201 protein-coding genes, 1 other RNA gene, 2 pseudogenes and 2 riboswitches (2 of these 206 running past the window's edge) are annotated in these 227440 nt (G+C 72.4%); of the genes and pseudogenes, 96 read left to right on the plus strand and 108 right to left on the minus strand.

Annotation, left to right across the window (positions count from 1 at the left end):
• Together OOJ98_RS05415 and OOJ98_RS05420 are read right to left on the minus strand one after the other, a co-directional pair.
• Positions 1 to 631, minus strand: partial view of a phosphotransferase family protein gene (locus OOJ98_RS05415; protein WP_267053456.1) — the 5' portion only. The gene continues 386 nt to the left of window position 1, outside the view; 631 of the gene's 1017 nt are visible here — the first part of the coding sequence; it begins with the start codon at positions 629 to 631; its stop codon lies off the left edge, out of view.
• Between the two features lie 59 nt (positions 632 to 690).
• Entirely contained in the window at positions 691 to 1938 is a 1248-nt protein-coding gene (locus OOJ98_RS05420) for a cytochrome P450 (protein WP_267053457.1), read from the minus strand.
• 237 nt (positions 1939 to 2175) lie between these two features.
• Between OOJ98_RS05420 and OOJ98_RS05425 the strand changes: the two genes are divergently transcribed.
• On the plus strand, positions 2176 to 3345 hold the full coding sequence (locus OOJ98_RS05425; protein ID WP_267053458.1) for a steroid 3-ketoacyl-CoA thiolase: 1170 nt from the start codon (positions 2176 to 2178) through the stop codon (positions 3343 to 3345).
• 815 nt (positions 3346 to 4160) lie between these two features.
• Here the strand turns inward: OOJ98_RS05425 and OOJ98_RS05430 are convergent.
• From OOJ98_RS05430 to OOJ98_RS05455, 6 genes are all read right to left on the minus strand, one after another.
• Entirely contained in the window at positions 4161 to 4520 is a 360-nt protein-coding gene (locus OOJ98_RS05430; RefSeq protein WP_267055528.1) for a transglycosylase SLT domain-containing protein, read from the minus strand.
• A gap of 371 nt (positions 4521 to 4891) precedes the next feature.
• Positions 4892 to 5731 (minus strand): ECF transporter S component, encoded by an 840-nt coding sequence (locus tag OOJ98_RS05435; protein ID WP_267053459.1) that lies wholly within the window; start codon positions 5729 to 5731, stop codon positions 4892 to 4894.
• On the minus strand, positions 5728 to 7428 hold the full coding sequence (locus OOJ98_RS05440) for an ABC transporter ATP-binding protein (RefSeq protein ID WP_267053460.1): 1701 nt from the start codon (positions 7426 to 7428) through the stop codon (positions 5728 to 5730). The genes OOJ98_RS05435 and OOJ98_RS05440 overlap by 4 nt, the downstream gene beginning before the upstream one ends.
• Positions 7425 to 8600 (minus strand): energy-coupling factor transporter transmembrane component T, encoded by a 1176-nt coding sequence (locus tag OOJ98_RS05445; RefSeq protein ID WP_267053461.1) that lies wholly within the window; start codon positions 8598 to 8600, stop codon positions 7425 to 7427. Before OOJ98_RS05445 ends, OOJ98_RS05440 begins: the two co-directional genes overlap by 4 nt.
• A gap of 6 nt (positions 8601 to 8606) precedes the next feature.
• Entirely contained in the window at positions 8607 to 9251 is a 645-nt protein-coding gene (locus OOJ98_RS05450; protein WP_267055529.1) for an SCO2322 family protein, read from the minus strand.
• Complete coding sequence (locus OOJ98_RS05455; RefSeq protein ID WP_267053462.1) at positions 9251 to 10486, minus strand: prenyltransferase/squalene oxidase repeat-containing protein; 1236 nt, start codon at positions 10484 to 10486, stop codon at positions 9251 to 9253. The genes OOJ98_RS05450 and OOJ98_RS05455 overlap by 1 nt, the downstream gene beginning before the upstream one ends.
• Positions 10487 to 10887: 401 nt before the next feature.
• On the opposite strand from OOJ98_RS05455, the gene OOJ98_RS05460 reads away from it, so the two are divergent.
• From OOJ98_RS05460 to OOJ98_RS05480, 5 genes are read left to right on the plus strand one after another with little or no spacing between them, the layout of a single operon-like run.
• Positions 10888 to 11202, plus strand: coding sequence for a hypothetical protein (locus OOJ98_RS05460; protein WP_267053463.1), 315 nt, complete (start codon positions 10888 to 10890; stop codon positions 11200 to 11202).
• The gene (locus OOJ98_RS05465; protein ID WP_267053464.1) at positions 11202 to 11522 is read left to right on the plus strand and encodes a hypothetical protein; all 321 of its coding nucleotides are present in this window, start codon (positions 11202 to 11204) and stop codon (positions 11520 to 11522) included. Before OOJ98_RS05460 ends, OOJ98_RS05465 begins: the two co-directional genes overlap by 1 nt.
• A gap of 10 nt (positions 11523 to 11532) precedes the next feature.
• Complete coding sequence (locus OOJ98_RS05470) at positions 11533 to 12417, plus strand: hypothetical protein (protein WP_267053465.1); 885 nt, start codon at positions 11533 to 11535, stop codon at positions 12415 to 12417.
• Positions 12414 to 13364, plus strand: a complete 951-nt coding sequence (locus OOJ98_RS05475) for a RimK family alpha-L-glutamate ligase (protein WP_267053466.1) — start codon at positions 12414 to 12416, stop codon at positions 13362 to 13364. The genes OOJ98_RS05470 and OOJ98_RS05475 overlap by 4 nt, the downstream gene beginning before the upstream one ends.
• Positions 13365 to 13405: 41 nt before the next feature.
• Positions 13406 to 13825 carry a hypothetical protein gene (locus OOJ98_RS05480; protein WP_267053467.1) on the plus strand — a complete coding sequence of 140 codons (420 nt, stop codon included), beginning with the start codon at positions 13406 to 13408 and terminating at the stop codon, positions 13823 to 13825.
• Between the two features lie 65 nt (positions 13826 to 13890).
• On the opposite strand, the gene OOJ98_RS05485 is transcribed toward OOJ98_RS05480, so the two are convergent.
• Positions 13891 to 14955 (minus strand): MBL fold metallo-hydrolase, encoded by a 1065-nt coding sequence (locus tag OOJ98_RS05485; RefSeq protein WP_267053468.1) that lies wholly within the window; start codon positions 14953 to 14955, stop codon positions 13891 to 13893.
• A 295-nt stretch (positions 14956 to 15250) separates the two neighbouring features.
• Here OOJ98_RS05485 and OOJ98_RS05490 point away from each other — a divergent pair, with 295 nt between their 5' ends.
• From OOJ98_RS05490 to OOJ98_RS05515, 6 genes and pseudogenes are all read left to right on the plus strand, one after another.
• Positions 15251 to 16711, plus strand: a complete 1461-nt coding sequence (locus OOJ98_RS05490) for an aldehyde dehydrogenase (protein WP_267053469.1) — start codon at positions 15251 to 15253, stop codon at positions 16709 to 16711.
• Complete coding sequence (locus tag OOJ98_RS05495; RefSeq protein ID WP_267053470.1) at positions 16711 to 16944, plus strand: ferredoxin; 234 nt, start codon at positions 16711 to 16713, stop codon at positions 16942 to 16944. Before OOJ98_RS05490 ends, OOJ98_RS05495 begins: the two co-directional genes overlap by 1 nt.
• A 197-nt stretch (positions 16945 to 17141) precedes the next feature.
• Positions 17142 to 19778, plus strand: coding sequence for a class III lanthionine synthetase LanKC (lanKC, locus tag OOJ98_RS05500; RefSeq protein ID WP_267053471.1), 2637 nt, complete (start codon positions 17142 to 17144; stop codon positions 19776 to 19778).
• Positions 19779 to 19829: 51 nt separating this feature from the next.
• The gene (locus OOJ98_RS05505) at positions 19830 to 19976 is read left to right on the plus strand and encodes a SapB/AmfS family lanthipeptide (protein WP_267053472.1); all 147 of its coding nucleotides are present in this window, start codon (positions 19830 to 19832) and stop codon (positions 19974 to 19976) included.
• Between the two features lie 93 nt (positions 19977 to 20069).
• Positions 20070 to 21719: an ABC transporter ATP-binding protein gene (locus OOJ98_RS05510; protein ID WP_267053473.1), complete on the plus strand. Its 1650-nt coding sequence runs from the start codon at positions 20070 to 20072 to the stop codon at positions 21717 to 21719.
• Positions 21719 to 23101: pseudogene (locus OOJ98_RS05515) on the plus strand (ATP-binding cassette domain-containing protein); the annotation flags it as partial. The gene OOJ98_RS05510 and the pseudogene OOJ98_RS05515, both read left to right, overlap by 1 nt.
• Positions 23102 to 23314: 213 nt before the next feature.
• Here the strand turns inward: OOJ98_RS05515 and OOJ98_RS05520 are convergent.
• The gene (locus OOJ98_RS05520; RefSeq protein WP_267053474.1) at positions 23315 to 23923 is read right to left on the minus strand and encodes a response regulator transcription factor; all 609 of its coding nucleotides are present in this window, start codon (positions 23921 to 23923) and stop codon (positions 23315 to 23317) included.
• Between the two features lie 429 nt (positions 23924 to 24352).
• Positions 24353 to 24985 carry a TetR family transcriptional regulator gene (locus OOJ98_RS05525; RefSeq protein WP_267053475.1) on the minus strand — a complete coding sequence of 211 codons (633 nt, stop codon included), beginning with the start codon at positions 24983 to 24985 and terminating at the stop codon, positions 24353 to 24355.
• A gap of 235 nt (positions 24986 to 25220) precedes the next feature.
• Between OOJ98_RS05525 and OOJ98_RS05530 the strand changes: the two genes are divergently transcribed.
• The 4 genes from OOJ98_RS05530 to OOJ98_RS05545 all read left to right on the plus strand — a co-directional run bounded on the left by OOJ98_RS05530 (position 25221) and on the right by OOJ98_RS05545 (position 29165).
• Positions 25221 to 26534 carry a glycosyltransferase family 4 protein gene (locus OOJ98_RS05530; RefSeq protein WP_267053476.1) on the plus strand — a complete coding sequence of 438 codons (1314 nt, stop codon included), beginning with the start codon at positions 25221 to 25223 and terminating at the stop codon, positions 26532 to 26534.
• 62 nt (positions 26535 to 26596) lie between these two features.
• Positions 26597 to 27340, plus strand: coding sequence for a class I SAM-dependent methyltransferase (locus OOJ98_RS05535; protein ID WP_267053477.1), 744 nt, complete (start codon positions 26597 to 26599; stop codon positions 27338 to 27340).
• A complete protein-coding gene (locus OOJ98_RS05540) occupies positions 27337 to 28428 on the plus strand; it encodes a prenyltransferase (protein WP_267053478.1) in 1092 nt (363 codons plus the stop codon). Before OOJ98_RS05535 ends, OOJ98_RS05540 begins: the two co-directional genes overlap by 4 nt.
• A gap of 155 nt (positions 28429 to 28583) precedes the next feature.
• Positions 28584 to 29165, plus strand: coding sequence for a hypothetical protein (locus tag OOJ98_RS05545; protein WP_267053479.1), 582 nt, complete (start codon positions 28584 to 28586; stop codon positions 29163 to 29165).
• A gap of 9 nt (positions 29166 to 29174) precedes the next feature.
• Here the strand turns inward: OOJ98_RS05545 and OOJ98_RS05550 are convergent, their stop codons facing one another.
• The 4 genes from OOJ98_RS05550 to OOJ98_RS05565 form a co-directional block, all read right to left on the minus strand.
• The gene (locus tag OOJ98_RS05550; protein WP_267053480.1) at positions 29175 to 30185 is read right to left on the minus strand and encodes an LLM class F420-dependent oxidoreductase; all 1011 of its coding nucleotides are present in this window, start codon (positions 30183 to 30185) and stop codon (positions 29175 to 29177) included.
• A 120-nt stretch (positions 30186 to 30305) separates the two neighbouring features.
• Entirely contained in the window at positions 30306 to 31166 is an 861-nt protein-coding gene (locus OOJ98_RS05555; RefSeq protein ID WP_267053481.1) for a DUF5336 domain-containing protein, read from the minus strand.
• A gap of 144 nt (positions 31167 to 31310) precedes the next feature.
• Complete coding sequence (locus OOJ98_RS05560) at positions 31311 to 32273, minus strand: N-acetylmuramoyl-L-alanine amidase (RefSeq protein WP_267053482.1); 963 nt, start codon at positions 32271 to 32273, stop codon at positions 31311 to 31313.
• 69 nt (positions 32274 to 32342) lie between these two features.
• On the minus strand, positions 32343 to 33029 hold the full coding sequence (locus OOJ98_RS05565) for a class I SAM-dependent methyltransferase (protein ID WP_267053483.1): 687 nt from the start codon (positions 33027 to 33029) through the stop codon (positions 32343 to 32345).
• A gap of 230 nt (positions 33030 to 33259) precedes the next feature.
• Here OOJ98_RS05565 and OOJ98_RS05570 point away from each other — a divergent pair, with 230 nt between their 5' ends.
• From OOJ98_RS05570 to OOJ98_RS05580, 3 genes are all read left to right on the plus strand, one after another.
• Entirely contained in the window at positions 33260 to 35422 is a 2163-nt protein-coding gene (locus OOJ98_RS05570) for an acyl-CoA dehydrogenase (RefSeq protein ID WP_267053484.1), read from the plus strand.
• A 57-nt stretch (positions 35423 to 35479) separates the two neighbouring features.
• On the plus strand, positions 35480 to 36667 hold the full coding sequence (locus OOJ98_RS05575) for a lipid-transfer protein (protein ID WP_267055530.1): 1188 nt from the start codon (positions 35480 to 35482) through the stop codon (positions 36665 to 36667).
• Positions 36668 to 37071: 404 nt separating this feature from the next.
• Positions 37072 to 38502 (plus strand): MFS transporter, encoded by a 1431-nt coding sequence (locus OOJ98_RS05580; RefSeq protein WP_267053485.1) that lies wholly within the window; start codon positions 37072 to 37074, stop codon positions 38500 to 38502.
• Between the two features lie 40 nt (positions 38503 to 38542).
• Here the strand turns inward: OOJ98_RS05580 and OOJ98_RS05585 are convergent, their stop codons facing one another.
• The gene (locus OOJ98_RS05585) at positions 38543 to 39184 is read right to left on the minus strand and encodes a response regulator transcription factor (protein ID WP_267053486.1); all 642 of its coding nucleotides are present in this window, start codon (positions 39182 to 39184) and stop codon (positions 38543 to 38545) included.
• 124 nt (positions 39185 to 39308) lie between these two features.
• Between OOJ98_RS05585 and OOJ98_RS05590 the strand changes: the two genes are divergently transcribed.
• Positions 39309 to 39890, plus strand: coding sequence for a dihydrofolate reductase family protein (locus OOJ98_RS05590; RefSeq protein ID WP_267053487.1), 582 nt, complete (start codon positions 39309 to 39311; stop codon positions 39888 to 39890).
• A gap of 25 nt (positions 39891 to 39915) precedes the next feature.
• On the opposite strand, the gene OOJ98_RS05595 is transcribed toward OOJ98_RS05590, so the two are convergent.
• From OOJ98_RS05595 to OOJ98_RS05610, 4 genes are all read right to left on the minus strand, one after another.
• A complete protein-coding gene (locus OOJ98_RS05595; protein ID WP_267055531.1) occupies positions 39916 to 41118 on the minus strand; it encodes a sensor histidine kinase in 1203 nt (400 codons plus the stop codon).
• A gap of 55 nt (positions 41119 to 41173) precedes the next feature.
• On the minus strand, positions 41174 to 41896 hold the full coding sequence (locus OOJ98_RS05600) for an ABC transporter permease (RefSeq protein ID WP_267053488.1): 723 nt from the start codon (positions 41894 to 41896) through the stop codon (positions 41174 to 41176).
• Complete coding sequence (locus tag OOJ98_RS05605) at positions 41896 to 42810, minus strand: ABC transporter ATP-binding protein (RefSeq protein WP_267053489.1); 915 nt, start codon at positions 42808 to 42810, stop codon at positions 41896 to 41898. The genes OOJ98_RS05600 and OOJ98_RS05605 overlap by 1 nt, the downstream gene beginning before the upstream one ends.
• Positions 42811 to 43005: 195 nt before the next feature.
• Positions 43006 to 43137 (minus strand): hypothetical protein, encoded by a 132-nt coding sequence (locus OOJ98_RS05610; protein ID WP_267053490.1) that lies wholly within the window; start codon positions 43135 to 43137, stop codon positions 43006 to 43008.
• Between the two features lie 14 nt (positions 43138 to 43151).
• On the opposite strand from OOJ98_RS05610, the gene OOJ98_RS05615 reads away from it, so the two are divergent.
• The 3 genes from OOJ98_RS05615 to OOJ98_RS05625 all read left to right on the plus strand — a co-directional run bounded on the left by OOJ98_RS05615 (position 43152) and on the right by OOJ98_RS05625 (position 46150).
• Positions 43152 to 44006: a MaoC/PaaZ C-terminal domain-containing protein gene (locus tag OOJ98_RS05615; RefSeq protein ID WP_267053491.1), complete on the plus strand. Its 855-nt coding sequence runs from the start codon at positions 43152 to 43154 to the stop codon at positions 44004 to 44006.
• A gap of 54 nt (positions 44007 to 44060) precedes the next feature.
• A complete protein-coding gene (locus OOJ98_RS05620; protein ID WP_267053492.1) occupies positions 44061 to 45137 on the plus strand; it encodes a Zn-dependent alcohol dehydrogenase in 1077 nt (358 codons plus the stop codon).
• Between the two features lie 68 nt (positions 45138 to 45205).
• The gene (locus tag OOJ98_RS05625; protein ID WP_267053493.1) at positions 45206 to 46150 is read left to right on the plus strand and encodes a 3-oxoacyl-ACP reductase; all 945 of its coding nucleotides are present in this window, start codon (positions 45206 to 45208) and stop codon (positions 46148 to 46150) included.
• Positions 46151 to 46216: 66 nt separating this feature from the next.
• On the opposite strand, the gene OOJ98_RS05630 is transcribed toward OOJ98_RS05625, so the two are convergent.
• Both OOJ98_RS05630 and OOJ98_RS05635 read right to left on the minus strand, forming a co-directional pair.
• Complete coding sequence (locus OOJ98_RS05630; protein WP_267053494.1) at positions 46217 to 46363, minus strand: hypothetical protein; 147 nt, start codon at positions 46361 to 46363, stop codon at positions 46217 to 46219.
• 57 nt (positions 46364 to 46420) lie between these two features.
• Entirely contained in the window at positions 46421 to 47545 is a 1125-nt protein-coding gene (locus OOJ98_RS05635; protein WP_267053495.1) for a hypothetical protein, read from the minus strand.
• A 362-nt stretch (positions 47546 to 47907) separates the two neighbouring features.
• Between OOJ98_RS05635 and OOJ98_RS05640 the strand changes: the two genes are divergently transcribed.
• Genes OOJ98_RS05640 through OOJ98_RS05650 form a run of 3 tightly spaced genes read left to right on the plus strand, consistent with a single transcriptional unit; the run spans position 47908 to position 50849 of the window.
• Positions 47908 to 48756, plus strand: coding sequence for a Nif3-like dinuclear metal center hexameric protein (locus tag OOJ98_RS05640; RefSeq protein ID WP_267053496.1), 849 nt, complete (start codon positions 47908 to 47910; stop codon positions 48754 to 48756).
• On the plus strand, positions 48753 to 49496 hold the full coding sequence (locus OOJ98_RS05645; protein ID WP_323177906.1) for a C4-type zinc ribbon domain-containing protein: 744 nt from the start codon (positions 48753 to 48755) through the stop codon (positions 49494 to 49496). Before OOJ98_RS05640 ends, OOJ98_RS05645 begins: the two co-directional genes overlap by 4 nt.
• 12 nt (positions 49497 to 49508) lie before the next feature.
• A complete protein-coding gene (locus OOJ98_RS05650) occupies positions 49509 to 50849 on the plus strand; it encodes a bifunctional RNase H/acid phosphatase (protein WP_267055532.1) in 1341 nt (446 codons plus the stop codon).
• A gap of 443 nt (positions 50850 to 51292) precedes the next feature.
• Here the strand turns inward: OOJ98_RS05650 and eda are convergent, their stop codons facing one another.
• Positions 51293 to 51952, minus strand: a complete 660-nt coding sequence (eda, locus tag OOJ98_RS05655; protein WP_267053498.1) for a bifunctional 4-hydroxy-2-oxoglutarate aldolase/2-dehydro-3-deoxy-phosphogluconate aldolase — start codon at positions 51950 to 51952, stop codon at positions 51293 to 51295.
• Between the two features lie 79 nt (positions 51953 to 52031).
• On the minus strand, positions 52032 to 52832 hold the full coding sequence (gene yaaA, locus OOJ98_RS05660) for a peroxide stress protein YaaA (RefSeq protein ID WP_267053499.1): 801 nt from the start codon (positions 52830 to 52832) through the stop codon (positions 52032 to 52034).
• 557 nt (positions 52833 to 53389) lie between these two features.
• Between yaaA and OOJ98_RS05665 the strand changes: the two genes are divergently transcribed.
• Complete coding sequence (locus tag OOJ98_RS05665) at positions 53390 to 54892, plus strand: RNB domain-containing ribonuclease (protein WP_267053500.1); 1503 nt, start codon at positions 53390 to 53392, stop codon at positions 54890 to 54892.
• Positions 54893 to 54905: 13 nt separating this feature from the next.
• Here the strand turns inward: OOJ98_RS05665 and OOJ98_RS05670 are convergent, their stop codons facing one another.
• Positions 54906 to 55556, minus strand: coding sequence for a hypothetical protein (locus tag OOJ98_RS05670; RefSeq protein WP_267053501.1), 651 nt, complete (start codon positions 55554 to 55556; stop codon positions 54906 to 54908).
• Positions 55553 to 56341, minus strand: coding sequence for a MerR family transcriptional regulator (locus tag OOJ98_RS05675; protein WP_267053502.1), 789 nt, complete (start codon positions 56339 to 56341; stop codon positions 55553 to 55555). Before OOJ98_RS05675 ends, OOJ98_RS05670 begins: the two co-directional genes overlap by 4 nt.
• A 129-nt stretch (positions 56342 to 56470) precedes the next feature.
• Between OOJ98_RS05675 and rnpB the strand changes: the two genes are divergently transcribed.
• From rnpB to OOJ98_RS05690, 3 genes are all read left to right on the plus strand, one after another.
• An RNA gene (rnpB, locus tag OOJ98_RS05680) (RNase P RNA component class A) lies at positions 56471 to 56871 on the plus strand.
• 402 nt (positions 56872 to 57273) lie between these two features.
• Positions 57274 to 57468 carry a hypothetical protein gene (locus OOJ98_RS05685; protein ID WP_267055658.1) on the plus strand — a complete coding sequence of 65 codons (195 nt, stop codon included), beginning with the start codon at positions 57274 to 57276 and terminating at the stop codon, positions 57466 to 57468.
• A 136-nt stretch (positions 57469 to 57604) separates the two neighbouring features.
• Complete coding sequence (locus tag OOJ98_RS05690) at positions 57605 to 57931, plus strand: nuclear transport factor 2 family protein (protein ID WP_267053503.1); 327 nt, start codon at positions 57605 to 57607, stop codon at positions 57929 to 57931.
• Between the two features lie 36 nt (positions 57932 to 57967).
• Here the strand turns inward: OOJ98_RS05690 and OOJ98_RS05695 are convergent, their stop codons facing one another.
• Entirely contained in the window at positions 57968 to 58846 is an 879-nt protein-coding gene (locus tag OOJ98_RS05695) for a PhzF family phenazine biosynthesis protein (protein ID WP_267053504.1), read from the minus strand.
• A 56-nt stretch (positions 58847 to 58902) separates the two neighbouring features.
• The gene (locus tag OOJ98_RS05700; protein ID WP_267053505.1) at positions 58903 to 59664 is read right to left on the minus strand and encodes an SDR family oxidoreductase; all 762 of its coding nucleotides are present in this window, start codon (positions 59662 to 59664) and stop codon (positions 58903 to 58905) included.
• 199 nt (positions 59665 to 59863) lie between these two features.
• Between OOJ98_RS05700 and OOJ98_RS05705 the strand changes: the two genes are divergently transcribed.
• Complete coding sequence (locus OOJ98_RS05705) at positions 59864 to 61267, plus strand: multidrug effflux MFS transporter (protein ID WP_267053506.1); 1404 nt, start codon at positions 59864 to 59866, stop codon at positions 61265 to 61267.
• A 9-nt stretch (positions 61268 to 61276) separates the two neighbouring features.
• Positions 61277 to 62293 carry a small ribosomal subunit Rsm22 family protein gene (locus OOJ98_RS05710; protein WP_267053507.1) on the plus strand — a complete coding sequence of 339 codons (1017 nt, stop codon included), beginning with the start codon at positions 61277 to 61279 and terminating at the stop codon, positions 62291 to 62293.
• A 9-nt stretch (positions 62294 to 62302) separates the two neighbouring features.
• Here OOJ98_RS05710 and ddaH read toward each other — a convergent pair whose 3' ends face one another.
• Complete coding sequence (ddaH, locus tag OOJ98_RS05715) at positions 62303 to 63202, minus strand: dimethylargininase (RefSeq protein WP_353963735.1); 900 nt, start codon at positions 63200 to 63202, stop codon at positions 62303 to 62305.
• A gap of 331 nt (positions 63203 to 63533) precedes the next feature.
• On the opposite strand from ddaH, the gene OOJ98_RS05720 reads away from it, so the two are divergent.
• Positions 63534 to 64271, plus strand: a complete 738-nt coding sequence (locus tag OOJ98_RS05720) for a bifunctional DNA primase/polymerase (RefSeq protein ID WP_267053509.1) — start codon at positions 63534 to 63536, stop codon at positions 64269 to 64271.
• A 569-nt stretch (positions 64272 to 64840) separates the two neighbouring features.
• On the opposite strand, the gene OOJ98_RS05725 is transcribed toward OOJ98_RS05720, so the two are convergent.
• The 6 genes from OOJ98_RS05725 to map form a co-directional block, all read right to left on the minus strand.
• Positions 64841 to 65806, minus strand: coding sequence for a hypothetical protein (locus OOJ98_RS05725; protein ID WP_267055533.1), 966 nt, complete (start codon positions 65804 to 65806; stop codon positions 64841 to 64843).
• A complete protein-coding gene (gene efeU / locus OOJ98_RS05730; RefSeq protein ID WP_267053510.1) occupies positions 65706 to 66680 on the minus strand; it encodes an iron uptake transporter permease EfeU in 975 nt (324 codons plus the stop codon). Before efeU ends, OOJ98_RS05725 begins: the two co-directional genes overlap by 101 nt.
• Positions 66681 to 66689: 9 nt before the next feature.
• Entirely contained in the window at positions 66690 to 67952 is a 1263-nt protein-coding gene (efeB, locus tag OOJ98_RS05735) for an iron uptake transporter deferrochelatase/peroxidase subunit (RefSeq protein ID WP_267053511.1), read from the minus strand.
• 24 nt (positions 67953 to 67976) lie between these two features.
• Positions 67977 to 69119, minus strand: a complete 1143-nt coding sequence (gene efeO / locus OOJ98_RS05740; protein WP_267053512.1) for an iron uptake system protein EfeO — start codon at positions 69117 to 69119, stop codon at positions 67977 to 67979.
• A 571-nt stretch (positions 69120 to 69690) separates the two neighbouring features.
• Positions 69691 to 70341, minus strand: coding sequence for a heme oxygenase (biliverdin-producing) (locus tag OOJ98_RS05745; protein ID WP_267055534.1), 651 nt, complete (start codon positions 70339 to 70341; stop codon positions 69691 to 69693).
• A 166-nt stretch (positions 70342 to 70507) separates the two neighbouring features.
• Positions 70508 to 71377, minus strand: coding sequence for a type I methionyl aminopeptidase (gene map, locus OOJ98_RS05750; protein ID WP_267053513.1), 870 nt, complete (start codon positions 71375 to 71377; stop codon positions 70508 to 70510).
• Positions 71378 to 71524: 147 nt separating this feature from the next.
• On the opposite strand from map, the gene OOJ98_RS05755 reads away from it, so the two are divergent.
• A complete protein-coding gene (locus OOJ98_RS05755) occupies positions 71525 to 71755 on the plus strand; it encodes a hypothetical protein (RefSeq protein WP_267053514.1) in 231 nt (76 codons plus the stop codon).
• A 112-nt stretch (positions 71756 to 71867) separates the two neighbouring features.
• Here the strand turns inward: OOJ98_RS05755 and OOJ98_RS05760 are convergent, their stop codons facing one another.
• From OOJ98_RS05760 to OOJ98_RS05770, 3 genes are all read right to left on the minus strand, one after another.
• Positions 71868 to 72194 (minus strand): MerR family transcriptional regulator, encoded by a 327-nt coding sequence (locus OOJ98_RS05760; RefSeq protein WP_267053515.1) that lies wholly within the window; start codon positions 72192 to 72194, stop codon positions 71868 to 71870.
• 622 nt (positions 72195 to 72816) lie between these two features.
• A complete protein-coding gene (locus tag OOJ98_RS05765) occupies positions 72817 to 74115 on the minus strand; it encodes an MFS transporter (protein WP_267053516.1) in 1299 nt (432 codons plus the stop codon).
• Positions 74116 to 74264: 149 nt separating this feature from the next.
• Complete coding sequence (locus OOJ98_RS05770; RefSeq protein ID WP_267053517.1) at positions 74265 to 74864, minus strand: hypothetical protein; 600 nt, start codon at positions 74862 to 74864, stop codon at positions 74265 to 74267.
• Between the two features lie 95 nt (positions 74865 to 74959).
• Here OOJ98_RS05770 and npdG point away from each other — a divergent pair, with 95 nt between their 5' ends.
• Complete coding sequence (gene npdG, locus OOJ98_RS05775; protein ID WP_267053518.1) at positions 74960 to 75673, plus strand: NADPH-dependent F420 reductase; 714 nt, start codon at positions 74960 to 74962, stop codon at positions 75671 to 75673.
• 188 nt (positions 75674 to 75861) lie between these two features.
• Positions 75862 to 76050, plus strand: a complete 189-nt coding sequence (locus tag OOJ98_RS05780; protein ID WP_267053519.1) for a hypothetical protein — start codon at positions 75862 to 75864, stop codon at positions 76048 to 76050.
• On the opposite strand, the gene OOJ98_RS05785 is transcribed toward OOJ98_RS05780, so the two are convergent.
• Entirely contained in the window at positions 76034 to 76837 is an 804-nt protein-coding gene (locus tag OOJ98_RS05785) for a site-2 protease family protein (protein WP_267053520.1), read from the minus strand. The genes OOJ98_RS05780 and OOJ98_RS05785 overlap by 17 nt on opposite strands.
• A gap of 139 nt (positions 76838 to 76976) precedes the next feature.
• Here OOJ98_RS05785 and OOJ98_RS05790 point away from each other — a divergent pair, with 139 nt between their 5' ends.
• Complete coding sequence (locus OOJ98_RS05790) at positions 76977 to 80288, plus strand: BTAD domain-containing putative transcriptional regulator (RefSeq protein WP_267053521.1); 3312 nt, start codon at positions 76977 to 76979, stop codon at positions 80286 to 80288.
• Between the two features lie 13 nt (positions 80289 to 80301).
• Here OOJ98_RS05790 and OOJ98_RS05795 read toward each other — a convergent pair whose 3' ends face one another.
• The 3 genes from OOJ98_RS05795 to panB form a co-directional block, all read right to left on the minus strand.
• Positions 80302 to 81159, minus strand: coding sequence for an ABC transporter permease (locus tag OOJ98_RS05795; RefSeq protein WP_267053522.1), 858 nt, complete (start codon positions 81157 to 81159; stop codon positions 80302 to 80304).
• Entirely contained in the window at positions 81156 to 82193 is a 1038-nt protein-coding gene (locus tag OOJ98_RS05800; protein ID WP_267053523.1) for an ATP-binding cassette domain-containing protein, read from the minus strand. The genes OOJ98_RS05795 and OOJ98_RS05800 overlap by 4 nt, the downstream gene beginning before the upstream one ends.
• 143 nt (positions 82194 to 82336) lie before the next feature.
• Positions 82337 to 83215 carry a 3-methyl-2-oxobutanoate hydroxymethyltransferase gene (gene panB / locus OOJ98_RS05805; RefSeq protein WP_267053524.1) on the minus strand — a complete coding sequence of 293 codons (879 nt, stop codon included), beginning with the start codon at positions 83213 to 83215 and terminating at the stop codon, positions 82337 to 82339.
• A gap of 207 nt (positions 83216 to 83422) precedes the next feature.
• Between panB and OOJ98_RS05810 the strand changes: the two genes are divergently transcribed.
• The 6 genes from OOJ98_RS05810 to OOJ98_RS05835 all read left to right on the plus strand — a co-directional run bounded on the left by OOJ98_RS05810 (position 83423) and on the right by OOJ98_RS05835 (position 89983).
• Positions 83423 to 85030 (plus strand): MFS transporter, encoded by a 1608-nt coding sequence (locus tag OOJ98_RS05810; protein ID WP_267053525.1) that lies wholly within the window; start codon positions 83423 to 83425, stop codon positions 85028 to 85030.
• Between the two features lie 58 nt (positions 85031 to 85088).
• Positions 85089 to 85700 carry a TetR/AcrR family transcriptional regulator gene (locus tag OOJ98_RS05815; protein ID WP_267055535.1) on the plus strand — a complete coding sequence of 204 codons (612 nt, stop codon included), beginning with the start codon at positions 85089 to 85091 and terminating at the stop codon, positions 85698 to 85700.
• Between the two features lie 184 nt (positions 85701 to 85884).
• Positions 85885 to 86907, plus strand: coding sequence for an endonuclease/exonuclease/phosphatase family protein (locus OOJ98_RS05820; protein WP_267053526.1), 1023 nt, complete (start codon positions 85885 to 85887; stop codon positions 86905 to 86907).
• Between the two features lie 75 nt (positions 86908 to 86982).
• Positions 86983 to 88416, plus strand: a complete 1434-nt coding sequence (locus tag OOJ98_RS05825; RefSeq protein WP_267053527.1) for an APC family permease — start codon at positions 86983 to 86985, stop codon at positions 88414 to 88416.
• 32 nt (positions 88417 to 88448) lie between these two features.
• Positions 88449 to 89132 carry a DUF998 domain-containing protein gene (locus tag OOJ98_RS05830; RefSeq protein ID WP_267053528.1) on the plus strand — a complete coding sequence of 228 codons (684 nt, stop codon included), beginning with the start codon at positions 88449 to 88451 and terminating at the stop codon, positions 89130 to 89132.
• Entirely contained in the window at positions 89099 to 89983 is an 885-nt protein-coding gene (locus OOJ98_RS05835; protein ID WP_267053529.1) for an alpha/beta fold hydrolase, read from the plus strand. Before OOJ98_RS05830 ends, OOJ98_RS05835 begins: the two co-directional genes overlap by 34 nt.
• Positions 89984 to 90285: 302 nt before the next feature.
• Here OOJ98_RS05835 and OOJ98_RS05840 read toward each other — a convergent pair whose 3' ends face one another.
• The 4 genes from OOJ98_RS05840 to OOJ98_RS05855 all read right to left on the minus strand — a co-directional run bounded on the left by OOJ98_RS05840 (position 90286) and on the right by OOJ98_RS05855 (position 94167).
• Positions 90286 to 92205: a protease pro-enzyme activation domain-containing protein gene (locus OOJ98_RS05840; RefSeq protein ID WP_267053530.1), complete on the minus strand. Its 1920-nt coding sequence runs from the start codon at positions 92203 to 92205 to the stop codon at positions 90286 to 90288.
• Positions 92206 to 92381: 176 nt separating this feature from the next.
• Positions 92382 to 93023, minus strand: a complete 642-nt coding sequence (locus OOJ98_RS05845) for a DUF305 domain-containing protein (RefSeq protein ID WP_267053531.1) — start codon at positions 93021 to 93023, stop codon at positions 92382 to 92384.
• On the minus strand, positions 93020 to 93727 hold the full coding sequence (locus OOJ98_RS05850; RefSeq protein WP_267053532.1) for a DUF3105 domain-containing protein: 708 nt from the start codon (positions 93725 to 93727) through the stop codon (positions 93020 to 93022). Before OOJ98_RS05850 ends, OOJ98_RS05845 begins: the two co-directional genes overlap by 4 nt.
• 71 nt (positions 93728 to 93798) lie before the next feature.
• The gene (locus OOJ98_RS05855) at positions 93799 to 94167 is read right to left on the minus strand and encodes a hypothetical protein (RefSeq protein ID WP_267053533.1); all 369 of its coding nucleotides are present in this window, start codon (positions 94165 to 94167) and stop codon (positions 93799 to 93801) included.
• A 301-nt stretch (positions 94168 to 94468) separates the two neighbouring features.
• Here OOJ98_RS05855 and OOJ98_RS05860 point away from each other — a divergent pair, with 301 nt between their 5' ends.
• The gene (locus tag OOJ98_RS05860; protein ID WP_267053534.1) at positions 94469 to 95830 is read left to right on the plus strand and encodes a glutamine synthetase family protein; all 1362 of its coding nucleotides are present in this window, start codon (positions 94469 to 94471) and stop codon (positions 95828 to 95830) included.
• 61 nt (positions 95831 to 95891) lie between these two features.
• On the opposite strand, the gene OOJ98_RS05865 is transcribed toward OOJ98_RS05860, so the two are convergent.
• The gene (locus OOJ98_RS05865) at positions 95892 to 96461 is read right to left on the minus strand and encodes a hypothetical protein (RefSeq protein ID WP_267053535.1); all 570 of its coding nucleotides are present in this window, start codon (positions 96459 to 96461) and stop codon (positions 95892 to 95894) included.
• Positions 96462 to 96641: 180 nt separating this feature from the next.
• Here OOJ98_RS05865 and OOJ98_RS05870 point away from each other — a divergent pair, with 180 nt between their 5' ends.
• Positions 96642 to 97001 (plus strand): 5-carboxymethyl-2-hydroxymuconate Delta-isomerase, encoded by a 360-nt coding sequence (locus OOJ98_RS05870; RefSeq protein ID WP_267053536.1) that lies wholly within the window; start codon positions 96642 to 96644, stop codon positions 96999 to 97001.
• 30 nt (positions 97002 to 97031) lie between these two features.
• On the opposite strand, the gene OOJ98_RS05875 is transcribed toward OOJ98_RS05870, so the two are convergent.
• The 3 genes from OOJ98_RS05875 to OOJ98_RS05885 are packed head-to-tail and all read right to left on the minus strand — an operon-like array spanning position 97032 to position 100235.
• Entirely contained in the window at positions 97032 to 98060 is a 1029-nt protein-coding gene (locus tag OOJ98_RS05875; protein ID WP_267053537.1) for a TolB-like translocation protein, read from the minus strand.
• Entirely contained in the window at positions 98057 to 99346 is a 1290-nt protein-coding gene (locus OOJ98_RS05880; protein ID WP_267053538.1) for an MFS transporter, read from the minus strand. The genes OOJ98_RS05875 and OOJ98_RS05880 overlap by 4 nt, the downstream gene beginning before the upstream one ends.
• 1 nt (position 99347) lies before the next feature.
• On the minus strand, positions 99348 to 100235 hold the full coding sequence (locus OOJ98_RS05885) for an alkaline phosphatase family protein (protein ID WP_267053539.1): 888 nt from the start codon (positions 100233 to 100235) through the stop codon (positions 99348 to 99350).
• A gap of 206 nt (positions 100236 to 100441) precedes the next feature.
• On the opposite strand from OOJ98_RS05885, the gene OOJ98_RS05890 reads away from it, so the two are divergent.
• On the plus strand, positions 100442 to 101545 hold the full coding sequence (locus OOJ98_RS05890; protein ID WP_267053540.1) for an acyltransferase family protein: 1104 nt from the start codon (positions 100442 to 100444) through the stop codon (positions 101543 to 101545).
• A 25-nt stretch (positions 101546 to 101570) separates the two neighbouring features.
• Here the strand turns inward: OOJ98_RS05890 and OOJ98_RS05895 are convergent, their stop codons facing one another.
• Entirely contained in the window at positions 101571 to 103667 is a 2097-nt protein-coding gene (locus OOJ98_RS05895) for a PIG-L family deacetylase (protein ID WP_267053541.1), read from the minus strand.
• A 699-nt stretch (positions 103668 to 104366) separates the two neighbouring features.
• On the opposite strand from OOJ98_RS05895, the gene OOJ98_RS05900 reads away from it, so the two are divergent.
• Positions 104367 to 107366 (plus strand): bifunctional [glutamine synthetase] adenylyltransferase/[glutamine synthetase]-adenylyl-L-tyrosine phosphorylase, encoded by a 3000-nt coding sequence (locus OOJ98_RS05900; protein WP_267053542.1) that lies wholly within the window; start codon positions 104367 to 104369, stop codon positions 107364 to 107366.
• Positions 107367 to 107530: 164 nt separating this feature from the next.
• On the opposite strand, the gene OOJ98_RS05905 is transcribed toward OOJ98_RS05900, so the two are convergent.
• The 3 genes from OOJ98_RS05905 to OOJ98_RS05915 all read right to left on the minus strand — a co-directional run bounded on the left by OOJ98_RS05905 (position 107531) and on the right by OOJ98_RS05915 (position 111189).
• A complete protein-coding gene (locus OOJ98_RS05905) occupies positions 107531 to 108421 on the minus strand; it encodes a phosphatase PAP2 family protein (RefSeq protein WP_267053543.1) in 891 nt (296 codons plus the stop codon).
• A gap of 109 nt (positions 108422 to 108530) precedes the next feature.
• Positions 108531 to 109559: a LacI family DNA-binding transcriptional regulator gene (locus tag OOJ98_RS05910; protein WP_267053544.1), complete on the minus strand. Its 1029-nt coding sequence runs from the start codon at positions 109557 to 109559 to the stop codon at positions 108531 to 108533.
• A gap of 25 nt (positions 109560 to 109584) precedes the next feature.
• Positions 109585 to 111189 (minus strand): glycoside hydrolase family 13 protein, encoded by a 1605-nt coding sequence (locus tag OOJ98_RS05915; protein ID WP_267053545.1) that lies wholly within the window; start codon positions 111187 to 111189, stop codon positions 109585 to 109587.
• Positions 111190 to 111483: 294 nt separating this feature from the next.
• On the opposite strand from OOJ98_RS05915, the gene OOJ98_RS05920 reads away from it, so the two are divergent.
• The 5 genes from OOJ98_RS05920 (at position 111484) to OOJ98_RS05940 (ending at position 117448) form a co-directional block, all read left to right on the plus strand.
• The gene (locus OOJ98_RS05920) at positions 111484 to 112758 is read left to right on the plus strand and encodes an extracellular solute-binding protein (protein WP_267053546.1); all 1275 of its coding nucleotides are present in this window, start codon (positions 111484 to 111486) and stop codon (positions 112756 to 112758) included.
• 80 nt (positions 112759 to 112838) lie between these two features.
• Entirely contained in the window at positions 112839 to 113831 is a 993-nt protein-coding gene (locus OOJ98_RS05925; protein WP_267053547.1) for a carbohydrate ABC transporter permease, read from the plus strand.
• 7 nt (positions 113832 to 113838) lie between these two features.
• Complete coding sequence (locus tag OOJ98_RS05930) at positions 113839 to 114696, plus strand: sugar ABC transporter permease (RefSeq protein ID WP_267053548.1); 858 nt, start codon at positions 113839 to 113841, stop codon at positions 114694 to 114696.
• Positions 114697 to 114767: 71 nt separating this feature from the next.
• On the plus strand, positions 114768 to 116411 hold the full coding sequence (locus tag OOJ98_RS05935; protein ID WP_267053549.1) for a glycoside hydrolase family 13 protein: 1644 nt from the start codon (positions 114768 to 114770) through the stop codon (positions 116409 to 116411).
• Complete coding sequence (locus tag OOJ98_RS05940) at positions 116399 to 117448, plus strand: LacI family DNA-binding transcriptional regulator (RefSeq protein WP_267053550.1); 1050 nt, start codon at positions 116399 to 116401, stop codon at positions 117446 to 117448. Before OOJ98_RS05935 ends, OOJ98_RS05940 begins: the two co-directional genes overlap by 13 nt.
• Before the next feature lie 7 nt (positions 117449 to 117455).
• On the opposite strand, the gene OOJ98_RS05945 is transcribed toward OOJ98_RS05940, so the two are convergent.
• Together OOJ98_RS05945 and OOJ98_RS05950 are read right to left on the minus strand one after the other, a co-directional pair.
• A complete protein-coding gene (locus OOJ98_RS05945) occupies positions 117456 to 117941 on the minus strand; it encodes a nuclear transport factor 2 family protein (RefSeq protein ID WP_267053551.1) in 486 nt (161 codons plus the stop codon).
• Positions 117942 to 117958: 17 nt separating this feature from the next.
• The gene (locus OOJ98_RS05950; RefSeq protein WP_267053552.1) at positions 117959 to 118723 is read right to left on the minus strand and encodes an SDR family oxidoreductase; all 765 of its coding nucleotides are present in this window, start codon (positions 118721 to 118723) and stop codon (positions 117959 to 117961) included.
• 154 nt (positions 118724 to 118877) lie between these two features.
• Here OOJ98_RS05950 and OOJ98_RS05955 point away from each other — a divergent pair, with 154 nt between their 5' ends.
• A complete protein-coding gene (locus tag OOJ98_RS05955) occupies positions 118878 to 119720 on the plus strand; it encodes a helix-turn-helix transcriptional regulator (protein WP_267055536.1) in 843 nt (280 codons plus the stop codon).
• Here the strand turns inward: OOJ98_RS05955 and cynS are convergent.
• Together cynS and OOJ98_RS05965 are read right to left on the minus strand one after the other, a co-directional pair.
• On the minus strand, positions 119704 to 120174 hold the full coding sequence (gene cynS, locus OOJ98_RS05960; protein ID WP_267053553.1) for a cyanase: 471 nt from the start codon (positions 120172 to 120174) through the stop codon (positions 119704 to 119706). The genes OOJ98_RS05955 and cynS overlap by 17 nt on opposite strands.
• A 48-nt stretch (positions 120175 to 120222) precedes the next feature.
• Positions 120223 to 120810 carry a carbonic anhydrase gene (locus OOJ98_RS05965; RefSeq protein WP_267053554.1) on the minus strand — a complete coding sequence of 196 codons (588 nt, stop codon included), beginning with the start codon at positions 120808 to 120810 and terminating at the stop codon, positions 120223 to 120225.
• A gap of 134 nt (positions 120811 to 120944) precedes the next feature.
• Between OOJ98_RS05965 and cynR the strand changes: the two genes are divergently transcribed.
• From cynR to OOJ98_RS05985, 4 genes are all read left to right on the plus strand, one after another.
• Positions 120945 to 121841, plus strand: a complete 897-nt coding sequence (gene cynR, locus OOJ98_RS05970; protein ID WP_267053555.1) for a transcriptional regulator CynR — start codon at positions 120945 to 120947, stop codon at positions 121839 to 121841.
• A gap of 218 nt (positions 121842 to 122059) precedes the next feature.
• The gene (locus OOJ98_RS05975; RefSeq protein ID WP_267053556.1) at positions 122060 to 123796 is read left to right on the plus strand and encodes a carbohydrate-binding module family 20 domain-containing protein; all 1737 of its coding nucleotides are present in this window, start codon (positions 122060 to 122062) and stop codon (positions 123794 to 123796) included.
• 183 nt (positions 123797 to 123979) lie between these two features.
• Positions 123980 to 129280 carry a pullulanase-type alpha-1,6-glucosidase gene (gene pulA, locus OOJ98_RS05980; protein ID WP_267053557.1) on the plus strand — a complete coding sequence of 1767 codons (5301 nt, stop codon included), beginning with the start codon at positions 123980 to 123982 and terminating at the stop codon, positions 129278 to 129280.
• A gap of 93 nt (positions 129281 to 129373) precedes the next feature.
• The gene (locus OOJ98_RS05985; protein WP_323177881.1) at positions 129374 to 131416 is read left to right on the plus strand and encodes an NB-ARC domain-containing protein; all 2043 of its coding nucleotides are present in this window, start codon (positions 129374 to 129376) and stop codon (positions 131414 to 131416) included.
• A gap of 37 nt (positions 131417 to 131453) precedes the next feature.
• On the opposite strand, the gene OOJ98_RS05990 is transcribed toward OOJ98_RS05985, so the two are convergent.
• The 7 genes from OOJ98_RS05990 to OOJ98_RS06020 all read right to left on the minus strand — a co-directional run bounded on the left by OOJ98_RS05990 (position 131454) and on the right by OOJ98_RS06020 (position 138520).
• Positions 131454 to 131996 carry a GNAT family N-acetyltransferase gene (locus OOJ98_RS05990; protein ID WP_267053559.1) on the minus strand — a complete coding sequence of 181 codons (543 nt, stop codon included), beginning with the start codon at positions 131994 to 131996 and terminating at the stop codon, positions 131454 to 131456.
• A gap of 21 nt (positions 131997 to 132017) precedes the next feature.
• Positions 132018 to 132731 (minus strand): TetR/AcrR family transcriptional regulator, encoded by a 714-nt coding sequence (locus OOJ98_RS05995; RefSeq protein ID WP_267053560.1) that lies wholly within the window; start codon positions 132729 to 132731, stop codon positions 132018 to 132020.
• 44 nt (positions 132732 to 132775) lie between these two features.
• A complete protein-coding gene (locus OOJ98_RS06000; RefSeq protein WP_267053561.1) occupies positions 132776 to 133840 on the minus strand; it encodes a PDR/VanB family oxidoreductase in 1065 nt (354 codons plus the stop codon).
• Between the two features lies 1 nt (position 133841).
• Complete coding sequence (locus OOJ98_RS06005; RefSeq protein WP_267053562.1) at positions 133842 to 134729, minus strand: metal-dependent hydrolase; 888 nt, start codon at positions 134727 to 134729, stop codon at positions 133842 to 133844.
• A 369-nt stretch (positions 134730 to 135098) separates the two neighbouring features.
• Complete coding sequence (locus OOJ98_RS06010) at positions 135099 to 137030, minus strand: hypothetical protein (protein ID WP_267053563.1); 1932 nt, start codon at positions 137028 to 137030, stop codon at positions 135099 to 135101.
• 85 nt (positions 137031 to 137115) lie between these two features.
• Positions 137116 to 137910 (minus strand): tyrosine-protein phosphatase, encoded by a 795-nt coding sequence (locus tag OOJ98_RS06015; protein ID WP_267053564.1) that lies wholly within the window; start codon positions 137908 to 137910, stop codon positions 137116 to 137118.
• A 28-nt stretch (positions 137911 to 137938) separates the two neighbouring features.
• Positions 137939 to 138520 (minus strand): rhomboid-like protein, encoded by a 582-nt coding sequence (locus OOJ98_RS06020; RefSeq protein ID WP_267053565.1) that lies wholly within the window; start codon positions 138518 to 138520, stop codon positions 137939 to 137941.
• A gap of 98 nt (positions 138521 to 138618) precedes the next feature.
• Here OOJ98_RS06020 and OOJ98_RS06025 point away from each other — a divergent pair, with 98 nt between their 5' ends.
• Entirely contained in the window at positions 138619 to 139008 is a 390-nt protein-coding gene (locus OOJ98_RS06025) for a hypothetical protein (RefSeq protein WP_267053566.1), read from the plus strand.
• Between the two features lie 54 nt (positions 139009 to 139062).
• Here OOJ98_RS06025 and OOJ98_RS06030 read toward each other — a convergent pair whose 3' ends face one another.
• The 8 genes from OOJ98_RS06030 to OOJ98_RS06065 form a co-directional block, all read right to left on the minus strand.
• Positions 139063 to 140553, minus strand: coding sequence for a DUF1996 domain-containing protein (locus OOJ98_RS06030; RefSeq protein ID WP_267053567.1), 1491 nt, complete (start codon positions 140551 to 140553; stop codon positions 139063 to 139065).
• 147 nt (positions 140554 to 140700) lie between these two features.
• Positions 140701 to 141855: a methyltransferase gene (locus OOJ98_RS06035; RefSeq protein ID WP_267053568.1), complete on the minus strand. Its 1155-nt coding sequence runs from the start codon at positions 141853 to 141855 to the stop codon at positions 140701 to 140703.
• Between the two features lie 108 nt (positions 141856 to 141963).
• Complete coding sequence (locus tag OOJ98_RS06040; protein WP_267053569.1) at positions 141964 to 142611, minus strand: response regulator transcription factor; 648 nt, start codon at positions 142609 to 142611, stop codon at positions 141964 to 141966.
• Positions 142596 to 143858: a sensor domain-containing protein gene (locus OOJ98_RS06045; RefSeq protein WP_267053570.1), complete on the minus strand. Its 1263-nt coding sequence runs from the start codon at positions 143856 to 143858 to the stop codon at positions 142596 to 142598. The genes OOJ98_RS06040 and OOJ98_RS06045 overlap by 16 nt, the downstream gene beginning before the upstream one ends.
• Positions 143859 to 143978: 120 nt before the next feature.
• Positions 143979 to 144572, minus strand: coding sequence for a winged helix-turn-helix domain-containing protein (locus tag OOJ98_RS06050; protein WP_267053571.1), 594 nt, complete (start codon positions 144570 to 144572; stop codon positions 143979 to 143981).
• A gap of 416 nt (positions 144573 to 144988) precedes the next feature.
• Entirely contained in the window at positions 144989 to 146020 is a 1032-nt protein-coding gene (glnII, locus tag OOJ98_RS06055) for a glutamine synthetase (protein WP_267053572.1), read from the minus strand.
• Between the two features lie 121 nt (positions 146021 to 146141).
• Positions 146142 to 147242, minus strand: coding sequence for a hypothetical protein (locus OOJ98_RS06060; protein ID WP_267053573.1), 1101 nt, complete (start codon positions 147240 to 147242; stop codon positions 146142 to 146144).
• Positions 147239 to 148660, minus strand: a complete 1422-nt coding sequence (locus tag OOJ98_RS06065; protein WP_267053574.1) for a hypothetical protein — start codon at positions 148658 to 148660, stop codon at positions 147239 to 147241. The genes OOJ98_RS06060 and OOJ98_RS06065 overlap by 4 nt, the downstream gene beginning before the upstream one ends.
• Before the next feature lie 180 nt (positions 148661 to 148840).
• Here OOJ98_RS06065 and OOJ98_RS06070 point away from each other — a divergent pair, with 180 nt between their 5' ends.
• Positions 148841 to 149746 (plus strand): Gfo/Idh/MocA family protein, encoded by a 906-nt coding sequence (locus OOJ98_RS06070; RefSeq protein WP_267053575.1) that lies wholly within the window; start codon positions 148841 to 148843, stop codon positions 149744 to 149746.
• Between the two features lie 6 nt (positions 149747 to 149752).
• Here OOJ98_RS06070 and OOJ98_RS06075 read toward each other — a convergent pair whose 3' ends face one another.
• The gene (locus OOJ98_RS06075; RefSeq protein ID WP_267053576.1) at positions 149753 to 150115 is read right to left on the minus strand and encodes an arsenate reductase family protein; all 363 of its coding nucleotides are present in this window, start codon (positions 150113 to 150115) and stop codon (positions 149753 to 149755) included.
• Positions 150116 to 150233: 118 nt separating this feature from the next.
• Here OOJ98_RS06075 and OOJ98_RS06080 point away from each other — a divergent pair, with 118 nt between their 5' ends.
• Complete coding sequence (locus OOJ98_RS06080; protein ID WP_267053577.1) at positions 150234 to 150515, plus strand: hypothetical protein; 282 nt, start codon at positions 150234 to 150236, stop codon at positions 150513 to 150515.
• 91 nt (positions 150516 to 150606) lie between these two features.
• Here OOJ98_RS06080 and OOJ98_RS06085 read toward each other — a convergent pair whose 3' ends face one another.
• Positions 150607 to 150969, minus strand: a complete 363-nt coding sequence (locus tag OOJ98_RS06085; protein WP_267053578.1) for a metalloregulator ArsR/SmtB family transcription factor — start codon at positions 150967 to 150969, stop codon at positions 150607 to 150609.
• 90 nt (positions 150970 to 151059) lie between these two features.
• A riboswitch (cobalamin riboswitch) is annotated at positions 151060 to 151263 on the plus strand.
• A gap of 27 nt (positions 151264 to 151290) precedes the next feature.
• Here OOJ98_RS06085 and OOJ98_RS06090 point away from each other — a divergent pair.
• The gene (locus OOJ98_RS06090; RefSeq protein WP_267053579.1) at positions 151291 to 152397 is read left to right on the plus strand and encodes a HoxN/HupN/NixA family nickel/cobalt transporter; all 1107 of its coding nucleotides are present in this window, start codon (positions 151291 to 151293) and stop codon (positions 152395 to 152397) included.
• 127 nt (positions 152398 to 152524) lie between these two features.
• Here OOJ98_RS06090 and OOJ98_RS06095 read toward each other — a convergent pair.
• Positions 152525 to 153394: pseudogene (locus OOJ98_RS06095) on the minus strand (LysR family transcriptional regulator); the annotation flags it as partial.
• Between the two features lie 116 nt (positions 153395 to 153510).
• Between OOJ98_RS06095 and OOJ98_RS06100 the strand changes: the two are divergent.
• Entirely contained in the window at positions 153511 to 153888 is a 378-nt protein-coding gene (locus tag OOJ98_RS06100) for a nuclear transport factor 2 family protein (protein ID WP_267053580.1), read from the plus strand.
• Positions 153889 to 153957: 69 nt separating this feature from the next.
• On the opposite strand, the gene glnA is transcribed toward OOJ98_RS06100, so the two are convergent.
• On the minus strand, positions 153958 to 155367 hold the full coding sequence (gene glnA, locus OOJ98_RS06105) for a type I glutamate--ammonia ligase (protein ID WP_267053581.1): 1410 nt from the start codon (positions 155365 to 155367) through the stop codon (positions 153958 to 153960).
• 208 nt (positions 155368 to 155575) lie between these two features.
• Here glnA and OOJ98_RS06110 point away from each other — a divergent pair, with 208 nt between their 5' ends.
• Positions 155576 to 156043, plus strand: coding sequence for an RDD family protein (locus OOJ98_RS06110; protein ID WP_267053582.1), 468 nt, complete (start codon positions 155576 to 155578; stop codon positions 156041 to 156043).
• Between the two features lie 157 nt (positions 156044 to 156200).
• On the opposite strand, the gene OOJ98_RS06115 is transcribed toward OOJ98_RS06110, so the two are convergent.
• The 4 genes from OOJ98_RS06115 to lipB all read right to left on the minus strand — a co-directional run bounded on the left by OOJ98_RS06115 (position 156201) and on the right by lipB (position 159276).
• On the minus strand, positions 156201 to 156908 hold the full coding sequence (locus tag OOJ98_RS06115) for a DUF4191 domain-containing protein (RefSeq protein WP_267053583.1): 708 nt from the start codon (positions 156906 to 156908) through the stop codon (positions 156201 to 156203).
• 19 nt (positions 156909 to 156927) lie between these two features.
• Positions 156928 to 157140, minus strand: a complete 213-nt coding sequence (locus OOJ98_RS06120; RefSeq protein WP_267053584.1) for a hypothetical protein — start codon at positions 157138 to 157140, stop codon at positions 156928 to 156930.
• Between the two features lie 258 nt (positions 157141 to 157398).
• Positions 157399 to 158355, minus strand: a complete 957-nt coding sequence (gene lipA, locus OOJ98_RS06125; RefSeq protein ID WP_267053585.1) for a lipoyl synthase — start codon at positions 158353 to 158355, stop codon at positions 157399 to 157401.
• Positions 158356 to 158478: 123 nt separating this feature from the next.
• Positions 158479 to 159276 carry a lipoyl(octanoyl) transferase LipB gene (gene lipB / locus OOJ98_RS06130; RefSeq protein ID WP_267053586.1) on the minus strand — a complete coding sequence of 266 codons (798 nt, stop codon included), beginning with the start codon at positions 159274 to 159276 and terminating at the stop codon, positions 158479 to 158481.
• 261 nt (positions 159277 to 159537) lie between these two features.
• On the opposite strand from lipB, the gene OOJ98_RS06135 reads away from it, so the two are divergent.
• Complete coding sequence (locus OOJ98_RS06135) at positions 159538 to 160986, plus strand: regulator (protein ID WP_267053587.1); 1449 nt, start codon at positions 159538 to 159540, stop codon at positions 160984 to 160986.
• Between the two features lie 73 nt (positions 160987 to 161059).
• Here the strand turns inward: OOJ98_RS06135 and OOJ98_RS06140 are convergent, their stop codons facing one another.
• Together OOJ98_RS06140 and OOJ98_RS06145 are read right to left on the minus strand one after the other, a co-directional pair.
• Positions 161060 to 162376, minus strand: a complete 1317-nt coding sequence (locus OOJ98_RS06140; protein WP_267053588.1) for an NAD(P)/FAD-dependent oxidoreductase — start codon at positions 162374 to 162376, stop codon at positions 161060 to 161062.
• A 635-nt stretch (positions 162377 to 163011) separates the two neighbouring features.
• Entirely contained in the window at positions 163012 to 163905 is an 894-nt protein-coding gene (locus tag OOJ98_RS06145; protein ID WP_267053589.1) for a TIGR01777 family oxidoreductase, read from the minus strand.
• Between the two features lie 36 nt (positions 163906 to 163941).
• Between OOJ98_RS06145 and OOJ98_RS06150 the strand changes: the two genes are divergently transcribed.
• Together OOJ98_RS06150 and OOJ98_RS06155 are read left to right on the plus strand one after the other, a co-directional pair.
• Positions 163942 to 164505 carry a GNAT family N-acetyltransferase gene (locus OOJ98_RS06150; RefSeq protein ID WP_267053590.1) on the plus strand — a complete coding sequence of 188 codons (564 nt, stop codon included), beginning with the start codon at positions 163942 to 163944 and terminating at the stop codon, positions 164503 to 164505.
• Between the two features lie 50 nt (positions 164506 to 164555).
• On the plus strand, positions 164556 to 165767 hold the full coding sequence (locus tag OOJ98_RS06155) for an amidohydrolase (protein ID WP_267055537.1): 1212 nt from the start codon (positions 164556 to 164558) through the stop codon (positions 165765 to 165767).
• A gap of 12 nt (positions 165768 to 165779) precedes the next feature.
• Here the strand turns inward: OOJ98_RS06155 and OOJ98_RS06160 are convergent, their stop codons facing one another.
• Positions 165780 to 166430 carry a TetR/AcrR family transcriptional regulator gene (locus OOJ98_RS06160; protein ID WP_267053591.1) on the minus strand — a complete coding sequence of 217 codons (651 nt, stop codon included), beginning with the start codon at positions 166428 to 166430 and terminating at the stop codon, positions 165780 to 165782.
• Positions 166431 to 166599: 169 nt separating this feature from the next.
• On the opposite strand from OOJ98_RS06160, the gene OOJ98_RS06165 reads away from it, so the two are divergent.
• On the plus strand, positions 166600 to 167403 hold the full coding sequence (locus OOJ98_RS06165; protein WP_267053592.1) for an SDR family NAD(P)-dependent oxidoreductase: 804 nt from the start codon (positions 166600 to 166602) through the stop codon (positions 167401 to 167403).
• Between the two features lie 57 nt (positions 167404 to 167460).
• On the opposite strand, the gene OOJ98_RS06170 is transcribed toward OOJ98_RS06165, so the two are convergent.
• Together OOJ98_RS06170 and OOJ98_RS06175 are read right to left on the minus strand one after the other, a co-directional pair.
• Positions 167461 to 167982, minus strand: a complete 522-nt coding sequence (locus OOJ98_RS06170) for a DUF4240 domain-containing protein (protein WP_267055538.1) — start codon at positions 167980 to 167982, stop codon at positions 167461 to 167463.
• Positions 167983 to 168112: 130 nt separating this feature from the next.
• Positions 168113 to 168985, minus strand: coding sequence for a winged helix-turn-helix domain-containing protein (locus OOJ98_RS06175; RefSeq protein ID WP_267053593.1), 873 nt, complete (start codon positions 168983 to 168985; stop codon positions 168113 to 168115).
• A gap of 265 nt (positions 168986 to 169250) precedes the next feature.
• On the opposite strand from OOJ98_RS06175, the gene OOJ98_RS06180 reads away from it, so the two are divergent.
• Positions 169251 to 169478: a hypothetical protein gene (locus OOJ98_RS06180; protein WP_267053594.1), complete on the plus strand. Its 228-nt coding sequence runs from the start codon at positions 169251 to 169253 to the stop codon at positions 169476 to 169478.
• An 11-nt stretch (positions 169479 to 169489) separates the two neighbouring features.
• Here OOJ98_RS06180 and OOJ98_RS06185 read toward each other — a convergent pair whose 3' ends face one another.
• The 7 genes from OOJ98_RS06185 to OOJ98_RS06215 all read right to left on the minus strand — a co-directional run bounded on the left by OOJ98_RS06185 (position 169490) and on the right by OOJ98_RS06215 (position 180224).
• Positions 169490 to 170407, minus strand: a complete 918-nt coding sequence (locus OOJ98_RS06185; protein ID WP_267053595.1) for a FadR/GntR family transcriptional regulator — start codon at positions 170405 to 170407, stop codon at positions 169490 to 169492.
• Between the two features lie 189 nt (positions 170408 to 170596).
• On the minus strand, positions 170597 to 171367 hold the full coding sequence (locus OOJ98_RS06190; RefSeq protein ID WP_267053596.1) for a VOC family protein: 771 nt from the start codon (positions 171365 to 171367) through the stop codon (positions 170597 to 170599).
• Positions 171368 to 171467: 100 nt separating this feature from the next.
• Entirely contained in the window at positions 171468 to 174164 is a 2697-nt protein-coding gene (aceE, locus tag OOJ98_RS06195; RefSeq protein WP_267053597.1) for a pyruvate dehydrogenase (acetyl-transferring), homodimeric type, read from the minus strand.
• 226 nt (positions 174165 to 174390) lie between these two features.
• Positions 174391 to 175017 carry a GntR family transcriptional regulator gene (locus OOJ98_RS06200; protein WP_267053598.1) on the minus strand — a complete coding sequence of 209 codons (627 nt, stop codon included), beginning with the start codon at positions 175015 to 175017 and terminating at the stop codon, positions 174391 to 174393.
• 128 nt (positions 175018 to 175145) lie between these two features.
• Entirely contained in the window at positions 175146 to 176915 is a 1770-nt protein-coding gene (sucB, locus tag OOJ98_RS06205) for a 2-oxoglutarate dehydrogenase, E2 component, dihydrolipoamide succinyltransferase (protein ID WP_267053599.1), read from the minus strand.
• 55 nt (positions 176916 to 176970) lie between these two features.
• Positions 176971 to 178359, minus strand: coding sequence for a dihydrolipoyl dehydrogenase (lpdA, locus tag OOJ98_RS06210; RefSeq protein WP_267053600.1), 1389 nt, complete (start codon positions 178357 to 178359; stop codon positions 176971 to 176973).
• A gap of 344 nt (positions 178360 to 178703) precedes the next feature.
• On the minus strand, positions 178704 to 180224 hold the full coding sequence (locus tag OOJ98_RS06215; protein ID WP_267053601.1) for a leucyl aminopeptidase: 1521 nt from the start codon (positions 180222 to 180224) through the stop codon (positions 178704 to 178706).
• 331 nt (positions 180225 to 180555) lie between these two features.
• Between OOJ98_RS06215 and OOJ98_RS06220 the strand changes: the two genes are divergently transcribed.
• The 5 genes from OOJ98_RS06220 to OOJ98_RS06240 are packed head-to-tail and all read left to right on the plus strand — an operon-like array spanning position 180556 to position 187075.
• Complete coding sequence (locus tag OOJ98_RS06220) at positions 180556 to 182580, plus strand: hypothetical protein (RefSeq protein WP_267053602.1); 2025 nt, start codon at positions 180556 to 180558, stop codon at positions 182578 to 182580.
• A gap of 38 nt (positions 182581 to 182618) precedes the next feature.
• On the plus strand, positions 182619 to 184166 hold the full coding sequence (gene pelF / locus OOJ98_RS06225) for a GT4 family glycosyltransferase PelF (RefSeq protein WP_267053603.1): 1548 nt from the start codon (positions 182619 to 182621) through the stop codon (positions 184164 to 184166).
• On the plus strand, positions 184163 to 185599 hold the full coding sequence (locus tag OOJ98_RS06230) for a hypothetical protein (protein WP_267053604.1): 1437 nt from the start codon (positions 184163 to 184165) through the stop codon (positions 185597 to 185599). Before pelF ends, OOJ98_RS06230 begins: the two co-directional genes overlap by 4 nt.
• A 46-nt stretch (positions 185600 to 185645) precedes the next feature.
• A complete protein-coding gene (locus OOJ98_RS06235; RefSeq protein WP_267053605.1) occupies positions 185646 to 186263 on the plus strand; it encodes a spherulation-specific family 4 protein in 618 nt (205 codons plus the stop codon).
• Complete coding sequence (locus tag OOJ98_RS06240; protein ID WP_267053606.1) at positions 186260 to 187075, plus strand: endo alpha-1,4 polygalactosaminidase; 816 nt, start codon at positions 186260 to 186262, stop codon at positions 187073 to 187075. The genes OOJ98_RS06235 and OOJ98_RS06240 overlap by 4 nt, the downstream gene beginning before the upstream one ends.
• 3 nt (positions 187076 to 187078) lie before the next feature.
• Here the strand turns inward: OOJ98_RS06240 and OOJ98_RS06245 are convergent, their stop codons facing one another.
• A complete protein-coding gene (locus tag OOJ98_RS06245; protein WP_267053607.1) occupies positions 187079 to 187864 on the minus strand; it encodes an adenosylcobinamide-GDP ribazoletransferase in 786 nt (261 codons plus the stop codon).
• A 78-nt stretch (positions 187865 to 187942) separates the two neighbouring features.
• Here OOJ98_RS06245 and OOJ98_RS06250 point away from each other — a divergent pair, with 78 nt between their 5' ends.
• Positions 187943 to 188698 carry a hypothetical protein gene (locus OOJ98_RS06250; RefSeq protein ID WP_267053608.1) on the plus strand — a complete coding sequence of 252 codons (756 nt, stop codon included), beginning with the start codon at positions 187943 to 187945 and terminating at the stop codon, positions 188696 to 188698.
• Here the strand turns inward: OOJ98_RS06250 and OOJ98_RS06255 are convergent.
• The 4 genes from OOJ98_RS06255 to OOJ98_RS06270 form a co-directional block, all read right to left on the minus strand.
• Positions 188647 to 189378, minus strand: coding sequence for a hypothetical protein (locus OOJ98_RS06255; protein WP_267053609.1), 732 nt, complete (start codon positions 189376 to 189378; stop codon positions 188647 to 188649). The two genes, OOJ98_RS06250 and OOJ98_RS06255, sit on opposite strands and share 52 nt — an antisense overlap.
• The gene (locus tag OOJ98_RS06260) at positions 189375 to 191144 is read right to left on the minus strand and encodes a phosphatidylglycerol lysyltransferase domain-containing protein (protein WP_267053610.1); all 1770 of its coding nucleotides are present in this window, start codon (positions 191142 to 191144) and stop codon (positions 189375 to 189377) included. Before OOJ98_RS06260 ends, OOJ98_RS06255 begins: the two co-directional genes overlap by 4 nt.
• An 81-nt stretch (positions 191145 to 191225) precedes the next feature.
• Positions 191226 to 192311, minus strand: coding sequence for a nicotinate-nucleotide--dimethylbenzimidazole phosphoribosyltransferase (cobT, locus tag OOJ98_RS06265; RefSeq protein WP_267053611.1), 1086 nt, complete (start codon positions 192309 to 192311; stop codon positions 191226 to 191228).
• A gap of 30 nt (positions 192312 to 192341) precedes the next feature.
• Positions 192342 to 193538, minus strand: a complete 1197-nt coding sequence (locus OOJ98_RS06270) for a bifunctional adenosylcobinamide kinase/adenosylcobinamide-phosphate guanylyltransferase (RefSeq protein ID WP_267053612.1) — start codon at positions 193536 to 193538, stop codon at positions 192342 to 192344.
• A gap of 79 nt (positions 193539 to 193617) precedes the next feature.
• Between OOJ98_RS06270 and OOJ98_RS06275 the strand changes: the two genes are divergently transcribed.
• A complete protein-coding gene (locus tag OOJ98_RS06275; RefSeq protein WP_267053613.1) occupies positions 193618 to 193827 on the plus strand; it encodes a hypothetical protein in 210 nt (69 codons plus the stop codon).
• Positions 193828 to 193955: 128 nt separating this feature from the next.
• On the opposite strand, the gene OOJ98_RS06280 is transcribed toward OOJ98_RS06275, so the two are convergent.
• The 3 genes from OOJ98_RS06280 to OOJ98_RS06290 all read right to left on the minus strand — a co-directional run bounded on the left by OOJ98_RS06280 (position 193956) and on the right by OOJ98_RS06290 (position 196565).
• A complete protein-coding gene (locus OOJ98_RS06280; RefSeq protein ID WP_267053614.1) occupies positions 193956 to 195059 on the minus strand; it encodes a S1C family serine protease in 1104 nt (367 codons plus the stop codon).
• A 115-nt stretch (positions 195060 to 195174) separates the two neighbouring features.
• Complete coding sequence (locus tag OOJ98_RS06285; protein ID WP_267055539.1) at positions 195175 to 195882, minus strand: bifunctional 2-polyprenyl-6-hydroxyphenol methylase/3-demethylubiquinol 3-O-methyltransferase UbiG; 708 nt, start codon at positions 195880 to 195882, stop codon at positions 195175 to 195177.
• 86 nt (positions 195883 to 195968) lie between these two features.
• Complete coding sequence (locus tag OOJ98_RS06290) at positions 195969 to 196565, minus strand: DUF3043 domain-containing protein (protein WP_267053615.1); 597 nt, start codon at positions 196563 to 196565, stop codon at positions 195969 to 195971.
• Between the two features lie 264 nt (positions 196566 to 196829).
• Here OOJ98_RS06290 and OOJ98_RS06295 point away from each other — a divergent pair, with 264 nt between their 5' ends.
• The 5 genes from OOJ98_RS06295 to OOJ98_RS06315 all read left to right on the plus strand — a co-directional run bounded on the left by OOJ98_RS06295 (position 196830) and on the right by OOJ98_RS06315 (position 203260).
• The gene (locus OOJ98_RS06295) at positions 196830 to 197624 is read left to right on the plus strand and encodes a PspA/IM30 family protein (RefSeq protein ID WP_267053616.1); all 795 of its coding nucleotides are present in this window, start codon (positions 196830 to 196832) and stop codon (positions 197622 to 197624) included.
• 19 nt (positions 197625 to 197643) lie between these two features.
• Positions 197644 to 197922: a hypothetical protein gene (locus OOJ98_RS06300; protein WP_267053617.1), complete on the plus strand. Its 279-nt coding sequence runs from the start codon at positions 197644 to 197646 to the stop codon at positions 197920 to 197922.
• A 105-nt stretch (positions 197923 to 198027) separates the two neighbouring features.
• On the plus strand, positions 198028 to 199251 hold the full coding sequence (locus tag OOJ98_RS06305; RefSeq protein ID WP_267055540.1) for a sensor histidine kinase: 1224 nt from the start codon (positions 198028 to 198030) through the stop codon (positions 199249 to 199251).
• On the plus strand, positions 199248 to 199937 hold the full coding sequence (locus OOJ98_RS06310) for a response regulator transcription factor (RefSeq protein WP_267053618.1): 690 nt from the start codon (positions 199248 to 199250) through the stop codon (positions 199935 to 199937). Before OOJ98_RS06305 ends, OOJ98_RS06310 begins: the two co-directional genes overlap by 4 nt.
• A 206-nt stretch (positions 199938 to 200143) precedes the next feature.
• Positions 200144 to 203260 carry an efflux RND transporter permease subunit gene (locus tag OOJ98_RS06315; protein WP_267053619.1) on the plus strand — a complete coding sequence of 1039 codons (3117 nt, stop codon included), beginning with the start codon at positions 200144 to 200146 and terminating at the stop codon, positions 203258 to 203260.
• A gap of 77 nt (positions 203261 to 203337) precedes the next feature.
• On the opposite strand, the gene nadA is transcribed toward OOJ98_RS06315, so the two are convergent.
• Positions 203338 to 204564: a quinolinate synthase NadA gene (gene nadA, locus OOJ98_RS06320; protein WP_267053620.1), complete on the minus strand. Its 1227-nt coding sequence runs from the start codon at positions 204562 to 204564 to the stop codon at positions 203338 to 203340.
• Between the two features lie 313 nt (positions 204565 to 204877).
• Here nadA and OOJ98_RS06325 point away from each other — a divergent pair, with 313 nt between their 5' ends.
• Positions 204878 to 205234, plus strand: a complete 357-nt coding sequence (locus OOJ98_RS06325; protein ID WP_030933606.1) for an iron-sulfur cluster assembly accessory protein — start codon at positions 204878 to 204880, stop codon at positions 205232 to 205234.
• Between the two features lie 123 nt (positions 205235 to 205357).
• On the opposite strand, the gene OOJ98_RS06330 is transcribed toward OOJ98_RS06325, so the two are convergent.
• Positions 205358 to 206863: a hypothetical protein gene (locus tag OOJ98_RS06330; protein ID WP_323177882.1), complete on the minus strand. Its 1506-nt coding sequence runs from the start codon at positions 206861 to 206863 to the stop codon at positions 205358 to 205360.
• A 115-nt stretch (positions 206864 to 206978) separates the two neighbouring features.
• A complete protein-coding gene (locus tag OOJ98_RS06335) occupies positions 206979 to 207191 on the minus strand; it encodes a hypothetical protein (RefSeq protein WP_267053621.1) in 213 nt (70 codons plus the stop codon).
• Positions 207192 to 207332: 141 nt separating this feature from the next.
• Between OOJ98_RS06335 and OOJ98_RS06340 the strand changes: the two genes are divergently transcribed.
• The gene (locus OOJ98_RS06340; protein ID WP_267053622.1) at positions 207333 to 208307 is read left to right on the plus strand and encodes a carbohydrate kinase family protein; all 975 of its coding nucleotides are present in this window, start codon (positions 207333 to 207335) and stop codon (positions 208305 to 208307) included.
• A gap of 15 nt (positions 208308 to 208322) precedes the next feature.
• Here OOJ98_RS06340 and OOJ98_RS06345 read toward each other — a convergent pair whose 3' ends face one another.
• Positions 208323 to 209702, minus strand: a complete 1380-nt coding sequence (locus tag OOJ98_RS06345) for a cysteine desulfurase/sulfurtransferase TusA family protein (protein WP_267053623.1) — start codon at positions 209700 to 209702, stop codon at positions 208323 to 208325.
• Between the two features lie 273 nt (positions 209703 to 209975).
• Here OOJ98_RS06345 and coxB point away from each other — a divergent pair, with 273 nt between their 5' ends.
• From coxB to OOJ98_RS06365, 4 genes are all read left to right on the plus strand, one after another.
• Entirely contained in the window at positions 209976 to 210941 is a 966-nt protein-coding gene (gene coxB / locus OOJ98_RS06350) for a cytochrome c oxidase subunit II (protein ID WP_267053624.1), read from the plus strand.
• Positions 210938 to 212680: a cytochrome c oxidase subunit I gene (ctaD, locus tag OOJ98_RS06355; RefSeq protein WP_267053625.1), complete on the plus strand. Its 1743-nt coding sequence runs from the start codon at positions 210938 to 210940 to the stop codon at positions 212678 to 212680. The genes coxB and ctaD overlap by 4 nt, the downstream gene beginning before the upstream one ends.
• Positions 212677 to 213075: a cytochrome c oxidase subunit 4 gene (locus tag OOJ98_RS06360; RefSeq protein WP_120724121.1), complete on the plus strand. Its 399-nt coding sequence runs from the start codon at positions 212677 to 212679 to the stop codon at positions 213073 to 213075. The genes ctaD and OOJ98_RS06360 overlap by 4 nt, the downstream gene beginning before the upstream one ends.
• Positions 213076 to 213193: 118 nt before the next feature.
• Positions 213194 to 214447, plus strand: coding sequence for an Ig-like domain-containing protein (locus OOJ98_RS06365; protein WP_267053626.1), 1254 nt, complete (start codon positions 213194 to 213196; stop codon positions 214445 to 214447).
• Between the two features lie 2 nt (positions 214448 to 214449).
• Here OOJ98_RS06365 and OOJ98_RS06370 read toward each other — a convergent pair whose 3' ends face one another.
• Positions 214450 to 214851 carry a hypothetical protein gene (locus tag OOJ98_RS06370; RefSeq protein WP_267053627.1) on the minus strand — a complete coding sequence of 134 codons (402 nt, stop codon included), beginning with the start codon at positions 214849 to 214851 and terminating at the stop codon, positions 214450 to 214452.
• A gap of 187 nt (positions 214852 to 215038) precedes the next feature.
• Here OOJ98_RS06370 and OOJ98_RS06375 point away from each other — a divergent pair, with 187 nt between their 5' ends.
• The 6 genes from OOJ98_RS06375 to OOJ98_RS06400 all read left to right on the plus strand — a co-directional run bounded on the left by OOJ98_RS06375 (position 215039) and on the right by OOJ98_RS06400 (position 222313).
• The gene (locus OOJ98_RS06375; RefSeq protein ID WP_267053628.1) at positions 215039 to 215659 is read left to right on the plus strand and encodes a heme-copper oxidase subunit III; all 621 of its coding nucleotides are present in this window, start codon (positions 215039 to 215041) and stop codon (positions 215657 to 215659) included.
• 64 nt (positions 215660 to 215723) lie between these two features.
• Positions 215724 to 216533, plus strand: a complete 810-nt coding sequence (locus OOJ98_RS06380) for a c-type cytochrome (protein WP_267053629.1) — start codon at positions 215724 to 215726, stop codon at positions 216531 to 216533.
• Complete coding sequence (locus tag OOJ98_RS06385) at positions 216530 to 217579, plus strand: ubiquinol-cytochrome c reductase iron-sulfur subunit (RefSeq protein WP_267053630.1); 1050 nt, start codon at positions 216530 to 216532, stop codon at positions 217577 to 217579. The genes OOJ98_RS06380 and OOJ98_RS06385 overlap by 4 nt, the downstream gene beginning before the upstream one ends.
• A 4-nt stretch (positions 217580 to 217583) precedes the next feature.
• Complete coding sequence (locus tag OOJ98_RS06390) at positions 217584 to 219206, plus strand: cytochrome bc complex cytochrome b subunit (RefSeq protein WP_267053631.1); 1623 nt, start codon at positions 217584 to 217586, stop codon at positions 219204 to 219206.
• Positions 219207 to 219397: 191 nt separating this feature from the next.
• Positions 219398 to 220462, plus strand: a complete 1065-nt coding sequence (gene trpD / locus OOJ98_RS06395) for an anthranilate phosphoribosyltransferase (RefSeq protein ID WP_267053632.1) — start codon at positions 219398 to 219400, stop codon at positions 220460 to 220462.
• Between the two features lie 86 nt (positions 220463 to 220548).
• A riboswitch (SAM riboswitch) is annotated at positions 220549 to 220666 on the plus strand.
• 246 nt (positions 220667 to 220912) lie between these two features.
• The gene (locus tag OOJ98_RS06400) at positions 220913 to 222313 is read left to right on the plus strand and encodes an aminotransferase class V-fold PLP-dependent enzyme (RefSeq protein WP_267053633.1); all 1401 of its coding nucleotides are present in this window, start codon (positions 220913 to 220915) and stop codon (positions 222311 to 222313) included.
• Positions 222314 to 222639: 326 nt separating this feature from the next.
• Here OOJ98_RS06400 and OOJ98_RS06405 read toward each other — a convergent pair whose 3' ends face one another.
• Both OOJ98_RS06405 and OOJ98_RS06410 read right to left on the minus strand, forming a co-directional pair.
• The gene (locus OOJ98_RS06405; protein ID WP_053727718.1) at positions 222640 to 222921 is read right to left on the minus strand and encodes an Lrp/AsnC family transcriptional regulator; all 282 of its coding nucleotides are present in this window, start codon (positions 222919 to 222921) and stop codon (positions 222640 to 222642) included.
• On the minus strand, positions 222918 to 223667 hold the full coding sequence (locus OOJ98_RS06410; RefSeq protein ID WP_267053634.1) for a rhomboid family intramembrane serine protease: 750 nt from the start codon (positions 223665 to 223667) through the stop codon (positions 222918 to 222920). Before OOJ98_RS06410 ends, OOJ98_RS06405 begins: the two co-directional genes overlap by 4 nt.
• Positions 223668 to 223822: 155 nt before the next feature.
• On the opposite strand from OOJ98_RS06410, the gene OOJ98_RS06415 reads away from it, so the two are divergent.
• The 4 genes from OOJ98_RS06415 to OOJ98_RS06430 all read left to right on the plus strand — a co-directional run.
• Complete coding sequence (locus tag OOJ98_RS06415) at positions 223823 to 224077, plus strand: hypothetical protein (RefSeq protein WP_267053635.1); 255 nt, start codon at positions 223823 to 223825, stop codon at positions 224075 to 224077.
• Positions 224078 to 224118: 41 nt separating this feature from the next.
• Positions 224119 to 225483, plus strand: coding sequence for an NYN domain-containing protein (locus OOJ98_RS06420; RefSeq protein WP_267055542.1), 1365 nt, complete (start codon positions 224119 to 224121; stop codon positions 225481 to 225483).
• A 286-nt stretch (positions 225484 to 225769) separates the two neighbouring features.
• Positions 225770 to 226795 (plus strand): C40 family peptidase, encoded by a 1026-nt coding sequence (locus OOJ98_RS06425; protein WP_267053636.1) that lies wholly within the window; start codon positions 225770 to 225772, stop codon positions 226793 to 226795.
• A gap of 239 nt (positions 226796 to 227034) precedes the next feature.
• On the plus strand, positions 227035 to 227440 hold the 5' portion of the coding sequence (locus tag OOJ98_RS06430; protein WP_267053637.1) for an NlpC/P60 family protein. Its footprint extends 623 nt past the window's final position; only the first 406 of its 1029 coding nucleotides appear in the window; the start codon lies at positions 227035 to 227037; the stop codon falls past the right edge of the window.

Below are 227440 nucleotides of genomic sequence, written 5' to 3' on the forward strand. Positions count from 1 at the left end.
CTCCGGCGCCGGTGAACAGGACGTTGCCGGGGTGGAAGTCGCGGTGCAGGAACACCGGCCGGTACGCGGGGGGTTGGCGCCGGATCACCTCGATCGCGCGCCGCCAGAGCTCGGGCCGGCGGGTGGCCTCGGGCACCCGGACGCGGTCCGGAGCGGTCCAGGCCTCGTAGGTGCGCGGCCGCTCCCCGGGGCCGGCCGCGACGCGGTGGATGTCGAGGAGCTGCCGGGCGAGGAGCGGGGCGCGCCCGGCGGCGCCCGCGTCGTCGATGCGTACGTCGCCCGGGAGTAGCGACATGAGCAGCGAGGGGTGGTCGCAGTGGGCGCCGGCCGGGTCGACGGCGATCAGCTCGGCGGCCGGCACCGGGGTGCGGGCGAGCAGGGTCAGGACGCCGGCCTCGCGCCCGAGCAGCCCGGGGGCGTGCCGGACGTAGAACTCCTTGACGAAGGAGCGCAGCACGACGGAGCGGGGCCGCTCGCCGCCGATGCGAAGGCGCCGCATCTCGGAGGTCCACCCGCCGCGCAGCGCGACCGCCCCCTCGACGGTCGCGCCGGCGCCCATGCTCTGCTCCACCCACCGCCGGGTCGCGTCCCAGCTCTGCCCCGTGCCCGCCGCCCCGATTGCCTCGATCATGGAGCGAGCGTAACGAGGCGCCGACGGGGTGGGGTGGCGACGGGGTGGGGTGGCGACGCTCAACTACGCGTCACGGCAAGGCCCTTGATGCCATTGAGCCATGCCGAGCGGAGCCGGCGCGGCTCGCCCGCCAGGCGCAGGTCGGGCAGGACGTCCGCGATGGCGTTGAAGATCAGGTTGATTTCGAGGACGGCGAGGGACTTGCCCAGGCAGAAGTGCGGGCCGCCGCCGCCGAAGCCGAGGTGGGGGTTGGGGTCCCGGGTGATGTCGAAGCGTTCCGGGGCCTCGAAGACCTCGGGGTCGTTGTTGGCGGAGGAGTAGAAGATGCCGACGCGGTCGCCGGCCGTGATCTTCTGGCCGCCCAGCTCGGTGTCCTGGGTCGCCGTGCGCTGGAAGGCGACGACGGGGGTGGCCCAGCGCACGATCTCCTCGGCCGCGGTGGCGGGGCGCTCGCGTTTGTAGAGTTCCCACTGGTCGGGGTGGGTCAGGAACGCGTGCATGCCGTGGCTGATCGCGTTGCGGGTCGTCTCGTTGCCGGCCACCGCGAGCAGGATGACGAAGAAGCCGAACTCGTCGGAGAGCAGATTGCCCTCGCCCTCGGCCGCGACCAGCTGCGACACGATGTCCTTGGCCGGGCACTCCTTGCGGGCCGCCGCGAGGTTCATCGCGTACGAGACCAGCTCCATCGCCGCCTCGGCGCCGATCTCCTCGGTGATCGCGTACTCGGGGTCGTCGTACGCCGCCATCTTGTTGGACCAGTCGAAGATCTTGGTCCGGTCCTCCTGGGGGACGCCGATCAGCTCGGCGATGGCCTGGAGGGGGAGTTCGACGGCGATGTTGGTGACGAAGTCGAAGGTGCCGTTGTTCTTGTCGGCTTCCGACAGGGCCGCGTCCACGATGGAGCGGGCGCGGTCGCGCAGCGCGCCCTCCAGGGAGCGGATCGCGCGCGGGGTGAAGCCGCGCTGGACGATCTGGCGCACCCGGGAGTGCTCGGGCGGGTCCATGTTGAGCATGATCAGTTTCTGGACGTCGATCTGCTCGCGGCTGATCGACTCGTTGAAGCGGATCACGGCGGTGTTGGTGGTGGAGGAGAACAACTCCGGGTGTGTGGACACGTACTTGACGTCCGCGTGCCGGGTCACCGCCCAGTAGCCGTCGTCCTGGAAGCCGGCGATGCCGGTCGGCTGGGCGCACCACCAGACCGGCGCGGTCTGTCGCAGCTCCGCGAACTCCGGGTGCGGCACGCGGGATTGGAGCAGGTCGGGGTCGGTGAAGTCGAACCCGTCGGGCAGGTGGGGGCAACGCATCGGCCACTCCATGTCTGACGGTCCATCAGAAGTTGGGGGAAAGGTAGTAACGGGTTCTACAACAAGCAAGGCTCGCGGCAGCATCTGTTGCGCACTGAACTGCCCACGAGAGGCGTGCACAACCCTTGCGTACCCGGGGTAGCTCTCATAAGACTGCACTCAGAACTAGAACGCGTATCAGTTCGTGGCCGTGCGGTGCCGGGACACCCAGCGGCTGTGTCAGGAGAGGACGAGCTCATGGCCGCGGAACCCGTCATCGTCGAAGCCGTACGCACGCCCATCGGCAAGCGCGGAGGCGCGCTCGCCAATCTGCACCCCGCCTACCTGCTCGGCGAGACCTACCGCGAACTCCTCGGCCGCACCGGCATCCACGCCGACTGCGTCGAACAGATCGTCGGCGGTACGGTCACCCACGCCGGCGAACAGTCCATGAACCCGGCGCGCACCGCCTGGCTCGCGGTGGGGCTGCCGTACGAGACCGCCGCGACCACCGTCGACTGCCAGTGCGGCTCCTCGCAGCAGGCGAGCCACATGGTCGCGAACATGATCGCGGCGGGGGTCATCGACGTCGGCATCAGCTGCGGCGTGGAGGCGATGTCGCGGGTGCCGCTCGGCTCCGGCTCCAAGCACGGGCCCGGCAAGCCGTGGCCCGACGAGTGGAACGTGGATCTGCCCAACCAGTTCGAGGCGGCGGAGCGGATCGCCCGCAAGCGGGGTCTTACCCGGGAGCGGGTCGACTCGCTCGGGCTCCTGTCGCAGGAGCGGGCGGCGGTCGCCTGGGGCGAGGAGCGCTTCAAACGCGAGACGTTCGCGGTGCAGGTGCCGACGACCGAGGAGGAGCAGGCGGCCGGGCAGGGCATGTGGCGTCTCGTCGACCGCGACGAGGGGCTGCGCGACACGTCGATGGAGGCGCTCGGGCGGCTCAAGCCGGTGATGCCGACGGCCGTGCACACGGCGGGCAACTCCTCGCAGATCTCGGACGGTTCCGCGGCGATCATGTGGGCGTCCAAGCGGATGGCGCGGGCGCTGAAGCTGAAGCCGCGGGCGCGGATCGTGGCGCAGTCGCTGGTCGGGGCCGACCCGCACTTCCACCTCGACGGGCCGGTCGACGCGACGCGGGCGGTGCTGGGGAAGGCGGGGATGTCGTTGCGGGACATCGACCTCGTCGAGATCAACGAGGCGTTCGCGTCGGTGGTGCTGAGCTGGGCGCAGGTCTTCGAGCAGGACCTGGAGAAGGTGAACGTGAACGGGGGCGCGATCGCGCTCGGTCACCCCGTGGGGGCGACCGGGGCCCGGCTCATCGCGACGGCGTTGCACGAGCTGGAGCGGCGGGACAAGGAGTTCGCGTTGATCACGATGTGCGCGGGGGGTGCGCTGGCGACCGGCACGATCATCCAACGCCTGTAACAAGCCCCAGCCGGGGCTCCGCCCCAGACCCCGCCCGCGCCTGGCCGGCCCCCGTCCTCAAACGCCGGACGGGCTGGGGCGGTCTGGATCGGGCATGCCGCCCAGGGCCAGCCACCTCCCGCGGCTCCGCCACGGTCGGCGCGGGCGATCGGCTCGATGCCGGGTGCCCTACAGGGGCGCGGGGAACTGCGCGAGACGCGGGCACGGTCCGCATACGGAAGGCGGGGTTGCCGGGGCTCCGCCCCAGACCCCGTGTCGCGCCTTGAGGGCGCTCGTCCTCAAACGCCGGACGGGCTGGGGCGGTCTGGATCGGGCATGCCGCCCAGGCCGACCCCGCTGGGGGCGCGGGGAACTGCGCGGGACGCGGGCACGGTCCGCGGACGGAGGCGGGGTTGCCGGGGCTCCGCCCCAGGCCCCGGTTCGGGCCTGGACGGTCCTCGTCCTCAAACGCCGGACGGGCTGGGGATGTGCATGCTGCCCGGCGTGGCGTAGCTAGGGGCGCGGGGAACTGCGCGACCAGCCACGCACGGTCCGCAGACGTAGGCCGGAGTTGCTGGGGCTACGCCCCAGACCCCGTTCGCGCCCGAAAGGCGCTCGTCCTCAAGCGCCGGACGGGCTGGGGTGGCCTGGATTGGGCATGCCGCCCAGGCCGACCCCGCTGGGGGCGCGGGGAACTGCGCGGGACGTGGGCATGGTCCGCAGACGAAAGCGGGGTTGCTGGGGCTCCGCCCCAGGCCCCGTTCGCGCCCGAAAGGCGCTCGTCGGGCCGACCCCGCCCGGAGGGGGCGGAGGCCGGGGCCCGGTGGGGGTGGGGCTCAGTACCAGCTGTTCTGCTGCCAGAAGTTCCACGCGCCACACGGGCTGCCATAGCGGTCGTTCATGTAGCTCAGGCCCCACTTGATCTGGGTGGCCGGGTTGGACTTCCAGTCGGCGCCGGCGGAGGCCATCTTCGAGCCGGGCAGCGCCTGGACCAGGCCGTACGCGCCGGAGGAGGCGTTCGTGGCGGACGGGTTCCAGCCGGACTCGTGGTTCACGATCTTGCTGAAGCACTGGAACTGCTGGGCCGGCATCATCTTCTGCGCGACTGCCTGGGCGCTCGTCGGTGCGGCCTGGGCCGGGACGGCGGCCATGGCGACACCGGCGGCGGCGAGCACAGTGGCGCCGGCGGCGGCGATGGACTTCTTGCGAGCGGTGAAACGGGCGGCGAAAGACAACACGAAACCTAACGTCGAGGACAGGGTCGTCGCGCTCGGCCGGACGTCTCGGGGACTTCTACGGCGGGGGAACCCTTGTCGAGTCGGCCCGGTGAAGGACCGGGCGGTTCCGGCGACTCGAACAGTTGTAACGGGCCCCGGGGGGCACCCGCAACGACCCCATTTACTAGTGGGTATCGCACGAGGGGTGCAACGTCCTTCCGGGTGTAAGGGAGGGATAAGCCCAGGTCACTCCCGCTCCGAGGGGGCAGTTGGATCATGCGGATCGACTACTACCGCGGCTCGTGGAGGACCAACGGCCTGTGGGCGGCCTCACCCCGGAAGGCCCCTTCTCAGGCCTCGAATGTGACCTGGGCCTCGAAGGCGGCACGCCTCGTGGCCCTTCGTAGCGCCTTGAGGAGCGTCGCGCCGAGCACCGCCGTCAGGACCACCGTGAGCGCCGCGCGCCCCAGGTCCCAGCCCAGCGAGGTGGCCGCGCAGTACGCGAAGAAGCGCACCAGGTTGTCCCGGAGCGGATCGCCGGGGTGGAAGGAGAGCCCCGACGACATGCCGCCGATGAAGGTCCAGCCCTGGAGGTTCATCACCGTGCCGTACGCGAACGAGGCCAGCGCGCCGTAGCCGGCCAGCAGGGCGAGCTCGGCCCGGCCGCGCAGCCGGTGCGGGGCCGGCAGCAGGCCCGCGCCCATCGTGAACCAGCCCATCGCCAGCATCTGGAACGGCATCCACGGGCCGACCCCGCCGGTCAGCAGGGCCGAGGCGAACATCGTCACCGAGCCGAGGACGAAGCCGAAGCCCGGCCCGAGCACCCGGCCGCTCAGCACCATCAGGAAGAACATCGGCTCCAGGCCGGCCGTGCCCGCCCCCAGCGGCCGCAGCGCCGCGCCCACCGCCGCGAGCACGCCGAGCATCGCGACGGCCTTCGCGTCCAGGCCGTCGTCGGCGATGGTGGCGATCACCACACCCACGAGGAGCGGGAGCAGCGCGGCGAACAGCCAGGGCGCGTCCTGCGCGTGCGCAAGCCCGGAATCCGCGTCGGCGAGCAGTGGCCAGCCGAACGCGGCGACGCCGATGAGGGTGATGAGGGAGAGGGCCACGATCGCGCGGGGGCCCAGGCGGACCGGGCGGGCGGGCCGCCCCGTGCGGTCCGCGGCCGGGGCCGTGGACCGGGTCACGACAGGGCCTCGCGTACTTGCGGAACGGTCAGCCAGTGCTGCGGCGCCAGCACCTTGGCGACCTGCGGGGCGAACGCCGGCGACGAGACGACCACCTCGGCGGTGGGGCCGTCCGCGACGACCTCACCGCCCGCGAGGATCACCACACGGTGGGCGAGTTCGGCGGCCAGCTCCACGTCGTGCGTGGCGAGCACGATGGCGTGCCCCTCGGCGGCGAGCCCCCGCAGCACCGTGACGAGGCGGGCCTTCGCCGCGTAGTCCAGGCCGCGGGTCGGCTCGTCGAGGAGGAGAAGGGGAGGGCGGCCGGTCAGCACGATCGCGAGGGCGAGGGCGAGCCGCTGGCCCTCGGACAGGTCGCGGGGGTGGGTGTCGTCCGCCACCCCCGGTAGCAGCTCGGAGACGAGCGCGCGACAGCTTCCGGGCGCGGCCCCGGCATCCTCGTCCGCGGCGGCGCACTCCGCGGCCACGGTGTTGGCGTACAGCAGGTCACGCGGCTCATGCGGTACGAGGCCGACCTCGCGGATCAGCTCGCCCGGCGGGGTGCGGTGGGGGGTGCGTCCGCCCACGGTGACCGAGCCTGAGGTGGGCTCGATCATGCCGACGAGGGTGCTGAGCAGGGTGGACTTGCCGGCCCCGTTGCGTCCCATCAGGGCGATGGTCTCGCCCGGGGCGACGGCCAGGTCCACGCGGCGCAGGGCCTCAACGCGGCCGCGGCGTACGCCGAGGGCGGTGGCGGTCGTCACGGTGGGCGCGGCGGGGCCGCGCGGCGCACGGCGCAGGAGGCCGGCCAGCGTACGTCGTGGTGCGGCGGCGGAGGGCCGGGTGGGCCGCGGGTCGTGGGGAAGCGGCGGCCGGGCGTCGGCGGCCGGGTGCGGGGTGCGGGTGGACAGGCGGGTGCGCAGGGGGCCGGCCATGCGGCGGGCGTCCCGCACCGAGAGGGGGAGGGGGGACCAGTTCGCGAGATGGCCCAGGGCCACCACCGGGGGGTGGACGGGGGAGACGCGCATGATGTCGGCCGGGGTGCCCATGACCGGCGGGGCGCCGGGCGCGGGGAGCAGCACGACCTGGTCGGCGTAGTGGACCACCCGTTCCAGGCGGTGCTCGGCGAGCAGGACCGTCGTGCCCAGGTCGTGCACGAGGCGTTGCAGGACCGACAGGACGTCCTCCGCCGCCGCCGGGTCGAGCGCCGAGGTCGGCTCGTCCAGGACCAGCACCTTCGGGTGCGGCGTGAGCACCGAGCCGATCGCGACGCGCTGCTGCTGGCCGCCGGAGAGCGTGGCGATCGGACGGTCGCGCAGCTCCGCGAGGCCCAGCAGGTCGAGGGTCTCCTCGACGCGGCGGCGCATCACGGCCGGGGCGAGCCCCAACGACTCCATTCCGTAGGCGAGTTCGTCCTCGACGGTGTCGGTGACGAAGTGGGCGAGCGGGTCCTGGCCCACCGTGCCGACCAGGTCGGCGAGTTCGCGCGGCTTGTGGGTGCGGGTGTCGCGGCCGTCCACGGTGACGCGGCCGCGCAGGGTGCCGCCGGTGAAGTGCGGGACGAGCCCGGACACCGTACCGAGCAGGGTCGACTTGCCGACCCCGGACGCTCCGATCAGCAGCACCAACTCCCCCTCGGGGATGGTGAGTTCGACGCCGCTCACGGTCGGCGCGGCGGCGCAGTCGTAGGTGACCGACACGTTCTCGAACCGGATCACTGCGACTCCTTCGGAGGTACGGGTGCGACGAACGCCGGGAGCAGACCGGCGAGCAGCGAGAGCGCGGGCCACAGCGGCAGCCCCGGCGCCGTCAGCGGGACGACGCCGAGGGTCAGCGCGTCGGGGGCGTACGTACCCGCCCACACGGTCAGCGCCGCGACCGCCACGCCGGAACCGGCCACCAGCCAGGAGCGCACGCCCCAGCGGTCGGGGCGGTAGCGGGTACGGATCTGGCGGCGCCCGCCGAGCCGCAGCCCCGCGAGGCAGGCGAGCAGCCCTCCGGCCAGCACGGGGACGCCGTAACCGGCGCCCTCGGAGGCGAGCAGCCCGTACGTTCCCGCGCACACGCCGAGCAGGCCGCCCAGGGTGAGGACGGTGGTGGTGTGGCGTACCGGGGCGGGCACCCGGGCACTGCGTCCGTAGCCCCGGGCGTCCATCGAGGCGGCGACGGCGACGGAGCGTTCCAGGGCGCCTTCGAGCACCGGCAGGCCGATCTGCGCGATCGCCCTGATGCCGCCGGTGGGGCGGCCGCGCAGCCTGCGCGCGGTCCGCAGCCGTACGACGTCGGCGACCATGTTCGGCGCGAACGTCATGGCGACCACGACGGCGACACCGGCCTCGTACAGGGCGCCCGGCAGCGACTTGAGGAGGCGGGCGGGGTTGGCGAGGGCGTTCGCCGCGCCGACGCAGATCAGCAGGGTGGCCAGGCGCACACCGTCGTACAGCGCGAAGAGCATGCCCTCGGCGGTGACCCGGCCGCCGACGCGGATGCCCTGCGCCCAGTCGGGGAGCGGGAGTTCGGGGAGCGTGACCAGGGTGTGGCTGCCGGGGATCGGCGAGCCGAGGACCAGGTTGAAGGCGAGGCGGATGCCGACGACGAACAGGCCGATCTTGATGAACGCGGTGTAGGAGCGGGCCCAGGGGGCGTCGGTCTTGCGCGCGGCCACGACGTAGCCGGCGACGCCGACGAGGAGGCCGAGGAGGAGGGGGTTGTTGGTGCGTGAGGCGGCGGTGGCGAGCCCGAGCGCCCAGAGCCACCAGGCGCCCGGGTGGACGGCGTTGCTGCGGCTCGCCGAGGGGGCGAGCCGCAGGCGCGGAGAGCGGGCTCGTGGCTCGGCCCCGGCCCGGCGTACGCGGGGGCCGGCCCCGGGCCGGGGGCTCTGGGCGGGCATGCCGGGTCAGTGCCTGCGGCGGCGGGACTGCCAGATCGCTGCCGCGCCCAGGGCCAGGACCGCGGCCACGCCGGCCAGCAGGCCCGCCGACGGGCCGCCGTTGGTGGTGCCGTGCTGCGCGGCGGGCTCGGACGGGCCGGTCGTGTTGCCCACCTGCTCGCCGCAGCCCGTGCGCGGGTAGCCGTCGATCGCGCACAGCAGGGCCGCGCTGTTGTAGCGGAGCGGCTTGGCGACGGCCGCGAGCGCGTCCGCGGTGGTGGCGTCCGGGGCGACCTGGGCGCAGGCGGTGCGCGGCGCGGGCGGGGCCTCCCCCTGGGGGGCGTCCTGCGGCGTACCGGAGTCGATGACGAGCGCGACCCGCTTGGTGCCGTCCTTGGTCGGCGTCGCGCCGCACACCGCCTCGAAGGACGGCGCGGAACGCGGCTTGGTGGCGTCCTGGGAGTCCGCGCTCACCGCGAAGCGGAAGCCCTCGACCGAGCCGTCGCCGGGGTGCGCCGACGCCGGGCCCTGCGTGGCGTACGCCCAGGCGTCTCCCGTCAGGTCCCAGAACGACCAGTAGCGGTACCCGGCGGCCTGGGCCGATCCCGTGCCGGCGGCCAGCGCCACCACGGTGAGGAGCAGCACCGCCAGCGAGGCGAGTCGCGTCCGCATCACAGCTGCTGGTTCTTCTTGCGGCCGCTGATCAGGAAACCGACGCCGATGCCGGCGACGAGGCCGACGCCCACGATCCACCAGACGGAGATGCCGTCGTCCTTCTTCTCGTCCTTCTTGTCGGCCTTGTCGGCGGATGCCGACGGCGAGGCGGCCTTGGGGGCGGGGCCGGTCGCGTCGAGGGCCTGGACGAGGTCGGTGCCGCCGAAGTTCTTCGGGTCGGCGCCGGTCGCGTCGGCGGCGAAGACGAGCTGGGCGTAGGCGGCGGGGCCGTTCTCCTTGGCCCAGGCGGCGGAGTTCTTGGCGAGCCAGTCCGCGGACTTCTTCGCCTGGTCCGGCAGGCCCGCCGCGGCGAGCGCGACGACCGAGTCGGCGGTGTTGCCGACGTCGGGCTGGTCGGTGGCGCCGGGCATCGCGGACTTCAGGAAGCCGGTCGGGGCGAGGGTCTTGGCGAGGTACGCGGCGCCGTTGTGCGCACCCTGCTCGGGGGTGGTGGCCTTCGCGCAGCCGGCGCCCGTGGTGTCGGGGGTGCCCGCGGTGGCGGTGAGGCCCTTGCCGAGGGAGCCGGTCACGGCGGCGGCGGTCGCGTCGGCGTTGGCGTACAGCTTCTGCGTCTTGGGGTCGGGCTGGAAGGCGAAGGCGCCGGCGCCCGCGGGGTCGTCGCAGGGCAGCGCGAAGGTGAGCAGCGCGTCGAAGGGGGTCCTGCCGCCCTTGGCCGACTTCACGTCGGCGGGCTTCTCGCCGGCGGCGGCGAGCGCGCCGATCACGATGGCGGTGGAGTTGGCGTCGCTGCCGCCCATGCCCGGGGTGTACGGCCAGCCGCCGTCGTCCTGCTGCACCGACTTCAGCCAGGTGACGCCCTTCTTGACGGCGTCGGTGTGACCGCCCACCGCGACGAGCGCCTGCACGGCGGCGGAGGTGGCGTTGGTGTCCAGCTTCGTGGCGTCGCACGCCTTGGCGGTGTCGGCGCGAAACGACATGAACGCACCGTCGGCGCACTGCTGCCCGGTGAGCCAGCCGACCGCGTGGTCGGCGGGGGTGACGCCGGCCTTCTCCTGGGCGAGGAAGGCGAGGGACTGCCGGAAGACACCGTCGTACGTCGGGTCCTTCGTGCCGTACAGGCCCGGCGGGACCGCCGCGGGGGAGGGCGCGCCGTCGGCGACGGCGGCGGGGGCGGCCGCGCCGAGGACGGCGGTTGCTGCGGCGAGTGCTGCGGCGCAGCGGCGTACGGTCATGGCGGGCGGTGCCTCTCCTGCGGGGGAGCGCGGGCACGGGTGCGCGCTGGCGCCCGGGTCCGGCTCCGTATGCCTCGACGGTGCGGGGTCACCTGCGGTGGTGCGGGTGACGCGTGAGCCGGTCATGCGCTGACGGCCATTCCGTTCGCGGAACGGGCCCTCTGGGCTCGGGGGAAGCTTCCCCCGTACGGGGCATGACGACGACGCGTCCACCTTACCGGGGCGGGGGCGGGGGTCCGCCGGGGGCAGGGGCGATGCCGACCGAGAGCCCCGCGGAGGCGCTCGGCTCCGGGGTGGGTGCGCACGGGTCCGCGTCGCCGGCGAGCCGGTGTCCCCCCGCTGGCACTACCCCCTGTCTCATGTGACGATTAAGGTACAAATGCCCATGCAGGGAGGGCGAGATGGAGCCCGCAAAGGCAGTTGACGACACCGGGCTGACGCCGAACATGTATGTGGCCAACGCCGACGTCCGGCAGTGCACGTGGTACAAGACCGCGTTCCTCGGTTCGGTCTTCGCGGAGTCGCTCATGGACGACTCCCAGTTCCTCTGGGTCGATGCGCGGCGGTCCACCTTCGCCGGCCTCGTGATGGACGGCAGCCGGCTCGTGGGCTGCTCGATGCGGGATGTCGTCATCGAGGACTGCGACCTCCGGGGCCTGATCATCAACGGTGTGAAGGTCGGGGACCTGATCGCGCCGAGCGAAGGGACACGGTGATGTCCACGCCCATGATTTTCATTCGCCCGGACCTGCGTCCCGACCTGGCCGGCACGCACGGCGTCGAACCGGTGGGCATCGAGGACGCGATCAGTGCCGCGGTGGCCCGCGGAGAGCACCTGGAGGAGAAGCAGGACGGCGTGGACAGGCGGTTTCTGTCGGCGGGTTTCGACAAGTCGCAGGACTGCACCGGCAAGGAGGCCAGCGACAGCTCCGGCAAGGAGACGAGCGACACCGGCAAGGAGGCGTGCGACAGCGCGCGCATGCTGGTCCGCGGTGACATCGAAGCCGTAGCGGCCTTCATCCGGCCGATCATGTAGCGAGAGCGCCGTGATCCTGCTGGTGAGCGCCGACCCCGGGGATCCGGCGACGGCGGGATTCGCCGCCTATCTGGCGGGACACGCGATCCCGCACGCGGTCTGCTCCGATCCCTGCCGCCTCGGGTTCGGCCTGGACGTGGACACGCGTGGCCGCACCCGGGCCCGGGTGTACGTGCCCGGACACGACCCGATGCACGGCGACGAGGTGGCGGTCTTCCTCCGCGATCCGTGGCTGTTCGCGGCGGCCGACGAGAGCAGCGAGGAAGGCCGGTTCGCCGCCAACGAATACCGTGCCGCGCTGTGGACTCTGTGCGCCTCGCTTCCCGAGGTGATCAACCGGCCCGGCCCGCAGGCGTGGCCGCACGATCGAGAACTGCGCCGTTGCCTCGACGGGTCGGCGCTGCTGCCGGAGTGCTGGACGACCGATCCGGGAAGGCTGCTGGAGCGATGGGACGCCTGCGCGACACCCGAGATGCATGTGGAGGATCTCCTCACACAGGAGCGCTGGATCGCCGCGGAACACGGCGTTCTCCGCAGCGGACGGCCGAATCCGGCCTCCGGGCACCTGCGAGCGGTATTCGCGCCGTCGAGCCGATACGTCGTCGAGGTGTGCGTGGGGCCCCGGACCTTCACGGTCCTCAACGAGCCCGATGCCGATGTCGACGCGGAGCCGCACCGAAGGTTCATGCGCGACCTGGCCACCGCCCTGCGCCGTCGAGGCGTCCGCTTCTTCGCCGTCGCTCTGGTCTACGACGGCCGGCGGCGGCTCGCGGTGAGCCGGATCCTGCCCGACCCTCCCTTCTCCTGGTACCGCGCGCACTCCGATGCCGTGCATGAGCAACTCTGCACGGAGCTCGCCCATCCGGTCCCGGCGGACCTGGAGGCCGTCCGATGAGCGTCCTCATCGTCGGCTCACCCCATGACCGCACGACGGTCCACACGGTGCGCGCCGCACGGCGCGAGGGCGTGCCGCACGTCTTCTTCGACCTCGTGAGCTTTCTGCGCACCGGAACCTACTGGTGGGACTTCCAGGGCCGATGCGGCCGATTGAGTACGGGCGCCCTGACCGTCGACCTGCCTGACGCCGAGATCACCGGGACGTACGTCCGGCTGGTCGACGTCGTCGACGGCCTCGACGGCCAGGACCGGGCCGCGGCCTCGGCGAGGCTCGGAGCGCTTGTGGAGATCCTCGCCACCGTCGCCACCCCCCTCGTCAACCGCCCCGGCGCCGACCTGAGCAACTGGGCGAAGGCGTATCACCTGAGCCTGCTCAGCCGCTGCGGCTTCACCGTGCCCCGGTCGCTGCTGACCAACGACGAGAACGAGGCACGCGCGTTCCTGGACGCCGTGCCGAGCGCCGTCTTCAAGGGAGCCAGCGGCGAGAAGACGATCGCTTCGGCCTTCGAGCCCGGCCAGGCGAAGGAGTTGGCACTGCTGCCCCACAGCCCGGTCCTGTTCCAGGAGCGGGTGAGCGGCGCCGACGTCCGCACGCACCTGGTCGGCACGCGGCACTTCTCCGAGCGGATCGACTGCGAAGGCGTCAACTATCAGTACTGCCGGGGAGCCAAGACGTTCACCCCGGCACTGGCGCCGCCCGAGATCGTGGAGAAGTGCCTGGCGTACCAGGCGATGAGCGGTCTGGCCTTCATCGGTTTCGACTTCATGGTCGGCGACGACGGGAGCCACACGATCCTGGAAGCCAACCCGATGCCCGGCTACGACGGGTACGACCGGCGCCTGGGCCTGTGCATCTCCCGCGCCCTGCTGAACCTGCTGCAAGGACGCGACGACATGCCCCATGGGGCATCCGTTCCGGATTTCGGCCCCCAGGAGCCCCGCTAAGAACCCCGCAATGAGACCCGCAAAGAATGGAGGAGTTCGAGATGACACACTCCACCGCAGGTTCGTCGACGGATCACGGCCCCCGGGCCGATGAGGTCGACACCCTGACACTGGCCCTCGGCGTCACCGACTACCGCCGCACTCATCTGGGTTTCACCACGTCGGCGGAGCACGTCAACCACGTACGGCTGCCCAGCCGTTTCGCGCCCGAGGACATCCGACGCGCCCTGCGGGACTACGAACTCCTCGCCGACACGCTGCGCACGCATCCGGTCGAGATGGCGGAACTCCTCGAAGCGCATGCGCGGAAGGACGGGGCCGCCTCGCGGGCCGTCGCGGCCCGGCTGGGAATCTCGGAGGAGAGTTTCGAGGCCGAGGGCGGGGGGATCGTCTGGGGCGTCGTCGTGGCGGTGATCGTGTGTGACGTCTTCACCGGCTGCTTCACCGGAGGATTCGTCTAGCCTCGGGCGCGGCCTCGGATGTCCGGGGGAGTTCCCCGAGCCCCTGGCGGAGCCCGGGGGGTCGGTTACAGGGAGCGGTATCGGACGACCCCCGCACCCCCCGCCGCATCCACCCTCTCGACCCGCCCCAGCTTCTCCAGCCTCCGTACGTGCGCCTCCGCCTCGGAGACGGCGATCGTGCGCGATCCGTACGGGATCTGCTCCCAGGGCCGGTTCCACTCCATGCGCTCCGCCAGCTGCCACGGCGTGAGCGGCGTGGAGAGCAGGGTCAGCAGACCGTTCAGGCGGTCCTCGTGGTGGGCCAGCAGCTCGGCCACCCGCACGCCCGGCTCCGTGAAGGGATGCTGGTGCGCGGGCAGCACCTCCGCGACCCCGAGCCGGCCGACGCGTTCGAGGGAGTCGAGGTAGTCGCCGAGCGGATCGGCCCCGGCCGCGTCGTCGGGGTCCTCGTACAGGCCGATGTGCGGGGTGATGCCGGGCAGCAGATGGTCACCGCTGAACAGGCGCCCGTTTCCCGGGAGTTGGGCCGGGTGCTCCTCTTCCAGGTGGAGGCAGACGTGCCCCGGCGTGTGTCCGGGCGTCCAGATCGCGCGGAGCCGGCGCCCCGCCAGCGGCAGCAGCTCGCCCGGCTCGATCTCGCGGTCGGGCAGCGCCGCCCGGAGTCCCGGAAGGGCCCGCCCGCGTCCCGAGGCGCGGGCCGCGCGCAACGGGGCGACGTGTTCCTCGGGCGCGCCGACCGCGGCGAGCTTCGCGCACAAGTAGTCGAGCCAGACGCCCGGTTCGGCCTCGCGCGTGCGGCGTACGACCGCGGTGTCGGCGGGGTGCATCGCGATCCAGGCGCCGGACGCCTCCCTGACCTGGCCGGAGAGCCCGTGGTGGTCGGGGTGGTGGTGGGTGATGACCACGCCGTGAATGCCGGACACGTCGGTACCGAGGGCGCGCAGCCCCGCGGTGAGCGTGTCCCAGGAGGCCGGGTCGTCCCACCCGGTGTCGACGAGCACCGGACCCCGGTCGGTGTCGACGAGGTGGACCAGGGTGTGGCCGAGCGGGTTGTCCGGGATGGGCACCTTGATGGAGTGGACTCCGCCCCCGTGGTCGCTCACCTGGGGCTCGGCTGGCTCCTGCGGCATGGAGTCCTCGTCTCTGTCGGGCTCGCGGTCTCCTCGACGCTCGCGCCGGGACTCCCCGGGGGTGCGCGTCCGGCGGGCCGCCCTTGCGGTCACTATAACTAGAACTGGTTTCAGTAGTCGCCTCGGTCATGCAACTTCCGGGGCGGAGGTCCCGCGCGCCCACCGAGCCCGAGCCCCGCTCCACCCGTGGACTCCTGGAACTAGAACTGGTATCAGTTCTGAAACAGAGTCAGGTACCCCTACAGACGCCCGCACACACGCACCGACCAGGCCCGCCCCGCAGGAGGCACCCGGCATGACCGAGCTCGTGGAACACGGACAGCTTTTCATCGGCGGGGAGTTGACCGACCCCCTCGGCACCGACGTCATCGAGGTGATCTCGCCCCACACCGAGCAGGTCATCGGCCGCGTCCCGCACGCCTCGCGGGCCGACGTCGACCGGGCCGTCGCCGCCGCACGCACCGCCTTCGACGACGGACCCTGGGCGCGGGCCACGCCCGAGGAGCGGATCGAGGTGGTGGAGCGGATCAAGGACGCGATTCTGGTCCGGCACGAGGAGATCGCCCGGTCGATCAGCTCGCAGAACGGATCGCCGTACTCCTGGAGCGTGCTCGCCCAGGCGCTCGGCGCGATGATGGTGTGGGACTCCGCCCTCACCGTCGCCCGCTCATTCCCCTACGAGGAACGCCGGTCGGGCGCGCTCGGCCCGCTGCTGATCCGGCGCGAGCCGGTCGGCGTCGTGGCGGCCGTGGTGCCGTGGAACGTGCCCCAGTTCGTGGCCGCGGCCAAGCTCGCCCCCGCGCTGCTCACCGGCTGCTCGGTGATCCTCAAGCCGTCCCCCGAGACGCCGCTCGACTCCTACATCCTCGGCGAGATCGCCGCCGAGGCCGGGCTCCCCGAGGGCGTCCTGTCCATCCTGCCCGCGGACCGCGAGGTCAGCGAGTACCTCGTCGGGCACCCCGGCGTCGACAAGGTGGCCTTCACCGGATCGGTCGCGGCCGGCAAGCGCGTCATGGAGGTGGCCTCGCGCAACCTCACCCGCGTCACCCTGGAGCTCGGCGGCAAGTCGGCCGCCGTCATCCTGCCCGACGCCGACCTGGAGGCGACCGTCGCGGGTGTCGTCCCGGCGGCCTGGATGAACAACGGGCAGGCCTGTGTCGCCCAGACCCGCATCCTCGCGCCGCGCGCCCGCTACGACGAGTTCGCCGAGGCCTTCGCCGCCGCCGCGGGCGCCCTCGTCGTCGGGGACCCGATGGACATCGCCACCCAGGTCGGGCCGCTCGTCGCCGAACGCCAGCAGCGCCGCTCGCTCGACTACATCCGCATCGGCCAGGAGGAGGGCGCCAAGATCCTGGCGGGCGGCGGCCGTCCCGCCGGACTCGACCGGGGCTGGTACGTCGAGCCGACGCTCTTCGGCGAGGTCGACAACTCGATGCGCATCGCCCGCGAGGAGATCTTCGGCCCGGTCATCTGCCTGCTGCCGTACGGGGACGAAGCGGAGGCGCTCAGGATCGCCAACGACTCCGAGTACGGGCTCAGCGGCAGCGTGTGGACCGGCGACGTCGAGCACGGCATCGACTTCGGGCGCCGGGTGCGGACCGGCACCTTCAACGTCAACACCTTCAGCCTCGACATGCTCGGCCCGTTCGGCGGCTACAAGTCCTCCGGTCTGGGGCGGGAGTTCGGGCCCGAGGGGTTCGGCGCGTACCTGGAGCACAAGATGATCCACCTGCCCGCGGGCCACGGAGGCGAGTGATGGGCGACCGCTGGCACATCGAGGTCGACCGGAGCGTGTGCATCGGCTCCGGCATGTGCGTCAACCACGCCCCGGACGGCTTCGCGCTCGACACCGCGCGCCAGTCCCATCCGCGCATCGCCGACACCGATGCCAACGAGAGGATCCTGGCCGCCGCCGAGGGCTGCCCGGTGGAGGCCATCCTGATCACCCTGCTCGACTCCCGCGAGACCGTCTTCCCGCCCGAGGACTAGCGCGGCGGCACACGCCACGAGCACCTGCCCCTATCCCTCTGTTCGAGCCCTGCGAACACAGGTTGATCCATGCGTAGCGCATGGTGACCTGATGACAGGCGTGACTGTCCCGGTCCGTCGGCGGCGTGGAAAAGTCGTGGCCACGCCGTCGAGGGGGGAGCACCAACTCGATGTGAAGACGTCGAGGGGGAGGCACGATGGACAAGCGGTACGAGGTCTTCTGTCTGGCGGACAGATATTTCTACGAGACCCCGGACCGCTTGTCCTCCTCGCGCACCGGAACCCGGGTGCCGCTGTTCGACATCGCCGAGCGCCCGGCGCCCGACGGCTGGACGTCCCAACTCGCCGGTGACTGGCTGCACTTGAACCCGGAGCACATACCGGGACGCGAGCCGATGCCGCAGCAGGGCTGGAAGATCCACGTCTCCGCGTGTCTCGGCAACGCCGAGAAGATCGCCGAGGTGGTGTGGGAGTACTGCGTCCCGCGGGCCGTCCCGTTCAAGTTCGTACCCGGACGGCGGCCGCTGCACCTGCGCAACTCCAAGTACGCCGACCGCGGCGCAAGCGGCAAGTTCGTCACGATCTACCCGGCCGACGACGCCCAGTTCCAGCTCGTACTCGACGAGTTGGGCGCCCTGCTCGCCGGGGAGCCGGGGCCGTACATCCTCAGCGATCTGCGCTGGGGCCAGGGCCCCCTCTACGTCCGCTACGGCGGCTTCACCAAGCGCCACTGCGTCGACGGGAACGGCGCCCTCGTCACGGCGATCGAGAACGCCGACGGGGTGCTCGTGCCCGACCGCCGCGACCCCGTCTTCCACCTGCCGGAGTGGGTCGCGCTGCCCGAGTTCCTCGCCCCGCACCTCGCGGCCCGCAACGCGACCGGCACCGGCGACCTGCCCTACCGCATCGAGCGCGCCCTGCACTTCTCCAACGGCGGCGGCGTCTACGCCGGCACCGACACCCGCACCGGCGAGAAGGTCGTCCTCAAGGAAGCGCGCCCGCACGCCGGGCTCGCCGCGGACGGCGCCGACGCGGTGGCCCGCCTGGAACAGGAGCGAGCAGCCCTGGAACAGGTCGCGGGGAGCGGCGTCGCCCCCCGGGTGCGCGACTGGTTCACCCTCGGCGAGCACCGCTTCCTGGTGATGGACTTCGTCGAAGGCCGCTCCCTCAACTCCTTCTTCGCCTACCGCCATCCGCTGATCGGCGTCGATCCCGACCCCGACGCGGTCGCCGAGTACACCCGGTGGGCGCTGCGCGTCGTGGCGGCGACCGAGGACGCGGTGGCAGCGGTGCACGAGCGGGGCGTCGTCTTCAACGACCTGCACATGTTCAACATCATGGTCGACCCCGACGAACAGGGCGTACGGCTGCTCGACTTCGAGGCGGCGCTGCCCGTCGACGACCACCGCGGCCAGCACATGGCGCATCCCGGTTTCATCGCCCCGCTCGACCGCAAGGGCTTCGACGTCGACCGTTACGCCCTCGCGTGTCTGCGGATCGCGCTGTTCGTGCCGATGACGAGCCTGCTGGTGATCGACCGCGCCAAGGCCGGCCACCTCGCCGAGATCGCCGCCTCCCAGTTCCCGGACCTGCCCGCCGGCTACCTCGCCGAGGCGGTCCGGGTGATCGAGGGCGAGAGCGCGCGGGACACCGCACGGACAGGTGCCGCGACGGACGCCGCGCCGGTCACCGCCGGGGCGGGCACCGGCGCCGGGCCCGCCGCGAGCGGCACGGGCCGGATGTCCGTCGAGCCCGGCGACTGGCCCGCGAGCCGAGACTCCATGGCCCGCGCCATCCTCGCCTCCGCCACCCCCGACCGCGACGACCGGCTCTTCCCCGGCGACATCGCCCAGTTCGCCACCGGCGGCGGCCTCGGCATCGCGCACGGCGCCGCCGGCGTCCTCTACGCGCTCGCCGAGACCGGCGCCGCCCGCTACCCCGAGGGCGAGCGGTGGCTGCTCGCGCACACCGCGCCGCCGCCGTCCGGCACCCCGCTCGGCCTCTACGACGGGCTCGCCGGCGTCGCGTACGTCCTCGACCGGCTCGGCCACACCGAACGCGCCCGGGAGCTGATCGAGACCGTCCTCGCCGAGAAGTGGCAAAGGCTCGCCCCCGAGCTCCACGGCGGCCTCGCGGGCCTCGGCCTCGTCCTCGACGGGCTCGGCTGCAAGGAAGAGGCCCTGGCGGTGGCGGACCAGCTCGCCGGGCGCACCGGCGAGGCCCGCCGCGCGGGGCTGCTGCACGGCGCCACCGGCCCCGCCCTGTTCTTCCTCCGGCTCTACGAGTCCACCGGCGACCCCGCACTGCTCGACCGGGCCGCGGACGAACTGCGCCGCGACCTCGACCGGTGCCTCGTCAACCCGTCCGGCACCCTGGTCGTCGACGACACCACCCGGACCCTTCCCTACCTCGGCGGGGGCAGCGTCGGCATCGCCGCCGTCCTCGACGACTTCCTCGCCCACCGGCCCGAGGAAACGTTCCAGAAGGCCCGCGAGCAGATCCTGCCCGCCGCCCGCTCCCGGTACTACGCGCAGTCCGGCCTCTTCAACGGCCGCGCCGGCATGGTGCTCCACCTCGCGAGGACCGGCGCGCCACGCGAGTGGACCGACGAGCAGATCCGCGGCCTCGGCTGGTTCACCCTCCCCTACGAGGGCCATCTCGCCTTCCCCGGCGACCAGTTGATGCGCCTGTCCATGGACCTCGCGACCGGCACGGCGGGCTGCCTCCTGGCGCTCGGCGCGGCCCTCGCCGACCGGCCCGTCGGACTGCCCTTCCTGGCGCCCCTCCCCGCCGCCCCACCGGGCGGCCCCACGAACGGCCCCATCCGGGGCTGAACACCCCGTCCCCACGGACGGTTCCGCACATCGCCGACAAAGGAGAATGCAATGTCCCTTCTCGACCTGCAGAACCTCGACGTTGAGCTCGACATCGACGAGGGCGACGGCGGCCACGGCGGCGGCGGCCACGGCGGCGGCAGCTCCCTGAGCCTGCTCCTCTGTGACAGCGTCGCCAGCGTGTCGCTCTGCCTGTAATCCCTGCTTGATCCGCTGAAGCAGTGATTGACGCGGCCCCGCCCGGCACCGCTCGCCGGCCGGGGCCGCCGCACGCGGGAGGCCGCTTTGCTGTTGCGTGAGACCATCCGGCAGAGCGCCGGCCCCGGCACCCTCATCCTGTTCCTGAGCTGCGCGTCGGCCGGTGCCGGGCTCGCCCTGCCCGCGGCGCTCGGCCGCGCACTCGACCTGGTGCTCGGCGGACGGCAGACGCAGGCCGGCCCCTGGATCGCGCTGTGTGTCACGCTCACCGTGCTCGCGGTGCTCGTCGGCGCCCTCGAATCGGCCGTCACCGCCACCGCCACCGCCCGCAGCGCCGCGTGGCTGCGCCGCCGCGTCCTCGGCCACGTCCTGGACGCCGAAACACAACAAGCCTGCTCCCAGGGCGAGTTGGTGGCCCGGCTCACCGGGAACGCGGTGCAGGGCGCGACCGTGCCCGTCTCCGTCGCCGGCGCCCTCGCCGCGGTCCTCACCCCGGTCGGCGGCCTCGTCGCCCTCGCGCTCACCGACTGGCTCACCGCCGTGGTGGTGCTCGCCGGCCTGCCCCTGTTCGCCCTGCTCCTGAAGGTGTTCGTCCGGGGCTCGGGCGCCAGCAGCGCGGGCTATCTGCGCGTCCAGGGCGAGATAGCGGGCCGCCTCCTCGAAGCGGTGCGCGGCGCCGGCACCATCGCCGCCGCCGGACACCCCGGGCGCGACGAACGGCGCATCCTGGCCCCGCTGCCCGAACTGTCCCGCCAGGGCCACCGCATGTGGGAGGTGCTCGGCCGCTCCACCGCGCAGGCCGCGGTGCTGCTGCCGCTGCTCCAGCTCGCGGTCCTAGCGGTCGCGGGGCTGCGCGTCGCGGGCGGCGACCTCAGCGTGGGCGGCCTCCTCGCCGCATGGCGTTACGCCGCGCTCGCCACCGGCACCGGCTCGCTGGTCGGCATGGTCAACACCCTGACCCGCGGACGCACCGCCCTCGACCGGCTCCAGGACGTGCTCGCCGCCCCCGTCACGCCGTACGGGACCAGTCAAATCCCCGCAGGAGTAGGAGAGTTGACGCTTCGCGGCGTGACGCACGGCCCGTTGCGCGACCTCGACCTGACCGTGCCCGGGGGATCCGTCGTGGCCGTCGTGGGGCGCACGGGCAGCGGCAAATCGGCGCTCGCCGCCGTCGCGGGCCGGCTCGCCGACCCCGAGCACGGCACGGTCGCCCTGGATGGCGTGCCGCTGCCCGCCCTCGCCAGAACCGAGCTGCGCCGCGCGGTCGGCTACGCCTTCGCCCGGCCCACCCTGCTCGGCGCCACCATCGGCGCCACCATCGCCTACGGGGCCCACGACCCGGGCGGCGCGGCCGTACGGGACGCGGCCCGCGCCGCCTGCGCCGACGACTTCATCCGGACGATGCCCGACGGCTACGCCACGCCCTGCGCGAGCGCCCCGCTCTCCGGCGGAGAATGCCAACGCCTCGGCCTGGCGCGGGCGTTCGCGCACCGGGGACGGCTCCTCATCCTGGACGACGCCACGTCGAGCCTGGACTCGGCGACCGAACTGAAGATCTCGCAAGCCCTGTTGCACGGCGGCGGCACCCGGCTCATCATCGCCCTGAAGGCATCCACGGCGGCCCGCGCGGACCTCGTGGTGTGGCTGGAGGACGGCCGCCCGCGCGCCGTCGCCCCCCACCACGAGCTGTACCGGCTGCCCGACTACCGCGCCGTGTTCGGGGAGGCCGAAGCCGCGTGCTGATGAGCCTGCTCGGGCGCCACAAGCGGGTGCTGGCGCGCCTCGCCGCATGGTCGCTGCTCGAATCCGCCCAGACCTTCCTGCTCGGCTTCGCCCTCGCCCGCGCGCTCGACGACGGGTTCCTCGCCGGCCGCGCCGCCGCCGGCGTCGGCTGGCTCGCGGCCGCCGCGGCGGCCGTCCTCGCCGGGGCCCTCGGCACCCGCCGGGTCTACGGGGCCGTCGCCGCGTTCGTGGAACCCGTACGCGACGAACTGGTCCGGGCCGTGGTGACGCGCGGGCTGCGCGAGGCCGACGACGCCGCCCTGTCCCGCCTGACCCAGCAGGTCGAGCTCGCCCGCGACACCCTCGCCGGCCTCGTCCTGGTCGCCCGCACCTTCGTCTTCACCGCCGCGGGCGCCCTCATCGGCCTGTTCGCGCTCGCGCCCGCCCTGCTCGCCGTGGTCGGCGGCCCCCTCGCCGTGGGCCTCGTGCTCTTCGCCGTGACGCTCGGCCCGCTCGCCCGCCGCCAGGAGGAGTTCCTGGCCGCCGACGAACGCCTCGCCGCCGAACTCGGCCTGATCGCGGGCGGGTTGCGGGACATCGCCGCGTCCGGCGCCCAGGAGCGGGCCGCCGAGAGCGCCGGGGACCGCGTCGACGACGAGTACCGCGCCGCGCGCTCCCTCGCGTACTGGGGCGTGGCGAGGACCCTCGCCGTGGGCATCGGCGGCCGGCTGCCCCTGGTGCTGCTCCTGGTCACCGCGCCCTGGCTGCTGCGGCACGGGGTCACCGCGGGCGGCCTGGCCGGCGCCCTCGCCTACCTCACCCAGTCGCTGCTGCCCGCCCTCCAGGCCCTGGTCCAGGGCCTCGGCACCTCCGGCGCCCGCCTCACCGTCGTCCTGCGCCGGCTGACCGCGGGGCAGGAGCGGCCCGCGGTGGATCCGCCGCGCGACGACGCGGCGTGGCCGGTACGTCTGAGCGGGCTCGTCTTCGCGTACGGGCCCGGCGCCGCCCCCGTCATCGACCGGCTGGACCTCTCCGTGCCGGCCGGGGAGCGGCTCGCGGTGGCGGGGCCGAGCGGCATCGGCAAGTCGACGCTGCTCGCCCTGGTCGCCGGAGTGCTGCGCCCGGACGCCGGGACGGTGACGCTGGGCTGCGAGCGGGTGCTCGTACCGCAGGAGGCGTACGTGTTCACCGCCACACTGCGCGAGAACCTCGGCTACTTCTGCCCGCAACTCCCCTCGGATCAAGCGCTGTTGGCGTCGGCGGAGGCGGTGGGGGCGGCCCCGCTCGTGGCTCGTGTCGGCGGGCTCGACGCGGTGGTCGACCCCGCCGCGCTCTCCAACGCCGAGCGGCAGCTCCTCGCGCTGGCCCGCGCCCACGCGGCGCCCGCGCCCCTGGTCCTGCTCGACGAGGCCACCTGCCACCTGGACCCGGCGGCGGAGGCGTGTGCGGAGCGGGCGTTCACCGGGCGCACCCTCGTCGTCGTCGCCCACCGCACCGGGTCCGCCCGGCGCGCGGACCGGGTGCTTCTGATGGACGGAGCCCGCGCCGAACTCGGCACCCACGAAGAGCTGTTGGCCCGCTCCGCGTTCTACCGCGACCTCACCGGGACGGGACCCTCACACCCATCCCTCCCCCTGGGAGATCCTGATCGCGTCGACCCGGTTGCGGGCGCCCGTCTTGCGGGTGATGGCGGCCATGTAATTGCGTACGGTGCCGTTGGAAAGATGGAGCCGCAGCGCGATGTCGGAGACCGAGGCGCCCTCCGCGGCGAGTGAGAGAACGCTCAACTCGCGCCGGGTGAGCGGCATTTCGGCGGCTCTGAGAAAGCTGAAGCCGAGCGAGTCGTCGACGAACCGTTTCCCTTCGGCGACCTGTCTTATCGCGAAGACCAGCTGTTCGGGCGTGCCGCCCTTGTCCACGTAGCCGCGGGCCTGGGCGTCGGCCGCCCGTTTCAGGGGCCCCGGACGGTGTGCGTCGGCCAGGACCAGGAGCCGGCTCTTACCGGTGCCGGGCCGACAGCCGGTCAGTTCGCCGAGCGGTGCGATCCCGTAGGACTCCGAACAGTCCAGGTCGGCCGCGCAGACGTCCGGGCTCAATAATCGCGCGAGCGCGGGGGCGCCGCGCCATGCCGCGTGGTGAACCTCCAGGTCGGACTCGCGTGCGAGGCGGTCGGCGAGCGCCAACCGCAAGAGACACGCGTCGTGCACGAGAAGTACCCGGATCACGGTTCCAGCTCCTTCCAGGTCGATCGCTACCGGCGCCTTCGTTGGGCACGCAACGATTCTGGGCGGCGGTTACCCCTGACATGGTCCGGGCGAACAGATCGATGGGGGGCACTGGGGGCGCGCACCCGCGCACGAGTGGCGCGGCACGCGCCGCCGGGGCGCATACGGAGGGGGTCGGTTCGGCCCGGGGCCCCCGGTCCCACCTGGGGCTCGGCCCTGACCGGGGCCGCCCGGCGGGGGAGCGCGCCCGGTCGGATCCGGCGGTCGCCCTGCGGGGCGGGGGCGGTTTTCGGCCGCGCGCGATGGCCGGTTGCCCGCGCGCGGGCGAGGCCGTCTCCCGGGCCCCCGACCCCGGGCACCGCGCCCCTCGGCGGGGTGCGTGCGGGGTGGGTGGGGTGTGCTCGGCCCCGCCGGGCTCTGGCCGGCTGCCTAGCGGCGTGTCTGCGGGGTGGGTGGGGTGGTGGTCAGGTCGATCAGTTTGCAGACCGTTTCGATGTCGATCTTGACCTGGGCGATCGACGCCCGGCCCGAGAGCCAGGTGATCAGGGCCGAGTGCCAGGTGTGCTCGATGACCCGGACCGCCGAGAGCTGCTCGGGGGTGGGGTGGTCCAGGCCCATCGCGTCGAGGATGATCGCCGTGGTCTGGCGGGAGACCGTGTCCACCTCCGGGCTCACGGAGCGGTCCGCGAAGGTGAGCGCCCGCACCATCGCGTCCGCGAGGTGCGGCTCGCGCTGGAGCGCGCGGAAGGCCCGCATGAGCGTCTCGGCCACCCGCTCCGCCGAGGCCTCGCCGGACGGCGGATGCTTGCGCAGCGTGCTGTGCATGTGCTGGAGCTGGTCCTGCATGGTCGCGACCAGCAGGTGGATCTTGGAAGGGAAGTAGCGGTACAGGGTGCCGAGCGCGACCCCCGCGGCCTCGGCCACCTCACGCATCTGGACCGCGTCGAACCCGCCCCGGCTGGCCAGCTGGGCGCTCGCGTGCAGGATGCGGCCGCGCCGCGCCTCCTGGCGTTCCGTCAGCGCAGGAGAGGCCGCCGTCGCCGCCTTGACTTCCGCTGTCATATGTACCGTTCCGTTTGTCCGGTTCTCTGCCACGGTCTTCGGCGGCCCAGCATGGCAGGGGCCCCGCCGTGGCGCGAATCACCTGATCCGGCCCTTACAGTCGCACTACCTGCCGGTAGATTCGATGCTCCTTGAGTGATCAAAGCACGCTCAAGGAGGATCAAGTCTGGAACTTGTTCTAGATTAGCGCGAGCGGTTACGCTCCGGCGAAACGCAGTGATGAAGGGGGCCGCGAGTGACCGCTGAGGCCATAGAGGCAGGCCCCCGCACCGGGGACGCCGGCCGTGCGGGCGAAGGCCCGCTGCGGATCGCGCTCCTGACCTACAAGGGGAACCCGTTCTGCGGCGGTCAGGGCGTCTACGTCCGCCACCTCTCGCGCGAACTGGCCCGGCTCGGGCACCACGTCGAGGTCATCGGCGCCCAGCCCTACCCCGTGCTCGACGAGGGCGTGACCCTGACCGAGCTCCCCAGCATGGACCTCTACCGCTCGCCCGACCCGTTCCGCACACCCGCGCGCGACGAGTACCGGGACTGGATCGACCACCTCGAAGTGGCCACCATGCGCACCGGCGGCTTCCCCGAGCCGCTCACCTTCTCGCTGCGCGCCCGGCGCCACCTGGCCGCCCGCCGCGGCGAGTTCGACGTCGTGCACGACAACCAGACCCTCGGCTACGGACTGCTCGGCGCCATCGGCGCGCCCCTGGTCACCACGATCCACCACCCCATCACCGTCGACCGCAAGCTGGAACTGGACGCGGCCCCCGACTGGAAGCGCCGCGCCTCCGTGCGCCGCTGGTACGGCTTCACGCACATGCAGAAGCGCGTCGCCCGCCGGCTGCCCTCGGTGCTCACCGTCTCCGGCACCTCCAAGGGCGAGATCGTCGACCACCTCGGGGTCCGCGAGGACCGCATCGAGGTCGTGCACATCGGGGCCGACACCAGCTTGTGGTCGCCCGACCCCGCCGTCGCCGAGGTGCCCGGCCGCATCGTGACCACATCCAGCGCCGACGTGCCCCTCAAGGGCCTGGTCTTCCTCGTCGAGGCGCTCGCCAAGGCGCGCGCCGAGCACCCCGACGCCCACCTCGTCGTCGTCGGCAGGCGCGCCGAGGACGGACCCGTCGCCCAGGCCATCGAGAAGTACGGGCTCGGCCGCGCCGTGGAGTTCGTCAAGGGCATCACCGACGCCGAACTCGTCGACCTCGTACGCTCCGCGCAGATCGCGTGCGTCCCGTCGCTGTACGAGGGCTTCTCGCTGCCCGCCGCCGAGGCCATGGCCACCGCCACCCCGCTGCTCGCCACGACCGGCGGCGCGATCCCCGAGGTCGCGGGCGCCGACGGCGAGACCTGCCTCGCGGTGCCGCCCGGCGACGCGGGCGCGCTCGCCGCCGGCCTCACCCGGCTCCTCGGCGACCCGGCGCTGCGCCGCCGCATCGGCGCCGCCGGACGCGAACGGGTCCTCGAACGCTTCACCTGGCGGCGCGCGGCCCTCGGCACCGCCGGCCTCTACCGCTCCGCGATCGCCGCCCAGGGCCGCCCCGCGGCCCGGTGACGGCGCGCCACCCCCTCCAACCCCGGCCGAACCCACCCCCCCGTCCGCGAAAGCAGGCATCCGTGCTGACCGTCGACTTCTCCCGCTTCCCGCTCGCCCCGGGCGACCGCGTGCTCGACCTGGGCTGCGGCGCGGGCCGGCACGCCTTCGAGTGCTACCGGCGCGGCGCCCAGGTCGTGGCCCTCGACCAGAACGGCGAGGAGATCCGCGAGGTCGCGAAGTGGTTCGCCGCGATGAAGGAGGCCGGCGAGGCTCCCGAGGGGGCCACCGCCACCGCGATGGAGGGCGACGCGCTCAACCTCCCCTTCCCCGACGAGTCCTTCGACGTCGTGATCATCTCCGAGGTCATGGAGCACATCCCCGACGACAAGGGCGTGCTCGCCGAGATAGTCCGCGTCCTGCGGCCCGGCGGCCGCATCGCGGTGACCGTGCCGCGGTACGGGCCCGAGAAGGTGTGCTGGGCACTCTCGGACGCGTACCACGAGGTCGAGGGCGGCCACATCCGCATCTACAAGGCCGACGAGCTGATCGGCAAGATGAAGCAGGCCGGACTCAAGCCGTACGGCAGCCACCACGCGCACGCGCTGCACTCGCCGTACTGGTGGCTCAAGTGCGCCTTCGGCGTCGACAACGACAAGGCGCTGCCGGTGAAGGCGTACCACCAGCTCCTGGTCTGGGACATCATGAAGACGCCCGGCATCAGCACCGTCACGCGCCTCGCCGAGCGGGCCCTCAACCCGGTCGTCGGCAAGAGCTTCGTGGCGTACGCGACCAAGCCGCACCTGCCCGTGGGCGCCGCCAAGTGACCTCTCCGGAGCGCACCGAGCACCTCGTCCTGCCCGGGGTGCTCACCGCCGGGCAGGCCGGGCGGACGGTCGCGGCGCTGCTCGCCGCGCAGCGCGCCGACGGCGCCATCCCCTGGTTCCGCGGCCACCACCTGGACCCGTGGGACCACACCGAGGCGGCGATGGCCCTGGACGCGGCGGGGGAGCACGCCGCCGCCGAACGCGCCTACGACTGGCTGGCGCGCCACCAGAACGCCGACGGTTCCTGGTACGCCGCCTACCACGACGGCGAGCACGACAAGGTCACCGACCACGGCCAGGAGTCCAACTTCGTCGCCTACATCGCGGTCGGGGTCTGGCACCACTACCTCGCCACCGGCGACGACGCCTTCCTCGACCGCATGTGGCCCGCGGTCAGGGCCGCCGTCGCATGGGTCCTCGCCCTCCAGCAGAACGGCGGCGAGATCGGCTGGAAGCGCGAGGAGGACGGCACGGCCGTCACCGACGCGCTGCTCACCGGCAGCTCCTCCGTGCACCACGCGCTGCGCTGCGCGCTCGCCGTCGCCGAGCAGCTCGAAGAGCCGCAGCCCGACTGGGAGTTGGCGACCGGCGCGCTCGCCCACGCCATCCGGCACCACCCCGAGCGCTTCCTCGACAAGTCCCGCTACTCCATGGACTGGTACTACCCCGTCCTCGGCGGCGCCCTCACCGGCGCCGACGCCAAGGCCCGTATCGAGTCGATGTGGGACGCCTTCGTGGTGCCCGGCCGCGGGGTGCGCTGTGTGCTGCCCAACCCGTGGGTGACCGGCGGCGAGAGCTGTGAACTCGCCCTGGCGCTCTGGGCGGTGGGGGAGTCCGACCGCGCCCTGGAGATCCTCCAGTCCATCGGGCACCTGCGGGACGAGGCGTCCGGCATGTACTGGACGGGGTACGTCTTCGAGGGCGACCGCGCGGTGTGGCCCGAGGAACTCACCACGTGGACGGCGGGCTCGCTGCTGCTCGCGGTGGCGGCGCTCGGTGGCGACGAGGCGACCGGCGCGGTGTTCGGCGGGGAGCGCCTGCCCAGGGGCCTCGCGCCCTCCTGCTGCGGCCAGGAGGCCCCGCAGTAGACCCGTACGGCCCCGAACCCGTACGGCCCCGAACCCGTACGGCCCCGAACCCGTACGGGGCCGAGGAGCAGACCCGTACGGCGTCGCCCGAGTGGCGCAGTGCGGTGGGCCGGGTGAGGCTGCCGGGGAGGCCGAACATACCCCCGGAGGTCATCGTGCCCACTCTGTTCCCCATCCGCCGCATAATCGTGGCGGTCGTCCTGTCCTGCGCCGTTCTGGTGTCGACGACCGCCTGCGGAGGAGAGACCCGGTCCGACCGGACGCAGACCCAGAACGCCGCGCTCACCGCGGCCGAGAGCACCCCGTCGCCGAGCGCGTCGGCGGAGCGGCAGAAGCTCGCCAAGACCCGCTTCGTCGCCAACGCCGGACTCGCGGCGGGCGCCGCCTACCAGTGGATCATCAAGCCCTACAAGGCGGGCAAGTTCAAGAAGGGCACGAAGGGCCGTACGTTCGCCCTCGTCAAGGCCGGTCTGGCCGGCGCGTTCACGTACAACCGCCTGAAGGCGGCGTCCGAGAACGCCAAGGGCGACCCGCTGCTCTCCAAAGCCGTCGCGCCGCTCACCTCGGGCATCGAATCGCTCAAGGGGCTGGGCAGCAAGCTGCGCAAGGGCGACGCGAACGACAGTGACGTCGGCATGTTCGAGAACATGATCAACGGTGTGAAGGGCGCGGGCGAGAAGGCGGGCGCTCCGGTCAAGGACCAGGTGCCGTCGGCCGGCCAGCTCAGCGGTGGCTGAGCGGCTCGGCTAGGCGTTGAGCTCCGCGAGCGTGCGGAGCGTCGCAGGGTCCGGTGAGGTGACCAACAGGTCCGTCACCGGGCCCTTGCGCCACAACTCCAGGCGTTCCGCGATGCGTTGGCGCGGCCCGACCAGGGAGATCTCGTCGGCGAACGCGTCCGGCACGGCGAGCACCGCCTCCTCGCGGCGGCCCGCGAGGAACAGCTCCTGGACGCGGCGGGCCGCGTCCTCGTACCCCATGCGCGCCATCAGATCGGCGTGGAAGTTGCGGGCCGCGTGGCCCATGCCGCCGATGTAGAAGCCCAGCATCGCCTTGACCGGGAGCAGTCCTTCGGCGATGTCGTCGCAGACGTGCGCGCGCACCATGGGGGCGACCAGGAAGCCGTCGCGCAGCTCCGTCAGGGCGGCGGCGTACGCGTCGGTGCGGGTCGGCGACCAGTAGAGCGGGAGCCAGCCGTCGGCGATGCGGGTCGTCTGGGCGATGTTCTTGGGGCCCTCGGCGCCCAGGAGTACCGGGAGGTCGGGGCGCAGGGGGTGGGTGATGGCCTTGAGGGGTTTGCCGAGGCCCGTGCCGTCCGCGCCGCCGTAGGGATGCGCGTGGAAGCGGCCGTCGAGCTCCACCGGCCCCTCGCGGCGCAGGACTTGGCGGATGACGTCGACGTACTCCCGGGTCGCGGTGAGCGGGCTCGACGGGAAGGGGCGCCCGTACCAGCCCTCCACGACCTGCGGCCCCGAGAGGCCGAGGCCCAGCATCATCCGGCCGCCCGAGAGGTGGTCCAGGGTGAGGGCGTGCATGGCGGTGGCGGTCGGGGTGCGGGCGGCCATCTGCGCGACGGCGGTGCCGAGCCGGATGCGGGAGGTGTGCGCGGCGATCCAGGTCAGCGGGGTGAAGGCGTCCGAGCCCCAGGCCTCCGCCGTCCACACCGAGTGGTAGCCGAACTCCTCGGCCGCGCGGGCCAGTTCGAGGTGGGCCGGGTTGGGGCCGCGTCCCCAGTAGCCGAGTGCGAGTCCCAGACGCATGTGCCGCCCCCTTGAGGAGAACCGGACCGGCCCGCCACGATCTGACGGTCCGTCAGGGGACTGTAGGGCAACGGCCCCCCGCCCGGAAGGGGCGGGGGGCCGTCGTGGAGCGGGTGCGGATCAGCCGCGCTGGATGCCCGTGGTGTCCTGAAGGACGCCGCGGCGGCCGTCCTGCGTCTGGGCCACCAGGCCGGGACCGCGCTGGTCGACCGCCAGGTACCAGGTACCCGGGGCGAGTTCGGCGATCGGGGTCGGCGAGCCGTCCTCCGCGTACAGCGGGCGGGCGACGGGGACCGCGAACCAGAACGGGGCGAAGTCGCCGGCCGGGGCGGCCGCGGCGGCGGGCTGCGCCTGGCTGTCCTTGTTCAGGTCGGCTGCCGGAGCCTGCGCCCCGAACGGCTGGGCCTGGGCGGCCTGCTGGCCACCGAGGCTCGGGTCGCCGGGGTGGGCGCCGTAGGGCTGCTGCTGGGCGGCGCCGGGGTAGCCGTAGCCACCGGCCGGCTGGGCCGCGCCCGGGTAGCCGTAGGCCGCCGGGGCGGCGGGGCTCGGGGTGCCCATCAGCGGCGCCTTGAGCGCGCCGACCAGCGGCGAGGCGACCGCGGCGGCGGCGAGCACCAGCGCGGCGATGAGGCCGAGGATCATGCCGGCGCCCGAGCCGTGCGCGTCGATGATGGTCCAGAACGCGGTCCAGGCGGAGAAGACGGTGAACGCGACACCGAACTGCGTGAGGTCGAGCCCCGCGATCTGCTTGGGCTGCGGCAGCGAACGGCCGACGACGACCAGCACCGCACCGATGATGCCTGCGAGGAACATGCTCATCAGGAGCGAGAGCGAGTCCCAGGCGTTCGGCTCGTCGATGCTCGGGCAGAACTGCCCGGAACAGCTGGGAGCGGACGTGAGACTCAGGAACGAGGCGATGAACAGCACCACCGCGGCGCCGATCACCACGCCGTCGCCTCGTGTGAGGGAGCGGATGTTCACGTAAAAGTCCTCTTTTATGTCGTCTCGTCGGGGCGGTCATCGCTGCCGCCGGTGTACGTGCACACGGCGTGAAGCTCTAGGTGGTTCCCCCTGTTACGGAGAATCTATCGTCTGGATCTGTGGGCCGTACGGCGGGTCGGGAGCCTACCCGCCCAGGAACGCCATAATGCCGTCGGCGATGCCCTGGGCCGCCTTCTGGTGCCAGTCCGTGCTCTTGAGGAGCCCGGAATCCCGGGAATCGCGCATGTTGCCGCACTCGATGAACACCTTCGGAACGGTCGACAGATTGAGCCCGCCGAGGTCGCTGCGAACGTCCAGGGCGGTGCCGTCGCCCACGTAGTTGGAGGCGTTCATGCCGGTGTCCTGGACGAACTTCCCCGCGATCCGCACACCGAGTTCACGCGAAGGCCCCACGATCGGGGCGGTGTCGGCGGCGCCGCCCTTCACGTTCGCGGGCAGGATGACGTGGAAGCCGCGCTGGCCCTGGGCCGCGCCGTCCGCGTGCACCGAGACGACGGCGTCCGCCTTCGCCCGATTGCCGATCCGGGCCCGCTCGTCCACACACGGCCCGAATGTCCGGTCGCCGTTCTGCGTGAAGATCACCTTGGCGCCCTGCTTTTCGAGGATCGCCCTGATCCGGTGCGACACATCGAGCGTGAACTCGGCTTCCGTATAACCGTCGTTGGTCTCGGTGCCGGTGGTGTCGCATTCCTTCTCGTTCGTTCCGATGTCCACCGGCTCATTGATCTCTTTTGTATGCCGGAAATTATTCGGATTGTGACCCGGGTCGATGACGACGGTCTTTCCGGCGAGCGCTCCGGTGCCGGATCCGCCCTGCGGCGGAGCCGACGGCGCGGACGAGCCGGGGCGCGGGGAGCCCGACACCGTCAGGGTCGCGGTGCCGGCCCCGGGGGGCGACGACGGCGCGCCGTGGCTGGGCAGCGCCTTCGGCGGCTTGTCGTCCTGCCTACCGTGGTCGGCCATCGCCTGCGAGACCAGCCAGCCCGCGAGGACGGTCGGCGCCAGGGCGGCGAGGGTGACGAGGGCCCGGCGGCGCCCGCGGCGCGACCGGCTGTCCGGATTCGATGACTCGCTGTCGTACGACACGGGTGCGATGCTAGGCCGTCGCTCCGGGATCGTGCCTGATCCGCGCCGCGCCGCGGGCGCCCCGGGGGGTCACAGCGCGGCGGACGTCCTGCGCAGGACCCGCAGCGAGTCGGTCGCCGAGACCTCGGTGAACGCGCCGGATTCGAGGGCCCGCAGGTAGATGCGGTACGGGGCCTGGCCGGTGAACTCGTCCACCGGGTCGGGGAAGACGTCATGGATGACCAGGGTGCCGCCCTCGGCGAGCTTCGGCGCCCAGCCCTCGTAGTCGGCGGTGGCGTGCTCGTCGGTGTGGCCCCCGTCGATGAAGACGAGGCCGAGCCGCCCGCCCCACACCCGCGCCGCCTGCGGCGAGCGCCCGACCACCGCGATCACATGGTCCTCCAGGCCGGCGGCGTGCAGGGTCCGCCGGAAGGTGGGGAGCGTGTCCATGCGTCCCACCTCGGCGTCGACGACCGTCGGGTCGTGGTACTCCCAGCCCGGCTGCTGCTCCTCGCTGCCGCGGTGGTGGTCGACGGTGACCGCGACCGTGCCGGACTCGCGGGCCGCCTCCGCGAGCAGGATCGTGGAGCGCCCGCAGTAGGTGCCGACCTCCAGGAGCGGGAGCCCGAGCGTCCCGGCCGTGGTGGCCGCCTCGTACAGCGCCAGTCCTTCCTTCACGGGCATGAAGCCCTTCGCCGCTTCGAAGGCGGCCAGGATGTGCGGCGTGGGAGAGGCCACGGTCCGGCTCCTCTGAGTCGTAGGTATGGGCGCCCCCATGGTGCCGCACACCCCCGACCCCGCTTCCCTCCGGGCCACCCCGCCCCCCTGCGGCTCCGCCCCGGACCCCGTTCGCGCCCGAAGGGCGCTCGTCCTCAGACGCCGGACGGGCCGAGGGCGCGCGTGCTGCCCGGCACCCCGCCAAGGTCGCCCGCCATCTGACCTTCCGTCAGAATGGAACGTGTTCTACTCTGACGCCGTTCCGGTCCGGCCGACGGGTGAGGGCGTACATGGGCATCGCGATCACACAAGAACAGCGGGAGCTCGCCGCCGCGGTACGCGGCCGGCTCGCGCGGACCGTGCCGGTGGACGAGGTGCGCAAACTCCTCGACGCCCCCGGACCGACGGGCTCCCGGCCGCCGTACTGGGACGCGCTCGTCGAGCAGGGGCTGCTCGGCATCCACCTCGGTGCGGAGTTCGGCGGGGGCGGGCTGCCCGAGCTCGCCGTCGTTCTGGAGGAGGCCGGCCGCGCGCTGCTGCCCGGACCGTATCTGTCCACGGTGCTCGCCGCGGAGCTGCTCCGCAGGGCGGGAGTCCACGACGACCTCGTCGCCGACCTCGCCGAAGGGCGCAGGACCGCCGCCGTGGCACTCGGCACGGGCACCCTCACCGCCGGCGCGCGCGACGGAGCCCGGCTCCTCGACGGCGCGGCCCCGCCCGTACTCGCCGCCGCCCAGGCCGAGTTGGTGATCCTCGCCGCCTCGCAGGGAGACCGTACGGTGTGGCTCGCCGTGGACGCCGACGCCCTGCGGATCACCGCGCACCGCGGCGCCGACCCCACCCGCCCCACCGCCGACGTCGTGGCCGACCGCGTCGTGGTCCCGGCCGGCCGCGTCCTCGACGTGGACGCCGACCTGGTCCACGACCTCGCCGCCCTGCTGTTCTCGGCCGAGGCCTGCGGCACCGCCGCCCGCGCCCTGGAGACCGCCGCCTCCTACGCCAAGGTGCGCGAGCAGTTCGGCCGGCCCATCGGGCGGTTCCAGGCCGTCAAACACCTCTGCGCCGACATGCTCGTACGCCTCGAACAGGCCCGCGCCCTGGTGTGGGACGCGGCCCGCGCCATGGACGAGCCCCCCGAGGTGCGCGGCCTCGCCGCCTCGCTCGCCGCGGCCACCGCGCTCGACGCCGCGTTCACCTGCGCCAAGGACTGCGTGCAGATCCTCGGCGGCATCGGCTTCACCTGGGAGCACGACGCCCATCTGTATCTGCGCCGCGCCCTCGTCGCCCGCCAGCTGCTCGGCGCGGGCGACACCCACCGGCTGCGGGCCGTCCGCCTCGCCGCCGCCGGCGCCCGCAGGGAGCTGCGCCTCCAACTGCCGTCCGAGGCGGAGAACTTCCGCCCGGCGGCGCGCGCGGCGGCCGAAGCGGTACGGGGCCTCGACCCCGGCGCCGCCCGCCGCGCCCTCGCCCCCACCGGCTACGCCGCCCCGCACCTGCCCGCGCCGTACGGTCTCGGCGCCGGACCGGTCCAACAGCTCGTCATACAGGAGGAGTTGAGGCGCGCCGGGGTCAAGGTGAGCGACCTCGGCATCGCGACCTGGGTGGTGCCCTCGCTCCTCGCGTACGGCACCGGCCCCCAGCAGGACCGCTTCCTGGCCCCCACCCTGCGCGGCGAACTCCTGTGGTGCCAGCTCTTCTCCGAACCCGGCGCCGGCTCCGACCTCGCCTCGCTGCGCACCAAGGCCGAGCGCACCCCCGACGGCGGCTGGCGCGTCACCGGACAGAAGGTGTGGACGAGCGCCGCGCAATGGGCCGACTACGGCATCCTGCTCGCCCGCACCGACCCGGACGCCCCCAAGCACCAGGGGCTCACCTACTTCCTCGTCGACATGAAGCGCGCCGAGGGCGTCGACATCCGCCCCCTGAAGGAGATCACCGGCGACTCCCTCTTCAACGAGGTCTACTTCGACGGGGCGCTGCTCCCCGCCGACGCCGTCGTCGGCGAGGTGAACGGCGGCTGGCGGGTCGCCCGCAACACCCTGGGCAACGAACGGGTCCACATGGCCGACCAGGTCGCCTTCGACACCGGCCTCGAAGCGCTGATCGGCCGCGCCGCGGGGCTCGACGGGGCGTGCCGGGCGCGGATCGGCGCGCTCGCCGCGGAGGCGCACGCGCTGGCCTGCATCGGACTCCGCACCACCATGCAGCAGGTGTCGGGCCTGGAACCCGGCGCCGGTGCCAGCCTGCGCAAGCTCATCCAGACCCCGCACCAGCAGAAGGTCGCCGAACTCGCCCTCGAACTCCTCGGCCCCGAGGGCGCGTCCGCCGAGGGAGCGGGCGAGCGGGCCGTGCACGGCTTCCTCATGGCGCGCTGCCTGACCATCGCGGGCGGCACCACCCAGGTCCAGCTCAACGTCGTCGCCGAGCGCATCCTCGGCCTGCCCCGAGACTGACTCCCCCGAGACTGACTTCCCCCGAGACTGAAGGGTCCCGTTGTCGTGAAGAGTGCGATGAAGAGCTACATCGTCGGTGTCGGCATGACCAGGTTCGAGAAGCCGGAATCCCGCGACTGGCAGTACTGGGACATGGCGAAGGAGGCGGGCGGCGCGGCGCTCGCGGACGCGGGCATCGGCTACGACCAGGTGGAGCAGGTCCCCGTCGGCTACTGCTTCCAGGCGTCCACCGCCGGTCAACGCGCCGTCTACGAAATGGGGTTGACCGGCATTCCGGTCTACAACGTCAACAACAACTGCGCGACCGGGTCGAGCGCGCTGATGATGGCGCGGCAGTTCGTGGAGGGTGGCGCGAGCGACTGCGTCCTCGCGCTCGGCTTCGAGAAGATGAAGCGGGGCGCGCTCGGCGGCGGATCGGACGGCGGCGACTTCGCGACGTCGCCGGTGGCCCGGCACTACGGCGTCATGGCGGCGCGCCACGGCTTCGAGATGACGCCGCCCACCGCGCAGATCTTCGGCAACGCGGCGCGCGAACACATGGAGCGGTACGGGACGACGGCGGCGCAGCTCGCCGCGGTCGGCGCCAAGAACCACCGGCACTCGGTGAACAACCCCAACGCGCAGTTCCAGGAGCCCTATTCGGTGGAGGAGATCCTCGCGGCGAGGACCATCCACCGGCCGCTGACCAAGCTCCAGTGCTCACCGACCTCGGACGGGGCCGCGGCGGCGGTCGTCGTCTCGGAGCGGTTCGTGGAGCGGCACGGCCTGGCGGACCAGGCGGTCGAGATCGCCGGCCAGTCGATGACCACCGACACCGAGGAGTCCTTCGCGTCGGGGAGCTGTATCGACGCGGTGGGGGCTCCGATGTCCCGCGAGGCCGGGCGGCAGGCGTTCGAGCGGGCGGGGCTCGGCATCGAGGACATCGATGTCGTCGAACTGCACGACTGCTTCTCGATCAACGAGCTGCTGACGTACGAGGCGCTCGGGATGTGCGCGCCGGGGGAGTCGGGCAAGCTCGTCGAATCCGGCGCGACGACGTACGGCGGGCGCTGGGTGGTCAACCCGTCCGGGGGCCTGATCTCCAAGGGCCACCCGCTGGGCGCGACGGGGCTCGCCCAGGCGGCGGAGCTGGTGTGGCAGCTGAGAGGCGAGGCGGGCCCGCGCCAGGTGCAGGGTGCGCGGGTGGGCCTCGCCCACAACATAGGCCTGGGCGGCGCGGCGGTGGTGACGCTGCTGCGCCGCTGAGTTCCCCTCGGTCCATGCCGCCCGGCACCAGTCCCGCTCAGGGGCGCGGGGAACTGCGCGAGAAGCGACCACGGTCCGCAGAGACTTCCCCCCCCCGGAGGGTTCAGGGAAGGGGCGGGGCGGGGCCATCTCCGGGGCCTGGGGCCTGCCCCAGTGACCCCGGGCGGCCCTCGGCTGCGGACCGTGCGTGGCTGGTCGTGCCCCCGCGGTGGAGCCGCGCGATGGGTACAGCCCCGCGCCCCTGATAGGGCACCCGGCATGCCAAGCCGGTCGCGCCCTCGCGGTGGAGCCGCGCGATGGGTACAGCCCCGCGCCCCTGGTGGGGCACCCGGCACCCGCCGGCCGTGCCCCCGCGTGGGGAAAGGGCGGGTAATGGGTGGGCCCCGCGTGCGACCATGACCCGCATGGCCTACGCGTCCGCAGACACCCATATATCCACCCCCACCGGAACCCCCCGCACCTGGCCCGTCGTGCTGGCCGCCTGTGCGGGGCAGTTTCTTGTCGTGCTCGACGTGTCCGTCGTCAACGTCGCCCTCCCCTCCATGCGGACCGGCCTCGGCATGAGCGCGGGCGGGCTGCAGTGGGTGGTCAACGCGTACGCCATCGCCTTCGCCGGGTTCATGCTGCTCGGCGGGCGCGCGGGGGACCTCTACGGGCGCAAGCGGATGTTCCTCGTGGGGCTCGGCCTGTTCACCGCGGCCAGTCTCGGCGGCGGCCTCGCCCAGGAGGGCTGGCAACTGCTCGCCGCGCGGGCCGCGCAGGGGCTCGGGGCCGCCGTCCTCGCGCCGGCCACCCTCACCATCCTGACCGCCGCCGTCCCGGAGGGCGCCGCCCGCACCCGGGCGATCGGCACCTGGGCGGCGGTCGGCGCGGGCGGCGGCGCCGCGGGCGGACTCGTCGGCGGGGCGCTCACCGACGCCCTGTCGTGGCGCTGGGTCCTGCTCATCAACGTGCCGGTCGGCGCGCTCGTGCTGCTCGGCGCCGCGCTGTGGATCACCGAGTCGCGGGCCGACGGGCGCGTCCGCCTCGACCTGCCCGGCGCCGTCCTCGTCACGGCCGGGCTCGCGACGCTCTCGTACGGCATCGTGCAGACGGAGGCGTCGGGCTGGGCCGCCCCCGCGACGCTGGTCCCGCTGCTCGGCGGCCTCGCCCTGCTGCTCGGCTTCCTCGTCGTCGAGGCCAGGACCGCCGCGCCCCTCATGCCGCTGCGGCTCTTCCGTCTGCGGGGCGTCTCCGCTGCCAACGCCGTCATGTTCGTGTGCGGCTCCGCGATGTTCTGCACGTGGTTCTTCATGACCCTGTACGCGCAGAACGTGCTCGGCTACACCCCGCTCGGCGCCGGCCTCGCGCTCATCCCCAGCTCCCTCAGCGTCGTCGTGGGCTCGAAGCTCGCGCCCCGGATCATACCGAGGACCGGCGCGCGGAACCTGACGGTGCTCGGCATGCTGGTGACCGCGGCCGGGTTCGGCTGGCAGTCCACGATGCGCGCCGACGATCCGTACTGGCTGGCGGTCCTGGTGCCCGGCGTCCTCATGATGACCGGCGCGGGACTCGCCACAACTCCCCTTGCCGCGCTGGCCACTTCGGGTGCGGCGCCGGGTGAGGCCGGGCTCGTCTCCGGCCTGATCAACACCTCCAGGACGATGGGCGGGGCGCTGGGCCTCGCCGTCCTGTCCACGGTCGCGGCGTCCAGGACCGGACTGGTCCAGAGCGCCGAGAGCCTCACCGCCGGATACGCCCTCGCGTTCCGCGTCGGCGGATTCGTGCTGCTCGGCAGTGTGCTGCTCGCGCTGGTGTGGCTGCCCCGGGCGGCGCGCCCGGCCGTCCGCGGCTGAGACCGGGGCCGGGCGCGGGCCTCGCGGCCGGCGCGGTCCGCTACAGCCAGCCCTGCTGGCGGGCGGAGCGTACCGCCTCCATGCGGTTGCGGGTGTTGGTCTTGCCGATGGCGGACGACAGGTAGTTGCGGACCGTCGACTCCGACAGGTGCAGCTTGCCCGCGATGTCGGAGACCGTCGCCCCGTCCACCGACGCGTTCAGGACGTCGCGCTCCCGCGCGGTCAGCGGGCTCGGGCCCGCGCTGAGGGCGGCCGCCGCGAGCGCCGGGTCGATGACGGTCTCGCCGCGCAGCACCCGCCGGATCGCCTCGGCGAGGTCCTCGACCGGCCCGTCCTTCACGAGGAACCCGGCCGCGCCCGCCTCCATCGCGCGGCGCAGATAGCCGGGCCTGCCGAACGTGGTGAGGATCAGGACCCGGCAGTCCGGCACCTCCTCGCGCAGCTCGGCCGCCGCGTCGAGGCCGCTCTTGCCGGGCAGTTCGATGTCGAGCAGGGCCACGTCGGGCCGCGCCACGAGCGCCTCCGGGACGATCTTGTCGCCGGCCGAGACCTGCGCGACCACCTCCATGTCCTCCTCGAGCCCGAGCAGCAGCGCGAGCGCGCCGCGCATCATGCCCTGGTCCTCGGCGAGGAGAACGCGCACGGATTTGGCGGGTCGGTGGTCCTGGGGCATCTCGTCCATGGGGTCAGGCTACGGCCAGACAGCCCCGTGCCCGCGATGAGTTCTGTCGCGCCGCTCGGTCTGCCTCGTTGTACGGAGTCCGGATCCACCGCCGTACGGATCGACCGCACCCGAGGAGATCACCATGACCGCCCCCTACACCTTCGACGTCTTCTCCAGCCTCGACGGCTTCGGCGGCGTGACCGACCCCGGCTGGGGAGGCTACTGGGGCAAGCAGGGCCCCGAACTGCTCGACCACCGTCTCGCCCTGTACGGCGAGGAGCAGCGGATGGTCTTCGGCGCCACCACCTACCGGGAGTTCGCGCGGATGCTGGCGGAGAGCACCGAGGAGTCCGGGGTGCGCGACCCCTGGGTGAGCCGGATGCACACCATGCCGGCGACGGTGGTGTCGAGCACCCTGCGCGCGCCGCTCGACTGGCCCGACGCGACCGTGGTGGGCGGCGACGCCGTCGAGGCGGTCGCCCGGCTCAAGGAGGAGTCCCCGGTGCCGTTGCGCTCCCACGGCAGCCTGTCGCTGAACCGGGCGCTGATGGCGGCCGGCCTGGTCGACCGGGTCCAGGTGACGCTCTTCCCGGTGATCACCGGCCGGACCGGAGACGCCCCGGTCTTCCGCGGCGCCGACGACTTCGACCTCGAACTGCTGGAGAGCCGCACGCTGGACGGCCGCGTCCAGGAGCTGGTCTACCGGCCCGTGCTGCACCGCTGAGGCACGGGCGGGATCCGGGCGGACGTCAGGAGCGGCCGGGCGCCGTGCTCAGTTCGGCGTCCAGGGCCGTGTCCCCGGGGTCGACCGGGAGCTCGGCGCCGACCTGGAACCCGGCGCGGGGCGCGGGGCCCGCCGTCAGGGAGCCGCCGGCGGCGGCGAGGCGTTCGGTCAGGCCCTTCAGGCCGGTGCCGCCGATCCGCGGGGCCGGGGCGGGCGCGGCGGGGGCTCCCCTGCCGTTGTCGGTGACCGTCAGGGTGACCCGTTCGGGCGTGCCCTCGATGACGATCTCGCAGCGCGTCGCCGCGCTGTGGCGTACGACGTTGGTGACGGCCTCGCGGACCACCCAGCCGAGCAGCGCCTCGGCCTGCGCGGGCAGCGGCGGGCCCGACTGGCGCACCAGCGGCTCGACTTCGGCGGCGCTGAGGGCCGAGCGGGCCCGGTCGAGTTCGGTGGCGAGGCTGCCCTCGCGGTATCCGGTGACGGCCTCGCGGATCTCGGTGAGCGCCTGGCGGCCGACCGACTCGATGTCGGCGACCTGGCCGAGCGCCGCGTCCAGGTCGCGCGGCGCGATCCGGCGGGCCGCCTCGGACTTCACCACGATCACCGACAGGGTGTGGCCCAGCAGGTCGTGCAGATCGCGGGAGAAGCGCAGCCGCTCCTTCTCGACCGCGGTACGCGCCAACTCCTGGCGCGTTTCGCGCAGTTCGCGCACCGTCTCGGAGAGCGAGAGGAGCGCGGCGATGACCATGCCGGACAGGAACGTCCCGTACGCGATGGTCATGTTGTCCCACGGGTCGCCGGTCTTGATGCCGGAGATGACGCCGACCGAGCCGGCCAGCGTGATGATGACGACGCCCAGCCGCTTGTCGCGCAGGACCGCGCCGCAGGTCAGGGAGAGCAGCGGGAAGAAGAGGAGCCAGTTCCCGCCGTAGCCGAGGCCCAGGGCGTAGGTGACGGCGGCCAGCGAGCCGAGCAGGACCAGGGTGGTGCGCTCCTCGCGGCGCTGCTTGTCGAAGGCGCGGAAGGCGACCAGGGCGTACAGCACCGCGAAGGCGACGATGCCGAGGGCGCCGAGCACCGGCTGGGCCACGTTGCCCTTGGCCACGTCGATGACGGCGCCGGTGCCCATCAGGAGCCACGGCAGGAAGGTGTAGGCGTTGGCGGGCGGCCCGGGGAAGTCGTCGGCCCTCGCGCCCCGCGCGGGCAGCTTCGGCAGCAGTGATGGCATCGCGTTCTCCCCGTACTGACGGCTCATGAGTTCCACCCGGTCCCGGTGCCGGAGCTCACGCGGTCCGTGCGGACCGACGGTAGGAGACCACGGCGTACGCACCGAAGACCACCAGCCAGGCCGCCATCAGCGCGATGGTGGCCGCACCCGGGGCGTGGCCCTGCGAGGTGGCCCAGCCGAGGTCGGCGAAGCGGTGGGTCGGAGTGTACTCGGCGATCGTGCGCAGCCAGCGGGGGAAGGCGTCGACCGGGAACCACAGGCCGCCGAGGATCGCGAGGCCCATCAGGCAGGCCACGTTGACGACGCCGGTGGCCTGCGCGGAGAGCCGGTAGCCGTTGCCGAGGCCCAGCATCGTGAAGGGCAGCGCCCCGACCCACAGGAGCAGCGTGAGCGCGCCCCACTGCCAGGCGTCCAGGCGCACCCCGTTGATCAGGGCGCCGGAGAGGAACACGGCGAGGATGCCGGGCAGCACCGTCACGGAGCCACTGATGGCCCGCCCGGTCACCACCTTCGTCGGCGGGAGCGGGGCGATCCGCATCTGCCGCAGCCAGCCGATCGACTTGTCGGACGCGACCCCGGTGCCGACGCCGAGGGCCGCGCCCAGCGCGCCGTAGGCCGCCATGCCGATCATCGACTGGACCTTCCAGTCGTCGCCGTTGCCGGCGCCGCCGATGTTGGTGAAGAGCAGATACATCAGGACGGGCATCCCGATGCCGAAGATCACGAAGGAGGCGTCACGGAGCGTGCGCCGCATCTCCAGCTTGATGTACTCGACCATCAGACGGTCTCGCTTTCGCGTGCGGTGAGGGAGAGGAAGGCGTCTTCGAGGCTGGCGGGGGCCACTTCGAGACGGCGTACGGCGCCCATGGCGGCGAGCGCCACCACGGTGGCGTCCGAGTCGTCGGTGCGCAGCTTGGCGCGGTCGCCGTGGATCTCGACGGTGACCACGCCCGGGAGCAGCGACAGGCCGGCGCTCGGGGTGCCCGCGAGGTCGAAGGAGACCAGGCTGCCGCCGGCCGCCCGCTTGATCTGCTCGCCGGGCCCGTCGGCCACGATGCGGCCCTGGTCGATGACGACGATGCGGTCCGCGTTGTCGTCGGCCTCTTCGAGGTAGTGGGTGGAGAACATGACCGTGTTGCCGCGGTCGGCGTAGGTGCGCATCGACTCCCAGAACGCGCGGCGCGCCTCCACGTCCAGGGCGGCCGTCGGCTCGTCGAGCAGCAGCAGCTCGGGGTTGCCGGCCAGCGCCATCGCGAACCGGACCCGCTGGGTCTGGCCGCCGGAGAGCTTGTCGACCCGGCGGTCGGCGAAGTCGGTGAGCCCGGCGAGCGCCAGCGCCTCGGCGACCGGCATGGGCTTCGGGTACATGCTGCCGATGAAGAACACCAGCTCCCGCACGGTGACCCGGGGGATGGGGCTGCCCTCCTGGAGCATCGCGCCGACGAGCCCGTCCCGCACCGCGCGCTCCGGGCTCCGGCCGAAGATCCGCACCTCGCCGGCGTCGGGTTCGTTCAGGCCGAGCAGGAGGCTGATGGTGGTGGACTTGCCGGCCCCGTTGCGGCCGAGCAGGGCCACGGTCTCGCCGCGCCCGATGGACAGCTCGGCCCCGTTCACCGCCCGGACCGCCCCGTAGGACTTCACCACCCCGCTGAAGCGGACCGCGGTGGCGCTCTGTGTCGTCGTCTGCGTCATGCCCTGAACGCTACGGAGCGCCAGGGGGGTCGCCCCAGATGCGCTTGTACGGAGCTGGGCAGGACAAATGTCATGGGGTACCCCCGCCGAAAGGAGCACGGGGCGGCCCCGCCACGAGAGCTGACGAAGCGTCAGGAGTCTTCACAACGGCCGGGGCGTGCGCTATACCTGGGGGCCATCGGCCTAGAACGCGTTCTAGAACGGGTCCGGCAGCGAGCGGATCCCGCCCCGGAACGGGTCCTCGGTCCGGTCCAGTACGACCTCGGTGGGGCCGACGGTGCGGACGGCCGCACCGAGGTCTTCTTCCCGTGCCCGCACAACGCCCAAGGAGCAGCATCCTCATGCCCATTGATGCCGCGAAGGCGCTCGCCGCCGAGCCCCGGTCCACCACCATCACCTGGGACCACAAGGACATCCAGCTCTACCACCTGGGCCTCGGGGCGGGCGCGCCGGCGACCGACCCCGACGAACTGCGCTACACCCTGGAGTCCCGCCTGCACGTGCTGCCCTCCTTCGCGACCGTCGCGGGCGCGGGCATGGGCGTGGTCGGCGGGCTCTCCGCACCCGGCATCGAGGTCGACCTGGCGGCGGTGCTCCACGGCGGCCAGGCCATCACCCTGCACCGGCCGCTGCCGGTGCGCGGCGAAGCCACCTCGACCTCGAAGGTCGCCGCCGTCTACGACAAGGGCAAGGCCGCCATCCTGGTGCTGCGCACCGAGGCCGCCGACGCGGACGGCCCGCTGTGGACCAGCGACGCGCAGATCTTCGTCCGCGGCGAGGGCGGCTTCGGCGGCGACCGGGGACCCTCGGCCCGCGTCGAGCAGCCCGACCGCGCCCCGGACCACGTCGTCGAGCGCCCGGTCCGCGAGGAACAGGCCCTGCTCTACCGGCTGTCCGGCGACTGGAACCCGCTCCACGCCGACCCCGACTTCGCCAAGCTGGCCGGTTTCGAACGGCCCATCCTGCACGGCCTGTGCACCTACGGGATGACGCTCAAGGCCGTCGTGGACACCCTGCTCGGCGGCGATGTGACCCGGGTCCGCTCGTACGCCACCCGCTTCACCGGAGTCGTCTTCCCCGGCGAGACCCTGCGCGTGCGGATGTGGTCGGGCCCCGGCCGGGTCCAGGTGTCGGTCACGGCCGTCGAGCGGGACGACGCACCGGTCCTCTCCGACACGGTCGTCGAGCACAACTGAGCTTTGCTGTCCGGTACTTGTTCCGGTACGTGATGGGATCGAGGGGAGCACACCATGCGCGCAGCCGTACTGCACGAGATAGGCCAGGACAAGCTCGACGTGGTCGACGACATGGAGGCGACCGGCTTCGGGCCGGGCAAGGTCAGACTCCGCGTCCGCGCCACCGGCCTGTGCCACTCCGACCTCTCGGCGATGAGCGGCGTCCTGCCGCAGCCCGCGCCGTTCGTGCCCGGCCACGAGGGGGCCGGGGAGGTCATCGACGTCGGCGACGGCGTGACGAGCCTGAAGCAGGGCGACCGGGTCCTGATGTGCTGGCTGCCGGCCTGCGGGGCGTGCCCGTCCTGCAGGCGCGGCCAGACCCAGCTCTGTCTGGCCGGGTTCATGAACGCCGGCACCCCCAACTTCCAGCGGGCCGGCGGCGACGTGTTCGGGTTCGCGGGCACCGGCACCTTTGCCGAGGAGGTCGTGGTCGCGGCCGGCTGCGCCGTCCCGATCCCCGACGACGTGCCGTACGAGATCGCCGCGCTCATCGGCTGCGGCGTGACCACCGGGCTCGGCGCCGCCATCAACACCGCGAAGGTGGAGGCGGGTTCGTCGGTCGCCGTCATCGGGTGCGGAGGCGTCGGCATCTCCACCATCCAGGGCGCCCGGGTGCAGGGCGCCGCCCAGATCGTCGCCGTCGACCCGGTGGCGTCGCGGCGCGAGGCGGCGCTCCGGTTCGGCGCCACGGAGGCGGTCTCGCCCGCCGAGTTCGCCGACGCCAAGCAGCGGATCACCGCGGGCGAGGGCTTCGACTACGTCTTCGAGGTGGTGGGCCGCTCCGCCACCGCCCGCACCGCGTACGAGAACACCCGGCGCGGCGGCACCCTGTGCGTGGTCGGCGCCGGAGCCATGGACGACTACTTCCAGGTCAACATGTTCGAGCTGTTCTTCGACGAGAAGCGCATCCTGCCGTCCATGTACGGCGGCGGCGACGTGCTGCGCTCCTACGAGCGGGCCATCGCGCTGTGGCGGGCGGGCCGCATCGACCTGGAGGGCCTGATCACCCACCGGGTGCGGCTCGCCGGGATCAACGACGCGCTCGACCAGATGCGCAGCGGCGAGGCCCTGCGCACCTGCATCGAGATCTGACCCGCCCCGCCTCGCGGTCGACTTGCTCGACCCCGTCCGTCCACCCCGTGCGAGAGGATCCAACCGGCATGGCAGCACTGCCACTTGAAGGGCTTTCCGCGATCGTCACCGGCGCCGGGCGCGGCCTCGGCCGGGCCGAAGCGCTCGAACTGGCACGGCTCGGCGCGTCCGTCGTCGTCAACGACTTCGGGCAGCCCGGCCGCGACGGCTCGGGCCAGGCGTCGGCCGGGCCCGCCGAGGAGGTCGCCGCCGAGATCCGCGCCGCGGGCGGCCGGGCCACCGCCCACACCGGTGACGTGGCCGACCACCAACAGGCCGGCGAGCTGGTGCGGTTGGCGATCGACACGTACGGCAAACTCGACATCCTGGTCAACAACGCGGGCATCCTGCGGGACCGGATGATCTTCTCGATGAGCGAGGAGGAGTGGGACTCGGTGATCCATGTGCACCTCAAGGGGCACTTCAACACCACCCACTTCGCCGCCGCGCACTGGCGTGAGCGCTCCAAGGCGGCGGGCGGCCCGGTCTACGGCCGCATCGTCAACACCTCCTCGGAGGCCTTCCTCGCGGGCTCCGCGGGCCAGCCCAACTACGCGGCGGCCAAGGGCGGGATCGTCGGCCTCACCACCTCGACCGCGCTCGCGCTCGCCAAGTACGGGGTCACCGCCAACGCGATCTGCCCGCGCGCCCGCACCCGGATGACCGAGGACGTGTTCGCCGGGTTCCAGGAGCCGGGCCGGGGGCAGCTCGACCCGCTGGCGCCCGAGCACGTCTCACCCCTGGTGGGCTATCTGGCCTCGCCGGCCGCCGCCAAGGTCAACGGGCAGCTCCTGGTGGTGCACGGCGGCATGGTCGCGGTCATCGAACGGCCGCGGGTGGCGGCCACGTTCGACACCGCCAAGGAGGTCTTCTCGTACCAGGAACTCGACGAGCTGATCTCGCCCTACTACGCGGACCGGCCCGCGGGCGAGACCTTCGCGGCGGCCGAGGTCCTCGGGCTCAAGCACGGCTGAACGGGCCCGGCGGCGCCGAAGGCCCCCGGGGTGGTCCACCCCGGGGGCCTTCGGCGCTCTTCGCGGTCAGGCGGTGCTGCCCGCGTTCTCCTCGCGCCGGTGGCGTCCGTGGGGCTCCGTCACCGAATCCTCCGTCGGCGCCGCACCGCCCCGGTGCCGGCCCTCGTGGTCGTTCCCCGTCTCCAGCGGACGGGTGTCGGTCTGGTTGGACATGAGCTGTCGTCACCCCGTAGTCGTCTTCACGCGTGTCCCTCGTACTGGCCGCCGATTCTAACGATCTTCCGGGGCGGGCCTGCGGCCGGTCAGGGGCGCCTGCCCCAGCGGGACGGGCTTGGCCGCGGCGGGCTTGGCGGGCGCCGGGCGCGGCGCGGGCGGCGGGTCGGCGGGCGCCGGCATCCGGTGCACCGCGCACGGGTTCGCCTCGGTGACGTACGGCAGCTTCAGCGTCCCCTCCGGTGTCCACAGGCCCGCACCCGCCAGCCATCCTTCGGGCGCGGCCCGTTGATGGAGGTGGCGGCCGGCCGGGCGCCAGACACCCACCCAGGTGCCGGCCGCCGCGTCGATGCGCAGGGCCACCGCACACGACTCCGGCATCAGGACCTGGCCCGGCTGCACGGCGAACGGTGTGATCGCCGCGTCGGCCAGGCGCAGGCACTCCGGGAAGCGGACCGGGAGCGCGGAGCCGAGCACCCCCCAGCCGAGCCGGTCGTGGCCCGGGGCGTTCGAGCGGATCAGGATGAGCCCGCTGTCGGCGTCGGCGAGCAGCAGCCGGTCGTCGCTGTCCTCGGTGATCTGGAGCAGCTCGGTCACCTCGGCGCCGCGCTCCAGGTCGACGGCGACCGCCTTGGTGCGGCCGTCCAGCTCCCGGTCGAGGGCGAGCATCCGGCCGGTGCGGTCGAGCCAGACCCCGCCCGAGCAGTACCCCTCGATCCGGGCGACCAGCTCGGGGCCGAACGCGCCGCCCGCCACCAGCCACAGCGCCGTGCTGTCCCGGCCCGCCGCGATGGCGTACGCGCAGCTGCCGTCGGGGGACGGCGGGAGCAGCGTGAGCTCGTCCTGCCCGGCGTCGACCGCGCCGAGCGGCAGCTCGCCGGTGGCGGGGCCGGTCGGATAGAGCAGGGCGAAGGAGTGCCGGTCGGCGATCCTGCGGTGGATCAGCACCCTGCCGTCCGCCAGGGGCAGCACCCCGGTGCCGGGCTCCTCCGGCTGGTTGCCGGGGAGCGGCACCGCGTACGGCTCGGGGCCGTCGAGCGTCCAGCGCTCGGGGAACCAGGCCGCGCTGCCGCCCTCGTCGCGCACCAGCCTCGCGGCGTACGCACCGTCCGCCGTGATGGCGAATCCCGTACTCCTGACCGCGCCGCCCTCGGCGGCGGTCTCGATGGCCAAAGCCGTCATCAGATGGGTCACCTCCGGCCACCGAAGCTAGTTTTCGCTGCTCCGGCCGGACAACACGAGCCCCCGCGCTTCACACCAATGGGTGGCGGTCCCGGGATTCGCCCGCGGGAGGCGAGACGGATGTGCAGGAACGATTTGTGTGAGGCAGGGCGGACCCGGACCCGCCCGGCCGCACCGGTTCGGCCGCCGGCCCGACGGACCCTGCGGAACCGGCGGAAGGGGGCCGAGGGCGTCCGGGGGCGCCTGACGGCGGACCCGGGCGCCCCGGGGAAGGCCCGCCGCCCGCGACCGGCGGGAAGGCCGTGAAGAAGTAGCCACCGGCGGCCGACCGGCCGGGCGCGGAGCGCGGGTAACCTGTCTGCGTGCCCCGTCTGTCTGAAGTCATCGCCGCGCTCGACGCCCTCTGGCCGCCCGAGCGGGCCGAGGGGTGGGACGCCGTCGGCACCGTCTGCGGCGACCCCGACGCCGAGGTGCGCCGGGTCCTGTTCGCCGTCGACCCCGTCCAGGACATCGTGGACGAGGCCGTCACGCTCGGCGCCGACCTGGTCGTCACCCACCACCCGCTCTATCTGCGCGGCACCACCACGGTCGCCGCCGGCCACTTCAAGGGCCGCGTGGTGCACACCCTGATCAAGCACGACATCGCCCTGCACGTCGCGCACACCAACGCCGACACCGCCGACCCCGGCGTCAGCGACGCCCTGGCCGGCGCCCTCGACCTCCGCGTCACCGGCCCCCTCGTACCCGACCCCACCGACCCGGCCGGCCGCCGCGGCCTCGGCCGGGTCTGCGCGGTGGAGCCCCCGACGACGCTCGGCGCGTTCGCCGCCCGCGCCGCCGCCCGGCTCCCCGCCACCTCGCAGGGCATCCGCGTCGCCGGCGACCTCGACGCTCCGGTGCGGACCGTCGCGGTCAGCGGCGGCTCCGGCGACAGCCTCTTCGACGCCGTACGCGCCTCGGGAGCCGACGCCTTCCTCACCGCCGACCTGCGCCACCACCCGGTCTCCGAAGCCACCCAGCACTCTCCGCTCGGCCTGGTCGACGCCGCGCACTGGGCCACCGAGTGGCCCTGGTGCGAGCAGGCAGCCGCCCAGCTCGACGAGATCTCCGACCGTCACGGCTGGGACCTCAGGGTCCACGTCTCGAAGACGGTCACCGACCCCTGGTCGGCCCACCACACCTCCCCTTCTATTGATGGAGCCCCCAACTGAACGCCGCGCCCGCCGACCAGATCCGCCTCCTCGACGTACAGGCGCTGGACGTCCGCCTGTCGCAGCTCGCGCACAAGCGCACCTCGCTGCCCGAGCACGCCGAGATCGACTCGCTCACCAAGGACCTCACCCAGCTGCGCGACCTCCTCGTCGCCTCGCAGACCGAGGAGAGCGACACCGCCCGCGAGCAGACCAAGGCCGAGCAGGACGTGGACCAGGTGCGCCAGCGCGCCGTCCGTGACCAGCAGCGCCTCGACTCCGGCGCGGTCTCCTCGCCGAAGGACCTGGAGAGCCTCCAGCGCGAGATCGTCTCGCTCGCCAAGCGCCAGGGCGACCTCGAAGACGTCGTCCTCGAAGTCATGGAGCGCCGCGAGGCCGCCCAGGAGCGGGCCGCCGAGCTGACCGAGCGGGTCGCCTCGGTGCAGACCAAGACCGACGACGCCACCACGCGCCGCGACGCCGCGCTCGCCGGGCTCGACGCCGAGATCGCCTCGGTGACCAAGGAGCGCGAGATCGTCGCCGGTTCCGTCCCGGCCGACCTCCTCAAGCTCTACGACAAGCTGCGCGCCCAGCAGGGCGGCGTCGGCGCGGCCCGCCTCTACCAGCGCCGCTGCGAGGGCTGCCGCCTGGAGCTCAACATCACCGAGGTCAACGAGGTGAAGGCCGCCGCTCCCGACGCGGTCCTGCGCTGCGAGAACTGCCGCCGCATCCTGGTGCGCACCTCGGAATCGGGTCTGTAAGTGCCGGACGCGGTGCGGCAGTTCGTCGTCGAGGCCGACGGCGGCTCCCGGGGCAACCCGGGTCCCGCCGGCTACGGCGCGGTCGTCCTCGACCCGGCGACCGGCGAGACCCTCGCCGAGGCCGCCGAGTTCATCGGCGTCGCCACGAACAACGTCGCCGAGTACAAGGGGCTCATCGCCGGCCTGCGCGCCGCGCGCGAGCTCGACCCGGCGGCGCGGGTGCGGGTCCGCATGGACTCCAAGCTCGTCGTCGAGCAGATGTCGGGCCGCTGGAAGATCAAGCACCCGGACATGAAGCCGCTCGCCGCCGAGGCCGGGCGGGTCCTGCCGCCCTCACAGGTGTCGTACGAGTGGATCCCGCGCGAGCGCAACAAGCACGCCGACCGGCTCGCCAACGAGGCGATGGACGCGGGCAAGCGCGGCCGGCCCTGGGAGCCCTCGGCCTCCACGGCCGAGCTCTCCGTCGCGGCGGACCGGGGTGCGGCGCGGGTGGTCGGCGACCAGGCCGCGGGCGCGGCACGGGCCCGCGCCGCGCTGGCGGGGGCGGCCTCGGGTGCGGCGGTTTCGGAGGGGGCGGCCTCGGAAGGGGCGGCAGGTTCGCCGGGGGCGGCGGGTGCCGGTGCCGCCGCCGGTGCGACCGCTGTCGACGCCCTGGCGTCAACTCCCGTACCGAACAAGGCGGTTGGGGCCACATCCGCGACCGTCGGCTGGGGAGCCTCCGCCGATCTGGGCGCGCCCGCCACGTTCGTTCTGCTGCGGCACGGCGAGACGGCGCTCACGCCGGCCAAGCGGTTCTCCGGCAGCGGCGGGACCGACCCCGAGCTGTCGGCCGTCGGGCGCGGCCAGGCCGAGCGGGCCGCCGCGGCCTTCGCCGAGCGGGGCACCATCGAGGTCATCGTCTCGTCCCCGCTGCGGCGGTGCCGGGAGACCGCGGCCGTGGTCGCGGCCCGCCTCGGGCTCGACGTGCACATCGAAGAGGGTCTGCGCGAGACGGACTTCGGGGCGTGGGAGGGGCTCACCTTCGCGGAGGTGCGGGAGCGTCACCCGGACGACCTCGACGCCTGGCTCGCCTCCGCGAAGGCCGCTCCGACGGGCGGCGGCGAGAGCTTCGCCGCGGTGGCGCGGCGGGTCGCCGCGGCCCGGGACCGGCTGATCGCCGCGCACCCCCGGCGCACGGTGCTCGCGGTGACCCATGTGACCCCGATCAAGACCCTGGTCAGGCTGGCCCTGGGGGCACCGCCGGAGTCCCTGTTCCGGATGGAGCTCTCGGCGGCCTCGATCTCGGCGGTGGCGTACTACGGGGACGGCAACGCGTCGGTCCGGCTGCTGAACGACACGGGGCACCTGCGGTGAGCCGGGGGGCTTCGGGGTGACCCGGGGTGCCCCGGACGCCCAGGGTGCGAGGGGGCGTCCGCTGCCTCGGGTGCATAGGGGCGCCCTGGGTGCGAGGGGGCGTCCGGTGCCTCGGGGTGCTCAGGGGCGCGCTGGGTGCGAGGGGGCTCCGGGTGGGGCGTCGGGTGCAGGTCGTGTGGGGCTGGTCGCGCAGTTCCCCGCGCCCCTGAAAGCTGCGTCGCCGCAGGCCGCGTGTATGGGGGCCGGCGGCGGTACCTGAGGAGCTGCGTCAGTGAGGGCTGCGCTTCTGTGGGTGGCGGTACCTGAGGAGCTGCGTCAGTGAGATCAGTGAGGGCTGCGCTTCTGTGGGTGGCGGTACCTGAGGAGCTGCGTCAGTGAAGGCCGTGCTCCTGTGGGGGGCGGCGCCCGGCACCTGAAGGCGGCGGCCCCCTGAAAGTCGCGCCCTACGATCGGCGCAGTGCGGCCGCCTCGCGGGCCAGGGTCTCCACGCGGGGCCAGTCGCGGGCGGCGAGCGCGTCCGGCGGCAGCATCCACGTGCCGCCCACGCAGCCCACGTTGGGCAGGGCCAGATACGCGGGTGCCGAGGCGAGCGAGATGCCGCCGGTCGGGCAGAAACGCGCCTGCGGGAGCGGACCCGCGAGCGACTTCAGATAGGCCGTGCCGCCCGCGGCCTCCGCCGGGAAGAACTTCATCTCGCGTACGCCCTGCTCCAGCAGTGCCACGACCTCCGACGTCGTCGAGACCCCGGGCAGGAACGGCAGCCCCGACTCCTGCATCGCGTGCAGCAGGGCCGGCGTCCACCCCGGACTCACCAGGAAGCGGGCCCCGGCGCCCACCGCCTCGGCGACCGTGCCCGGCGACGTCACCGTGCCCGCCCCGACCACGGCGTCCGGCACCTCGGCGGCGATGGCGCGGATCGCGGCGGGGGCCGCAGCGGTGCGCAGCGTCACCTCGATCGCCGGGAGGCCGCCCGCCACCAGCGCCCTCGCGAGCGGCACGGCATCGGCGGCGTCGTCGATGACCACCACGGGGACGACGGGCGCGAGATCCAGGACGGAGGCGGGGGAGGCAGGGCTGGCCGAGGGCGCGGCGGGGGGCGTCATGCGCCCATCCTGCCGGGGCCCTACGTTCTGTGCAACGGGCGTTGCGCATGATGCAACGCTCGTGCGACGGGACTGCTGCTCAGTGGATCTGCGTCACGATCACGTCCAGGGACCAGGCGCGGCCCGGCTTCGCGGGAGCCTCGGCCTCGACGGCGTATCCGAGGCCGCGCAGGGTCTCGACGAGCTCGGCCGGCTCGGCGGGCGCGGCTCCCGCGGTGAGCAGATCGCGTACGAGCCGGCCCTTGGTCGCCTTGTTGAAGTGGCTGACGACCGAGCGCTTCTCGACGCCGTCGACGATCTGGGAGTGCAGCACCCGGACGGTGGCGGTGCGTCCGGCCACGGCGCCCCTGGGCTTCCAGGCGGCGGCGTACGCGGACGAGCGGAGGTCGAGGACGAGGCCCGTGCCGGCGGCCTCCGTCATGACCGGGTCCATCACGGTCCGCCAGTACGCCCCGAGCGCGCCGAGGCCGGGCAGCTTCACCCCCATCGAGCAGCGGTACGACGGGATGCGGTCGCCGGTGCGGACGGCGCCCCACAGCCCCGAGAAGACCAGCAGCGACTTCGCCGCCCGGCGCTTGGCGGGGGCGTCGAGGGTGGCGAGGCCCAGGGCGTCGTACAGGACGCCGGTGTAGATCTCGCCGGCCGGGCGGGTGCCGGCGGTGCGCAGCTCGACGTTCTTGGCGACCTCGCCGCGCAGGCCCTCGCTCAGGCCCAGCACGTCGCGGGCCTTGTCCTCGTCGGCGACGCACAGCTCGACGAGCTCGTCGAGGACCGCGGCGCGTGCCTGCGCGAGGCCCGGCAGGGAGAGCGACTCCGCCTTCAGTGGCGCCCCGCGATCCGAAGCGGCCTTTCCTTCGGAGGGCGGCAAGAGCACCAGCACGGTGATTCTCCTTCTTGTACGTACGGGGAGGGGGTGCGGCCCCTCGCGCCAGAGTACGGCCGCACGGGCCCCCACCCTGAACCCACCATGCCCCGGGGCTCCGCCCCGGGCCCCGTTCGCGCGTTCTCCCACCCACCTCCCGTGCGGCCCAGTGAAGAGTGCGGCCCCCTGGGGCTCCGCCCCAGACCCCGTCCGGGCCTGAACGGCCCTCGTCCTCAATCGCCGGACGGGCTGAAGATGCTTGAGATCGGCACCCTGCCACGGCCGGCCCACCTGGGGGCGCGGGGAACTGCGCGGGACGCGGGCACGGTCCGCAGCCGCAGGCGGGGTTGCCTGGGGCTCCGCCCCAGACCCCGTTCGCGCCTGAAGGGCGCTCGTCCTCAATCGCCGGACGGGCTGAGGTGGCCCGCATGGGCCGGGGTCGAGCAGCCGGACGGGCTGAAGATGCCGATCCTGGGCGTGCCGCCAAGGTCACCCCACCTGGGACGCGGCCGCGGTCCGCGGGCGGAGGCAGAGCCGACATGCCGGGGCTCGCGGGCAGACCTACGCTCGGAGGCATGCCCCGCCGTCACCTCCACCTGCAGGCCGCCGCAGAGGCACCCCTGCGCGCCGCCTTCGACACCCTGCGCGCCTCACTGGACGTACCCGCGGCGTTCCCGGACGACGTAACCGCCGAGGCCCAGCGCGCCGCCGCCGAGGCCCAGCGCGCCGCCACCGAGGCACCCCGCGCCGCCGCAGAGGCACCCCGCACCGCCACCGAGGCACCCGCACCCTCCTACGACGCGACCGGCATCGCGCTGTTCACCATCGACCCGCCCACCTCCACCGACCTCGACCAGGCGATGTACCTGGAGCGCCGGGCGGGTGGGGGGTATCGCGTGTACTACGCCATCGCCGACGTCGCCGCGTTCGTCGCGCCCGGTGGCGCTCTGGACGCCGAGGCGCACCGCCGGGTGACCACGCTCTACTTCCCGGACGGGAAGACCCCGCTCCACCCCACCGTGCTCAGCGAGGGCGCCGCCAGCCTGCTTCCCGGCGCGACCCGGCCCGCGCTGCTCTGGCAGATCGACCTCGACGCGGACGGCGCGACCACGGCCGCCGACGTGCGGCGCGCCCTCGTCCGCAGCCGCGCCAAGCTCGACTACGAGGGCGTACAGAAGCAGATCGACGCGGGCACCGCACCCGAGTCCCTGGCGCTCCTGCGCGACATCGGCACCCTGCGCGAACAGCAGGAGGTCGCCCGCGGCGGCATCTCGCTCAACGTTCCCGAGCAGGAGATCGTCGAGACCGGCCACGGCTACGGGCTCACCTACCGCGCCCCGCTGCCCGCCGACGGCTGGAACGCCCAGATCTCCCTGCTCACCGGCATCGCGGGCGCCCAGTTGATGCTGACGTACGGCACCGGAATCCTGCGCACCCTGCCCAGCGCCCCGGACGGCGCGGTCGCCCGGCTGCGCCGCTCGGCGAAGGCGCTGGGCATCGACTGGCCCCACCACGTCCCGTACGCCGCCGTCGTCCGCTCCCTCGACCCGCGCGAGCCGAACCACGCGGCGTTCCTCCAGGAGTGCACGTCGCTGCTGCGCGGCGCCGGGTACACCGTGTTCACCGGCGGCACCGCGCCCGAGCTCGCCGTGCACGCCGCGGTCGCCGCCCCGTACACGCACTGCACCGCTCCGCTGCGCCGCCTCGTCGACCGGTACGCCGGTGAGCTGTGCCTCGCCGCGGTGGCGGGGCAGGACCCGCCGGAGTGGGTGACGGCCGCGCTGGACGCCCTGCCGAAGGAGATGGCGCAGGGCACGAGCCGGGCCAACACGGTGGAGCGCGAGAGCGTCGACATCGTGGAGGCGGCGCTGCTCAAGGACCGGGTGGGCGAGGTCTTCGACGCGACGGTCGTCGACGTGAGGGAACAGCAACCGACCGTCGGCACCGTCCACTTGACCGACCCGGCGGTGGTCGCCCGCGTCGAGGGCGGCGGCGACCTCCCGCTCGGCGAGCGGCTGCGGGTCCGCCTCACACAGGCCGACCCCGGCACCGCGAAGGTCCTGTTCGCGCCCGCGTGACCCGGCCGCCGGCTCACGCGGTCATGGCGGCCCGCAGCGCCTTCGCCAGCTCCGCCGACTCGTCCGCGTGGAAGCGTACGGTCGTCACCTCCCGCCGCCCGCCGAGGAGTTGTACGTGGGTGACGGGCTCGGTCAGCTCCACGGTGAGGGAGGTCTGGGAGCCGACGGCCAGCTCCAGGACGTCGTCCGGGGCCGCGCCGCCCGCGCCCTGGAACCTCAACTCGGTGCGCACCCGGGCTATGCGGTCGAGCGGCACGGTCAGGTCCACCCGGGCGCCGGCCCGCAGCCGCAGGGCGTGCGGGGTCAGCACGTGCGGCCGGGCCACGGCGGCGGTCTGCATCCCGAGGACCAGCAGCACCGTATAGAGGTCCAGGACGAGCAGCACCGCGTGCACGGCCGGCCACTGCCGCACCAGGAACGAGACGCCGACCGTCTCGACGACGCAGACGAACACCAGGCCGTACACCGTCGCCGCCTGCGGGCTCGCGTACCCGAACGCCCGCGCGCCCGGACCGACTTGGGGCCCGCGCCGGGTGATCCACGGGCCGAAGCTCCGCAGCACCCGGGCCTCGTGCGCCAGCAGGCGGAGCAGCGGATCGGGCAGGAAGCGGCGGCGGGGGAGGGCGGGACGGCGTGGGGCCCCGCGCGGAGCCTCGCGGGTCATGGCGCCGTTCCGCCCCGCTGCGACGTGACGCTGGACATCGCCCGCCGGACCGCCTCCGCCTGGGCGGGCGCGAGGTCGGCGAGGAAGGCCCGCAGAAAGACCTGGCCGGCGGGGTCGGCGCTCGCGTGCGCCGAGATCTCCTGCTCCAGCTCGGGCGGGAGGCAGGCGGCGAGCGCCCGCGCGGCCTCGTCGACGCGGGGGTCGGACGGGTCGGCGTCCGCCAGTGCGTCGAGCAGCGCGTACACCTCCCGCACCTGTCCGGCGGCTCCCGGCGCCGCGGCCGTGCTCCGTACGGCGGCGAGGAGCCGGTCCCGCTCCTCGGGGTCCGCGGCGGCGGTGAGGAGGGCGAGCACCTCGCGGTCCTTGGCGGCCATGGCCGAACCGGCCGGATCCGCGCCCAACTCGGCGAAGAGGTCGGCCAGTTCGGGCGAGAACTCGTCGTCGGCCGACAGCGGTCCGTGCTCGGCGCGGGCGAGCAGTTCGGCGAGCCGGGCCCGCCGCGCCTGGATCCGGGTCTCCTGGCGGGCCAGGTCGCCGTCCAACTCGCGCAGTACGTCGGCCAGTTCGTGCCCGGCGTCGTCGTCGATGACATCGCGCACCTCGTCGAGTCCGAGCCCGAGTTCGGTGAGGCGCCGGATGCGGGCGAGCGCGACGGCGTCCCGCACCGAATACCGCCGGTAGCCATTGGCCAGCCGCTCGGGTTCCGGCAGCAGGCCGAGGTGGTGGTAGTGCCTGACCGCCCGCGTGGTCACCCCTGCCAGCGCGGCGATCTCCGAGATCCGCATGGCTTCATTAGAAACGTTGCCGCTGCGGCAGGGTCAAGCGAGTGCCGTCGGCGCATCCCGGCGTCCGCGGCTGGGCCGGGCCGGGCCGGGGCGCCGTCCGGCTGCGGGTAGCATGGTCGGCACGGCAGACGAGCCGGGCGGGCGGCCGCGTGGAGATCCTTCGGGGTCTTTCCGAGGAACGTCCGGGCTCCACAAGGCAGGGTGGTGGCCAACGGCCACCCGGGGTGACCCGCGGGACAGTGCCACAGAAAACAGACCGCCGGGGACTTCGGTCCCAGGTAAGGGTGAAACGGTGGTGTAAGAGACCACCAGCGCCTGAGGTGACTCAGGCGGCTAGGTAAACCCCACCCGGAGCAAGGTCAAGAGGGAGCACCTCGGTGCTTCTGCGCGGACGTTCGAGGGCAGCCTGCCCGAGTCCGCGGGTAGACCGCACGAGGCCGGCGGCAACGCCGGTCCTAGATGGATGGCCGTCGCCCCGACGACCGCGAGGTCCCGGGGTACAGAACCCGGCGTACAGCCCGACTCGTCTGCCGCCCCCTCTTCGGGCCCCGCGGCCCTGTGTGCGCCGCCATGCCCCGGGGCTCTGCCCCAGACCCCGTTCGCGCCTGAAGGGCGCTCGTCCTCAAACGCCGGACGGGCTGAGGATGTCCAGGGCGTCCGGCACCGAGCAGCCAGGGGCGCGGGGAACTGCGCGAGACGCGGGCACGGTCCGCAGATGAAAGCGGGGTGGCGTTCCCCCGGGGCGCGGCCGGCACGGCCGACGCGGCTCACCTGTGGGTATCGCTCCGCGTGACCACCCGCTCATCCTCCGTGTGGCGGAACCCCACCCCCGGTCGTAGCGTGATGGGCGGTACCGGAACGGAACCCGCGGCCCCCGCCTCCCGGCGTGCGTGCCGCTCATTTTCGACTCGGGGACACGAGGTGAGAACGCCGTGCCTTCCCTGCACTTTCCCGTGATGCTCGCCCTCGCGGCGGGAGCCTTCTTCCTCTGGCGCAAAGGCGGCACCAAGCTGTCCCACGCGCTCATCTGCGCCGGATTCGGTTTCTATCTCGCCGACACCGCCGTCGCGCCCTCGCTGCACACCGCGCTCAACTCCGTCACCGGCATGCTCGGGCAACTTGGCTGAGGGCGCGGACGCGGGCCGCCGCGTGGGTGCCCGCAGGCGTTCCCAGGCCCGCAGGCGTCACCGGCCCGCAGGCGTCCCCCGCGGCGCCGGCACCCGCCCGACCCGACCCGACCCGCCCCACCGACCGGGAGAGACCGTGACCATCGCCCTCGACAAGCTGACCGACCCGGCCGTCCGCGCCTTCGTCGGCGCCCTCAACTCCGGTGACCGCGCAGCCTTCACCGCCGCCCTCGCCCCCGGGGCCACCATGTCCGACGACGGCGCGGACCGCGACGTCGCCGACTGGACCGAGCGTGAGATCTTCTCCTCCGGCGGCCACATGGACATCGAGAACCAGAGCCACGACGGGCGCGGCCTCGTCGCCAATTACCGCAACGACACCTGGGGCGAGATGCGCACCGCATGGCGCTTCACCGTCGACGACGCCGGCCGGATCAGCCGCTTCGAGACCGGCCAGGCCTGACGCCGGGCCCCACGCCGGGCCCGGCCCCGCCGTCGCTCACGCCTCGATGCGCGAGCCCACCCCGCTGACCCGCACCCGCGCGTCCCCGGAGTGCAGCGTCACCGTGAGCTCGCCGGGGCGGCCCAGGTCCTCGCCCTGGTACAGGGTCAGCACCGACTCCTCGCCGACCAGGCCCAGTTCACGCGCGTACGCCCCGAACGCGGCCGCCGCCGCACCCGTGGCCGGGTCCTCCACGACCCCGCCGACCGGGAACGGGTCGCGGACGTGGAACACCGAGTCCGAGGCGCGCCACACCAGTTGGACGGTGGTCAGGTCGAGCCGGTGCATCAGCGCCGTCAGCCGGTCGAAGTCGTACGCCAGGTCCGCGAGGCGCTCGCGGGTGGCCGCGCCGAGCACGAGATGGCGGGCGCCCGCGAACGCGATCCCGGGTGCGATCGCGGGATCGAGGTCCTCGGCCGGCCAGTCGAGGGCGGCCAGCGCCTCGGCGAGGTCCTCCTCCCCGACGGGCTCGGAGTGCGGCTCGACGCTGGTCAGCGTGGCGCGCAGGCGGCCGGTCGCCTGGTCCTCGGCGACGGTCACCGGCACCGTGCCCGCCGGCGTCGCGAACGTCAGTCCGCCCGTGCCGACCCGCTCGCCGAGCGCGATCGCCGTCGCCACGGTGGCGTGCCCGCAGAACGGCACCTCGGCCTTCGGGCTGAAGAACCGCAGCGTGAAGGCGCGCCCCGGCTCCCCGAGCCCCTCCGGCGGCGCCGTCAGGAACGCCGACTCGCTGTAGCCGAGCTCCGCGGCGATCGCCAGCATCGCGGCGTCGTCGAGCCCGGAGGCGTCCAGGACGACCCCGGCCGGATTGCCCCCGGCGGGGTCGCTCGCGAAGGCGGTGTAGCGGAGGATGTCGGGGTGCGCGTCATTGGTCATGACCGGACCAACTTCCGCACGGGCGGGGGTATTCCGGCCACCCCGGCGGTGCGGGCTCAGCCGCGCCCGATGTACGGCATCGCCGTGGCCAGGACCGTCGCGAACTGGATGTTCGCCTCCAGCGGCAGCTCCGCCATGTGCAGGACCGTGCGCGCCACGTCCTGCGCGTCCATCACCGGCTCCACCGCCAGCTCCCCGTTGGCCTGCGGGATCCCGGTCTGCATGCGCTGCGTCATCTCGGTCGCCGCGTTGCCGATGTCGATCTGCCCGACGGCGATCCGGTACGGACGCCCGTCCAGGGACAGCGACTTGGTGAGGCCGGTCATCGCGTGCTTGGTCGCCGTGTACGCCACCGAGTCCGGGCGGGGCGCGTGTGCCGAGATCGAGCCGTTGTTGATGATCCGGCCGCCCTGGGGCGTCTGCTCCTTCATCGCGCGGAAGGCCGCCTGGGCGCAGAGGAAGGAGCCGTTCAGGTTCACGTCGACGACCGAGCGCCACGCCTCGTAGGACAGCTCCGTGACGGGCACTCCGCCGGGCCCGAACGTGCCCGCGTTGTTGAAGAGCAGGTCCACCCGGCCGTGCGCCGCGAGCGCCGCCGAGAACAGCGCGTTCACGTCGTCCGGCGAGGTCACGTCCGTGCGTACGCTCAGGACGCGGGCGTCGGGCCCGGCCAGTGCGGCGGTCTCCTCCAGTGCCTCGGCGCGGCGGCCGGCGAGCGCCACCGACCAGCCCGCGCCGGCCAGCGCGAGCGCCACGGAGCGGCCGATGCCGGACCCGGCCCCGGTCACGACGGCAGACTTCTGCGAGGTGATGTCCATGGGCCCGGAGCGTACGGGAGGGGCTGTTCCGTGAGACCGCGCGTCCGCGATGTGGGAGCGGCGCGCCGGCCCGCCGCGCGCACGACCCCGTCCGGCGGATGTGACCCGTCCCTCCCCTTCGCCGGGGCCCGGGTGGTCCCGCCATCGCGAGCGGGCTGCGACCATGGTGATTCGTTTCAACTTTCAAGGAGAGAGAACGATGGCGGAGCGCGGCGGCCAGGACAGCCAGGGCCCCATACCGACCACGGCCGACGCGGCCGTCGACGACAGCCGTGCCGTCGACGACAGCGGTGCGGCCCACGACAGCCGTGCGGCCGACGGGACCGGTGCGGCCGGCAAGGTCCCCGTGGCCGGCGCCGCGATACGCCGCACCAGCCTCCTCGTCACCCTCGTCCTCGGCGGACTCACCGCGCTCCCGCCGCTCTCCATGGACATGTACCTGCCCGCCCTGCCCGAGGTCACCGACGCGCTCCGCTCTCCCGCCGCGACCGTCCAGCTCACCCTCACCGCCTGCCTCGCCGGCATGGCGCTCGGCCAGCTCGTCGTCGGGCCCATGAGCGACAAGTGGGGACGGCGGCGCCCGCTCCTCATCGGCATGGTCGTGTACGTCCTGGCCACCGCGGTCTGCGCCTTCGCGCCCGACGTCGAACTCCTCATCGCCTTCCGCCTGTTGCAGGGACTGGCCGGTGCCGCGGGCATCGTCATCGCCCGCGCCGTGGTGCGCGACCTCTACGACGGCGTCGAGATGGCCCGGTTCTTCTCCACCCTGATGCTCATCTCCGGCGTCGCCCCCGTGGTCGCCCCGCTGATCGGCGGACAGGTGCTGCGGCTGACCGACTGGCGGGGCGTCTTCGCCGTCCTGACCGTCATCGGCGCCGTCCTCACCGCCGTCGTCTTCAAGTGGCTGCACGAGACGCTGCCGGCCGAGCGCCGCCACTCCGGCGGCGTGGGCGAGGCGCTGCGCACCATGGGCGGGCTGCTCAAGGACCGCGTCTTCACCGGCTACATGCTGGCGGGCGGGCTCGCCTTCGCCGCGCTGTTCGCCTACATATCGGCCTCGCCCTTCGTCGTGCAGGAGATCTACGGCGCCTCCCCGCAGACCTTCTCGCTCCTGTTCGGCCTGAACTCCGTCGGCCTCGTCGTCGTCGGCCAGATCAACGGCAAGCTCCTCATCGGCCGCGTCAGCCTCGACAAGGCGCTCGGCTTCGGCCTCGCCGTGATCACCCTGGCGGCCGCCGCCCTGCTCCTCATGACGTCCGGCGTCTTCGGCCACGTGGGCCTCGCGCCGATCGCGGCCGGCCTGTTCGTGCTGATGTCGGCGATGGGCCTCGCCATGCCGAACACCAACGCCCAGGCCCTGATGCGCACCCCGAACGCCGCCGGTTCCGCCTCCGCCCTGCTCGGCACGTCCTCCTTCCTCGTCGGCGCCGTGGCCTCCCCGCTCGTCGGCATCGCGGGCGACGCCACCGCCGTGCCGATGGCGGTCGTACAGCTCGCCGCGGCCGTCGGCGCGCTGCTCTGCTTCCTGCTCCTGTGCCGCCCCTGGCAGCGCGGGCACCAGCCGCTCACGGCGCCGGGCCGGGACACGGCGCCGCAAAAGTAGACTCGCCCGGTGAACCACTCCCTTCCCATCCCGGACGTCCTGCGCTCGGCCCTGGCCGGACTCCTCGACGGGCTGCCGCCCTCGGGGACCGCGGGCGCCGTCGACCGGCTGATCAGCCACTACCGCGGCACCGTCCCCACCCACGCCCCGGTGCTGCGCGACCGCTCCGACGTCGCCGCGTACGCCGCGTACCGGATGCCCGCCACCTTCGAGGCCGTACGCTCCGCCCTCGACGCTTTCCGGGACGCGGCCGGGGCCTGGACGCCCGCCACCCACACCGACATCGGCGGCGGCACCGGCTCCGCGAGCTGGGCGGTCGCCGAGGCGTGGCACGACGCCCCGTCGCCCGTCGCCACCACCGTCCTCGACTGGGCGGAGCCCGCCCTCGCCGTCGGCCGGGAACTCGCCGAGGCCTCCGGGCTGCCGGGGCTGCGCGCGGCCCGCTGGGAGCGCGCCCGCATCGGCTCCGCCCTCACCCTGGACAGCGCCGAGCTCGTCACCGTCTCGTACGTCCTGAACGAACTCACCCCCGACGACCGGCGCACCCTGGTCGACGCGGCGGCCGGCGCCGCCACCGGCGCGGTCCTCATCGTGGAGCCGGGCACCCCCGACGGCTACACCCGGATCATCGAGGCGCGCGACCGGCTCGTCGCGGCCGGATTCCACATCGCCGCGCCCTGCCCGCACAGCGCCGCCTGCCCCATCGAGCCCGGCACCGACTGGTGCCACTTCTCGGCCCGCGTCTCCCGCTCCTCGCTGCACCGCCAGGTCAAGGGCGGCTCGCTGGCGTACGAGGACGAGAAGTTCAGCTACGTCGCCGCCACCCGGTTCGCCCCGGCGCCCGCCGGCGCGCGGATCGTGCGGCGCCCCCAGATCCGCAAGGGGCAGGTGCTGCTCGACCTGTGCCTGCCGGACGAGCAGCTGCGCCGCGAGACGGTCAGCAAGCGGCACGGCCCGCTGTACCGCGGGGCCCGGAACGCGGAGTGGGGCGACGCGTGGCCGCCCCACCCCGCTGACTCCGCCTAGCGGGACCGGTCAGGTACGCAGTTCCTGCGTGCAGCACTTCACGCTGCCGCCGCCCTTGAGCAGTTCGCCCAGGTCCATGCCGATCGGCTCGTAGCCCCGTGCGCGCAGCGGGTCGTAGAGGCCGACGGCGCCCTGGGGGAGCAGGACGTTGCGGCCGTCGCTCACCGCGTTGAGCCCGAGGGCCGCCGCGTCCGGCTCCTCGGCGATCAGGGCGTGCGGGAAGAGCCTGGAGAGGACGGCCCGGCTGCCGGGGGAGAAGGCCGGCGGGTAGTACATGATCTCGTCGGCCGTGTCGTCGAGGACGCACAGGGCCGTGTCCAGGTGGTAGTAGCGCGGATCCACCAGATCCAGGCCGATGACCGGGCGCCCGAAGAACTCCTGCGCCTCGTCGTGCGAGAGCGGACTGGAGCGGAAGCCGCGCCCCGCGAGGACGTAGGAGTCGGTGACCGCGAAGTCGCCCTCGCCCTCGTTGATGTGGGCCGGTTCGTGGACGGTGGTGAAGCCGTGCGCGCGGAACCAGTCGCGGTGGGCCTCGGCCTCCGCCGCCCGTTCGGCATGGGCGAAGCGGGCGCCGAGCACCCGGCCGTCGATCACGGTCGCGCCGTTGGCGGCGAAGACCATGTCGGGCAGGTCGGGGCGCGGGTCGAGCAGCTCGACGGTGTGCCCGAGCGCGCGGTACCGGTCGCGCAGGTCCTCCCACTGGGCCAGAGCCAGCGGCAGGTCGACGGGCTTGTCGGGGTCCATCCACGGGTTGATGGAGTACGTGACCTTGAAGTGTGCCGGTGGGCACATCAGATAGCGCCGGGGTCGGGCGGTTCTCGGGGTACTGAGGTCACGGGCTGCAGGAGGCAATGAGGGCTCCTCACGGGCGACTTGGGCCGCACGGACGTGTGGCCGCGTGCGACCCATGGTCCGCCGTGGCGGGCCTCCGCGCAGTGCACCGTCCGGGTGTTTTTCACCCGGCCCGTGCGGTTCACCCGTACGTCGATGGCACGTGCGTCGCCGTACGCCTCAGCCGTACCTCCGGCCCCGGCGGTACGCGCGTTGTGCCGTAGCTCACACGTGCGGGCCCCGGTGCGCGATGGCCCGGCGCCGGTCATGCGCAGGCCGCCCGCCGGTCATGGGCGGGCCATGTCACACCCCCCGGATGTCCGGTGCGGTCACCCGGGGAGCAGGATGGTGGGACGATGTTCAGCGTGGACGCGAGTCCCTTGGGGTCGACCGTGAGGTGAGGGGATAGATGGGCGCCGAGTTCGGCCGTTCCCGCGGCGAGGAGAGCAAACTGTCCCGCTGGCTGCGCAGGCGGCCCAAGGACGTTCCGGGCGCGGACCAGGGCCGGCTCGATCTGCTGCTCGCCGTCGCCGCCGCGGGTCTGCCGCTCGCTCCCGCCGCGCACCCCGTCGGCTTCCGGTGTTCCTGCGACCGCGTCGGGTGTCCCACCCCCGCCCGCCATCCCGTCTCCTTCGCCTGGCAGACGCAGTCGACGACCGACCGCGCCCAGATCGAGCGCTGGGCGCTCGGCCAGCCCGAGGCCAACTTCATCACCGCGACCGGCATGGTCCACGACGTGCTCGACGTACCGCTCGACGCGGGGCGCGAGGCGCTGGCGCGGCTGCTCTCCGAGGGCATCGACGTCGGCCCGGTCGCCGAGGCGGCGGGGGAGGGCGACCACGGGCGGATGCTGTTCTTCACCGCGACGCGGGGCACGCCCGAGGACGAGGACGAGTGGTGGCCCTGCGAGCTCGACTGCCATCCCGAGACGATGGACGAGCATCCGGGGCTGCGGTGGCACTGCCGGGGGAGCTATGCGCTCGTGCCTCCGGCGCGGTTGCCGGGAGAGCTGTCCGTGGCGTGGGTACGGGGGCCGGAGCATCCGCTTCCGGATCCGCTCACCGTGCTTGAGGCCCTCACGGACGCGTGCGCCCGCTACGCCGGCGAAGCCGGCCCCCACGCCGCAGCCTGGCCCCTGGGCCGCTGACACCCCCCGCCCGAGCTCCCACCCGGCGGGCATGCGTGTGCCGGGTGCCCTACGTCTTCAGGGGCGCGGGGCTGTGCCGTTTGCGCGGCTCCGCCGCGGTGCCGGGTGCCCTACAGGGGCGCGGGGCTGTGTCTTTTGCGCGGCTCCGCCGCGGTGGGCGCGAGCGGCGGGCTGCGGCTCCGGGTGCCCTACGTCTTTAGGGGCGCGGGGAACTGCGCGAGACGCGGGCACGGTCCGCAGACGAAAGCGGGGTTGCTGGAGCTCCGCCCCAGGCCCCGGGAGTCACCCCACCCCGCCCCTTCCCGAAACCCTCCGGGGGCGGGAAGAGGGGGCTGAGGTCCAGGCTCCTGGGGCTCCGCCCCAGACCCCGTTCGCGCCTGAAGGGCGCTCGTCCTCAAACGCCGGACAGGCTGAAGCGCGCTCGTCCTCAAACTCCCCCAAGGCCTTAAGGGCTAGGGGGGGACCCCCATGACGGGCTGAAGATGTCGCGACCAGACACCCTGCGAGGGGCGAGGGATGCCGACGTCCGGCACCCTGCCAAGGGCAGCCACCCAGGGGCGCGGGTGGGGCTACTCTCCGCGTACCCCCACCAGGCCCTGAACCCGGTTGGCCACGACCACGCTTCCCGCCCCCGCCGCCGGAACAACCGCCAGCTCGTTCGAGATCCACTCCCTCGTCAGGGACGACGTGGCCCGGCCCGTCAGGAGGGCCTTCTCGTCGGGGGTGATGTCCAGGCGGACCCCCTGCGCCACGGTCTGGCGCTCGAAGTGCCGGGCCGTGAAGAAGACCAGGGCCCGGCCGTCGGCGAGACGCAGGGCGAAGGGGGCGAAGTCCCCTTCGGAGAGCGGCTGGTCCACGAACTGGCTGACCCTCCCCGACCGCACCGCGTCCTTGCGGCGCGCGTCCCGCCAGCCACTGGTGTGCTCGCCGGCCGCGAACACGGGGGGCTTGCCGCCCTGGAGGTAGGACGCGTAATCCGCACTGAGCTCCTCCGGTGCGACCGCGAGCGACGTGTCGTCGGGCCGCACCGGCTCCGCCCAGCCGCCCTTGTCCTTCTTGAACGCGGGCACCTCACCGGCGCCCATGACCGAGAGGTAGCCCAGCTTCCACACGTCGTCGGGCCCGCCGCGTATGAAGAGCAGCAGCCAGCGCGTGTCGCCCGGCCCCTTGTCGTCCCGGTCGCGGTTGGAGTCGGTGTCGGCGACGAACCAGCGCGGCCAGCCGGCCTGTCGGGGGATCGTGTACGCCGTGTCGCCCAGCGCCAGCGGGCTGTACTGGGCGTTGCCCGCCGGGCTCGTCACATGGCGGGCGGCGAACCCGGCCTGCGTGGTGGCGCCGAACGCGCCGGTGACCCGGCCCGCGTCGAGGGCCGGGTCGTAGGCCTTGTTGGCCCGGTTGTAGGCGTCGGTGAAATCGGTGAGCGCCTGGGCGGCCTCAGCCCTCGTCGCCGACGGTACGACTTCCCGCTCCCCGTGCACCGTCACGCAGCCGCTCGCGGTCACCGTCAGTACGGTCGCCGTCGCGAGCCCCGCCATCAGCCGACTCACCCTGCTCATGAACCGCCTTCTGCCCCTCGGTCTTCGCAGCCCCCACGGACTTCCGGAACCCTACCGGGGCGAAGAACAGGGCGAGCGTGGGGATCAGGTACAGGGCCCAGACGACGGCCTGGAGGACGGTCGGGTCGGGCTGGAAGTTGAGGACGCCCTTGAGGAGCGTGCCGTACCAGCTGTCCGGCGGGATCGTCGAACTGATGTCGAAGGCAAGGGAGTTGATGCCGGGGATGAAGTCGGCCTCCTGGAGGTCGTGCACCCCGTACGCGAGGACGCCCGCCGCGACGACCACCAGCATGCCGCCGGTCCACGTGAAGAACTTCGCCAGGTTGATCTTGAGGGCGCCGCGGTAGAACAGCCAGCCGAGGAAGACCGCGGTGGCCAGACCGAGCAGTGCGCCCGCCATCGGCTGGACCGTGCCGTTCTCGGAACCCGCCGCGTGCACCGACGTCCACACGAAGAGCGCGGTCTCCAGGCCCTCACGGCCGACCGCGAGGAACGCGGTCGCCACCAGCGCGCCGGTGCCCATCAGGAGCGCCGAGTCGAGCTTGCCCTGGAGCTCGCTCTTCAGGTGCCGCGCGGTGCGCCGCATCCAGAAGACCATCCAGGTGACCAGGCCGACGGCGATGATCGACAGCGAACCGCCGAGCGCCTCCTGCGCCTTGAACGTCATCTCCTGCGAGCCGAATTCGAGCCCGGCGCCGAAGCCGAACGCGACGATCACGGCGACCGCGATGCCGGACCACACCGGCTTCAGGGCGTCCCTGCGGCCGGTCTTGACCAGGTAGGCGACCAGGATGCACACGACGAGACTCGCTTCGAGTCCCTCGCGCAGGCCGATCAGATAGTTGGCGAACATGTCTTCCTCTCAGCCGAAGAGTCCCCGGCCCCACCAGTCGTCCTTGTCGCGGACGCCCGGCGGGACCGCGAAAATCGCCGAACCCACGTGCTGGATGTATTCGTTGAGCGCGTCATGGCGGGCCAGGGAGCGCTGGAGCGGCAGGAAGCCCTTGCGGACGTCTCGCTGGTAGGCCAGGAAGAACAGGCCCGCGTCGAGGCGGCCGAGGCCGTCCGTGCCGTCCGTGAAGGAGTAGCCGCGGCGCAGGATCCGTACGCCGTCGTTGGAGTCGGGGTGCGCGAGGCGCACGTGCGCGGTCGGCTTCATCGCCTTCAGGAACGGCTCGTCGCGCTCCTTGGCCTTGCCGACCGGGGCGCCCTCGCCCTTGTCGCGGCCGAAGACGTCCTCCTGCTCCTGGAGCGAGGTGCGGTCCCAGGTCTCGATGTGCATCCGGATGCGCCGGGCCACCAGGTAGGAGCCGCCGGTCATCCAGTCGGTGCCGTCCTTCGCGCCGACCCAGACGTGCTCGTCGAGCGCCTTGGTGTCGGTGCCCGACACGTTCCGGGTGCCGTCCTTGAAGCCCATCATGTTGCGCGGGGTCTGCGCGTCCGGCGTCGTCGAGGACGTCTTGCCGAAGCCGAGCTGCGACCAGCGGATGGCGACCTTGCCCATGCCGATGCGGGCCAGGTTGCGGATGGCGTGCACCGCGACCTGCGGGTCGTCGGCGCAGGCCTGCACGCACAGGTCGCCGCCGCTGCGCGCCGGGTCGAGGTTGTCGCCGGGGAACTGCTCGATGTCGACGAGCGCCTCGGGCCGCTTGGCTTCGAGGCCGAAGCGGTCCTTGGCGAAGAGGGAGGGGCCGACGCCGAGGGTCAGGGTCAGCCGGCACGGCTTGAGGCCGAGCGCCTCACCCGTGTCGTCCGGCGGCGCCTCGGCGAGACCGCCGTAGGCGCCCGCACCGACCGGCTTGCCCTCGGTCATCGCGGCGGCGGCCGCCGTCCAGTCCTTGAGCAGCTGGATCAGCTCGGCGCGGTCCTTCGTCGTCACGTCGAACGACGCGAAGTGCAGCCGGTCCTGGACGGCGGTGGCTATGCCGGCCTGGTGGTCGCCGCGGAACGGCACCGCCGCCCCGGTGTCCGCCGCCGGCACCGCGTCGCTCCCGCCGCCGTTCACGACGGCGACCGTGCCACCGGCGGCGGCCGCGCCCAGCGCGAGCCCCGCTCCGCCCCAGCCGAGCAGCGCCCGGCGTGAGGGGGACCTGCCGGTCCCCGTGGGCTCGGTCGTGTCGCTCATGACGGTCTCCTCCTGGCTGTGGTGTTACTTCGTGACGGCTGCGGCGAGCTTCGAGAGCGGCTCGGCGAGCGCGTTCACGGCGTCGGAAAGCTGCTTGCGGTCACCTTCGCTCACCTTGTCGTACGAAGTGAAATCGTAGGAGGCCGGGTCCGTGCGGTACTTGTCGAGGAGGGTGTTCAGCGATGCGAACTGCTTGTCCAGCTCGGTGGTGAGGGTCGCGTCGTTCTTCGCGGCGACCGGCTTGAGCAGCTCGTACGCCTTCTGCGCGCCCTCGACGTTGGCCTTGAAGTCGGACAGGTCGGTGTGGCTGTAGCGGTCCTCCTCACCGGTGATCTTCCGGGTGGCGACCTCGTCGAGGAGTTCCTTGGCGCCGTTGGCCATCGAGGTCGGGGTGATCTCGGCGGTGCCGACCCGCTTCTGCCAGTCGGTCAGGTCCTTGTCGAGCTCGGTGGCGAGGCCCTTCTCGTCGTCACCGATCTTGCCGTCGGCCCAGAGGGACTTCTCGAGGCGGTGCCAGCCGGTCCACTTCTGGCCCTTCTCCAGGGCGTCCTCGCGGGTGTCGGTCTTCGGGTCGATGTCACCGAAGGACTCCGCGACGGGCTCGGTGCGCTCCCAGCCGAGGCGGGAGGGGGCGAACGCCTTCTTGGCCGCGTCCACGTCGCCGGCCCGCACCGCGTCGGTGAAGACCTTCACCTTGGGCAGCGTCTCGTCGGCTTGCTCCTGCGCGTACTTGCGGTACTCGGCCACGGCCGTGTCCAGCTGCGGGTTGCGCTTGGCCTCGGTGCCGCCGGTGACGGTGACCTTCTGGCGGATGCCGTCGCCCTTCATGCCGGGCTTGCAGGCGACCTCGTACGAGCCGGCCTTCACCTCGGCGGTGAGCTGCTGCTTGAGGCCGGGGCCTATGTTCTCGCGCTCGGCGACGATGCGGTCGTCGGGGAAGAGGAGGTAGACCTCGGTGACCTTGGAGCCCTTGTTCTCGATGTCGAACTTCACGTGCCCGGCCGCGAAGTCGGTCTTCGAGAGCTTGCAGGAGGTGTCGGTGGCGGTCACCTGGACGGCGCCCGACCCGTCGGCCTTGGCGTCGCTCTTGTCGGCGCATCCCGTGACGGCGGTCAGGGCGGCCACCGCGGCGGCGGCGGTGACTACGGAGGTACGGACGGGTCGCATGCGGGCTCCACGCTGGTTCAGGGTCGACAGGTCGACTGAGGCGGACCTAACTTAACCGAGCCTTACCTGACCGATACCCACTGGGTGCGTGATTCACCTCTCACCGGTAACGACACGGTCACGTCCCGCGTCGACGCAGCCGAGCTCCCTGGGGCTCCGCCCCGGACCCCGTTCGCGCCTGAAGGGCGCTCGTCCTCAATCGCCGGACGGGCTGAGGGTGCCGCAACTGGGCGCCCTGGCAAGGCCAACCCCGCCAGGGGCGCGGGGAACTGCGCGAGACGTGACCACGGTCCGCAGCCGAGCTCCCTGGGGCTCCGCCCCAGACCCCGTGTCGCGCCCGAAAGGCGCTCGTCCTCAATCGCCGGACGGGCTGAGGTGACCTCAACGGGGCACTCTGCCAAGGGCGGTCGGCCGGGCTGAGGGTGCCTCAACTGGGCGCCCTGGCAAGGTCGGCCCACCCAGGGGCGCGGGGAACTGCGCGAGCAGCCGCGCACGGTTCGCAGGCGAAAGCCGGTGGGTTCGCGCCCTGGGGCGGGGCGGCGCCGCAGAATCCTCCCACCCCCGCGGAGCGCTACGCGCTGAGGGGGAACTCCGCGCCCAGCTCCCTGAACACAGCCGTGTTCAAAGCGAAAGCGCGCTTGCACTCGTCGACGACCCGCCGCTTCTCCAGCTCGTCCACCCCCAACGCGTCGAGCCGCTCGCGATAACCCCGCTTGAACGCCGCCGGATTGCCGATCGCCTCGAAGACGTAGAACCGTACGCCGTCGCCCTTGCGGGCAAACCCCCACGTGCGCTCCGCCTTGTCGCGGATGATCTGGCCGCCCGACAGGTCGCCGAGGTAGCGGGTGTAGTGGTGGGCCACATACCCGGCCGGCCACCGCCGGGCGCACTCGGCGACCCGCTCGGCGTACGCGGCCGTCGAGGGCAGCGGGGTGGCCGTACGGCGCCAGTCCGCGCCGCGCAGATGCGCCAGATCCCGCTCCAGCGCGGCCGTGCGCATCAGCTCCGGCTGGATGAAGGGCCCCGCCACCGGATCCCCGGCGAGCGCCGACGCGCCCTCCTCCAGGGCCCGGTACACGAACCAGAGCTGCTCGGTGTAGCGGGCGTAGGCGTCGACGCCGAGCCGGCCGCCCAGCAGATCTCCCATGAACGACGAGGTCTCCGCCTCCGTGTGCTGCTCGTGTGACGCGGTGCGGATCACCGTGGAGAACGGCGTGGTCACGGGCGTGGTCAAGGCGGGCCTCCGGGGACCGAGGGGTGCGGGAACCAACCGGATCGTCCCAGGTTAGGGTGACCTAAGTCAATGGGTTCCCGACGTCCTGTCGGTAAAAAGGTACCCGCTCGGCCACGGCACGACACGTGCGGGAAAAGTACGGGCCCGCCCGGCGCTAGGGCAGCGTGAGGATCTCCGTGCCGGTCTCCGTGACCACCAGGGTGTGCTCGAACTGGGCCGTCCGCCTGCGGTCCTTGGTGACGACCGTCCAGCCGTCCTCCCACATGTCGTACTCGTGGGTGCCGAGCGTCAGCATGGGCTCGATCGTGAAGGTCATGCCCGGCTTGATCACCGTCGTGGCGTGCGGGGCGTCGTAGTGCGGCACGATCAGACCGGAGTGGAACGCCGTGCTGATCCCGTGGCCCGTGAAGTCCCGTACGACGCCGTAGCCGAAGCGCTTGGCGTACGACTCGATGACGCGGCCGATGATGTTGATCTGCCGGCCGGGCAGGACCGCCTTGATCGCGCGGTTGAGGGACTCGCGGGTGCGCTCGACGAGCAGCCGGGACTCCTCGTCGACGTCGCCGCAGAAGTAGGTGGCGTTGTTGTCGCCGTGCACCCCGCCGATGTACGCGGTGACGTCCAGGTTCACGATGTCGCCGTCCTTCAGGACGGTCGAGTCGGGGATGCCGTGGCAGATGACCTCGTTCACGGAGGAGCACAGCGACTTGGGGAAGCCGCGGTAGCCCAGGGTGGAGGGGTAGGCGCCGTGGTCGCACATGAACTCGTGGGCGACCCGGTCGAGCTCGTCCGTGGTCACCCCCGGCGCGATGTGCTTGGCCGCCTCCTCCATCGCCTGCGCCGCGATCCGGCCCGCGGTCCGCATCAGCTCGATGGTTTCGGGGGTCTGCACTTCGGGGCCGGTGTACGGCGTGGGCAGGGGCTTCCCGACGTACTCGGGACGCCGGATGGCGCCCGGGACGGGACGGGCCGGAGAGATCTCCCCGGGCACGAGCAGGGACTGCGACTTCGGCTGGCCAGACATGCCGGCGAGTCTATCCAGCGGCTGTGGGGCAGCATGGCTTTGAGGTCCCGGGCCGGTGGGTACCGGCACCTAGGTCCCACGCCCCGGCGCCGGGCCGCCCGGTACCGGACCGGCCGGCACGGGCCACCGTCCCAGGAAGAGGCATCCATGGCTTTGTTCAAGAGGCGCACCGTCGGCAAGCCCGGCGAGTGGTACTACTGCCTGACCCACCACAAGGTCGAGGAGGGCCCGGAGTGCCCCGCCAAGGACCGCTTCGGCCCGTACCAGAGCCGTGACGAGGCCGAGCACGCGATGCAGAGCGCGCAGGAGCGGAACCTGGAGTGGGAGAACGACCCCAAGTGGCACGACAAGTCGGCGCCGCAGGACGGCACCGACTGAGCGCGCCCGGCCGCTCCCGCCCCGGTCGTCGAGGTGGACCTGGGGCGGGGGTGCGTGCCGCGCCGGGGTGCAGGCCTGCCCCGGGGCCGGTCTGCGGGGGCGCGGCGTCGGGCTACGGGTTCATCGACTCGGTGGCGCGGCGGTACTCGGCGTTGATGCGCTGTGCCTCTTCGAGCTGGTCCTCGAGGATGACGATCCGGCAGGCGGCCTCGATGGGAGTGCCCTGGTCGACGAGTTCGCGGGCGCGGGCGGCGATGCGCAGCTGGTAGCGCGAATAGCGGCGGTGGCCGCCCGCGGAGCGCAGCGGGGTGATGAGGCGGGCCTCGCCGATGGCGCGCAGGAAGCCCTGCGTGGTGCCGAGCATTTCGGCGGCCCTGCCCATGGTGTAGGCGGGATAGTCGTCGTCGTCGAGACGGCCGTTGAAATCGTCTGCTGTCATTTGCACCTCTCCGTGAAACACGTTGAGGGGCTCTGGTGCCCATGGCACCAGAGCCCCGAAGGAACGGTTACACCATCTGCCGGCCCTGATCCTGCGCCGACTCTCTGTTTCCGCCGACCCGACCCATTGGGCGTCGGGGATGCGGGGATCGCAGTTGCTTGACCGGAGACCACCTCACTATCGCGATGTCCTGCGGTACCCGGACTCACTTCACACGTCCGGGCGATCCTGATGGCGTTGCTCCTCCGTTCTTCCCTCTGACAAACCGATCACTTGCTGCGTACTGCCGGTACTGCTGGTGGCGGCCCCTGACGACCGCGGGCCACCCGGTCCGGTGGTCAGCCCCGTCGCCGTCCTGCAACCGCTTCTGGCTTCGAAACTCCACCACCGCACCGCACTGCGTACTGCACTTGCTGAACCGCTGCCCGGCAGTTCGTCTCTGCCGGGCTTTCTTGATCTCGGCTACGAAAGAAACCATAGTCACGGGAATCCTCAATGTCTACTACGGCCGCCATAGATTTTCTGGCGTTCGACGACGAGACAGTCCGTTTCGAACATGAGGGTGCCCTGGCTGCCCCGGAAGGGCCCATGCGCTGGAGTCCGAGTGCGGCGCCGAGAGGGCCTAGACCGCCGTGGTGGTGGGCTGCTTGGCGGCGCGGCGGCGTGCCGCGTCCTCGTCGGTGGCCGCGTCGTAGGTGATCAGCCTGGGCAGGGCGGCGGCCAGCAGCCCGACCGCCGCCACGCAGGCCACCCCGCCCGCCCACACCGCGGTCCGCGTCCCGGTCCAGCCGGCCATCGCGCCGGCCCGGACCTGTCCGAGCTGCGGGCCGACGCTGTAGGAGAGCACCTCTATCCCGGCGAGGCGGCCCCGCAGCTCCTCCGGGATCGTCTGGTTCCAGATGGTGGAGCGGCCGAGCCCGCTCAGCATGTCGCCGGCGCCCGCCACCGCGAGGCACGCGAGCACCAGCCATACGTTGCCGAAGAGGCCCGCGCCGGCCATCGCCGCGCCCCACACCACCGCCCCGACCACCACGAACAGGCCGTGCCTGCGCACCCGCGAGGTCCAGCCGCTGGTGAGGCTGAGCAGCACCGAACCGGCCGAGCCCGCCGCGTACATGAGGCCGAGCGCCCACGTGGCGTCCAGGCTGTCGGCGAGGAACGGGAAGATCGCGTTGGGGAAGGCGAAGAACATCGCGGCCAGGTCGACCGCGTAGGTCCCCAGCAGCACCGGGCGCGACCACGCGTAACGGGCGCCCTCCGCGATGCCGCGCAGCGAGGGCTTCTGGGCGTCGTGGGCGGGCGGCGCCGGGGTGAGCCGGGCGCACATCACCACCGACACGGTGAAGGTGCCGATCGTCGTCGCGTACGCCGTGGCCGTGCCGGCGTAGGCCACGACCAGGCCCGCGAGGGACGGTCCCGCGATCGCCCCGAGCTGCCAGCGCAGCGCGTTGAGCGCGGCCGCCGCCGTCAGCTGGTCGTGCGGCACGATCCGGGCCATCAGCGAGTCGAGCGCCGGGCGTTGCAGACCCGCGAGCGCGGAGACGCCCGCCGCGACCACGTACAGCGGCCACAGCAGGGGGTTCGGGAGCAGCGCGTTGACCAGCAGGACCAGCGCGAGCAGGCCGAGGCCGGCCTCGGTGGCGAGGATGACCTTGCGGCGGTCCACGGCGTCGGCGAGCGCGCCGCCGTACAGCCCGAAGACGACCAGCGGGACCAGCTCCACCGCGCCCATCGCGCCCACCGCCAGCGGCGAGTCGGTCAGCTCCTTGATCTGCAGCGGCAGCGCGACCATCGCCATGAAGCTGCCGAAGTTGGTGATCATGCCCTGCACCCAGAGCAGCCGGAAGTCGGCGGAGGACCGCCAGGGGGCGAGGTCGGGCAGGATCGAGCGCAGTCGGGATGCGGGGGGTTCGTCAGGCACGAGCGGCCATGTTCCGGGCCCGCGGTCCCGCAGGCAAACGAATTACCGGCCCGTGGCCGCCGCCCGCCGCGCCCTCACCGGCGTGCGGCCCGCCCCCGCCGGCCCTCGCGGACACGCGGCCCCCGCCGCCCCTCACCCGCCGTGCGTCGTCACCAGCGTCCCGGGGGTGGCGCCGTCAGCTGGTCGGCCAGCCGGCCCAGGCGGTCGCGGAAGCGGCGCGGGCCGCGCTGCGGAGGCAGGGTGTTCTCGCCGGCGGCGGCGCTGACCAGATGCTGCACGGTGTCGAGGTCCAGCTCCGCCTCCGCGGTCACCGTCAGGCACTCGTGGACCAGGCCCCGCACCTCGCGGTCGCCGCCCTCCAGGGCGAGCACCGTCGCACCCGCCCGGCGCGCGTCGTGGACCCGCTCGAGGAGGCCCTCGGCGGGCCGCTCGGGCGCCACCACCAGGAGCGTCTCGCCGCGCCGCGCCGCCTCCAGGCGACCGAGCCCGACCGACAGGTGCGGCGGCCCGCCCGGCTCGGTGCGGTGGCGGACCAGCGTGGGGCTCAGCTCCGGCAGCCCCGACCAGGCGGCCTCGTCGGTGAGATGGGCGGCGAAGTGCCACGGCTCGTACGACTCGGTGCCGACGAGGAGCAGCCCGCCGTGCGGCACGACGGAGGAGCGGAGCACGCCGGCGAAGCGGCGGGTGGCCCGCAGCCACTCCGTCCCGGCGAGCACTTCCCGCAGCAGGGCGACCCGTACGGCATCCATGCCCGGCAGCCTGCCGCATCCGGCGCGCCCGCGGGCCGGAACGCGGCTTCGTCATCCGAACGAACCCCCCGGCTACGGGCGAGTAGGGTCGGCCCATGACTTCCACTGACAACGCCGGCAACGGCGCGAAGCCCGCCGCGAAGGACCCCTGGGAGCTGCCGGACGTGTCCGGTCTCGTCGTCGGCGTGCTCGGCGGCACGGGCGATCAGGGCCGGGGCCTGGCCTACCGGCTCGCGCGGGCCGGCCAGAAGGTGATCATCGGCTCGCGGGCCGCGGAACGCGCGGCGACGGCCGCCGGAGAACTCGGGCTCGGCGTCGAGGGCGCCGACAACGCCGAGTGCGCGCGGCGCAGCGACATCGTGATCGTGGCGGTGCCCTGGGACGGCCACGCCAAGACGCTCGAATCGCTGCGCGAGGAGCTCGTCGGCAAGCTCGTCGTCGACTGCGTCAACCCGCTCGGCTTCGACAAGCAGGGTGCGTACGCCCTCAAGCCCGACGAGGGCAGCGCCGCCCAGCAGGCCGCCGCGCTGCTGCCGGATTCGCGGGTGACCGCGGCCTTCCACCACCTGTCGGCGGTGCTGCTCCAGGACGCCTCGGTCGAGGAGATCGACACCGATGTGATGGTCCTCGGCGAGGCCCGCGCCGACACCGACCTCGTGCAGGCGCTCGCCGCCCGCATCCCGGGCATGCGCGGCGTCTTCGCGGGACGGCTGCGCAACGCCCACCAGGTCGAGTCGCTCGTCGCCAACCTGATCTCGGTCAACCGCCGCTACAAGGCGCACGCGGGGCTGCGCGTCACCGACGTCTGAGCCGGCCCGCGCCCGGGGTGCCGGGCGCCGGGGGCGATGGGGGACACTGGACGGGCGGGCACCGGGCGTGCCCGCCCGTCCCTTTCGTCCCGCCCGGCCACCGGGCCCCGGAGCCCGCCCGGCCACACGGCCGGGACCGCCCGACCGCAGTGCCGAACAGCAGCCGTACCCGACAGGAGCCGACCTCCATGCCCCGCCTCGCTCTGTACGCCCTCGTCGTCTGTGTCCTCGCCGTCGCCGCGGCCGTGGTCTCCTTCGCCCAGGGCAGCTGGCTCGGAATCATCTGGGTGCTGCTCGTCGGACTCTCGTCCAACATGTGCTGGTACTACCTGCGGCGCAGCCGCGTGGAGCGCGCCGCCGCTACCCCTGCGGAGTGAGCGAGAGGCTCGGCAGGTCTCCCCAGAACTGGTAGAGGTCGCGCCCGGTCGCCGCCGCCAGGTCCGAGACGCCGAGGCCGTCGAGGATCGCGTAGATCAGCTTGAAGAACTCCTGGTTGATCTCGGGGATCCACAACAGCCCGAACACCGCCAGCAGGCCGAACGGGGCGAACGGCTCGACCTGGCGCCGCGCCGCGTGCGACAGCCACGGCTCGATGATCCCGTAGCCGTCGAGACCCGGCACCGGCAGGAAGTTCAGGACCGCAGCGGAGACCTGGAGCAGGGCGAGGAAGGCGAGCGCGGCACGGAAGTCGGCGGGGACCCCGTCGAGCGCGTCCAGCCAGAACGGGGCCGTGCACACCACCGCGAACAGCACGTTGGTGAGCGGGCCCGCCGCCGAGATCAGGCTGTGCCGCCACCGCCCCCTGATGCGCCCGCGCTCGATGAAGACCGCGCCGCCCGGCAGGCCGATGCCGCCCATGATCACGAAGATGACGGGCAGCACGATCGAGAGCAGCGCGTGGGTGTACTTCAGCGGGTTGAGCGTGAGGTAGCCCTTCGCGCCGACCGTGATGTCCCCTCCGTGCAGCGCGGTACGGGCGTGCGCGTACTCGTGCAGGCACAGCGACACGACCCACGCGGACGTGACGAACAGGAACACGGCCAGGCCGCGCGAGGACGCGTAACTCGTCCACACCGCCCACCCCGAGACGGCCATGACGGCCACGATCCCGAGGAAGACCGGGCTGATCCGCCGGTCGTGGGGGCGGGAGGGTGCGGTGGCCATGCGGGGGGCTCCAGTGCTGGTGGGACGGTGGTACCGAACGCGCCCGACCGTACAGGGGCCGGAGGCCGAACGTCTGTGGAACCCCGCCGAGTTCCCGGGCCATGGCGTCCGCCCCCGCCGCGTCGATGAGAATGGGGGCGTGCGCTACCGGATTCTCGGCAACACCCAGGCCCAACACCCCGACGGCAGCCCCGTCGCGCTCGGCGGCGCGCGGCTGCGCGCCCTCCTGACGGTGCTCGCGCTGCGGCCCGGCCGGGCCACCCCCGTCGGCGTCCTCGTCGGCGAGGTGTGGGGTGACGAGCCGCCCGCCGACGCGCCCGGCGCGCTCCAGGCGCTGATCGGCCGGCTGCGCAGGGGCCTCGGCCACGACGCCGTCTTCTCCGCCGAGAGCGGGGGGTACGGGCTCGCCGCCGAGGCGGACGACATCGACCTGCACCGCTTCGAGCGGCTCACCGCCGACGGCGCCCGCGCCCTGGAGGACGGCGACGCGGCGAAGGCCGCCACCCTGCTCGACGACGCGCTCGCCCTGTGGGCCGGGCCCGCCCTCGCCGACCTGCCCGACCCCGGCGCCCGTGCCGCCCGCGCCGAGACCCGCAGGCTCGACGCCCGCCGGCTCCGGCTCGCCGCCGCACTCGCGCTCGGCCGCGCCGACGAGACGCTCGCCGAACTCGCCGCCCTGTGCGGCACCCACCCCCTGGACGAGCCGCTGAACGCCCTGCGCATCCGGGCGCTGCGCGCCGCGGGCCGCCCCGCCGAGGCGCTCGCCGCGTACGAGAGCGTGCGCGCGGTCCTCGCCGATGAGCTCGGCACCGACCCCGGGCCCGAACTGCGCGCCATCCACGCCGAGTTGCTCAACCCGGTCGCCGAGCCCGCGCCGCCCGCGCCGGCCCCGGTCCCCGGAAATCTGCGGGCCCGCCTCACCTCCTTCGTCGGGCGCGAGAGCGAACTCGCGGACATCCGCGGCGATCTCGGATCCGCCCGGCTCGTCACGCTGCTCGGGCCCGGCGGCGCCGGCAAGACCCGGCTCTCGCAGGAGGTCGCCGAGGGGGCCGCGGAGCGCTGGCCGGACGGGGTGTGGCTGGCCGAACTCGCGCCCCTCGACGACCCGGCCGGGGTGCCCGCCGCCGTGCTCACCGCCGTCGGCGCCCGCACGACGGTGCTGCACTCGGCCGGCGCCGAGGAGCTGAGGGCCGCCGACCGGCACGCGGGCGACCCGCTGGTGCGGCTCGCCGAGCACTGCGGGCCGCGCCGCATGCTGCTGCTCCTGGACAACTGCGAGCACCTGATCGGCGCCGCCGCCGAACTCGCCGAGTACCTCCTGGCCCGCTGCCCGCAGCTGGTGGTCCTCGCCACCAGCCGTGAACCCCTGGGCGTACCGGGGGAGTTGGTGCGCCCGGTCGAGCCGCTGGCCGCGCCCTACGCGCTTCGGCTGCTCGCGGAGCGGGGCGCCGCGGCCCGGCCCGGCTTCCGCGTCGAGGACGATCCGGAGGCCGCGGCCGAGATCTGCCGGCGCCTGGACGGCCTTCCGCTCGCCATCGAGCTGGCCGCCGCCCGCCTGCGCATGCTGACGACGCGACAGATCGCGGACCGGCTCGACGACCGGTTCCGGCTGCTCACCAGCGGCAGCCGCACCGTGCTGCCCCGCCAGCAGACCCTGCGGGCCGTCGTGGACTGGTCGTGGGAGCTCCTGGAGGGCTCCGAGCGCGCCGTGCTCGGCCGGCTCGCCGTCTTCGCGGGCGGCTGCGACCTGGCGGCGGCCGAGGCGGTGTGCGCCGAGGACGGCCCGCCCGGTGAGGCCGCCGCGGTCGCCGCCCACGACGTGCCCGAGGTGCTCGGCTCGCTCGTCGACAAGTCGCTCGTGGTGGCCGCGCCCGACGCCACCGGGCAGATGCGCTACCGGCTGCTCGAAACCGTCGCCGAGTACGCGGGCGAGCGCCTCGACACCGCCGGGGGCCGCGCCCGCGCCGAGCGCCGCCACCTCACGTACTACCGCGAGCTGGCGCGCCGCACCGACGGCGAACTGCGCGGCCCCGGGCAGCGCGCGGCGATCGGCCTCCTGGAGCGCGAATACGAGAACCTGCGCACCGCGCTGCGCCGCTCCGTCGCGCTGCGCGACGAACAGGAGGCGCTCTGCCTGGTGCACGCCCTGCTCTGGTACTGGCAGATGCGCGACCTGCGCGCCGAGTCGCGGCACTGGGCGCAGGAGGCGGCGAGCCTCGGCCCCGACCCCTTCGCGCCGCCCGTAACACCCGCGCCGCCGGTCTACGCGCGCTGCACGGACGCCCCGCCGCCCATGGCGCCCGACGTGCTCGAAGAGGCGCGGCGCGGCGTGCAGTTGGTCCAACTGGCCTCCATGGACCACGACGCGGACGTGTGGAGCTCCCCGGACGCCCTGCGGCGCATCCGGTCGATCGCCGGCGCCTACCGGCCCGGCCTGCCGCAGACCTGCCGCATGCCCGGCTCGCTCTGGTTCTTCCCCGTGGTGCTCACCGGCGACCAGGAGCTCCTCCAGCGGGTCCTCGACGAGACCGTACGGGCCTGCGAGGAGCTCGGATACGAGTGGGAGCTGGCCGCGGCCCACCAGATGCGCGCCAACGTCCTCGCCAACCGCACCGCCTGGTCGGGCGACGCGGCCGGCGACGCCGACGCGAGCCTCGCGATGTTCCGGCGCCTGGGCGACGCCTGGGGCGCGGCGGAGGCGCTGGCCGCCCGGGGCGAGGCGCGCGAGAAGCGGGGCGAATTCGCCCTGGCCGCCGAGGACTTCGCGGCCGCCCTGCAGTACGCCGAGCAGCTGGACGCGCACGCCCAGGTGATGCTGCTCAGGGCGCGGCTCGCGGGTGTGCTCCTGGAGACGGGGGAGGAGGAGCGGGGCGAGGCGATGCTGCGCGAGATCCTCGCCGACGACCGCCGCTCGGGCGTCGAGGCGCGCCTCGCGGCCCGGCTCGTCCTGTCGGTGTGGCTGGGCCGCACCCGCCGCTTCGACGAGGCGCGCGAACAGGTCGAGGTGATGCTGCGGGACCTGACCTCCGCCACGCTCATGCTGTTCCAGGGGTTCGTGCTCGGCGTCCGGGCGTGGATCGCCAACGAGCAGGGCCGGTACGACGACGCGCTGAGCGACGCGCTGGCCGCGCTCGACCGGTCCGACGAGCCGCTCGCGCGGATGGTGGCGCCGGAGATGCTCTCCATCCAACTCCTCAGCGCTGCCTGGGCGTTGGCCGGATCCGGCGGCACCGGCAACGGCATGGACGCGGCCCGCCTGATCGGGGCGCACGACGCCCTGCTCCCGGACGGGCACTTCTCCGCGCCCGTCGAGGCCGAGCAGCGGGCCAGCGCGGAACGGGCCACGCGCGCCGTGCTCGACGACGCCGCGTACGCCACCGGGTACGCCGAGGGCGGCGGCCTCCGTGCAGAGGAGGCCACCGCCCTGGTGCGACGCGATCGCATGAAGTGACGACCGGCCGGCGTCAGGTGCGCTTGCGGAACTTGGCGACGGCGAGCGGCGCCATCACCAGGGTGATCCCCGCCGACCACGCGAGGGTCATCAGCGCGGAGTGGGCGACCGGACCGCCGGTGATCAGGCCGCGGGCCGCGTCCGCGAGGTTGGAGAGCGGGTTGTAGTCGGTGAAGGACTGGAGCCAGCCCGGCATCGTGGTCGGCTTGGCGAAGATGGACGAACCGAACTGCAGCGGCATCAGCACGAGCATGGCCACTCCCTGGACGGCCTGGGCCGTCTTCATGGTGAGTCCGAGCAGGATGAAGATCCACATGAGGGACGCGCCGAACACCAGCGACAGACCGACGGCGGCGAGCAGGCCCCACACCGACGTGCTGACGCTGAAGCCCAGGATGAAGCCCATGATCAGCAGGATCGTGGTGGCCACGACCATGCGGCCGACCTCGACGATCATCTTGGCGATGAGCACGGACGACCGGGCGATGGGCATCGTCCGGAAACGGTCCATGACGCCCTTCTTGAAGTCGTCGTTGACGCCGGTGCCGACCGCCATCGCGATGTTGAGGCCCATCATCGCCATCAGGCCCGGCACCAGGTAGTTGACGTAGGCGCCCTGGTTGCCGTCGCCGAACATCGCGCCGCCGAAGACGTACACGAAGAGCAGCACGAAGATGATCGGCATCAGGACGGCGTCGAACATCGACTCCGGGTCGGCCTTGATCTGGAGCATGTTGCGGCGCGCGAGGGCGCCGATGTGGCGCAGGTTGGCGCGCAGGCCGATCCGCGCGTCGTCGGACCCGGTGGCCGGCCGCGGAGCCCGGGGGGTCTGCTGGGCCGGCACGGTGACAGCGGTGGTGGTGGTGCTCATGCCGCGACCTCCTCGGTCTCACGGGTGGCGTCCTGGGCGTCGGCGGTCTTGTGGCCGGTGATGGCCAGGAACACCTCGTCCAGGCTGGGCAGGTGGGTGCCTATGTGGGCGATGCCGTAGCCGTGCGCCACCAACAGGCCGACGACCGCGGTCAGTTGCTCGTCGCTGAGGATCGGCACGTTGAGCATGCTCTCGTCGGGCACGACCTGGGTGCCCGAGACGCCGGCGAGGCCCGCCTCGGTGACGGCCCGCGCCATCGCGCCCAGCTGCTCCGGGTCGGTGGGCCGGATCTGCAGGGTGCGTCCGCCGACGCGCGCCTTCAGCTCGTCGACCTCGCCGTTGGCGATGACCCTGCCGCGGTCGATGACGGTGAGCTCGCTCGCGAGCTGCTCCGCCTCCTCCATGTACTGCGTGGTCAGCAGCACGGTGGCGCCCTCGGCGACCATCCGGCGCACCTCGTCCCACACCTCGTTGCGGGTGCGCGGGTCGAGGCCGGTCGTCGGCTCGTCCAAGTAGAGGACGGCCGGGTGGCCGATCATGGAGGCGGCCAGGTCGAGCCGGCGCCGCATGCCTCCGGAGTACGTCATCGCGGTCCGCTTGGCGGCCTCGGTGAGCGAGAAGCGCTCCAGGAGCTCGTCCGCGCGGGAACGGGCCTCCTGGCGCGACAGGTCGAGCAGCCGGCCGATCATGTACAGGTTCTCGCGGCCGGAGAGCTTCTCGTCGACCGAGGCGTACTGCCCGGTCAGGCCGATGGTGCGGCGCAGCTGGCGGGGCTGCTTCACCACGTCGTAGCCGGCCACGACGGCGGTGCCGGCGTCCGGCACGAGCAGGGTGGACAGGCAGCGTACGAGCGTGGTCTTGCCGGCGCCGTTCGGTCCGAGCACACCGAGCACGGTGCCCTCGCGGACGTCCAGGTCGACGCCGTCCAGCGCCTTGGTGGAGCCGAAGTGCTTCACCAGCCCCCGTACGGAGACGGCGGTGCCGGCGGCGGCGCCGTCCCCGTTGCTGCCGGGCTTCTTGTCGATTCGCGTCATGGACACCAAGGTGCCAGGCGCCGCCGACAATCCGCCGACAGGCGGCCGACAGACGACGGACAGCCCGCCGATGGGGGAAGTCGGCGGACTGTCGTCGTGACCGCAGTGGCTGGTGGGCCGCCGGTGACCGGCGGCCGCTGCGCCTAGTGGAAGGTGTGCTCCTCGGCGGGGAACGACCCGCCGACGACCTCTCCCGCGAAGGCCTTCGCCGCGTCCCCGAGGGACTGGCGCAGGTTGGCGTACTGCTTGGTGAAGCGGGGGGTCTTCCCCGGCGTGAGACCCACCATGTCGGTGTAGACCAGCACCTGCGCGTCGCAGCCGACGCCCGCGCCGATGCCCACCGTCGGGATGTGCAGGCTGCGGGTCACCTCGGCGGCGAGCTCCGCGGGGACCAGTTCGAGGACGATCGCGAAGGCGCCCGCGTCCTGGACCGCCTTGGCGTCGCGCAGCAGCCGGTGCGCCGCCTCGTCGCCGCGGCCCTGCACCCGGTAGCCCAGGGTGTTCACGGACTGCGGGGTGAGGCCGATGTGGCCCATGACCGGGATGCCGGAGTCGACGAGCAGCCGGATCTGCTCGTGGCTGCGCTCACCGCCCTCCAGCTTGACCGCGCCGACGCCCGCGTCCTTGACCAGCCGCATGGCGCTGCGCAGCGCCTGCACCGGGCCCTCCTGGTACGAGCCGAAGGGCAGGTCGGCGACGACGAGGGCGCGCGAGGTGCCCCGTACGACGGCCGCGGACAGCATGGTGATCTCGTCGAGGGTGACCGGGACGGTCGTCTCGTACCCGAGGTGGCAGTTGCCCATCGAGTCGCCGACGAGCAGCACCGGGATGCCGGCCTCGTCGAAGACCGAGGCGGTCATCGCGTCGTAGGCGGTGAGCATGGGCCACTTCTCGCCGCGCGCCTTGGCGCCCGCGATGTCGTGGACGGTGATGCGGCGGGTGCCCTTGCCTCCGTACAGCGCCTTGGGATCGCTGCTGTCGGAAGCCTTCGGGTTCTGGGCAGCCTGAACGTGTTGCGTCATCGCAACGGCTCCTGTTCGTCATCTCGAAGCGCCCTCACGGCGTCTCCGGACCACATCCATGGTGGCATCCCGTGCCCCCTGCCGGGAAGTGGGTGTGACACGAACCGAACCGGCCACCCGGCCGCGCCGATGTCCGAAAAGTAAAGACCTCGCTATACGGCCCGATACGAGACGGCACCGTATCGGAATTGATTTACGCTGGTGCACATGTCAACCACGCCTACCGCGTCCGGCGCACCGGCCGCTCCCCGGATACCCGAAGCCGTCCACCGCCGACGCTGGGCGATCCTCGCCGTCCTGATGCTCAGCCTGCTGATCGTCGTCCTGGACAACTCCATCCTCAACGTCGCCGTCAAGACGATCGCGAGCCCCGCGCCCACCGGCCTCGGCGCCACCCAGAGCGAGCTGGAGTGGGCGATCAACGCCTACACGCTCGTCTTCGCCGGACTGCTCTTCACCTCGGGCCTGCTCGGCGACCGGCTCGGCCGCAAGAAGATCCTCCTCTTCGGCATCACCGTCTTCGGCCTCGGCTCGGTGCTCGCCGCGTTCTCGAACTCCCCGGACCAGCTCATCGCGTTCCGCGCCCTGATGGGCCTCGGCGGCGCCTTCGTGATGCCCGCCACCCTCGCCGTCCTCATGAACGTCTTCGAGCGCGAGGAGCAGCCCAAGGCGATCGGCATCTGGGCCGGCGGCGTGGGCCTCGCCATCGCGATCGGCCCGATCACCGGCGGTGTCCTGCTCCAGCACTTCTGGTGGGGCTCGGTCTTCCTGGTCAACGTGCCGGTCGTGATCATCGCCCTGATCGCCATGGTCGTGCTCGTACCGGACTCCAAGGACCCCAACCCCGGCAAGCTCGACCCGGTCGGCGTGCTGCTGTCCGTGGTCGGCCTCGTCCTGCTGGTGTACGGCATCATCCACGGCGGCGAACTGGCCGACTTCACCGATCCGACCGTGCTCGCCACGATCCTCGGCGGCATCGCGGTCCTCGTCGGCTTCGTCTTCTACGAGAAGCGCTGCGACCACCCCGCCATCGACATCGGCTACTTCAAGAAGCCCGCCTTCTCGGCCGCCGTCGTCGCCATCGCGCTGACCTTCTTCGCGCTGATGGGCGTGACCTTCTTCTCCGTCTTCTACATGCAGAGCGTGCGTGGCTACAGCGCCCTGCAGTCCGGGCTGCTCATTCTGCCGCTCGCCGCCGCCCAGATGATCTTCGCGCCGCGGGCCCGGCTCGTCGTCGACCGGTTCGGCGCGCGCGCCGTCTGCACCGCGGGACTGATCCTGGTCGCCATCGGGCTCGCCGCCTTCGGCCTGTTCGACGCGAACACCCCGATCTGGCTGATGGAGGTCGTCTTCTTCCTCCAGGGCACCGGAATGGCCCACATCATGCCGCCCGTCACCGTCTCCATCATGCAGGCGCTGCCGCGCGAGAAGGCGGGCTCCGGCTCGGCCGTCAACAACACCTTCCGCCAGGTCGGCGGCGCGCTCGGCGTCGCCGTGCTCGGCTCGCTGCTCTCCACCGTCTACCGCGGCGACATCGAGGGCCACCTCGGCGCCGTCCCCGAAGGGGCGCGCAAGGCGGCCGGCGAATCCATCGAGGCGACCCTCGGCATCGCCGAGCGGATGGGCCCCGCCGGCAAGGCCCTCATCGGCCCGGCCGACGACGCCTTCATCCACGCCATGCACATCACCGCCCTCGCCTCCTCCGGGGTGGCCCTGCTCGGCGCGGTCGTCGTCGCGCTGTTCCTGCCGCCGAAGCCGCCCGCGGCGAACTCCCCGAAGGCGCAGGACCGTCCCACCGAGGCCGCCCGCCGGTAGCGCGGGAGCCTCCGGGACAATCGGGGGGTCGACGAGAAGCGGAGCGGGCGTGACCCTGATGGACCACCAGCACAAGGACGGCGGACCACGGCGCGGGCGGCCCCGCTCCGAAGCCGTGGAGCGGCAGATCCTGGAAGCCGTGATCGCGCTGCTGGAGGAGGGCGTACCGCTCGCCGGCCTCTCCATCGAACGCATCGCCCGCACCGCCGGCGTCGGCAAGGCCACCATCTACCGGCGCTGGGCCGGCAAGGAGGAGCTGTACGTCGAGGTCGTCCAGTCCATGGAGTCGCCGAGCCCCCCGCTGCCCGGCGACTCCCTGCGCGGCGACCTCGTCGCCACCGTCGACAACGTGCGGGTGCGCGGCGCGGCCAAGCGCTCCTCCGCCCTGCTGCACAACGTCTTCGCCCAGATGCAGAGCTATCCCAAGCTCTGGTCCAAGTACCACAGCCTGGTCGTCGATCCCCGCCGCCGGCTCCTCGACGAGGTGCTGCGGCGGGGCATCGCCAGCGGCGAACTCCGCGCGGACCTCGACGTCGACCTCGTCGGTGACCTCCTGGTCGCCCCGATGCTGGTGCGCACCCTGTGGCGGCCCGACGCCGAACTGCCGGGACCCGAGGTCGCCGAGCACATCGTCGACGCCGTCCTCGAAGGGCTGCGCCCGCCCCGTTGAATATGCGCGTTGTGTCACAGGGCCCCGCGCACGGCTCCGACCTGGAACCCGGCACCCCGCCCGCTCGTCCTGCTGGCAGTGGAGATGTCGTGCGAGGAGCGCGACCGCAAGGAACGCCGCCCCGTTTTCGCCTAGGGTCGAACAGCGGGGAACGGTGTGCGAGAACAGCAGTGAGGACAGCGGTATGGCGCGGGCGTACATGACGGAGACGGGCGACGGAAGCGCGGAGGACGAGCGCACCCGGTCCCGGTTCCAGCGCCTGCTCGACGGCTGGCGCGGCGATCCCGGCATCTGGCGCCGGGGTATCGCGGTCACGGCCATCGCCGTCGTCATCACCCTCGTGATGATCCTGCACTCGCACATCCCCAACTCGGTCGGCAACCTCGGCTCGCTCTCCGAGACCTTCCTGCCCTGGCTCGGCGTGTTCGTGCCGGTCCTGTTCGGCTTCGCGCTGTGGCGCCGCTCGGCGACCGCCCTCATCGCGCTGCTGCTCCCGACCATCGTCTGGCTCAACATGTTCGGCGGACTGCTCACCGACAAGCAGAGCGCGGGCGGCAACCTGATCGTGGCGACCCACAACGTCAACGCCGACAACCCCGACCCGGTCGGCACCGCCCGGCAGGTCGCCGCGTCCGGCGCGCAGGTCGTCGCCCTTGAGGAGATCCCGGGCGACAAGGTCGACACGTACAAGAAGGCGCTCGCGGACCTCTACCCGTATCACTCGGTGCAGGGCACCGTCGGCCTGTGGTCCAAGTACCAGCTGAGCGACAGCCGTCCGGTCGACATCAAGATGGGCTGGACGCGGGCGATGCGCTCCACCGTGAAGACCCCGACCGGCGATGTCGCGGTGTACGTCGCCCACATGCCGTCGGTCCGGGTCAAGCTGAACGCGGGCTTCACCGCCAACCAGCGGGACAACAGCGCCTACACGCTCGGTGAGGCAATCTCCGCCGAGCAGAACCAGAAGGTCATCCTGCTCGGCGACCTCAACGGCACGATGAACGACCGCTCCCTGAACAACATCACCGCCCAGATGCGCTCCACGCAGGGCGCGGCGGGCGACGGCTACGGCTTCAGCTGGCCGGCCGCGTTCCCGATGGCCCGCATCGACCAGATCATGGTCAAGGGCATCCAGCCGAAGTCGTCCTGGACCCTGCCGAGGACCGGCAGCGACCACCTGCCGGTCGCGGCCCGCCTCCAGGTCTGAGGCCCGGCCCGCGCGCGGCGCCCCGCCCGCCGTGGCCGACGTGCGGGCGCCCGCCGCCGCGCCGATCATGGGCCCATGACGACCACGGACGCCTCCGACGAAGAACTCGCCACGGACGAGGGCACCACCCGGCGGTTCATCTCCTGGGTGACGCTCGGCCTCATGACGACGGCGTCCGTCGCGAGCCTGCGCCCCTCGCCCTCCATGGCCATCTACGGCCTCGCCGCGATCTTCCTCTACCTGCTGCCGGCCGTCGTGTTCCTGCTCCCGACCGCCCTGGTCGGCGCCGAGCTGGCCTCCGGCTGGACCGGCGGCATCTACCGCTGGGTCAGCGAGGCGCTCGGCAAACCGCTCGGATTCCTCGCCGTGTGGTGCCAGTTCGCCATGACGATCGCGTACTACCCGAGCCTGCTCGCCTACGTCGCCTCGACCTTCGCGTACGTCATCAACCCGCGCCTCGCCGAGAACGGGCCCTACGTCGCCGTCGTCATCGTGGTCATCTACTGGACCGGCGTGTGGATCTCCTCCCGGGGCACCAGGACCGTCGCCGGGCTCAGCTCCCTCGGGCTCGTCATCGGCACGCTCGTCCCGGGTGTGGTCCTCGTCGCCCTCGGCGTCGTCTTCCTCGGCCAGGGCAACCCCTCGGCCGCGCCCATGAGCCCCTCGCACTGGCTGCCGCCGTGGACCGGGCTCGCCAGCCTCGTCCTGATCGTCAACAACTTCCTCTCGTACGCGGGCATGGAGATGAACGGCGTCCACGTGTCCTCGCTGCGCCGGCCCAAGCGCGAGTACCCGAGGTCGATGTTCCTCGCGACCGGCCTCGTGCTGCTGATCTTCATCCTTCCGGCCCTGGCCATCTCCTGGGTGATGCCGGCCAAGGAGCTGAGCCTCACCGCCGGTCTGATGCAGGCCTTCCAGGCGTTCTTCGACCACTTCCACATCGGCTGGATGACCAGGGTCGTCGGCGTGATGCTGGTGGCGGCCGCGCTCGGCGGCATGCTGACCTGGCTCGCGGGCCCGGCCAAGGGCCTGGTGCTGCTCTCACGCCAGGAGGGGTACCTGCCGCCTTTCCTGCAGCGGCTGAACAAGTACGGCACCCCGCGCAACGTCATGGTCGCGCAGGGCGTCGTCACCACCCTCATCGGCATCCTGTACGCGTTCAGCGGCGACGTGTCGAGCGCGTACTGGATGTTCTCCGTCATCACGGTGCAGATCTATCTCATCGCCTACCTGCTGATGTTCGTCGCGGTGGTCCGGCTGCGCAGGACGCAGCCGGAGGTGGAGCGCGGGTTCACGGTGCCGGCCGTCGCGTGGGTCGCGGGCATCGGGTTCGTGGCGTCGGTGGCTGCCCTGTGCATCGGGTTCGTGCCGCCGGACCAGTTCGGCGACCAGCCGCTCTGGCGCTACCTCCTCATCGTCGGCGGCGGCCTCCTCGTGCTCGGCCTGCTCGCGCCGCTCGCCTTCCTGAAGTTCCGCAAACCCGGCTGGGTGCATCCGGACCACCGGTGACCGTGCGCCGCCCCGGTACGCTTGGCCCCACTATGTCCCCGAGCGGTGTGCGCCCCCGGCCCGTGGCGGTGCTGCTCGCGCTCGGCGCCCTCGCCTACACCGCCTGGGTCCTCGAACTCCTCGTCCAGACCGGCCTCGACCCGATCCGGGCGTACGTGAGCGAACTCGCCGCCGCCGACCAGCCGCTCGGCGGCCTCTTCCGCGCGACCGACCTCGCGGCGGGGGTGCTGGTCCTCGCCGCCGCGGCGTGCGCCCTCGCCCGCTGCGACCGGCGGCCCTGGTCCCTCGCCGGCTGGTGCGGGCTCGCGCTCTTCGGCGCCGCCACCGCCCTCGACTCCCGGCTCCCGCTGAGCTGCGCCCCCACCGCCGACCCGGTGTGCCAGGCCCGCGAGACGGCCGGCCTCGTCCCCGCGACGCACACCGCGCACGCGGTGAGCAGCAGCCTCGCGATGACGGGCGCGCTGGTGGGCGTCGTGGCCCTCACCGTCGCGGCCCGCCGCTACCGATGGTGGCCGCCGCTCGGTACGCGCCTCGGCCCCGCCCTCGTGGGCCTCGAACTCCTCGCCACGGCCTGGACGCTGGCCTCGGTCGCCGCCTTCCAGGCCGGCCGGGGCACCTGGGCGCTCGGCGCGGGCCAGCGCCTCCAGGTGCTGCTCGTGGCGCTCTGGCTCGCGGTCCTGGCGTGGAGCGTGGCGGGCGAGCGGCGGACGCGGTGAAGGGCGGCCCGTTCCTGCGGGTGGGCGGCGTGGCCCACCACGTCGTGGCCGAGGGGGCCGGGCCCGTGGTGGTGCTCAGCGCGGGGCTCGGCATGAGCTGGTTCGACTGGGACCCGGTGGTGCCGCTCCTCGCCCCGCGCCACACGGTCGTACGGTTCGACCGCCCCGGGCACGGGCTCTCCGGGCCGGCGCTCGTGCCGCCGAGCGCGGCGGGGGAGGCGCACCGGATCGCCGGGATCCTCGACGCGCTGGGGCTCGCCGGGCCCGCCACGGTGGTGGGGCACTCCATCGCGGGGTTCCACGCGGAGGCCTTCGCGCGCCTGTACCCGGCCCGTACGGCGGGGCTGGTCCTGGTCGACTCCAGCGTCGAGGAGCACGCGCGCCCTCCGGCCGCCGCCGGTCTCAGGCTCGCCCTCGCGCGGGCGCTCGGCTCGGCCCTGTGCGCGGCGGGGGCGCCGGCCGCGCTCGGCCCCGCGGCGCGCCGGGCCACCGTGCGGATGTCCCGTACGGGGGGCGGGGATCCGGCGCCGCGGGAGCTGGTGCGGGGGTGCTATCGCACGTCCAGGGTGCTGCGGGGGATGGTCCTCGAGAACGCGCGCTATCACGCGGTGGCGGCGGAACTGCTATGCCTGCGAAGGGAGTTCGCGCTTTCCGCGGGGCGGCGCGTCGTGCTGGCGGGCGGTGCGGGCGGGGCGCGCTGGGTGGCCCGGCAGCGGGGGCTCGCCGGGGCGCTGGGGGCGGCGTTCCTCCTCGCGGAGGGGGCGGGGCACCTGGTGATGCTGGACGCGCCGGCCCGGACCGCCGAGGCGATCTCCCCCACCCCGCCCCTCCCCGAAACCCTCCGGGGGTGAAGACACCCTGGGGCTCCGCCCCAGACCCCGGTTCGCGCCTGAAGGGCGCTCGTCCTCAATCGCCGGACGGGCTGAGGATGCGCATGCAGCCCGGCACGGAGTAGCTCAGGGCACGGGACCGGCCGACCGGGCTGAGGATGCGCATGCAGCCCGGCACGGAGTAGCCAGGGGCGCGGGGAACTGCGCGAGAAGCGACCGTGGCCCGCAGGGGGCAGCGCGTCGGGGTGGGGGGGGAGACGACTCCGCCCCCGGTCGCGGTGAGTGCGCGGCCGGGGGCGGGGCGGGTGACCCGGGTTACCGGGTCAGCGGCGGAACGGGTTGGCGTACGAGGCGACGTAGCCGGGGGCGGGCGAGCCCACGCCCGTCACGTCGTCGTAGCCGCGCGTCGCCACCAGCGAGCTGTCCTTGCCGAGCGTACGCACCGAGGTCAGCAGACCACCGGACGCGTCCACGCTGTTGGCGAAGTCGACACGGGCGACCGCGAGGTTGCGGGAGGCACCCAGCGGGTGGTCCGTCACGTCGTGGTAGAGCCGCGAGTCGAAGCGCTCGTAGATCGACGGGTTGGCGAACCCGATCGGGGAGCGCTTGGCCTGCTGGGCGAGGGCCTGGATGCCCGCGGTGACCGGCGCGGCCAGCGAGGTGCCGCCGATGCGGTACTCGTCGTACTTCACCGACCCGTCGGGCCACGACTGCGTCTGGCCCACCAGGAACCCGGTGTTGGGGTCGGCCACGGCCGCGATGTCCGGAACCGTACGCATCCGGGTCGCGCCGTTCGCCTTCGCCAGCGCGTCCGGCACGATGCCGTGCTGGTAGTACGGCTGCTTCACGGTGGAGCTGGTACCGCCGCCCGCGCCGCTGGTGTAGGCGCCCGGGAAGTTCACCCAGCTCTTGCCGTCGGCGGAGAGCGAGGCCTTCTCGGTGCCCCAGCCGGTCTCGAACTGGTACTTGTCGTTCTTGCCGACCGCCAGCGAGGTGCCGCCGACCGCCGTCACCCACGCCGAGTTGGCCGGGGTGTCGACCTGCTTCTTGCCGGTGTTGGCGACCTCGTCGCCGTTGTCGCCGGACGAGAAGTAGAAGCCGATGCCCTCGATCGCGCCGAGCTTGAACGTCTGGTCGTACGCGGCCGCGGAGTCCGGAGTCTCATTGGCCTCGATGTCGCCCCACGAGTTGGAGACGATGTCGGCGAGGTGCCGGTCGACGACCTTGTTGAGGGAGTCGAGCAGATCCGGGTCGTTGCAGGACGCGCCGCCCACGTAGACGATGTTCGCGTCCGGGGCGACCGCGTGCACGGCCTCGACGTCGAGGGACTCCTCGCCGTACCAGCCGGACGCCTTGCACTCGTCCACGCTGTTGTAGTCCGCCGGCAGGACCTCGGTGTACTGGCCCGTCTTGTAGGGCTTGTCACCGTTGCGCTTGGCGTACTTCGCGGCGTCCGACGCCATGGTCGGCGAGGCGTACGCGTCGGTGATCGCCACCGTCACGCCCTTGCCGGTGTACTTGCCCGCGCCGTACGCCGCCCGCAGCTGCTCGCCGGTGTACCCGTGAACGGCGTACGGGATCTTCGTGCCGTACGCGTCCGGCAGGGTCTTGGCGATGTTGGAGCCGTAGTACGTGGAGAACGGCCCCGCGTTGCGGAAGCCGTCGCCCGGCCCCGGAAGGGTGTCCTGGTGCGACGACTGGTGCGGCGCGTTGTCCAGGCCCGTCACCGTCAGAACGGCACCCCGGAGCGCGTTCGGCGCGGAGGCGTTCTTGGAGGGGGCGTGGTAAGTCCGGCCCGACTTGCGGTAGTTGCGCAGCTGCGTGGCGAACGCCTTCTGCGCCGTGGCCGCGTCGCCGGACACCGAGACGTAGTGCTGGTTGGAGCCCGTGATGGTCAGTCCGGACGACTTCAGCCACTGGGTGACCGCGTCGATCTGCTCCTTGGTCGCGCCGAAGCGCTGCTGCGCCTGAGCGGCGCTGAGGTACTTGCCGTACGACGCCGACTGCGGGTCGGACACGGCCGCGGCGTATGCGTCGAGGCCCTTCGCGTCCCGCCCTGCGAGGTACACCCGGGCGTTGACCTTGGTGGACGTGGCCGTGGCGCCCTGGTCGGCGGAGCCGGTGGCCCAGACGGGCTGGGTGCCCGCGAGGGCCGCCCGTCCGCTCGGGACCGGGTCGGCCGCCTGGGCGGACGGTATGCCGAGGGCGAGCGCGCCGGCGAGCAGTGGCAGTGTCGCTGCCATGCTCACTCCGGCGCGCCGCCTGGCGCGGCTGGTTCTCATGTAACCCCCTGCGTGAGGTCTTCGCCTGCTGTACATGCGCTGTCGGATGCGCGCATGTAATGCGTCACTCTTGTCAGGAACGGTTCATGCGGGGGGCATGTGATCACCAAGAAACGCCAAAGAGCGTTTGCGCACGGTCAGTTGGAACGCGGCGAAGCGCCCCTTTTCCTCAGCATCTGTGCCATCAGGTCGATTTCCGACTGCTGTGCGGAGACCATCCCCTGCGCGAGCCGCCTCTCCGGACCCACCGTGCACCGCTCCACACAGCCCTGCGCCATGTGGATGCCGCCCTTGTGGTGCTCGGTCATCAGCTGGAGGTAGAGCACCTCGGCGTCCTTGCCGCTGAGCCCCCGCAGCCGGTCGAGGTCGGTGGTGGTGGCCATCCCCGGCATCAGCGCGCCGTCGGCGCCCGGCTCCATGCCCATCCCCATCCACGCCATGGGCAGCTGGGACGCCTCGTTCTTCGGCAGTCCCCACAGGTCGAGCCAGCCGAGCATCATGCCCCGCTGGTTGGCCTGGGTGTTGGCGATGTCGTACGCGAGGCGCCGTACCTCATCGTCCGAGGTGCGGTCGCGCACGATGAACGACATCTCCACCGCCTGCTGGTGGTGGGTCGACATGTCACGCGCGAACCCCGCGTCGGCCGAAGTCGAGCCGGGGGTACGAGGGTTGGGCTCGGCGGTGGCCCGGTCGCCGCCCGCGGCGACGAGCACCGCGGCCGCCGCGAACACCAACGCGAGCCCGAGGGCGGCGAGAAGGCCCCAGGAGCGGCGGCTCACCGCGCGTCCACGCCGCCGGTGCACGGGGCGCCCGGCTCGGGTGTCTGCGGGCCCTGCACGTACGCCGTGAAGAACTGGTTCACCCGGGGATCGTCCGCGCCGTCGACGGTGACCTGCCTGCCCCAGGCGCTCAGCATGATCGCCCCGGCCTGGCCGCGGTACGGGCTCATCAGCGAGTACGGCGTCGACGACACCTTGGCGGCCAGCTTCCGCACATCGGCGGCGGACGCCTTGTCGGTGTACGTCACCCACACCGCGCCGTGCTCCAGGGAGTGCACGGCGTTCATGTCGGGCACCGGCTGCTGGTAGACGTCACCGCCGCAGTTCAACCACACCGGGTCGTGGTCGCCGCCCACCGGCGGCTTCATCGGATAGCTGACCTTCGTCGTCACGTGGTTGCGGGTCAGCTTCGTGACGTCCCAGTCCTTCTCGCCCGCGATCGCCGGAGCGCCGCCCGGGGCCGGGGCCCCGGCCTGCGCCTCGGTCCCGGTCGAGGCCTGAGCCGCACCGCCCTTGGCGGCGGTGTCGTCCGACGCGCTGAACTCGTACACGCCGAAGCCGACCAGGCCCGCGACGGCTATGACGGCGGCGGTGACGGAGGAGACCGCCACGATCCTGCCGCGCCGCCGCCGGGCCTGCTCGGTGCGGCGCAGCTCTTCCATGCGGGCTCTGCGGGCGGCGTTGGGGTCGTTCTGTACGGCCATGGGTGCGTGACGTCCTTCTGTGCGGGGGAGTGGCGGAACGGTCCGGTGCGGCACGGCGGCCGCGGGGACCGCTAGGTCCGCAGCACCTGAAGGACGTGCAGGCCCGGAGCGCGCGGCCGGGCCCCCGGACGTACACCGGCGCCCTCCGCGCGGAGGGCCACGGGGCGTACGCCATGGGCGGCGGCCTGGGCCGGCGGTTCGGGCGCGGGTGCCGTGAGCACGGCGGGGACGGCGTGCGGGAAGAGCCCGCAGCCGTCCTGGTCGTAGGGGCAGCCGTACTGGGCGGGCCCGCCGGCCAGGACGTCCGGGTGGTGGCGGGACGGATCCGCGCCCTCACCCCCGCCGGCCGCGAGACAGATGAAGAGCGCGGCGAGCAGCACGGCCAGGGCGCTCAGCAGCGCCACGGGACGCGTGGTGCGCGTGAGCCGCACTTCCCCCATGGGCGCAGATGGTAGGGGAGGGGCCGGCGCGCGCGGCGGACGGGGTGCGCCGCACGGCCGGAAAGCGCCGCCGCGCCGAGGGGCCGCTTTCCCGGCCGGCGGGCGGCGGGCGGCGCCGCACCGGCCGGTCTCCTCATGCGCGAAGGACGCGGGGGCACACGCGGGGAGGGGACGTGCCGTAGGTCATACCGGGTGCGTAATGTGGAGGTAATCCCGCGGCTCGATACTGAGGATTCCCCCGCCGTCCCCGGGTTGGTCGGGGCAACGGTGCACAGGCCGTCTGAACTGCAAGGATGTGGCTATGGACAAGCAGCAGGAGTTCGTGCTCCGAACCCTGGAGGAGCGCGACATCCGGTTCGTGCGCCTGTGGTTCACCGATGTGCTCGGCTTCCTGAAGTCGGTGGCGGTCGCCCCGGCCGAGCTGGAGCAGGCCTTCGACGAGGGGATCGGCTTCGACGGCTCGGCCATCGAGGGCTTCGCCCGGGTCTACGAGTCCGACATGATCGCCCGGCCCGACCCGTCCACCTTCCAGATCCTGCCGTGGCGCGCGGAGGCCCCGGGCACGGCCCGCATGTTCTGCGACATCCGGATGCCCGACGGCTCCCCGTCCTTCGCCGACCCCCGCTTCGTCCTCAAGCGCATCCTCGCCAAGACCTCCGACCTCGGGTTCACCTTCTACACCCACCCCGAGATCGAGTTCTTCCTCCTGAAGGACAAGCCGCTCGACGGCACCCGCCCGGTCCCGGCCGACAACTCGGGCTACTTCGACCACACTCCGCAGAACGTCGGCATGGACTTCCGCCGCCAGGCGATCACCATGCTCGAATCCATGGGCATCTCGGTCGAGTTCAGCCACCACGAGGGCGCGCCCGGCCAGCAGGAGATCGACCTGCGCTACGCCGACGCGCTCTCCACGGCCGACAACATCATGACGTTCCGCCTGGTCATGAAGCAGGTCGCACTCGAACAGGGCGTGCAGGCCACGTTCATGCCGAAGCCGTTCTCGGAGTACCCGGGCTCGGGCATGCACACCCACCTCTCCCTCTTCGAGGGCGACCGCAACGCGTTCTACGAGTCCGGCGCGGAGTACCAGCTCTCCAAGGTGGGCCGCTCCTTCATCGCGGGCCTCCTCAAGCACGCCGCCGAGATCGCCGCGGTCACCAACCAGTGGGTCAACTCCTACAAGCGGATCTGGGGCGGCTCGGAGCGCACCGCGGGCGCCGGCGGCGAGGCACCCTCGTACATCTGCTGGGGCCACAACAACCGCTCGGCCCTCATCCGCGTCCCCATGTACAAGCCCGGCAAGACCGGCTCGGCCCGCGTCGAGGTCCGCTCCCTCGACTCCGGCTGCAACCCCTACCTCGCCTACGCGCTGCTCCTCGCGGCCGGCCTCAAGGGCATCGAGGAGGGCTACGAACTCCCCGAGGGCGCCGACGACGACGTCTGGGCCCTCACCGACGCCGAACGCCGCGCCATGGGCATCGAGCCCCTCCCGCAGAACCTGGGCGAGGCGATCGGCCTGATGGAGCGCAGCGAACTGGTGGCCGAGACCCTGGGCGAGCACGTCTTCGACTTCTTCCTGCGCAACAAGAAGTCGGAGTGGGAGGAGTACCGCAGCGAGGTCACGGCCTTCGAGCTGCGGAAGAACCTGCCGGTGCTGTAGGGCGGTTCGGGGTGGGCCCGTGGGTCGTCGGCGGCGGGCCCGCCGCTGGTGGCCGGGTCCGTCAGAGTCGGGCCGCGTGGCGGTCGAGTGCGGAGCGCAGGCCGTCGATGTCGTGGGTGCCGCGCTTGGGCAGGATCGTCAGGGTGGCCGCGTTCTTGTCGGGGCCGAACAGGACGAAGAGCTCGGGGGTTTCGACGTATCGGGTCGTCGCCTGCCAGGTCAGGGTGGTGGCCGCGTGCTGATGGGCGACGGTGACGCCGGCCGCGGAGACGGTCGAGCGGTACTCGCCGTTGCGTTCGTTGAGCTTGTGGAACTGACGGGCCTGGAGGCGCGGGCCCAGGACCGTGAGCGCCACGAACACGACCGCTCCCAGCAGGAGCGGCAGGGGGAAGCTGTCTCCTTCCACCAGCGTCAGGATCATGCAGATCAGGACCAACGGGCCGCACACGAGCGTGATGACGCGCTGGCGGCGGGCCGCCTTCGAAGCCCTTCTGCGGGCGACGAGGGCCTCCTTGAAGTCCTTGACGGTCAGCCGGTAGGAGAGCCGGGCCTCATCCGCCGTGGCCGCCGCCCGATCGTCCGTGTTCCCGAGCCCGTTTCCGTACCCGTTCCCGTTCCCGGCCCCGTACATCTGTCCCCCTGGCTGATCCCCGTGATGAGTCGGCGCATTCTAGCCACGGGACGGCGAGCGGCAGCGGTCCGGGTGGGCGGGTGCCCCGGCTTCTGGAAGGCTGTGCGCACGGCCCGTCACGGCCTCGGGCGGGGGCACTTCCTAGGATGAGGCGCCAGCAGACCGAGCAAGGGACCCGCCATGCCATTCGTCATCGTCGAATACTCCGAGCGCCTCGCCGACACCTTCGACCGGCGGGCCTTCGCCCGTGAGGTCCACGCGGTCGCTCCGGGGCTGATCAACGCGCCCGTCGAGGCGTTCAAGAGCCGGTTCCGGCGGATCGAGGAGTCCTTCTTCGCCGTCACCGACGAGGACATCGACGCCGTCTTCATCGAGGTGGCGATCGGGTCGGGGCGCACCCCGCAGGCGGTCGAGCGCCTGAGCGAGACCGTCCTGGAGATCGCGCGCAAGCATGTGACGGGGGTCGAGGGGCGGCGGCTCCACATCTCCGTCGAGTCCCGCGAGATGGAGCGGGACTTCTTCCGGTCCCACAAGGAGTAGTCCCCGGGTCGTCCCCGCGTGGGCCCCGGGTCAGTTCAGGAAGGCCGGGGCGAGCCCCGCCGTCAGCAGACGGCGGGGCTTTCCCGTGCCGTCCGCCGGGACCGTGTACAGGTCGGTGCCGTAGTCCCCGGCCAGGGCGTAGACGACCGTGTGGTCGTCCTGCCAGACCGCCTGGTCGTCCACGCTCCTCGGCTCCGCGAGCGCGGTCTCGCGCAGCGTCGCGAGGTCCAGGGCGTACAGCCGCCAGGGGGCGTCGGCGGGCAGGCCCGCCACGCGCTTCTTGTAGACGATCCGGGTGCCGTCGGGGGAGAGCGAGGGGCACTCGACGTTGGTGTGGAGCGCGGTCACCGTGCGTGCCGCGAGGTCGCCCCGCACGAGGTAGGTGTGGCCGCCCGTCGCCATCGTCGCGTAGAAGTGCCGGTCGTCGGCGGCGAAGGTGACGCCCCAGAAGTTGGTGTCGGCGGCATGGTGCTCCTTGCCGTCGAGGTACGCCGTGAAGTCTTCGAGGGACGAGGTGAGATGGCCCGTCCGGGTGTCGAGGACCGCCGTGCGCGTGGAGAAGTTGGTGCCCGCGTACGAGTCGCCGCCCACGAACACCGTCCACGCCGCCCAGTGCCCGCTCGGCGCGACCCTGGCCCGGGTCGGGATGCCGGGCAGGCTGTAGTGCGCGCGCTCCTTCAGCCCGGCGTCGAGCACCACCGCGCGGTACGAGTCCGTCATCGCGCCGCGCTCCGCCTGGAGGCAGATGCCGGTGCCCGCCGCCGCGTAGAAGCGCAGGCACTTCACGCCGGAGGCGGTGCGCGGGCCCGCCGGGTCGGCGGCGCTCACCGTGGCCAGCTCGTCGCGGTGCGGGCCCCACGCCATGGAGCGGAACACGATGCGGGGAGTGGTGGCGGACGGCTTCAACGACACCGGTCCCGCGGTGACTTGGGGACCGCCGGCCTGCGCCTGGTTCTTGCGGTCCTCGCGGCCCGCCGCGTGCAGCACGGACGCGACGGCGACCCCCGCCAGGACGGCGAGGGCCGCGAGGAGGACGATGATCTTGTTGCGCAGGGTCAAGGCCGGTCTTCCTCGCGGGAGTTGGCGGATTCCGGGGAGCGGGTGGTGGGGCGGAGCAGGAACGCGGCCGTCGCGCAGGCGGTCAGGGCGGCCGCCGCCGTGCCGATGGCGGTCCGGTCGCCCCACGCCGTCCAGGCCGCGCCGAAGGCGATGGAGCAGGCGAAGCGGGCCAGCGCCTGGCCGGTCTGGATCAGCGCCAGCCCGGACGAGCGGAGCGGGGCCGGGACCGAGCCGGCCGCCGCCGCCATCAGCACGCCGTCGGTGGCGGCGTAGAACCCGCCGTGCAGGGCCAGCGTGAGGAAGGGCAGGGCCGGGCTCTGCCAGCCGGTCAGGAGCAGGACGTACGCGAGGAGCAGGGCCGCGTGGCCGCCGAGGAACACCTGCCACCTGCCCACCCGGTCCGCGAGCCGTCCGAGCGGCACGGCGAGCAGCAGGAAGGCGGCGGCGGTGCCCAGCGGCAGCAGCGCGAACCACCGGTCGGGCACGCCGAGCCGGTGCTGGAGCAGGAGGTAGACGAACGAGTCGCTCACCGTGGCCAGGCCCAACAGCAGTGCGGCGAGCGCCAGTCGGCGTACCGGGCGGACCCGCAGGAGGGCCAGTGCTCCGGTGAGCGAGGGCCGGGGCGCGTCGTCGGGGAGGGCGGCGGCAGGGGTGCGCGAGGGGACGAAGAGGAGCAGGACGAGCACGCCCACGGCGGCCACGCAGAAGCTCACCGTGAACACCGCGTCGTAGCCGTCGGCCGCCTGGCGCAGGATGAGGAACGCGGTCAGCGGGCCGAGCATGGCCCCCGCCGTGTCCATCGCCCGGTGCACCCCGAAGGCCCGGCCGCGCGCCTCCGGCGTGGAGGCCAGCGAGATCAGGGCGTCGCGCGGCGCGGTGCGCAGCCCCTTGCCGGTGCGGTCGACGGCGAGCACCGCCCCGATCGCCGGGAGTGAACTCACCATCAGCAGAAGGGGTTTGCACAGGGCGGACAGTCCGTAGCCGAGCGCGGCGACCGTCTTGTGGCGCCCGCCGCGGTCGGCGAGATGGCCGCCGAGGAGGCGCACGAGCGCGCTGAAGCCGTTGTACACGCCGTCGAGCAGGCCGAAGCCGAGCGGGGAGAGACCGAGGCCGGTGACCAGGTACAGCGGGAGGACGGCGGTGACCATCTCCGATGAGATGTCCGTGATGAGGCTGACCGTGCCGAGCGCCAGCACGGTGGAGGCGACGGCCGAACGCCGCCCGGAGCCGGTCCGGGCGGCGTCGGCAGGTGCGGCGGGGGTGCCGCGACTGTCCGCTACGTACACGTCAGCTGGTCCAGATCCCCGTGATGTCGGTGGAGTTGGCGGCCTGCCCCGCGTGTGCGGTGCCGTACATGTCCTCGATGGTGCGCAGCAGGTTGTAGTGGTTGTACGTCGTCGGGGACGAGGACCCCGGCGTCACCTGCTGGCCGTAGAGGACGGTGGGGATCTTGTTGCCGGCGAGCCGGTTGTCCTCGTCGAAGGTGATGACGAGGAGGCTCTTGTGGGTCTTGGCCCAGGTCGCGTACGCGCCGAGGTTGTTCTTCAGCCAGGTGTCACCGCTGGAGACCGAGCAGTCGTGCATGTCGCTGCACAGGTTCGGCGTGACGAACGAGACCTGCGGCAGCTGGGTGTAGTCGCTGGGGAACTGGGCGAAGGTGTACGCCGAGGAGGTCGGCACGTTCGAGAAGCCGAACCACGGGTTGTGCTTCTGCGCGTACTTGCCGCTGGTGCACTTGGTCGAACCCTGGCTGGGGAGCGTCTCGTTGTAGCTCGCCCAGGTCTTGCCGGCGGCGATGACCTCGGACGCGAGGTTGGGCGCGGAGGAGAAGCCGGGTGTGACGCAGCTGTCGTCGGTGACGCCCTGCGTGGAGCCGGAGAACATCGCGTAGTAGTTGGGCTGGCTCGGGTGGGTCTCGGCGTACGAGGCCGGGAGGCTGGCGCCGCCGGACTTCAGCGAGTTGATGTACGGGGCGCTCGAGCTGCCGATGACCTGGTTGTAGGCGTGGTTCTCGAAGACGACGACCACCACGTGGTCGGGGGTCGGGACGCTCGCCGCTGCCTGCGCGGACGGCGCGGAGCCGAGGCCGGCCCACACTCCGGCGGACGCGGCGGCGAGGCCGAGGGCGCTGAGCAGAGCGGTACGGGAACGGCGCTGAGCGGGGTCGCCGGACACGGCTACCTCCGGGGTGAGGGGGGCGGGCGCGTGCCGGTCGGGGCGCGGCCCTGGGGGCGGGGGTGCGCCCGGCTGCGGGCGCACCCAGAGGTTAGGGGTGTGCATGTCAACTCGGAAGGGGAAGGCGGGTGAAGACCCGGGGAACGTCCGGTGCACTCGGCGGCGGCTTCCCCGACAAACACACCGGGCCCCCTACGGTGGGGTGAATGACCAGCTCCACCTCCCACCCCGGTCCTGGCAGCCCCCGAACCCCCGACCGCAGCCCGTTCTTCGACAACGCCAAGTTCCTGCTGATCGTCCTGGTCGCGCTCGGCCACAGCTGGGAGGAGGTCATCACCGCGGACACGCCGGGCCTCAGAGCCCTGCACAACCTGGTCTACTGCTTCCACATGCCGGCCTTCATCCTGCTCTCCGGCTACTTCTCCCGCAGCTTCACCGCCCGGCCGGACCAGATCCGCCGGCTGCTCAGCGGCGTACTGGTCCCGTACCTGATCTTCGAGACGCTCTACAGCGTCGTCTACCACTGGGTGCGCGGCACGGACCTCGCGATCACACCGACCTCGCCGACGTATCTGTGCTGGTTCCTCATCGCCCTGTTCGTCTGGCGGCTCACCACCCCGATATGGCAGGCCGTGCGGTACGCGCTGCCCATCGCCTTCGTCGTCTCGCTCGCCGCGGGCATGACCGCGGTCAGCGGTGAACTGGCGCTCTGCCGGGTGCTGATGTTCCTGCCGTGGTTCGTCCTCGGGCTGCGGCTGCGCCCCGAACACTTCGCCAGGCTGCGCACCCGCGCGGCCCGCGTGATCGCGCTGCCGGTCTTCGCCGGTGCCTTCGCGCTCGCCTACTGGCTCTCGCCCGCCCCGAGCGACGACTGGCTGTCGTCGGACGCCGACACCACCGTGCTCCAGGTGTCGCCCGTGCGGTATCTGCTGCTCAAGCTCGCCCTGTTCGCGGTGACCGCGCTCCTGGTGGCGGCCTTCCTCGCGCTGGTGCCGGGGCGGCGCACCTGGATCACCGCGTTCGGCGCGGTCACCCTCTACCCGTATCTGCTGCACGGGCTCCTGGTCCGGATCGCCGAACACTACGGATTCTTCCGGACCGTGAGGACGGCGGGGCTCGCGGGGCAGCTGGGGCTCACCGCACTCGTGGTGGCGGTGGTGGTGGTGCTGTCGACCAAGCCGGTACGCGTGCTGGTCCGGCCCCTGGTGGAGCCGCGCCTGCCGGGGTGGCTCGTGCCGAAGACGCCGACGCCCGCACCGGTCACCGTGCCGACGGCGGCGGCCGAGCGCGAGAAGAGCCTCGCGCGCTGAGGGGCCGGCGCACCGGCCCCGGGGGTCAGTTCGCCGTCGTGGGCTGCCACGGCGCCGCCGGGCCGGCCGGGCCCGCGGTCCGCGTCCAGTACAGCCGCCCGTCCAGGCCGATCGCGGCCGCCGCCGCGCCGGCGCCGTCCTCGACGGCCGAGGGGGCGCCGGTGAACAGGACGTTCTCGTCCGGCTTCCAGTGCGGGCCGTCCGCGCCCTGTACGAGGGTGGCGAGCGCGCCCGAGGCGGTGCGGCCGGCCACGAGCCGCCCCGCCGCGCCGACCATGCCGTAGCCGGAGGGGTCGCCGAGGTCGGTGGGGGCGGAGGGAGCCGTGCCGGTGAACAGCACGCTGCGTACGTCTCCGGAGTCCGCGGCGCGGTAGTACACCCGCACCCCCGCGCCGTCCGCGCGGGCGGACAGGCCCGTCGTGTTGGGCGGGAGCCCGGTGGCCGCGGCGCGCGCGGGCACCGGGGCGCCGGGGGCCGGCTGCACCCACGTCGCCATGGTCTTCGGGGTGCTGGAGAAGACGTGCACCCGGCCGGTGCCGTCGGTGGCCGCCACCGGGTCGCCGACCAGGGAGGCGCCGCCCAGCGCGGTCCACGGGGTCCAGCCGCCGTCCTCGGTACGGGTCAGGGAGTGCAGCCGGCGGTCGCCGCCGCGCAGGAACACGGTCAGCTTCCCGGTGCCGTCGACCGCCGCGGCGGGAGTGGACATGTCGAAGATGCCGTTGCTGCCGCTCGCGTCGGGCGCGCCGAGCGAGGCCCAGGGGCCGAAGGAGCCGTCCGTCCGCTGCACGGTGGCCACGGCCTCGCGGTGGTAGTCGCCGAGGTCGGCGCCGAAGAGCGTGCGGGTGCCGAACACGGCGATCCGGCCGTCGGGCAGGCGGACCGTGCTCACGCCCGGGTCGATGCCGTCACCGGGCAGCAGCTCGGGTTCGCCCCAGGCGCCGCCGGCGCCGGGCGCCTTGTGCCAGACGGCGAGCCGCTGGTCGAGCACGCCGAACGCCCACAGGCCGCCGTCCGCGCCGGTCTGGAGCCAGGACGTGGAGTTGGTGCGGCTGTAGCGGACCGACTCGGCCCAGTTGTTGCCGTGCGGATCGGGCGCGACCTTGCGGTCACCGCAACCGGCCGCGCTGCCGCAGTAGTTGTCGTCCGGGTCCATCCAGGCGTACGTCTCCACGATGCCGGCCTTGGCGTCGGAGACGTCCTTGGTGAAGGTGTGCGGCAGGTGGCTGGTGTTGTAGCCGAAGTAGCTCTGGACGGTGAAGTCCGGGTGGTTGGCGGACCGGGCGTACTCCTGGAGGGCGGCCTGGGCGAAGCGGGCGCTGTAGATGTGGTCCTGGTGGTCGATGATCTTCCCCGGCTTGCCGTCCACGCTCGGCGTCGGGTCCATCGTGCGGACGTGCGTCGGGTGGAACTTGGTCATCAGACCGGAGAGCGCCTGGACGAGCTGGTCCTTCGTGTACGTGAAGGCGCGCGCGGGGCTGCCCGACGCGAGCTGCGAGGTGAGCGCGGGGGTCTTGCCGTTCCACAGGCCGCGCAGGCTGTGCGGCTGGTTGCCGAGGATCGTCTCGGACTCGCGCAGCTGCATCCACACCAGGTGGATGGAGGGGTGGGCGTCGAGGGTGTCGAGCTCCGCGGTGCCGCCGCCGGCGGTCGGTATGGAGCTGCGGGTCCACGAGGCGGCGCGGTCGCCGGTCGCCATCTGCGCGTAGGCGCCGCGTATGCCGTTCTGGCGGGCTTCGGAGTACGCGGCCCGGTCGGCCCCGGGCCTGCGGGCGCCCTTCTTGGCGGCCGGCGCGTTGACGCCGTCGGCCTCGCCCGCGGTGACGTAGACCGACGTCATGGGGCGGCCCGAGCGGAGCGACTGGCCGGTGTCGGGGTTCATGAAGAACAGGTCGTCGTCCGGGTGGGCCATGATCTGCATCACCGAGCCGCCGGTGGGGCGCACCGGGGGCGGGGACGCGATGGTCCGGCCGTTCGCGGCGGGTGCGCCCGTGGCGCCCTGGCTGTCGGGCATCGCGAGTTCGGCGAACGCGCCGCCCGAGATGAGCACGGCGACGAGCGCGGAGCCGGCTACGGCGCCGCGGCGTGAGAGCAGCGCGGAGCGCAGCGGCAGCCTGGACTTCATGGGTGTGGTCTTTCGGTGTTTCGGGCGGCCGGGGCCGGTCGGTGCGTGAGCACGTTCTTCGGCGGGGGCCGGCCGGAGTGCTCGATCAGGAATGGTCACTCTCTGATCGGCTAAGAAGACGAAAGGTCCAAGAATGCGGTTCATTCTGGCGACTCGCCAAATCGTGTGGCGTTGATCACCCCCCCCAAGTCCCGTGCGTCGGCGACGCCGAGGCCCGACCCCCTGGGGCTCCGCCCCGGACCCCGTTCGCGCGTTCTCCCACCCACCCCCCGTGCGGCACAGCGAAGGGTGCGGCCCCCCGGGGCTCCGCCCCAGACCCCGTTCGCGCCTGAAGGGCGCTCGTCCTCAAACGCCGGACGGGCTGAGGATGCCGATGCCGGGCACCCTGCCAAGAACAGCCCCGCCAGGGGCGCGGGGCTGTGACACGTGCGCGGCTCCGCCGCGGTGGGCGCGATGCCGGGTGCCCTACAGGGGCGCGGGGAACTGCGCGGGAAGTGGGCACGGTCCGCAGATGAAGGCGGGGTTCGGCCCCGAGGGCTGAGGGCGTCCGTGCTGCCCGGCGGCGAGTAGTCAGGGGCGCGGGGAACTGCGCGGGAGGCGGGCACGGTCCGCGGATGAAGGCGGGGTGGGGGCTCCGGCGGGGCCGGGGTGGCGGGGGGCCGGTAGGGTCGGGATACGTACGACGTGGGAGGCGGGCAGATGACCGTGCCGGTGCCGGGGCGCAGAAGCAGTACGTTCACCCGCCTACTGCGGCATGGGTTCACCGACCTCGCCGCGGCCGAGCGCCTCCTGGAGACCCCCGAGCTCGCCCCCGTCCGCTCCGACTCCGTCCTCCTGGACGCGCTCGGCGCCACCGCCGACCCCGACCTGGCCCTCCTCGGCCTCGTCCGCATCGTCGAGGCGCAGGACGACGACGAGCGCCGCGCCCTCCTCGACACCCTCGTCACCGCGAAGCCGCTGCGCGACCGCCTCCTCGGCGTGCTCGGCGCGTCCGAGGCGCTCGGCGACCACCTCGCCCGCCACCCGCACGACTGGCACGCCCTCGTCACCTACGAGGCCGCCGACCTGCACCCCGGTGTCGCCGAGTTCGAGCGGGGCCTGGCCGAGGCCACCGACCCCGTCTCGCTGCGCGTCGCCTACCGGCGCTGCCTGCTCGCCATAGCGGCCCGCGACGTGTGCGGCACCACCGACGTGGCCCAGGCCGCGGCCGAGCTGGCCGACCTCGCCACCGCGACCCTGCGCGCCGCCCTCGCCATCGCCCGCACCGCCGCCCCCGCCGACGCGGACCAGTGCCGGCTCGCCGTGATCGCGATGGGCAAGTGCGGAGGGCACGAGCTCAACTACGTCTCCGACGTCGACGTGATCTTCGTGGCCGAGCCCGTCGACGGCTTCGACGAGGGCAAGGCCCTGCAGGCCGCGGGCCGCCTCGCCGCGCACCTCATGCGGATCTGCTCGGAGACCACCGTCGAGGGCGTGATCTGGCCCGTCGACGCCAACCTGCGCCCCGAGGGCCGCAACGGCCCGCTCGTGCGCACGCTCTCCAGCCACCTCGCCTACTACCAGCGCTGGGCCAAGACCTGGGAGTTCCAGGCGCTGCTCAAGGCCCGCCCGGTCGCCGGCGACCTCGACCTCGGCCAGGAGTACGTCGAGGCCGTCGCCCCGCTGGTGTGGCAGGCCGCCGAGCGGGACAACTTCGTCGCCGACGTGCAGAAGATGCGGCGCAGGGTCGTCGACAACATCCCCGCCGCCCAGGTCGAGCGCGAGCTGAAGCTCGGCCCCGGCGGCCTGCGCGACGTCGAATTCGCCGTCCAGCTCCTGCAGTTGGTGCACGGGCGCAGCGACGCCACCCTGCACAGCGGCACCACCCTCGACGCCCTCGCGGCGCTCGCCGCGGGCGGCTACGTGGGCCGCGCGGACGCCGCTCAGCTCGACGAGGCGTACCGGTTCCTGCGCGCCATGGAGCACCGCATCCAGCTCCACCGGCTGCGCCGCACCCACCTCGTGCCGGAGGACGAGGCCGATCTGCGCCGGCTCGGCCGCTCGCTCGGCCTGCGCACCGAGCCCGTCGCCAGCCTCCACAAGGAGTGGAAGCGACACGCCTCGGTCGTCCGGCGTCTGCACGAGAAGCTCTTCTACCGCCCGCTCCTGGACGCCGTCGCCCAGCTCGCCCCCGGCGAGATCCGGCTCAGCCCCCGCGCCGCCGCGCACCGCCTCGAAGCGCTCGGCTACGCCGACCCGGCCGCGGCCCTGCGCCACCTGGAGGCCCTCAGCTCCGGCGTGAGCCGCAAGGCGGCCATCCAACGCACCCTGCTGCCCGTCCTGTTGGGCTGGTTCGCGGACTCCGCCGATCCCGACGCCGGCCTGCTCGGCTTCCGCAAGGTGTCCGACGCGCTCGGCAAGACCCCCTGGTATCTGAGGCTGCTGCGCGACGAGGGCGCCGCCGCCGAGAACCTCGCCCGCGTCCTGTCGGCCGGCCGGCTCGCCCCCGACCTGCTGCTGCGGGCCCCCGAGGCGGTCGCCATCCTCGGCGACCCGGACGGCCTCGCACCGCGCGGCCGTGACCACCTCGAACAGGAGATCATGGCCGCGGTCGGCCGGGCCGAGACCGCCGAGGGCGCGGTCGCCTCGGTCCGCGGGGTGCGCAGGCGCGAACTGTTCCGCACCACCGCGGGCGACCTCATCGGCTCGTACGGGACCGAGGACAGCCCCGCCGAGGAGGACCCCGGCGCGCTCGTCGACCGGGTCGGCACCGCGGTCACCGACCTGAACGCGGCCACCATCGCGGGCGCTCTGCGCGCCGCCGTGCGCGCCGAGTGGGGCGACACCCTGCCGACCCGCTTCACCGTCATCGGCATGGGCCGCTTCGGCGGCCACGAGCTGGGCTACGGCTCGGACGCGGACGTCCTGTTCGTGCACGAACCCCGCGAGGGCGTCGACGAGCAGGAGGCGGCGCGGGCCGCCAACCGGATCGTCTCCGAGATGCGCCGGCTCCTCCAACTCCCCGCCGCCGACCCGCCGTTGCTGATCGACGCCGATCTGCGCCCGGAGGGCAAGTCCGGGCCGATGGTGCGCACGCTGAAGTCGTACGAGGCGTACTACCGGCGCTGGTCGCTGGTGTGGGAGAGCCAGGCGCTGCTGCGCGCCGAGGTGATGGCCGGCGACGCGGAGCTCGGGGCCCGCTTCATCGAGCTGATCGACCCGCTGCGGTATCCGATGGAGGGCCTGAACGACGACGCGGTGCGCGAGATCCGCCGCCTCAAGGCCCGGATGGAGTCCGAGCGGATGCCGCGCGGCGCCGACCCCACGCTCCACGCCAAGCTGGGCCGCGGCGGCCTCTCCGACGTCGAGTGGACCGTGCAGCTGTTGCAGATGCGGCACGGCTGGGAGCTGCCGGGGCTGCGCACCACCCGGACCCGTGAGGCGCTGGCCGCCGCGCATGCGGCGGGGCTCGTGGAGACCGAGGCCGCGGCGATACTGGACGAGGCGTGGGTGCTGGCCACGCGGGTGCGCAACGGGGTCATGCTGGTCCGGGGGCGGGCCGGTGACACGTTCCCGTCCGACGGGCGGGAACTTGCGGCGGTGGGGCGTTACCTCGGGTACGAGCCGGGGCATGTCGGGGACATGCTGGAGGACTACCGCCGCCTGACGCGCAGGGCGCGGGGGGTCGTGGAGGAGCTGTTCTACGGGGCACACCTGTAGCCCCGGCCCGCCGGGCTGGACGCGGGTAACCTGGCGCGCCGGTCGACCCATACCGCGCTCAGGGGCGCGGGGAACTGCGCGAGAAGCGGGCACGGTCCGCACCCGTAAACCGGGTCGGGGGGAAGCGGGCGCGGTTCGCAGGCGAAGGCGGGCCCCGGGTGGGTTTACGCCCCGGACTGGCTGGGGGCGCGGCGGCGCGGGGCCGGTTCGCGTACGCGCTTCGGGAGCCGGTGCGGCAGGGCGCCGTACCACGTGCGCGAGACCAGGAGGCCGAAGGTGAGGCAGAGCAGGCCGCCCACCGCGTCCAGCCAGAAGTGGTTCGCCGTGGAGACGATCACCACCAGCGTGGCCATCGGATAGAGCAGGCCCAGGATCTTCGCCCAGGGCGCGGAGGCCAGCGCGAAGATCGTCAGGCCGCACCAGGTCGACCACCCGATGTGCATGGACGGCATCGCCGCGTACTGGTTCGACATGTTCTTCAGGTCGCCCGACGCCATCGAGCCCCAGGTGTGGTGCACCAGGACCGTGTCGACGAAGCCGCCGCCGTTCATCAGGCGGGGCGGCGCGAGCGGGGCGAAGAAGTAGCCGACCAGGGCCACGCCCGTCGTCGCGAAGAGCACGAGGCGTGACGCCGCGTAACGGCCGGGGTGACTACGGAACAGCCACACCAGGACACCGATGGTGACGATGAAGTGCAGTGTCGCGTAGTAGTAGTTCATGCCGACGATGAGCCATGTCACCGAATTCACGGCGTGGTTGACCGACTGCTCCACCGCGATGCCCAGATGGTGCTCGACGCTCCAGATCCAGTCGGCGTTCCGCAGCGCCTGTGCCTTCTGCTCCGGCACGGCGTTGCGGATCAGCGAGTACACCCAGTAACTCACCGCGATCAGAAGGATTTCGAACCAGATGCGTGGCCGGCGCGGACGGCGCAGACTGCGCACCCGGGCGGTAAATCCATTTCGTCCGGGTTCGTTGGTCGTGGGTGAGGCCGACGGTTCCTTGGTTGGAGCGGCCGTCCGGCCTTCCAGAGTCTTCACGGTCATGTCACCCATGGGAAGAGAGTCTGCCAGATGCACATACCCCCCGCCGATCATCCTCCGGTCGGGTTCGGTCCGCACCCGGTACTCCCAGAGGACGAGGCGACCCCGACGGGGCCCGGGGTCACGGGGCGGTGAGCGGGCGGGCGCCGGAGGTCGAACCGCGTACGACCAGCTCGGGCATGAACACGAACTCGCTGTGCGGCGCGGGGGTGCCGCCGACCTCTTCGAGCAGGGCGCGCACGGCCGCCTGGCCCATCGCCGTCACCGGCTTGCGGATCGTGGTGAGCGGTGGGTCGGTGAACGCTATCAACGGAGAGTCGTCGAACCCCACCACAGAGACGTCGCGCGGTACGTCGAGCCCCGCCTGGCGGGCGGCCCTGATCGCGCCGAGCGCCATCATGTCGCTGGCGCACACGACCGCGGTGCAGCCCTGGGCGATCAGCGCGGAGGCGGCCGCCTGGCCGCCCTCCAGGGTGTAGAGCGAGTGCTGGATCAGGGACTCCGCCTCGGCGAGGCTGAGGCCGAGCCGGTCCATCATCCCCGCGGTGAAGCCCTCGATCTTGCGCAGGACCGGCACGAAGCGCTTGGGCCCCACGGCCAGGCCGATCCTGGTGTGACCGAGCGCCGCGAGATGCGTGACGGCCAGCCGCATCGCGGCCCGGTCGTCGGGCGAGATGAAGGGCGCCTGCACCTTCGGCGAGAAGCCGTCCACCAGGACGTACGGGACTCCCTGGGCGCGCAGCTGCTCGTACCGCTCCATGTCGGCGGTGGTGTCCGCGTGCAGCCCGGAGACGAAGATGATCCCCGAGACGCCCCGGTCCACCAGCATCTCGGTGAGCTCGTCCTCGGTGGAGCCGCCCGGGGTCTGCGTCGCGAGCACCGGGGTGTAGCCCTGCCGGGTCAGCGACTGCCCGATGACCTGGGCGAGGGCGGGGAAGATCGGGTTCTCCAGCTCCGGCGTTATCAGGCCGACGAGCCCCGCGCTGCGGCGGCGCAGTCGTACGGGCCGCTCGTACCCCAGCACGTCGAGTGCGGCGAGAACGGATTCACGGGTGCCCGCGGCCACGCCGGGCTTGCCGTTGAGCACGCGGCTGACTGTGGCTTCGCTGACCCCCGCCTGGGCTGCGATGTCGGCGAGCCGTGCGGTCACGGGATTGGACTGTACCGGTCGCACGTCAGATTGCCCACCAGACGGCGGATTCGCCCGGCAGCAGCGCGTTCTCGTCGTCGAACTCGACGGCGGCGCTGGTGAGCAGCGGACGCCCCGGGAGGGGGAGTTGGACCGCGCGGCCGAGGGTGTTCAGGGTGCAGACGAAGCCCGGACGGGCGAAGGCGAGGACCCCCTCCGGTGCCGGCAGCCACGTCATGGTGCCGTCGCCGAGGCCCGGCACCTCGCGGCGCAGGGCGAGCGCCGCGCGGTAGAGCTCCAGCGTCGAGTGCGGGTCACCGGACTGGGAGGCCACGCTCAGGCCACGCCAGGACGCGGGCTGCGGCAGCCAGGGCGCGGCACCGCCGAAGCCGTACGAGGGGCCGTCCGCCGTCCACGGGATCGGCACGCGGCAGCCGTCGCGGAAGCCGTCCTGACCCGAAGCGCGGTGGAAGGCGGGGTCCTGGCGCACCGCGTCGGGCAGGTCGGTGACCTCGGGCAGGCCCAGCTCCTCGCCCTGGTAGAGGTAGGCCGAGCCGGGCAGGGCCAGCGTGAACAGGGTCGCCGCGCGGGCCCGGCGCAGGCCCTGCTCACCGCCGCCGTAGCGGGTCACATGGCGTACGACGTCGTGGTTGGAGAGCACCCAGGTGGTGGGGGCGCCGACCGCGCCGGTGGCGGCGAGCGAGGCGTCGACCGTCGCGCGCATCCGCTCGCCGTCCCAAGGACACGTCAGGAACTGGAAGTTGAAGGCCTGGTGCAGCTCGTCGGGGCGTACGTACAGGGCGAGCCGCTCCGGGGAGGGCGCCCAGGCCTCGGCGACCGCGATGCGCTCGCCGTCGTAGCCGTCGAGCAGCTCGCGCCAGCCGCGGTGGATCTCGTGGACGCCGTCCTGGTCGAAGAAGGGGAGCACCTGGCTGCCGATGAGCTTGGCCTGCTCGCGCGCGCCGATGTCCGGCAGGCCCGCCGCCTTCACCATGCCGTGGGCGACGTCGATGCGGAAGCCGTCCACGCCGAGGTCGAGCCAGAAGCGGAGCACCGAGTCGAACTCGGCGCGCACCTCGGGGTGGTCCCAGTTCAGGTCGGGCTGTTCGGGGGCGAACAGATGCAGGTACCAGTCGCCGTCGGGGACCCGGGTCCAGGCCGGGCCGCCGAACACCGACTCCCAGTCGTTGGGCGGGAGTTGGCCGTCGGAGCCCTTGCCGGGGCGGAAGTGGTAGCGCTCGCGCGCGGCGCCGCCGGCCAGCGCGGCGCGGAACCAGTCGTGCTGGTCGCTGGTGTGGTTGGGCACGACGTCGACGATGATCCGCAGGCCCAGCCGGTGGGCCTCGCGCACCAGGTCGTCCGCGTCGGAGAGCGAACCGAAGAGGGGATCCACGCTGCGGTAGTCGGCCACGTCGTAGCCGCCGTCGGCCTGCGGGGAGGCGTAGAAGGGGGTCAGCCAGACCGCGTCCGCGCCCAGCTCCCGCACGTACGGCAGCCGGGCCGTGACGCCGGGCAGGTCGCCGACGCCGTCGCCGTCGCCGTCCGCGAAGGAGCGCACGTACACCTGGTAGATCACCGCGTCGCGCCACCAGCCGGCGGCCGGGCCGGGCCGGTCCTCGGCGACGGCCGGCGTCGTCAGCTCCTGCGTCATGTGTGGTCCCCTTCGCCTGTGTCTGCGGGATCAGCGGGATCAACGCCGATGGCCCCTCGAAAGTAACAGTCCTGCAAGGTCTTGCGGAAGCCTTGCAGCGCCCCGACGGGTGCGTGTGAACCAGGCGCACCCCCCTTGACAAGGCGCACAACGGCAACCGTGCGGACACGCTGATGTAACGATCGACCGCCCTTGCAGAAATTCTTCGCAAGGTCTTTCGGTCGCCTTTCATCCTTGTTACGTTCCTGGCGATCCGGCGCCGTGATTGGAACGGCACCCAGTGAAGGAGTTCTCATGCGACGTGGCATAGCGGCCACCGCGATCGCGGCGACCCTCGCTCTCGCGGCGACGGCCTGCGGTGGCAGCGACAGTGACGGCGGCAAGGCGGACGGCCCCGTCACCATCACCTGGTGGGACACCTCGAACGCCACGAACGAGGCGCCCACGTACCAGGCGCTGGTCACGGAGTTCGAGAAGGCGAACCCGAAGATCAAGGTCAAGTACGTCAACGTGCCCTTCGACCAGGCGCAGAACAAGTTCGACACCGCCGCCGGCGCCAAGGGCGCCCCGGACGTGCTGCGCGCCGAGGTCGGCTGGACGCCCGCCTTCGCGAAGAAGGGCTACTTCGTGCCGCTCGACGGCACCGAGGCCCTCGCGGACCAGGCCAAGTTCCGGCCCAACCTGATCAAGCAGGCCCAGTTCCAGGGGAAGACCTACGGCGTGCCGCTGGTCACCGACACCCTGGCGCTCGTCTACAACAAGGCCCTCTTCGCCAAGGCCGGCATCACCAAGGCCCCGGCCACCTGGGACGAGCTGAAGGCGGACGCCGCGCTCGTCAAGGAGAAGGCCGGCGTCGACGGCTACTGGGGCTCCACCGCCGGGTACTACGCCCAGCCGTTCCTGTACGGCGAGGGCACCGACACGGTGGACGCCGCCGGCAAGAAGGTCACCATCGCGAGTGCCCCCGCCAACAAGGGCCTGGAGACCTGGAAGGGCCTGTTCGACGGCCCCGGCCTGCACAAGGCGGACGTCACCGCCGACGCGTACGCCCACATCCAGGACGCCTTCGTGAACGGCAAGGTCGCCGCGATCGTGCAGGGCCCGTGGGAGATCACCAACTTCTACAAGGGCTCCGCGTTCCAGGACAAGGCCAACCTCGGCATCGCCACCGTCCCGGCCGGCTCCGCGGGCAAGGCCGGCGCCCCGACCGGCGGCCACAACCTGTCCGTGTACGCGGGCTCCGACAAGACGCACGCCGACGCCGCCCTGAAGTTCGTCAACTTCATGACGTCGGCCAAGAGCCAGGAGACCATCGCCCTCAAGAACTCCACGCTGCCGACCCGCGACGACGCCTACACCGCGCAGGTCAAGGCCGACCCGGGCATCGCCGGCTTCCAGGGCGTGCTGCCCGCCGCCCAGCCGCGCCCGGAGCTGCCCGAGTACAGCTCGCTGTGGACGCCGATGGACACCGAGCTGCCGAAGGTCGCCGACGGCAAGGAGTCCGTCGCCGACGCCACGAAGAGCCTTGAGCGGGACATGGCCAAGCTGGTCCCCGACTTCTCCAAGTGAGCCCCGCCGCCGGGCCGTTCCCCACGGGGGACGGCCCGGCGGTACGCACGTCCGCCGAACTTCCCGGAAAAGGTGTCGAGATGACCGTTGCCGTCGATGGCGCGGCCCCCACGAGCGCGGCCACGGCGCGCCCGGGGCCGCGGGAGCGCCTCAGGCGGTCCTGGCAGAAGCACTGGTACGCGTACGCGATGGTCGCGCCGATCGTCGTCGTGCTCGGCGTCCTCGTGCTCTATCCGCTCGTCCAGGGCGTCTACTACACGCTCACCGACGCCAACAGCCTCAACTCGGCGCGCACCATCGGCGCCAACCACATCGCCGGCACCTACGAGTTCGTCGGGCTGCACAACTACGCGGACATCCTGTGGGGGCCGACCGCCTGGGACCGGTTCTGGTCGCACTTCATCTGGACGGTGGTGTGGACCGTCGCCTGTGTGACCCTGCACTACACCATCGGCCTGGTGCTGGCCCTGCTGCTCAACCAGAAGCTCCGCGGCCGCACCTTCTACCGGATGATGCTGATCCTGCCGTGGGCGGTGCCCACCTTCGTCACCGTCTTCTCCTGGCGCCTGATGCTCAGCGACTCCGGCGTCGTCAACACGATGCTCGGCACGCTCCACCTGCCCCAGCCCCAATGGCTTGAGCAGCCGCACTTCCAGCAGCTCGCCGCGATCCTCGTCAACACCTGGGTCGGCGTGCCCTTCATGATGGTCTCGCTCCTCGGCGGCCTCCAGACGATCCCCGCCGAGCTGTACGAGGCCGCCGAGATGGACGGCGCGACCCCCTGGCAGCGCTTCCGCCACGTCACCCTGCCGGGCCTGCGGCCGGTCAGCGCCACCGTCGTGCTGCTCGGCATCATCTGGACCTTCAACCAGTTCGTGATCATCTTCCTGCTGTTCGGCAACGGCGGCGCCCCCGACGCCCAGATCCTCGTCACCTGGGCCTACCGGCTCGGCTTCGGACAGCAGCCACGCGACTTCGCGCAGTCGGCCACCTACGGCGTGCTGCTGCTCTCCATCCTGATCGTCTTCTCCTCCTTCTACCGTCGCTGGCTGGCCCGCAATGAACAGGTCTGATGCCCCCATGACCAGGACCACCAAGGTCGTTTCCCGGGACCACGGCCGGCGCCGCACCGCCGTCCTGTCGCACCTCGCGCTGAGTTTCGCCGCCCTCGTCGCGCTCTTCCCGATCGCGTGGCTCGTCTTCGTCTCGCTCGGGCCCGACAAGGACGACTACCTCCACCCGGGCCGCATCTGGTCCAAGCTGTCCTTCTCCAACTACGCCTTCGTCACCGAGCACACCAAGTTCTTCACCTGGCTCGGCAACACCGCCCTGATCGCCGTCCTGACCTGCGTCATCGGCGTGATGTTCGCGGCGACCACCGGCTACGCGGTCTCCCGGATGCGCTTCCCCGGCTACAAGAAGCTGATGTGGGTGCTGCTCGTCACCCAGATGTTCCCGATCGCCGTCCTGATCGTGCCGATGTACCAGATCCTCGGCGACATGGGTCTCATCGACACCTACGGCGGCCTGATCCTCGTGTACTGCTCCACCGCGGTGCCGTACTGCGCGTGGATGCTCAAGGGGTACTTCGACACCATCCCGGTCGAGATCGACGAGGCGGGCCGCGTCGACGGACTCAGCCCGTTCGGCACCTTCTTCCGCCTGATCCTGCCGCTCGCCCGGCCCGGCCTCGCCGTCGCCGCGTTCTACACCTGCCTCACCGCGTGGGGCGAGGTGGCGTTCGCGTCCACCTTCATGCTCGACGACAGCAAGTACACGCTCGCCGTGGGCCTTTCCAGCTTCGTCAGCCAGCACGACGCCCAGTGGAACTACATGGCCGCGACCGCCGTGCTCATCGCGATCCCGGTCTCCGCGATCTTCTATCTGGTCCAGAAGCACCTCGTGACCGGCATGACCGCAGGCGCCACCAAGGGCTGAGCCGGACTCCGCTCCGGCTCCGCAAGCACCAGGTACCCAGGGGGCCCGCCCCCGGACCCCGTTAGGACGACATGACCCAGCACATCGCTGCCCCCCGCCCCCAGACCACCAGCACCCAGTGGTGGCGGGACGCCGTGATCTACCAGGTCTATCCGCGCAGCTTCGCCGACGGCAACGGCGACGGCATGGGCGACCTCGACGGCGTACGCAGCCGCCTTCCGTACCTGCGCGACCTCGGCGTCGACGCCGTCTGGCTCTCGCCGTTCTACGCCTCCCCGCAGGCCGACGCCGGCTACGACGTCGCCGACTACCGGGCCATCGACCCGATGTTCGGCACCCTGCTCGACGCCGACGCGCTGATCCGCGACGCCCACGAGCTGGGCCTGCGCGTCATCACCGACCTGGTGCCCAACCACTCGTCCGACCAGCACGAGTGGTTCAGGCGCGCCATCGAGGAGGGGCCCGGCTCGCCGCTGCGCGCCCGCTACCACTTCCGCCCCGGCAAGGGCGAGGACGGTCAACTCCCGCCCAACGACTGGGAGTCCATCTTCGGCGGTCCCGCCTGGACCCGTACCGAGGACGGCCAGTGGTACCTCCACCTGTTCGCCCCCGAGCAGCCCGACCTCAACTGGGACCACCCGGCGGTCGCCGACGAGTTCCGCTCGATCCTGCGCTTCTGGCTCGACATGGGCGTCGACGGCTTCCGCATCGATGTCGCCCACGGCCTGGTCAAGGCGCCGGGCCTGCCCGACATCGGGGGCCACGACCAGCTCAAGCTGCTCGGCAACGACGTCATGCCGTTCTTCGACCAGGAGGGCGTGCACGAGATCTACCGGTCCTGGCGGACCATCCTGGACGAGTACGACGGCGAGCGCATCGCGGTCGCCGAGGCCTGGACCCCCACGGTCGAGCGGACCGCCCTGTACGTACGCCCCGACGAACTGCACCAGGCCTTCAACTTCCAGTATCTTGGCGCCCCTTGGGAGGCGGCGGCGCTGCGCGAGGTCATCGACACCTCCCTCGCCGCGATGCGCCCGGTCGGCGCCCCCGCCACCTGGGTCCTGTCCAACCACGACGTCACCCGGCACGCCACCCGCTTCGCCAACCCGCCCGGCCTGGGCACCCAGCTGCGCACCCCGGGCGACCGGGAACTCGGCCTGCGCCGGGCCCGCGCGGCCACCCTCCTGATGCTGGCCCTGCCCGGCTCGGCCTACGTCTACCAGGGCGAGGAGCTCGGCCTGCCCGACGTCACCGACCTGCCCGACGAGGTGCGCCAGGACCCGTCGTTCTTCCGCGCGGCGGGCCAGGACGGCTTCCGCGACGGCTGCCGCGTCCCGATCCCGTGGACCGTCGAGGGCAGCTCGTACGGCTTCGGCAGCGGCGGCAGCTGGCTTCCGCAGCCCGACACGTGGGGCGGGCTCAGCGTCGAGGCGCAGACCGGCGACGCCGACTCCACCCTTGAGCTGTACCGCGCGGCCATCGCGGCCCGCCGCGCCCACCCGGGCCTCGGTGCCGGCGACGACCTGCGGTGGCTGGACGCCCCCGAGGGCGTCCTCGCCTTCGCCCGCGAGGGCTTCGTGTGCACGGTGAACCTGACGGGACGCCTGGTGTCGCTGCCGGTGCCCGGCCGCGTCGTCCTGGCCAGCGGGCCCTTCGCCGTCGACGGCGACCGGTGCGAACTGCCGGGCGACACGACGGTGTGGTGGACGGTGTGAGCCATGCCGCGCAGCCGGGCGGGCCGCGCCTCGCCGAGATAGCGGCCCAGGCCGCCGTCAGCGAGGCCACCGTCAGCCGCGTGCTCAACGGGAAGCCCGGCGTCGCCGACCCCACCCGGCAGCGGGTGCTCGCCGCCCTCGACGTCCTGGGCCGCGAGCGCCCGGCCCGGCTGCGCCGGCGCAGCGCCGGGCTGGTCGGCCTGGTCACCCCCGAGCTGACCAACCCCATCTTCCCCGCGTTCGCCCAGGCCGTGGAGCAGGTCCTCGCGGGCCACGGCTACACCCCGGTCCTGTGCACCCAACTCCCGGGCGGGGCAACGGAGGACGAGCTGGTGGAGCAGTTGGAGGAGCGCGGCGTCAGCGGCATCGTGTTCCTGTCGGGGCTGCACGCCGACACCTCCGCCGACCCGGCCCGCTATCTGGCGCTCGCCGAGCGGGGCGTCCCGTACGTCCTGGTCAACGGGTACAACGAGGCGCTGCGCGGCCCCTTCGTCTCACCCGACGACCATGCGGCGATGCGCATGGCGGTGGGCCACCTCACCGACCTCGGGCACACCCGGATCGGCCTGGCGATCGGACCGCTGCGGTACGTGCCCTCGCGCCGCAAGACCGAGGGGTTCACGGCGGCGCTCGGCGAGCGGCTCGGGCTGCGCGCCGAGGAGGCCGCCGCCTATGTGCGGCCGACGCTCTACAGCGTCGAGGGCGGCCAGGTCGCCGCGGGCGCCCTGCTCGACCAGGGCTGCACGGGCATCGTCTGCGGCAGCGACATGATGGCGCTCGGTGTGGTGCGCGCCGCGCGGGAACGGGGACTGCACGTGCCGCGCGACGTCTCGGTGGTGGGCTTCGACGACTCCCAGCTCATAGCCTTCACCGACCCGCCCCTGACCACGGTGCGCCAGCCGGTGCAGGCGATGGCGACCGCCGCCGTCTCGGCACTCCTGGAGGAGATCGCCGGAACCCCCGTGCAGCGCACGGAGTTCGTCTTCCAGCCGGAGCTGGTGGTGCGCGCGTCGACGGCGGGCGCACGCAGGCTCTAGGCAGGCCTCAGGCAGGGCCTGCGGAGAACGCTTCCTGGGTGTCCTCGCCGTCGCTCCACCAGACGGCGAGCCGCTGGCGGGTGAGGAGCCAGCCGTCCGGGCCCCGGCGGAACTCCCAGTCGTAGGGGCCGCCCATCGAGTACGGAGTGGAGGCGCCGCCGGGGTGGGTGACCGCGACGAACCACATGTAGCCGATGCCCGTCGCGCGGTCGCCCGCCACCTCGACGTGCATGTTGAGGATGTGGTGCTGCAGGCTCGCGTACGCCGCCTCCGCCTCCTCGACGGCCGCCCGGACCGCCGCCCTCCCCTCCAGGGTTCCCCACGGCCCGAATTCGAGCACCGCGTCCTCGTCCCAGCACTCGATCCAGCTCTGCCAGTCCTTGCGGTCGAGGGCCCGCCAGCCGCGGATCATGAGGGCGCGCAGAGCCTCCCTGTCCTCAAGGGCGCGCAGCCTGCGGGCCAGGTCGTCATGGGCGGCACAGGTGCCGGGCACGCGGCCTCCTCCGGTGGTCACTGGGCGCTCGCGGCGGGTCGTACGACGATCTCGTTGACGTCCACCTCGGGCGGCTGCGCCACGGCATAGGCGATCGCGCCGGCGATGGCGGAGGCCGGCAGCGCCACGGCGCGGTAGGCCTTCATGGCGTCCCTGGCCGCGGGATCGGCGATGCCGTCGGCGAGTTCGGACTCGGTCACGCCGGGCGAGACCAGGGTGACGCGGAGGTCGCCGGCCGACTCCTGGCGCAGCCCCTCGGAGATCGCGCGCACCGCGAACTTGGTGGCGCAGTACACGGCGGCGGTGGGGGAGACCTCGTACGCGCCGACGGACGCGATGTTCACGATGTGGCCGCCGCCCTGGGCGCGCATCGCGGGCAGGGCGGCGGCGATGCCGTGCAGCACCCCGCGCACATTGACGTCGATCATCCGGTCCCACTCGTCGGTCCTGAGCGCGGCCAGCGGCGCGAGCGGCATCACACCGGCGTTGTTGACGAGCACGTCGAGCCGGCCGTAGCGCTCACGGGCGGCGTCGACGAACGCCCGCACATCGCCGGCGTCCGTGACGTCGAGCCGCCGGAACACCGCGGTTCCGCCCGCGGCGCCGATCTCCTCGGCCAGGACGGCGAGCCGGTCGGTGCGCCGCGCCCCGAGCAGCAGCCGGTGGCCGTCGGCGGCGAGCCTGCGGGCGGTCGCCTCCCCGATCCCGCTGCTCGCCCCGGTGACGGCCACGACCTTGGCGGCGTCGCCCGCGCCGCGGGTGGGTGCAGCTGTTCCTGTCATGAGTGGGTCTCCCCCTGGGTGTGGAGTGGCTCTGTCCGCGGCCGAGTCTGGGCGGGCCCCACCGCTGCGACCAGGGCGGACGCAGCCTGGGTGCGCCACACCCAGGCGGCCCGCCGCCCGCGCGGCCTAGCCTGGGCACATGAGCGTTCCCCCCATGACCGACAATCCGTTGGGCGAGTTCCTGCGCGCGCGCAGGTCGGGCGTACGGCCGCAGGACGTCGGCGTGGTGAGCCACGGCGTGCGCCGGGTCGCGGGGCTGCGCCGCGAGGAGGTCGCGGTGCTCGCCGGGGTGAACGTGGACTACTACACCCGCCTGGAACAGGGCCGCGAGCGCCATCCCTCGGCCGCCGTACTCGATGCCGTCGCCGACGCCTTCCGCCTGGACACCGACGCCCGTACGCATCTGCACCGGCTGGCCGGGACCACCTCGGGCCGGCGGGCCGCCTCCACCACGGATCCCGTCGGCCCGGCCCTGCGCCGGCTGATGGACGCGTATCGGGGCGCCCCCGCGTTCGTCATCGACGGGGCCCTCGACATCCTGGCGGGCAACGCCCTCGCCGACGCGCTGCACGCGCCCTTCGCGCCCGCCGACAACCTCGCCCGCATGGCCTTCCTCGACCCGGCGGGCCGGTCGTTCTACACCGACTGGGACCGCACGGCGCAGGCCGTCGTGGGCCATCTGCGGCTGACGGCAGGACTCGACCCGGACAGCCCCCGGCTGCGCGAGGTGGTCGGCGAACTGACCGCGCACAGCGCGGACTTCACCCGCTGGTGGCACGCGCACGAGGTGCGGGGCAAGACCCAGGAAGCCAAGCGGCTGCTCCACCCGGAGGCCGGCCCGCTCACCCTCGCCTACCAGGCCTTCGACGTACGGGACGCGCCCGGCCGACAGCTCATCGTCTACCAGGCCGAACCCGGCAGCCCCAGCGCCGAGGCGCTCGGCCTGCTGGGCTCCCTGCACGCGCCGTCGGCACCCGGGCTCAGAACGGCTTGGTAGGGAGGTACTTGCCGTCCAGGGTGATCACGGCGCGCTCGCCGCCCTCGGGGTCAGCGACCTTCCGCACGTCGAGCCTGAAGTTGATCGCGCTGATGATGCCGTCCCCGAACTGCTCGTGCACCAGCGCCTTCAGGGTGGTGCCGTACACCTGGAGCATCTCGTAGAAGCGGTAGACCGTCGGGTCGGTGGGGATGCCGCCCGGGATCGAGCCGCGGCTCGGGACGGTCGTCAGGAGCAGCGCGGCGTCGTCGTCGAGCCCGAGCAGGGCGGCGACGGCGCGCGCGGAGTCTGCGGGCAGCGCGTGCTGGCCGAGCACGGCAGCCGTGACGAAGGCGACCGAGAGGCCGGCCGCGTCGGCGATCTGCTGCCACGACAGGTCCGCGCGGAGCTTCGCCTCGACGGCGGCGACGGCGAGGTCCTGACGGGCGGTGGTGTCGAACTGGGCCTGGATCACGAGGTAACTCCCGTGGTGTGTTGGGGTGGTGATGCGAGAAGGGCGTGGTCAGACGAGGGCGGCGGGGCGCTCGGCGGCGGTGAGGTGCTCGACCGCGCCGGTGGGGATGGAGTAGACCCAGCCGTGCAGCGTGAGCCGGTCCTCGCTCAGGGCCCGCGCCACCGAGGGGTGCGTCCTGAGGTTGGCGAGCTGGGCCAGGACGTTGCCCCGCACCAGGGCGGCGGTGTCCGTGCCGTCCGCGTGGGCCGGTGCCGCGTCGGCGTGCCGCAGCCAGTCGGCGACGGCGGGCACGGCGCCGAGGTCGTGGTGCTCGGCGAGCGCGGTCATCGCGCCGCAGGAGGAGTGTCCGCACACCACGACGGAGGTGACGCCGAGGACGGCTACGGCGTACTCGATGCCCGCGGCGACACCGTCCGCGCCCGGTGTGTACGCGGGCACCAGGTTCCCCGCCGTGCGGATGACGAACAGGTCGCCCGGCTCGCTCTGGGTGATCAGCTCGGGCACCACGCGGGCGTCCGAGCAGCTGATGAACAGGGTGGCCGGGTGGTGGGCCGTGGCGAGACGGGCGAAGAGGTCCGCCTTCGCGGGCAGGACATCGCGCCGGAATCGGGCGACGCCCTCGGCGAGGTCGTGCATGGTCGCTCCCTTCGGTGGCTGCCGACCGTGGGGGCCGACGAGATCCACCATGCATGAGCTGCACCTATAGCGTCCAAGACGTAGTTTCCATCCCTGCCATTGGTTTCATCTATAGGGGGTCTACAGTGGGTCCCATGGCTCCGGAACTGCGTCATCTGCGCTATCTGCTCGCCGTCGCCGAGCGCGGTGGCTTCACCCGTGCCGCCGAGGAGCTGCGGATCTCCCAGCCCACGCTGTCCCAGCAGGTCAAGCAGTTGGAGCGGGCCGTCGGCGCCCAGCTCCTCGACCGCACCGGGCGCTCGGTGCGGCTCACGGACGCCGGCGAGACCTACGCGCACTACGCGCGGCGCGCCCTGCGGGAGCTGGCCGCCGCCGAGCGCGCGGTCCTGGACGTCGCCGACCTCGCGCGCGGCAGCCTGCGCCTCGCGGTGACCCCGACCTTCACCGCCTACCTGGTCGGGCCGCTCGTCGCCGAGCTGCACACCCGCCACCCCGGCATCACCGTGGACGTACGGGAGTTGGCGCAGGACCGGATCGAGGCGGAGCTGCTCGCCGACCGGCTCGACCTCGGCATCGCCTTCCACGGCCCGCACCTGCCGGGCGTCGCCGCGACCGCCCTCTACACCGAGACCCTCACCCTCGTCACGCGCGCCCCCGCGCCGCACCCCGGCACCCTGACCGCGCGTGACCTTGGGGAGCGCCAACTGGCCCTGCTCAGCGGGGACTTCGCCACCCGGGGGCACATCGACGACTATCTCGCGCGGCACCGCGTCACCCCGCGCATCGCCGTCGAGGCCACCTCGCTCCAGGCCCTCACCGAGATCGTCCGCCGCACCCCGCTGGCCACCGTGCTGCCGGACGCCGTCACGCACGAGCACCCCGGCCTCGCGCCCGTCGCGCTCGATCCGCCGCTGCCCGCCCGCACCGTGGTGCTGCTGCGGCGCGAGAGCGGCTACCGCAGCGCCGCCGCCCGGGAGTTCGCCCGGCTCGCGCAGGAGGCCGTCCGCTCCCGCGGCTACGCCCCGGCCTGAGCCCGGCCCGCGGGGCGCGCCGTCCGGCACCCTGCCCGGCCCCTCGACTGTGCAACTCTTTGCAGAATTCCCTTCCCATTCCCCGGATTCTGCCCAAACCGTTGACTGATTCTTTCCTCCCTCCTACGGTCACCTGCTCAGAAGCCCTTTCAGTCTTGCAGCAAGAACATGCAATCCCCACTGAGAGACCTCCCCGAGCCGCAGGAGGATCCGCCCCCATGCAACCCCCCAGCAGGAACCGCAGAACCGCGTCGGCAGTCGCCCTCGTCACGGCCGCCGCCGCGGCCCTCCTGGTCGCGCCCGGCGCCCCCACCGCCGCCGCGTCCGCCCCCGGTGACCGGGACGTCACCGCCGAACTCTTCGAGTGGCGCTACGACTCGGTCGCCCAGGAATGCACCTCCACCCTGGGCCCGGCCGGGTACGGCTACGTCGAGGTGTCACCCGCCACCGAGCACATCCAGGGCAGCCAGTGGTGGACCTCGTACCAGCCCGTCAGCTACAAGATCGCCGGCCGCCTCGGTGACCGCGCGTCCTTCAAGCACATGGTCGACACCTGCCACGCGGCCGGCGTGAAGGTCGTCGCCGACGCCGTCATCAACCACATGGCCGCCGGCTCCGGCACCGGCACCGGCGGCTCCCCGTACACGAAGTACAACTACCCCGGCCTCTACCAGTCCGCCGACATGGACGACTGCACCAGCCAGATCAACAACTACGCCGACCGCTGGAACGTGCAGCACTGCGAGCTGGTCGGGCTCGCCGACCTCGACACCAACGAGCCGAACGTCCGCACCAGGATCGCCCAGTACCTGGACGACCTGCTCGGCCTCGGCGTCGACGGGCTGCGCATCGACGCCGCCAAGCACATCGCCGCCGAGGACATCGCGGCCATCAAGTCCCAGCTCACCAACCCCGGCGTCTACCTCAAGCAGGAGGTCATCTACGGCGCGGGCGAGGCGGTGCAGCCCTCCGAGTACCTGGGCAACGGCGACGTCCAGGAGTTCCGGTTCGGGCGCGACCTCAAGCGGGTCTTCACCGGCGAGAAGCTCGCCGAGCTGAAGAACTTCGGCGAGGCCTGGGGGTACGTGCCGAGCGCCCAGGCCGGGGTGTTCGTCGACAACTGGGACACCGAGCGCAACGGCTCCACCCTCACCTACAAGGACGGCGCGGACTACACCCTCGCCAACGTCTTCATGCTGGCCTGGCCCTACGGCTCGCCCGACGTCCACTCGGGGTACGAGTTCTCCGACAACGACGCGGGCCCGCCCAACGGCGGTACGGTGAACGCCTGTTACACCGACGGCTGGAAATGTCAGCACCGGTGGCCGCAGATCCAGAGCATGGTCGGCCTCCACAACACCGCGCGCGGCGAGTCCGTCACCAACTGGTGGGACAACGGCGCCAACCAGATCGCGTTCGGTCGCGGCGGCAAGGCGTACGTCGCCATCAACCACGAGGCCTCCGCGCTGACCCGGACCTTCCAGACCGCGCTGCCCGCCGGTGACTACTGCGACGTGCAGAGCGGAAAGGGGGTGACGGTCGACTCCGCCGGCCGGTTCACCGCCACCCTCGCGCCCGACACCGCCCTCGCCCTCCAGGTCAACGCCCGTACCTGCGGCGGCAGTTCAGCCACCGGCGGCAGCGGTGGCGGCAGCACCACCGCTTCCGGCGCCTCGTTCTCCGTCAACGCCACCACCGTCGTCGGCCAGAACATCTACGTCACCGGCGACCAGGGCGCGCTCGGCAGCTGGAACACCGCCGCCGCCCTCAAACTCGACCCCGCGAGCTACCCCGTGTGGAAGCTCGACGTCGCGCTGCCCGCCGGCACGTCGTTCGCGTACAAGTACCTCCGCAAGGACGCGAACGGCCAGGTCACCTGGGAGAGCGGCGCCAACCGCACCGCCACCGTGCCCGCCGACGGCAAGGTCGCGCTGAGCGACACCTGGCGCACCTGACCGGCGCTCCCTTCGAACCGGGCCGCCCCGCGCCCCCGCGCCCCGCCGGGCGCCGGGCGGCCCCCAGCCCCGTATCCGCCCAGCCCAGACCACCCCGACCAACCCCGATCCGGCCCGGCCCGATTCGTTCCGACTCCGCCCCACCTCCCGTGCCGAGAACCCCGTACGACCGAGGAGCACCCGGTGATCCCCCTGCGAAGAACGGCGGTCGCGGTCGCGGCCGCCCTGTGTGCCGCGCTCGTCCCCGCGCTGCCCGCGGCCGCCGCGCCGAAGCCGCCCGCGCCGCCCGGTGACGCGCGGATGGCCGCCGAACCGGCCCGGCACGACGCGACACGGGAGCAGTTCTACTTCGTGCTGCCCGACCGGTTCGCCGACGGCGACAGCGCCAACGACCGGGGCGGGCTGACCGGTTCGCGGCTCGACACCGGGTACGACCCCACCGACAAGGGGTTCTACCAGGGCGGCGACCTCAAGGGGATCACCCGGAAGCTCGACTACATCAAGGGGCTGGGGACCACCGCGATCTGGCTCGCCCCGATCTTCAAGAACAAGCCCGTCCAGGGCACCGGCAAGGACGCCTCCGCCGGCTACCACGGCTACTGGATCACCGACTTCACCCAGGTCGACCCGCACTTCGGCACCAACGCCGACCTCACCCGGCTCATAGCCGGCGCCCACGCCAAGGGCATGAAGGTCTTCTTCGACGTCATCACCAACCACACCGCCGACACCGTCGACTACGCCGAGCAGCAGTACGGCTACCGGCCCAAGGGCGCCTACCCCTACCTCGACACCAGCGGCCGCCCCTTCGACGACCGCGACGGCATGCGGAAGGTCGACGCGAACTCCTTCCCCTACACGCCCGTCGTCAAGGAGAAGAAGGTCCCCACCTGGCTGAACGACCCCACGATGTACCACAACCGTGGCGATTCGACGTTCGCGGGCGAGAGCGGCGAGTACGGCGACTTCTCCGGGCTCGACGACCTGTGGACCGAGCGGCCCGAGGTCGTCTCCGGCATGGAGAAGATCTACGAGAAGTGGGTCCACGACTTCGACGTGGACGGCTTCCGCATCGACACCGTCAAGAACGTCGGCCTGGACTTCTGGACCCAGTGGGCGACCGCGCTGGACGCGTACGCGAAGAAGCAGGGGCGCCCCGACTTCTTCATGTTCGGCGAGACCTACTCCGCCGACCCCGCCGTGACCTCCCCGTACGTCACCCGGGGCCGCCTGGACGCCACGCTCGACTTCCCCTTCCAGGACGCGGCCCGCCAGTACGCCTCCCAGGGCGCGCCCGCCACCAAGCTCGCCGCGCTCTTCGCCGACGACTACCGCTACACCACCGACAAGGCCAACGCCTACGAGCAGGTCACCTTCCTCGGCAACCACGACATGGGCCGCATCGGGAGCTTCCTCAAGCAGGACCACCCGCAGGCGGGCGACGCCGAACTGCTCCAACGCGACCGCCTCGCCGACGAGCTGATGTTCTTCAGCCGCGGCAACCCGGTCGTCTACTACGGCGACGAGCAGGGCTTCACCGGCGCGGGCGGCGACAAGGACGCCCGCCAGACCATGTTCGCCTCGAAGGTCCCCGACTACCTCGACGACGACCAGCTCGGCACCGACCGCACCCACGCGTCGGACGCCTACGACCCCGCCCACCCGCTCTACCGCACCATCGCCGACCTGTCCCGCCTCACCCGGGCCAACCCGGCGCTGCGCGACGGCGTCCAGACCGAGCGCTACGCCAAGGACTCCGTCTACGCCTTCTCGCGCACCGACACCAAGACCCGCACCGAGTACGTCGTGGCCGTGAACAACGCGACGGCGACGAAGAAGGTGAGCGTTCCGGTCGGCGCGGCCCACGCCGGCTATGCGACGCTCTACGGCGGTTCGGGCACCGTACGCAGCGGTTCCGACGCCACCGTCGAGGTGACCGTCCCCGCCCTGTCCTCCCTCGTCCTGAAGGCCGCCGCCCCGCTGCCCGTGCCCGCCGCCAGGCCGTCGGTCACGCTCAGGGCCCCCGCGGCCGGCGCCTCGGGCACCGTCGAGGTGTCCGCCGACGTCAGCGGCGACGCGCTCGACCGGGTCGTCTTCGCCGCGCAGAGCGGCAACGGGGCGTGGCAGACGCTCGGCTCCGCCGACCACGCGCCGTACAAGGTCACCCAGTACCTGGACGTGGCCGCCGGAACTCCCGTGCGCTACAAGGCCGTTGTGGTCGACGGCCGGGGGCGCACCGCGAGTGCGACCGCCGCGACGACGGCGGGCCGGCTGCCCGCGCCCGCCCGGCCGACGGCCGTGGAGCGCGACTACGCGGTCGTGCACTACCAGCGGCCCGGCGGCGACTACGACGGCTGGACGCTGAAGAGCGACGGCCCGAGCGCCCCGTTCACCGGCCGCGACGCCTACGGCGCCTTCGCCTGGCTCAAGGTGCCCGAGGGCGCCTCATCGCTGACGTACACCGTCACCAAGGGCGACAGCGCCGACGGGCCGGCCCGCACCGTCGACCTCGCCGCGACCGGCGAGGTGTGGATCGCGCAGGGCAAGGAAGGCCAGTCCGGGCAGGCGCCCCCCGGCGCCCACCCGCCGCAGGACGCCTCCAAGGCGGTCCTCCACTACTACCGGCCCGACGGCGACTACGACGGCTGGGGCCTGCACACCTGGACCGGCGCCGCCACGCCCACCGACTGGTCCAAGCCGCTGGCCCCGACCGGCCGCGACGCGTACGGCGTGACCTTCGAGGTGCCGCTCGCCCAGGGCGCCACCACCCTCAGCTACATCCTGCACAAGGGCGACCAGAAGGACCTGCCCGACGACCAGTCCCTCGACACCGCCGCCTCCGGCAACGAGGTGTGGCTGCTCGCCGGACAGCCCAAGTACCTGCTTCCGCAAGCCGGTTCGGACGTCTCGCTCGACCTCACCAAGTCCGCCGCCCAGTGGATCGACCGGAACACCGTCGTCTGGAAGGTCAAGGCGACCGCGTCGACCAGCCAGCAGCTGGTGTACGCGCCCGGCGGCGGCATCACCGTCAAGGACGGCGCGCTCTCCGACGAGGGCCGGTGGCTGCGCCTGACGCCGTCCGCGCTCAGCGACGCGCAGAAGGCAAGGTTCCCCCAGCTGAAGGACTATCCGGCCTTCACCGTGGATGCCCGCGACCGCTCCCGCGTCCGCGATTCGCTCACCGGGCAGCTCATCGCCACCCAGCGCGCCGCCGACGGGGCGCTCCTCGCCGCGACCGGCGTACAGACCCAGGGCGTCCTCGACGACGTGTACGGCGCCGCCGCCGTCAAGGCCTCGCTCGGCCCCGTCTTCACCCACGGCCGCCCCACCCTCTCCCTGTGGGCGCCGACCGCGCGGAACGTCACCCTCGAACTCGACGGCCGCACGGTGGCGATGCGCCGCGACGACGCCTCCGGCGTCTGGTCGGCGACCGGGCCCGCCTCCTGGTCGGGCAAGCCCTACCGGTACGCCGTGACGGTGTGGGCGCCCAGCGTCCAGCGCGTCGTCACCAACCTCGTCACCGACCCCTACTCCACCGCCCTCACCACCGACTCCGCGCGCAGCCTCGTCGTGGACCTCGCCGATCCGGACCTCGCCCCCAAGGGATGGTCCACGCTGAAGAAGCCGGCCGCGGTGCCGCTGCGCGACGCCCAGATCCAGGAACTCCAGATCCGCGACTTCTCCATCGCGGACCCCACCTCGCACCACCCCGGCCAGTACCTGGCCTTCACCGACACCGGCTCCGACGGCATGAAACACCTGGCCCGGCTCGCGGGGGCCGGCACGTCCTACGTCCATCTGCTGCCCGCCTTCGACATCGCCGGCATCCCCGAGAAGAAGTCCGAACAGGCAGTCCCCGCCTGCGACTTGAAGGTGTACGCGCCCGACTCGGCGGAGCAGCAGGCCTGCGTGGCGAAGGCCGCCGCGAAGGACGCGTACAACTGGGGCTACGATCCGCTGCACTACACCGTCCCCGAGGGCTCCTACGCCAGTGACCCCGACGGCACGCGCCGCACCGTGGAGTTCCGGCAGATGGTGCAGGGGCTCAACGGGGCGGGCCTGCGGACCGTGATGGACGTCGTCTACAACCACACCGCGGCGAGCGGGCAGGCCGACAACTCCGTCCTCGACAAGATCGTGCCCGGCTACTACCAGCGGCTGCTCGACGACGGCAGCGTCGCCACCTCGACCTGCTGCGCCAACACCGCGCCGGAGAACGCCATGATGGGCAAGCTCGTCGTGGACTCGGTGGTGACCTGGGCCAAGCAGTACAAGGTCGACGGCTTCCGCTTCGACCTCATGGGCCACCACCCCAAGGCCAACATCCTCGCCGTGCGCAAGGCCCTGGACGCGCTGACCCCCGCCAAGGACGGCGTCGACGGCAAGAAGATCATCCTGTACGGGGAGGGCTGGAACTTCGGCGAGGTCGCCGACGACGCCCGCTTCGTCCAGGCCACCCAGAAGAACATGGCCGGCACCGGCATCGCCACCTTCTCCGACCGGGCCCGCGACGCGGTCCGCGGCGGGGGCCCCTTCGACACCGACCCGGGCGTCCAGGGCTTCGCCTCCGGCCTCTACACCGACCCCAACTCCTCGACCGCCAACGGCACCCCGGCCGAGCAGAAGGCCCGCCTCCTGCACTACCAGGACCTGCTCAAGGTGGGGCTGAGCGGCAACCTCGCCGCGTACACCTTCACCGACAGCTCCGGCCGCACCGTCAAGGGCTCCGACGTCGACTACAACGGCGCTCCCGCCGGCTACGCGGCGGCCCCCGGCGACGCGCTCGCCTACACCGACGCCCACGACAACGAGTCGCTCTACGACGCGCTGGCGTACAAGCTCCCCGCCGGCACCTCGGCCGGTGACCGCGCCCGCATGCAGGTCCTGGCGCTCGCCACGGCCACGCTCTCGCAGGGCCCCGCCCTGTCCCAGGCGGGCAGCGACCTGCTGCGCTCCAAGTCGCTCGACCGCAACTCCTTCGACAGCGGCGACTGGTTCAACGCCCTGCACTGGGACTGCCGGGCCGGCAACGGCTTCGGCCGCGGGCTGCCCATGGCCGCCGACAACCAGTCCAAGTGGCCCTACGCCAAGCCCCTGCTGGCCAATCCGGCGCTCACTCCGGGCTGCGCCCAGATCGACGGGACGTCGGCCGCCTACCAGGACCTCCTCGCGATCCGCCACTCGGAGAGCGCCTTCGGGCTCGCCACGGCGGGCCAGGTCCAGTCCGCCCTGTCGTTCCCCCTGTCGGGCTCCGGCGAGACCCCGGGCGTGATCACCATGCGGCTCGGCCCGCTGGTCGTCGTCCTCAACGCGACGCCCCAGCGGCAGACGCAGCAGGTCCGCGCCGTCGCGGGCACCGCCTACGCCCTGCATCCGCGCCAGGCCACGGGGTCCGACCCGGTGGTCAGGACGGCCACATACGATCAGGGCTCCGGGAGCTTCACAGTCCCGGCCCGCACCGTAGCGGTCTTCAAGCAACGCTGAACCGATCATTCCAGGTCGCTCGACGAGTGATTTCGGTTGTTCCCCGCCTCGGGTTCCGTCAAAGGCCGCACCGTGGTTCAGACTGTGCCCGTGGTGGGGAATCTTCCTGCGGAGAGCACGAGTTTCATCGGGCGGTCGGGCGAACTGGCCACCCTGGACGGCCTCCTCGAACGGCATCGGCTGGTCACCGTCACGGGACCCGGCGGCGTCGGCAAGTCCCGGGTCGCGCTGCGGGCCGCCCGGCGGACCCAGGACCGCTATCCCGACGGCGTCTGGTGGGTGGAGCTGTCCCCGCTGCGGGACCGCGACTTACTCGCCGCCACCGTCGCCGACGCCTTCGACGTCACCGACCAGAGCCTGCGCACCGCCTGCGAGGCGCTCTGCGGGCGGCTCGCCGACAAACACTCCCTCCTGGTGCTCGACACCTGCGAGCACCTGATCAGCGCCTGCGGTCACCTCATCGGCGAACTGCTCCAGGCCTCACCCGGGCTCACCGTCCTCGCCACCAGCCGCCAGCCGCTCGGCCGGCCGCAGGAGCGCGTCTTCCCCCTGGAGCCGCTGCCCGTCGCGGGCGAGGCGCTGAGCCTGTTCAAGGAACGTGCCGTCGAGGCCGCGCCCCACCTCAGCTTCGACGATCCCGCCAGGGCCGCCGCTGCCACCGACGTCTGTCAGCGCCTCGACGGCATCCCGCTCGCCCTCGAACTCGCCTGCGCCCGGCTGAAGCTGTGGTCGGTCGAGCAGCTGGCCGCCCGACTCGGCTCCCGCTTCGAGGTGCTCACTGGCACCGGCACCCGTAACGGCGTCGCCGCGCTCCCGCGCCACCAGGCCATGCGCACCGCCATCGGCTGGAGCCACGAGCTGTGCGAGCCCCTGGAGCGGCTCCTGTGGGCCCGGCTCTCCGTCTTCGCCGGCGGCTTCGACCTCGCCGCCGCCCAGGCCATCGGAGCCGGCGGCCCGCTGCCCGCCCGCTCCGTCGAGCAGGTCCTCGCCGGGCTCGTCGACAAGTCGGTGGTCCGCACCCGTCTCGAACCCTCGGGCCGGCTCGGCCACCGCATGCTGGACACCATCCGCGAGTACGGGCTGCGCTGGCTCGACGAACTCGGCGAGACCCACGAGGTGGCCGACCGGCACGCCCGCCGCTTCCGCCACATCGCCCACGAGGCGGAGGCCGCCTGGATGGGCCCCGGCCAGCTCGACTGGTACGCACGTCTGGAAGCCGAACACGCCGACCTGCGCACCGCGCTCGAACACCTCCTGGCCACCGACCCCGAGGCCGCCCTCGACATGGCGGGCTCCCTCTGGTTCGTCTGGTTCGGCTGTGGCCGCCAGCGCGAGGGCCGGGCCTATCTGCAGCGCGCCCTCGACGGCTGCCCCGGGCCCGGACCGCACCGCGCGGCCGCCGTCTGGGCGCTCGGCATGTGCGCCTTCCTCCAAGGCGACTTCGTGATGGCGCACCGGCTCGGCGAGGAGAGCTCCCGCGCCGCCCGCGACCCCGAACAGCGGCTGCGCGCCGCCTACTTGTACGGCGGCAGCGTCCTGATGCCCGGCGACCCCGAGCGCGCCCTCGCCATCCTGGACGACGCCCTCGCCCAGGACACCGGCTTCTCGCCGGGCCGCGCCCTGTGCGCGCTCGCCCGGATCTACGCCCTCAACAACCTGGCCCGCTACGACGAGGCGTCCGCCGAGGCCGTCCGGCTGCGCGACGAGTGCGCCGCGCGCGGCGAACGCTGGATGCGGGCGTACGCCGACTACATGCTGGCGGCCGGCGCCCTCGCCGTCGGCCGGCCGGCCGAGGCCGCCGCCCACGCCCGCGCCATGCTCGCCGGCAAACGGCTCCTGCACGACAGCTTCGGCATCGCGATGGGCCTCGACATGCTGGCCTGCGCGGTCGCCTCGCAGGGCGACGGCGAGGACGGGGCGCTGCTCCTCGGCGTCGGCCAGGAATGCTGGCGCACGGTCGGCAAGGCCCAGATGGGCGCCCCCGAACTGACCGCCGTCCGCGAGGAGTGCGAGCGCCGGGCACGGGCGGCGCTCGGCGACGGCGCGTACGACTCGGCCTTCGGCCGCGGGGTGGCCGCCGGCCTGGACGACGGCCTGGTGCTGGCGCTCAAGGGGCGCCACGGAAAGGGGAGTTGAGGGAAGCCGGCGGGGTGCGGGCCGCGGGCGCCCCGGATCAGCGCGCGGGGAGCGCCCGCTCCATCAGGGTGACCGCGTAGGGGCTGCCCCCGCCGTCCGTCTTCGCCTTGAGCTCGCCGACGACCGCGTACCCCAGGCCCTCGTAGTAGCGGAGCAGGACCGGGTTGTCCGAGCGGCAGTCGAGACGGCACAGGGCCAGGCCCGCCCCGGCGATCCGTCCCTCGGCGTGGGCGAGCAGCGCCCGCCCGGTGCCGCGCGGCGCGGTCGCCCGGTCCACCATCAGCCGGTGGACGTAACCGGCGACCGGCGGCCGTGCTCCCCAGGCCTGCTCGTCCCGCCACCACAGTTCGTACGCGCCGACGACGACGGCCCCGATGCGGGCGAGCCACACCTCGCCCTCCTCCATCCGCAGCCGGAAGTGGGCGGCGTCCTTGCCGCCCGGCTGCCACTGGTCGATGCCGTGCTCCCGCATCCAGCGGGCGGCGCCGTCGTACAGGGCGGTCAGTGCGGCCAGGTCGCGTTCGCCGGCGCGGTCCAGTGCGAGGCCGTCTGCGAGATCGCGTGCGAGGTCGTGCGTCATGCGCCGATCATGCCGCAGGGGTCAGCCGACGCGCGGCGCGGGCAGCTGGGGGACCAGTGCGGTCAGGCGGTCCACCAGCTCGCCGAACGGGCCGTCCGCCGGCTCGTTCGCCAGCATGCGCAGCATGATCCCCGCCATCTCCGCGTCGTACGCCGCGCTCACCGCCGCCAGCGCAGCGAAGTCGTGCACCAGCTGCAACTCCAGCTCACCGCGGGCGATCCGCCGCCCGTCCAGCCAGATCAGCGCCGTCGACTCGGCGAGCGACACCCAGGAGCGGACGACCAACTCCAACCGTGCGGGCGGTTGTTGGACGTCCAGGTGCGACAGGATCTGGAGGTAGGCGGCGTTGCGCACCTCGTCGATCATGGCGTTCGCCGTGGACGAGCCGACGGCGGGGCCGCCGCGCATCAGCGCCGAGAAGCCGGGCCCGTGGTCGTCGACGAAGTCGAAGAACCGGCCCATGACGCGCAGCAGCCGGGCGCCGAGCGGGCCCTCGTGCGGCTCCATGAAGCGGGCCGCCAGCTCGTCCGCGGCCCGGCGCAGCGCCGCCTCGTACAGGCTCTGCTTGCCGGGGAAGTAGTGGTACACCAGCGGCCGTGAGATCCCCGCGGCCGCCGCTATCTCGTCGACGGACACGTCGTCGGGCGAGCGGTGGCTGAACAGATCGAGGGCGACCCCGATCAACTGCTGCCTGCGCTCGTCGACGCCCATCCTGCGCCGTACCCCGGTCGTCATGCGAACAGAGTACCTATAGACGGTGTATCCCGAGGTCGAGGTGGCTAGAGGTCGAGCACCAGCTTCGGGCCGAGACACCTCGATACACAGATCAGCATCGAGTCGTCGCGCTCCGCGTCCGTGAGCAGCTCGTCCCGGTGGTCGATCTCGCCCTCCAGGACCCGCTGTTGGCAGGTTCCGCAGAAGCCCTGCTCGCAGGAGTAGGAGACGCCGGGCACCTCGGCGCGCAGCACCGAGAGCAGCGACCGCTCCGCGGGAACGGCGAGGGTACGCCCGGAACGGCGCAGCTCGACCTCGAACCCGGAGCCCGCCGTGGCCGCGCCGGGCGCGAACCGCTCCAGGTGCGGGGGCCGCCCCGGGCCGAGCGCGGCGGTGACCGCGTCCATCAGGGGATCGGGGCCGCAGCAGTAAACGGCTGCGGAAGCGGGGGAGTTGGCGAGGAACGCGGCGAGGTCCGGAAGGCCGTGCTCGTCCTCGGGGACGACGGTGGCCTTCGCGCCGAACCCCGCGAGCTCGTCGAGGAACGGCATGGTGGCCCGCGAACGCCCCCCGTACAGCAGCCGCCAGTCGGCGCCCGCCGCCTCGGCCGCCCTGATCATGGGGAGGATCGGGGTGATCCCGATGCCGCCCGCGACGAACACGTACGGCCCGTCCGCCACCAGCGGGAAGCGGTTGCGGGGGCCGCGCACGGCGAGTTCGACCGCCTCCTGGAGCTGCTCGTGCACCTCGCGCGAGCCGCCCCTGCCGTCCTCGATGAGGCGGGTGGCGACGGTGTACGACGTGCGGTCGGCCGGGTCCCCGCAGAGCGAGTACTGGCGCACCAGGCCCGAGGGCAGCACCAGGTCGAGATGGGCGCCGGGCCCCCAGGCGGGCAGTTCGGCCCCGTCGAGCGCTTCGAGGCGCAGCGCCACGACGCCTTCGGCGGGCTCGGTCCGCTCGGTGACGGTCAGCTTCAGGACGACGGTGGAGCGACGGCTGCCGCGTCCCGATACGGGCTCTTCGAGGGCGGGCATCGGCCACAGCGGGGAGGTCGCGATGCGGCGGCGCAGGGCGCGCCGCGCGAGCAGCGCGGTCCCTGCGGCCAGGGCGAGGGCGGTGGCACGGCGCATGTCAGCGGCCTCCGTTGGCGCCGGGCGAGGCGGCGAGATAGGCGACGGCCTGCGCCGTGCTGCCCTCCTGCGAGGGGTGGTAGGCGCGGCTCAGATAACGCGGGATGGACTTCAGCATGGCGGGCGTCGAGGGCAGCATGCCCTTCCGGCCGGCCCGGTAGAAGGCCCCGAGGCCGGCCTTGCCGACCCCGGGCGACGGGTCGTTGTCCATGAAGAACCGGGCCCCGCGCTGCCACAGGAAGGCGAGGGCGGTGAACGCGGTGGCCCAGGTGCGCACCCGGCGCCGGTAGCCGCCGTCGACGTGCATGAACAGCTCGAAGGCGACCGAGCGGTGCTCGACCTCCTCGGCGCCGTGCCAGCGCAGCAGGTCCAGCATGGTCGGGTCGGCGCCGCGCTCGTCCAGGGTCTCGGCGTTGAGGATCCAGTTGCCGAGGAAGGCGGTGTAGTGCTCGATCGCCGCGATCGTGGCGACCCGCTCCATCAGCCACCACCTGCGCGCCCGGCCCGGCGGCAGCGTGCGGTCCCCGAGCAGCTTCTCGAACAGCCAGTCCACCTGCGCGGTGTACGGCGTCGGGTCGAGACCGAGCTTCTTCAGATGGGGGAGCACGTCGTCGTGGGCGGCGGAGTGCATCGCCTCCTGGCCGATGAAGCCGATGACGTCCTCGCGCAGCCGGTCGTCCGTGATGTACGGCAGGACCTGCTTGTAGACGTGGACGAACCACCGCTCCCCGGCGGGCAGGAGCAGGTGCAGCACATTGATGGTGTGGCCGGTGAACGGGTCGCCGGGTATCCAGTGCAGGGGCGTCTCGTCCCAGGCGAACGACACGTTCCGGGCCTTGAGCTCGATGCGCTCCTCCGCGACCGGAGCGGGCTGCGGCGTATTAGACATGGCGTCAATGTACTGACGGGTACGCCCGAGCGACAGGGGTCTGCGCGGGATTGTTGAACGGGGCCGGGCGTTTGCGACGGGCGGGGGTGGGGGCCCGGCGGGGGTGGGCGCTAACCCGGCGGGGTGGGTGCCGGCCCAGCGGGGTGGCCGATGGCCGAGCAAGGGTGGCCGACGGTCGAGCGATGCCCGAGCGGTGGCCGGCATCGGCCGGCATCGGCCGGACCGGCCCTCGAATGCGGCCCAGCCGGGCCCACCGGAGACGGAAGCCCCGGGCCTTCCCCCCCCAGCGGGCCCGACCGGCGACGAGGCCCCGGTCCTTCGGCCGGCCGGGGCCCCGGTCGTGCGGGTGGGGGAGGGGCGGGCCGGGGGTCAGCGCAGGGTGGCGATCGGGGAGCCGTCGGTGAGGCGGCCGTTGAGTTCGGCGCGGGCTCCTTCCTTCGCGGGGACGGCCAGGAGGTTGCCCCGCTCGGTGGCGCTCATCCCGCCGGACAGCGTCACCGAGGCCACCTGCTCGCTGCCCGCCGCCAGGACGAACCAGGTGCCGCCGCGCGACTTCCACAACACCCCGGCGAGCACCCGCGCCTCGCGCGGCCCGCAGGACGCCGAGTTCTCGGCGCGGGCCGCGATGGCGCCCGGCGCGTGCCGGGTGGAGGGCGCCTGGAACTGGGCGAACGCCCTGCTGCCGGCGCCCCGCCACGTTTCGGCGCGGGTGCAGATCCAGGCGGCGGTGCCGTTGTTCTCGGGCATCGCCTGCTGGGCGAACTGCCAGTCGTTCACGGAGCGCACCCCGTGCGAGCGGACCGTCGGCAGCAGACAGGCGGTCCGCGCCCAGCCCTCCCGGGCGGCACGGTCGCCGACATCGCGCGGCGCCGACGGAGGACCCCAGGTCAGCCGGGCCGGGGCGAGCTCCCCGAGATCGGTCATGAGCCGCACCCCGCTGTCGTCGCGGAACTCCAGCGCGTCCCACGAGGTGCACTGGCCGGCCTGCGCGGGCGAGATGACCGGGTCGGTCACCCCGTCCTTGTCCCGGTGCAGCGGGCGCGGCGCGGCGTCCGGCGTGAGCAGATCGCGTACGGAGGCCTCGCGCACCCAGGGCGCCGTCAGATAGCGCACGTTGCCGTCGGTCCTGCCCACCACGAGCGCGCCCGCGGAGGCCGTGTCCGCCGCGTCCACCCGGGCGAAGTCGAGCGCCGCGCCCGCCGTGCCGTCGCGCGGCTCGGCATAGCGGGCCACCCGCAGCCCGTCGTACAGGAGCACCACCCGGGCCCGGTCCACATCGCCCGCGAACAGCAGTTGGGGCGCGCCCATGGGCGGCCCGGACGGGGTGCCCGGCGTCGCCGACACCTGGACCTTCTCGCCCGGCCGCGCCCACACGGCGAGCGCCCGCCGCAACAGCCCCGCGTCGCCGGTGAGACCGCCCCGGGCCGGCCAGACCGAGAAGTCCGTACGCGTCGCCGTCGTCCACGCGGTGGGCTCGACCCGCAGCAGATGGCCGGGGTCGAGCGCCGCCTGCGCCGCCGGGTTCTGCGCGTAGGACGGCGCGGCCGCGCCGTCGGGGCCCCAGCCGTCGCCCGGCAGCCCGATGAGCGCCCCGCACACCACGAGCGCGGCGACCGCGGCGAGCGCGGCCCGCCCGTGCTGGCGCCGCCGCATCAGATCGGTGGGACGCGCCTGGAGCGAGCAGGGATCGAACTCGGCGGATTCGAGGAGTCCCGGCTGCGGCTCCACCGCGTCCGCGTCCACGAGCGCCTGCCGCGCCCCGGTGGCGCCCGCCGCGTTCAGCTCGGCGACCACCTCGTCGTCGCTCAGACGCTCCAGGGCGCGCAGGACGCAGGCCGCGCGCGCGGGCCCCGACAGAGCGGACAGGCGCTGGTCGAGGGCGAGTTCGTCGGCGCCGCCCGAGCGGGGGAACAGCCTCAGCCCCCAGACCTGGGGCAGCAGCGGCGGGAACTGCGCCCGCTTGGGCCAGGCCCTGCGGCGCAGGGGAAGCCCCGCTTCGAGTGCCTGGCGCACCACGCGCCGCCGCACGTACACGTACCCCGGGCCGGCCCCGGCCTCGGACCGCCGGGCCGCCGGGATCAGCGCCTCGTCGCCGTCGCCGGGGCCGCCACGCCCGCGTGGCAGCGAGCGCTGCACGATGGCGTGCGCGGTCACCACCCGGCGGTTGCGCCCGAGGGACGGCGGGAGGACGAGGTAGGCGAGCCGCACCAGCCGCGGATAGTGCTCGACGAGCGCGGCCTCGGCCTGCTCGACGCCGACGGAGGGGGCGGGTGGGTTGAGGATGTCCTGCTCTGGGGCCACGTTCAGCAAAACGAGCGAATGTGGAGATGGTCACCCCCGCCCAACCGGCGCACTCATCAGGCGAGTTGACGGCCCCGCGAGGCGATCACGCGATGAGCCGGTCGCGCAGCCGGGCGATCGCGTCGTCCGGCACCCCGAGCCCCTCGCGCGCGTACTTCTCCATCGAGCCGTACGCCGTGGCGACCTCGTCGAGGGCCGCCGCCAGGTACTCGGGCACCACGCCGATGACGGCGAGCGCGATCTCGGGGTCGCCGCCCTGGGCGACGAACCCCTCGATGAGCGGCGCGAAGGCCTGGCGCACCGCCGGGTTGACCGACAGGTACTCCCGCTCGATCGTCGCCTCGTCGGCGCCGAGCAGCGACAGGATCACCGTGGCGCCCCAGCCGGTGCGGTCCTTGCCCGCCGTGCAGTGGAAGAGCAGCGGGCCCGCGTCGTCGGCGGCCAGCTCCGTCAGGAGGGTGCGGTAGGCGGCGCGGGCCGAGCCGGAGGAGACCAGCGAGCGGTAGGTGTCGGCGAACAGGGCCTGCGCCCTGCCGCCGCCCAGGTGCTCCTCGGCGACGGCCGGGTCGGCCAGGATGTGCTTGAGCTGGGCGGCCGCGGGAGCGCCCGCCGCGGTCATCTTGTCCGCGAGCGCGTCGGCGATCAGGAGGCGGGCCCCGGCCGGCACCCGGTCCGGGTGGTCGGCGCGCTCTGCGGCGGTGCGGAAGTCCACGATCGTGGCCAGCCCGAGCCCGGCCACCGCCGGGTCGGCGACCGCGTCCATGCGGTCCAGCTGGCCGGCCCGGAAGACCAGGCCCGAGCGGACGGTGTGGCCGCCCGCGAGCGGGGTGGAGCCGAGGTCACGCAGGTTGGCGACGGAGGTGGCGGGGATCGCGATCATGGGCGGGCGGCTCCTGAGCAGGTGAAATCTACCGGTTTCGAACCGAACGGTAGTCCACGGCCGCCGCCGCCCCGAGGCCGAGTCCCAGTGCCGTGCCGTGCCCCGCGTCGGTGAAGGTGCGCCCGGCCCGCAGCAGGGGCGCCACCGCGAGCGCGAGCAGCCCCATTCGGGCCGCGCCGCGCACCGGGCCGTGCGGCAGCGAGGAGGTCAGCGCGCCGAGCACGGCGTAGAAGCCGTAGCTGGGGCCCACGTCCACGGCGGAGCGGGTGGCGGGCGGCGCATGGGCCGCCCGGAGCCCCCCGTACACCAGGAGCGTCGCCCCGACGTGGCCCAGTAGGAAGACCCCGGCCGCCCACCAGGCGCCGTACGCGAGTTCCGCGCAGCCGAGCACCGCGAGCAGGAGCAGCGCGTACGGCAGCTCCATGGGCTCCTCCACGAGCAGGGCGCTGGTGGCGAGCGTCGCCCAGCGCCCCGCGCGGAGGTTGTCGACGTTGGTGGAGCAGGAGCGCAGCAGCTCCCGGCGGGCCGTGCCGCCGAGCAGCCGCCGGCCGGCGTACGCGAGGAGCTGGACGCCGCCCACGTACCCGGGCGCGAGGAGGGGTGCACGCATGCGCCCATGATCGGGCATCGCGGTCAGGCCCGCCCGTCGGATCTCCTTCAATCTCCAACTCCCCTTGTTTTCCCGTGAGTTGAGTGCAGGATGGGGTGATGCGCACTGAAGCACGAGTGGCCCTTGGGGCAGCCGTGGCCGCTGTTCTCCTGACCGGCTGCGGTACGTCGTCGTCGCCGCACGAGCCGGCGACCGCGAGCGGCACACTGGAGCAGCTCGCCGCGCGGGCCGCCTGCCACCCCGTCCTCTCCACCGATTCGGCGGAGCTGAGACAGGCCAACTGCACCACCGGTGACGGGCGTTACGTCCTCGCCACGTTCGCCACCGACCGGGGCCAGCGCGAGTGGATCAACGAGGCGGAGGACTACGGCGGCGTCTATCTGGTCGGCCGCAAGTGGGTCGCGGTCGGCAGCGAGCCGGTGGTCACGGCACTGCACGGCCGGCTCGGTGGCAGTGTCGAGACCGGGACCATGCATTCCGGACACTGACCGGGCCGGCCGCGCAGCGGCAGGTGCCTCTTCGCGCTCACGCGCGCGGGGAAGTCAGGCGCAGGAGCGCCCCGTATTGATGCAGTTCACCACCTTCCCCATCAGCTGATCGCTGAAGACGTCGATGAAGTCACCGTGATCGGTGACCGGCTTGTGGAGCTGCTCGGGGAACGAGTCCACGGCGAAGGCGCCGGCCTTGGCGGGCACGTCGTAGACGATGCGTTGCACGAGCTGCGGGATCGCCTTGAAACCGGCGGGGCAGGCGCCCCGTTTGTCGGCGAAGGCGACATGGGTGCGGTGGTTGGCGCTGTCGGTGTTCCGGCCGTCCCAGCAGCTCTGGAACATGAAGGTGCGGACCACCTTGCTGCCGCGCGGGCAGAGCGGATACTTGTCCTTGAGCTGGCGGTTCTCGAATCCGGTGCAGCTCCAGGAGGCATTGGCATTGGCGTTGCCATTGGTGAACGCCTTGGCGTCACCCGTGATGATCCGCAGGAAGCGCGGCATGGCGGTCACCTTGCCCACCGGGGATCCGACGAAGGTGATCGTCGCCTGGACGGGCGTCTGGATCTTGCCGACGTTGCGGTCCTTGCCGCCGCCGTCGGCCCCTGCGTCGGTGTCGTCGCCCTGGTTCAGGACCCGCACCACCGGCCAGTAGTACGTGGATTTGTCGCCCTGGTTGCGGCAGCTGGTGGCGCCCCTGGCGAGGTCGGCGTCGCCGGCGAACGCGTCCGTCGCCTGGTTCCCCACGTAGTCGTGCATGTGGTGGGCGCCATTGCTCACGCCGGGCGCCACGATGACGTTGTCGGGGTTGCGCTTGCCGTTCTGGTTGCGCCCGCAGTCGCTGGTGAAGCTGCCGGTGGAGGCGGTGCGCCGGGGGGCGGGTGCGGCGGCGCCGGGCCGCACGGTCCGGATGTCGACGAAGTCGCCGCGGGCGGGCCCGGATGCGGCACCCGAGCCGCCGCGGCCCGCGGCGACGGCCTGGCCCTGCGCGTCGCCGCCCTGCGCGTCGGAGCCCGGTGCGCCGCCGTCCGCCCCGGCGCCGTCCTGGCCCGCGCCGTCCGGCGGGGTGTCGGCCGCGCGCATGGTGCACGCGGCGAGCCCCCGGTTCTTCAGGTCCGGCTGCCCGGTGGCGTCGGCGATCCGCCCGATGGAATCGGTCCGCCGGGCCTTGAGCGGATCGAGCACCATGCTGTCCGCGAGCCGGGGGTCGCGCTGGATCCGGTCCTTGTTGTCCGCGAACTTCGTATACGCGTCGGTGATCTGCGTATCGAGATCGGCGAGCCTGCGGTCGACGGCCGGCCGAGCCGAATCGGGCACGGTGGACAGCAAGTTGCCCACGTCGGGGCAGTCGATGGTCGACACCATCCGCATCTGCGCCATGCCGTGCCCGGACCCGCCCGAGCCCGGCGGGCCGCCCTCGCTCGCGGAGGCGTAGACATTGACCGCGGCGAGCCCGCCGCCGCCGAGGACGAGGGCGGCCGCCGCCAGCATCATGCGGCGGGGCAGGGCCGGCCGTTTTCGGGGAGAGCGTGCGATGCGTCCCATGGAACTCCTTCGCTCGAAGCGCGCCGTTCCATACGGCTGGGAGTCCTGGGGCGTTCAACGGCTCAAGGGATTCAGGGGAGTTGGGGCACGGAAAGGGCGCCGGGGCACGCATCCGCGCCCCGGCGCCCGATTCCGGACCGTGCGCGGCTAGCGCGCCCGCTTCACCGCGCGCAGCACCACGAACTTCGGGTCCGACGCCACCACGTCGCACGCGCCGAACATGCGCCGCAGCTTCTCGTGGTAGCCCAGGTGCCGGTTGCCGACGACCCACAGCTCGCCGCCGTCGCGCAGCGCGGCGCGGGCGTCCGCGAACATGCGCGAGGAGGTGCGGTCCGTCGTGGTCTGGTGGGTGTGGAACGGCGGGTTGTTGAGGACCAGGTCGGCCGTGCCGGGCGGGAACGCGGCGAGCCCGTCGCCGAGGTGGAAGTCGGCGCGCCGCACGGGGCCCGCGCACATCCGGAAGGTGGCCTCGGCCGACGCCATCGCCGGATGCGACTCGTCGGCGAACGTGATGCGCGCCTCGGGGTTGGCGAGCGCCGCCGCCGTGCCGACGATGCCGTTGCCGCAGCCCAGGTCGACCACGTGGTCGGGGCCGGTGCGCTCGGGCAGGTGCTGGAGCAGGAAGCGGGTGCCGATGTCGAGCCGGTCCGCGCAGAACACCCCGGCGTGGTTGGTCACCGCGAGCCCGGACGCGGGGCCGATGCCCAGCTCCAGGGAGTACGTCAGGGGCCAGGGGTTGCGGGGCCTGGTCAGCTCCGGGTCCGGGGTGGTGAAGATCAGCCGGGCCTTCTTCTCGGCGAGCGACGTCTTCGTCGGGCCGAGGATCCGCTCGAACAGGGTCAGCGTGGAGGTGTGGATCTCCTTGACCATGCCGGTGCCGACGACCACCGTGCCCGCGTGCACCGAGGGCGCGATGCGGTGCAGCTGGTCCTCCAGGAGACCGAGGCTCTTGGGCACCCGCACCAGCAGCACGTCGACGCGCTCGGGCACCTCGTCGCGGGTCGAGAGGAGCCGTACGGAACCCGGCGCGAAGCCGGCCCGCGTCAGATTGGCCCGGGTCGCCTCCTGGGCCAGGAACGAGTCGCTGATCTGCGCGGGCCCGTGCTCGGCGAGCGCCGTCGTGAGCGCGCCCCAGCGGTCGCCGGTCACGACGACGGTTCCCGACAGGTCGAGGCCCCCGGTCGCGGCGAGGTGACGCAGCAGGTATTCGTCGGCGGCGTCCCAGGCCCGCAGCGGGTCGCGGGGGTCTTCCGGGAATCGGGTCAGGTCGTGCTCGCCCCAGGGCGTGATCATGCGGTTCATTGTGTGCCAGGCTAACCCGAAACGGCGTCCCGGCCCCGCCGCGGCCGCCCGGGGCCCGGTCCCCGGCCCGCCCCGCCCGGCCCTCTCCGCCGGGCTCAGCCGCCTCGCTCAGCCCCGGTCGAGGTAGGCGAGGACCGCGAGGACCCGGCGGTTGTCGTCGTCCGAGACCGGCAGGCCCAGCTTCGCGAAGATGTTGGACGTGTGCTTGGCGATGGCCCGCTCCGTCACCACCAGACGCTCGGCTATCGCCGCGTTGGAGCGGCCCTGCGCCATCAGCTCCATCACCTCCAGCTCGCGCGGGGTGAGCCCGCCGAGCGGCTCGTCCCGCGCCTTGCGGGAGAGCAGCTGCTGGATCACCTGGGGGTCCATCGCGGTGCCGCCGCCCGCCACCCGGCGTACCGCGTCGATGAACTGCTCCGCGTCGAAGACCCGGTCCTTGAGGAGGTAGCCGACCCCGCCGTCACCGTCCGCGAGGAGCTCGCGCGCGTACAACTGCTCCACGTGCTGGGACAGGACGAGGACCGGCAGGCCGGGCCGGGCGCGGCGGGCGGCCAGCGCGCACTGGAGCCCCTCGTCGGTGTGTGACGGCGGGAGCCGGACGTCGACGATCGCGACGTCCGGCTCCAGGTCGGCGAAGGCCCGGGTCAGCTCGGGCCCGCTCTCCACGGCGGCGAGGATCTCGAAGTCGAACGCCTCCAACATCCTGACCAGGCCGTCGCGGAGCAGGAACAGGTCTTCGGCTAGGACAACGCGCAAGGGATCTCCATCGTCACCAACGTGGGACCGCCTACGGGGCTGCTGACGGCCAGGACACCGTCGAATGTACCGAGCCGCCGCTCGACCCCGCTCAGGCCGCCGCCCGCACCGGTCCGCGCTCCGCCCCTGCCGTTGTCGCCGACCGAGACGCGCAACGCGCCCGCCCCGTACGACAGGTCGACCCAGATGCTGTCCGCCGCCGCGTGCTTGACGGCGTTGGTGAGCAGCTCGCTGACCGCGAAGTAGGCCGCCGACTCGACCGGCGCCTGCGCACGGGCCCGGTCCGGCAGCTCCACCGTCACCTCGGTCGGCACCGGCGTGCGCAGCGCCAACGCCCGCACGGCGTCCGCGAGTCCACGCTCGGCGAGGACCGGCGGATGGATGCCGCGCACCAGGTCGCGCAGCTCGGTCAGGGCCTCCGCGGAGGACGCGCGGGCCAGCGCGAGGAGCTCCTTGGCCTGCGCCGGATCCTTCTCGACGAGCGCCTCGATGGTGCCGAGGTTCATGCCCATGGCGACGAGCCGGGCCTGCGCCCCGTCGTGCAAGTCCCGCTCGATGCGGCGCAGTTCGGCCGCCGAGGTGTCCACGGCGTCGTGCCGCGTCTCGGTCAGGCGGTCCACGCGCTGCTCCAGCTGGGCCTCGCGCGAGGGGGCGAGCAGGGCGCGGGCGAGCGTGAAGTGGCCGCGCAGCAGGGCCGGGTTGACGAACAGGCCGAGCACGCAGATCGCGGTGCCGAGCGCGGCGGCGGCGTACGCGCTCGCCTGGCTCGTGACGTGGATGAAGAGGAACCAGACGCCCGCGTCGGCGACGGCCCGCCACACACCGAGCGCGAGCACCCAGCCGTACGCGAGGTACAGGAGCAGCGCGGCCGGCAGCAGCGCGGTGATGAACCCGCCCGTCATGTCGGCGAGCAGCCAGCGCAGGTCGTGCCAGGTGGCCGGGGAGCGCAGCACGCCGGTGCACCGCTCGACCAGGCCGGCGAGACCCGGCCGGTTCGGGGGCGGCGGGTACGCCGACGCGATCCGCACCCCGGACCAGCGGGCCGCGAGCTCGCGCCGGAAGTCGGCGTGGGCCCGCAGCCGCCCGACGACGAGCGGGGTGGTGAGCACGCCGACGCCGATGGGTATGAGGCCGATCGAGACGACGGTCAGGGTGAACAGGACGATCGACCCCGCCAGCGCGAGCGGGGCCAGCGCCAGGCCCCGCACCCCTGCCAGGAGCGCGTCCCGTGCCTTGGTCGCAGTCATCGCTTCCCCGTTTCGCCGGTGCCGGTGGTGAGGTCACCAGTCTCGCCGAGCGCCCCGGCGCAGGTCACGGGGTTTCGCCCCCGGCCCGGGGTGGTGCTGCCACCACCCCGGCGCCGGGGGTCAGGGCGCGTACTTGTAGCCCACGCGCCGTACGGTCTGGATGGCGGCGCGGTGCTCGGCGCCGAGCTTTCGGCGCAGCCGGGCCACGTGGACGTCCACGGTGCGGCCGTCGCCCACGTGCCCGTACCCCCACACGGTGCTCACCAGCTGGTCGCGGGTGTGCACCCGGTGCGGATGGGCCACCAGGTGGGCGAGCAGCTCGAACTCCAGGTAGGTGAGGTCGAGTTGTGCGCCGTCCACCTCTGCGGTCCGGCGCACGGTGTCGATCCGTACGCGCGCGTCGCCGCCCGTCGCGGCGGCCTCGACCGGCACCGGCGTCAGCGGCTCGGGCGCCGCGGCGAGCACCGGGGGCTGCTGGTCGGCGGGGACGAGCACGAGGTAGCCGACCATCGGCGGACGGCCCGGCAGCGCGGGCAGGGTGTGCTGCGGGGCGGGGAGCCAGGTGGCGCCCGGCGGAAGGAAGTCGAGGACCTGGGCGGCGGCCGGACGGGCCGTCTCGTCGCGGTCCACGGCCCGCAGGCGGTGGCGGCCGAGCGGCAGGGCGGCGGGGGCCGCGGGGGCCGCGGGGGCGGGGAGGGTACGGGTGTTCGCCATGAGAGGTCAGCTCTTTCGCGCGGAGAGTCGTCGGCAGGGACGTACGTCGGTGCGCGCGGGCCGAAGGCCTGGAGGGGATCGAGGCGTTAGAGGGCCGGCGCGTTCGTCGCGCGGCAACACACCCGGTCGAAGTCGTGGTCCTGGCGGGACGGCCAGAACGGTTCGAGGTCGCTGCGACCCGTCACGGAGTTCTGGATGCTGGACATGCGCCCATTCAACCAGACGATCCGCCCCGAGCAGCAGTCCCCTCCCACGGACTGGTACGGATTCCTGGCACAGCGTGACCGGAACCTGTGCCTCCGCGCGGGACTGCGCGGAGCCACGCGCGGCAGCCCGCGGGTACGCCGAAGGGCGCCCACCGCCGAGGCGGGGACGCCCAGTTGACGCCGTGCCCGGTACGCACCGGGCCGGACGGCTCAGACCTGGCCGGCCTTTTCGAGCCCGGTGCAGCAGGTGTCGACGATGAGCCGGGTCACGACGTACGGGTCGACGTTGGCGTTGGGGCGGCGGTCCTCGATGTAGCCCTTCTTGTCCACCTCGACCTGCCACGGGATGCGGACCGAGGCGCCGCGGTCCGAGACGCCGTACTTGTACTGGTCCCACGGGGCGGTCTCGTGCAGACCGGTGAGGCGGTCGTCGATGCCGGCGCCGTAGTTCTTGACGTGGTCCATCGGCTTGGAGCCCTCGCCGAGCGCCTCGCACGCGGTGATGATCGCGTCGTAGCCCTCACGCATGGCCCTGGTGGAGAAGTTGGTGTGCGCGCCCGCACCGTTCCAGTCGCCCTTGACCGGCTTCGGGTCGAGGGTCGCCGACACGTCGAAGTCCTCGGCGGTGCGGTACAGCAGCCAGCGGGCGATCCACAGCTGGTCGGAGACCTCCAGCGGGCCGACGGGGCCGACCTGGAACTCCCACTGGCCGGGCATGACCTCGGCGTTGATGCCGGAGATGCTCAGACCCGCGGCGAGGCAGTGGTCGAGGTGCTGCTCGACGATGTCACGGCCGAAGATCTCGTCGGAGCCGACACCGCAGTAGTAACCGCCCTGCGCGGCCGGGAAGCCGTTCACGGGGAAGCCGAGCGGGCGGGCGCCGTCGAAGAAGGTGTACTCCTGCTCGATGCCGAAGATCGCCTCCTGGTCGGCGAACCGCTCGGCCACGGGGCGCAGCAGCGCACGGGTGTTGGACGCGTGCGGCGTCCCGTCGATGTCGAAGACCTCGCACAGGACGAGGATGTTCTCGCCGCCGCGGATCGGGTCCTGGCAGGAGAAGACGGGCTTGAGCACCCGGTCCGACGCGTGGCCCTCGGCCTGGTTGGTGCTGGACCCGTCGAAGCCCCACAGCGGCAGCTCGGCGACGCCGGCCGGCGAACCGGCCATGATCTTCGTCTTGGAGCGGAGCTTGGCGGTCGGCTCGGTGCCGTCGATCCAGATGTACTCGGCCTTGAACGTCACGAAAGCCATCCTCTGCGGGAGCTGCGGGGTGTCTGCGCGCTGCCACGCTGCGGCGCTGCGGTACGCCCGGCAGCCTCACACCCCGAAATTTCCCGCCCGTTGCCCGTTTGTGAACCCGGTGTTACCTGGAGGGCTTCAGGAGGGCGGAAAAGCCCGCGTGGCGCATCCGCCTCGTCAGTTCCTCCGGCGTGGTCCCGAGCGCCTCGGCACATCGTCCGAGATGCCAGTCGTGAGCGGCGAGACTCTGCAGCAGATGGCCGCGCCGCACCTGGTTCTCGGAGAGGCGGAACGTCTTCAGGTACGCCACCCTGCCCTTGCGGTCGGTGATCGCCTCACCGATGTGCTGGGCCCGGCCGCTCCGCAGGAACGGCGGCAGGAAGCGCCACAGGTCGAAGCCGCCCATCCGGTACACCCGGCTGAAGGCGTAGGAGGCGTCGTACAGCTCGGCGGCCAGCACCGAGTCATGGGCCTCGCGCCAGGCCCGCTCCTGGGCGCGGGCCGCCGCCCGCAGGTCGGCGACGCCGCGCACGTGACGGTCGTCGATGCGGGCGGCGAACTCCTCGACGGGGCGTCCGTACCGCGCGTACTGGTGGATCAGTTCGCCGAACAGGTCCTGGAGCAGCGTGGCGTGCAGCGCCCGGTAGTCGTCCGGGTGCGGCACCGCGAAGGCGCCGCCCAGCGCGTCCGCCGCGTACACGAGGACACCGCACTGACCGGGGTGGATCTCGAACACCCGCAGCGCGTCGGCGAGGCCGGGCACCCGGGTCCCGAGGTAGGCGCTCTCGACGCGCGGCGAGAGCCCGGAGCGCACCGCCTCGCGCGACCAGGTGTCCCACAGCACGGACGGCCCGCCGAAGTGCAGCGCCAGATAGCCCTCCAGCGCCAGGTGAAGCGGCAGGAACCGCAGCCGGTCGCCCGGCCGCCGCTTCGCCATCCGGTGCAGCGGCACCCGGCTCGGCGGCCCCTCGCCCAGGCTCGTGCCGTACGCGGCGCCGGTGCCCTCGCCCGACCAGTCCGCGACGAAGCCGTGCGGGATGTAGGAGGTGTAGTGGCCGCCGTCGTTCAGGCGCATGAGCGAGGTCTCGTGCTCCTCGGTGCCGTACGCCTCCCGGTGCAGCCGCAGCCCCGCCACCGGCTCGGCGCGCAGCAGCGGCACCAGCCGGATGCCGCCCCACACCTGGGCGGGTCCGGCGGTGAGGCCGGTCAGGTCGAGCGAGGTCATCGGCGGCCCTCCGTGAAGACGGCCGTACGGCGGTCCAGATACGCGTAGAGCTCGGCCAGGCCCGAACGTCCCTCGGCGAACTCGGCGATCTCCACCAGCGCGGGCAGGTCCTCCGCGTCCCGGATGCCGGCCGTCGGCACCGAGGGCGCGAGGCGGCGCACGTCGAAGCCGTCCGCGTCGTATACGGGATTGAGGTGCACGGCACGGGTACGCCGGTCCGGATCGAGCCGGGCGCGCCACACCCGCAGCACCTCGCCAGCCAGGCCCGGCGGCGCGTTGTCCCAGCCGTCGGAGACCACGACGAGGCGGTCCGGACCGTCCTCCAGGGCGTCCAGGAGGCAGGAGCCGAGCGGGGTCGCGCCGCGGGGCCGCACGAGCAGCGGGTCCGTGCCGCCCGACGTCCAGCGTCCCCGGTACGCCCCGGCGCCGGCCAGCGCCTCCAGGAGGAAGTGGCAGGCCAGCGCGACCGCGAGGGGGCGGCGGCGCTTCTCGCCCGAGCCGGACGAGGAGTAGCTGTCGTCGAGCACCGCCGAGACGCGGCCCCAGCTCCCCGCGTGCGGCCCGGCCGCCCGCGCCGCCGCGGCCCGCAGCGCGCCCGTCAGCTCGGCCCGGCGCGCGGAGCGTTCGTCGAGGCCGAGCGAGAGGACGAACAGGGCGAGCCGGGTCAGCCCCATGGAGGCCAGGTCGACGCCGGCCGCCCCCGGCCGTGCCTGGACGCGCAGCCGCTCCAGCCGGGTGGCGCGGGGCGCGATCCCCTTCAGGAACACCGTGCGGTCCACCCCGTGCTTCGCCGCGAACCCCTCGGCGACCGTGAACGGCAGCTCGTACAGGGCGGCCTGCTCGTAGTGGGCGCGGCGGTGGGCGTCGAGCAGCGGGTGCTCGTACCGCGCCCGGTGCCCCGGCCGGAACAGGAAGTCCCCCAACTCGCCCTCCGCGGACGGCAGATGGGCATGGCGGACCGCGGCCTTCAGGCCGGGCCGGTACTTCACCGCGTCGAACGCCGGGTCGGGGCGGGCCGCGAGCCAGTCGCGGAAGATCGCGCGGGTACGCCGGTTGTTGACCTTCGCGGTACGCAGCGCGCGCAGCAGCCGGTACACCCGCTGCGGAGGCAGCACGGCGAGCCGTGCCGCGATCAGCCGCCCCTCGACGCGCTTGTCGTCGGCGCTCGCCTCGCCCGCGCTCTCCAGGAGGTGGCGCACGACGAGCGCGGCGTTGTGGTCGTTGATGTCCAGGGCGAGCACCGCGGCGTACACCCTGCGGTAGTTGATCCGTACGTACGCGTGGAGGAAGGCGAGGGAGAGCCGCTGCTCGTCCGCCGCCGAGTGGAACTCGCGCTGTCCGGTGGCGGTGACGGCGGCGTTCACGAAGAGGAGCACGTCCTCGGCCGCCACCAGGTCGGCGCGGCTCTCCTGAGCCATGGGGATCTCCCGTGCGTGGATGCGGAAGCCGGCCGGGGAATGGGGGCGCGAGCAGCGAAATGTTTGCTTCAGAGGCAAGTCCCGGAAGTCGCGCCGGAGTCCCGCGGCCGGCGTCGGAAACGTAGCATTCCGCCCCCCGGGGGCCGCCACCGGAATTCCGCCCGGGGCAGACTGGTCCCCATGAACCACATCGCCACAACCCCCCGCATCGGCCTCCTCGGCACCGGTCCCTGGGCCGTCGCCACGCACGCGCCCGCGCTCGCCGCGCATCCCGGTGTCGACTTCGCGGGGGTGTGGGGGCGGCGGCCCGAGGCTGCCGCCGCCCTCGCCGAGGAGCACGGGGTCGCGGTGTACGAGGACCCCGACGCGCTGTTCGCGGCGTGTGACGCCGTCGCCTTCGCGCTGCCGCCGGACGTGCAGGCGCCGCTCGCGGTGCGGGCCGCCGCCGCGGGCTGCCATCTGCTCCTGGACAAGCCGGTCGCCACCGATGTGGCCGGGGCCCGCGCCGTGGCGGACGCGGCCGGGCGGGCCGGGGTCGCCTCCGTCGTGTTCTTCACGCTGCGCTTCGCGCGGGAGACCGCGACCTGGGTCGCCCGACAGGCCGCCGCGCAGGGGTGGTTCACCGGGCGGGCGCGGTGGTACGGGGCGCTGTTCACGCCGGGCGCCGAGCGCAGCCCCTACGCCGCCTCGCCCTGGCGGGGCGAGAAGGGCGCGCTCTGGGACGTCGGCCCGCACGCGCTGGCCGTGCTGGCCGGGGTGTTCGGCGAGATCACACAGGTCACGGCGGCAGGCGGCCCCGGCGACACCGCGCATCTGATCCTGCGGCACGCCTCGGGTGCCTCCAGCACCGCCGACCTCAGCTTCACCGCGCCGCCGGCCGCCGCGGGCGTCGAGGTGGAGCTGCTCGGCGAGGCCGGCGCCGACACGATGCCGGACTGGGACGGCGCGCTCGGCGCGTTCGGCGCCGCGATCGACGCGCTCCTCGAAGCGGCCCGCACCGGCGTACCGCACCCGTGCGACGCCCGGTTCGGGGCGCGGATCACCGAGCTGCTCGCCGACGCCGAGGCCCAGCTCGGCCGGGCCTGACGCGGGTCACCCGCGCGTCAGGGCGTCCCGTACGGCGTCGTCGGTGCGGCCCACCACGGCCGTGCCGTCGTCCGCCGTGATGATCGGGCGCTGGATCAGCCGGGGGTGCTCGGCGAGCGCGGTCACCCAGCGCTCGCGGGCCTCCGCGTCGCGCGGCCAGTCCTTCAGGCCGAGCTCCTTGGCGTCGGCCTCCTGGGTGCGCGTGATGTCCCACGGTTCGAGGCCGAGCCGGTCGAGGACGGCCCGGATCTCCTCGGGGGACGGGACGTCTTCGAGGTAGCGGCGCACCGTGTAGTCGGCGCCCTCCGCGTCCAGCAGGGTCACCGCGCTGCGGCACTTCGAACAGGCCGGGTTGATCCAGATCTCCATGCCGGCCAGGCTACCCGCGCGGCCCCCTCAAAGCCCTTCCGGCCAGGGGCGATTGTCAGTGCCGCCCAGTAAAATTGGGGCAGTTAGTGAGGGTTCCCGACCGCCCAGGAGGATGCCCATGACCGCTGCCGTACTGACCTCGCACGCCCCGAAACAGCTGTCCCTCCAGCCCCTGCGCAAGGTGCCGCTGCCCGCCGGGCGCCCGCGGGCGTGGTACGAGTCCCACAACCGGCGTCTGAAGGCCATGCGCCTGGCCATCGCCCTGCTCGACACGGGTGTGTACCGGCCCGAGCAGGCACCCGACCGCACCATACGCACCGTCGCCGCGCTCATCGGCGTCCACCAGCCGTCGGAGGCGACCTGCCGGATGGTGCGTGCGCTCATCTACGACGGGCGCTGAGCCGGCCCGTCGCGCTGCCCGGTCCCGGTCGTGCCGTCGAGGCGTGGCCGGGGCCGGGTCCCCGTCCCGGCGGGTCCCCGTCCGGCCGCGCTCACCCCGCGGCCGGCACCGCGTACTGGTCGAGGAGGCGCGCGGTCGCCTCGTCCACCAACCGGTAGCGCACCACCCGTCCCTCCTTCTCCCCGGCGACCGCCCCGGCGGCCCGCAGCAGTCGCAGGGCCTGCGAGACGGCCGGGTCGCGCATGCCCGTCGCGGCCGCCAGGTCGGAGACGGCGAGCGGGCCCGTCCGGTGCAGGGCGAGCAGCAGCGCGAGCCGGTTGGGGTCGGCGAGCAGCGAGAACCGCTCGGCCCAGGCGCGCACGCGCGCGGGGTCGCCGATCGCGGCGATGGCGTCGCAGACCCGGTGGCCGTCGATGGTGCGGTGGCCGGCGCGCTCGGCGGGAACGAGATGCATACGCGCATCCTCCCAGGGTCCGGCCGGAGCGCTCTGTGTGATCTTCGATACCTGCACAGCTGTGCAGCTGTGCGGGCAACTCGCCAGCGTCTAGGGTGACCTGGCCGTGGTGTTCGGGAAGACCGGTGCGAAACCGGAGCGGCCCTCGCCACTGTGATCGGGTTCCCCCGTCGAGCTTTTCGGGGGAGCGGTCGTCACCCACGACGCCACTGGCCAGGATCCACCTGGCTGGGAAGGCCGGGCGACCGCACCCACCCGTCAGCCAGGAGACCGGCCGCGGCATCTCACGAAGTGATCCACGAGGTGCTGGAGCGTGACCGCATGACCCTGTCCACCCGTCCGCCGTCCGAGGCGGGCGCCGCCTCGCCGACCTTCCGCTGGCGCCGCGAGGACACCGTCCGCACCGGCGCCCTGCTCGCGGTCATAGCCGCCCTGCACGTCGTCGCCTTCGGCATCCTGTTCCTCCTGGTGGCCCCCGCCCACTACGCCGTCGGCACCAAGACGTACGGCATCGGCCTCGGCATCACCGCGTACACCCTCGGCATGCGGCACGCCTTCGACGCCGACCACATCGCCGCCATCGACAACACCACCCGCAAGCTGATGTCCGACGGCAAGCGGCCGGTCTCCGTGGGCTTCTGGTTCGCGCTCGGCCACTCCAGCGTCGTCGTCGTCATGGCGGCCCTCGTGGCCGGCGGCGCCCAGCTCGCGGGCACCCTCATGAACGAGGACTCCAGTGCCCACCAGGTGCTCGGCGTCGTCGGAACCACCGCTTCCGGCTCGTTCCTCTACTTGATCGCCGCGCTCAACCTCGTGGCCCTGTTCGGCATTCTGAAGGTGTTCCGCGCGATGCGGGCGGGCGCGTACGACGAGAAGGAACTCGAAGCGCACCTGGACTCGCGGGGGTTCATGAACCGTCTCCTGGGCCGCTTCACCAAGTCCATATCGCGGCCCGGCCAGATGTTCCCGCTCGGCTTCCTCTTCGGCCTCGGCTTCGACACCGCCACCGAGGTCACCCTGATGGTGATGGCCGGCACGGGCGCCGCGGCCGGGCTGCCCTGGTACGCGGTCCTGTGCCTGCCGCTGCTGTTCGCCGCCGGGATGAGCCTGTTCGACACGCTCGACGGCACCTTCATGAACTTCGCCTATCAGTGGGCGTTCTCCAACCCCGTGCGCAAGGTCTACTACAACCTCACCATCACCGGACTCTCGATCGCCGTCGCCTTCTTCATCGGCACCATCGAACTCGTCGGCGTCCTGCACGAGAAGTTCGACCTCACCGACCCGGTCAGCGGCTGGATCGCCGACCTCGACCTGGACAACGTCGGCTTCGTCATCGTCGGCCTGTTCGTGGTGGTGTGGGCGGCGGCGCTCGCGTACTGGCGGCTGGGGAAGGTGGAGCAGAAATGGGCGGCCTCGGGGGCATGAGCCTTCCGCGGGAGCCGGCACCGGGGGAGCGCTCAGCGCGCTGAGCGTCCCGCGCCCGCCCGGCCCGCCCCGCCCGGCCCGCCCCGACCGGATCCGCCCCGGGCTCCCGCTCCGGTACGCCCATGCCGAACGCCCGCCGTCCATGCGCGAGCAACTCCCGTACCGCGGGGCCCGCGTCGGGCTTCCGGACGAGGGAGAGGAAGGCGGGCGCGTCCATGTCGTCGATGGCGCGGGCGGTGAGCCGGTCGGTGTAGCGCTCTGCCATCGAGTCGCTGAGCACCGCGACGCCGAGCCCCCGCGCCGCGAGGTCGGCGATGGCGTCGGCGGCGCTCGCCTGGAGGGCGATCGCGGGTTCGACGCCGCGCGCCGCACAGGCCCGGTCGAAGACCGTACGCAGTCCCGTACCCGGAGGCATGCACACGATCGGGTACGCGCCGAGGTCGCCCAGGGTGACACGGCGGCGCTTCGCCAGGGGGTGGCCGGCCGGCACCGCCGCGACCAGCCCCTCCTCGATGATCGTCAGCGTGTCGAGGCCCTCGTGGGTGGCGGCCGACGTCCCGATGAGGGCGAGGTCGAGGGTGCCCGCGCGGACCCCGTCGACCAGCCGGTCGGAGTTGTCCTCGACCAGTGAGATCTCCACACCGGGGTGGGCCCGGTGGAACGCGGCGAGGGCGTCGAACAGCGGGGTGACGGTGCAGCCGATGACCATCCCGATGTTCAGGCGGCCCCGGATCAGACCGGTCACCTCGCCCACCGACTGACCGACCGCGGCGGCGGCCAGGAGCGCGGCGCGGGCGTGGCCGAGAGCGGCCCGCCCCGCGACCGTGAGCGTGGTGGTGCGTGCCGAGCGGTCGAAGAGCTCGGCGCCGAGCTCCCGTTCCAGCTGGCGGATCTGCGCGCTGACACCGGACTGGCTGATGTGCACCCGCTCAGCCGCCCGGGTGAAGTTCCGCTCCTCGGCGACCGCGACGAAGTATTCGAGCTGCCTCAGGTCCATGACTGTGGATTCTAGCTCCGATCCGATCCATCTGTTGGAGTTCTGATCGGGACCGGACCAGACTGGACAGTGCCGGAACACGGAGCGGCCACGACCGAGAACGCCAGGAGGAACCCATGCCGGAGCACGAGGCGGAGTACGAGAAGGCCATGCGGCCCGAGGACATCACCCGCCTGTTCGTCGAGCGCTCCAACGCCGGGGACGCGGCCGGGGTCGCCGCCCTCTACGAGGAGGACGCCGTCCTCGCCTACCCGCCGGGCAGCCGGACGGAGGGCCGGGAGGCGATCCGCGAGCTGTGGGCGAAGGTGCTCGCCAACCGCCCCCACTTCGAACCGGAGCAGCCGCTGCCGACACTGATCAGCGGCGACATCGCCCTGACCTCGACCCCGCCGAAGGACGGCACGGGCGCCCGCGCCCAAGTGGTCCGCCGCCAGCCCGACGGCAGCTGGCTCCGCCTCCTGGACCAGCCGGAGTTCGCACCGGCCCGGGGGTGAGCGCGCACGCGCCGAGCCCCGCCGCCCGGGGTCGGGTGGCGGGGCTCGGGTGGTGCGGTGCCGCGGGGCTTAGAGGTCGAAGTACAGCTCGAACTCGTGCGGGTGCGGGCGGAGCTGGATCGGGGCGATCTCGTGGGTGCGCTTGTAGTCGATCCACGTCTCGATCAGGTCGGAGGTGAAGACACCGCCGGCCTGGAGGTACTCGTTGTCGGCCTCGAGGGCGTCGAGGACGGCCGGGAGCGAGGTCGGGACCTGCTGGACGTTGGCGTGCTCCTCGGGAGCCAGCTCGTAGAGGTCCTTGTCGATCGGCTCGGCCGGCTCGATCTTGTTCTTGATGCCGTCGAGACCCGCGAGCAGCAGCGCGGAGAACGCCAGGTACGGGTTGGACGACGGGTCCGGGGCGCGGAACTCGACGCGCTTGGCCTTCGGGTTGGAGCCCGTGATCGGGATGCGCATCGCGGCGGAGCGGTTGCGCTGCGAGTACACCATGTTGACCGGGGCCTCGAAGCCGGGGACCAGGCGGTGGTAGGAGTTCACCGTCGGGTTGGTGAAGGCGAGCAGCGACGGGGCGTGCTTGAGGATGCCGCCGATGTAGTAGCGCGCCATGTCCGAGAGGCCCGCGTAGCCCTGCTCGTCGTAGAACAGCGGGTCGCCGCCGGCCCACAGGGACTGGTGGACGTGCATGCCCGAGCCGTTGTCGCCGAAGATCGGCTTCGGCATGAAGGTCGCGGTCTTGCCGTTGCGCCAGGCGACGTTCTTCACGATGTACTTGAAGAGCATCAGGTCGTCGGCCGCGGCGAGCAGCGTGTTGAACTTGTAGTTGATCTCCGCCTGGCCGGCCGTGCCGACCTCGTGGTGCTGGCGCTCGACCTGGAGCCCGGAGTTCTCCAGCTCCAGGGAGATCTCGGCACGCAGGTCGGCGAAGTGGTCGACCGGCGGGGCCGGGAAGTAACCGCCCTTGTAGCGGACCTTGTAGCCGCGGTTGTTCTCCTCGGACCCGGTGTTCCAGGCGCCGGCCTCGGAGTCGATGTGGTAGAAGGACTGGTTCGCGGCGGTCTCGAACCGGACCGAGTCGAAGACGTAGAACTCGGCCTCGGGGCCGAAGTACGCGGTGTCCGCGATGCCGGTGGAGGCGAGGTAGGCCTCGGCCTTCTTGGCGATGTTGCGCGGGTCGCGGCTGTACTGCTCACCCGTGATCGGGTCGTGGATGAAGAAGTTGATGTTGACCGTCTTGTCCCGGCGGAACGGGTCGACGCGCGCCGTCGACAGGTCCGCGCGGAGCGCCATGTCGGACTCGTGGATGGCCTGGAAGCCGCGGATCGACGAACCGTCGAAGGCGAGCTCCTCGGTGGGGTCGAACGCCTTCGCGGGGATCGTGAAGTGCTGCATCACGCCCGGCAGGTCGCAGAACCGGACGTCGACGAACTTCACGTCGTTGTCCGCGATGAACTTCTTCGCGTCGTCGGCGTTCTGGAACATCCAACTCCTCCTACTCCCACCCGGGAGGGGCGGGGTTGCAGCTCGGTCGTGCGGCCAGTGCGGTGGCACACGCTGGACCCGACCATAGGCAGACGGGATTTCTCCGGCGTGACCCGTTTGTTTCACCCAAGTTAACCGGCCTGGTGGCACGGGCGCCAAGGCCGACCCGGGCGGAAGTGATCGAAAACGGGCGCAGTACCGTGGAGCCGTGGACAACAGGCAAGCAATGGGATCGTGGCTCTCGGGGCCCCGCGCGGCCGCCGAAGACATGGGCGTCGACTTCGGTTACCGGGGCGAACGGCTCGGACTGCCCAAGGACGGGCCCGGCTCGGTGGCCCCGCTCGGCCGGCGCTTCGGCGCCATCTTCGTCGACTGGGCCCTGTGCGCCCTGATCGCCTACCAACTGATCGCGCACGGCAACACGCACGCCGCGAACAACTGGGCGCTCCTCGTCTTCTTCCTGCTCGGCGTGCTGACGGTCGGGACCGTCGGGTTCACCCCCGGCAAGCGGCTGCTCGGGCTGCGTGTCGTCGCCGAGGAGGGCGGCCGGCTGGGCATCGTCCGGGTCGTGGTGCGCACCGTGCTGCTGTGCCTGGCGATCCCGGCGCTGATCTGGGACCGCGACGGCCGCGGCCTGCACGACCGTCTCGCCCGCGCGGTCCAGGTCAGGATCTGAGCCCAGCGCCCAGCGGAAGCCGCGCACACCGCAAGCCGCGCACACCGCAAGCCGCGGGCGCCGGACACCCCACACGTCAGAAGGCGGCCCGGACCAGTTCGGTCCGGGCCGCCTTTTGGTGCCTACGAGGATGTCGTACGTATACGAGGTGAGGGGGTCAGCGCATCTTTCCGCCGCGCGGCATCCGCGTGCCCTTGGGCATCGGACCCTTCGGCAGCGGCATGTTGCTCATCAGGTCGCCCATGGCGCGCAGCCGGTCGTTGGCCGCGGTGACCTGCGGACCCGACAGCACGCGGGGCAGCTTCAGGAGCGTGGTGCGCACCTTCTTCAGCGGCACCTGCCCCTCGCCGTCGCCGACGATCACGTCGTGGACGGGAACGTCCACCACGATGCGGGCCATCTTCTTCTTCTCGGCGGCCAGCAGGGACTTCACCCGGTTCGGGTTGCCCTCCGCCACGAGCACGACGCCGGCCCGGCCGACGGCCCGGTGGACGACGTCCTGGCTGCGGTTCATCGCCACGGCCGGGGTGGTGGTCCAGCCGCGCCCGATGTTCTGGAGCACGGCCGCGGCCGCGCCCGGCTGGCCCTCCATCTGACCGAAGGCCGCCCGCTCGGCACGCCGCCCGAAGACGATCGCCATCGCGAGCACGGCCATGAGCAGGCCGAGAATGCCCAGGTAGATCGGGTGCCCGAGAAGGAAACCGATCGCGAGGAAGACGCCGATGACGACGATTCCCACGCCGGCGATGACAAGCCCGATCTTGGAATCGGCCTTCCGGGTCATCTTGTAGGTCAGGGCGATCTGCTTCAGTCGCCCCGCATTCGCATCGTTCGCAGCGCTCTCTGCGGTTGCCTTCCTCGCCATAGCAGGAAGTTTACGTGGCCTACGGGCGACGGGTGGCCACGGCCTCCAGTACGTGCTGCGCCTCGACCCGGTCCTTGGCCCGGCGCCGGTCCTCCAGGACCGCCGTCCAGGCGTTGCGGCGGGCGGTGCGCTGGCCGGAACCCATGAGCAGCGACTCCATGGCGCGCAGGGCGCCGGTCACGGACGGAAGCGTGGTGGCCCGCACGGTCTGCGGAGCGGTAGCGGCCTGCATCGTCGAGGTCCCCCCTCGGGACGGGATCGGAACGGGTGGTGTGGGGGCATGCGCGGTGCGTAAAGCCATCGTCACTGATTGGTGTTACCAGGGCGTGTCCAAGCGGTCAAACCCCAATGAAACATTGACGCGGACCCGGAAAACGCTGACGCGGCCCGTACGCGTGCCCCGACCTGCGGGGACGGTGCGAGCCGCGTCATCGAGGCCATTACCGATCAGTAGCTGCTTGTGAGCGGGTTCACGCGCCCGCCGCCCGGGTCAGGCGGTGGCGGCGGCGCTCCGCGCTTCCATCGCCTGCTGGAAGAGACGGCCGGCGCGGTAGGAGGAGCGGACCAGCGGTCCCGACATCACACCGGAGAAGCCGATCTCGTCGGCCTCCTCCTTCAGCTCCACGAACTCCTGCGGCTTCACCCAGCGCTCCACGGGGTGGTGGCGCACGGAGGGCCGCAGGTACTGCGTGATCGTGATGAGTTCGCAACCCGCGTCGTGCAGGTGCTGGAGCGCCTCGCTGACCTCCCCACGGGTCTCGCCCATGCCGAGGATCAGGTTCGACTTGGTGATCAGGCCGTAGTCGCGGGCCTTGGTGATCACGTCGAGGGAGCGCTCGTAGCGGAAGCCGGGGCGGATCCGCTTGAAGATCCGCGGCACCGTCTCGACGTTGTGCGCGAAGACCTCGGGGCGGGAGGAGAAGACCTCCGCCAGCTGCTCGGGGACCGCGTTGAAGTCGGGGGCCAGCAGCTCGACCTTGGTGCGGCCCTCGGCGCGGCCCTCGGTCTGCGCGTGGATCTGGCGCACCGTCTCCGCGTACAGCCAGGCGCCGCCGTCGGCCAGGTCGTCGCGGGCGACGCCGGTGATGGTGGCGTAGTTCAGATCCATCGTGACGACGGACTCGCCGACGCGGCGGGGCTCGTCACGGTCGAGCGCCTCGGGCTTGCCCGTGTCGATCTGGCAGAAGTCGCAGCGCCGGGTGCACTGGTCGCCGCCGATGAGGAAGGTGGCCTCGCGGTCCTCCCAGCATTCGAAGATGTTGGGGCAGCCCGCCTCCTGGCAGACCGTGTGCAGCCCCTCGCTCTTCACCAGTTTCTGCAGCTGGTTGTATTCGGGGCCCATCTTCGCCCGGGTCTTGATCCACTCGGGCTTGCGCTCGATGGGGGTCTGGCTGTTCCGGACCTCCAGGCGCAGCATCTTGCGTCCGTCGGGTGCGACTGCGGACACGTCCGGCTCCCTGTGACTTCGATTCTTCGGCGAACCCAAGGGTACGCCCGTTGTTTGCTGGGGTGAGGTGCGGCTTCCCCGCGGGGGCAACCCCGGGGTGCGGGGCGGCATTCCCGGGCGGGGCTACGCCGACGCCGGTTCGATCTCCCGCGGGGCCAGTTCCGCGTGCTCGATGACGGCGCGCAGGTGCTTCTCGACCACCGGCAGGACCTCCTCGATCGTGACCTCGCGGCCCAGTTCGTACGAGAGCGACGTCACACCCGCGTCGCGGATCCCGCACGGCACGATCCGGTCGAACCAGGTGTTGTCCGGGTTCACGTTGAACGAGAAGCCGTGCATCGTGACGCCCTTGGCGACGCGGATGCCGATCGCCGCCAGCTTGCGGTCCTCGCGGCGCTGGCCGGCGTTGGAGGGTGCGTACTCCGGACCGTTGAGGCGGGCGTCGAACTCGTCGTCGGTCAGGCGCGGGTCGAAGTCGAGCGAGAGACCGCCGAGCCTGGGACGCTGCTCGACCGGGTCGCCGAGCACCCACACCCCGCTGCGGCCCTCGACGCGGGTGGTCTCCAGGCCGAAATCGGCCGCGGTGCGGATCAGGGCCTCTTCGAGCCGGCGTACGTGGGCGACGACGTCGACCGGGCGCGGCAGCTTCTGGATCGGGTAGCCGACGAGCTGGCCGGGGCCGTGCCAGGTGATCTTGCCGCCGCGGTCGACGTCGATGACCGGGGTGCCGTCCAGGGGGCGCTCGCTGTCCTCGGTGCGGCGGCCCGCCGTGTAGACCGGCTGGTGCTCCAGGAGCAGACAGGTGTCGGTGATCTCGTCGGCGAAGCGGGCCGCGTGCACCCGGCGCTGCTCGTCCCAGGCCTCCTGGTACTCGACCGCGTCCTCGCCGAAACCCAGCCGGACAAATCGCAGCTCGTTCACGCCAGCTCCCCTGCCGAACCTCTCGGAACCTCTCGGAACCGCCTGGACCCTCTTGGATGCGATCGATGCGCGCCCTCATTCACTGTACGACCGTGTTCGACACCCCTCGCACGCCCCCTGGAGCCGGCAGAAACGGCACGTCACCACACGATCGGATGAATGCGGGGCGAAGGTGGCGGCATTGGCCGTATTGACCGCTAAATTCTCGCCGTTCCATGAGGGCTGCACGCTTGGCCCGGAAGGCAGGAGAACGCAGAGCTGATGACGGAACGACCCTCGCAGCGCACCCCCAACCGCCAGCTCGCCGCACTCATCGCAGAAGCCGGGTTCTCCAATGCCGGGCTCGCCCGCCGCGTTGACCAGCTCGGACTTGAGCACGGCCTGGACCTGCGCTACGACAAGACCTCGGTCACGCGGTGGCTGCGCGGCCAGCAACCGCGCGGCACCACACCCGCGCTGATTGCCGAGGTGTTCACCCGGCGGCTCGGCCGCCGGCTCTCCGCCCAGGATCTCGGGCTCGACGCCTGCGCGCCGGTCTACGCGGGCCTGGAGTTCGCGGCGACCCCGGAGGAGGCCGTCGACATCGTCAGCGGGCTCTGGCGCAAGGACTCGGGCAGCCACGCCGAGCTCCGCAAGATCGCCTTCACCCCGGCGGGGCTGGTGGTCCCGAGCAGAGACTGGCTCATCGGGCGGGCCGACGACCGGGTGGGGCGGGGTGAACCCGGCCCGCCGTCCCAGGTGACCCGCATCCCCGTCCAGGGCCGCCCCTCCGTGCCCCGCCAGCGCACCACCGACCGGGGCCCGGGACAGCGGGTGACCAGCGGGGACATCGCGGCGCTCCGCTCCGTCGGCGAACTGTTCCGCACCCTCGACCACGCCTACGGCGGCGGGCACGCCCGCCAGGCCCTGGTGCGGTACCTGGAGCACGAGGCCGAGCCGATGCTGCGCGGCACCTACGGCGAGAACGTGGGGCGGCGGCTGTTCGCCGCCGCCGCCGACCTGACCAGACTGGCCGGCTGGACCTCGTACGACATCGCCGCGCACGGGCTCGCCCAGCGGTACTTCGTGCAGGCGCTCCGGCTCTCGCAGGCCGCGGGGGACCGGGCGTACGGCTCGTACGTGCTGGTCACGATGAGCCGCCAGGCCGTCTACCTCGGGCACGGCCGCGAGGCGGTCCAGCTGGCCCGGGTCGCCCAGCAGGGCGTCGGGTCCGCGGCGCCGCCCGTCGTGCAGTCGCTGCTCAACGCGGTGGAGGCGCGCGGCCACGGAGTGCTCGGCGAGGTACGGGCGTGCACCGCCTCGCTGGTACGGGCCGAGCGGGCCCTGGAGAGCGCGCGGCCCGGCGACGACGTGCCGCACTGGGCGCGCTTCTTCGACGAGGCGCAGCTCGCCGACGAGTTCGGCCACTGCCACCGCGACCTCCAGCAGTACCGGGCCTGCGCCCAGCACGCGGAGCGCTCGCTGCAACTGCGCGCCCCCGGATACGCCCGCTCGCGCCTGTTCTGCCGCGTCGTGCTCGCCACGGCCCGGCTCGGCCTCGGCGAACTCGACCAGGCGTGCGCGCTCGGCGCGGAGGCGGCCCAGCAGGCGAGCGAGATGCGCTCGGCCCGCGCGGTGGAGTACGTCCGCGACTTCGAGCGCCGTCTCGAGCCCTACCGGGACGCCGCCGCGGTACGCACCTACCGGGACCGGGTGGCCGCGCTGGGGTGACGCGGGGGCCGGCGTCCACGACGACGCCTTCGTCGTGGACGCCGGCCTGCTGAAGGCCCCGGGGCATCGCGGTTCAGGCGGCCCGGTGGATCACCTCCGCCGTCGCCTGCCAGGGGCGGACGCCCAGGTCTGCGAGGATCGCGTGGGCGGCGCGGCGGCCCGAGTAGAGGGCGCCCTGGACGGTGCTGGTGTCGCGGTGGTCGCCGCAGACGTACAGGCCGGCCAGGAGCCGGACCGGGCGGCGCAGATCGTGCGGGGCGGGCATCGACGGCACGGCCTGCGGGGTGTGGTGCAGGGCCAGCAGTTCCCAGTCGGCGGTGGACGTGGCGTACAGGGACGCCAGTTGGCGGCGTACGGCGCGCTCCACGTCGTCGGGCGGGGCGCCGAGCACGGCCGAGGTGATCAGGGTCCGGCCGTGCGGCGCACGGCTCGGGTCGACCTCGCTCATCACCGAGGTGTACGCCACGGGCCCGCTGCGGTCCGCGTCCAGGAGCAGCGCGGGGTCGGCGAGGGGGGAGTGCGGCGCGGTGTGGTGCAGCACGGTCAGCGGGTGGAAGCCGGGGACCCTGAGGCCCGGCAGGAGTTCGGCGGCGGCGGGGGCGTCGGTGGCCAGGAGCACGGAGCGGCAGCCGAACACGCCGTGCTCCGCTGTGGTGACCGAGGTCGTGGCGACGGAGGTCACCTTCACGTCCGTACGCACCGTGCCCGGCGGCAGGGCCGCGGCGAGCAGCTCCGGCAGGGTGGCCGCGCCGCCCGCCGGCACACAGAGCCTGCCGCGCGCGAAGCCGCGCAGGGCGAGGTCGGCGCAGCGGCTCGACGTGGTCAGGCCGGGGTCGCAGAGCAGGGCGGAGAGCAGCGGGCGTACGAAACCGTCCAGGGTGCGGGCGGGCAGGCCCCGGCTCGACAGGGCCTCGCCGATGGGGAGTTCGGGGCGGGCCGTGATCCGCGCCAGGGGAGTGGCGGCGAGCTTGGCGAGCGCCTTGCCGAGCCGGGCCTGGTCGAGCGCGCCGCCGAGGGGGGTGGGGGTGCCGCGAGGGGCGCTCGCTCGGGCGCGTGCGGCGGCCAGTGCGCCCCTCGCGCTCCCGGTCGCACCGGCCCGGTGGTGGCGGCCCTCACTGTGCACGAGGACCCCGGGCGAGAAGGGGCGCAGCGGCAGCTCTTCGAGGCCGGGGGTGCGGGTCAGTTCCGGGTACGACGTCGAAAGGAGCTGCCCGATCCGGTCGAGCCGGAAGCCGTCGATCTGCTGCGTCGACATGCGGCCGCCCACACCGGGGGCTGCCTCCAGGACGCTGACCGTGACTCCCGCGCCGGTCAGCCGATGGGCGGCTGACAGGCCCGCGAGCCCGGCTCCCACGATGAGTACGTCCGCATGGTGTGCGGTGCTGAGCACGTGGTCCTCCCCGAGGTGGGCGCGGTAGGTGGAGGCCTCATGCCCCCAACTGGCCGACGGAATGCCGTAGTTCGGAGAGAGAGTAGGGATGTTCCGGGGGGTGGCCCCGCGCGCAGGGGGGTGGACGTCGAGGCACACCGGGCGCACGGGGTCCCTCCGGGGGAGGCGGGGTGGGGCATCCCGGGCCCGCGGGGGTCTTTGCGTCCGGACCCCGCCGGCACCTGCGGACCGTGCTCGCTCCTCGCGCGCTGACTACTCGGTGCCGGCCGGCATGCGGACCCTCAGCCCGTCCGGCTGCTCGACCTCGGCCTGTGCGGCCACCTCAGCCCGTCCGGCGTTTGAGGACGAGCGCCCTTGAGGCGCGAACCGGGGTCTGGGGCGGAGCCCCAGGGGCCCGTCTCCAGGGTGCGGACCGTGCGTGGCTTGGCGCGCAGTTCCCCGCGCCCCTGTAAGGCACCCGGTGCCGAGTGGTCGCGCTCCCCGCGGCGGAGCCGTGCAGAAGGGGCAGGCCCGCGCCCCTAGTAGGGCACCCGGTGTCGTGTGCCGGCATGCACGTCCTCAGCCCGTCCGGCGTTTGAGGACGAGCGGCCTTCAGGCGCGAACGGGGTCTGGGGCGGAGCCCCGGGGGGCAGCGCCTACGCTGCCCGGAGCGCGGCCTCCACGCTCGGGAAGGCGTACCGGAACCCCGCCGCCAGCAGCGCCGCAGGCACAACGCGCTGACCCGCCAGCACATCCCCCGCCGCCTCCCCGAGAGCGACCCGCAGCGCCGCCCCCGGCACCGGCAGCAGGGCCGGGCGGTGCAGTACCCGGGACATCGCCTCCGTCACCTCCCGGTTCGTCACCGGCTCCGGCGCCGTCAGGTTCACCGGCCCGGACAGCGACTCCGTGTCCAGCAGGAACCGCAGCGCCGCCACCTCGTCGTGCAGTGCGATGAACGACATGTACTGGCGCCCGCTGCCGAGCCGCCCCCCGAGCCCCGCCCGGAACAGCGGGATGAGCTTCGCCCAGGCGCCGCCCCGGCGGGACACCACAAGACCCGTACGGGCGAACACCGTACGGATGCCCGCCTCCTCGGCCGGCCCCGCCGCCTCCTCCCACTCCACGCACACCGAGGGCAGGAAACCGTCGCCCGGTGGCGCCGACTCGTCCACCGCGCGCGACCCCGTGTCGCCGTAGTAGCCGACCGCCGACCCGCTCACCAGCACCTTCGGCGGGGTGTCCAGAGAGGCGAGGGCCTCGGCGAGCGCCGCCGTGCCGAGCACCCTGCTGTCCCGGATCTGCTTCTTGTACGCGTCCGTCCACCGGTGGTCGGCGACCCCCGCCCCGGCCAGATGCACCACCGCCTCGCACCCGGTGAGCCCCGCCGCGTCCACGTACTGGCGCGCCGGATCCCACGCGACCTCGTCCGGCGCGTCCGCGCCGCGCCGCACCAGGCGCAGCACCTCGTGCCCGTCCGCCCGGAGCGAGCGGACCAGCTCCGTACCGATCAGTCCTGTCGAACCCGTCACCGCGATCTTCATGGAGCTCATCCTCGCTCGGTCCGTCCCACGTGGCACAGTGGCCGCATGGACGAGTCGTACCCCACGCCCCGTACTTCCGCGCCCCCGCTGATACGGGCCGCCCGGCGCTCCGACGGCGACCGGCTCGCCGTGCTCACCCGTGAGGCGTGGTCCACGCTGCACGCCGTCGGGCCGCGCCCCACCGCGCCGTACGAGCCCTTCTTCGACGACCTGCACCTGCCCTCGCACTTCCTCGTCGCCGAGCTGGACGGCGAGGTGGTGGGGTTCATCCGGCTGGTGCCGGCCACCTCGCTCGCCAGCAACCGGCACGTCCGGCAGATCCAGGGGCTCGAAATCGCCGCCTCCGCACAGCGCCGCGGGGTGGGCCGCGCCCTGCTGCGCGGCGCGTACGAGGCGGCCCGCCGGCAGGGCGCCACCCGGATCACCCTGCACGTCCTCGGCCACAACGCGCCGGCCCGCGCGCTGTACGAGGCCGAGGGCTTCGCCGTCGAGGGCGTACTGCCGGGCGAGTTCCTCCTGGACGGCGCGTACGTGGACGACATCCTCATGGGCCGCTCCCTCACCGACAGCCGACCACCCGCACCCCCGAGAGCAGGGCAGGCACCGTGACCCCTTCCACCCCCTCCGCCCGGAGCGCGGCCGGCGCCGCCCCCACCGTCCTGCGCGGGCTCGACGCGATCCACGCCGACCTCGCCGGGCTCTACCGCGACCTGCACGCCCACCCCGAGCTGTCCTTCGCCGAGCACCGCACCGCCGCCGAGGCCGCCCGCAGGGCGCGGGAGTACGGGTACGAGGTGACGACCGGGGTCGGGCGCACCGGAGTCGTCGCCGTCCTGCACAACGGCCCCGGGCCCACCGTGCTGCTGCGGGCCGACATCGACGCGCTCCCGGTGACCGAGCGGACCGGCCTCGCGCACGCCTCCACCGTCGAGGGCGTCATGCACGCCTGCGGCCACGACATGCACACCACGTGCCTGCTCGGCACCCTCAAGCTGCTCGCCGACGCCCGCGCGCTGTGGAGCGGCACCGTGCTCGGCGTCTTCCAGCCGGCCGAGGAGATCGGCCGGGGCGCGCGGGCCATGCTCGACGACGGGCTCTACGAGCGGTTCGGCACGCCCGACGTCGTGCTCGGCCAGCACGTGGGGCCGTTCCCCGCCGGGATGATCGGCGCGCACCCGGGGCCCGCCTTCGCGGGCGCCGACTCGCTCAGGGTCGTCCTGTACGGCAAGGGCGCGCACGGTTCGCGGCCCGAGGCGTCCGTCGACCCCGTGGTGATGGCCGCCTCCACCGTGCTGCGGCTCCAGACCATCGTGTCCCGCGAGATCCCGGGCAGCGAGACGGCCGTCGTCACCGTCGGCGCCCTGAACGCCGGGACCAAGGACAACATCATCCCGGACGAGGCCGAGCTGAAGCTCAACATCCGCACGTACAAGCCGGACGTGCGGGACAAGGTGCTCGCCGCCGTCGAGCGGATCGTGCGCGGTGAGGCGGCCGTCGCCGGCGCCGTGCGCGAACCCGACATCGAGACGGTCGACACCTTCCCGGTGCTCGTCAACGACGAGGGCGCGGTGGCGCGGACCATGGCCGCCGTCGGCGCGGTCATCGGCGCCGACAAGGTGCTCGACCCGGGCGCCGTCACCGGCAGCGAGGACGTCGGCCTGTTCGGCACGGACGCCCAAGTGCCGCTCTGCTACTGGCTGTTCGGGGGAGCGGATCCGGCGGCGTACGGCGCCGCGTTCGCCGCCGGCACCCTCGACAAGGACATCCCCTCCAACCACTCGCCGTTCTTCGCGCCGGTCGTCGACCCGACGCTGACCACCGGCGTCACCGCCCTCACCGCCGCCGCGCTCGGCTGGCTCGACGCCCGGTAGCGGTACGGCGGTTCAGCGGCCCAACAGGCGCATTCCGCCGGTGAGTTCGCGCAGACAGCGCACGGCGAGTTCGGCGGGGGAGCCGGGGCCGGAGGCCGGTGCGTCGGTGGCGGCCCACGCCTCCAGGGCGACCCGGATCGCGTCGGTGGCCGCGGCCGCCGCGAGGCGCACCTCCAGGGCGTCCGCCCCCGGCCCCGCCAGGCGGGCGAGCACGGGCAGTAGCCGCTCCTCGGAGTCCTGGTTGACCCGGTACCAGACCGCGCGCAGCGCCGCGTCGTGCTCCGCCGCGCGCAGTAGCCCCCTGGTCCACCGCAGTTGTTCCGCGGCGGGTGCGTCGGGCACCGCGAGGGCCTCGCGCACGGCCGCCTCCAAAGTCCTGGCGAGCGGGCCGGGCTCGGCGGCTTCGAGCAGCGCCCGCCAGCGTTCGGCGCCGCCCGAGAGGAGCGGGCCGACCGCGTCCTGCTTGGAGCGGAAGTAGCGGTAGAAGGTGCGCAGGGCGACGCCGGCGTGCCGGGCGATGGCCTCCGCGGTGGTGCCGTCGGGGCCGTGCTCGGCGAAGAGCGCGGCCGCGGCGCGGGCGATGTCGAGCTGGGTCGCGGCCTTGCGGCGCTCCGTCAGGGAGGGCTTGGGCGGCGGGGCGGGCTGCGCGGCGGGCTGGATCACCGCCCAAGCCTACGCCCGCACCTCTCCCGCCTGCACGGATTGACGTCATGGCAAAACGTGCCACCTAGGCGTACGGTGGTGTCGAATCCTCCTGGACCCACGACGAGCCGACGACGGACCCCGGGCCCTGTCGGCCCCCGGGTCCCGATCTTGAGAAAGCTGGACCGCGATGAGCGTGCACACCGTCACCGACCGCTACGAAGGACGCCGGGCCCTGGTCACCGGCGGTGGCTCCGGCATCGGGCAGGCCACCGTGCTGCGCCTGCTCGCCGAGGGCGGGCATGTCGTCGCCGCCGACGTCAGCGAGGCCGGCCTGAAGGACACCGCCGACAAGGCGGGCGCCGGCATCGGACGGCTGACCACCCTCGTCGTCGACATAGCCGACGAGGCCTCGGTGCGCGAGGGCGTCGCCGCCGCGGTCTCCGCGCTCGGCGGCCTCGACGTGCTCGTCAACGCGGCCGGGATCCTGCGCTCCTCGCACACCCACGAGACGAGCCTCGCCGAGTTCAACCAGGTCGTCGCGGTCAACCTGACCGGCACCTTCCTGATGATCCGCGAGGCGATCCCGGCGCTGCTCGAAGGCGACGGCGCGGCCGTGGTCAACTTCAGCTCCACCTCGGCGGTGTTCGCCCACCCCTACATGGCGGCGTACGCGGCCAGCAAGGGCGGCATCCAGTCGATGACCCACGCGCTCGCCGCCGAGTACGCGAAGCGGGGCATCCGCTTCACCGCCGTGCAGCCCGGCTCGATCTCCTCCGGCATGACCGACGGAAGCGGCGCCTCCCGCGCCAGCGTGGGCCCCGGCCTGCCCGCCGACGCCGACCTGTCGCTGTTCGTGAAGCTGGCCCCGGCCATCGGCGCGGGCTTCGCGGGACCGGAGACGGTGGCCTCGGTGGTCGCGATGCTCGCCAGCGACGACGGCCGCTTCATCACCGGCACCGAGGTACGGGTGGATGGCGGCACGCACTTCTGAGTTCCGGGCGGGGGAGCGCCTGGAGCGGGCCGGGACCGGCCTGGCGCCGGGGCCCGCTCAGGCGGTGCCGAACCGCTCCCACAGCCGGGGATAGCGGTCCGCGAGCGCCGACTCGTCCTCGAAGTCCAGCGCGGTGCCCTCCGGCTCCTCGGGCTGCGGCGGGATGCCGAGGTCGGGCGCGACGACGCCGGTGAGCTGCTCGTACGCCTCGTCGGCCGCGTAGCCGAGCTCCTCGCCGTCGCCGTCGACCTCCTCGTCGAACTCGCCGAGGAGGTCGGCGAGCGCGTCGGGGTCGTGCACCGCGCCCTCGAAGACCTCGCGGCCCTGGCCGATGAGCCAGCAGCGGAAGTAGTCGAAGGCGTCGTCGCTCGCCCCGTCGAGCAGCACGGCGGCGGCGCCCCACAGGTCCCAGCGGTAGGCGCGGTTGTAGCGTGCCTCGAAGTGCCGGGCGAAGTCGAGCACGGAGTCGGGGTCCAACTGCAGCAGCCGGTCCACGAGCAGGTCGGCCTGTTCCTCGGGGTCGCCGTCGGCGGCCTCGCGGGTACGGTCGACGATCTCCCAGAACTCCGTCTCGTCCATCACGGAACCAGCATCGTGGGTAGGGGGTTGCGGCGCACGCGGAGCGGCGCTTTTCGTCCGGTTGCCGCCGATCGCCACCCCTGGCACATCTGTCGCCATAGGGCCCGGTGGCCCGTCGCGGCGGGCCCGGTCACTCGTCGAGCGGCCGCAGTGGCGTGGCGACCATCTCCCAGCGCGAGTCGAACCAGGCCTGCACCTGCTGGAACTCGGCCCGCTCCAGGGAGCGCGCGCCGTTGCCCTCCGCCGTGGCCGGGAACAGGGTGTCGCTGTGCAGTTCGAGGACCTCTATCGACGCGGCGTCGACCAGGATGCGGGTCTTGCGCAGGAAGTAGTAGCCGGTCAGCATCTGGCTGCCGTTGATGAGGTAGCGCTTCTCGCCGGGCACCGTGGGCAGGCTCCGGATCTCCACGGACACCGAGCCCACCGTGCCTTCCTCGGCCAGCTGGGTGAGCGAGTGGTGCAGCGCCTCCGCGTACATCCGGATGACGCGCCGCAGCCGGCGAAGCGGGCGCAGGTCCTCGGGGTCGTCGACGTGGCGCGGGTAGGGGTGGTGGGTGTCGAGATCCGGCACCAGGACCCGCACCCGGACCGAACGCGGCGCCGCGCGGTCGCCGAGCCTGATCAGTTCGGCCTGTTGCTGGACGGCCCGGGACAGCTCCTCGGTGTGCAGCGACCAGACGTCGAGCGAGACATGGGGGGCGTCGAAGGCGCGGGAGATGTAATGGCCCAATGGCCGTCCGATGGCAGCCTGCCGGGCCACCCGGGCGCCCCGGCCCGACACCCCCGCCTCCAGGAGCTGCTCCTCGCGCAGCAGGTGCAGCGCCTTCTGTACGGTGCCGCGCCCGCAGCCGAAACGCCGCATGAGCTGCTCCTGCTTGGGCAGCGCCTCGCCGGGCGCCGGGGCGCCGTTCTGGATCTCCTGGCGCAGCGCGTCGGCCACCACGCGGTAGCGGGGGGTCTCCCCGGCGTCGTCCCGGCCGGCCCCTGAGGTGTGGGTCGTCACCCAGCGAGGCTACAACTCGCGGTCAAGACAGGACAGATGCCTGTGGCAAGCGGTCAATTCCCTTGCTTGACCGTCTGGTTGCCCTCCTTGGCCGCGCAACTCGCCATTGGCATAGTCGTGTTGCCCAATATGCAGTCGGTTGGCCATAGATGGCAGCCATTCACGAAGGGTAGGAGGAGGGCACACGATCGCCGGCCGACGAGGGCACCGGACGTCCCTACGTCGGGGTGCGGTCCGCGGCGGCGACTACCGGAGGAGGTGTTCCATGGGACTGGAGACGCGGGTGCAGATCGTCCTCGAACTGCTGTCGAACGCGGGTGTGGTGTCCCTGTTCGGCCCGTCGGGCCTGCTGGTGCTCGCCGTGTGCGTGCTGCTCACGAAGGGCGGCCGCGCGGAGTCCCGTGAGCCGGGGCCCCTTCCGGCCGGGCCGCGCACCAACCTGGTCTGCGTGGCGGCCGTGCTCGTGGTGCTGCTGCTGATCGCCGCGGTGTGAGCGGGGCGGGCTCAGTCCGCGTTCGGGTCCAGGGGGCGGGCGATGGTGTTCCAGAGCGAGTCGAACCACTGCTGGGTCTGCTCGACGTAGCCGCGGGTCACCTGGTCGTCGTCGACCACGGTGTGCCGGAAGAGCATGCCCTCCACGCCGAGCATGTCGTAGATCTCGATCGGGGTCCGGTCGAGATCCACCGTGCGTTCCGTCACCTGGTAGTGGCCGGCCAGGACCTCGCGGCCGTTGAGGATGTACACCTTCTGCGTCGGGGTGATCGCCACCTTGCGCGCCTCGACGCTCACCTCCTGCACCAGGTCGCGGACCTTGAGCATCCGCAGCGAGTGGCGCAGCGAGCCGTAGATGTGGTTGCTGGTGATCCGCAGCCGCTCGCGGGGCCGGAGGTTGCCCAGGTCGCCGACGACCTGGGGGAGGGCGAGCGGGGCCTCGGCGTCCGGCAGCAGGATGCGGACGGTGACGCTGCGCGGGCCCGAGCCCTCGGCCTGGACGGCGACGAGCGGGCCTGCGAGCGCGGAGGCCAGGGTCTCGCCATTGAGGCAGTACGCGTCGATGGTGACCTCGTCCTCGCGGAAGCACTGCGCCACCCGCTCGCCGAGGAAGACCCCTGCGGGCCGGGGCGCATGCCGGCGGGGTCCGGGCACGTCGCGCCGGTGCGCGGTCGCCGGGGCGCCCGCGGGGCGGGCGACGGTCGGCGGTGTGCCCTGCTGGGCCCGCCTGATCAGCCCTTCCCGCTCAAGAAGCTCGACGGCGCCGCGAACAGCCCCGCGCGGCACGGCGAACCGCGCGCTCAGCTCGGCCTGCGTGGGCAGCCGCTCCCCGACCCGCAGCTCGCCCTCGCGGATCAGGGCACGCAGACCATCGGCGACCACATCCCGCGGACGACGCTGTCCCCCGGCCGAAGCGCTGCTACCAGACACGGGCCCATGGTACAACGCCCTGCCATTGAGGGCGAGTTGCTCGTCACAGTCTGCCAATGCGACCGCACCGGGCCGTAGTTGAGCCGGGCGTCCGGTGCCGCCGAGAGGTGTGGCTTTCGGGTGCGGGCCGGTGGTGGGCCGGTGGCCCAGCTCGCCGCGCTCCTGGCGGGGGCCGGGCGGAAGAGCGGGCTACTCCGTCACCGCGATGACCGAGAAGACGCCTCCCTGCGGGTCGCGGAGCAGGGCGAAGCGGCCCGGGGGGATGGTCGTGGGCGGGACGTGGATCTCGCCGCCCAGTTCCCGGGCCCGTTCCGCGACCGCGTCGCAGTCCTCCACCTGGACGTACACCATCCAGTGCGACGGCACCTCCGGCGGGAAGTCCGAGCCCATGTGCATCATCCCGCTGAAGCTCTCCCCGTCCAGCTTCCACTCCGTGTACGAGGAGGACGACCCGTACGGGTTGGCCTCGCTGCCGTCCCAGCCGAAGACCGTCCCGTAGAACGTCCTCGCCTGGTCGCGGTCGCGGGTCAGGAGCTCGAACCAGCACATCCCGCCCGGCCGGTCCACCACCCCGAAGCCCTTGTGCTCCTTCGGCTGCCAGACGCCGAACACCGCGCCCCCGGGGTCCGCGAAGACCGCGAGGCGGCCGGAATCGAAGACGTCCATGGGGCCGGCCACGATCGAGCCGCCGCTGCCGGTCACCTTCGCCGCCGTCGCGTCGGCCGACTCGACCTGGAAGTACACCAGCCACGCCACGGGCTGCTCCGGGGCCGTCCGGGGCCCGTACCCGCCGGCGTACTCCTCGCCGAGCAGGAACATGCCGTACCCGCCGGCCTCCTCCATCGGCACGTCCGCGCCCCGCCAGCCGAAGAGGGCGCCGTAGAAGGCCTTGGCGGCCGGCACGTCGGTCGTGGAGAGGTCGGCCCAGGCCGGTGCGGACGGGCGGTTGCAGATCTTCATGCGGTGCTCCCGGGGTCGTGTCGCCTCCGGTCGACCATTCACGCACGCGTGCCCCGCCCCGGCAATCGGGACGGGGCACGCGTGCGTACCGGGATACCGCCTACAGGCCGTAGCGCTCGCGCGCTTCCTTCACGGCCGTGACCGGGACCTCGCCGCGCCGGGCGAGCTGGGCCAGCGCCGCGACGACGATCGACTGCGCGTCGACGCCGAAGTGGCGACGGGCCGCCTCACGGGTGTCGGAGAGGCCGAAGCCGTCCGCACCGAGCGAGGACCAGTCCTGCTCGACCCACTGCGCGATCTGGTCCGGGACCTGGCGCATGTAGTCGGAGACCGCGAGGACGGGAGAGTCGATGCCCTCAAGTGCCTTGCGGATGAAGGGGATCCGCTCCTCGCCGCGCAGCAGGGCAGCGTCCGCTTCGAGGGCGTCGCGCCGCAGCTCGGTCCAGGAGGTCGCGGACCACACGTCGGCGGCCACGCCCCACTCCTCGGCGAGCAGCTTCTGCGCTTCGAGCGTCCAGTGGATCGCCGTGCCGGAGCCGAGCAGCTGGATGCGGGAGGCGTTGACCGGGACGGTCACGCCGGCCGACTCCGCCGTGTTGAAGCGGTACAGGCCCTTGACGATGCCCTCGTCGATGCCCGCGGGCTTCGCCGGCTGCGGCATCGGCTCGTTGTAGACGGTCAGGTAGTAGAAGACGTCCCGGTCCTCGCCCGGGGCCGCCTCGCCGTACATCCGGCGCAGACCGTCCTTGACGATGGCCGCGACCTCGTACGCGAAGGCCGGGTCGTACGACATGGCCGCCGGGTTGGTCGCCGCGATCACCGGGGAGTGGCCGTCCGCGTGCTGGAGGCCCTCACCGGTCAGGGTCGTACGGCCGGCGGTGGCGCCCACCAGGAAGCCGCGGCCCAGCTGGTCGCCGAGCTGCCACATCTGGTCGGCCGTGCGCTGCCAGCCGAACATCGAGTAGAAGATGTAGAACGGGATCATCGCTTCGCCGTGCGTGGAGTACGCGGACGCCGCGGCGATGAAGTCGGCCATGGAGCCGGCCTCGGTGATGCCCTCGTTGAGGATCTGGCCGTCCTTGGCCTCGCGGTAGTACATCAGCTGGTCGCGGTCGACCGGCTCGTACGTCTGGCCCTTGGGCGAGTAGATGCCCAGCGAGGGGAAGAGCGACTCCATGCCGAAGGTGCGGGCCTCGTCCGGGACGATCGGGACCCAGCGCTTGCCGGTCGTCTTGTCGCGGATCAGGTCCTTCATCAGCCGGACGAACGCCATGGTGGTGGCCATGGACTGGTTGCCGGAGCCCTTGTCGAACGCCGCGAACGACTTGTCGGCCGGGGCCGGCAGCGGGGCGATCGCGTGGCTGCGGCGGGCCGGGGCCGGGCCGCCGAGCGCCGCGCGGCGCTCCTGGAGGTAGCGGACCTCGGGGGAGTCGGCGCCGGGGTGGCCGTAGGGGACCACGCCGTCGACGAACTGCGCGTCGGAGATGGGCAGTTCAAGAAGGTCACGCATGTTCTTGAACTCGTCGTTGGTGAGCTTCTTCATCTGGTGGTTCGCGTTCTTGGACGCGAAGCCGTCGCCGAGGGTGAAGCCCTTGACCGTCTGGGCCAGGATGACGGTCGGCGCGCCCTTGTGGGACAGGGCGGCCTTGTAGGCGGCGTACACCTTGCGCGGCTCGTGGCCACCGCGCGAGAGGTGGAAGCACTCCAGGATCTTGTCGTCCGAGAGCAGCTTCGCCATCTCGACGAGCGCCGGGTCCTTGCCGAAGAAGTCCTCGCGGATGTAGGCCGCGTCGCGCGTCTGGTACGTCTGCACCTGGGCGTCGGGGACCTCGCGCAGGCGGCGGACGAGGGCGCCGGTGGTGTCGAGCTGGAAGAGCTCGTCCCAGGCGCCGCCCCACAGCGACTTCACGACGTTCCAGCCGGCGCCGCGGAACTGGGCCTCCAGCTCCTGCACGATCTTGAAGTTGGCGCGGACCGGGCCGTCGAGGCGCTGCAGGTTGCAGTTGATGACGAAGGTCAGGTTGTCCAGACCCTCGCGGGCGGCGAGTGCGAGGGCCGCCGTCGACTCGGGCTCGTCCATCTCGCCGTCACCGAGGAACGCCCACACGTGGGAGTTGGAGACGTCCTTGATGTTCCGGTTGGTGAGGTACCGGTTGAAGCGCGCCTGGTAGATCGCGGAGAGCGGGCCCAGACCCATCGAGACGGTCGGGAACTCCCACAGCCAGGGCAGGCGGCGCGGGTGCGGGTAGGAGGGCAGGCCGTCGCCGGCGGACTCCTGGCGGAACTTGTCGAGGTGCGCCTCGGTGAGGCGGCCGTCGAGGAAGGCGCGGGCGTAGATGCCGGGCGAGGCGTGGCCCTGGATGTAGAGCTGGTCGCCGGATCCGTCGCCCTCCTTCCCGCGGAAGAAGTGGTTGAAGCCGGTCTCGTACAGCCAGGCCGCGGACGCGAAGGTCGCGATGTGGCCGCCGACGCCGTGCTTCGAGCCCCGGGTCACCATGGCCGCCGCGTTCCAGCGGTTCCATGCGGTGATCCGGCGCTCCATCTCCTCGTCGCCGTCGATGACGGGCTCCGAGGAGGAGGGAATGGTGTTGACGTAGTCCGTCTCCAGCAGCTTCGGCAGGGCGAGGCCCGCGCCTTCGGCATGCTGGAGCGTGCGGCGCATCAGATACGCGGCCCTATGGGGGCCGGCGGCCTTGGCGACGGCATCGAGGGAGGCCGCCCATTCGGCGGTCTCCTCGGTGTCACGGTCCGGGAGCTGGTCGAGCTCACTCGGAAACTTGGCTACGGGGTCGATCACGATCGCCGCCTTCCGGACAGGAGGGGGGTGGAGAAAAGGGGGCCTTTGTCTGGCAGGACGGGGCCTTGGACCGGTGAGTCCGCCGTTGACTGTAAGCCGACGATCGATGATCGATCAAAGTGTTGAGCCCAAAAACTTCTTCGAATCGGGAAAGTCGGCACAGGGTGCCGCCAAACCAGGCACGCGGTGCCTGGTTTTTGAAGGGCCCTGGCCCGCGCCCGGACCGTCAGGCGCTACGCGGCGCGCACCCCAGGACATGGGCCTTCACCATCAGACCGATGGCCGGATCCCGCCGCCGGAACGCCGCGACGAGGTCCTCGTGCTCCTCCGCGTACGACTTCTGTACGGTGCCGAGCCAGCGGATCGAGAGCGCCGTGAAGACCTCGATGCCGAGCCCTTCCCATGTGTGCAACAGCACACTGTTGTCGGCCGCCCGCACCAGCTCCCGGTGGAAGCCCACCGTGTGCCGCACCTGCGCGGTCCCGTCCGCCGCCCGGTCCGCCTCGTACAGGGCCGCCACGTGCGGCTCCAGGGCCGAGCAGTCCTCGGCCAGGCGCTCCGCCGCCAGCTCGGCCGCGATCTGCTCAAGGCCGGCCCGCACCGGGTAGCTCTCCTCCAGGTCGGCCGGGCTCAGATTCCGTACCCGTACGCCCTTGTTGGGGGCCGACTCGATCAGGCGCAGGCTCTCCAGCTCCCTGAGGGCCTCACGCACCGGCGTCTGGCTGACCTGGAGCTCCACCGCGATGCGCCGCTCCACGATCCGCTCACCGGGCTTCCAGCGCCCGCTGACGATCCCCTCCACGATGTGCTCGCGGATCTGCTCGCGCAGCGAGTGGACGACGGGCACGGTCATGGGGGCTCCTTAAGGCGAGCGGTGACCTCCAAACAATACGGCCGCGCCCCCGTCCGGAAGAGCCCGGACGGGGGCGCGGTCGCTGGTGAGACGAGTGTTACAGCCGTCCCACGGTGCCGTGGAGAGCCTTACAGGCCGAGCTCGACCTCGAACTCGCCGGCCTCGAGGATCGCCTTGACCGTCGTCAGGTAGCGGGCGGCGTCGGCGCCGTCCACCAGACGGTGGTCGTAGGAGAGGGCCAGGTACGTCATGTCGCGGACGCCGATGACGGTGCCCTCGGCGGTCTCGATGACCGCCGGACGCTTGACCGTGGCACCGATGCCCAGGATGGCGACCTGGTTCGGCGGCACGATGACGGTGTCGAACAGCGCGCCGCGCGAACCGGTGTTGCTGATCGTGAACGTCGCGCCCGACAGCTCGTCCGGGGTGATCTTGTTGCCGCGGACCTTGCCGGCCAGCTCGGCCGTGGCCTTGGAGATGCCGGCCAGGTTGAGGTCGCCCGCACCCTTGATGACCGGGGTCATCAGGCCCTTCTCGGAGTCCACGGCGATGCCGATGTTCTCCGAGTCGAAGTAGGTGATGGTGCCCTCGTCCTCGTTGATCCGGGCGTTGACGACCGGGTGGGCCTTCAGCGCCTGGGCCGCCGCCTTCACGAAGAACGGCATCGGGGACAGCTTGACGCCCTCACGGGCGGCGAAGGCGTCCTTCGCCGCGTTGCGCAGCTTCATCAGCTTCGTGATGTCGACCTCGACGACCGAGGTCAGCTGGGCCTGCGAGTGCAGCGCCTTCATCATGTTGTCGCCGATGACCTTGCGCATGCGGGTCATCTTGACCGTCTGACCGCGCAGCGGGGACGCCTCGACGGACGGGGCGGCCTTCTGCGCGGCAGGGGCGGCGGCCGGCGCGGGAGCCTTGGCGGCCTCCGCGGCGGCGATGACGTCCTGCTTGCGGATGCGGCCGCCGACGCCGGTGCCCTTGACCGCGCCCAGGTCCACACCGGACTCGGAGGCGAGCTTGCGGACCAGCGGCGTGACGTAGGCGCCGTCGTCACCGGAGGTGGCGGCGGGAGCCGGAGCCTGTGCGGCCGGAGCCGGAGCCGGAGCCGGAGCCGGAGCCGGAGCCGGAGCGGCAGCCGGAGCCTGCGGCGCCGGAGCTGCCGGAGCCGCGGGGGCGGCCGGGGCAGGAGCGGGCGCCGGAGCAGCCGGAGCGGGGGCGGCCGCGGGGGCCGGGGCGGCCGGAGCCTGGGCGGCGGCCGGAGCCGCGCCCGGGGCGCCGATGACGGCGAGCTTGGCGCCGACCTCGGCGGTCTCGTCCTCACCGACGACGATCTCGAGCAGCACGCCCGCGACCGGAGCCGGGATCTCGGTGTCGACCTTGTCGGTCGAGACCTCGAGCAGCGGCTCGTCCTCGGCCACCTCCTCGCCGACCTCCTTGAGCCAGCGGGTGACGGTGCCCTCGGTCACGCTCTCGCCGAGCGCGGGGAGGACGACGTCGGTGCCCTCGGCGGAGCCACCGCCGGAGGCGGCCTCGGCCGTGGGGGCCGGGGCGGGGGCGGCGGCCTCGGTGGAGGGCTCGGCCTGCGGGGCCGGGGCCTCCTGAGCCGGGGCCTCCTGGGCCGGAGCCTGCTGCGCCGGGGCGGCCTCGGCCGCCGGGGCGCCCGAGCCGTCGTCGATGATGGCGAGTTCCGCGCCGACCTCGACGGTCTCGTCCTCGGCCACCTTGATGGAGGCGAGGATGCCGGAGGCCGGGGCGGGGATCTCGGTGTCGACCTTGTCGGTCGAGACCTCGAGCAGCGGCTCGTCGGCCTCGACGCGCTCGCCCTCGGCCTTCAGCCAACGGGTGACGGTGCCCTCGGTGACGCTCTCGCCGAGCGCCGGAAGGGTTACGGAAACCGACATGGTTTCGGTTGCTCCTTACGAATTGCGGGAAGTGGTCGTCGCGCCCGAGGGGCTGTCAGTCGTGGGAGTGCAGCGGCTTGCCGGCCAGCGCCAGGTGGGCCTCGCCGAGCGCCTCGTTCTGCGTCGGGTGCGCGTGGATGAGCTGCGCGACCTCGGCCGGCAGCGCCTCCCAGTTGTAGATCAGCTGGGCTTCGCCGACCTGCTCGCCCATGCGGTCACCGACCATGTGGACGCCGACCACGGCACCGTCCTTGACCTGGACGAGCTTGATCTCGCCCGCGGTCTTGAGGATCTTGCTCTTGCCGTTGCCCGCGAGGTTGTACTTCAGAGCGACGACCTTGTCCGCACCGTAGATCTCCTTGGCCTTGGCCTCGGTGATGCCCACGGAGGCGACCTCGGGGTGGCAGTACGTCACCCGGGGCACGCCGTCGTAGTCGATCGGGACGGTCTTGAGACCGGCCAGACGCTCCGCCACCAGGATGCCCTCGGCGAAGCCGACGTGCGCGAGCTGGAGCGTCGGGACCAGGTCGCCGACGGCGGAGATGGTGGGCACGTTGGTGCGCATGTACTCGTCGGCCAGGACGTAGCCGCGGTCCATCGCGACGCCCTGCTCCTCGTACCCGAGGCCCTGCGAGACCGGGCCGCGGCCGATGGCGACGAGGAGGACCTCGGCCTCGAACTCCTTGCCGTCGGCCAGCGTGACCTTCACACCGTTGGCCGTGTACTCGGCCTTCTGGAAGAAGGTGCCCAGGTTGAACTTGATGCCGCGCTTGCGGAACGCGCGCTCCAGGATCTTGGAGCTGTTCTCGTCCTCGACCGGCACGAGGTGCTTGAGGCCCTCGATGACGGTGACGTCGGTGCCGAAGGACTTCCACGCCGAGGCGAACTCGACGCCGATGACGCCGCCGCCCAGGATGATCGCGGACTGCGGGACGCGGTCCAGGGTCAGCGCGTGGTCCGAGGAGATGATGCGGTTGCCGTCGATCTCCAGGCCCGGCAGCGACTTCGGCACGGAGCCGGTCGCCAGCAGGACGTGGCGGCCCTGGACGCGCTGGCCGTTGACGTCCACCGAGGTCGGGGAGGACAGGCGTCCCTCACCCTCGATGTAGGTCACCTTGCGGGAGGCGACCAGGCCCTGCAGCCCCTTGTACAGGCCCGAGATGACCTCGTCCTTGTACGCGTGGACCGCGTTGATGTCGATGCCCTCGAAGGTGGCCTTGACGCCGAACTGGCCGGCTTCGCGTGCCTGGTCGGCGATCTCGCCGGCGTGCAGCAGGGCCTTCGTCGGGATGCAGCCGTTGTGCAGGCAGGTGCCGCCGAGCTTGTTCTTCTCGATCAGTGCGACGTCCAGGCCCAGCTGCGCTCCGCGCAGGGCCGCGGCGTAGCCGCCACTGCCACCGCCGAGGATCACTAGGTCGAAAACGGTGCTGGCGTCGTTCGCCACGTCACGTCCTCCATGCATGTGCGCCGGGCGCGGTCGTCGATGACCGGCGGCGGCTGGTATTCGGCCGCTTGTCTTCGGCCCTGTGGTGGGGGCCCTGTCCTGCCGAGAACCCATCTTCGCACTTGTTGACGGAAGGCGGGACGCGGGGCCGGGGTCTGAGACCGCTGATCGCCGGCGTCGGCGGTCCCAGGAGTGCCCGTGCCACCGGGCCGCGGCGTCCGGATGTCACCGTCGGTTTCATCAACAGCGAAATCCGGCCGAAGCGCGGTGGTACGGAGCGTGAACACGGGCGGCCCCGGCGCGTATGCCCGGAGCCGCCCTGTGTGCCGGCTGTGCGCGGTGGATCAGCCGAGGTCGCCCGCGGCGGCCCGCTCCACGAGACGGACCAGGGTGCGCACCGAGGAGCCGGTGCCGCCCTTGGGGGTGTAGCCGTGCGGGGCGCCGTCGTTGAAGGCGGGACCCGCGATGTCCAGGTGGGCCCAGGTGATGCCCTCGCCCACGAACTCCTTCAGGAAGACGCCGGCCACCAGACCGCCGCCCATCCGCACGCCCATGTTGGCGATGTCGGCGGTCGGGGAGTCGATGGACTTGCGCAGGTTCGCCGGGAGCGGCATCGGCCAGGACTGCTCGCCGGACTCCTCCGCGATCTCGTGGATCGCGGTGCGGAAGGCGTCGTCATTGGCCATGATCCCGAAGGTGTGGTCGCCGAGGGCGACCATCATCGCGCCGGTCAGCGTGGCCACGTCGACGATCGCGTCCGGGTTCTCCTCGGAGGCCTTCCACAGGGCGTCGGCGAGGACGAGCCGGCCCTCGGCGTCGGTGTTGAGGACCTCGACGGTCTTGCCGCTGTACATGCGCAGCACGTCGCCGGGGCGGGTGGCGGAACCCGAGGGCATGTTCTCGGCCAGCGCGAGCCAGCCGGTGACGTTGGCCTCGAGGCCGAGACGGGCCGCGGTGACGACGGCGGCGAACACGGCGGCGGCGCCGGCCATGTCGCACTTCATCGTCTCGTTGTGGCCGGCCGGCTTGAGCGAGATGCCGCCCGAGTCGTAGGTGATGCCCTTGCCGACGAAGGCCAGGTGCTTGGCGTTCTTGGCGTGGGTGTACGAGATCTTCACCAGGCGCGGCGGGTTCTGCGAGCCGTTGCCGACGCCCAGGATGCCGCCGTAGCCGCCCTTGTCGAGCGCCTTCTCGTCGAGCACCTGCACCTTGAGGCCGTGCTCCTTGCCGGCGGCGGAGACGACCGCGGCGAAGGCCTCGGGGGTCAGGTCGTTCGGCGGGGTGTTGACCAGGTCACGGGCGCGGTTGATCTCCTCGGTCAGCGCGAGGGAGCGCTCCACGGCGGCCTTGTGGGCCTTGTCGCGCGGCTTGCCGCCGAGCAGGGTGACCTCGGCGAGCGGGCCCTTGGCGTCGGCGCCGCGATCCTGGTAGGCGGTGAAGGCGTACGCGCCGAGCAGGGCGCCCTCGCCGATCGCCTCGATGTCCTCGGCGGCCTCGACGGGCAGCGCGAACGCGGCCTTCTTGATGCCGTGCAGGGCGCGGGCGGCGTTGCCGGCGGCGGTGCGCAGCACCTCGGAGGCGTACGCCTCGTCCTCGCCGGGGGCGGTGCCGAGGCCGACCGCGAGGACGAACGGGGCCTTGAGGCCGGAGGGCGACACGGCCTTGGTCACCTCACCCTCGGCACCACTGGCGCCGAGGGTCTCCAGGACAGCGGCGAGCTTTCCGCCGAACGCCTTGTCCACGGCCTCGGCGCCGGGAGCGACGACAAGGCCGGCCTTGGGGCCCGCGGCCTTGGCGACGCCGACGACGAGGGCGTCGGCGCGCAGCGTCGCCGCACCGGCGGTGCTGAGAGTCAGAGCAGTCACGGTGGTGAGATCTCTCTTCCTTGAGAATCCTGTGGAGTGTTCGACCGTCGGGTGGGCCGGCCGAGGCCCGGTCCATCGTATTTGGGGCGGGTCGACCACCAGCCACGAGCCTACGCGCGGTGACAGCGTTCGATCGCGGTGGCTGTAATTCACTCATCCGTGGTGTCTCTTTCACGTTTGGCCCACACACTCCGTGAGAGCTCCGTCACACTCACCTCGATCGGGCACTGGGGGCATCGTGCCCCTTTGCATCATCACCACAGGTCCTTCACGCGCAGTTCGCGCACGAGGGCTCTATGAGGGGGGACAAATGAAGGCGAAGGCCTTGAACATGGGCAGAACCAGGCTGGCGCTCACCGCGCTCATGGCTGCCGGACTTCTCAGCACGGCCATCCCGGCCGCCAACGCGGCGGGCACGATCGCGCCACGCGTCGATCTGAAGGTGCTCGTCCTCGACGACGGCGGAAGCGCGGTCGCGGCGCTCGTCGCGGAGCTGAAGAACACCGGAGTGCCCTACCAGACCGTCGCGTTGGGGGCGGCGGGACGGCCGACGATCACCGCGGCCTTCCTGAGCGACGCCGTGAGCGGCCGGCCGCGGGCCAAGTTCCAGGGCGTGATCGCGCCCAACGAGATCCCGTTCGGCTCCGCGACCTCGCCCGAGCAGACCGCTCTGGCCGCGTACGAGAAGACCTTCGGGATCCGTCAGATCGACGCGTACACCTGGGCCCACCCCGAGGTGGGGCTCGACTACACCGACCAGCCCGGCGGCTTCTCCGGCCCGCTGGACGGCGTCACCACACAGGTCAGCGCCGCCGGCAAGGCGGGGCCCTTCGGCTACCTCGACGGCCCGCTGACCTTCGAGGACAACGACCCCGCGGTGCCCGAGAGCTACGGCTACGCGGCCCACCCCAGGGACGGCTTCACCAGCTACCTCGACGCGCCGTCGGGCGGCTCCATGCTGGGCCAGTACGCCCACGACGGCCGCAACGAACTGGTCGTCACCTTCGCCTACAACCAGTACCAGGAGCAGTTCCAGGCGCTGTCCAAGGGCATGGTCGAGTGGCTCACCCAGGGCATTCACCTGGGTCAGAGCCGCAACTACTTCTCGGTCCACGTGGACGACGTGTTCGCGCCCGACTCCCGCTGGGACAGCGTCAACAACTGCACCCCGGGCGACCTCGACTGCCCCGAGGGCGGCGCGAACAACCCGGACATCCGGATGACGGCCGCGGACGCGCAGTACGCGGCGCAGTGGGAGGCCACCAGCGGCTTCACGCTCGACATGGTGTTCAACGGCGGCGCGGGCGAGGAGTGGAAGTCCGAGAACGGCGGCACCGACGCGCTCGCCACCCAACTCCTCGCCGACAAGGCCAAGTTCCGCTGGGTGAACCACACCTACACCCATGAGTTCCTCGGCTGTGTGCAGGACACCACCGTCGTGCCGTGGGTGTGCAAGAAGAACGCCGACGGCTCCACGCAGTGGATGAGCCGGGCCGACATCTCGGCCCAGATCGCGCAGAACTACACCTGGGCGGTCCAGAAGGGCCTGCCGGTCGACAAGAGCGAACTCGTCACCGGTGAGCACTCCGGCATGAAGGTCCTGCCGCAGCAGCCCGACGACAACCCCAACCTCGCGGGCGCCTTCGCCGACAACGGGATCAAGTGGACCGGCAGCGACGCCTCGCGCGAGCCGGACCAGCGCGCGGTGGGGGCGGCCCTCACGGTGCCCAGGCACCCGATGAACGTGTACTACAACGTCGGCAAGGCCGCCGAGATGACCGACGAGTACAACTGGCTCTACACCTCGAAGGCCAGCGGCGGAAGCGGCATCTGCGAGAACAACCCGGCCTCCACCTGCATGACGGCGCCGCTCGACACCGCCACCGGCTACCAGTCGTACATCGTGCCCCGCGAGGCGAAGACCGCCCTCTCGCACGTCCTGTGGAACGACCCGCGGCCGCACTACGTCCACCAGTCCAACCTGGCCGAGGAGCGCATCCTCTACCCGGTCCTCGACAAGGTCCTCGGCGACTACAAGGCGCTGTACGCCGACAACGCCCCCGTCGTGAACCTGCGCGAAAAGGACGCGGGAACCGAATTCTCCCGCAGGGCGTCCTGGGACAAGGCACTGGCGGCCGGCACGGTGACCGCCTACCGGATCGGGGACGCCGTCACCGTGCAGGCGCCCAAGGGCGTGTCCGCACCCATCACGGCGCCGGAGGGGACGCGCAAGCAGCTGTTCATCGGCACCACCGCGTTCGGCACCGCCTACGCGGGACTGCGGTCCGACTGGTCCTCGCCCGAGCTGCTCCAGACGTCGATCACGCTGAAGCTGCCGGCCGTACCGACCGCCTGATCGCTCGTCAGCACCACCGTTTGTCTGGGGGGACAACCATGCCGAGCAGTGGCCGTCATGTCACCATGCTCACGGAAGGCACGTATCCACATATTCACGGGGGCGTGAGTACCTGGTGCGACCAGCTCGTACGCGGCATGCCGGAGGTCGACTTCACCGTCGTCGCCCTCACCGGCAGTGGCCGTGAGCCGGTCGCCTGGGAGCTCCCGGCCAACGTCCGCAGCCACACGGCCTTCCCCCTGTGGGGGCCGCGGCCCGGCGGACGGCGGCCGCTCCTCGGCAAGGAAAGGCGCCGGTTCACCGACACCTACGAGCGCTTCCTGCTCGCCCTGCTCGACCCTGAGTCCGGCTGCGACTTCGCCTCGGCCCTGTACGGCCTGGCGGAGTTCGCACGGGCCGGGCGGCTCTCGGCGGCGCTCCGCTCCGAAGCGGCCCTGAAGTCGCTGATGTGGATCTGGACGATGCCGCACCTGGCGCTGTCCAAGGCGAAACCGACCGTGTACGACGCCCTGACCGTCACCGACCTCCTGGAACACGCACTGCGCCCGCTGTCCGCCCGGATTCCGGCGGACAGCGTGGCGCACGCGGTCAGCAGCGGCCTCGCCACGCTGCCCGCGCTCGCCGCGCAGTACTTCGACGACGTGCCGTTCCTCCTGACCGAGCACGGCATCTACCTGCGCGAGCGCTACCTCGGCTACCGCACAGGCGAGCAGAACTGGCCGGTCAAGGCGGTGCTCCTGAGCTTCTACCGGGAGCTCAACACTCTGGGGTACCGGCAGGCCGACCTCATCACGCCGTGCAACCAGTACAACCGCCGCTGGGAGGAGCGCGGGGGCGCGCCGTCCGAGCGGATCCGCACCGTCTACAACGGGGTCGACCCCGACCTCTTCCCGCACGCCGGACCCGAACCGGAGGTACCCACCCTGACCTGGTGCGGACGCATCGACCCGATCAAGGACCTGGAGACCCTGATCCGCTCGTACGCCCTCGTGCGGGCCGAACTCCCCACCACGCGGCTGCGGTTGTACGGAGCCGTGCCGGCCGGCGGCGAGGACTACCGCACCCGCCTGGAGAAGCTCGCCGCCGAACTCGGTGTCAGCGACGGCATCTCCTACGAGGGCCGCGTCAGCGACATGGCGAGCGCCTACGCCTCGGGCACCGTGGTGATGCTCTCCAGCATCAGCGAGGGCTTCCCCTTCTCGGTGATTGAGGCGATGAGCTGCGGGCGCGCCACCGTGTCCACGGACGTCGGCGGCGTGGGGGAGGCGGCCGGCGACGCCGGCATCGTGGTGCCGCCGCGCGAGCCCGCGGTGATGGCCGAGGCGGCGATCGGGCTGCTCCGCGACCACACCCGGCGGACCCGGCTCGGGGCCGCCGCGCGGCAGCGCGTGATCGACGAGTTCACCCTGCACCGCTCGGTGGACGGCTTCCGCCGGATCTACCGGGAGCTGGCCGGGGTCACCCCGCCCGGTCCCGCCCTCGCCGCGTTCACCCCCGAGCACGACTGGACCCTGCGGCTCGCCTCGCCCTGGTACCGCGAACTGTCCGACGGCGCGCGGGCCGCCACCCTCGGCGGGGTGTGGTGAGCGGCTCCCTGTGGCTCGGCGGGGATGAAGGGCAGGACACCCTGCCCTTCATCCCGCGCCAGCGCCCGCCCGGCGCCGCCACCGACGATCCGCTCGCCCAACTCGCCCTGCGTCTGAAGGACTTGATCTCCATCGCCGTCCACCCGGACGAGATAGCCGCGATCATCGAGTCCGACGGCATGACCGACGCCCAGATACGCGCCGTGTACGGCCACCCCGACTCCTTCTCCCTCGCCGAGGCGCTCTACGCCCGGGTGCCGCGCCGCTACCCCGCGACCCCGGCGCCGCCGCCCGAGCCCTGGCGCGCCCACCTCGGCTCCTGCCTGCTGCGAGGCCTCGTCTTCGCGCTCCCGGGGCTCGCCTACGTGCTGGGGGCGCCGCTGCTGGCCGGGCCGCCCGCCACGTTCGGCCTGCCGGCCGGAACCATGGCGCTGCTCGCCGGCACGGTGACCGGCTGGGTGTGGAACCAGTCGCTCTCGCACCGCGCCCACTCCTGGCTCAGCCTCGCCGACCGCCCGGCCGCCGTCCGCGCCCTGCGTCTGGGCGCGCCGCTCGGCGCCGCCCTGAGCGCCCTGGCCGCGCTCGCCGCCTCGGAACCGGGCGACCTGTCCGCCGCCGCGTTCGCCGCGGGGCAGTGCTGCTATCTGGCGGCGGCCACCGCCCTGCTCGTCCTCGGCCGTGAACGGGCGCTGTGCTGGGCCCTGTTGCCGCTGACCCTCGGCGTGGTGCCGGGCCTTCCCTCCGTGGCGGGTCCGCTCCTGCTGCTCGGGTCGCTGACCGCGGCGGTGACGCTCGCCGTGCGCACCCTGTGCGCCGAGACGGCCGGGCCCCGGCCGGGCGGCGCCATCCAGCCCCGGCTCACCACCTCGGTCCCGTACGGCCTGTTCGGGCTCGGGGCGGGGGTGCTCGTCCTGTACGCGGCGCTCGGCGACATCTTCCGGCACGGCTCCACGGGCACGGTCGCCGGGCCCTCCGCGGTCGCCCTCACGCTCAGCATGGGCCCCGCGGAGTGGCTGCTGCACCGCTTCCGCGCCCAGAGCCTCGCCGGGCTGCGCAGCTCGTCGAGCGCGCGGGGCTTCCGCGGCGCGGTCACCGTCACCGTGACGCTCTGCCTCGGTGCCTACCTGCTGGTCCTGGCCGCGCTGGCCGAGGCCGGCACCCGGCTGTGGCCCGACGCTCCGGCGCTGAGCGGCCTGCGCCTGGCCACCCTGCTCCTGATCGGCGCGGTGCTGTGGACGGGCCTGCTGCTCCAGTCGTTCGGGGCGGCGGTGGGCGCCGCCGCGGTGTGCTGCGCGGCGGCCGTCGCGCAGACGCTCGCGCTGCTCCTCGCCGCGCCCCCGACGACCGGCCTCGTCGTGTCGGGGAGCGCGGCCGCCTTGCTGGCCGTGCTGGCCTGTGTCCTCCTGGGAAGGGCGACCGCCCACCGCCCATGACCCCGACCTTCCTTCCGGGCATCCCGAGCGCGCTGCGAGGACGACGATGAGCAAGCTCCTGGTGCCCTACTACGAGCACCCCGCCGAGCGCCCCGACGCCTGGGACGCGCTGATCGCCGCCGCGCCCTCGCTGTACGGGGTCGTCCTCAACCCGGCCGACGGCCCCGGGCGTTCACCCGACGCGGCCTTCGCGGCGGTGGCCGCCCGGCTGCGTTCGGCGGGCGTACGGGTCCTCGGCTACGTGGACACCGCCTACGGCCGGCGCCCCCCGCAGGACGTGGTGCGCGAGGCGGCCCGCCACCACGACTGGTACGGGGTGCACGGCCTCTTCCTCGACCAGGCGGCGACCAGCGCCCTGCACCTGCCGTACTACGCGGACCTGCGCACCGCGTTCGCCGCGACCCAGGACACGTACGTCACCCTGGTCCTGAACCACGGCGCCGTCCCGCACCCCGGCTACGCCCGGATCGGCGACCTCCTGGTCACCTTCGAGGGGCCCTGGTCGGCGTACCGGCCGGCCGGGCCCGCCGCGCCCGACACCTGCCACCTCGTGTACGAGGCGCCGCCGGACGCGGTCGCGCAGGCGCCGGTCCACTGCCTCGTCCCCGGTCGGCTCCCGCACCCCTGGGGCACCCTGCCGCACCGTCTGGAGCCCGCCCGGTGAGACGCGCGCTCCTGCTCCTCGTACCGCTGCTCCTGCTCGCGGCGTGCACCGGCTCCCCGGACGGCCCCGACGACGGGGCGGGCGGCGACACGGCGCCGCCCGCCCCCGCCGGCCCGCACTGGCAGCCGAAGCCGGGCCTGACCTGGCAGTGGCAGCTCAAGGGCAGGCTCGATCCGACCGTCGACGCCCAGGTGTACGACATCGACGCGGTCGACCAGGACGCGGCGGCCGTCGCCGATCTGCACCGCAGGGGGCGCAAGGTCATCTGCTACGTCTCGACGGGCTCCTGGGAGGACTGGCGGCCCGACGCCCAGCGGTTCCCCAAGAGCGTGCTAGGCAAGGGCAACGGCTGGAGCGGCGAACGCTGGCTCGACATCCGCCGCACCGACGTCCTGGAGCCCCTCGTCGCCCGGCGCCTGGACCTGTGCAGGCAGAAGGGGTTCGACGGCGTCGAGCCCGACAACATGGACGGCTACGTCAACGACACCGGCTTCCCGCTCACGGCCGCCGACCAGCTCACGTACAACGAACTCGTCGCCCGCCTCGCCCACGCGAGGGGCCTCGCCGTCGGGCTGAAGAACGACCTGGACCAGATTCCGCGGCTGCTCGGCCAGTTCGACTTCGCCGTCGACGAACAGTGCGCCCAGTACGGCGAGTGCGACAAGCTCACGCCGTTCGTGAAGGCGGGCAAGGCCGTCTTCCACGCCGAGTACGAGCTGACCCCCGACCGCTTCTGCGCCCGGTCCAGGAAGCTCGGGCTCAGCTCGATCCAGAAGAAGTACGACCTGATGGCGTGGCGCCGGGCCTGCTGAAGGTCAGCCGAGGGCGAGCGCGATCAGCGTCACCGTCGCGGCGCCCTCGGCGACCGCGCCGAACACATCGCCCGTCACCCCGCCGAACCGGCGCACACAGCGGTGCAGCAGCGCCTGCGCGGCGGCGAGCCCGGCCGCCACGGCCAGCGCGCCGTGCAGCGCCGCCCACGGCCCGGCCGGCCATCCGGCGGCCGCGCCGAGCGCCGTCACCAGGGCGGCCACGGCGAGCGCGCGCCCGGCCGGCACCGTGCCCGCCACCACCGCGCCGAGACCGTCGGGGCGGGCCGCCGGGACCCCGCGCCGGGAGGCCAGGGTCAGGGCGGTGCGGGCGGCGAGCGCCGCGACGACGACGGCGGTGGTGCCACGGGCCCAGCCGTCCCGCTCGAACAGCTGGGACAGGGCGGCGATCTGGGCCAGCAGACAGAACAGCAGCGTCACGACGCCGAACGGGCCGATGTCGCTGCGCTTCATGATGCGCAGCGCGTCGTCGGCGGGCTTCGCGCTGCCCAGGCCGTCGGCGACGTCCGCGAGCCCGTCCAGATGCAGGCCCCGGGTCAGCAGGGCGGGCGCCGCCGTGGCCGCCACCGCGGCGAGCAGCGCCCCCGATCCGAGTAGCCAGAACCCGGCGCCCGCGGCCGCCGCGCACAGGCCGACGGCGAGCCCGGCCAGCGGGGCGAGCGTCATGCCGGCCCGCGCGGCGGCGCGGTCCCACCGGGTGATCCGGGCGGGAAAGACGGTGAGGGTGCCGAAGGCGAAACGTACGCCGTGCAGGGCCTTCCTTGCGTTCACCCGGCGCAGGCTATCTTGAGCGCCCCGCGCCCCGACGGCGTTAAATTGCGCATACCAGCGCAAACAGGAGCGGGTGGGATGGGTCACTGGTTCTACCGGAACATCACCGAGCCGGGCAAGCTCCCCACGCTGCTCGCGCTGGCCTCGTTCGTGCTGACGTTCCTGGTCACGCGCTCCATCACCCGGCTGATCCGGGCGGGGCGCGGCCCCTTCAAGAACATCAGCCCCGGCGGGCTCCACATCCACCACGTGGTGCCCGGCGTCATCCTCACCATCGTCGGCGGATTCGGCGCGGTCGGCAGCGGCCGGCACGGGATCGCCGCGTCCGTGTTCGCCGTGGTCTTCGGCATGGGCGCGGGCCTGGTCCTCGACGAGTTCGCCCTGATCCTGCACCTGGACGACGTCTACTGGAGCGCGAACGGACGCAAGAGCGTCGAGATCGTGGTGCTGACCGCGGCCCTCATGGCGCTGGTGCTCGCCGGGTTCTCACCGCTCGGCGTCAACGACGTGAGCCCGGGGGAGCGGCAGGACCGCGCCTCGTTCATCGCCACCATCGTGATCAACTTCTGCTTCGTGCTGATCGCCCTGTTCAAGGGCAAGGTGCGGCTCGCGGTGCTCGGCGCCTTCGTGCCCTTCGTGGCGCTGTTCGGTGCGGTGCGGCTCGGCCGCCCCGGTTCCCCGTGGGCCCAGCGCTTCTACCGCAAACGGCCGCGGGCCAGGGCGCGGTCCATGCTGCGGGCCTACCACCACGACCGGCGCTGGTCCGCGCCGCGCCGCCGGCTTCAGGACTGGATCGGCGGCGCGCCCGACAAGCTCCCGGTGCGCCGCTCCTGATCGTGGCGGTCGCGCCGGCGCCGGCGCCGCACCGCCGTGATCCAGCAGATCACGGCGACGGTGAGGAGCGCCGCGATGTGCTCCTTGCCGGCGAGGTTGTTCTTGAGCACCACCTCGACGACCATCGCGCCGGCCACCACCCCGGCCGTCCAGTACGCCCGGTAGCGCCAGCACACGTACACGGCGAGGGCGACGACGGCCGCCGAGGGGCCGGTGTCGACCATCTCGGCGGCGGAGGCGGGAAGCCCGAAGACGCTGTCCGGGCCGATGTGGATGCCCACCCGGGCGTACAGGGTGCCGGCCAGCGTCGCCGCGTACGCGATGAGCAGTATCCGGCCGCGCCCGATGCAGATCTCCGCGATGCCGAAGACGAGCAGCACCTGGGCGAGAGCGCCCCACACCGGCAGGTCGAGGGCCGGCACGAAGAGCGAGAAGGGGGTGCGCAGGAGCGAGATCCACAGCGGGTACTCGGCCTTCACGGATCCGATCACCTGGATCGGCCGGAAGCCCCACGACTGGTTCTGGATGATCTGGAAGACCGAGGTGAGGGCGACCGCCGAGAGGGTCAGCGGGATCGCGCGCCAGCGCTGGGTGTGGAGCGCGTACCGCACGGTCTTGAACAGGGGCCCCCACTCGCGCTCCGCGAACCGGCACGCCCCCCGTCTCGCCCCTCCGCTCATCTCTGCGACTCCAGGTGTCTGCGGTGCAGCCACTTGGGCAGGCCGGGGGCTTCGAGGAACCCCTCGGCGCGCGCGGACGCGATGGCGATGCGCGGCAGGTCCGCGCTCTTCTCGAACAAGGTGAAACGAGGCTCCCAGATCGGCCGGTACTTGGCGTTGGACCGGTACAGCGACTCGATCTGCCACCAGCGGGAGAAGAAGCTGAGGAGCGAGCGCCACAGCCTCAGCACGGGTCCCGCCCCGAGCTTCGAGCCGCGCTCGAAGACGGAACGGAACATCGCGAAGTTCAGTGAGACCTGGGTGATCTGGATCTCCTTGGCGCGCTGGAGGAGTTCGATCACCATGAACTCGATCAGACCGTTCTCGGAGTCGCGGTCACGGCGCATCAGGTCGAGCGAGACCCCGTGCGGGCCCCACGGCACGAAGCTGAGCAGCGCCCTCAACTCGCCCTCGCCGTCGAAGCATTCGAGCATCATGCACTGGCCGTCGGCGGGATCGCCGAGCCGGCCGAGCGCCATCGAGAAGCCGCGTTCGGTGGCGCCGTCGCGCCAGTCGTCGGCCTTGCGCAGGAGTTCGTTCATCTCCTCGGCAGGAATGTCCGCGTGACGGCGGATCCGCACCTCGTACCCGGCCCGCTTCACCCGGTTGTACGCCTGACGGACCGTCCGCATGGCGCGGCCCTCCAGGGTGAACTCGGCGGTCTCCACGATCGCCTCGTCGCCCATCTCCAGCGCGTCCAGGCCGTGCCGGGCGTAGATCTGGCCCGCTTCCTCGCTGGCGCCGGTCACGGCCGGGATCCAGCCGTGCTCGCGGGCCTCGGCCAGCCACGGCTCGATCGCGCCCGGCCACGCCTCGGGGTCGCCGATCGGATCGCCCGAGGCCAGCGAGACGCTGTTGATGACGCGGTAGGTGACGGCGGCCTTGCCGGTCGGCGACCAGATGACGGCCTTCTCGCGGCGCAGCGCGAAGTAGCCGAGCGAGTCGCGCTCGCCCTGCTTGTCGAGGAGGGCGCGCAGCTTCTCCTCGTCCTCGACGGTGAGCGGGTCGACGGCCCTGCGGTTGCGGAACGCCGCGTAGATGACCGCGATCAGGAGCAGCGTGGCCATCACGTTGATGATGACGTTGACCCAGCCCGGCGTGGTGACGCCCTGGGTGTGCCGGTCGTCGGGGACGAGGAAGACCAGGCGCATCAGGCCGTAGCGCCAGCGCTGCAGGAACGACGACTGGTCGGTGCCGTCATAGGTGTTGGTGGCGCTGACCAGGACCGCCGCGATCAGCGAGGTCACCAGCAGACCGCCGACGGCGGTGACGACCGCGGCCAGCGGGTTGGAGCGGTCGCCCTTGGCGTAGAACTCGCGGCGCCCGATCAGGAGGGCCGCCACGAACGCCGTGGTGAGCGCCAGGGAGATCCAGTTCTGGGCGTAGCGGTGGAAGCCGGGCAGCGCCATCACATAGGCGAACAGCAGCCAGAACAGGCCGCCGAGCACCATGTTGAGGATCCAGGCGGCCCGCTTGCGCCGGCGCATCGTGACCGCGAGGAAGAGCGTGACGACGCCGGAGGTGAAGCCGGCTTCGAGCAGGTACGGCGTGAAGTAGTCGTCCGTGTTGTGGCGCCGAAGCCCCTGGCCGAGAGTGACCCACGCGGCACTGAGGAAATTGATGAACGTCACGACGCGCAGGTACCAGACGGCGAACGCCGCTCCGTGCCGCGACCGGGGGGTGCTGCGATCCGTTCCTTCGGTGGTGCTCAAGCGGACTTCTCCCATGAAACGCGATGATATGGGGGCAAGGCGTTCCACAGTGGGCGCCGACGGAGCCGAGGGGGAGCCCCCCGGCCCTGCCGGGACTCACACGTCGCCGCTCTCCTCCGCGCCGCCCGCGCGCCGGTCAGTGCGCTCGGGCAGCTCCGCGGCGAGTGCGGCCGCGGCTTGTACGAGGGGAAGAGCGAGCAATGCCCCGGTTCCTTCGCCCACTGTGACGCCATGATCGAGCAGAGGGTTGAGCGCCATCCGGTCCAGCGCCTTCGACTGGCCCGGTTCGCCGCTCGACTGACCCGCCAGCCACCAGTCCGGAGCCCGGAAGGCCGCCCGCTGCGCCACCAGCGCACAGGCCGACGAGACGACCCCGTCGAGGATCACCGGCAGCCTGCGCACCGCACACTGCAGCAGGAAACCGGTGATCGCGGCAAGGTCCGCGCCGCCCACCGCGGCCAGAAGTTCCAACTGGTCGCCGAGGACCGGCCGCGCCCGGCGCAACGCGTCCCTGATCGCGGCGCACTTGCGCATCCAGGCGAGGTCGTCGATGCCGGCGCCGCCGCGCCCGGTGACCACCGACGCGTCCGTGCCGCACAGCGCCGCGATGAGGACCGCGGCGGGCGTGGTGCCGCCCACGCTGAGATCGCCGAGCACCACCAGGTCGGTGCCGGAGTCGGCCTCCTCGTCGGCGACCCTCATGCCGAGCCGTACGGCCGCCTCCGCGTCCTCGACGGTCATCGCGTCCTCGACGTCGATCCGCCCGCTGCCGCGCCGCACCCGGTGGCGTACGACGTCCTCGGGCAGCAGCCCCGGGTCGCAGTCGAGTCCCGCGTCGACGACGCGGACCGGGACGCCCTGGCGGCGGGCGAGCACCGCGACCGGGCTCGCACCGTCCAGGGCGCACCGTACGAGGGTGTGCGCCGAGGCGGCGGGGCGGGCCGAGACCCCGAGCCCGGCCACGCCGTGGTCGCCGGCGAAGAGGATCACGCGGGGCCGCTCCACGGCCCGCACCGGGCTCGCGCCCTGAGCCGCCGACAGCCAGGTGGCCAGCTCGTCGAGCCGGCCGAGCGCACCGGGAGGCACGCTCTGCCGCTCCCGGCGTTCCTCGGCGTCACGCCGCACACCGTTGTCGGGGCGTTCGATCAGATCGGAGAAGTCGTCCAGGTTCAGCCTGCTCATCTGCCGAACAGTACCGGCAGCGGGCGGACATCAGCCGCGCAGCGTGAGCGCCTGGCCCGCGACGACGAGCAGCACCTGCTCGCACTCGGCCGCGAACGCGGCGTTCAGGCGCCCCAGTTCGTCGCGGAAGCGCCGCCCCGACGCCGTCGCGGGCACCACGCCCGACCCCACCTCGTTGCTCACCGCGACCACCGTCCGCGCGGTGCCGCGGACCGCCGCGACCAGCTCGGCCGTACGCTCCTTCAGCGCCCGCTCGCCGCCGGACGCCCACTTCTCGTCGTCCCACGCCCCGACCCGGTCCATGGCGTCGGTCAGCCACAGCGCCAGACAGTCGATCAGGAGCGGCGGCCCCGGCTCGTCCAGGAGCGGCACGAGCTCGCAGGTCTCCTCGGTGCGCCAGGTGGAGGGGCGCCGTTCGCGGTGCAGCCCGACCCGCGCCGCCCACTCGGTGTCGCCCTCGCGGGAGCCGCCCGTCGCCACGTACACGACGCCGGGGAAGGCCGCCAGACGCCGCTCCGCCTCCACCGACTTGCCGGAGCGCGCGCCGCCGAGCACCAGGGTGCGGCGGGGCAGGTCGGGCACCGCGTGGTACTCGCCGACGATCAGCGTCGTGCCGTCCGGCACCGCACGCGCGCCGAGCGCCGCGAGCCGGCGCTCCAACTCCCGCCCCGGCGGCACGCCGTGGTCGATGTGCACCGCGATCACATCGGTCGCGGGACCGATGCCGCCCGCCGCCCGCAGCCGCGCCAGCGCGTCGGGCCGGCCGCAGACATCGGCCGCCACCATGTCGTACGGACGCATCGCCGACGCCCCCGCGGGCGCGCCGCCCGGCGGCAGGTAGAGCAGCCGCTCACCGTCGGGCGAGGTCACCTCGTACCCCGTGCCCGGCGCGTCGAGCGGCACGGCGAGCACCCGGTGGCCGCTGATCAGGGTCAGCCTGCGGCCGTCCGGTACCCGCCCGGCCGCGGGCAGCCCGGCGGGCAGCTCGACCGCCGGTCCGTCGTGCGGATGGGTGAGCAGCACCTGGCGCACACCGGCGAGCGAGTGCCCGGCCCGTGCGGCGGCGAGCGCCGCGCCCGGGGTGAGGTCGAGCAGCAGCGCGCCGTCGACGAGCAGGGCGGTCGCGGCGCGCGCGTCGCCGCCGCGGGCGACGGCGCACGCGGCGCAGGGACAGTCGGGGCGCGGCAGGCCGGCGGGGGCCCCGGTGCCGAGGAGAGTCAGTTCCACAGCCACGATCCTGCCGCGTCACCGGCCCTCTTGCGCGCCCGGTTACGCTGCGGGCAGCAACGTGACCCAGGAGGCGGACATGGCGTGGACGTGGCGTTTCGAGAAGTCGGACGGTACGGAGGTCGAGCCGGCGGTGGCGCCGGAGGAGTTCACGACCCAGGGCGATGCGGAGTCCTGGATCGGTGAGGTGTGGAAGGACCTGCTCGAAGGCGGGGCCGACCAGGTGTTCCTGTTCGAGGACGGCACGAAGATCTACGGCCCGATGAGCCTGCACGCCGAGCAGGTCTGAGGCCCGGATCCCGCCGGCCGGGCGGTGCCGGGCCGGGTGGGACCGAGAGGGCCGGGGCGCTCGTCGCGCCCCGGCCCCCTCATGTGCCGGCCCCCTCGGGTTCCGGCCCGCTCACATCCCGGTCGGGGTCAGATCTCGCCCAGGGTGACCTCGGCGGTCTTCTTCGCGCCGTCGCGGGTGTACGTCACCTGGACCTTCTGGCCGGGCTTGTCCGCGGCCAGCGCCTCGGTGAGGGCGGTGATCGACGTGATGTCGGTGGAGCCGATCCTGGTGATGATGTCGCCCACCTTGAGGCCCGCCTTGGCCGCCGCCCCGTTGGGCGGCGCCGCCACGACCGCGACACCGGCCGGCTGATAGCCGGAGTCGACCACGGTCCGGCCGGTGATGCCGAGCGCCGCCCGGCCCGAGTCGATGACCTTGCCGTTCTTGATGATCTGGTCGGCGACCGTCTTCACCATCGACACCGGGATCGCGAAGCCGATGCCGGGCGCCGCGCTGCCGCCCATGTCCGGGTCGGTCGCGGCGAGCGTCGGAATGCCGATGATCTCGTCGTCGAGGTTGACCAGGGCGCCGCCGCTGTTGCCGGGATTGATCGCGGCCGAGGTCTGCACCATGTTGGCGATGGTCGCGCCGGTGCCGCCGCCGTCCCGGCCCTCCGACACGGTGCGGCCGGTCGCGGAGACGATGCCCTGGGTGACGCTGGAGGAGAGCCCGAGCGGCGAGCCCATCGCCAGCACGATCTGGCCCATCTCGACCTTGGCGGAGTCCCCGAACCTGGCCGGCTTCAGGCCGCTCGGCACCGAGTCCAGCTTGATCACGGCGAGGTCCTGCTCGGGATAGGCGGCGACCAGCTTGGCCATGATCGCCGAACCGCTGCCGGACGCCGTCACCTTGAACGTCCGCTCGTTGCCGACGACATGGGCGTTGGTGACGATGTGCCCCTGGCCGTCGTAGACGATGCCCGAACCGAGGCTGTTGGACGCGTCGATCTGCACCACCGAGGGCAGCACGTCCTTGATGACCCGCTGGTAGTCGCTCTGGAGGCTGTCGGTCCCGCCGGAGCCGTTGCGCTGGGGCGCCGGCGCACTCGCGGACCGGCTCGGCGACGCCTTCGGCGCGCCGGATTCCGCGCCCTGCCCCGAACAGCCGCCGATGAGGGCGGCGGTGGCGACGGCGGCGGTCAGCGGCCAGGCCGCTCGGCGCACCCGGCCGGGGCGAAGAGATGCATCCATGGCAGGAGTATCCCTTTGGTCCGATATGACGGCCTGTCGGTGGGCCCGATCAGGTACCGGGGCCCCGGGCCGCGGCCCACCCCGCGGGTTACCCGCGCCCCGCCCCGCCGAAGCGTCAGTCCCGTACGCCGAAGAGATGCAGCAGCGCCGCCACATGGCGGTACGGGTCGGTGCGGCCGGCGCGGTCCTCCGCGGCGAGCAGCCGCTCCAGCTCGTCCGCCCGCGGCAGCTCCGCGTCGTTGGGCACGGTGTCGGTGAACACCCGTACGCCGTACCAGGTGTGCAGCGGCGCCGCGATCCCGTCGAGGGTGCGGGTCAGCGCCGCGAGCCGGTCGGCACGGACCGGGAGGCCGAGCCGGTTGGTGTACGCGTCGGAGTCGAAGGCGGCGAGGGCGCCCGCCCAGTCGCCGCCCAGCCCCGGCCGCACGGCCAGCGCGTCCGCGTTGCGCACGAGCAGCGAGAGCAGACCGCCGGGGGCGAGCATCCGGGCGAGCCCGGCGAGCATCGCGTCGGGCTCCTCGACGTACATCAGGACGCCGTGGCAGAGCACCACGTCGAAGGAGCCGGGCAGGAAGTGCACCCCGGTCTCGCGCCCGTCGCCCTCGATCAGCCGCATCCGTTCGCGGATGCCCTCGGGCTCGGTCGCCAGCGCCTCGCGGGCCACCTGGAGCATCGCCGGGTCGGATTCGAGCCCGGTCACCGAGTGCCCGGCGCGGGCCAGCCGCAGGGCCTGGGTGCCCTGGCCCATGCCGACGTCCAGGACGCGCAGGCGCCGGCCCACCGGAAAACGCCCGGCTATCTGCTCGTCGAGGTGACGGGCCACCAGCTCCTGGCGGACCACATTGCGCAGCCCGCCGAGACCTTCCAGCCAGGCGCCCGAGGCGCCGGTGAACCCGGACGGCTTCCCGCTCAGGGCTTCTCTCCGCGCTTGACCTGCGGCTTGGGCAGCCGCAGCCGGCGCATCTGGAGCGTGCGCATCAGACCGTAGGCGACGGCGCCCTTCTTCGGCTCGTCCGGGAAGCGGGCGGCCAGCGCCCTCTTCAGGCGGAAGGCGAGGCCGACCGAGTCGAGCACGATGAGCACGATCACCACGAGCCACAGCAGCAGCGAGAGGTTCTGCAGGCTGCCGATCCGGATCATCGAGAGCACCAGGATGATCACCGCGAGCGGCAGGAACATCTCGGCGACCGAGAACCGGGAGTCGACGAAGTCGCGGGCGAACTTGCGCACCGGGCCCTTGTCACGGGCCGGCAGATAGCGCTGGTCGCCATTGGCGAGCGCCTCGCGCTGCTTGGCCATGTCCACCCGGCGCGCCTCGCGCTGACGCTTGGAGGCCTCCTTGCGGTCGGCCGGCACGGTCGAGGCGCGGCGGCGCTGGGTCTGGGCCTCACTCCGCTTGGGAGTGGGGCGCCCCTTGGGGGCCTCGGGGTTGCGGGGCGCTTTGGAGAGGTCCGCCGTCACCTTGTCGGTGGGGGCCTTCTCTGCGTTGGAACGGCTACGGAACACAATCCCCAAGGGTACGGCGTACCCGGCATGGACCCCAGGCCGGTGGGGAACGATCCCACAACGCCTTGCGTCCCTGGAGGTGGGCGATGCACTGTTCCCCCGGGGTTCACCTACTCCCTGCGCCGGATCGGCGCGGCACGTAGTCGTCCTTGGGGATGAGCGCATCGGCGCCCGAACAGTGCGGTAATGGATGCAGGGCCCGTACTGTGGGTTCTGTTGCAGCAGCTGGAGCTGGAGTCCGTCAGAAGGGGGCGCGCGAAGCCCATGAGCGGTGTCATGAAGCGTATGGGGATGATCTTCCGCGCGAAGGCGAACAAGGCCCTTGACCGGGCCGAGGACCCTCGCGAGACCCTCGATTACTCGTACCAGAAGCAGCTGGAGCTGCTCCAGAAGGTGCGCAGGGGCGTGGCCGACGTGGCGACGTCCCGCAAGCGTCTGGAGCTGCAGCTCAACCAGCTCCAGAGCCAGTCCTCCAAGCTGGAGGACCAGGGCCGCAAGGCCCTCTCGCTCGGCCGCGAGGACCTCGCCCGCGAGGCCCTGTCCCGCCGCGCCTCGCTGCAGCAGCAGGTCACCGACCTGGAGACGCAGCACCAGACGCTGCAGGGCGAGGAGGAGAAGCTCACCCTTGCGGCCCAGCGCCTCCAGGCCAAGGTCGACGCCTTCCGCACCAAGAAGGAGACGATCAAGGCGACCTACACGGCGGCCCAGGCGCAGACCAGGATCGCCGAGTCCTTCTCGGGCATCTCCGAGGAGATGAGCGACGTCGGCATGGCCATCCAGCGGGCCGAGGACAAGACCGCGCAGCTTCAGGCGCGGGCCGGCGCGATCGACGAGCTGCTCGCCTCCGGCGCCCTCGACGACCAGTCGGGCCTGGCCAAGGACGACATCCAGACCGAGCTGGACCGCCTGTCCGGTGGTACGGATGTAGAGCTGGAGCTGCAGCGGATGAAGGCCGAGCTGATGGGCGGCGGGTCCGCGGGCAAGCAGGCCATCGAGGGCGGCACCGCCGCTCCCGAGGACAAGGCCCCGCAGCAGAGCCCGCGCTTCGACAAGCAGTGACGAACGGCAGGAGACGTTCATGATCGTCCGGATCATGGGGGAGGGGCAGGTGAAGCTGGCCGACGGCCACTTCACCGAGCTCAACAAGCTCGACGACGACCTTCTCGCCCAGATGGAGGCCGGTGACGAGGACGGCTTCCGCCGCACCCTGGGCGCGCTCCTCGACGCGGTGCGCCGCCTGGGCACGCCCCTGCCCGACGACGCCCTGGAACCGTCCGAGCTGATCCTGCCGAGCCCGGACGCGAGCCTGGACGAGGTCAGGGAGATGCTCAGCGACGACGGCCTGATCCCGGGCTGACCGCGAGGGTCCGGTCCCGGGCCGGTCACCACGGCCCCGCCCCTGGGCCCGCCCGCCCGGGGGTATCGCCGTGCCGGCCGCCCGGCACCCTTACGGTAGGTGACCGTGACCCTCATCGACCGGGCCCGCCCCTGGCTCAGGGCGCACCCGCTGGTCCCGGATGCCGCCCTCGCCCTCGGCGTACTGATCTGCATGGTCCTCGGGTCGTTCGCCGACCCGCACGGGCCGAGCGGGCCGACCTTCGGCACCCGGACGCCCGGTCTGCGTTCGCTCGTCCTGATGACGCTGGCCGCCGCCGTGCTCGTGCTGCGCCGGCGCCGCCCCATGGCCACGCTCGCCTGCAGCAGCGCGCTCGCCATGGTGGAGCTCTCCCTCGGCGACCCGCCCGCGCCCGTCGCGATGAGCGCGGTCGTCGCGCTGTACACCGTCGCCGCCCACACCGACCGGCCCACCACCTACCGCGTCGGCGTGCTCACCATCGTCGTGCTCACCGGTACGGCCATGCTGCTCGGCACCCCGCCCTGGTACTCCCAGGAACACCTGGGGATCTTCGCCTGGACCGGCATGGCCGCGGCCGCCGGCGACGCCGTGCGCAGCCGGCGCGCCTTCATCGACGCGATCCGCGAACGCGCCGAGCGGGCCGAGCACGGCCGCGAGGAGGAGGCCAGGCGCCGGGTCGCCGAGGAGCGGCTGCGGATCGCCCGCGAACTCCACGACGTGGTCGCCCACCACATCGCCCTGGTCAACGTCCAGGCGGGCGTCGCGGCCCACGTCATGGACAGACGGCCCGACCAGGCCAAGGAGGCCCTCGCCCATGTGCGGGAGGCCAGCCGCTCCGCGCTGAACGAACTCCGTTCCACCGTCGGCCTGTTGCGCCAGTCCGGTGACCCCGCGGCGCCCACCGAACCCGCGCCGGGCCTGGCCGTCCTCGACGATCTGCTCGCCGGGTTCCGCCGGGCCGGGCTCCCGGTGGAGCTCGCCCGCACCGACGACGCCCCGCTGCCCGCCTCCGTCGACCTCGCCGCCTACCGGGTCATCCAGGAGGCGCTCACCAATGTGCACAAGCACGCGGGCCCCGGCGCCAGGGCCGAGGTGAGCGTCGTACGGGTGGGCCCGAACACCGAGATCACCGTCATCGACAACGGCACCGGAACCGGCACGGCGGGCGGCGGGGGCGGGGGCCACGGCCTGCTCGGCATGCGCGAGCGGGTCACCGCACTCGGCGGCAGCTGCACCGCGGGACCCCGCTACGGCGGCGGCTTCCGCGTACAGGCGATACTGCCGGTCAAGGCCGCGGAGACCGGGGCCACGGGGGAAGGCACGCCATGACCATCAGGGTGGTACTCGCCGACGACCAGGCGCTGCTGCGCTCGGCGTTCCGCGTCCTGGTCGACTCCGAGCCCGACATGCAGGTCGTGGGCGAGGCCGCCGACGGCGCCGAGGTCGTCACCGTGGTCCACGAAACCCTGCCGGACGTGGTCCTGATGGACATCCGGATGCCCGGCACCGACGGCCTCGCCGCGACCCGGGCCATCACCGCCGACCCGGCGCTCTCCGCCGTCCACGTAGTGATGCTGACGACGTTCGAGGTCGACGAGTACGTGGTGCAGTCGCTGCGCGCCGGAGCCTCCGGCTTCCTCGGCAAGGGCGCCGAGCCGGAGGAGCTGCTCGGCGCGATCCGCATCGCCGCGGCGGGCGAGGCGCTGCTGTCCCCGGCCGCCACCAAGGGCCTGATCACCACCTTCCTCGCGCAGGGCGGCAGTTGGGAGGCGGGCGAGGAGGACCTGCGCCGGCACGGCGAGCGGCTCGCCGCCCTCACGGTCCGCGAACGCGAGGTCCTGGTCCAGGTGGCGGGCGGCCACTCCAACGACGAGATCGCCGAGCGCCTGTCGGTCAGCCCGCTCACCGTGAAGACCCATGTGAACCGCGCGATGGCCAAATTGAGCGCCCGCGACCGTGCCCAATTGGTGGTCATCGCGTACGAATCGGGCCTTGTCCGCCCACGGGTGGACTGAAGGGTGGAGCGTGGCGTACTGCGGCTGCGGTATGCGCGGGATAAGGAAAGCGACCTGGGAGCGAGGAATCCGACCCGCCCCATGGCAGAGGGTTGTAGGCGGGGGCCGGGTCTTTCCCGGGTGACGCGCCGCGTGCTCACGGGCCGGCCCTGCTTGCTCCTCGCGCCGTACCGCCGCACGCACGCCACAGAAGAGAGACCCCACCCATGTCCTGGCTGTCCAGATTCAGCCTCGCACAACGGGCCCTGATAGGCCTGATGTCGATCGTCGCGATCGTCTTCGGGGCGATCGCCATTCCGCAGCTCAAGCAGCAACTGCTGCCCACCATCGAACTGCCGATGGTGTCGGTGCTCGCCCCGTATCAGGGTGCCTCGCCCGACGTGGTCGAGAAGCAGGTCGTCGAGCCCCTCGAGAAGAACATCAAGGCCGTCAGCGGAGTCAAGGGCATCACGTCCACGGCGTCCGAGGGCAACGCCGTGATCATGGCGACCTTCGAGTACGGCACGGGAACCAAGCAGCTCGTCGCCGACATCCAGCAGGCCGTCAACCGGTCCCGCACCCAGATCCCGACCGAGGTCGACCCGCAGGTCGTGGCCGGCTCCACCGACGACATGCCGACCGTGGTGCTCGCGGTCACCTCCGACAAGGACCAGCAGGCGCTCGCCGACCAGCTGGACCGCACGGTCGTCCCGGTCCTCGAGGACATCAAGGGCGTCGGCCGCGTCAGCGTCGACGGCGTCCAGGACCTCCAGGTCAACGTCACGCCCGACGCGAAGAAGCTCGCCCAGGCCGGCCTCACTACGATGACGCTCGGCGACGCCCTCAAGGCGGGCGGCGCGACGATACCCGGCGGTTCCTTCTCGGAGGACGGCAAGAGCCGCACCGTGCAGGTCGGCGCCCCCTACACCTCCCTGAAGCAGATCGAGGACCTGCGGATCAAGCCGCAGCAGGGCGCCCCGGTCCGGCTCGGAGACATCGCCACCGTCAAGCAGCAGCCCTCGCAGCGGGTCTCCATCACCCGCACCAACGGCAGGCCCAGCCTCGCGGTGATGGCCACCATGGACCACGACGGCAGCGCCGTCGCGATCTCCCAGGCCGTCAAGGACAAGCTGCCCGACCTGAAGAAGGACCTCGGCGCCGGCGCGGAGCTCACCGTCGTCTCCGACCAGGGCCCGCAGGTCTCCAAGGCCATCTCCGGCCTGACCACCGAGGGCGCGCTCGGCCTGCTCTTCGCCGTGATCGTGATCCTGCTCTTCCTCGCGTCGGTCCGCTCCACCCTGGTGACCGCGGTCTCCATCCCGCTCTCCGTGGTGCTCGCCCTGATCGTGCTGTGGACGCAGGACCTCTCGCTCAACATGCTCACCCTGGGCGCGCTGACCATCGCGATCGGCCGGGTCGTCGACGACTCGATCGTGGTCCTGGAGAACATCAAGCGCCACCTCGGCTACGGCGAGGAGCGCCACTCGGCGATCCTGACGGGCGTCAAGGAGGTCGCCGGCGCGGTGACCGCCTCGACGCTCACCACCGTCGCGGTCTTCCTTCCCATCGCCTTCGTGGGCGGCATGGTGGGCGAGCTCTTCGGCTCGTTCAGCCTCACCGTCACCGCGGCCCTGCTCGCCTCGCTGCTGGTCTCGCTGACCGTCGTCCCGGTCCTGTCGTTCTGGTTCCTGCGCGCGCCGAAGGCGATCGCGGGCATCGACCCGGACGAGGCGCGCCGCAGGGCGGAGGAGAAGGAGAACAAGTCCCGCCTCCAGCGGATCTACGTCCCGGTCCTGCGCTTCGCGACCCGGCGCCGCCTCACCAGCGTGGCCCTCGCCGTGGTGATCCTGATCGGCACGTTCGGCATGGCCGGCCTCCTGAAGACCAACTTCTTCGACCAGGGCGACCAGGACACCCTCTCGATCAAGCAGGAACTGCCCGCCGGCACCAGCCTGGACGCGGCGGACGCCGCGTCGAAGAACGTCGAGAAGATCCTCTCGGCCGACCCGGCGGTCAAGAGCTACCAGGTCACCGTCGGCTCCTCCGGCTTCATGGCGGCCTTCGGCGGCGGCACCGGCGCCAACCAGGCCTCGTACACGGTGACGTTGAAGAGCGCCGGCGACTACACCAAGGCGCACGACCGTCTGGAGGCGGCACTCAAGGGCCAGCCGGGCAACCCCGCCGTCTCGACCGGCGGCGGCTTCGGCAGCCAGGACCTGAGCGTGGTCGTGAAGGCGGCCGACGGCGACGTCCTGAAGAAGGCCGCCGAGCAGGTGCGCGGTGCCGTGGCGGGTCTCAAGGACGTCAGCGACGTCCAGAGCGACCTGGCGCAGAGCGTGCCGCGGGTCTCGGTGCAGCCCAACGACAAGGCGGCCGACGCGGGCTTCAACCAGACCACCCTCGGCATGGCCGTCGCCCAGCAGGTGCGCGGCACCCAGGTCACCAAGGCGATCATGGGCGACGCCGAGCGGGACGTGTACATCACCTCGCCCGACCCGGCAACCACCGTGGACCAGCTCAAGAACCTGTCGCTCGGCGCGGTCAAGCTCGGTGACATCGCCGATGTGAAGCTGGTGCCGGGGCCGGTCTCGATGACCCGGATCGACGGCGCCCGCTCGGCGACCATCACCGCCAAGCCGGTCGGCGACAACACCGGCAAGGTCAGCACCGACCTCCAGGCCAAGATCAAGGACCTGAAGCTGCCGGCCGGCGCGACCGCGTCCATCGGCGGCGTCTCCTCGGACCAGTCGGACGCGTTCAAGAACCTGGGCCTGGCGATGCTGGCGGCGATCGCGATCGTCTTCATGCTCCTGGTCGCGGCGTTCAAGTCGCTCATCCAGCCGCTGATCCTGCTCGTCGCCATCCCGTTCGCCGCCACCGGCGCGATCGGCCTGCTGATCGCCACCGGCACCCCGATGGGTGTCCCGGCGATGATCGGCATGCTCATGCTGATCGGCATCGTGGTGACCAACGCGATCGTCCTGATCGACCTGATCAACCAGTACCGCAAGCAGGGGCTCGGCGTGGTCGAGGCGGTCGTCGAGGGTGGCCGCCACCGTCTGCGCCCGATCCTGATGACGGCCCTGGCGACGATCTTCGCGCTGCTCCCGATGGCGCTCGGCGTCACCGGCGAGGGCGGCTTCATCGCCCAGCCGCTCGCGGTCGTGGTGATCGGCGGTCTGGTGACGTCGACGCTTCTGACGCTGCTCCTGGTCCCGACCCTCTACGCGATGGTCGAGCTCCGCAAGGAGCGCCGGGCCACGAAGAAGGCGGCCAAGCGCGCCAAGAAGGCCGGCCCCACCCAGGCGTCGGACTCCGACGACCGGGAGCCGGCCAACGCCTGACCGACCCCGTACGCGACGAAGGCCGCTCCCTCGACGGGGGCGGCCTTCGCCGTGCGGTGCGGGGGAGCGGCGGTGGGCTACGGCAGCGCCAGCATCCGCTCCAGGGCCAGCTTCGCGAAGCTCTCGGTCTCCCGGTCGACCTGGATCTGGTTGATCAGCTTGCCCTCGGCGAGCGACTCCAGGGTCCACACCAGGTGCGGCAGGTCGATGCGGTTCATGGTCGAGCAGAAGCAGACCGTCTTGTCGAGGAAGACGATCTCCTTGTCCTCCGCGGCGAAACGATTGGCCAGGCGCCGCACCAGGTTCAGCTCGGTGCCGATCGCCCACTTCGAACCGCGCGGGGCGGCCTCCAGGGCCTTGATGATGTACTCCGTCGAGCCGACGTAGTCCGCCGCGGCCACGACCTCGTGCTTGCACTCGGGGTGCACCAGGACGTTGACGCCCGGGATGCGCTCACGCACGTCGTTGACCGAGTCGAGCGAGAAGCGGCCGTGCACCGAGCAGTGGCCGCGCCACAGGATCATCTTCGCGGCGCGCAGCTGCTCCACGGTGAGCCCGCCGTTCGGCTTGTGCGGGTTGTAGAGCACGCAGTCGTCGAGGGAGAGGCCGAGGTCGCGCACGGCGGTGTTGCGGCCCAGGTGCTGGTCCGGCAGGAACAGCACCTTTGTTGCATTGGGCTCCCCCTGCTCGAAGGCCCAGTTCAGGGCGCGCTCGGCGTTGGAGGAGGTGCAGATGGTGCCGCCGTGCTTGCCGGTGAACGCCTTGATGTCGGCCGAGGAGTTCATGTACGAGACGGGCACGACCTGCTCGGCGATGCCGGCCTCGGTCAGGACGTCCCAGCACTCGGCGACCTGCTCGGCGGTGGCCATGTCGGCCATCGAGCAGCCCGCGGCCAGGTCCGGCAGGACGACCTTCTGGTCGTCGCCGGTCAGGATGTCGGCGGACTCGGCCATGAAGTGCACGCCGCAGAACACGATGTACTCGGCTCCGGGCCGGGCCGCCGCGTCCTTGGCCAGCTTGAAGGAGTCGCCCGTCACATCGGCGAACTCGATGACCTCGTCGCGCTGGTAGTGGTGCCCGAGGATGAAGACCTTGTCCCCGAGCTTGGCCTTGGCGGCGCGGGCGCGTTCCACCAGGCCGGGGTCGGAGGGCGAAGGAAGGTCGCCGGGACACTCCACGCCGCGCTCGCTCCTGGGGTCGGCCTCGCGGCCGAGCAGCAGCAGGGCGAGCGGCGTCGGCTGTACGTCGAGATCGACGCGGCCTGCGAGGTCCTGACGGGGCTGGGCGGTGGTCACGTCACGCACCCTTTCTTTTCCTAAAGCGTGCGGCGGAGCCGCTCCAGTGGCCCCGGGGTGCTTGCACTCAGGGGTTTTCGTCTAAATGACGCTATCTATCATAACCGCTTCACGTCACTTTGACGATGGCCATAGCGTCGATGTGACGCACCCGGTCGGCCGCCCCGCGCGGCCCCGGCCCCCCGCAGGGAGCCGCCCCCGGGCCTTTTCCCGCCCGCGTCCTTGTGTGCGAGCATGAAAGAGAAGAACCCGGAATGAATCCGGGGCCCCGCCGGTTGCAACCGGCGGCAAGCAGTCTCCGTACAACCCGGGAGAGAAGCAGATGTCCGTATCGGACGAGACCACCACCGTGAGCGACGGCATCCTCCTGTCCGACGCCGCCGCGGCCAAGGTCAAGGGCCTCCTTGAGCAGGAAGGCCGGGACGATCTGGCGCTGCGCGTCGCCGTTCAGCCCGGCGGCTGCTCGGGCCTGCGCTACCAGCTGTTCTTCGACGAGCGTTCGCTCGACGGTGACGTCGTCAAGGACTTCGACGGCGTCAAGGTCGTGACCGACCGCATGAGCGCCCCGTACCTGGGCGGCGCCTCGATCGACTTCGTCGACACCATCGAGAAGCAGGGCTTCACGATCGACAACCCGAACGCGACGGGCTCCTGCGCCTGCGGCGACTCCTTCAGCTAGGCCTGACGGCAGTCGAAAGGCGGGTGCCCCCGGTGAGACCGGGGGCACCCGCCTTCGTCATGCCCGTACGTCGTTGTGTTCGTCACGGCCGCACGCCGTCGTCGCACGACCCGGCGCCCGGAGCTAGGTCTTCGGCAGCTCCTTGCCCGTGTCCGCGTCGATCACCTTGCGGGCGCCGAGCGACTGGTGCAGCTCCACCGGGACCGTCTGCTGCTTGGCCAGCGTGATGCACATCTTCTTCGCGTCCTTGACCTGACCGGTCACCGTCACCCGCACCCCGTCACCGCTCTCGTCGGCGGTCGCGGTGTACGTGCTGCACACCCCGCCCCAGAACGTGACGTCCAGCGTCCGCCCGTCGGGCGCCAGGGCGTACGACTTCAGCGCCTGGCCATGGGCGCCCGGCGTCGTGGCCGAACCCGACGGCTTCGGCACGGGCGCGCCGGTCGGCTTGGTCACGTACGGCGGGGCCACCGCGGGGGCGGTGATCGTGAACGCCTGGCCGGCGTCCGGCTTCACCTGGAACAGCCACGACGGCACGAGGGTCTGCACCCCGCCCACGGACTGCGCGGCGAGCCCGAACACGGCCCCGTCGATCGTCATTGTCGACGGCGTCGGCTGCTTGCACGGCTGCTGGATGTTGCCCTGGGGGTCGCTCGGGAGCCGGCCCTTGGTGGGCTGCCCGTCCAGCGGCACCGGGCCGGTGCAGTCCTTGGACTTCGGCCGTTCGCCGCCCTGGCCGTTCAGCTGGGCCAGCGTCTGGTCCGCGCCGATCACCGGATAGGTCGCACCCTTGTCCAGGGTCTTCAACTGGCCGCTTCCGCCCACCACTTGGCCGTTCGAACCGACCTGGATGCCGGTCGTCCAGCCGTACGTGGGAAGCCCGCCGACCACCGGATCGGCGTTCACCACCCGCGCCGACGCGAGGACTTCCTTGGCGTCGAGCTTGGCGTCGTCCTCGCCGAGCGCCTTGAGGACCGGGGCCGCCGCCGCCTTCGCCGCCTGCTCACTCACCGGCGCGCCGCCCGTGTCGCCACCGGTGTCCGCTCCGGTGTCCGCGCCCGTGGTGTGCATGGGACACATCTTGCCCTTGGGGCAGTTGTCCGTGCCGCCACTGCCGAAGCGGGCGAACGACCAGGTGCCGGGCGCCTTCTGACTGACCGTCAGGGTAGGGCCCGAGCCGTCCTTCGTGGCCCCCACCTTCCAGGTGCCCCCTTCGAGGCGGGCCGCGCCGTCGACGCCGAGCGCCTGCGCCAGCCGGTGCACGTCGGCCTCGCTCACCGTGCCGTGCGGCTGGTAGACGGACGCCTCGCCGGGACCGCCGGGCAGCTTCACCGACGCCCGGTAGACCACCCCGTTGGGGTCGGGCTCGCCCGGCGCGATGCCGTTGCCGCCGTTGCCCCCGCCGCCGCTCCCCGCGCCGCCCCCGCCGGGGGCGCTGTCGAGTGCGAGCGGTGGCGGAGCGCCGTCCTTGCCGGCGGTGCCGCCGCCGCCCGAGGACGACGCCGTCGTGGCCCAGTACGCCCCGCCGCCTCCCGCGGCCAGTACGGCCACGGCCGCCGCGGCGAGGACCAAGGGAGACCGCCGAGAACGCCGCTGCCGGGGCTCGTCCTGCGTGTGCTCGCTGCTCACCAGATCGCTCCTGTCCAGTCGTATCCCGCATCCCCCTTACGAGGGACGCCGCTTGGACGGAGCGGGGGAGCGCACGGTTCCATCCGTGCGCCGCACCCCGCGTGATCAGGCCGTTTCAGTCCCCGTATTCGGACATGTCCGCGATCAGCCGTACCGAGGACGGCGGAACGGTCACACCGTGGATGCGGGACGGCGGTACCGGCGCCGGAGCGGCCGCCGCGGGCACGACCCAGTGCGGAGCCATCCGCGCGCAGTCGCCGCGCAGCTTCTCCAGACCCGGATCGGCCGCCGTTCCATGCCCACGCGCACTGCTCACCTTGGTTTCCATGTCCGCACCGTACGCACCGGTCGGTGTGGGCAGAAGGACCTACTATTGGGTAGTTTCCGCCGGTCGGCCCAGCAGGGGCGACCCGGTAGCGTGAACTGTCAACGCCCGCCCCTCCGTATTCTCCTCAGGAGCGCCCCCGTCGTGCGTATCGCAGTCACCGGCTCCATCGCCACCGACCACCTCATGACCTTCCCCGGCCGATTCGCCGACCAGCTGGTCGCCGACCAGCTGCACACGGTCTCCCTCTCCTTCCTCGTCGACAACCTCGACGTACGGCGCGGCGGTGTCGGTCCCAACATCTGCTTCGGCATGGGCCAGCTCGGCGGCCGGCCCATCCTGGTCGGCGCGGCCGGCTCCGACTTCGACGAGTACCGCGCCTGGCTCGACCGGCACGGCGTGGACACCGGCTCGGTGCGGATCTCCGAGGTCCTGCACACCGCCCGCTTCGTCTGCACCACCGACGCCGACCACAACCAGATCGGCTCCTTCTACACGGGCGCGATGAGCGAGGCCCGCCAGATCGAGCTGAAGGCCGTCGCCGACCGCGTGGGCGGCCTCGACCTCGTGCTGATCGGCGCCGACGACCCCGAGGCGATGCTGCGCCACACCGAGGAGTGCAAGGCGCGGAGCATCCCCTTCGCGGCCGACTTCTCGCAGCAGATCGCCCGCATGTCCGGCGACGACATCCGCACCCTGCTCGAAGGCGCGACGTACCTCTTCTCCAACGAGTACGAGAAGGGGCTCATCGAGTCGAAGACCGGCTGGAGCGACGAGGAGATCCTCGCCAAGGTCGGCCACCGGGTCACCACCCTCGGCTCGCGCGGTGTGCGCATCGAGGCGGTCGGCGCCGAGCCGATCCTGGTGGGCTGCCCCGAGGAGGAGGCGAAGGTCGACCCGACCGGAGTCGGCGACGCGTTCCGCGCCGGCTTCCTGACCGGCCTGGCCTGGGGCGTCGGCCACGAGCGCGCCGCCCAGGTCGGCTGCATGCTGGCCACCCTGGTCATCGAGACGCTCGGCACGCAGGAGTACACGATGCGCCGGGCGGGCTTCATGGACCGCTTCACCAAGGCGTACGGCGACGAGGCCGCCGCCGAGGTGCGGGTCCACCTCCAGTAGGACGTCCCTCCGGGGTCAGCTCACCCGGCGCACCCGGTAGGCGGTTCCGGCCGCCGCCGGGTGCTCGCCGAGGTACTCCTGACCCCGCATCTCGCACCACGCCGGGATGTCGAGCCGGGCCGCCTCGTCGTCGGCGAGCACGGTGACCGTGCCGCCCACGGGCACGTGCCCGATCGCCTTGGCCAGTTCGATGACCGGGATCGGGCAGAGCCGGCCCAGCGAGTCCACCGTGAACTCCGCGCTGTCGCCGGGCCCGGCCGCGGCGGCCGGCGCCCCCAGGGTGGACCGTACGGACGCGACGATGCCGGGCAGCACCTCGATGAACCGGTCGACGTCCTGCGCCGAGGTCCCCACGGGCAGGGACACCCGCACGTTGCCCTCGCTCAGGACCCCCATCGCCCGCAGCACATGGCTGGGGGTCAGTGTGCTGCTCGTACAGGACGAACCGGAGGAAACAGAGAATTCCGCCCGGTCCAGCTCGTGCAGCAGCGTCTCTCCGTCGACATAGAGACAGGAGAAGGTGACCAGGTGCGGCAGCCGGCGCACCGCGTCGCCGACCACCTCCACATCCGGCACCAGCTCCACGACCCGGCCCCGGATCCTCTCCACCAGGGCCCGCAGCCGCGCCGACTCGGCCTCCGCCCCGGCCCGTACGGCACGCAGCGATGCCGCCGCCGCGACGATCGCCGGAATGTTCTCGAAGCCGGGCACCCGCCCCGACTCCCGCTCGTCCACCGGCCCTTGGGGTGCGAACCGGACGCCCTTGCGCACCGCGAGCAGCCCGACTCCTGCCGGTCCGCCCCATTTGTGGGCACTCGCCGCGAGGGCCGACCACGCCCCCTCGACCGGCCCCCACGCCAGCGACTGCGCCGCGTCGACCAGCAGCGGCACCCCGGCCGCCCGGCACACCTCCGCCACCTCGGCGACCGGCTGGACCGTACCCACCTCGTGGTTGGCGGACTGGAGACAGGCGAGCGCGGTGTCGGGGCGCAGCGCCGCGGCGTACGCGTCGGGGGAGACCCGGCCCGTGCGGTCCACCGCGACCTCGGTGACCGAACCGCCGTCCGACTCGTGGGACGCGGCCGAATGGAGGACCGAGGAGTGTTCGACCGCGGACACCACCAGGTGCCGCCCGACACGCCGACGCCCGGACAAGGATCCGTAAATTCCCAAGTGCACCGCGCGGGTCCCCGAACCGGTGAAGCTGAGCTCGTCGGGACGGCATCCCACGGCCTCCGCCGCGGCCTCGCGCGCCGCGTCCAGGAGCAGCCGGGCGCGCCGCCCCTCCCGGTAGAGCCGGGCCGGATCGGCCCACCCCTCGTCCAAGGAGGCTTGCAGGGCCTGGCGGGCGACGGGGTGCAGGGGGGCCGAGGAGGCCGCGTCGAAGTAGGGCACGGCGCCACGCTAACCCCGGCCAGGCGCACGAGCGGCGGCGGCCGGGGCGAGGGGTCGTCAGATGGCGCCCGGAGGCCGGGATTCCACCGCGGCTCCACCCCTTCGGGGACTCGGACGGCGCGTTGGGCACCCTCCCCGCGCGACCCCAAATAGCGTCCAGTAGGGTTTGGTCCGCATAAACATCCAAACCCCTGCCCGTGTGCCAGGGCGGCGACCGACCAGCGAGACGGCCGTAGCCGACCACCGCGGGCGAGACTCTCGGGAAGGCGCTACGTGAGTCCCAACGGCTCCGACCGCTCGTCGCGGCGCCCGATGCGGCGGAAGCTGCCGCAGGTGCTGACTGCGGGCCTGGTCCTGGCGACAGCATCCGGTTGCTCGTACAACTGGAAAGACTTCCCTCGACTTGGTATGCCCACTCCGGTGACGGAAGAGGCTCCCAGGATCCTGTCCCTCTGGCAGGGCTCGTGGGCGGCAGCGCTCGCCACGGGCGTGCTGGTGTGGGGCCTGATCCTGTGGAGCGTCATCTTCCACCGGCGCAGCCGCACCAAGGTCGAGGTACCCCCGCAGACCCGGTACAACATGCCCATCGAGGCGCTGTACACCGTGGTTCCGCTCATCATCGTCTCCGTGCTCTTCTACTTCACGGCACGCGACGAGACGAAGATCCTGGCTCTCACGCCGAAGCCCGCTCACACGGTCAACGTGGTCGGGTATCAGTGGAGCTGGGGCTTCAATTACGTCGAGGACGTGCCCGGCGTCAAGGGCAACGCCACGACGGACCCGAACCTGGAAGCGATTCCGGACCGGTTCAAGAAGGACTTCCCCGCGAACGCGGGCGGTGTCTACGACGTCGGTATCCCCGGCACCCGTAACCCGCAGACCGGAAACCCGGGCCCGACCCTGTGGCTGCCGAAGGGCGAGAAGGTCCGCTTCGTGCTGACCTCGCGCGACGTCATCCACTCCTTCTGGATCGTGCCGTTCCTGATGAAGCAGGACGTCGTCCCCGGGCACACCAACTCGTTCGAGGTCACGCCGAACCAGGAAGGCACCTTCCTGGGCAAGTGCGCCGAACTCTGCGGCGTCGACCACTCGCGCATGCTCTTCAACGTGAAGGTCGTCTCCCCGGAGCGCTATCAGCAGCACCTCAAGGAGCTGGCTGCGAAGGGCCAGACCGGCTACGTGCCGGCGGGCATCGCCCAGACCGACCCCGCCAAGAACGCGGAGACGAACAAACTGTGAGCATCCTCAACGAACCTCAGGGTGCCGCGGCAGCAGACGACTCGTACGAGAACGAGCTGCCGGTCCGGCGCAAGCAGCCGGGAAACGTCGTCATCAAGTGGCTGACCACCACTGATCACAAGACGATCGGCACGATGTACCTGGTCACGTCGTTCGCGTTCTTCTGCATCGGCGGCATCATGGCGCTCTTCATGCGCGCCGAACTCGCCCGCCCCGGCACGCAGATCATGTCGAACGAGCAGTTCAACCAGGCGTTCACGATGCACGGCACGATCATGCTGCTGATGTTCGCGACGCCCCTGTTCGCCGGATTCGCGAACTGGATCATGCCGCTGCAGATCGGCGCGCCCGACGTGGCGTTCCCGCGGCTGAACATGTTCGCCTACTGGCTCTACCTGTTCGGCTCGACCATCGCGGTCGGTGGCTTCCTCACCCCGCAGGGCGCGGCCGACTTCGGCTGGTTCGCCTACAGCCCGCTGTCGGACGCGGTCCGGTCGCCGGGTGTCGGCGCCGACATGTGGATCATGGGTCTGGCCTTCTCCGGCTTCGGCACGATCCTCGGCTCGGTCAACTTCATCACCACGATCATCTGCATGCGCGCTCCCGGCATGACGATGTTCCGTATGCCGATCTTCGTGTGGAACGTCCTGCTGACCGGTGTTCTGGTCCTGCTGGCCTTCCCGGTCCTCGCGGCCGCGCTGTTCGCCCTGGAGGCGGACCGCAAGTTCGGTGCCCATGTCTTCGACGCCAGTAATGGCGGCGCGTTGCTCTGGCAACACCTCTTCTGGTTCTTCGGCCATCCAGAGGTGTACATCATCGCGTTGCCATTCTTCGGAATCATTTCCGAAGTGATCCCAGTGTTCAGTCGGAAGCCGATGTTCGGCTACAGCGGACTGATCGGCGCCACCATCGCGATCGCGGGCCTCTCCGTGACCGTGTGGGCGCACCACATGTACGTCACCGGTGGCGTGCTCCTGCCGTTCTTCTCCTTCATGACGTTCCTCATCGCCGTGCCGACGGGCGTGAAGTTCTTCAACTGGATCGGCACGATGTGGAAGGGCTCACTGTCCTTCGAGACACCCATGCTGTGGGCCGTCGGCTTCTTGATCACCTTCACCTTCGGTGGTCTGACCGGCGTCATCCTGGCCTCGCCGCCGATGGACTTCCACGTCTCCGACTCGTACTTCGTCGTCGCGCACTTCCACTACGTCATCTTCGGCACCGTGGTCTTCGCGATGTTCTCCGGATTCCACTTCTGGTGGCCGAAGTTCACCGGAAAGATGCTGGACGAGCGGCTCGGCAAGATCACCTTCTGGACGCTGTTCGTGGGCTTCCACGGCACGTTCCTGGTGCAGCACTGGCTGGGTGTCGAGGGCATGCCGCGTCGTTACGCCGACTACCTGGCGGCCGACGGCTTCACCGCCCTCAACACGATCTCGACGATCTCCTCCTTCCTGCTCGGCCTGTCGATCCTGCCGTTCCTCTACAACGTCTGGAAGACCGCCAAGTACGGCAAGAAGATCGAGGTCGACGACCCGTGGGGCTACGGCCGTTCGCTCGAATGGGCGACGTCCTGCCCGCCGCCCCGGCACAACTTCCTCACGATGCCGCGCATTCGCTCCGAATCGCCGGCGTTCGACCTCCACCACCCGGAGATCGCCGCTCTCGACCAGCTCGAGAACCACGGCGACGTCCACGGTGACAACATGCTCACCGGTGGCAAGGAGGCCGGGAAGTGAAGATCCAGGGCAAGATGTTCCTGTGGCTGTCCGCCTTCATCCTGGTCATGGCCGTCGTGTACGGCGTGTGGTCCAAGGAGGCGGCCGGCACCACCGCGCTCGTCATGGCCTTCGGCCTGAGCGTCATGATCGGCTTCTACCTGGCCTTCACGGCCCGGCGGGTCGACGTGGGCGCCCAGGACGACAAGGAGGCCGACGTCGCGGACGACGCCGGTGAGGTCGGCTTCTTCTCGCCGCACTCCTGGCAGCCGCTCGCGCTCGGCATCGGCGGCGCCCTGGCCTTCCTCGCGATCGCCATGGGCTGGTGGCTGCTGTACTTCTCGGCCCCGCTGATCCTGGTCGGCCTGTACGGCTGGGTCTTCGAGTACTACCGCGGCGAGAACCAGAACCAGTAGGTCCTGGGCACACCGCACCGCACCACCGAGGGGCCCTCCGTCTCACCACGAGACGGGGGGCCCCTCGTTTGCAGTCACCCGACGCGCCGGATCTGACGAATCTTCATACCGTGAGGTCATGAGCCACGCACCGCGCATCCCCACCGTAGTGAGCTGCACCCTCCTGGTCCTGTCCCTCGGTGTGGGGGCCACGGGGTGCGGCGGAACCCACGGCAACCCGCTGTCCGCCAAGCCGTACGACGCGGCCGGGCAGGTCGTCTACAACGGCCCCGCGGGCAGCCAGAAGGCCGATCCCGACAAGCCCCTGGAGATCACCGCCAAGGGCAAGGACGACCGTCTGACCGACGTCACCGCCGTCGACGGCAACGGGCGCTATCTGGCGGGCGAACTCGCCGCGGACGGCAGCAGGTGGCGCTCCACCGCCCCGCTGGTGGCCGGCGCGCACTACACCGTCAAGGTCTCCACGGAGAACGAGGACGGCTCCCCGGGGCTGCGCACGCTGACGTTCGACACCGCGGCGGCCAAGGACGCCGTGGAGGTCGAGTTCGGGCCGGACGCGGGCACGTACGGCGTCGGGCAGCCCATCACCGCGCAACTCAGCAAGCCCGTCAAGGACAAGGCGGCCCGCGCGATCGTGGAGCGGGCCCTGAAGGTCGAGTCCACGCCCTCGGTGGAGGGCGCCTGGTACTGGGTGGACGACAAGGTCCTGCACTACCGCCCGAAGGAGTACTGGCCCACCCACGCCACCATCAACGTCCACTCCAACCTGGAGGGTGTGAAGATCGCCGACAAGCTGTACGGCGGCGCGGGCAAGCCCCTGAAGATCACCACCGGCGACCGCGTCGAGGCCATCACGGACGCCGCGGGCCACACCATGACGGTGAAGCGCAACGGAGAAGTGATCAACACCATTCCGGTCACCACCGGCAAGCCCGGCTTCGCCACCCGCAACGGCGTCAAGGTGGTCCTGGGCAAGCAGTACTTCGTACGTATGCGCGGCACCACCGTCGGCATCTCGGCCGGCAGCTCGGACGCCTACGACCTGCCGGTGTACTACGCGACCCGGGTCACCTGGAGCGGCGAGTACGTGCACGCCGCGCCCTGGTCGGTGGGGTCGCAGGGCGCCGAGAACGTCAGCCACGGCTGCACGGGCATGAGCACCGGCAACGCCGCGTGGTTCTTCGAGAACATCAACGAGGGCGACATCGTCACCGTCGTCAACAGCATCGGCGAGGACATGACGCCCTTCGACAACGGGTTCGGCGACTGGAACGTGTCGTGGGACAAGTGGCGCACGGGCAGCGTCCTGACCGCCGACCTCAAGGCCGGGCAGAGCAAGGTCAACTCCGCCCGGCTGCGGCCGGGAGTGTGAGGTCAGGCACCCACAGCGAGCCGCTTGCGCAGCAGGGAGGCCAGGGCGTCCGCGAACTCGACCGGGTCGACCGGCAGGGTCACCGCGGCGTCCGCACGGCTCCACGTGGCCAGCCAGGCGTCCTGCGGGCGGCCGATGAGGAGCAGCACCGGCGGGCAGTGGAAGACCTCGTCCTTGATCTGGCGGCACACGCCCATGCCGCCCGCGGGGACCGCCTCGCCGTCCAGGACACACACGTCGATGCCGCCGCGGTCCAGCTCCTTGAGGACCGCGGGCAGCGTCGCGCACTCCAGGAACTCCACCGGCGGCACGTCGGAGGCGGGCCTGCGGCCGGCCGCGAGCCGCACCTGGGCACGGGTGTTCGCGTCGTCGCTGTAGACCAGTACGGTGGCGCTCGACTGCATGGATCCTCCGAAGGTCCGGCGTTTTCGCCGACGTTGGGTCATGAACCGATGCGCGGATGCTACTCCGTCCGACTGCCCGTCAACACCGGTTCGGGCAGCCCTTCGATGGGCCGTTCGGGCCCTGCATACGCGCCTGACACACCGAACGGCACCCCCCGGAGTGAGGGCGGGATAAGCGACCGACATAATGTCGGTCGTGGCGACAGCAACGACAGTAGAAACCGGGCACGCGCACCCGTCGGTCAATCGGCCGAACCTCACCAGCGTCGGAACCATCATCTGGTTGAGTTCCGAGCTGATGTTCTTCGCGGCCCTCTTCGCGATGTACTTCACTCTGCGATCGGTAACGGGTGCCGCGCATTGGAAAGAGATGGCCTCGTCCCTGAACGTTCCGTTCTCGGCGACCAACACCACGATCCTGGTGCTCTCCTCCCTCACCTGCCAGCTCGGCGTCTTCGCCGCGGAGCGGGGCGACGTGAAGAAGCTCCGCACCTGGTTCTCCATCACGTTCGTGATGGGTGCGATCTTCATCGGAGGCCAGATCTTCGAGTACACCGACCTGGTGAAGAAGGACGGCCTCTCGCTGTCCTCGGACCCGTACGGCTCGGTGTTCTACCTGACCACGGGCTTCCACGGACTGCATGTGACGGGCGGCCTGATCGCCTTCCTGCTGGTTCTTGGCAGGACGTACGCGGCGAAGAGGTTCACCCATGAACAGGCGACCGCGGCCATCGTCGTGTCCTATTACTGGCACTTCGTCGATGTCGTGTGGATCGGCCTCTTCGCCACGATCTACCTGATCCAGTAACCGGACCCGTAGGTCCGCACCACATCCAGCATCGACGCAGAAGATCCTGACACCGGGGTAATCCGTGAAAAAGCTCTCCGCACGACGACGCCATCCGCTGGCGGCGCTCGTCGTCCTACTCCTCGCGCTGGCGGCCACCGGGGGGCTGTACGCCGCGTTCGCGCCCGCGGGCAAGGCGCAGGCTGACGAAACCGCCCAGTCCCTCGCCATCGACGAGGGCAAGAAGCTGTACTCCGTAGGCTGCGCCAGCTGCCACGGAACCGGCGGTCAGGGAACCTCTGACGGCCCCTCCCTGGTCGGCGTGGGCGCCGCCGCCGTCGACTTCCAGGTCGGCACCGGCCGCATGCCGGCGCAGCAGCCCGGCGCGCAGGTGCCGAAGAAGAAGGTCATCTACACGCAGCCCCAGATCGACCAGCTCCGCGCCTACGTGGCGTCGCTGGGCGCCGGGCCGAGCGTGCCGACCGAGTCGCAGTACAACCCCAGCGGTGCGGACATCGCCAAGGGTGGCGAGCTGTTCCGCACCAACTGTGCCCAGTGCCACAACTTCACGGGTGAGGGCGGTGCCCTGACGAACGGCAAGTTCGCCCCCAGCCTGGAGGACGTGGACCCCAAGCACATCTACGAGGCCATGCAGACCGGCCCGCAGAACATGCCGTCCTTCCCGGACACGACGATGCCGCAGAAGCAGAAGCAGGACATCATCGCGTACCTGCACGCCGTGAACAGCGACACGTCCGCGAGCCCCGGTGGCCTCAAGCTCGGCGGGCTCGGCCCGGTCAGCGAGGGGCTGTTCGGCTGGATCTTCGGTCTGGGTGCCCTCATCGCAGTAGCCATCTGGGTCGCGGCCCACACCGCTAAGGCCAAGAAGTCATGAGTAGCCAAGAGAATTCCGAGAGCCTGCCTGAAGCGCAGGCCACCGCGCACGGCGCGGTAGACACCGCCGGTGACCCCTTCGCCGACCCCGGACTGCCGGCCCACAAGCCGCGCGTCCAGGACATCGACGAGCGGGCGGCCAAGCGCTCCGAGCGCGCGGTCGCGTTCCTGTTCTTCCTGTCGATGGTCGCGACGGTCGGCTTCATCGCCTCGTACGTGATCTTCCCGGTCGACAAGATCGTCTTCATCTTCCCGTTCGGGCATGTCAGCGCCCTCAACTTCGCCCTGGGTCTGACCCTCGGCGTGGCGCTGTTCTGCATCGGCGCGGGCGCGGTCCACTGGGCCCGCACCCTGATGTCCGACGTCGAGATGCCGGCCGAGCGTCACGAGATCGCGGCTCCGGCCGAGGTCAAGGCGCAGGTCATGGCCGACTTCAGGCAGGGCGCGGCCGAGTCCGGCTTCGGACGGCGCAAGCTGATCCGCAACACCATGTTCGGCGCGCTGGCCATGGTGCCGCTCTCCGGTGTGATGCTCCTGCGCGACCTGGGCACGCTGCCCGAGGACAAGCTGCGGCACACCATGTGGGCCAAGGGCAAGGCCCTGATCAACATGAACACCAACGAGCCGCTGCGTCCCGAGGACCTGCTGGTCGGTTCCCTCACCTTCGCCAAGCCCGAGGGCCTGGAGGAGGACGCGGAGGACTTCCAGACGCAGATCGCCAAGGCCGCCCTGATGCTCGTCCGGATCAAGCCGGAGGACATCAAGGACAAGCGCGAGCTCGAATGGTCGCACCAGGGCATCGTCGCGTACTCGAAGATCTGCACCCACGTCGGCTGCCCGATCTCCCTGTACGAGCAGCAGACGCACCACGTGCTCTGCCCGTGCCACCAGTCCACTTTCGACCTCTCCGACGGCGCCCGTGTCATCTTCGGCCCGGCCGGTCACCCGCTTCCGCAGCTGCGGATCGGTGTGAATGACGAGGGTTACCTCGAAGCGCTCGGCGACTTCGACGAGCCCGTCGGTCCTGCCTTCTTCGAGAGGGGCTGACCTGATGACTGCGAAGGATTCACGCGAGCAGGCACCGGCCGGCGAGCGGATCGCAGACTGGGCGGACGGCCGGCTGGGGATCTACTCCCTGGCCAAGGCCAACATGCGCAAGATCTTCCCGGACCACTGGTCCTTCATGCTCGGCGAGATCTGCATGTACAGCTTCATCATCATCATCCTCACGGGTGTGTATCTGACGCTGTTCTTCCACCCGAGCATGAACGAGGTCGTCTACGACGGCTCGTACGTGCCGCTGCAGGGCATGCACATGTCCGAGGCGTTCAACTCGACCATGCACATCAGCTTCGACGTGCGCGGTGGTCTGCTGATCCGGCAGATCCACCACTGGGCGGCGCTGATCTTCCTCGCCGGCATGTTCGTGCACATGATGCGCGTGTTCTTCACGGGCGCGTTCCGCAAGCCGCGCGAGGTCAACTGGCTCTTCGGCTTCCTGCTGTTCGTCCTCGGCATGTTCACCGGCTTCACCGGTTACTCGCTCCCGGACGACCTGCTGTCGGGCACCGGTGTCCGCTTCATGGAAGGCGCGATCCTGTCCGTGCCGGTCGTCGGCACGTACCTCTCGTTCTTCCTGTTCGGCGGGGAGTTCCCCGGCGGCGACTTCGTGGCCCGGTTCTACTCGGTGCACATCCTGCTGCTGCCGGGCATCATGCTCGGCCTGATGGTGGCGCACCTGATCCTGGTCTTCTACCACAAGCACACCCAGTTCGCGGGTCCGGGACGTACCAACAAGAACGTCGTCGGCATGCCGCTGCTCCCGGTGTACATGGCGAAGGCCGGCGGCTTCTTCTTCCTGGTCTTCGGCGTCATCGCGGTCGTCGCGGCGATCGCCTCGATCAACCCGATCTGGGCGATCGGCCCCTACCGGCCGGACCAGGTCTCCACCGGCGCCCAGCCCGACTGGTACATGGGCTTCTCCGAAGGCCTCATCCGAGTCATGCCGGGCTGGGAGATCAACCTGTGGGGCCACACCCTCGTCCTGGGTGTGTTCATCCCGCTGGTGATCTTCCCGCTGGTCCTCGCGGCCATCGCGGTCTACCCGTTCATCGAGGCCTGGGTCACCGGCGACAAGCGCGAGCACCACATCGCGGACCGGCCGCGCAACGCCCCGACGCGTACCGCGTTCGGTGTCGCGTGGATCACCTGGTACACGGTGCTGCTCATCGGTGGTGGAAACGACCTCTGGGCGACCCACTTCCACCTCTCGATCAACGTCATCACCTGGTTCGTGCGGATCGCGTTCTTCGTCGCTCCGGTCCTCGCGTTCATCGCCACCAAGCGGGTCTGCCTGGGCCTGCAGCGGCGCGACGCCGAAAAGGTGCTGCACGGACGCGAGTCCGGCATCATCAAGCGGCTGCCGCACGGTGAGTTCGTCGAGATCCACGAGCCGCTCGACGCCGGTGCGCGCTACAAGCTCACCGCGCACGAGCAGTACCAGCCGCTCGAACTCGGTCCCGAGACCGACGAGAACGGTGTCGCCCGCAAGATCCCGCGGACGCAGAAGCTGCGCGCCAAGTTCAGCAAGGGCTACTTCGGCGAGGGGAACCAGATCCCCAAGCCGACGGCCGAGGAGTACGAGGAGATCACGAGCGGCCACGGCCACCACTGATCCCCGCTTGACCTGACGGTCGCCACAACCGAGGCTCCGGCCCGGCCCCTTGACGGGGGCCGGGCCGGAGTCTTTTCCGTACCCGCGCCGTACCCGCGCCGCGTCCGCAGTGCGGGCACGCATGCCGCGGCGCCTCCCGCTCTCGATAGGCTGACGGGCGGTATCCCATCCTTTTTGACCCAGGAGCGACCATGAGCGCTGTTACCCCCACCGGAGGCGACACCGTGGCGGCCTACTCCTGGCCGGGTGTCCTGGACTCGCTGCTGAGCGGCACCGACCAGAGCGAGGACGCCACCGCCTGGGCGATGGACCAGATCATGAGCGGCGAGGCCACCAACGCCCAGATCGCCGGCTTCATGATCGCGCTGCGCGCCAAGGGCGAGACGGTCGCCGAGATCACCGGCCTGGTGCGCACCATGTACGCGCACGCCCATCTGATCCGGGTGCCGGGGCCCAGCGTCGACATCGTGGGCACCGGCGGCGACGGCGCCAAGACCGTCAACATCTCCACCATGTCGGCGATCGTGGTCGCCGGGACCGGCGCCAAGGTCGTCAAGCACGGCAACCGCGCCGCCTCCTCCGCCAGCGGCGCCTCCGACGTCCTGGAGAAGCTCGGCGTCAATCTGCGGCTCACCCCGCAGCGGGTCGTGGAGGTGGCCGAGCAGGCCGGGATCACCATGTGCTTCGCGGTGACGTTCCACCCCGCGCTGCGCCATGTGGCCGCGGCCCGCAAGGAGTTGGGCATCCGCACCACCTTCAACGTGCTCGGCCCGCTCACCAACCCTGCCAAGGTACGCGCCCAGGCCACCGGGGTGGCCGACCCGCGGATGGCGCCCATCGTGGCCGGGGTGCTCGCCGAGCGCGGCTCGTCGGCCCTGGTCTTCCGCGGCGACGACGGCCTGGACGAACTGACCACCACCGCCACCTCCCGGGTCTGGGTGGTACGGGACGGCGCCGTGCGCGAGCAGAGCTTCGACCCGCGCGACGTCGGCATCGAGATCGTGCCCATCGAGGCGCTGCGCGGCGGCGACCCCGCTCACAACGCGGAGATCGTCCGCAGGCTCCTGACCGGCGAGAAGGGCCCGGTCCGGGACGCGGTGCTGCTCAACTCGGCCGCCGCCCTGGTCGCCCTGGAGCCGGGCGAGGGCCCGCTCGCCGGGCAGATCGGAGCCGCGATGGCGCGGGCCGCCGAGGCCATCGACTCCGGGGCCGCCCTGCGCTCCCTGGAGCGGTGGATCGCCGCGAGCAACGCCTGAGGCCGTACGCGGTGTGACGCACGGCGCAGTCCGGATCGCGGACTGTGCCTTGCGCCCGCGGCGACGTGTGGCAGGATGCTGTCCAAGGTCATGAGTGACAGCGATTTAGGCCCCGGCTCGCTGTCCGGCAACCCTCCGTCCGTGGCGGGGTGCCCCGGGTGAAGACCAGGTCGTAGGCAGCAAGGTCTACGGCAAGCGCGGACCCCTGGACATCGCGTGATGTCACAGCCCTGGGGTCCTGGTCCTCAAGGGAGCAGTCTCGTGAGCAAGCGAATGCGATAGGGCGTTTCCGCCCCTTCTTCACCGTCCTCCGCGCGGCCCCTTCTTCGCCGCGTGTCCGAGGACAACACCCGTACACGGCAGGCCGGTCGAGCCCTCGCGCTCCCCGGGCCACTCCGCCGTACCCGGGGTCCGAAGCCAACTCGCCTTGCCCTGCTGGGAGATACCGCCATGTCCGCACGCCCCGCCGCCACCGTTTCCGCCTCGGCCTCCGTCGACTCCGCCGCGTCCGCCGACCCCTGCTGTGCGGCGCCGCTGCCGGTGCTCGGCCGCGACGTCACCGTGCCGCTCGTCACCGGCGGCGAGGTGACGTACGCCGCCCTCGACTACGCGGCGAGCGCGCCCGCCCTGCAGCGGGTCTGGGACGACGTCGCCGCGTACGCCCCGTACTACGGCAGCGTGCACCGCGGTGCCGGCTACCTCTCGCAGCTCTCCACCGACCTGTTCGAGAACAGCCGGGTGACGGTGGCGGAGTTCCTCGACTGCCGCCCCGGCGACCAGGTCGTCTTCACCCGCTCCACCACCGACTCGCTCAACCTGCTTGCCCGGACGCTCCCCGCCGACTGCCAGGTCTTCGTCTTCGAGACCGAGCACCACGCCTCGCTGCTGCCGTGGCAGGACGCCCGCGTGACCTACCTGAACGCGCCGCGCACGCCGCAGCAGGCCGTCGAGACGCTGGAGCGCGCGCTGGCCGACCGCGACCCTTACGGGCCGGCGCTGGTCTGCGTCACCGGCGCGTCCAACGTCACCGGGGAGCTGTGGCCGGTGCGCGAGCTCGCCGCCGCGGCGCACGCGCACGGCGCCCGCATCGTCCTGGATGCGGCGCAGCTCGCGCCCCACCACCCCGTCTCCGTACGGGAGTTGGACGTCGACTGGGTCGCCCTTTCCGGGCACAAGCTGTACGCGCCGTTCGGCTCGGGTGTCCTCGCGGGCCGCGCGGACTGGCTCCAGGACGCGGAGCCGTACCTGGCCGGCGGCGGCGCCTCCAAGCGGGTCGCGCGGCGCGCCGACGGCGGCGTGGACGTCGAGTGGCACACCACGGCGGCCCGCCACGAGGCCGGCTCGCCCAACGTCATCGGCGTCTACTCCATCGCCTCCGCCTGCAAGGCGCTGACCGAGGCGGGCTTCGACGAGCTGGTCGAGCGGGAGCGGCACCTGATCGCGAAGGTCCGCGAGGGGCTTGCCGAGGTGCCCGAGGTGAGGGTCCTCTCGCTCTTCGGGGACGACGCGCCCCGCGTCGGCGTCATCTCGTTCGTCGTCGACGGGTGGAACAGCTCGCACTTCGCGGCGGCGCTCTCCGCGGAGTACGGGATCGGGGTGCGCGACGGCCTCTTCTGCGCCCACCCGCTGGTGCGCACGCTGCTCGGCAGCGAGCCGCAGGACCCGGGGGAGTGCGGGGCGCCGGAGGCGGAGCCGGGCGAGCGGTCCCTGAACGCGATCCGGGTCAGCTTCGGTGCGGGGACCCCGGACGAGCACGTGGAGCGGTTCGTCGGGGCGGTGCGGGAGCTGGTGCGGGACGGGGCGGCGTGGCAGTACCGCACGGAGTCCGGCCGCTGCGTCCCGGCGGTGTGACCCCGCCCCGCGGTGGGCGCGACCGTTCGGTGCCGGGTGCCCTACTAGGGGCGCGGGGAACTGCGCGGGTGCGCCAGCACGGTCTGCACCTGACGGCCGGGGGCCGGGAGGATGGCCCCACCCCACCCCTTCCCGAAACCCTCCGGGGGCTATGGAACGGCTGAGGTTCAGGATCCTGGGGCTCCGCCCCGGACCCCGGTCGCGCCCGAAAGGCGCTCGTCCTCAAGCGCCGGACGGGCTGAGGGGGTGCACCTGCCCGGCGCCGAGCCGCTCAGGGCCCCGGCGCCCGCGAGGGGTGCGTTCGGACCGTATCTGAGGGCGCGCCCTCAGGAATCCAGACCGATCGCGAACGCCGCTTCCAGGTCGTGCTGGGAGTACGTGCGGAACGCCACGTGCGTGTCCGTGCCCTCCACCCCCGGGATCTTGCTGATGCTGCCGGGGATGATGTCCGCGAGGTCGTCGTGGCGGGCCACCCTGACCAGCGCGATCAGATCGTACGTACCCGTCACCGAGTACACCTCGCTGACGCTGTCCAGCGCTGCGATGGACTCCGCGATCTCCGGAATCCGGTCCACGCTGGTCTTGATGAGCACGATCGCGGTGATCACGGCTGGCTTTCTCCCTCGGTGGCGGCCGGACCCGCGTTCTCCACGGGCTTTCGGCGTTTCACTCTATCCGCCCCGCGGAAACGGGCCCACGCGTAGAGGAAGCCCAGACCGAAGCCGACGAGGTGGGCGAGATAGGCCACCCCCGGCCCGGACGGAGCGCTCCGGACCGCCAGCCACTGCAGCGCGAACCAGAACACGAGCACGATCCACGCGGGGAAGCGCAGCGGCAAAAAGAGCAGGAACGGGAAGATGCTCGTGACCCGCGCCTTGGGGAAGAGGCAGAGGAACGCGCCCAGGACGGCCGAGATCGCCCCGGACGCCCCCACCAGGGTCTGGTCCGAGTCCGCGTGCGCCATCGCGTACCCGAGCAGCGCGAGATAGCCCGACACGAGGTAGAACAGGGCGAACTCGATCCGGCCCACGCGCTCCTCGGTCATCGCGCCGAACACGTACAGGAACAGCATGTTGCCGAGCAGGTGCAGCCAGCTGCCGTGGACGAAGAGCGCGGTGAGCGGGGTGAGCAGGGCGTGCGCGTGGCCCGCCATGAGTTCCGTGGGGACGACGCCCCACCGTGCGAAGTAGTCGCTCTGGGCGCTCAGGATCGCGTCGCCCGTGCCGTAGACCGGGTCGAGGCCGGAGACCGGGCTCAGCAGGAAGAGCAGGCAGCACGCGGCGATCAGCCCGTACGTCATGGTCGGGCCCCGTACCGCGCCCCTGACGATCGCCGCTCCCCGCCACTTGATCATGGGGAGAGAATGGCCCAAAGGGAGCTTTCGGTACAGACCGCCTCGCCGTGGAGGCGGCCCGCGCGTAGGCCGTAGGGTTGCGGGCAGTACTCCCGCAGTTCAATGGCGCACCGCGAGATCCTGGACCATGGAAGTGGAAAAGAGGGCGGCACCACATGACCACTGTTCCCCAGCCGACCACCGAGACCCGGTGGCGCTGCACGCTCTGCGGAAACCTCACCCGTTTCGATGTCACCCGCTCGTCGAAAGTGATCGAGTACGTCCATCTGGACCTCGCCGGGGAGCCCAAGGTGGAGGAACGCGAGGTGGTCAGTGAGACCATCGAGTCGGTCCGCTGCCGCTGGTGCAACGCGGTGGACCAGATCGAGCTGGTGGACAGGCCGGGTGCCGACTCCGCGACCGCTTCCTGAGAGGCGGCACGCGCGGTACGCAATGACAGTTGGGGTGACGGATTGTGGAGCATGCAAGCGGTGCCGAACCGGCCGCTGCGGCCGGTGACGGCCCCGCCGAGGTGCTCGACCGCCCGCTGCCCGAAGGCGTGCGGCGCCGGGTCGTCGCCTTCGTCTCCGAGGCGTTCGGCGGCCTGACCGTCGCCGAACTGCCCGGACAGCTGCGGCAGTACGCCCGTTTCACCCCGACCCGGCGCGCCAAGTTCGCGGGCAACGCGATGGCCGCCGCCCTGGAGGGCGACCCCGTCTTCCGGCAGCGCATCGGCGAGCGGCTCAAGGAGTCGCAGCCGGAGCTGGCCGGGGCCGTCGAGGCCGGCTCGCCGCCCGCCGCGGCCGATCCCGTCGACGTGGCGGCCGTCGCCTATGTGCTGCGCCCCACCGGCTGGGTGAAGCTCGTCGCCGCGGCCGGCGAGGAGGCCCAGCGGGCCTTCGCCGAGCGGGCCGACGAGGAGGGCAGGCGCGAGGTGGAGCGCCTGCGCGAGGAGCTCGCCCAGGCCCGCGCCCTGATCAAGTCCGAGAACGAGGCCCTGCGTGCGGAGCTGCTCGCCGCCCGCAAGGAGGCCGAAACGCTCCAGCGCAAACTGCGCAGCGCCCAGAGCGATGTGAAGCGCGGCGAGGCCGCCCTGCGCAAGGTCGTCTCCGAGATCGACGGCGCGAAGGCCGACGCGGCCGCCCAGGTCGCCGCCGCCGAGAGCGAGACCCGGCGGCTCAAGACGCGGCTCGGTGAGGCCGAGGCGGGACTCGAGGCGAGCCGGCGCGCGGTGCGCGAGGGGCGCTCGGTCGAGGACATGCGGCTGCGGCTGCTGCTCGACACCGTCCTCGAAGGAGCCCAGGGCCTGCGCCGCGAACTGGCCCTGCCGCCCGCCTCGGTGCGCCCCGCCGACACCGTGGACGCGGTGGCGCCCGGCACCATGACGCCCAAGGACATCGCGGCCCGCGCCCTGTCCGAGACCGACCCGGCGCTCCTGGACCAACTGCTCGGGCTGCCCCAGGTGCACCTGCTGGTGGACGGCTACAACGTCACCAAGACCGGCTATCCGACGATGCCGTTGGAGAAGCAGCGCCTGCGGCTGCTCGGCGGCCTCTCGGTGCTCGCCGCGCAGACCGGCGCCGAGGTCACCTGTGTCTTCGACGGCGCGGAGCTGGCGGCTCCGGTGCTGCTCGCCCCGCCCCGGGGCGTGCGGGTGCTGTTCTCCAAGCCCGGGGTGACCGCGGACGAGCTGATCCGTCAGCTGGTGCGGGCCGAGCCCTCGGGCCGGCCCGTGGTGGTGGTCTCCACGGACAAGGAGGTCGCGGACGGCGTCGCGAAGGCGGGCGCCCGTCCGGTCGCCTCCCTGCTCCTGCTCAAGCGACTTTCCCGCGTCTGAGGCATTGCGCGCGCATTGCGGGCGTTCCGCAACTCCTGGGTCCAATGCCCGAATTCGGGTGATCGCTGCCGAGCGCTCCGTCAAGTGCCCACTACTGCGCGTGGGATGACAGTAAAGAATCCTCACGATGACCGATTTTTTCCCCATCAGGATTTGAACTGATCACGGGAAGGTCACTAAGGTCGGGCCTCGTACCTTCATGCGGTTGATCACTCGTTCGGGGTGTCCGTGAAGGGCCCGCCGGCTCTGCTCTGTCCGGCGGTCGAGGAAGAAGGAGCTCGCCTTCGTGGGGTCCCACCGCCGTCCCAAGCCCGCGAGCCGCACCCGCGTGACCGTGCTCAGCGCGACCGCCGCCGCTGTCGTCGCCCTCACCTCGCAGGCCGCGCAGGCCGACCCCAAGCCCACCAAGGACGAGGTCAAGAGCAAGGTCGACAAGCTCTACGACGAGGCCGAGCAGGCGACCGAGACGGCCAACGGCGCCAAGGAGAAGCAGGGCCAGCTGGAGAAGCAGGTCAGCGAGATCCAGGACAAGGTGGCCCGCGGTCAGCAGGAGCTCAACACCCTGCGCAGCGGCCTCGGTTCGATGGCGTCGGCGCAGTACCGTTCGGGCGGCATAGACCCCTCGCTCGCGCTCTTCCTCTCCTCCAACCCCGACGACTTCCTGGACAAGGCGTCCGCGCTGGACCAGTTGAGCACCTCTCAGGCCGAGGCGCTCCAGAAGATCCAGGGCAAGCAGCGCACCCTCGCGCAGGAGCGCAAGGAAGCCCAGGACAAGCTGAAGGACCTCGCCGACACCCGCAAGGTGCTCGACGACAAGAAGAAGGAAGTCCAGGGCAAGCTCGCCGACGCGCAGAAGCTGCTCAACTCCCTGACCTCGCAGGAGAAGGCCGCGCTCGCCGCCGACAACGCGCGCGCCAACCGCTCCACCGAGCGCCCCAACCTCGGCAGCGACGCGCCCGCCTCCGGCGTCGGCGCGGCCGCCCTCGCCGCGGCCCAGACGCAGCTCGGCAAGCCCTACAGCTACGGCAAGACCGGCATGGCGAGCTGGGACTGCTCGGGCCTGACGGGCTACGCCTACGCCCAGGCCGGCGTCCACCTGCCGCGCACCTCGCAGGAGCAGGCCACCCGGGGCACCCGGATCGGCCGCAGCGAGCTCAAGCCCGGCGACCTCGTGCTCTTCTTCGGCGACCTGCACCACATCGGCCTGTACGCCGGCAACAACACGGTGCTGCACGCCCCGCACACCGGCGCGGTCGTCCGTTACGAGTCGATGGACAACATGCCCTTCCAGTTCGGTGTCCGCATCGGCTGACCCGCCCTTTCCCTTCGTCAGCCGCCGACACCGCCCAAACGGGCGAATTGTGGCAACTCCCGCTGACGCGACGCCCCGCCGGTGACCTGTGTTCTCCGGTGGGGCGTCACTTTGCGTAGACGGCGCGGTCGTTGGCCCACGGGTAGTCGCCCGGTTACTGTCCGGCGTGCGGTTCCCCCGGGTACTCGCCGCCCACCCGGGCGGCAGGGGCCGCACGCAGTGCAAGGGAGTGCGAATCCGTGGCGTCCCATCGCCGGCCTTCGCAGTCGGGCCTGACCCAGAGCGCCCGCGTCACCGTCCTGTCGGCCGCGGCGGCCACCGCCGCGGCGGCCTTCGCGGCGCCCGGGGCGAGCGCGGCCCCGCACGAGCCGGCCCCGTCGGGGAAGGCCACCGTCGACCGGCTCTTCGAGCAGGCCGAGCAGGCCACCGAGCAGTACGACAAGGCCGATGAGCACGCCAAGCAGCTGCGCGAGCAGGTCAAGCAGGCGCAGGACGCGGTCGCGCGCGGCCAGGAGAAGATCAACCGCATGCGGGGCGCGCTCGGCGCGATCGCCGGGGCGCAGTACCGCTCCGGCGGCATCGACCCCGCCCTCGCGCTGCTCCTGTCGTCGAACCCGGACACGTACCTCGACCGGGCCGTCACCT

The sequence above is a fragment of the Streptomyces sp. NBC_00083 genome (assembly GCF_026343295.1).
Taxonomy (GTDB): Bacteria; Actinomycetota; Actinomycetes; order Streptomycetales; family Streptomycetaceae; genus Streptomyces.

Coding starts and splice junctions, on each gene's coding strand:
- OOJ98_RS05615 (WP_267053491.1), top strand. CDS start 43,152: ATGCCCATTGATGCCGCGAAGGCGCTCGCCGCCGAGCCCCGGTCCACC.
- OOJ98_RS05460 (WP_267053463.1), top strand. CDS start 10,888: ATGGAGCCCGCAAAGGCAGTTGACGACACCGGGCTGACGCCGAACATG.
- OOJ98_RS05630 (WP_267053494.1), bottom strand. CDS start 46,363: ATGTCCAACCAGACCGACACCCGTCCGCTGGAGACGGGGAACGACCAC.
- cynR (WP_267053555.1), top strand. CDS start 120,945: ATGGCTCCGGAACTGCGTCATCTGCGCTATCTGCTCGCCGTCGCCGAG.
- OOJ98_RS05585 (WP_267053486.1), bottom strand. CDS start 39,184: ATGGACGAGATGCCCCAGGACCACCGACCCGCCAAATCCGTGCGCGTT.
- OOJ98_RS05770 (WP_267053517.1), bottom strand. CDS start 74,864: ATGGATGCCGTACGGGTCGCCCTGCTGCGGGAAGTGCTCGCCGGGACG.
- OOJ98_RS06365 (WP_267053626.1), top strand. CDS start 213,194: ATGAGCCACGCACCGCGCATCCCCACCGTAGTGAGCTGCACCCTCCTG.
- OOJ98_RS05675 (WP_267053502.1), bottom strand. CDS start 56,341: ATGCGGATCTCGGAGATCGCCGCGCTGGCAGGGGTGACCACGCGGGCG.
- panB (WP_267053524.1), bottom strand. CDS start 83,215: ATGACGCAACACGTTCAGGCTGCCCAGAACCCGAAGGCTTCCGACAGC.
- OOJ98_RS06255 (WP_267053609.1), bottom strand. CDS start 189,378: ATGAGCGGAGGGGCGAGACGGGGGGCGTGCCGGTTCGCGGAGCGCGAG.
- OOJ98_RS05565 (WP_267053483.1), bottom strand. CDS start 33,029: ATGGGGGCGCCCATACCTACGACTCAGAGGAGCCGGACCGTGGCCTCT.
- OOJ98_RS05480 (WP_267053467.1), top strand. CDS start 13,406: ATGACACACTCCACCGCAGGTTCGTCGACGGATCACGGCCCCCGGGCC.
- OOJ98_RS06145 (WP_267053589.1), bottom strand. CDS start 163,905: ATGAGCTCCATGAAGATCGCGGTGACGGGTTCGACAGGACTGATCGGT.
- OOJ98_RS06170 (WP_267055538.1), bottom strand. CDS start 167,982: ATGGACGAGACGGAGTTCTGGGAGATCGTCGACCGTACCCGCGAGGCC.
- sucB (WP_267053599.1), bottom strand. CDS start 176,915: ATGTCGGTTTCCGTAACCCTTCCGGCGCTCGGCGAGAGCGTCACCGAG.
- OOJ98_RS05855 (WP_267053533.1), bottom strand. CDS start 94,167: ATGGGGGAAGTGCGGCTCACGCGCACCACGCGTCCCGTGGCGCTGCTG.
- OOJ98_RS05925 (WP_267053547.1), top strand. CDS start 112,839: ATGACCGTTGCCGTCGATGGCGCGGCCCCCACGAGCGCGGCCACGGCG.
- OOJ98_RS05590 (WP_267053487.1), top strand. CDS start 39,309: ATGACCGCCCCCTACACCTTCGACGTCTTCTCCAGCCTCGACGGCTTC.
- eda (WP_267053498.1), bottom strand. CDS start 51,952: ATGACGCCCCCCGCCGCGCCCTCGGCCAGCCCTGCCTCCCCCGCCTCC.
- OOJ98_RS05815 (WP_267055535.1), top strand. CDS start 85,089: ATGGACCACCAGCACAAGGACGGCGGACCACGGCGCGGGCGGCCCCGC.
- OOJ98_RS06335 (WP_267053621.1), bottom strand. CDS start 207,191: ATGGAAACCAAGGTGAGCAGTGCGCGTGGGCATGGAACGGCGGCCGAT.
- map (WP_267053513.1), bottom strand. CDS start 71,377: ATGTCTGGCCAGCCGAAGTCGCAGTCCCTGCTCGTGCCCGGGGAGATC.
- OOJ98_RS06220 (WP_267053602.1), top strand. CDS start 180,556: ATGGGCAGAACCAGGCTGGCGCTCACCGCGCTCATGGCTGCCGGACTT.
- OOJ98_RS06180 (WP_267053594.1), top strand. CDS start 169,251: ATGGGACTGGAGACGCGGGTGCAGATCGTCCTCGAACTGCTGTCGAAC.
- OOJ98_RS05870 (WP_267053536.1), top strand. CDS start 96,642: ATGCCATTCGTCATCGTCGAATACTCCGAGCGCCTCGCCGACACCTTC.
- OOJ98_RS05900 (WP_267053542.1), top strand. CDS start 104,367: ATGACCGTGCCGGTGCCGGGGCGCAGAAGCAGTACGTTCACCCGCCTA.
- OOJ98_RS06275 (WP_267053613.1), top strand. CDS start 193,618: ATGGCGTGGACGTGGCGTTTCGAGAAGTCGGACGGTACGGAGGTCGAG.
- OOJ98_RS05570 (WP_267053484.1), top strand. CDS start 33,260: ATGGGCATCGCGATCACACAAGAACAGCGGGAGCTCGCCGCCGCGGTA.
- OOJ98_RS06390 (WP_267053631.1), top strand. CDS start 217,584: ATGACTGCGAAGGATTCACGCGAGCAGGCACCGGCCGGCGAGCGGATC.
- OOJ98_RS05860 (WP_267053534.1), top strand. CDS start 94,469: ATGGACAAGCAGCAGGAGTTCGTGCTCCGAACCCTGGAGGAGCGCGAC.
- OOJ98_RS05485 (WP_267053468.1), bottom strand. CDS start 14,955: ATGCCGCAGGAGCCAGCCGAGCCCCAGGTGAGCGACCACGGGGGCGGA.
- OOJ98_RS05495 (WP_267053470.1), top strand. CDS start 16,711: ATGGGCGACCGCTGGCACATCGAGGTCGACCGGAGCGTGTGCATCGGC.
- OOJ98_RS05720 (WP_267053509.1), top strand. CDS start 63,534: ATGGGCGCCGAGTTCGGCCGTTCCCGCGGCGAGGAGAGCAAACTGTCC.
- OOJ98_RS06375 (WP_267053628.1), top strand. CDS start 215,039: ATGTCGGTCGTGGCGACAGCAACGACAGTAGAAACCGGGCACGCGCAC.
- OOJ98_RS06020 (WP_267053565.1), bottom strand. CDS start 138,520: ATGCGTGCACCCCTCCTCGCGCCCGGGTACGTGGGCGGCGTCCAGCTC.
- OOJ98_RS06035 (WP_267053568.1), bottom strand. CDS start 141,855: ATGAACCGCATGATCACGCCCTGGGGCGAGCACGACCTGACCCGATTC.
- OOJ98_RS06300 (WP_267053617.1), top strand. CDS start 197,644: ATGATCGTCCGGATCATGGGGGAGGGGCAGGTGAAGCTGGCCGACGGC.
- OOJ98_RS05830 (WP_267053528.1), top strand. CDS start 88,449: ATGTCCCCGAGCGGTGTGCGCCCCCGGCCCGTGGCGGTGCTGCTCGCG.
- OOJ98_RS06150 (WP_267053590.1), top strand. CDS start 163,942: ATGGACGAGTCGTACCCCACGCCCCGTACTTCCGCGCCCCCGCTGATA.
- OOJ98_RS05525 (WP_267053475.1), bottom strand. CDS start 24,985: ATGACAGCGGAAGTCAAGGCGGCGACGGCGGCCTCTCCTGCGCTGACG.
- OOJ98_RS05635 (WP_267053495.1), bottom strand. CDS start 47,545: ATGACGGCTTTGGCCATCGAGACCGCCGCCGAGGGCGGCGCGGTCAGG.
- OOJ98_RS06315 (WP_267053619.1), top strand. CDS start 200,144: ATGTCCTGGCTGTCCAGATTCAGCCTCGCACAACGGGCCCTGATAGGC.
- OOJ98_RS05445 (WP_267053461.1), bottom strand. CDS start 8,600: ATGCCCGCCCAGAGCCCCCGGCCCGGGGCCGGCCCCCGCGTACGCCGG.
- OOJ98_RS06060 (WP_267053573.1), bottom strand. CDS start 147,242: ATGACCTCGCTCGACCTGACCGGCCTCACCGCCGGACCCGCCCAGGTG.
- OOJ98_RS06025 (WP_267053566.1), top strand. CDS start 138,619: ATGCGCACTGAAGCACGAGTGGCCCTTGGGGCAGCCGTGGCCGCTGTT.
- OOJ98_RS05605 (WP_267053489.1), bottom strand. CDS start 42,810: ATGACGCAGACGACGACACAGAGCGCCACCGCGGTCCGCTTCAGCGGG.
- OOJ98_RS06090 (WP_267053579.1), top strand. CDS start 151,291: ATGACCCTGTCCACCCGTCCGCCGTCCGAGGCGGGCGCCGCCTCGCCG.
- OOJ98_RS06295 (WP_267053616.1), top strand. CDS start 196,830: ATGAGCGGTGTCATGAAGCGTATGGGGATGATCTTCCGCGCGAAGGCG.
- OOJ98_RS06100 (WP_267053580.1), top strand. CDS start 153,511: ATGCCGGAGCACGAGGCGGAGTACGAGAAGGCCATGCGGCCCGAGGAC.
- OOJ98_RS05840 (WP_267053530.1), bottom strand. CDS start 92,205: ATGGCAGCGACACTGCCACTGCTCGCCGGCGCGCTCGCCCTCGGCATA.
- npdG (WP_267053518.1), top strand. CDS start 74,960: ATGACTTCCACTGACAACGCCGGCAACGGCGCGAAGCCCGCCGCGAAG.
- OOJ98_RS05780 (WP_267053519.1), top strand. CDS start 75,862: ATGCCCCGCCTCGCTCTGTACGCCCTCGTCGTCTGTGTCCTCGCCGTC.
- OOJ98_RS05670 (WP_267053501.1), bottom strand. CDS start 55,556: ATGACCCGCGAGGCTCCGCGCGGGGCCCCACGCCGTCCCGCCCTCCCC.
- trpD (WP_267053632.1), top strand. CDS start 219,398: ATGAGCGCTGTTACCCCCACCGGAGGCGACACCGTGGCGGCCTACTCC.
- OOJ98_RS06030 (WP_267053567.1), bottom strand. CDS start 140,553: ATGGGACGCATCGCACGCTCTCCCCGAAAACGGCCGGCCCTGCCCCGC.
- ddaH (WP_353963735.1), bottom strand. CDS start 63,202: ATGGGTCGCACGCGGCCACACGTCCGTGCGGCCCAAGTCGCCCGTGAG.
- OOJ98_RS06400 (WP_267053633.1), top strand. CDS start 220,913: ATGTCCGCACGCCCCGCCGCCACCGTTTCCGCCTCGGCCTCCGTCGAC.
- pelF (WP_267053603.1), top strand. CDS start 182,619: ATGCCGAGCAGTGGCCGTCATGTCACCATGCTCACGGAAGGCACGTAT.
- OOJ98_RS06075 (WP_267053576.1), bottom strand. CDS start 150,115: ATGGAGATCTGGATCAACCCGGCCTGTTCGAAGTGCCGCAGCGCGGTG.
- OOJ98_RS06235 (WP_267053605.1), top strand. CDS start 185,646: ATGAGCAAGCTCCTGGTGCCCTACTACGAGCACCCCGCCGAGCGCCCC.
- OOJ98_RS06000 (WP_267053561.1), bottom strand. CDS start 133,840: ATGCGCCGTGCCACCGCCCTCGCCCTGGCCGCAGGGACCGCGCTGCTC.
- OOJ98_RS06135 (WP_267053587.1), top strand. CDS start 159,538: ATGACGGAACGACCCTCGCAGCGCACCCCCAACCGCCAGCTCGCCGCA.
- OOJ98_RS06200 (WP_267053598.1), bottom strand. CDS start 175,017: ATGACCGTGCCCGTCGTCCACTCGCTGCGCGAGCAGATCCGCGAGCAC.
- OOJ98_RS05810 (WP_267053525.1), top strand. CDS start 83,423: ATGTCAACCACGCCTACCGCGTCCGGCGCACCGGCCGCTCCCCGGATA.
- OOJ98_RS05425 (WP_267053458.1), top strand. CDS start 2,176: ATGGCCGCGGAACCCGTCATCGTCGAAGCCGTACGCACGCCCATCGGC.
- OOJ98_RS06080 (WP_267053577.1), top strand. CDS start 150,234: ATGACCGCTGCCGTACTGACCTCGCACGCCCCGAAACAGCTGTCCCTC.
- OOJ98_RS05915 (WP_267053545.1), bottom strand. CDS start 111,189: ATGACGCAGGAGCTGACGACGCCGGCCGTCGCCGAGGACCGGCCCGGC.
- OOJ98_RS06050 (WP_267053571.1), bottom strand. CDS start 144,572: ATGGCGAACACCCGTACCCTCCCCGCCCCCGCGGCCCCCGCGGCCCCC.
- glnA (WP_267053581.1), bottom strand. CDS start 155,367: ATGTTCCAGAACGCCGACGACGCGAAGAAGTTCATCGCGGACAACGAC.
- OOJ98_RS06165 (WP_267053592.1), top strand. CDS start 166,600: ATGAGCGTGCACACCGTCACCGACCGCTACGAAGGACGCCGGGCCCTG.
- OOJ98_RS06415 (WP_267053635.1), top strand. CDS start 223,823: ATGACCACTGTTCCCCAGCCGACCACCGAGACCCGGTGGCGCTGCACG.
- OOJ98_RS05455 (WP_267053462.1), bottom strand. CDS start 10,486: ATGACCGTACGCCGCTGCGCCGCAGCACTCGCCGCAGCAACCGCCGTC.
- OOJ98_RS05575 (WP_267055530.1), top strand. CDS start 35,480: ATGAAGAGCTACATCGTCGGTGTCGGCATGACCAGGTTCGAGAAGCCG.
- OOJ98_RS05800 (WP_267053523.1), bottom strand. CDS start 82,193: ATGACGCGAATCGACAAGAAGCCCGGCAGCAACGGGGACGGCGCCGCC.
- OOJ98_RS05975 (WP_267053556.1), top strand. CDS start 122,060: ATGCAACCCCCCAGCAGGAACCGCAGAACCGCGTCGGCAGTCGCCCTC.
- OOJ98_RS06385 (WP_267053630.1), top strand. CDS start 216,530: ATGAGTAGCCAAGAGAATTCCGAGAGCCTGCCTGAAGCGCAGGCCACC.
- OOJ98_RS05695 (WP_267053504.1), bottom strand. CDS start 58,846: ATGACCAATGACGCGCACCCCGACATCCTCCGCTACACCGCCTTCGCG.
- OOJ98_RS05965 (WP_267053554.1), bottom strand. CDS start 120,810: ATGCACGACCTCGCCGAGGGCGTCGCCCGATTCCGGCGCGATGTCCTG.
- OOJ98_RS05825 (WP_267053527.1), top strand. CDS start 86,983: ATGACGACCACGGACGCCTCCGACGAAGAACTCGCCACGGACGAGGGC.
- lanKC (WP_267053471.1), top strand. CDS start 17,142: ATGGACAAGCGGTACGAGGTCTTCTGTCTGGCGGACAGATATTTCTAC.
- OOJ98_RS05755 (WP_267053514.1), top strand. CDS start 71,525: ATGGCTTTGTTCAAGAGGCGCACCGTCGGCAAGCCCGGCGAGTGGTAC.
- OOJ98_RS06120 (WP_267053584.1), bottom strand. CDS start 157,140: ATGCAGGCCGCTACCGCTCCGCAGACCGTGCGGGCCACCACGCTTCCG.
- OOJ98_RS05850 (WP_267053532.1), bottom strand. CDS start 93,727: ATGGCCGTACAGAACGACCCCAACGCCGCCCGCAGAGCCCGCATGGAA.
- OOJ98_RS06370 (WP_267053627.1), bottom strand. CDS start 214,851: ATGCAGTCGAGCGCCACCGTACTGGTCTACAGCGACGACGCGAACACC.
- OOJ98_RS05450 (WP_267055529.1), bottom strand. CDS start 9,251: ATGCGGACGCGACTCGCCTCGCTGGCGGTGCTGCTCCTCACCGTGGTG.
- OOJ98_RS05600 (WP_267053488.1), bottom strand. CDS start 41,896: ATGGTCGAGTACATCAAGCTGGAGATGCGGCGCACGCTCCGTGACGCC.
- efeB (WP_267053511.1), bottom strand. CDS start 67,952: ATGAGCGACACGACCGAGCCCACGGGGACCGGCAGGTCCCCCTCACGC.
- OOJ98_RS06085 (WP_267053578.1), bottom strand. CDS start 150,969: ATGCATCTCGTTCCCGCCGAGCGCGCCGGCCACCGCACCATCGACGGC.
- OOJ98_RS05865 (WP_267053535.1), bottom strand. CDS start 96,461: ATGTACGGGGCCGGGAACGGGAACGGGTACGGAAACGGGCTCGGGAAC.
- OOJ98_RS06070 (WP_267053575.1), top strand. CDS start 148,841: ATGAACCACATCGCCACAACCCCCCGCATCGGCCTCCTCGGCACCGGT.
- efeO (WP_267053512.1), bottom strand. CDS start 69,119: ATGCGACCCGTCCGTACCTCCGTAGTCACCGCCGCCGCCGCGGTGGCC.
- OOJ98_RS05505 (WP_267053472.1), top strand. CDS start 19,830: ATGTCCCTTCTCGACCTGCAGAACCTCGACGTTGAGCTCGACATCGAC.
- OOJ98_RS06310 (WP_267053618.1), top strand. CDS start 199,248: ATGACCATCAGGGTGGTACTCGCCGACGACCAGGCGCTGCTGCGCTCG.
- OOJ98_RS06260 (WP_267053610.1), bottom strand. CDS start 191,144: ATGGGAGAAGTCCGCTTGAGCACCACCGAAGGAACGGATCGCAGCACC.
- OOJ98_RS05795 (WP_267053522.1), bottom strand. CDS start 81,159: ATGAGCACCACCACCACCGCTGTCACCGTGCCGGCCCAGCAGACCCCC.
- OOJ98_RS05665 (WP_267053500.1), top strand. CDS start 53,390: ATGCCCCGCCGTCACCTCCACCTGCAGGCCGCCGCAGAGGCACCCCTG.
- efeU (WP_267053510.1), bottom strand. CDS start 66,680: ATGTTCGCCAACTATCTGATCGGCCTGCGCGAGGGACTCGAAGCGAGT.
- OOJ98_RS05595 (WP_267055531.1), bottom strand. CDS start 41,118: ATGCCATCACTGCTGCCGAAGCTGCCCGCGCGGGGCGCGAGGGCCGAC.
- OOJ98_RS05625 (WP_267053493.1), top strand. CDS start 45,206: ATGGCAGCACTGCCACTTGAAGGGCTTTCCGCGATCGTCACCGGCGCC.
- OOJ98_RS06005 (WP_267053562.1), bottom strand. CDS start 134,729: ATGTCTAATACGCCGCAGCCCGCTCCGGTCGCGGAGGAGCGCATCGAG.
- OOJ98_RS06250 (WP_267053608.1), top strand. CDS start 187,943: ATGGGTCACTGGTTCTACCGGAACATCACCGAGCCGGGCAAGCTCCCC.
- OOJ98_RS06115 (WP_267053583.1), bottom strand. CDS start 156,908: ATGGCGAGGAAGGCAACCGCAGAGAGCGCTGCGAACGATGCGAATGCG.
- OOJ98_RS05475 (WP_267053466.1), top strand. CDS start 12,414: ATGAGCGTCCTCATCGTCGGCTCACCCCATGACCGCACGACGGTCCAC.
- OOJ98_RS05760 (WP_267053515.1), bottom strand. CDS start 72,194: ATGACAGCAGACGATTTCAACGGCCGTCTCGACGACGACGACTATCCC.
- OOJ98_RS05820 (WP_267053526.1), top strand. CDS start 85,885: ATGGCGCGGGCGTACATGACGGAGACGGGCGACGGAAGCGCGGAGGAC.
- cobT (WP_267053611.1), bottom strand. CDS start 192,311: ATGAGCAGGCTGAACCTGGACGACTTCTCCGATCTGATCGAACGCCCC.
- OOJ98_RS06190 (WP_267053596.1), bottom strand. CDS start 171,367: ATGAAGATCTGCAACCGCCCGTCCGCACCGGCCTGGGCCGACCTCTCC.
- OOJ98_RS05895 (WP_267053541.1), bottom strand. CDS start 103,667: ATGAAGTCCAGGCTGCCGCTGCGCTCCGCGCTGCTCTCACGCCGCGGC.
- OOJ98_RS05785 (WP_267053520.1), bottom strand. CDS start 76,837: ATGGCCACCGCACCCTCCCGCCCCCACGACCGGCGGATCAGCCCGGTC.
- OOJ98_RS05905 (WP_267053543.1), bottom strand. CDS start 108,421: ATGGGTGACATGACCGTGAAGACTCTGGAAGGCCGGACGGCCGCTCCA.
- OOJ98_RS05725 (WP_267055533.1), bottom strand. CDS start 65,806: ATGGCGGGGCTCGCGACGGCGACCGTACTGACGGTGACCGCGAGCGGC.
- OOJ98_RS05950 (WP_267053552.1), bottom strand. CDS start 118,723: ATGACAGGAACAGCTGCACCCACCCGCGGCGCGGGCGACGCCGCCAAG.
- OOJ98_RS05550 (WP_267053480.1), bottom strand. CDS start 30,185: ATGCGTCTGGGACTCGCACTCGGCTACTGGGGACGCGGCCCCAACCCG.
- OOJ98_RS05920 (WP_267053546.1), top strand. CDS start 111,484: ATGCGACGTGGCATAGCGGCCACCGCGATCGCGGCGACCCTCGCTCTC.
- OOJ98_RS05580 (WP_267053485.1), top strand. CDS start 37,072: ATGGCCTACGCGTCCGCAGACACCCATATATCCACCCCCACCGGAACC.
- OOJ98_RS05935 (WP_267053549.1), top strand. CDS start 114,768: ATGACCCAGCACATCGCTGCCCCCCGCCCCCAGACCACCAGCACCCAG.
- OOJ98_RS06065 (WP_267053574.1), bottom strand. CDS start 148,660: ATGGCTCAGGAGAGCCGCGCCGACCTGGTGGCGGCCGAGGACGTGCTC.
- OOJ98_RS06045 (WP_267053570.1), bottom strand. CDS start 143,858: ATGACTGCGACCAAGGCACGGGACGCGCTCCTGGCAGGGGTGCGGGGC.
- OOJ98_RS05990 (WP_267053559.1), bottom strand. CDS start 131,996: ATGACGCACGACCTCGCACGCGATCTCGCAGACGGCCTCGCACTGGAC.
- OOJ98_RS05995 (WP_267053560.1), bottom strand. CDS start 132,731: ATGACGACCGGGGTACGGCGCAGGATGGGCGTCGACGAGCGCAGGCAG.
- OOJ98_RS06280 (WP_267053614.1), bottom strand. CDS start 195,059: ATGGATGCATCTCTTCGCCCCGGCCGGGTGCGCCGAGCGGCCTGGCCG.
- OOJ98_RS06325 (WP_030933606.1), top strand. CDS start 204,878: ATGTCCGTATCGGACGAGACCACCACCGTGAGCGACGGCATCCTCCTG.
- OOJ98_RS05955 (WP_267055536.1), top strand. CDS start 118,878: ATGACCGACAATCCGTTGGGCGAGTTCCTGCGCGCGCGCAGGTCGGGC.
- OOJ98_RS05420 (WP_267053457.1), bottom strand. CDS start 1,938: ATGCGTTGCCCCCACCTGCCCGACGGGTTCGACTTCACCGACCCCGAC.
- OOJ98_RS05700 (WP_267053505.1), bottom strand. CDS start 59,664: ATGGACATCACCTCGCAGAAGTCTGCCGTCGTGACCGGGGCCGGGTCC.
- OOJ98_RS06015 (WP_267053564.1), bottom strand. CDS start 137,910: ATGATCGCGATCCCCGCCACCTCCGTCGCCAACCTGCGTGACCTCGGC.
- OOJ98_RS05620 (WP_267053492.1), top strand. CDS start 44,061: ATGCGCGCAGCCGTACTGCACGAGATAGGCCAGGACAAGCTCGACGTG.
- OOJ98_RS05490 (WP_267053469.1), top strand. CDS start 15,251: ATGACCGAGCTCGTGGAACACGGACAGCTTTTCATCGGCGGGGAGTTG.
- OOJ98_RS06410 (WP_267053634.1), bottom strand. CDS start 223,667: ATGATCAAGTGGCGGGGAGCGGCGATCGTCAGGGGCGCGGTACGGGGC.
- OOJ98_RS05930 (WP_267053548.1), top strand. CDS start 113,839: ATGACCAGGACCACCAAGGTCGTTTCCCGGGACCACGGCCGGCGCCGC.
- OOJ98_RS05705 (WP_267053506.1), top strand. CDS start 59,864: ATGGCGGAGCGCGGCGGCCAGGACAGCCAGGGCCCCATACCGACCACG.
- OOJ98_RS05890 (WP_267053540.1), top strand. CDS start 100,442: ATGACCAGCTCCACCTCCCACCCCGGTCCTGGCAGCCCCCGAACCCCC.
- OOJ98_RS05465 (WP_267053464.1), top strand. CDS start 11,202: ATGTCCACGCCCATGATTTTCATTCGCCCGGACCTGCGTCCCGACCTG.